The 227,604-nt window shown below is 64.3% G+C and carries 205 protein-coding genes, 1 tRNA gene and 1 pseudogene (2 of these 207 cut by a window edge); 104 read left to right on the top strand and 103 right to left on the bottom strand.

Annotated elements, in window-relative coordinates:
- The 7 genes from xylB to LRP30_RS40455 all read left to right on the top strand — a co-directional run.
- Positions 1–1,325, top strand: the 3' portion of a protein-coding gene (gene xylB, locus LRP30_RS40485) for a xylulokinase (protein WP_249758391.1). It extends 130 nt beyond the left edge of the window; 1,325 of the gene's 1,455 nt are visible here — the last part of the coding sequence; its start codon lies beyond the left edge, outside the window; the stop codon is at positions 1,323–1,325.
- The gene (xylA, locus tag LRP30_RS40480) at positions 1,326–2,648 is read left to right on the top strand and encodes a xylose isomerase (RefSeq protein ID WP_128936866.1); all 1,323 of its coding nucleotides are present in this window, start codon (positions 1,326–1,328) and stop codon (positions 2,646–2,648) included.
- Between the two features lie 12 nt (positions 2,649–2,660).
- On the top strand, positions 2,661–3,419 hold the full coding sequence (locus LRP30_RS40475) for an ATP-binding cassette domain-containing protein (protein ID WP_091885062.1): 759 nt from the start codon (positions 2,661–2,663) through the stop codon (positions 3,417–3,419).
- On the top strand, positions 3,419–4,501 hold the full coding sequence (locus tag LRP30_RS40470) for an ABC transporter permease (RefSeq protein WP_249758390.1): 1,083 nt from the start codon (positions 3,419–3,421) through the stop codon (positions 4,499–4,501). Before LRP30_RS40475 ends, LRP30_RS40470 begins: the two co-directional genes overlap by 1 nt.
- A gap of 96 nt (positions 4,502–4,597) precedes the next feature.
- Positions 4,598–5,530 (top strand): sugar-binding protein, encoded by a 933-nt coding sequence (locus LRP30_RS40465; RefSeq protein WP_061879645.1) that lies wholly within the window; start codon positions 4,598–4,600, stop codon positions 5,528–5,530.
- 109 nt (positions 5,531–5,639) lie between these two features.
- Entirely contained in the window at positions 5,640–6,617 is a 978-nt protein-coding gene (locus LRP30_RS40460) for an aldo/keto reductase (RefSeq protein ID WP_249758389.1), read from the top strand.
- Between the two features lie 3 nt (positions 6,618–6,620).
- Complete coding sequence (locus LRP30_RS40455) at positions 6,621–7,472, top strand: amidohydrolase family protein (RefSeq protein ID WP_249758388.1); 852 nt, start codon at positions 6,621–6,623, stop codon at positions 7,470–7,472.
- Positions 7,473–7,662: 190 nt separating this feature from the next.
- Here the strand turns inward: LRP30_RS40455 and LRP30_RS40450 are convergent, their stop codons facing one another.
- The 3 genes from LRP30_RS40450 to LRP30_RS40440 all read right to left on the bottom strand — a co-directional run bounded on the left by LRP30_RS40450 (position 7,663) and on the right by LRP30_RS40440 (position 9,617).
- Positions 7,663–8,028, bottom strand: a complete 366-nt coding sequence (locus tag LRP30_RS40450) for a nuclear transport factor 2 family protein (protein WP_249758387.1) — start codon at positions 8,026–8,028, stop codon at positions 7,663–7,665.
- Positions 8,029–8,228: 200 nt separating this feature from the next.
- Complete coding sequence (locus tag LRP30_RS40445) at positions 8,229–8,579, bottom strand: RidA family protein (RefSeq protein ID WP_128936860.1); 351 nt, start codon at positions 8,577–8,579, stop codon at positions 8,229–8,231.
- A gap of 114 nt (positions 8,580–8,693) precedes the next feature.
- Positions 8,694–9,617 carry a PHB depolymerase family esterase gene (locus tag LRP30_RS40440; protein ID WP_249761937.1) on the bottom strand — a complete coding sequence of 308 codons (924 nt, stop codon included), beginning with the start codon at positions 9,615–9,617 and terminating at the stop codon, positions 8,694–8,696.
- 178 nt (positions 9,618–9,795) lie between these two features.
- On the opposite strand from LRP30_RS40440, the gene LRP30_RS40435 reads away from it, so the two are divergent.
- The 3 genes from LRP30_RS40435 to LRP30_RS40425 all read left to right on the top strand — a co-directional run bounded on the left by LRP30_RS40435 (position 9,796) and on the right by LRP30_RS40425 (position 13,800).
- Positions 9,796–10,830, top strand: coding sequence for a PAS domain-containing protein (locus tag LRP30_RS40435; RefSeq protein ID WP_249758386.1), 1,035 nt, complete (start codon positions 9,796–9,798; stop codon positions 10,828–10,830).
- Between the two features lie 517 nt (positions 10,831–11,347).
- Entirely contained in the window at positions 11,348–13,453 is a 2,106-nt protein-coding gene (locus LRP30_RS40430) for a HAMP domain-containing methyl-accepting chemotaxis protein (RefSeq protein ID WP_128942040.1), read from the top strand.
- A 44-nt stretch (positions 13,454–13,497) separates the two neighbouring features.
- The gene (locus tag LRP30_RS40425) at positions 13,498–13,800 is read left to right on the top strand and encodes a hypothetical protein (RefSeq protein ID WP_128936858.1); all 303 of its coding nucleotides are present in this window, start codon (positions 13,498–13,500) and stop codon (positions 13,798–13,800) included.
- 37 nt (positions 13,801–13,837) lie between these two features.
- Here the strand turns inward: LRP30_RS40425 and LRP30_RS40420 are convergent, their stop codons facing one another.
- Positions 13,838–15,496 (bottom strand): FAD-binding dehydrogenase, encoded by a 1,659-nt coding sequence (locus LRP30_RS40420; RefSeq protein ID WP_249758385.1) that lies wholly within the window; start codon positions 15,494–15,496, stop codon positions 13,838–13,840.
- Between the two features lie 265 nt (positions 15,497–15,761).
- Here LRP30_RS40420 and LRP30_RS40415 point away from each other — a divergent pair, with 265 nt between their 5' ends.
- The 5 genes from LRP30_RS40415 (at position 15,762) to LRP30_RS40395 (ending at position 20,227) form a co-directional block, all read left to right on the top strand.
- On the top strand, positions 15,762–16,283 hold the full coding sequence (locus LRP30_RS40415) for a hypothetical protein (RefSeq protein ID WP_164935102.1): 522 nt from the start codon (positions 15,762–15,764) through the stop codon (positions 16,281–16,283).
- A gap of 102 nt (positions 16,284–16,385) precedes the next feature.
- The gene (locus tag LRP30_RS40410; protein ID WP_249758384.1) at positions 16,386–16,580 is read left to right on the top strand and encodes a hypothetical protein; all 195 of its coding nucleotides are present in this window, start codon (positions 16,386–16,388) and stop codon (positions 16,578–16,580) included.
- Positions 16,581–16,603: 23 nt separating this feature from the next.
- Positions 16,604–17,194, top strand: coding sequence for an SCO family protein (locus tag LRP30_RS40405; protein ID WP_249758383.1), 591 nt, complete (start codon positions 16,604–16,606; stop codon positions 17,192–17,194).
- Between the two features lie 241 nt (positions 17,195–17,435).
- Positions 17,436–18,371: a transporter substrate-binding domain-containing protein gene (locus LRP30_RS40400; protein WP_249758382.1), complete on the top strand. Its 936-nt coding sequence runs from the start codon at positions 17,436–17,438 to the stop codon at positions 18,369–18,371.
- Positions 18,372–18,583: 212 nt separating this feature from the next.
- The gene (locus tag LRP30_RS40395; protein ID WP_128936853.1) at positions 18,584–20,227 is read left to right on the top strand and encodes a lysine--tRNA ligase; all 1,644 of its coding nucleotides are present in this window, start codon (positions 18,584–18,586) and stop codon (positions 20,225–20,227) included.
- Positions 20,228–20,378: 151 nt separating this feature from the next.
- On the opposite strand, the gene LRP30_RS40390 is transcribed toward LRP30_RS40395, so the two are convergent.
- Positions 20,379–21,131: a carbonic anhydrase family protein gene (locus tag LRP30_RS40390; RefSeq protein WP_164939718.1), complete on the bottom strand. Its 753-nt coding sequence runs from the start codon at positions 21,129–21,131 to the stop codon at positions 20,379–20,381.
- 138 nt (positions 21,132–21,269) lie between these two features.
- On the bottom strand, positions 21,270–21,923 hold the full coding sequence (locus LRP30_RS40385; protein ID WP_128942046.1) for a helix-turn-helix transcriptional regulator: 654 nt from the start codon (positions 21,921–21,923) through the stop codon (positions 21,270–21,272).
- A 294-nt stretch (positions 21,924–22,217) separates the two neighbouring features.
- Here LRP30_RS40385 and LRP30_RS40380 point away from each other — a divergent pair, with 294 nt between their 5' ends.
- Together LRP30_RS40380 and LRP30_RS40375 are read left to right on the top strand one after the other, a co-directional pair.
- A complete protein-coding gene (locus tag LRP30_RS40380) occupies positions 22,218–22,562 on the top strand; it encodes a DUF952 domain-containing protein (protein WP_128936849.1) in 345 nt (114 codons plus the stop codon).
- Positions 22,559–23,656: a quinone-dependent dihydroorotate dehydrogenase gene (locus LRP30_RS40375; RefSeq protein WP_128936848.1), complete on the top strand. Its 1,098-nt coding sequence runs from the start codon at positions 22,559–22,561 to the stop codon at positions 23,654–23,656. The genes LRP30_RS40380 and LRP30_RS40375 overlap by 4 nt, the downstream gene beginning before the upstream one ends.
- A 100-nt stretch (positions 23,657–23,756) precedes the next feature.
- Here LRP30_RS40375 and LRP30_RS40370 read toward each other — a convergent pair whose 3' ends face one another.
- The 5 genes from LRP30_RS40370 to LRP30_RS40350 form a co-directional block, all read right to left on the bottom strand.
- Positions 23,757–25,082, bottom strand: coding sequence for an MATE family efflux transporter (locus LRP30_RS40370; protein ID WP_249758381.1), 1,326 nt, complete (start codon positions 25,080–25,082; stop codon positions 23,757–23,759).
- Position 25,083: 1 nt separating this feature from the next.
- Positions 25,084–25,818 (bottom strand): MBL fold metallo-hydrolase, encoded by a 735-nt coding sequence (locus tag LRP30_RS40365; RefSeq protein ID WP_249758380.1) that lies wholly within the window; start codon positions 25,816–25,818, stop codon positions 25,084–25,086.
- Positions 25,819–25,839: 21 nt separating this feature from the next.
- Positions 25,840–26,145, bottom strand: coding sequence for a DUF6460 domain-containing protein (locus LRP30_RS40360; protein ID WP_128936845.1), 306 nt, complete (start codon positions 26,143–26,145; stop codon positions 25,840–25,842).
- Between the two features lie 340 nt (positions 26,146–26,485).
- Positions 26,486–28,147, bottom strand: a complete 1,662-nt coding sequence (locus LRP30_RS40355; protein ID WP_249758379.1) for a cisplatin damage response ATP-dependent DNA ligase — start codon at positions 28,145–28,147, stop codon at positions 26,486–26,488.
- A complete protein-coding gene (locus LRP30_RS40350) occupies positions 28,144–29,181 on the bottom strand; it encodes a ligase-associated DNA damage response exonuclease (RefSeq protein ID WP_128937630.1) in 1,038 nt (345 codons plus the stop codon). The genes LRP30_RS40355 and LRP30_RS40350 overlap by 4 nt, the downstream gene beginning before the upstream one ends.
- Before the next feature lie 132 nt (positions 29,182–29,313).
- On the opposite strand from LRP30_RS40350, the gene LRP30_RS40345 reads away from it, so the two are divergent.
- From LRP30_RS40345 to pdeM, 4 genes are all read left to right on the top strand, one after another.
- Complete coding sequence (locus LRP30_RS40345) at positions 29,314–30,240, top strand: methyltransferase domain-containing protein (protein WP_249758378.1); 927 nt, start codon at positions 29,314–29,316, stop codon at positions 30,238–30,240.
- Positions 30,241–30,356: 116 nt separating this feature from the next.
- Positions 30,357–31,586, top strand: a complete 1,230-nt coding sequence (locus LRP30_RS40340; RefSeq protein WP_164939716.1) for an ABC transporter substrate-binding protein — start codon at positions 30,357–30,359, stop codon at positions 31,584–31,586.
- 171 nt (positions 31,587–31,757) lie between these two features.
- Complete coding sequence (locus tag LRP30_RS40335) at positions 31,758–34,343, top strand: ligase-associated DNA damage response DEXH box helicase (protein WP_249758377.1); 2,586 nt, start codon at positions 31,758–31,760, stop codon at positions 34,341–34,343.
- A 119-nt stretch (positions 34,344–34,462) separates the two neighbouring features.
- Positions 34,463–35,161, top strand: a complete 699-nt coding sequence (gene pdeM, locus LRP30_RS40330) for a ligase-associated DNA damage response endonuclease PdeM (protein WP_249758376.1) — start codon at positions 34,463–34,465, stop codon at positions 35,159–35,161.
- Positions 35,162–35,275: 114 nt separating this feature from the next.
- On the opposite strand, the gene LRP30_RS40325 is transcribed toward pdeM, so the two are convergent.
- A complete protein-coding gene (locus LRP30_RS40325) occupies positions 35,276–36,139 on the bottom strand; it encodes a LysR substrate-binding domain-containing protein (RefSeq protein ID WP_128955799.1) in 864 nt (287 codons plus the stop codon).
- Positions 36,140–36,239: 100 nt separating this feature from the next.
- On the opposite strand from LRP30_RS40325, the gene LRP30_RS40320 reads away from it, so the two are divergent.
- Complete coding sequence (locus LRP30_RS40320) at positions 36,240–37,151, top strand: DMT family transporter (protein WP_128955798.1); 912 nt, start codon at positions 36,240–36,242, stop codon at positions 37,149–37,151.
- 12 nt (positions 37,152–37,163) lie between these two features.
- Positions 37,164–37,937, top strand: coding sequence for an MBL fold metallo-hydrolase (locus LRP30_RS40315; protein ID WP_128936839.1), 774 nt, complete (start codon positions 37,164–37,166; stop codon positions 37,935–37,937).
- A 108-nt stretch (positions 37,938–38,045) separates the two neighbouring features.
- Here LRP30_RS40315 and LRP30_RS40310 read toward each other — a convergent pair whose 3' ends face one another.
- From LRP30_RS40310 to LRP30_RS40295, 4 genes and pseudogenes are all read right to left on the bottom strand, one after another.
- On the bottom strand, positions 38,046–38,813 hold the full coding sequence (locus LRP30_RS40310; RefSeq protein ID WP_164935106.1) for a TIGR02186 family protein: 768 nt from the start codon (positions 38,811–38,813) through the stop codon (positions 38,046–38,048).
- Entirely contained in the window at positions 38,813–39,730 is a 918-nt protein-coding gene (locus LRP30_RS40305) for a sulfite exporter TauE/SafE family protein (protein WP_128936838.1), read from the bottom strand. Before LRP30_RS40305 ends, LRP30_RS40310 begins: the two co-directional genes overlap by 1 nt.
- A gap of 566 nt (positions 39,731–40,296) precedes the next feature.
- Positions 40,297–43,679, bottom strand: a pseudogene (locus tag LRP30_RS40300) (hypothetical protein).
- Between the two features lie 261 nt (positions 43,680–43,940).
- Entirely contained in the window at positions 43,941–44,870 is a 930-nt protein-coding gene (locus LRP30_RS40295) for an alpha/beta hydrolase (protein WP_249758375.1), read from the bottom strand.
- A gap of 80 nt (positions 44,871–44,950) precedes the next feature.
- On the opposite strand from LRP30_RS40295, the gene LRP30_RS40290 reads away from it, so the two are divergent.
- Complete coding sequence (locus LRP30_RS40290) at positions 44,951–45,349, top strand: MerR family transcriptional regulator (protein ID WP_249758374.1); 399 nt, start codon at positions 44,951–44,953, stop codon at positions 45,347–45,349.
- 112 nt (positions 45,350–45,461) lie between these two features.
- Here the strand turns inward: LRP30_RS40290 and LRP30_RS40285 are convergent, their stop codons facing one another.
- Positions 45,462–46,052: a PadR family transcriptional regulator gene (locus LRP30_RS40285; RefSeq protein ID WP_249758373.1), complete on the bottom strand. Its 591-nt coding sequence runs from the start codon at positions 46,050–46,052 to the stop codon at positions 45,462–45,464.
- A 194-nt stretch (positions 46,053–46,246) separates the two neighbouring features.
- Between LRP30_RS40285 and LRP30_RS40280 the strand changes: the two genes are divergently transcribed.
- The 4 genes from LRP30_RS40280 to LRP30_RS40265 all read left to right on the top strand — a co-directional run bounded on the left by LRP30_RS40280 (position 46,247) and on the right by LRP30_RS40265 (position 52,166).
- The gene (locus LRP30_RS40280; protein ID WP_249758372.1) at positions 46,247–46,630 is read left to right on the top strand and encodes a nuclear transport factor 2 family protein; all 384 of its coding nucleotides are present in this window, start codon (positions 46,247–46,249) and stop codon (positions 46,628–46,630) included.
- Positions 46,631–46,742: 112 nt separating this feature from the next.
- Positions 46,743–48,533 (top strand): acyl-CoA dehydrogenase C-terminal domain-containing protein, encoded by a 1,791-nt coding sequence (locus tag LRP30_RS40275; RefSeq protein WP_249758371.1) that lies wholly within the window; start codon positions 46,743–46,745, stop codon positions 48,531–48,533.
- A gap of 55 nt (positions 48,534–48,588) precedes the next feature.
- Complete coding sequence (locus LRP30_RS40270) at positions 48,589–49,797, top strand: acetyl-CoA C-acetyltransferase (protein ID WP_128955793.1); 1,209 nt, start codon at positions 48,589–48,591, stop codon at positions 49,795–49,797.
- Positions 49,798–49,952: 155 nt separating this feature from the next.
- Positions 49,953–52,166, top strand: coding sequence for an FAD-dependent oxidoreductase (locus LRP30_RS40265; protein ID WP_249758370.1), 2,214 nt, complete (start codon positions 49,953–49,955; stop codon positions 52,164–52,166).
- Positions 52,167–52,594: 428 nt separating this feature from the next.
- Here LRP30_RS40265 and LRP30_RS40260 read toward each other — a convergent pair whose 3' ends face one another.
- Together LRP30_RS40260 and gstA are read right to left on the bottom strand one after the other, a co-directional pair.
- Positions 52,595–52,903, bottom strand: a complete 309-nt coding sequence (locus tag LRP30_RS40260; protein ID WP_249758369.1) for a hypothetical protein — start codon at positions 52,901–52,903, stop codon at positions 52,595–52,597.
- A 241-nt stretch (positions 52,904–53,144) separates the two neighbouring features.
- Complete coding sequence (gene gstA, locus LRP30_RS40255) at positions 53,145–53,759, bottom strand: glutathione transferase GstA (protein WP_249758368.1); 615 nt, start codon at positions 53,757–53,759, stop codon at positions 53,145–53,147.
- A gap of 126 nt (positions 53,760–53,885) precedes the next feature.
- Here gstA and LRP30_RS40250 point away from each other — a divergent pair, with 126 nt between their 5' ends.
- From LRP30_RS40250 to LRP30_RS40240, 3 genes are all read left to right on the top strand, one after another.
- Entirely contained in the window at positions 53,886–54,383 is a 498-nt protein-coding gene (locus LRP30_RS40250) for a MarR family winged helix-turn-helix transcriptional regulator (RefSeq protein ID WP_018644966.1), read from the top strand.
- A gap of 98 nt (positions 54,384–54,481) precedes the next feature.
- Complete coding sequence (locus tag LRP30_RS40245) at positions 54,482–55,852, top strand: glutamate--cysteine ligase (protein ID WP_128942061.1); 1,371 nt, start codon at positions 54,482–54,484, stop codon at positions 55,850–55,852.
- 112 nt (positions 55,853–55,964) lie between these two features.
- Positions 55,965–56,531 (top strand): PAN domain-containing protein, encoded by a 567-nt coding sequence (locus tag LRP30_RS40240; protein ID WP_128936825.1) that lies wholly within the window; start codon positions 55,965–55,967, stop codon positions 56,529–56,531.
- A gap of 104 nt (positions 56,532–56,635) precedes the next feature.
- Here the strand turns inward: LRP30_RS40240 and LRP30_RS40235 are convergent, their stop codons facing one another.
- From LRP30_RS40235 to LRP30_RS40220, 4 genes are all read right to left on the bottom strand, one after another.
- Positions 56,636–57,202: a nucleotidyltransferase family protein gene (locus LRP30_RS40235; protein WP_249758367.1), complete on the bottom strand. Its 567-nt coding sequence runs from the start codon at positions 57,200–57,202 to the stop codon at positions 56,636–56,638.
- Positions 57,203–57,218: 16 nt separating this feature from the next.
- Positions 57,219–57,998, bottom strand: a complete 780-nt coding sequence (gene lepB, locus LRP30_RS40230; RefSeq protein WP_091885205.1) for a signal peptidase I — start codon at positions 57,996–57,998, stop codon at positions 57,219–57,221.
- Entirely contained in the window at positions 57,995–59,422 is a 1,428-nt protein-coding gene (tldD, locus tag LRP30_RS40225; RefSeq protein ID WP_249758366.1) for a metalloprotease TldD, read from the bottom strand. Before tldD ends, lepB begins: the two co-directional genes overlap by 4 nt.
- A 113-nt stretch (positions 59,423–59,535) precedes the next feature.
- Positions 59,536–60,066 carry an invasion associated locus B family protein gene (locus tag LRP30_RS40220; RefSeq protein WP_091885207.1) on the bottom strand — a complete coding sequence of 177 codons (531 nt, stop codon included), beginning with the start codon at positions 60,064–60,066 and terminating at the stop codon, positions 59,536–59,538.
- Between the two features lie 448 nt (positions 60,067–60,514).
- Here LRP30_RS40220 and coxB point away from each other — a divergent pair, with 448 nt between their 5' ends.
- From coxB to LRP30_RS40175, 9 genes are all read left to right on the top strand, one after another.
- Positions 60,515–61,354 carry a cytochrome c oxidase subunit II gene (gene coxB, locus LRP30_RS40215; RefSeq protein ID WP_249758365.1) on the top strand — a complete coding sequence of 280 codons (840 nt, stop codon included), beginning with the start codon at positions 60,515–60,517 and terminating at the stop codon, positions 61,352–61,354.
- 87 nt (positions 61,355–61,441) lie between these two features.
- On the top strand, positions 61,442–63,058 hold the full coding sequence (ctaD, locus tag LRP30_RS40210) for a cytochrome c oxidase subunit I (protein WP_128936821.1): 1,617 nt from the start codon (positions 61,442–61,444) through the stop codon (positions 63,056–63,058).
- A gap of 60 nt (positions 63,059–63,118) precedes the next feature.
- Entirely contained in the window at positions 63,119–64,063 is a 945-nt protein-coding gene (locus LRP30_RS40205; protein WP_249758364.1) for a heme o synthase, read from the top strand.
- A gap of 7 nt (positions 64,064–64,070) precedes the next feature.
- Positions 64,071–64,235 (top strand): hypothetical protein, encoded by a 165-nt coding sequence (locus LRP30_RS40200; protein ID WP_018644977.1) that lies wholly within the window; start codon positions 64,071–64,073, stop codon positions 64,233–64,235.
- Positions 64,236–64,239: 4 nt separating this feature from the next.
- Positions 64,240–64,878: a cytochrome c oxidase assembly protein gene (locus LRP30_RS40195; protein WP_128936819.1), complete on the top strand. Its 639-nt coding sequence runs from the start codon at positions 64,240–64,242 to the stop codon at positions 64,876–64,878.
- Between the two features lie 79 nt (positions 64,879–64,957).
- A complete protein-coding gene (locus tag LRP30_RS40190) occupies positions 64,958–65,854 on the top strand; it encodes a cytochrome c oxidase subunit 3 (protein WP_091885221.1) in 897 nt (298 codons plus the stop codon).
- A 99-nt stretch (positions 65,855–65,953) separates the two neighbouring features.
- Positions 65,954–66,355 carry a DUF983 domain-containing protein gene (locus tag LRP30_RS40185; protein WP_128936818.1) on the top strand — a complete coding sequence of 134 codons (402 nt, stop codon included), beginning with the start codon at positions 65,954–65,956 and terminating at the stop codon, positions 66,353–66,355.
- A complete protein-coding gene (locus LRP30_RS40180; RefSeq protein WP_128936817.1) occupies positions 66,352–67,104 on the top strand; it encodes an SURF1 family cytochrome oxidase biogenesis protein in 753 nt (250 codons plus the stop codon). The genes LRP30_RS40185 and LRP30_RS40180 overlap by 4 nt, the downstream gene beginning before the upstream one ends.
- A gap of 114 nt (positions 67,105–67,218) precedes the next feature.
- Positions 67,219–67,584, top strand: a complete 366-nt coding sequence (locus LRP30_RS40175) for a nuclear transport factor 2 family protein (protein WP_091885231.1) — start codon at positions 67,219–67,221, stop codon at positions 67,582–67,584.
- Between the two features lie 12 nt (positions 67,585–67,596).
- On the opposite strand, the gene LRP30_RS40170 is transcribed toward LRP30_RS40175, so the two are convergent.
- A complete protein-coding gene (locus tag LRP30_RS40170) occupies positions 67,597–68,937 on the bottom strand; it encodes a histidine kinase (RefSeq protein WP_249758363.1) in 1,341 nt (446 codons plus the stop codon).
- An 86-nt stretch (positions 68,938–69,023) separates the two neighbouring features.
- Here LRP30_RS40170 and LRP30_RS40165 point away from each other — a divergent pair, with 86 nt between their 5' ends.
- The 5 genes from LRP30_RS40165 (at position 69,024) to LRP30_RS40145 (ending at position 74,342) form a co-directional block, all read left to right on the top strand.
- A complete protein-coding gene (locus LRP30_RS40165) occupies positions 69,024–69,668 on the top strand; it encodes a response regulator transcription factor (protein ID WP_091885239.1) in 645 nt (214 codons plus the stop codon).
- A 548-nt stretch (positions 69,669–70,216) separates the two neighbouring features.
- On the top strand, positions 70,217–71,635 hold the full coding sequence (gene thrC / locus LRP30_RS40160) for a threonine synthase (RefSeq protein WP_249758362.1): 1,419 nt from the start codon (positions 70,217–70,219) through the stop codon (positions 71,633–71,635).
- The gene (locus tag LRP30_RS40155; protein ID WP_128936814.1) at positions 71,632–72,921 is read left to right on the top strand and encodes a pitrilysin family protein; all 1,290 of its coding nucleotides are present in this window, start codon (positions 71,632–71,634) and stop codon (positions 72,919–72,921) included. The genes thrC and LRP30_RS40155 overlap by 4 nt, the downstream gene beginning before the upstream one ends.
- Positions 72,922–72,957: 36 nt before the next feature.
- On the top strand, positions 72,958–73,545 hold the full coding sequence (locus LRP30_RS40150; protein WP_091885248.1) for a GNAT family protein: 588 nt from the start codon (positions 72,958–72,960) through the stop codon (positions 73,543–73,545).
- 146 nt (positions 73,546–73,691) lie between these two features.
- Complete coding sequence (locus tag LRP30_RS40145; protein ID WP_249761936.1) at positions 73,692–74,342, top strand: hypothetical protein; 651 nt, start codon at positions 73,692–73,694, stop codon at positions 74,340–74,342.
- A 213-nt stretch (positions 74,343–74,555) separates the two neighbouring features.
- Here LRP30_RS40145 and LRP30_RS40140 read toward each other — a convergent pair whose 3' ends face one another.
- The 5 genes from LRP30_RS40140 to LRP30_RS40120 all read right to left on the bottom strand — a co-directional run bounded on the left by LRP30_RS40140 (position 74,556) and on the right by LRP30_RS40120 (position 77,195).
- Entirely contained in the window at positions 74,556–75,041 is a 486-nt protein-coding gene (locus LRP30_RS40140; protein ID WP_091885253.1) for an ATP F0F1 synthase subunit B, read from the bottom strand.
- 5 nt (positions 75,042–75,046) lie between these two features.
- Positions 75,047–75,613: a F0F1 ATP synthase subunit B gene (locus LRP30_RS40135; protein WP_128936812.1), complete on the bottom strand. Its 567-nt coding sequence runs from the start codon at positions 75,611–75,613 to the stop codon at positions 75,047–75,049.
- Positions 75,614–75,678: 65 nt separating this feature from the next.
- Positions 75,679–75,909: a F0F1 ATP synthase subunit C gene (locus LRP30_RS40130; RefSeq protein WP_007599451.1), complete on the bottom strand. Its 231-nt coding sequence runs from the start codon at positions 75,907–75,909 to the stop codon at positions 75,679–75,681.
- 53 nt (positions 75,910–75,962) lie between these two features.
- Entirely contained in the window at positions 75,963–76,712 is a 750-nt protein-coding gene (locus LRP30_RS40125; protein ID WP_091885258.1) for a F0F1 ATP synthase subunit A, read from the bottom strand.
- Positions 76,713–76,820: 108 nt separating this feature from the next.
- Positions 76,821–77,195, bottom strand: coding sequence for an AtpZ/AtpI family protein (locus LRP30_RS40120; RefSeq protein ID WP_091885261.1), 375 nt, complete (start codon positions 77,193–77,195; stop codon positions 76,821–76,823).
- Positions 77,196–77,553: 358 nt separating this feature from the next.
- Between LRP30_RS40120 and LRP30_RS40115 the strand changes: the two genes are divergently transcribed.
- Both LRP30_RS40115 and LRP30_RS40110 read left to right on the top strand, forming a co-directional pair.
- The gene (locus LRP30_RS40115) at positions 77,554–78,075 is read left to right on the top strand and encodes a hypothetical protein (protein WP_249758361.1); all 522 of its coding nucleotides are present in this window, start codon (positions 77,554–77,556) and stop codon (positions 78,073–78,075) included.
- A 153-nt stretch (positions 78,076–78,228) separates the two neighbouring features.
- The gene (locus LRP30_RS40110; RefSeq protein ID WP_164935109.1) at positions 78,229–78,702 is read left to right on the top strand and encodes a secondary thiamine-phosphate synthase enzyme YjbQ; all 474 of its coding nucleotides are present in this window, start codon (positions 78,229–78,231) and stop codon (positions 78,700–78,702) included.
- Between the two features lie 69 nt (positions 78,703–78,771).
- Here LRP30_RS40110 and LRP30_RS40105 read toward each other — a convergent pair whose 3' ends face one another.
- A complete protein-coding gene (locus LRP30_RS40105; RefSeq protein WP_245473595.1) occupies positions 78,772–80,406 on the bottom strand; it encodes an MFS transporter in 1,635 nt (544 codons plus the stop codon).
- Between the two features lie 294 nt (positions 80,407–80,700).
- Between LRP30_RS40105 and LRP30_RS40100 the strand changes: the two genes are divergently transcribed.
- Positions 80,701–81,372 (top strand): response regulator transcription factor, encoded by a 672-nt coding sequence (locus LRP30_RS40100; protein WP_130212328.1) that lies wholly within the window; start codon positions 80,701–80,703, stop codon positions 81,370–81,372.
- A gap of 180 nt (positions 81,373–81,552) precedes the next feature.
- Here LRP30_RS40100 and LRP30_RS40095 read toward each other — a convergent pair whose 3' ends face one another.
- A complete protein-coding gene (locus LRP30_RS40095; protein ID WP_249758360.1) occupies positions 81,553–84,393 on the bottom strand; it encodes a winged helix-turn-helix domain-containing protein in 2,841 nt (946 codons plus the stop codon).
- Positions 84,394–84,579: 186 nt separating this feature from the next.
- Here LRP30_RS40095 and LRP30_RS40090 point away from each other — a divergent pair, with 186 nt between their 5' ends.
- From LRP30_RS40090 to LRP30_RS40080, 3 genes are all read left to right on the top strand, one after another.
- Positions 84,580–84,999, top strand: a complete 420-nt coding sequence (locus LRP30_RS40090) for an organic hydroperoxide resistance protein (protein WP_128956894.1) — start codon at positions 84,580–84,582, stop codon at positions 84,997–84,999.
- 33 nt (positions 85,000–85,032) lie between these two features.
- Positions 85,033–86,061, top strand: a complete 1,029-nt coding sequence (locus tag LRP30_RS40085; RefSeq protein WP_249758359.1) for an alpha/beta hydrolase — start codon at positions 85,033–85,035, stop codon at positions 86,059–86,061.
- Between the two features lie 72 nt (positions 86,062–86,133).
- Positions 86,134–86,697 carry a cytochrome P460 family protein gene (locus LRP30_RS40080; RefSeq protein ID WP_249758358.1) on the top strand — a complete coding sequence of 188 codons (564 nt, stop codon included), beginning with the start codon at positions 86,134–86,136 and terminating at the stop codon, positions 86,695–86,697.
- Positions 86,698–86,733: 36 nt separating this feature from the next.
- Here the strand turns inward: LRP30_RS40080 and LRP30_RS40075 are convergent, their stop codons facing one another.
- Both LRP30_RS40075 and hemA read right to left on the bottom strand, forming a co-directional pair.
- Positions 86,734–90,243, bottom strand: a complete 3,510-nt coding sequence (locus tag LRP30_RS40075; protein WP_249758357.1) for a hybrid sensor histidine kinase/response regulator — start codon at positions 90,241–90,243, stop codon at positions 86,734–86,736.
- 314 nt (positions 90,244–90,557) lie between these two features.
- Positions 90,558–91,787, bottom strand: coding sequence for a 5-aminolevulinate synthase (gene hemA / locus LRP30_RS40070; RefSeq protein WP_249758356.1), 1,230 nt, complete (start codon positions 91,785–91,787; stop codon positions 90,558–90,560).
- A 336-nt stretch (positions 91,788–92,123) separates the two neighbouring features.
- Between hemA and aroQ the strand changes: the two genes are divergently transcribed.
- Positions 92,124–92,555, top strand: a complete 432-nt coding sequence (aroQ, locus tag LRP30_RS40065) for a type II 3-dehydroquinate dehydratase (RefSeq protein ID WP_249758355.1) — start codon at positions 92,124–92,126, stop codon at positions 92,553–92,555.
- A gap of 167 nt (positions 92,556–92,722) precedes the next feature.
- Here the strand turns inward: aroQ and LRP30_RS40060 are convergent, their stop codons facing one another.
- The 4 genes from LRP30_RS40060 to LRP30_RS40045 form a co-directional block, all read right to left on the bottom strand.
- Positions 92,723–93,784, bottom strand: a complete 1,062-nt coding sequence (locus LRP30_RS40060) for an MBL fold metallo-hydrolase (RefSeq protein ID WP_249758354.1) — start codon at positions 93,782–93,784, stop codon at positions 92,723–92,725.
- Between the two features lie 288 nt (positions 93,785–94,072).
- Entirely contained in the window at positions 94,073–96,214 is a 2,142-nt protein-coding gene (locus LRP30_RS40055; protein ID WP_249758353.1) for a HAMP domain-containing methyl-accepting chemotaxis protein, read from the bottom strand.
- A 163-nt stretch (positions 96,215–96,377) separates the two neighbouring features.
- The gene (locus LRP30_RS40050) at positions 96,378–97,103 is read right to left on the bottom strand and encodes an outer membrane protein (protein ID WP_128936799.1); all 726 of its coding nucleotides are present in this window, start codon (positions 97,101–97,103) and stop codon (positions 96,378–96,380) included.
- 225 nt (positions 97,104–97,328) lie between these two features.
- On the bottom strand, positions 97,329–97,649 hold the full coding sequence (locus tag LRP30_RS40045; RefSeq protein ID WP_128956889.1) for a hypothetical protein: 321 nt from the start codon (positions 97,647–97,649) through the stop codon (positions 97,329–97,331).
- A gap of 189 nt (positions 97,650–97,838) precedes the next feature.
- On the opposite strand from LRP30_RS40045, the gene LRP30_RS40040 reads away from it, so the two are divergent.
- On the top strand, positions 97,839–98,123 hold the full coding sequence (locus tag LRP30_RS40040; protein WP_128936797.1) for a hypothetical protein: 285 nt from the start codon (positions 97,839–97,841) through the stop codon (positions 98,121–98,123).
- 12 nt (positions 98,124–98,135) lie between these two features.
- Here LRP30_RS40040 and LRP30_RS40035 read toward each other — a convergent pair whose 3' ends face one another.
- The 7 genes from LRP30_RS40035 to LRP30_RS40005 form a co-directional block, all read right to left on the bottom strand.
- The gene (locus LRP30_RS40035; protein ID WP_249758352.1) at positions 98,136–99,074 is read right to left on the bottom strand and encodes an AEC family transporter; all 939 of its coding nucleotides are present in this window, start codon (positions 99,072–99,074) and stop codon (positions 98,136–98,138) included.
- A gap of 124 nt (positions 99,075–99,198) precedes the next feature.
- Entirely contained in the window at positions 99,199–99,408 is a 210-nt protein-coding gene (locus LRP30_RS40030; RefSeq protein ID WP_091885309.1) for a hypothetical protein, read from the bottom strand.
- Positions 99,405–99,626 (bottom strand): hypothetical protein, encoded by a 222-nt coding sequence (locus tag LRP30_RS40025; protein WP_128936795.1) that lies wholly within the window; start codon positions 99,624–99,626, stop codon positions 99,405–99,407. Before LRP30_RS40025 ends, LRP30_RS40030 begins: the two co-directional genes overlap by 4 nt.
- 306 nt (positions 99,627–99,932) lie before the next feature.
- Positions 99,933–101,552 carry an ABC transporter ATP-binding protein gene (locus LRP30_RS40020; RefSeq protein WP_249758351.1) on the bottom strand — a complete coding sequence of 540 codons (1,620 nt, stop codon included), beginning with the start codon at positions 101,550–101,552 and terminating at the stop codon, positions 99,933–99,935.
- A 2-nt stretch (positions 101,553–101,554) separates the two neighbouring features.
- Positions 101,555–102,394 (bottom strand): ABC transporter permease, encoded by an 840-nt coding sequence (locus LRP30_RS40015; protein ID WP_128936793.1) that lies wholly within the window; start codon positions 102,392–102,394, stop codon positions 101,555–101,557.
- Complete coding sequence (locus LRP30_RS40010; protein ID WP_128937625.1) at positions 102,391–103,362, bottom strand: ABC transporter permease; 972 nt, start codon at positions 103,360–103,362, stop codon at positions 102,391–102,393. Before LRP30_RS40010 ends, LRP30_RS40015 begins: the two co-directional genes overlap by 4 nt.
- Before the next feature lie 246 nt (positions 103,363–103,608).
- Positions 103,609–105,159, bottom strand: coding sequence for an ABC transporter substrate-binding protein (locus LRP30_RS40005; protein WP_249758350.1), 1,551 nt, complete (start codon positions 105,157–105,159; stop codon positions 103,609–103,611).
- Between the two features lie 216 nt (positions 105,160–105,375).
- Between LRP30_RS40005 and LRP30_RS40000 the strand changes: the two genes are divergently transcribed.
- Positions 105,376–106,014: a TetR/AcrR family transcriptional regulator gene (locus LRP30_RS40000; protein ID WP_249758349.1), complete on the top strand. Its 639-nt coding sequence runs from the start codon at positions 105,376–105,378 to the stop codon at positions 106,012–106,014.
- Between the two features lie 476 nt (positions 106,015–106,490).
- The gene (gene irr, locus LRP30_RS39995) at positions 106,491–106,970 is read left to right on the top strand and encodes a Fur family transcriptional regulator Irr (RefSeq protein WP_249758348.1); all 480 of its coding nucleotides are present in this window, start codon (positions 106,491–106,493) and stop codon (positions 106,968–106,970) included.
- A 57-nt stretch (positions 106,971–107,027) separates the two neighbouring features.
- Here irr and LRP30_RS39990 read toward each other — a convergent pair whose 3' ends face one another.
- Positions 107,028–108,590, bottom strand: coding sequence for a winged helix-turn-helix domain-containing tetratricopeptide repeat protein (locus LRP30_RS39990; protein WP_249758347.1), 1,563 nt, complete (start codon positions 108,588–108,590; stop codon positions 107,028–107,030).
- A gap of 133 nt (positions 108,591–108,723) precedes the next feature.
- Here LRP30_RS39990 and mddA point away from each other — a divergent pair, with 133 nt between their 5' ends.
- Together mddA and LRP30_RS39980 are read left to right on the top strand one after the other, a co-directional pair.
- Positions 108,724–109,509 (top strand): methanethiol S-methyltransferase, encoded by a 786-nt coding sequence (mddA, locus tag LRP30_RS39985; protein ID WP_249758346.1) that lies wholly within the window; start codon positions 108,724–108,726, stop codon positions 109,507–109,509.
- 85 nt (positions 109,510–109,594) lie between these two features.
- On the top strand, positions 109,595–110,017 hold the full coding sequence (locus LRP30_RS39980; protein WP_249758345.1) for a GFA family protein: 423 nt from the start codon (positions 109,595–109,597) through the stop codon (positions 110,015–110,017).
- Between the two features lie 157 nt (positions 110,018–110,174).
- On the opposite strand, the gene LRP30_RS39975 is transcribed toward LRP30_RS39980, so the two are convergent.
- Complete coding sequence (locus LRP30_RS39975; RefSeq protein WP_128936786.1) at positions 110,175–111,734, bottom strand: winged helix-turn-helix domain-containing protein; 1,560 nt, start codon at positions 111,732–111,734, stop codon at positions 110,175–110,177.
- A gap of 389 nt (positions 111,735–112,123) precedes the next feature.
- Between LRP30_RS39975 and pcaB the strand changes: the two genes are divergently transcribed.
- Entirely contained in the window at positions 112,124–113,485 is a 1,362-nt protein-coding gene (pcaB, locus tag LRP30_RS39970) for a 3-carboxy-cis,cis-muconate cycloisomerase (protein ID WP_249758344.1), read from the top strand.
- A gap of 113 nt (positions 113,486–113,598) precedes the next feature.
- Positions 113,599–114,855: an aminopeptidase gene (locus tag LRP30_RS39965; protein WP_091885349.1), complete on the top strand. Its 1,257-nt coding sequence runs from the start codon at positions 113,599–113,601 to the stop codon at positions 114,853–114,855.
- Positions 114,856–115,025: 170 nt separating this feature from the next.
- Here LRP30_RS39965 and LRP30_RS39960 read toward each other — a convergent pair whose 3' ends face one another.
- On the bottom strand, positions 115,026–115,580 hold the full coding sequence (locus tag LRP30_RS39960) for a hypothetical protein (RefSeq protein WP_249758343.1): 555 nt from the start codon (positions 115,578–115,580) through the stop codon (positions 115,026–115,028).
- A gap of 240 nt (positions 115,581–115,820) precedes the next feature.
- On the opposite strand from LRP30_RS39960, the gene LRP30_RS39955 reads away from it, so the two are divergent.
- On the top strand, positions 115,821–116,276 hold the full coding sequence (locus tag LRP30_RS39955) for a cupin domain-containing protein (protein WP_249758342.1): 456 nt from the start codon (positions 115,821–115,823) through the stop codon (positions 116,274–116,276).
- Between the two features lie 80 nt (positions 116,277–116,356).
- Here LRP30_RS39955 and LRP30_RS39950 read toward each other — a convergent pair whose 3' ends face one another.
- From LRP30_RS39950 to LRP30_RS39920, 7 genes are all read right to left on the bottom strand, one after another.
- Positions 116,357–117,409: an amidohydrolase family protein gene (locus tag LRP30_RS39950; protein ID WP_249758341.1), complete on the bottom strand. Its 1,053-nt coding sequence runs from the start codon at positions 117,407–117,409 to the stop codon at positions 116,357–116,359.
- 321 nt (positions 117,410–117,730) lie between these two features.
- A complete protein-coding gene (locus LRP30_RS39945; RefSeq protein ID WP_249758340.1) occupies positions 117,731–118,252 on the bottom strand; it encodes a hypothetical protein in 522 nt (173 codons plus the stop codon).
- A gap of 65 nt (positions 118,253–118,317) precedes the next feature.
- On the bottom strand, positions 118,318–119,133 hold the full coding sequence (locus LRP30_RS39940) for an MBL fold metallo-hydrolase (RefSeq protein ID WP_249758339.1): 816 nt from the start codon (positions 119,131–119,133) through the stop codon (positions 118,318–118,320).
- Between the two features lie 71 nt (positions 119,134–119,204).
- Positions 119,205–119,600, bottom strand: a complete 396-nt coding sequence (locus LRP30_RS39935; RefSeq protein WP_128956874.1) for a type II toxin-antitoxin system VapC family toxin — start codon at positions 119,598–119,600, stop codon at positions 119,205–119,207.
- Positions 119,597–119,851, bottom strand: coding sequence for an AbrB/MazE/SpoVT family DNA-binding domain-containing protein (locus LRP30_RS39930; RefSeq protein WP_128936777.1), 255 nt, complete (start codon positions 119,849–119,851; stop codon positions 119,597–119,599). The genes LRP30_RS39935 and LRP30_RS39930 overlap by 4 nt, the downstream gene beginning before the upstream one ends.
- Positions 119,852–119,936: 85 nt before the next feature.
- Positions 119,937–121,463: a permease gene (locus tag LRP30_RS39925; RefSeq protein ID WP_249758338.1), complete on the bottom strand. Its 1,527-nt coding sequence runs from the start codon at positions 121,461–121,463 to the stop codon at positions 119,937–119,939.
- Positions 121,460–122,209, bottom strand: a complete 750-nt coding sequence (locus LRP30_RS39920) for an ABC transporter ATP-binding protein (protein ID WP_128942110.1) — start codon at positions 122,207–122,209, stop codon at positions 121,460–121,462. The genes LRP30_RS39925 and LRP30_RS39920 overlap by 4 nt, the downstream gene beginning before the upstream one ends.
- 251 nt (positions 122,210–122,460) lie before the next feature.
- Here LRP30_RS39920 and LRP30_RS39915 point away from each other — a divergent pair, with 251 nt between their 5' ends.
- The 6 genes from LRP30_RS39915 to LRP30_RS39890 all read left to right on the top strand — a co-directional run bounded on the left by LRP30_RS39915 (position 122,461) and on the right by LRP30_RS39890 (position 129,258).
- Complete coding sequence (locus LRP30_RS39915; RefSeq protein WP_128936774.1) at positions 122,461–123,336, top strand: branched-chain amino acid ABC transporter permease; 876 nt, start codon at positions 122,461–122,463, stop codon at positions 123,334–123,336.
- 5 nt (positions 123,337–123,341) lie between these two features.
- Positions 123,342–124,493, top strand: coding sequence for a branched-chain amino acid ABC transporter permease (locus LRP30_RS39910; RefSeq protein WP_249758337.1), 1,152 nt, complete (start codon positions 123,342–123,344; stop codon positions 124,491–124,493).
- Positions 124,490–125,248: an ABC transporter ATP-binding protein gene (locus LRP30_RS39905; RefSeq protein ID WP_249758336.1), complete on the top strand. Its 759-nt coding sequence runs from the start codon at positions 124,490–124,492 to the stop codon at positions 125,246–125,248. Before LRP30_RS39910 ends, LRP30_RS39905 begins: the two co-directional genes overlap by 4 nt.
- Positions 125,249–125,252: 4 nt before the next feature.
- Positions 125,253–126,041, top strand: coding sequence for an ABC transporter ATP-binding protein (locus tag LRP30_RS39900; RefSeq protein WP_008541389.1), 789 nt, complete (start codon positions 125,253–125,255; stop codon positions 126,039–126,041).
- Between the two features lie 78 nt (positions 126,042–126,119).
- Positions 126,120–127,958 carry an AMP-dependent synthetase/ligase gene (locus LRP30_RS39895; RefSeq protein WP_249758335.1) on the top strand — a complete coding sequence of 613 codons (1,839 nt, stop codon included), beginning with the start codon at positions 126,120–126,122 and terminating at the stop codon, positions 127,956–127,958.
- A 100-nt stretch (positions 127,959–128,058) separates the two neighbouring features.
- Positions 128,059–129,258 (top strand): ABC transporter substrate-binding protein, encoded by a 1,200-nt coding sequence (locus LRP30_RS39890; RefSeq protein ID WP_249758334.1) that lies wholly within the window; start codon positions 128,059–128,061, stop codon positions 129,256–129,258.
- A gap of 298 nt (positions 129,259–129,556) precedes the next feature.
- On the opposite strand, the gene LRP30_RS39885 is transcribed toward LRP30_RS39890, so the two are convergent.
- Complete coding sequence (locus tag LRP30_RS39885; protein ID WP_249758333.1) at positions 129,557–130,672, bottom strand: lysozyme inhibitor LprI family protein; 1,116 nt, start codon at positions 130,670–130,672, stop codon at positions 129,557–129,559.
- A gap of 291 nt (positions 130,673–130,963) precedes the next feature.
- Positions 130,964–131,695, bottom strand: a complete 732-nt coding sequence (locus LRP30_RS39880) for a transglutaminase-like cysteine peptidase (RefSeq protein WP_249758332.1) — start codon at positions 131,693–131,695, stop codon at positions 130,964–130,966.
- Between the two features lie 651 nt (positions 131,696–132,346).
- On the opposite strand from LRP30_RS39880, the gene LRP30_RS39875 reads away from it, so the two are divergent.
- A complete protein-coding gene (locus tag LRP30_RS39875) occupies positions 132,347–138,208 on the top strand; it encodes a VCBS domain-containing protein (protein WP_249758331.1) in 5,862 nt (1,953 codons plus the stop codon).
- 146 nt (positions 138,209–138,354) lie between these two features.
- Positions 138,355–140,586 (top strand): adenylate/guanylate cyclase domain-containing protein, encoded by a 2,232-nt coding sequence (locus LRP30_RS39870; RefSeq protein WP_249758330.1) that lies wholly within the window; start codon positions 138,355–138,357, stop codon positions 140,584–140,586.
- 172 nt (positions 140,587–140,758) lie between these two features.
- Here the strand turns inward: LRP30_RS39870 and LRP30_RS39865 are convergent, their stop codons facing one another.
- Positions 140,759–142,354: an ABC transporter substrate-binding protein gene (locus tag LRP30_RS39865; protein ID WP_249758329.1), complete on the bottom strand. Its 1,596-nt coding sequence runs from the start codon at positions 142,352–142,354 to the stop codon at positions 140,759–140,761.
- Positions 142,355–142,554: 200 nt separating this feature from the next.
- Between LRP30_RS39865 and LRP30_RS39860 the strand changes: the two genes are divergently transcribed.
- The 13 genes from LRP30_RS39860 (at position 142,555) to LRP30_RS39800 (ending at position 156,910) form a co-directional block, all read left to right on the top strand.
- Complete coding sequence (locus LRP30_RS39860) at positions 142,555–144,216, top strand: ABC transporter substrate-binding protein (protein ID WP_249758328.1); 1,662 nt, start codon at positions 142,555–142,557, stop codon at positions 144,214–144,216.
- A gap of 194 nt (positions 144,217–144,410) precedes the next feature.
- Complete coding sequence (locus LRP30_RS39855; RefSeq protein ID WP_249758327.1) at positions 144,411–145,364, top strand: ABC transporter permease; 954 nt, start codon at positions 144,411–144,413, stop codon at positions 145,362–145,364.
- Between the two features lie 210 nt (positions 145,365–145,574).
- Positions 145,575–146,477, top strand: coding sequence for an ABC transporter permease (locus tag LRP30_RS39850; protein ID WP_249758326.1), 903 nt, complete (start codon positions 145,575–145,577; stop codon positions 146,475–146,477).
- Between the two features lie 187 nt (positions 146,478–146,664).
- Complete coding sequence (locus LRP30_RS39845; protein WP_249758325.1) at positions 146,665–147,726, top strand: oligopeptide/dipeptide ABC transporter ATP-binding protein; 1,062 nt, start codon at positions 146,665–146,667, stop codon at positions 147,724–147,726.
- On the top strand, positions 147,723–147,920 hold the full coding sequence (locus LRP30_RS39840; RefSeq protein ID WP_091890669.1) for a hypothetical protein: 198 nt from the start codon (positions 147,723–147,725) through the stop codon (positions 147,918–147,920). The genes LRP30_RS39845 and LRP30_RS39840 overlap by 4 nt, the downstream gene beginning before the upstream one ends.
- On the top strand, positions 147,917–149,332 hold the full coding sequence (locus LRP30_RS39835; protein ID WP_249758324.1) for an amidase: 1,416 nt from the start codon (positions 147,917–147,919) through the stop codon (positions 149,330–149,332). The genes LRP30_RS39840 and LRP30_RS39835 overlap by 4 nt, the downstream gene beginning before the upstream one ends.
- Positions 149,329–150,306 (top strand): ABC transporter ATP-binding protein, encoded by a 978-nt coding sequence (locus LRP30_RS39830; RefSeq protein WP_249758323.1) that lies wholly within the window; start codon positions 149,329–149,331, stop codon positions 150,304–150,306. Before LRP30_RS39835 ends, LRP30_RS39830 begins: the two co-directional genes overlap by 4 nt.
- Positions 150,307–150,465: 159 nt before the next feature.
- Positions 150,466–150,735 carry a GlsB/YeaQ/YmgE family stress response membrane protein gene (locus LRP30_RS39825; protein WP_091890659.1) on the top strand — a complete coding sequence of 90 codons (270 nt, stop codon included), beginning with the start codon at positions 150,466–150,468 and terminating at the stop codon, positions 150,733–150,735.
- Positions 150,736–150,989: 254 nt separating this feature from the next.
- A complete protein-coding gene (locus tag LRP30_RS39820; RefSeq protein WP_091890656.1) occupies positions 150,990–152,738 on the top strand; it encodes a type I secretion system permease/ATPase in 1,749 nt (582 codons plus the stop codon).
- The gene (locus tag LRP30_RS39815) at positions 152,735–154,069 is read left to right on the top strand and encodes an HlyD family type I secretion periplasmic adaptor subunit (RefSeq protein ID WP_249758322.1); all 1,335 of its coding nucleotides are present in this window, start codon (positions 152,735–152,737) and stop codon (positions 154,067–154,069) included. Before LRP30_RS39820 ends, LRP30_RS39815 begins: the two co-directional genes overlap by 4 nt.
- Before the next feature lie 161 nt (positions 154,070–154,230).
- Positions 154,231–155,700, top strand: a complete 1,470-nt coding sequence (locus tag LRP30_RS39810) for an AMP nucleosidase (protein WP_164939786.1) — start codon at positions 154,231–154,233, stop codon at positions 155,698–155,700.
- 154 nt (positions 155,701–155,854) lie between these two features.
- Complete coding sequence (locus LRP30_RS39805) at positions 155,855–156,466, top strand: tetratricopeptide repeat protein (protein ID WP_249758321.1); 612 nt, start codon at positions 155,855–155,857, stop codon at positions 156,464–156,466.
- A 177-nt stretch (positions 156,467–156,643) separates the two neighbouring features.
- Positions 156,644–156,910, top strand: a complete 267-nt coding sequence (locus LRP30_RS39800) for a DUF1488 family protein (protein ID WP_244551202.1) — start codon at positions 156,644–156,646, stop codon at positions 156,908–156,910.
- Between the two features lie 184 nt (positions 156,911–157,094).
- Here LRP30_RS39800 and LRP30_RS39795 read toward each other — a convergent pair whose 3' ends face one another.
- Positions 157,095–157,577: a CinA family protein gene (locus LRP30_RS39795; protein WP_128942421.1), complete on the bottom strand. Its 483-nt coding sequence runs from the start codon at positions 157,575–157,577 to the stop codon at positions 157,095–157,097.
- A 144-nt stretch (positions 157,578–157,721) separates the two neighbouring features.
- On the opposite strand from LRP30_RS39795, the gene LRP30_RS39790 reads away from it, so the two are divergent.
- The 3 genes from LRP30_RS39790 to LRP30_RS39780 are packed head-to-tail and all read left to right on the top strand — an operon-like array spanning position 157,722 to position 160,327.
- On the top strand, positions 157,722–158,780 hold the full coding sequence (locus LRP30_RS39790; protein WP_128957241.1) for an amidohydrolase family protein: 1,059 nt from the start codon (positions 157,722–157,724) through the stop codon (positions 158,778–158,780).
- 24 nt (positions 158,781–158,804) lie between these two features.
- On the top strand, positions 158,805–159,914 hold the full coding sequence (locus LRP30_RS39785; protein WP_249758320.1) for an amidohydrolase family protein: 1,110 nt from the start codon (positions 158,805–158,807) through the stop codon (positions 159,912–159,914).
- Positions 159,914–160,327: a Rieske (2Fe-2S) protein gene (locus LRP30_RS39780; protein WP_128936751.1), complete on the top strand. Its 414-nt coding sequence runs from the start codon at positions 159,914–159,916 to the stop codon at positions 160,325–160,327. Before LRP30_RS39785 ends, LRP30_RS39780 begins: the two co-directional genes overlap by 1 nt.
- A 190-nt stretch (positions 160,328–160,517) precedes the next feature.
- Here LRP30_RS39780 and LRP30_RS39775 read toward each other — a convergent pair whose 3' ends face one another.
- Complete coding sequence (locus LRP30_RS39775; protein WP_249758319.1) at positions 160,518–161,846, bottom strand: MFS transporter; 1,329 nt, start codon at positions 161,844–161,846, stop codon at positions 160,518–160,520.
- A 146-nt stretch (positions 161,847–161,992) separates the two neighbouring features.
- A complete protein-coding gene (locus LRP30_RS39770) occupies positions 161,993–162,892 on the bottom strand; it encodes a transcriptional regulator GcvA (RefSeq protein ID WP_091890626.1) in 900 nt (299 codons plus the stop codon).
- A gap of 110 nt (positions 162,893–163,002) precedes the next feature.
- Between LRP30_RS39770 and LRP30_RS39765 the strand changes: the two genes are divergently transcribed.
- Together LRP30_RS39765 and LRP30_RS39760 are read left to right on the top strand one after the other, a co-directional pair.
- Positions 163,003–163,206: a DUF1127 domain-containing protein gene (locus LRP30_RS39765; protein WP_091890623.1), complete on the top strand. Its 204-nt coding sequence runs from the start codon at positions 163,003–163,005 to the stop codon at positions 163,204–163,206.
- Between the two features lie 68 nt (positions 163,207–163,274).
- Complete coding sequence (locus LRP30_RS39760) at positions 163,275–163,898, top strand: GNAT family N-acetyltransferase (RefSeq protein ID WP_249758318.1); 624 nt, start codon at positions 163,275–163,277, stop codon at positions 163,896–163,898.
- Between the two features lie 45 nt (positions 163,899–163,943).
- Here LRP30_RS39760 and LRP30_RS39755 read toward each other — a convergent pair whose 3' ends face one another.
- Both LRP30_RS39755 and LRP30_RS39750 read right to left on the bottom strand, forming a co-directional pair.
- Positions 163,944–164,774: an enoyl-CoA hydratase gene (locus tag LRP30_RS39755; protein WP_249758317.1), complete on the bottom strand. Its 831-nt coding sequence runs from the start codon at positions 164,772–164,774 to the stop codon at positions 163,944–163,946.
- Between the two features lie 156 nt (positions 164,775–164,930).
- Positions 164,931–165,632, bottom strand: coding sequence for an SDR family oxidoreductase (locus LRP30_RS39750; RefSeq protein ID WP_128936745.1), 702 nt, complete (start codon positions 165,630–165,632; stop codon positions 164,931–164,933).
- Positions 165,633–165,854: 222 nt separating this feature from the next.
- Here LRP30_RS39750 and LRP30_RS39745 point away from each other — a divergent pair, with 222 nt between their 5' ends.
- Together LRP30_RS39745 and LRP30_RS39740 are read left to right on the top strand one after the other, a co-directional pair.
- A complete protein-coding gene (locus LRP30_RS39745; RefSeq protein WP_249758316.1) occupies positions 165,855–167,639 on the top strand; it encodes an acyl-CoA dehydrogenase family protein in 1,785 nt (594 codons plus the stop codon).
- Between the two features lie 72 nt (positions 167,640–167,711).
- The gene (locus LRP30_RS39740) at positions 167,712–168,800 is read left to right on the top strand and encodes a Zn-dependent alcohol dehydrogenase (RefSeq protein WP_128942412.1); all 1,089 of its coding nucleotides are present in this window, start codon (positions 167,712–167,714) and stop codon (positions 168,798–168,800) included.
- A gap of 179 nt (positions 168,801–168,979) precedes the next feature.
- Here the strand turns inward: LRP30_RS39740 and LRP30_RS39735 are convergent, their stop codons facing one another.
- From LRP30_RS39735 to LRP30_RS39695, 9 genes are all read right to left on the bottom strand, one after another.
- Positions 168,980–169,333 (bottom strand): nuclear transport factor 2 family protein, encoded by a 354-nt coding sequence (locus tag LRP30_RS39735; protein WP_249758315.1) that lies wholly within the window; start codon positions 169,331–169,333, stop codon positions 168,980–168,982.
- 188 nt (positions 169,334–169,521) lie between these two features.
- Complete coding sequence (locus tag LRP30_RS39730) at positions 169,522–170,994, bottom strand: amidase (RefSeq protein WP_249758314.1); 1,473 nt, start codon at positions 170,992–170,994, stop codon at positions 169,522–169,524.
- A gap of 140 nt (positions 170,995–171,134) precedes the next feature.
- A complete protein-coding gene (locus LRP30_RS39725) occupies positions 171,135–172,304 on the bottom strand; it encodes an IS481 family transposase (RefSeq protein WP_128936665.1) in 1,170 nt (389 codons plus the stop codon).
- 208 nt (positions 172,305–172,512) lie between these two features.
- Positions 172,513–173,484, bottom strand: coding sequence for an iron exporter MbfA (mbfA, locus tag LRP30_RS39720; RefSeq protein WP_249758313.1), 972 nt, complete (start codon positions 173,482–173,484; stop codon positions 172,513–172,515).
- 65 nt (positions 173,485–173,549) lie between these two features.
- On the bottom strand, positions 173,550–174,698 hold the full coding sequence (locus tag LRP30_RS39715) for an alpha/beta hydrolase (protein WP_249758312.1): 1,149 nt from the start codon (positions 174,696–174,698) through the stop codon (positions 173,550–173,552).
- Positions 174,699–174,913: 215 nt separating this feature from the next.
- On the bottom strand, positions 174,914–175,783 hold the full coding sequence (locus LRP30_RS39710; protein WP_128936740.1) for an MBL fold metallo-hydrolase: 870 nt from the start codon (positions 175,781–175,783) through the stop codon (positions 174,914–174,916).
- Positions 175,784–175,798: 15 nt separating this feature from the next.
- A complete protein-coding gene (locus LRP30_RS39705) occupies positions 175,799–176,410 on the bottom strand; it encodes a glutathione S-transferase family protein (RefSeq protein ID WP_128937622.1) in 612 nt (203 codons plus the stop codon).
- 144 nt (positions 176,411–176,554) lie between these two features.
- A complete protein-coding gene (locus tag LRP30_RS39700) occupies positions 176,555–177,397 on the bottom strand; it encodes a fumarylacetoacetate hydrolase family protein (protein WP_128936739.1) in 843 nt (280 codons plus the stop codon).
- Positions 177,398–177,617: 220 nt separating this feature from the next.
- Positions 177,618–178,469 carry an MBL fold metallo-hydrolase gene (locus LRP30_RS39695; RefSeq protein WP_249758311.1) on the bottom strand — a complete coding sequence of 284 codons (852 nt, stop codon included), beginning with the start codon at positions 178,467–178,469 and terminating at the stop codon, positions 177,618–177,620.
- 126 nt (positions 178,470–178,595) lie between these two features.
- On the opposite strand from LRP30_RS39695, the gene LRP30_RS39690 reads away from it, so the two are divergent.
- Positions 178,596–179,072 (top strand): DUF3775 domain-containing protein, encoded by a 477-nt coding sequence (locus LRP30_RS39690; protein WP_128936737.1) that lies wholly within the window; start codon positions 178,596–178,598, stop codon positions 179,070–179,072.
- 195 nt (positions 179,073–179,267) lie between these two features.
- Here LRP30_RS39690 and LRP30_RS39685 read toward each other — a convergent pair whose 3' ends face one another.
- A complete protein-coding gene (locus LRP30_RS39685; protein WP_128936735.1) occupies positions 179,268–180,050 on the bottom strand; it encodes an SDR family oxidoreductase in 783 nt (260 codons plus the stop codon).
- A 125-nt stretch (positions 180,051–180,175) separates the two neighbouring features.
- Positions 180,176–180,688 (bottom strand): CvpA family protein, encoded by a 513-nt coding sequence (locus LRP30_RS39680; RefSeq protein ID WP_128942403.1) that lies wholly within the window; start codon positions 180,686–180,688, stop codon positions 180,176–180,178.
- A 137-nt stretch (positions 180,689–180,825) separates the two neighbouring features.
- Between LRP30_RS39680 and LRP30_RS39675 the strand changes: the two genes are divergently transcribed.
- Complete coding sequence (locus tag LRP30_RS39675; RefSeq protein WP_128936733.1) at positions 180,826–181,587, top strand: SDR family oxidoreductase; 762 nt, start codon at positions 180,826–180,828, stop codon at positions 181,585–181,587.
- A 259-nt stretch (positions 181,588–181,846) separates the two neighbouring features.
- Here LRP30_RS39675 and LRP30_RS39670 read toward each other — a convergent pair whose 3' ends face one another.
- Complete coding sequence (locus LRP30_RS39670) at positions 181,847–183,304, bottom strand: coniferyl aldehyde dehydrogenase (RefSeq protein WP_249758310.1); 1,458 nt, start codon at positions 183,302–183,304, stop codon at positions 181,847–181,849.
- 309 nt (positions 183,305–183,613) lie between these two features.
- On the opposite strand from LRP30_RS39670, the gene LRP30_RS39665 reads away from it, so the two are divergent.
- A tRNA-Met gene (locus tag LRP30_RS39665) sits at positions 183,614–183,690 on the top strand.
- Positions 183,691–184,173: 483 nt separating this feature from the next.
- Here LRP30_RS39665 and copC read toward each other — a convergent pair.
- From copC to LRP30_RS39620, 9 genes are all read right to left on the bottom strand, one after another.
- Complete coding sequence (gene copC, locus LRP30_RS39660; protein ID WP_128936731.1) at positions 184,174–184,548, bottom strand: copper homeostasis periplasmic binding protein CopC; 375 nt, start codon at positions 184,546–184,548, stop codon at positions 184,174–184,176.
- A gap of 31 nt (positions 184,549–184,579) precedes the next feature.
- Entirely contained in the window at positions 184,580–184,873 is a 294-nt protein-coding gene (locus tag LRP30_RS39655) for a hypothetical protein (RefSeq protein WP_128936730.1), read from the bottom strand.
- A gap of 307 nt (positions 184,874–185,180) precedes the next feature.
- Positions 185,181–185,636: a cytochrome b/b6 domain-containing protein gene (locus tag LRP30_RS39650; RefSeq protein ID WP_249758309.1), complete on the bottom strand. Its 456-nt coding sequence runs from the start codon at positions 185,634–185,636 to the stop codon at positions 185,181–185,183.
- A gap of 51 nt (positions 185,637–185,687) precedes the next feature.
- A complete protein-coding gene (locus LRP30_RS39645; protein WP_249758308.1) occupies positions 185,688–186,503 on the bottom strand; it encodes an FAD:protein FMN transferase in 816 nt (271 codons plus the stop codon).
- A gap of 2 nt (positions 186,504–186,505) precedes the next feature.
- Positions 186,506–186,961: an FMN-binding protein gene (locus tag LRP30_RS39640; RefSeq protein ID WP_128942397.1), complete on the bottom strand. Its 456-nt coding sequence runs from the start codon at positions 186,959–186,961 to the stop codon at positions 186,506–186,508.
- A 19-nt stretch (positions 186,962–186,980) separates the two neighbouring features.
- Complete coding sequence (locus LRP30_RS39635) at positions 186,981–187,844, bottom strand: DUF6662 family protein (protein ID WP_128936726.1); 864 nt, start codon at positions 187,842–187,844, stop codon at positions 186,981–186,983.
- Between the two features lie 547 nt (positions 187,845–188,391).
- Positions 188,392–189,147 (bottom strand): pentapeptide repeat-containing protein, encoded by a 756-nt coding sequence (locus LRP30_RS39630; protein WP_249758307.1) that lies wholly within the window; start codon positions 189,145–189,147, stop codon positions 188,392–188,394.
- Between the two features lie 13 nt (positions 189,148–189,160).
- Entirely contained in the window at positions 189,161–190,198 is a 1,038-nt protein-coding gene (locus tag LRP30_RS39625) for a thermonuclease family protein (RefSeq protein WP_249758306.1), read from the bottom strand.
- A gap of 313 nt (positions 190,199–190,511) precedes the next feature.
- Complete coding sequence (locus LRP30_RS39620; protein ID WP_249758305.1) at positions 190,512–190,964, bottom strand: hypothetical protein; 453 nt, start codon at positions 190,962–190,964, stop codon at positions 190,512–190,514.
- Between the two features lie 307 nt (positions 190,965–191,271).
- Here LRP30_RS39620 and LRP30_RS39615 point away from each other — a divergent pair, with 307 nt between their 5' ends.
- The 3 genes from LRP30_RS39615 to LRP30_RS39605 all read left to right on the top strand — a co-directional run bounded on the left by LRP30_RS39615 (position 191,272) and on the right by LRP30_RS39605 (position 196,403).
- A complete protein-coding gene (locus LRP30_RS39615) occupies positions 191,272–194,328 on the top strand; it encodes an adenylate/guanylate cyclase domain-containing protein (RefSeq protein ID WP_249758304.1) in 3,057 nt (1,018 codons plus the stop codon).
- 333 nt (positions 194,329–194,661) lie between these two features.
- Positions 194,662–195,879, top strand: coding sequence for an OpgC domain-containing protein (locus LRP30_RS39610; protein ID WP_249758303.1), 1,218 nt, complete (start codon positions 194,662–194,664; stop codon positions 195,877–195,879).
- 35 nt (positions 195,880–195,914) lie between these two features.
- Positions 195,915–196,403 carry a DUF2059 domain-containing protein gene (locus LRP30_RS39605; protein ID WP_249758302.1) on the top strand — a complete coding sequence of 163 codons (489 nt, stop codon included), beginning with the start codon at positions 195,915–195,917 and terminating at the stop codon, positions 196,401–196,403.
- A gap of 16 nt (positions 196,404–196,419) precedes the next feature.
- On the opposite strand, the gene LRP30_RS39600 is transcribed toward LRP30_RS39605, so the two are convergent.
- The 4 genes from LRP30_RS39600 to LRP30_RS39585 all read right to left on the bottom strand — a co-directional run bounded on the left by LRP30_RS39600 (position 196,420) and on the right by LRP30_RS39585 (position 202,828).
- Positions 196,420–197,532 (bottom strand): ABC transporter permease, encoded by a 1,113-nt coding sequence (locus LRP30_RS39600; RefSeq protein ID WP_249758301.1) that lies wholly within the window; start codon positions 197,530–197,532, stop codon positions 196,420–196,422.
- Positions 197,533–197,534: 2 nt separating this feature from the next.
- Positions 197,535–200,309, bottom strand: coding sequence for a ribosome-associated ATPase/putative transporter RbbA (gene rbbA / locus LRP30_RS39595; RefSeq protein ID WP_249758300.1), 2,775 nt, complete (start codon positions 200,307–200,309; stop codon positions 197,535–197,537).
- Positions 200,306–201,373 carry an HlyD family efflux transporter periplasmic adaptor subunit gene (locus LRP30_RS39590; protein ID WP_249758299.1) on the bottom strand — a complete coding sequence of 356 codons (1,068 nt, stop codon included), beginning with the start codon at positions 201,371–201,373 and terminating at the stop codon, positions 200,306–200,308. Before LRP30_RS39590 ends, rbbA begins: the two co-directional genes overlap by 4 nt.
- Before the next feature lie 249 nt (positions 201,374–201,622).
- A complete protein-coding gene (locus LRP30_RS39585) occupies positions 201,623–202,828 on the bottom strand; it encodes an ABC transporter substrate-binding protein (protein WP_249758298.1) in 1,206 nt (401 codons plus the stop codon).
- A 167-nt stretch (positions 202,829–202,995) separates the two neighbouring features.
- On the opposite strand from LRP30_RS39585, the gene LRP30_RS39580 reads away from it, so the two are divergent.
- Together LRP30_RS39580 and LRP30_RS39575 are read left to right on the top strand one after the other, a co-directional pair.
- The gene (locus LRP30_RS39580; protein ID WP_249758297.1) at positions 202,996–203,763 is read left to right on the top strand and encodes an FCD domain-containing protein; all 768 of its coding nucleotides are present in this window, start codon (positions 202,996–202,998) and stop codon (positions 203,761–203,763) included.
- 54 nt (positions 203,764–203,817) lie between these two features.
- On the top strand, positions 203,818–205,431 hold the full coding sequence (locus LRP30_RS39575) for an acyl-CoA synthetase (protein ID WP_249758296.1): 1,614 nt from the start codon (positions 203,818–203,820) through the stop codon (positions 205,429–205,431).
- A gap of 291 nt (positions 205,432–205,722) precedes the next feature.
- On the opposite strand, the gene LRP30_RS39570 is transcribed toward LRP30_RS39575, so the two are convergent.
- On the bottom strand, positions 205,723–206,919 hold the full coding sequence (locus LRP30_RS39570; RefSeq protein ID WP_128942385.1) for an MFS transporter: 1,197 nt from the start codon (positions 206,917–206,919) through the stop codon (positions 205,723–205,725).
- 186 nt (positions 206,920–207,105) lie between these two features.
- Between LRP30_RS39570 and LRP30_RS39565 the strand changes: the two genes are divergently transcribed.
- The 3 genes from LRP30_RS39565 to LRP30_RS39555 all read left to right on the top strand — a co-directional run bounded on the left by LRP30_RS39565 (position 207,106) and on the right by LRP30_RS39555 (position 210,024).
- Complete coding sequence (locus LRP30_RS39565) at positions 207,106–207,909, top strand: MBL fold metallo-hydrolase (protein WP_249758295.1); 804 nt, start codon at positions 207,106–207,108, stop codon at positions 207,907–207,909.
- Between the two features lie 136 nt (positions 207,910–208,045).
- Entirely contained in the window at positions 208,046–209,062 is a 1,017-nt protein-coding gene (locus LRP30_RS39560; RefSeq protein WP_249758294.1) for an alpha/beta fold hydrolase, read from the top strand.
- Between the two features lie 14 nt (positions 209,063–209,076).
- A complete protein-coding gene (locus LRP30_RS39555) occupies positions 209,077–210,024 on the top strand; it encodes a fatty acid desaturase (protein ID WP_128955596.1) in 948 nt (315 codons plus the stop codon).
- Positions 210,025–210,080: 56 nt separating this feature from the next.
- Here the strand turns inward: LRP30_RS39555 and LRP30_RS39550 are convergent, their stop codons facing one another.
- Both LRP30_RS39550 and LRP30_RS39545 read right to left on the bottom strand, forming a co-directional pair.
- Positions 210,081–210,329 (bottom strand): hypothetical protein, encoded by a 249-nt coding sequence (locus LRP30_RS39550; protein WP_128936708.1) that lies wholly within the window; start codon positions 210,327–210,329, stop codon positions 210,081–210,083.
- Positions 210,330–210,426: 97 nt separating this feature from the next.
- The gene (locus LRP30_RS39545; protein ID WP_249758293.1) at positions 210,427–211,446 is read right to left on the bottom strand and encodes a YafY family protein; all 1,020 of its coding nucleotides are present in this window, start codon (positions 211,444–211,446) and stop codon (positions 210,427–210,429) included.
- An 85-nt stretch (positions 211,447–211,531) separates the two neighbouring features.
- On the opposite strand from LRP30_RS39545, the gene LRP30_RS39540 reads away from it, so the two are divergent.
- Positions 211,532–212,176 (top strand): glutathione S-transferase family protein, encoded by a 645-nt coding sequence (locus LRP30_RS39540; protein WP_249758292.1) that lies wholly within the window; start codon positions 211,532–211,534, stop codon positions 212,174–212,176.
- A gap of 215 nt (positions 212,177–212,391) precedes the next feature.
- Here LRP30_RS39540 and LRP30_RS39535 read toward each other — a convergent pair whose 3' ends face one another.
- The 4 genes from LRP30_RS39535 to LRP30_RS39520 form a co-directional block, all read right to left on the bottom strand.
- Positions 212,392–213,174, bottom strand: coding sequence for an enoyl-CoA hydratase/isomerase family protein (locus LRP30_RS39535; protein ID WP_249758291.1), 783 nt, complete (start codon positions 213,172–213,174; stop codon positions 212,392–212,394).
- 12 nt (positions 213,175–213,186) lie between these two features.
- Positions 213,187–214,293 (bottom strand): cyclic nucleotide-gated ion channel, encoded by a 1,107-nt coding sequence (locus LRP30_RS39530; RefSeq protein ID WP_249758290.1) that lies wholly within the window; start codon positions 214,291–214,293, stop codon positions 213,187–213,189.
- A gap of 154 nt (positions 214,294–214,447) precedes the next feature.
- Positions 214,448–214,666: a hypothetical protein gene (locus LRP30_RS39525; RefSeq protein WP_249758289.1), complete on the bottom strand. Its 219-nt coding sequence runs from the start codon at positions 214,664–214,666 to the stop codon at positions 214,448–214,450.
- Positions 214,667–214,790: 124 nt separating this feature from the next.
- Positions 214,791–216,233, bottom strand: coding sequence for a TAXI family TRAP transporter solute-binding subunit (locus tag LRP30_RS39520; RefSeq protein ID WP_249758288.1), 1,443 nt, complete (start codon positions 216,231–216,233; stop codon positions 214,791–214,793).
- A gap of 404 nt (positions 216,234–216,637) precedes the next feature.
- Here LRP30_RS39520 and LRP30_RS39515 point away from each other — a divergent pair, with 404 nt between their 5' ends.
- Both LRP30_RS39515 and LRP30_RS39510 read left to right on the top strand, forming a co-directional pair.
- Positions 216,638–216,985, top strand: a complete 348-nt coding sequence (locus LRP30_RS39515; RefSeq protein ID WP_176945729.1) for a DUF3307 domain-containing protein — start codon at positions 216,638–216,640, stop codon at positions 216,983–216,985.
- 280 nt (positions 216,986–217,265) lie between these two features.
- Entirely contained in the window at positions 217,266–217,664 is a 399-nt protein-coding gene (locus LRP30_RS39510; RefSeq protein WP_249758287.1) for a hypothetical protein, read from the top strand.
- On the opposite strand, the gene LRP30_RS39505 is transcribed toward LRP30_RS39510, so the two are convergent.
- Together LRP30_RS39505 and LRP30_RS39500 are read right to left on the bottom strand one after the other, a co-directional pair.
- The gene (locus LRP30_RS39505; protein WP_249758286.1) at positions 217,661–217,984 is read right to left on the bottom strand and encodes a YkgJ family cysteine cluster protein; all 324 of its coding nucleotides are present in this window, start codon (positions 217,982–217,984) and stop codon (positions 217,661–217,663) included. The genes LRP30_RS39510 and LRP30_RS39505 overlap by 4 nt on opposite strands.
- Before the next feature lie 5 nt (positions 217,985–217,989).
- The gene (locus LRP30_RS39500; RefSeq protein WP_091890491.1) at positions 217,990–218,688 is read right to left on the bottom strand and encodes a YafY family protein; all 699 of its coding nucleotides are present in this window, start codon (positions 218,686–218,688) and stop codon (positions 217,990–217,992) included.
- Positions 218,689–218,801: 113 nt separating this feature from the next.
- On the opposite strand from LRP30_RS39500, the gene LRP30_RS39495 reads away from it, so the two are divergent.
- Both LRP30_RS39495 and LRP30_RS39490 read left to right on the top strand, forming a co-directional pair.
- The gene (locus tag LRP30_RS39495) at positions 218,802–219,062 is read left to right on the top strand and encodes a hypothetical protein (RefSeq protein ID WP_249758285.1); all 261 of its coding nucleotides are present in this window, start codon (positions 218,802–218,804) and stop codon (positions 219,060–219,062) included.
- 36 nt (positions 219,063–219,098) lie between these two features.
- Positions 219,099–219,827: a glutathione S-transferase family protein gene (locus LRP30_RS39490; protein WP_128936697.1), complete on the top strand. Its 729-nt coding sequence runs from the start codon at positions 219,099–219,101 to the stop codon at positions 219,825–219,827.
- Positions 219,828–220,092: 265 nt separating this feature from the next.
- Here the strand turns inward: LRP30_RS39490 and LRP30_RS39485 are convergent, their stop codons facing one another.
- The 7 genes from LRP30_RS39485 to LRP30_RS39455 form a co-directional block, all read right to left on the bottom strand.
- Positions 220,093–221,244: an ABC transporter substrate-binding protein gene (locus tag LRP30_RS39485; RefSeq protein WP_128955624.1), complete on the bottom strand. Its 1,152-nt coding sequence runs from the start codon at positions 221,242–221,244 to the stop codon at positions 220,093–220,095.
- A gap of 96 nt (positions 221,245–221,340) precedes the next feature.
- The gene (locus LRP30_RS39480) at positions 221,341–221,760 is read right to left on the bottom strand and encodes a thioesterase family protein (RefSeq protein ID WP_128936695.1); all 420 of its coding nucleotides are present in this window, start codon (positions 221,758–221,760) and stop codon (positions 221,341–221,343) included.
- 12 nt (positions 221,761–221,772) lie between these two features.
- Positions 221,773–222,534: an SDR family NAD(P)-dependent oxidoreductase gene (locus tag LRP30_RS39475; protein WP_249758284.1), complete on the bottom strand. Its 762-nt coding sequence runs from the start codon at positions 222,532–222,534 to the stop codon at positions 221,773–221,775.
- Positions 222,535–222,746: 212 nt separating this feature from the next.
- Positions 222,747–224,630 (bottom strand): feruloyl-CoA synthase, encoded by a 1,884-nt coding sequence (locus tag LRP30_RS39470; RefSeq protein WP_249758283.1) that lies wholly within the window; start codon positions 224,628–224,630, stop codon positions 222,747–222,749.
- Entirely contained in the window at positions 224,627–225,436 is an 810-nt protein-coding gene (locus LRP30_RS39465) for a crotonase/enoyl-CoA hydratase family protein (RefSeq protein ID WP_128936692.1), read from the bottom strand. Before LRP30_RS39465 ends, LRP30_RS39470 begins: the two co-directional genes overlap by 4 nt.
- A gap of 246 nt (positions 225,437–225,682) precedes the next feature.
- Positions 225,683–226,144, bottom strand: coding sequence for a DUF3237 domain-containing protein (locus LRP30_RS39460; protein ID WP_249758282.1), 462 nt, complete (start codon positions 226,142–226,144; stop codon positions 225,683–225,685).
- 211 nt (positions 226,145–226,355) lie between these two features.
- On the bottom strand, positions 226,356–227,604 hold the 3' portion of the coding sequence (locus LRP30_RS39455) for a TRAP transporter permease (RefSeq protein WP_249758281.1). The gene runs 71 nt beyond the window's last position; only the last 1,249 of its 1,320 coding nucleotides appear in the window; its start codon lies off the right edge, out of view — the gene reads right to left on this strand; its stop codon occupies positions 226,356–226,358.

Below are 227,604 nucleotides of genomic sequence, written 5' to 3'. Positions count from 1 at the left end.
ACCCTGATGCCTGGGCCGATGCGGCGATCGGCGCGGTCGACGATCTCGCCGCCCGCCATCCGCGCGAAGTCGCCGCGGTCCGTGGCATCGGGCTATCAGGCCAGATGCACGGCGCAACCCTGCTTGGCGAGGATGGCCGGCCGCTGCGTTCCGCGATTCTCTGGAACGACGGCCGCTCGCAGGCCGAATGCGTCGCGCTGGAGCGGCGCTGTCCGTCGCTGCACGCGATCGCCGGCAATCTCGCCATGCCCGGCTTCACCGCGCCGAAGCTGCTTTGGGTCGCGCGGCATGAGCCAAAAATCTTCGATCGCGTGGCAAAGGTGCTGCTGCCCAAGGCCTATGTCCGCTATCGCCTCACCGGCGAAATGGTCGAAGATATGTCGGACGCGGCCGGCACGCTGTGGCTCGATGTCGGTCTGCGCCGCTGGTCGGCTCTGTTGCTGCATGCCACCGGGCTCGATCTGCATCATATGCCGCGCCTCGTCGAGGGCAGCGAAGTGAGCGCGGTGCTCGCGCCGGAATGGGCGCAGCGCTGGGGCATGACCGGGGATGTCGTGGTTGCCGGCGGCGCCGGCGACAATGCGGCGAGCGCGATCGGGCTTGGCGCGATCGCGCCGGGCAATGCCTTCCTGTCGCTGGGCACATCCGGCGTGGTCTTCCGCGTGACCGACCGGTTCGCGCCAGCGCCCGCTTCGGCCGTGCATGCCTTCTGCCACGCGCTGCCCGGCCTCTGGCACCAGATGGGGGTGATGCTGTCGGCAGCGGCCTCGCTCGCCTGGCTGTCAGGCGTGATGGAGACGCCGGCCGCAGCGCTCTTGGCGCCGCTCGGCGAGCGCGTCGACGGGCCGAGCCCCGTCTCCTTCCTGCCGTACCTGGATGGCGAGCGCACCCCACACAACGATGCCGCTGCCAGCGGCGCCTTCGTCGGCTTGCGCGGCGCGACCGCGCGGGCGCAGATCGTGCAGGCCGTGCTTGAAGGCGTCGCCTTTGCCGCGCGCGACAATCTGGCGGCGCTGAGCGCAGCGAGTGGACCGCTTGCCGAGGTCGATCTCGTCGGCGGCGGCTCGCGCTCGCCGCTGTGGGCACAGATCTGCGCCGACGTACTCGGCATTCCCGTCCACCGCATCGAGGAAGGCGAAGTGGGCGCCGCGCTCGGCGCTGCGCGTCTCGGCCGCATCGCCGCGACCGGCGAAGCTCCTGCGGAGGTCTGCAAACCCCCGCGGCGGCTCGCGAGCTTCACACCCCGCCCGTCCGTCACTGCGGCCTATGACGAGGCCTATCGGCGGTGGCGCGCGCTTTATCCTGCATTGAAGGAGTCTCTTTAAGTGAACGTGTCAGCCAAATTCTTCGATGCAAGCGCTCCTGTCACCTTCGGCGGTGAGGATGCAGGAAACGCCCCCGCCTTCCGCTGGTACGACAAGGACCGCCTCGTGCATGGCCGCCGGCTGGAGGACCATTTGCGCTTTGCGGTCTGCTATTGGCATTCGTTCTGCTGGCCGGGCGGCGATCCCTTCGGCGGTGAGACTTTCCTGCGACCCTGGCACCACGGCAATGATGCGATGGCGCTGGCGCGGGCCAAGGCCGATACCGCCTTCGAGCTGTTTCGCCTGCTCGACGTGCCGTTCTTCACCTTCCACGACGTCGATGCGGCGCCGGAAGGTGCTTCGCTCGCCGAATCCGTCGCCAATCTCAACGCGATCGCCGATCTGTTCGAAGCCAAGATGGCTTCCGCGAAGGTCCGCCTGCTCTGGGGCACCGCCAATCTGTTCACGCATCGCCGCTACATGGCGGGCGCCGCGACCAACCCGGACCCCGAGATATTCACCTATGCCGCCGGCCAGGTCCGCGCCGCGCTGGAGGTGACGCATCGGCTCGGCGGCCAGAACTACGTATTGTGGGGCGGGCGCGAGGGCTACGAGACGCTGCTCAACACCGATCTCAAGCGCGAGCTCGACCAGCTCGGCCGCTTCGTCTCGCTGGTCGTCGAGCACAAGCACAGAATAGGCTTCAAGGGCCCGATCCTGATCGAGCCGAAGCCGAAGGAGCCGACCAAGCATCAATACGATTTCGACGTCGCCACCTGTTACGGCTTCCTCGAGCGCTACGATCTCCTGAAGGACGTCAAGCTCAACATCGAGCAGAACCACGCCATCCTCGCCGGCCACTCCTTCCATCACGAGGTCGCGCTCGCCGAGGCGCTCGGCGTGTTCGGCTCGCTCGACATCAACCGCGGCGACGATCTGCTCGGCTGGGACACCGACCAGTTCGCGATGAACGTGCCGGAGCTCGCCTTGGTGTTCCACGAGATCCTGAACCGCGGCGGCTTCACCACGGGCGGGCTCAATTTCGATGCCAAGATCAGGCGTCAGTCGATCGATCCTGACGATCTGATCCATGCCCATGTCGGCTCGATGGATGCCTGCGCGCGCGCATTCCTCGCCGCCGCCGACATGCTCGACGCCGGCGCGCTCACCACGCCGCTTGCGAAGCGTTACGAGGGATGGGCCGGCCCCGAGGGCCGGGCCATTCTCGGCGGCCAGCGTTCGCTCGCCGATCTCGCCGACCGTGCGCTTGGCCCCGGCTTCGACCCGCAGCCGCGCTCGGGGCGGCAGGAATATCTGGAATCCCTGGTCAACCGCTACGTCTGAGGAAGTCCGCTGATGGCAAATGCTGACGCGACCCCGGTCCTGGAGCTGACCGGCATCGGCAAGGAGTTCGGCGCGATCCGCGCGCTGCACGACGTCGACATGCAGGTCTTCCCGGGCGAAGTGGTCGGCCTGATGGGTGACAACGGCGCCGGCAAGTCGACGCTGGTCAAGATCATCGCCGGCAATTTCCGCCCCACGCACGGCGAGATCCGCTTTGCCGGCAGCGCGGTCCACTTCAACCGGCCGGTCGATGCCCGCGCCGTCGGCATCGAGGTCGTCTACCAGGACCTTGCGCTATCAGACAATCTGACCGCGGCCGCCAACGTCTTTCTCGGCCGCGAGCTGAAGCGCAAATTCGGACCCATTGCCTTGCTCGACCACAAGGCGATGGCGGCGCGCGCGCTGGAGCTGTTCGGCGAGCTGCGCTCGGAGACGCGGCCCGACGACCTCGTCAAGCAGATGTCCGGAGGCCAGCGCCAGGCCGTCGCGATCGCGCGGACGCGGCTCTCCAATGCGCGGTTGGTGATGATGGACGAGCCGACGGCCGCGATCTCGGTGCGTCAGGTCGAGCAGGTGCTCGGCCTGATCCACCGGCTGAAGGAGCAGGGTGTTGCCGTGATGCTGATCTCGCACCGCATGCCCGACGTATTCGCGGTGTGCGACCGCGTGGTCGTCATGCGCCGCGGCGAGAAGCGGGCCGACAAGCCGATCCACCAGACCTCCCCCGAGGAGGTCACCGCTCTCATCACCGGCGCGAAGGAGGCGGCGTGATGGCCATGCCCATGGAATCCCCGATCAGCTTCACCAATATCGGCCGGATCAGATGGTGGCAGCGCGGCATCTTCGCCTCCCAGACCGGCTATGTCCTGCTCGCGCTGGCCGTGCTGCTGGTGATCATGCACTTCGCCAGCCCATACTTCTTCACCGAAGGCAACATGCAGAACGTGGCGAAGAACTTCTCCTTCATCGCCATTGCGACGCTGGGCGTCACCTTCGTGATCATCACCGGCGGAATCGACCTGTCGGTCGGCTCAATGATGTGTTTCTCCGCCATGATCACCTCGATGGTGATGACCGAGCTGTCGGCGCCCGGCTCGCCGGCGGGCTCGCTGTTCGTGCACATGGCGGCCGACGGCAAGACCGTGCTCGCCAACGTGCCGGGCCTGATCCTGCTGGTGTCGATTCTCGCCGGCCTCGGCGTCGCACTGGTCGCCGGCCTCGTCAACGGCTTCTGCATCGCCGTGCTCGGCCTGTCGCCCTTCGTCACCACGCTCGGCATGCTCTCGATCGTGCGCGGCCTCGGCTATGTCGTCTCCAACGGCCGCGGCAGTTTTCCGGGCGGGCCGGACGCCGATTATTTTTATGCGCTCACCTCGGGTGACGTGCTCGGCGTGCCCGTGCCTTTCATCTATCTCGTGGTTCTCGCGCTGGCGATGGCCGTGGTGCTGCACCACACCTCGTTCGGCCGCCACGTCTTCGCGCTCGGCGGCAACGAGAAGGCGGCCGAGCTCACCGGCATTCCGGTGGTGCGGGTGAAGATCGAGGTCTACGTGATCTGCGCGCTCGCGGCAGGGCTCCAGGGCATTATCATCTCCGGCTGGCTCGGATCGGCGCCCGCCAACATGGCGACATCCTACGAGCTCAACGTGATCGCGGCGGCCGTCATCGGCGGCGCTAATCTGGCCGGCGGCATCGGCGGTCCGTTGGGGGCCATCGTCGGCTGCGTGCTGCTCGAGGTGATCCGCAACGGCCTCGTGCTGGCGCAAGTCAGCTCCTACTGGCAGCAGACGCTGGTGGGCGTGATCATCATCCTGGCCGTGCTGGTCGACCGGATCCGTTCGCGGATGAGCTGAGGTGACGTCGTTTCGGGAGGGCAACGAACATGCCGCCTATCCGCTTCCCGGACGCTTCTTTGAGAGGATAGGCGCAAGAGAAGGGTGGAGGAGACAATGAGGAAACTTCTTCTTGCCGGCATCGCCGTTGCAATGATGGCAACGCCGGCGTTCGCTGCGAACTACCGCTTCGTCATCGTGCCCAAGGCGATGAACAATCCGTTCTTCGACTTCGCGCGCGACGGCTGCCTGAAGCGCGCCAAGGAGCTCGGCAATATCGAGTGCATCTACAAAGGTCCGGTCGAGCATGAGCCGGCGACGCAGGCCCAGATCATCCAGGACTTCGTCACGCAGAAGGTTGACGGTCTCGCCATCTCGGTCGCCGACGTCGCGGCCATGACCAAGTCGATCGAAGCGGCGACCGCCGCCGGCATTCCCGTCATCACCTTCGATGCCGATGCGCCGGGCTCCAAGCGCATCGCCTATATCGGCACCAACAACAAGGAGTTCGGCTTAGCCCTCGGCAAGCAATTGCTGAAGATGCGGCCCGACGGCGGCAAATACGCGATGGTCTCTGGCGGTCCCGGCGCCAAGAACCTCGCCGAGCGCGTCGACGGCGTTCGCGAGGCGCTGAAGGGCTCGAAATGGACCGAGGTCGCGGGCTCGCCGACCTTCTGCAACGACGATCCCGCGCTGGCGGTTCAGCAGATGACGGACATGCGCACCGCAACGCCGGACCTTGCGGCCATTGTTCCCATCGGCGGCTGGCCGATGTTCGCGCCCGAAGGCTTCAAGGCGTTCGCCTCCAGGAACAAGAAGGACATCGATTCAGGCAAGTTCACGTTGGTCGTCGCCGATACGCTCAAGATGCAGCTCGAGCTGCTGCGCGACGGCTATGCCAACGCGCTGGTCGGTCAGCGCCCGTTCGAGATGGGCGAGAAGGCGATGGACACGCTGCTCGCCATCAAGAAGGGCGAGAAGGTGCCGGAGATCGTCTACACCGGCCTCGACCTCGTGACCAAGGACAACGTCGCGCAGATGTTGAAGTAGGAACGCGCCGCCAGCCCCGCGCTCCTGCGTGCCTCCCCCGCTTGCGGTTTTCGCGAGCGGGGGAGATGATTTGGACCGTTGGAAGGAAGACTCCTGGAAGGCAATGGGAATGAAACGGTCGCGCCTCGGCTCTCTCGACGTCACCTCAATCGGCCTCGGTTCCGCCCCGCTCGGCGGATTGTTCACCCCCGTCAGCGATGCCGATGCGGAAGCGACGATCGCACGTGCCTGGTCGCTCGGCGTGCGCTTCTTCGATACCGCGCCGCTTTACGGCTTTGGCCTGGCCGAGCGGCGGCTTGGCGCGTTCCTGCGGCAGCAGCCGCGCGAATCCTATGCGATCTCGACCAAAGTCGGGCGTCTCTTGCGCGCGCCGGAGGGCGGTGCCGCCGAGGACGAGCACTACAAGGGCACGCCGCGCGAGCGGCCGGTGTTCGATTTCAGCCATGACGGCGTGATGCGCTCGGTAGAGGAAAGCCTCGCCAGGCTCGGGCTCGACCGTGTCGACGTCCTGCTCGTGCATGATCCCGACGATCATTATGACGATGCCGTCGCCGGTGCCTTCCGCGCGCTGCAGCGCCTGCGCGAGGACGGCACGGTCAAGGCGATCGGCGCCGGCATGAACCAGTCGGAGATGCCAGTCCGCTTTGCCGACGCCGTGCCGGTCGACTGCTTTCTGCTCGCCGGCCGATACACGCTGCTCGATCAGGGCGCGCTGGATGCGCTGTTTCCGGCCTGCCAAGCCAGGAACATCAGCATCCTGCTCGGCGGCATCTACAACAGCGGCATCTTGGCCAATCCGCACACGAGCGCGAAGTTCAATTATCAGGACGCCGATGCCGCGCTCGTCGCGCAGGCGCTCGAACTCGACGGGCTCTGCCGCAAGCACGGCACCGAGCTGAAGGCCGCAGCACTGCAGTTCTGCATGGCCCATCCGGCCGTGACAGTCGCCGTGATGGGCGCACGCAATGCCGCCGAGGTGGCCGACAACATCGCGATGTCGGAGGCGGCGGTGCCGCAGGCCTTCTGGCAGGAGCTGCGCGCGCGAAACCTCGTCGATGCGCGGGCGCCGCTGCCGGGCGGAGCGTGAGCCATGATCATCGACGGCCACCAGCATTTCTGGGATCCGGCGCGCGCCGATTATCCCTGGATGGAGGCGGACGAGCTCGCGCCGATCCGCCGTGCCTTCGGTCCTGGCGATCTCGCACCATTGCTGAAAGCAAACGGCATCGACGCCAGCATCCTGGTGCAATGCCGCTCCGCGCTGGAGGAGACCGAGGAATTCTTGCGCATCGCGGATGCGACGTCCTCTGTCATCGGTGTCGTCGGTTGGGCTGATCTGACGGACGGTGCGCTTGACGAGACGCTTCATCGCCTGCGAGCCTCCCCCGGTGGCGACAAGCTGGTCGGCATCCGCCACCAGGTGCACGACGAGTCCGATCCCGACTGGCTGCTCCGCGAAGACGTCCAGCGCGGTCTCACGGCGGTGTTCGCCCGCGATCTCGCCTACGATCTCCTCGTTCGAACCCGCGAGCTGCCCTCGGCCATCGCAACCGCCCAGGCCTTCCCGCAAGCACGCTTCGTGCTCGATCACGCCGGCAAGCCGCCGATCGCCGATGGTGGAAGCGACGAATGGGCCGATCGCATCAAAGCGCTCGCCGCCTGCGGCAATGTCTGGTGCAAGATTTCGGGGTTAGCGACGGAAGCGGTCTGGAGCGATTGGGATGCGGAGCGTCTGTTTCCGTTCGTTCAGCACGCCGCGACATGCTTTGGCGAGGATCGGTTGATCTTCGGCTCGGACTGGCCGGTGTGTCTGCTTGCGGGCAGCTACGGCGAGATCAAGGGTGCGTTGGAAGCGTGCTTGATGAAGCTTGGTCCGCAGGTGAGGGAGAAGGCGTTTGGTGTGAACGCGATGGCTGCGTATCGGTTGGCGGTTGCCAGTTAGAGCGAAGCAGCGGACTGTTTCTTACCCTCCCATGGAGGGGGAGGGTCGAGCGCGCGTAGCGCGAGCGGGGTGGGGTGATCTCTCCACTCGGGCACCGCTGCCGTGGAGAGACTGTCACCCCACCCCGTCTCACATTTTCGCTGCGCTGAATGTGAGCCGACCCTCCCCCTCCAGGGGAGGGTAAGAGACCTCATGCCCCCGCGGGCACTTGATCCAAGAATCCTGTCACGCTCCTAATCCGGCCGTCCTTCAGCACGGCAAAATCCGTGCCCTTGATCGGGCTGTCGACACCATCAGGGCCGAGTCCCCAGCTGAAGCGCACCTGGTCGCCGTAGCCGTTGGGCTCGCCGATCAGCTTGAATCTGAAATCGGGAAAGCGCTGCTGCACGCCGGCGATCAGCGCGTCGATGCCGTCCTGGCCGTCGCCCTTCATCAGGGGATCGACATAGTTCGCATCCACCGTCCAGTTCTCGCGGAGCAGCTCGCGGCGGCGGCCGGCGGCGCGTTCGTTCCAGAGCTCGATGTAGCGTCGGGCGATGGTGACGGGGTCGGTCATGGTACTCTCCTTCGATGGCGCCGTGTTGTCCGGCTGACCGCGACTATCGAAGGAATGCGCGCGCCGATCGATTACCTCGGAGGTCATGCGCATGATCCGGAAAAGTGTGGAGCGGTTTTCCGATCAGACCATGCGCAAAAAAACTGAGGCGCGATGATGTTTCATCGCGCCTCAGGCGCACGCACAATCTCATGCGGGCGTCACTTCGCCGCGGTCACCATGATCTCGACGGTGTATTGCGGCGCCGCTAGCTTGGCTTCGACGGTGGCGCGGGCCGGCGTATTGCCCGGCGAGACCCAGGCGTCCCACACCGCGTTCATCTCGCCGAACGTCTTCATGTCGGTGATGTAGATCGTGGCCGAGAGCAGCTTCGATTTGTCGGTGCCGGCCCTGGCGAGGTGGCCATCGATGGTCGCCAGGATGTCCTGGGTCTGTTTCGTTACGCTTTCGCCGGCAGCCTTGTTCGCGACGACGCCGGCGAGATAGACGGTGTTGCCGTGCACGACGACCTGGCTCATGCGCGGGCCGGTTTCAAAACGCTGAATGCTCATTTGGGGTCTCCTGGTGGAAGGGCGGCCCTGTCTAGCCCAGCGACCCGCGCTCTGCCACCCCAGGCACGCATGCGTTGCCAGGCACGCATGCGTTGCCTGCGCGCGATGCGCCGCTCAGCGAAATTGGCTGAAGAAAGCCCAGATCGTCTCGGCGCCGTCGATGTCGCCGTTCTGCGGGCCAAGCAGTTTGGTCGCGACTTTCGGGAAACGCGCATCCGGTGCAAATCCGGGCATGCGGTGGCCGCCATGGTTGATGCGATAGAGCACGACGTCGTGCCCGGTCGGACAGCGCGAGCTGATCCGTGTCACGGTGGACTGGTCTGCAGGCGCCCTGTCGGGCATTTCGGTCACCTCGGCGTCATCGGTCTCACAGCCATTGAGGCTGCGCCAGAATGCCAGCGTCTCGTCCGTCGACCAGAACCCGTCTGCGGCATAATAGCTCGATCCGCGCCCGCCCTCGTAGGGGACGAGCGGATCGGCGGTGCCGTTCATGAGCAGCATCGGCAACGGCCGCGACGGATGGCAGGTGACGGCGGCCTCTTCAGTGAGATTCATGACCACGCTCGCGCCGGCCGCAAACAAATCGGCGCGGGCGCAAACCAGCGTCATCACCATGGCGCCGCCATTGGAGATGCCGGTGACATAAACGCGCTTCGCATCGGCGGTGCCGTCGGCCACCAGCTTCTCGACCAGCTTTGCGATGAACGCGACGTCATCGGTGCCATCGGGTGGGCCGCGGAGCGCGGGTCCCGCCTTGGTCCTCGCATCGGCCCAGGCGTGGTTGAGCCCGTCCGGAAAGACGACCGCAAGCCCCTCGCGCTTGGCAAGCTGCGGCCACGCCGTCCGCGCGACCATGTCGGCGCCGCGCTGGGTCTTGCCATGCAGCACGATGACGAGCGGTGCCGGCTTTTTCGCCGGCAGCTGCACGGTGTAGGAGCGCTTCACACCGTTGACGTCGACAGTGTCGGCCCATGCAGGAGAGAAGCAGCAGATCACCGCCAGCCAGAACGGGGCAACGTGCAAGGCGGGTCGTATCATCCAGGCCATGATCGGTACCATCGATAGCGTTTAGCCGCTTCGACGAACGTAACCAAGTTCAAGATCTCGGCGCGAGCTTCAACCGCATGTATATACCGCGTGATTGCACAAATATTTTGTAGCAATCGCGAATTGAGCTGCGTCAAACGGAGAAACCGAGATAGACTGCAATTGGGAGTTGAGAAAAATTATCACGACGGGGGCTGAATTGCGCCACCTGGAAAACTACCTCGATCCTTCGGAGATACTTCGTTTTTTTGAGGAGAAATTTGGGACTGGCGTCTGGCGCTGCGATGCCGAAGGCCGGATGCAGTGGTCGCGTGGCTTCTACGGCCTGCTGGGTCTCGATCCCAATGCCGTCGCGCCCAGCTATGCGGAGATCGAGAGACGAATTCATCCGGAGGATCGCCGTCCGCAGCGCGATCCGCGCGAATTGGCCTTCGACCGATTTTTGCTCGACGGCGAGTTTCGCATCATCCGGCCGAATCGTGCACTGCGCTGGATCCGTATCCAGTCCGAGACTTTTTTGAACTCGGCCGGCGAGCCGGAATGCGTGGTCGGCGTCGCCATCGACATCACCGAACAACGCAGATCGCTGCAGCCTCTCAAGACAGATGCGGGTCGCTACGCGGCGCTGACGCAGGTCGCAGGCGGGTTGCTGTGGGTCGGCAGTCAGGACGGCCGGATTACCGCGCTCTTGAACGCGGAGGACAAGCCGGACGCGCACCGGTTCTTCGGCAAAGGCTGGCTTGATCTGCTTCCCGAAGAGGAACGCGAAACGGCTTTGCGGATCTGGGCGGCTGCCGCCGAAACGGGACAGCCCTACGATGTCGAGCATAGGCTGCGCCAGTCCGACGGCTCCTACCGCTGGTACCATTGCCGGGCTGTGCCGGTCCCGGACGCGGATGGTAGTGTTCGGGAGTGGTTGGGAATCTCCACGGACGTGCACGAGGAGCGACTCTCGACCCAACACGTGGCGACGTGGAGGTTGACGGGTGCGCAATTGCGCGCCGCCCGCGGCATGCTGAACTGGTCGGTGAAACAGCTCGCCGCGCGAACCGGGATTTCTGCTGCCGTGATTCGCCGGCTTGAGGAGCAGAACGGTCTCCTGCGCCTGCCCGACGAGACATTGACGACCCTTTGCGCCACGCTCTCGTCTGCGGGCATCGAGTTCATCTTCGGAGCCGGGAAACCTGGCGTGAGGCCGAGATAATCGTCAAGCAGCCAGTCGCGACCGCCATCGATTTTTGCGGAGATCGAGGTGAGATCGAGCCCACTTCTCACCAGTTTTGATGTTGGCGCAGCGCTCTGTCGATTGAGAGACAACAAGATCCTGGCAAGGCCTCGCACTTTAATTCCGGCTGCAGAAGCGGCGCTCAATTTTTGTGCGTTGAGAGACCTCGCGAACAAATTTTTCTTAATGTCGCAATAAGCAATTTTGGTCACCTTGGTCACACACACGTCAAAGTCAGAGTCGGAGAGGCGTAAAACTGACGGTAGTAGCGGGGTAACGGGGCGCTGCATCGTCGTCAGGATTGCTCAAGCGGCGCGCGCGTCGATCTGTCTGGGATCATTGCCAGCCGGGTGCGCCAATGCTGTCGCGATCGGAATGGTGGGGTATCGCCCGATCTGGTCATGTCAAACGATCGTTTCGGTCTGCGGCATCGCCACGCGGGAATTTTCATGCGACGTCTTAGGCCATAGCGGCCATAGCTGCGGAGTATTTGCCAATGTCTTATTTCAAATTTCGTATCGGTGGCCGATTGATTGCGGGATTTGCTGCAGTCTGCGCCATCATCGCGCTTTCCGTCGGCTACACCATGTTCGAGGTCGGGCGCATTTCAACGACGGTCAATCGCATGACGAACCTACGCACGCCGGTCGCGCTGGCGAGCACCGAGCTGATCGGCGATCTCTATTCCACGCTCGCGACCCTGCGCGGCTATTTGCTCAGCGGGAATCCGCAAGGCAAGCTCGATCGCATGTCGATGTGGAAGGAGATGGATAGAACAGTGGCTGCGTTCGACGAGCAGGCGGCGCAGTTCACCAATCCCGAGAACAGGCAAAAATGGGAGCAAGCCAAGCTGCTGCTCGTCGAGTTTCGCGCGGCGCAGGACAAGGCCGAAGCGATTGCTTTCACCCCTGACGCCTATCCCGCGACCAAGCTCATGGTCGGCGAGGCCGGCCCGCGCGCAGACGTGATTTTCTCCGAGATCACGAAGATGATCGATCAGGAGGAGGCACAGGAAGCCACGTCGGAGCGGAAGAAATTGCTCAAGGCGATGGCGGATACGCGGGGCAATTTTGCCGCTGCCACGGCCCAGCTCCGGATGTACCTGCTCTCGGGCGAAAAGACCGACAAGGAAAAATTCGTGAAGCCGTGGGAGGCGTTTGAAAAAGGCTATGCCGGAGTCAATGCGCGAAAGGACCTGCTCACCGTCTCGCAACAGGCGTCCTTCGATAAGATCGCAAAGGCGAAAAGCGAGTTCGCGCGCCTCTATGAAAGGATCTTCGCGCTTCGCGAGTCCCCGGACTGGAACGCGCCGGTTTATCTGCTGGTGACCGAAGCCGCGCCGCGCGCCGCAAGGATTCTCGACCTGCTCGACGGGCCCAAGGGCGTCGACGGCACCCGCTCGGGAGGCATCAAGTCCAATCAGAAGCGGATGCTCGTCGAGGAGACGCGCGGCGTGCAGGAGAGCATCTCGCTGCTGAAGCTGGTCCTGTGGACTCTGTTGGCCGCGGGAGTCGGCCTCGGCGGGACAATCGCATTGTTCACGTCCCGCTCGATCGCCGCTCCGATCCGGGGGATGACCCTTGCCATGGGCAAGCTCGCCGGCGGCGACACCTCCACGAACGTTCCCTGCGTGGGCCGTACCGACGAGGTCGGCGAGATGGCCATTGCGGTCCAGGTCTTCAAAGACAACATGATCGAGGCCGATCGTCTGCGCGCCGAGCAGGCACAAATGGAGGCTCGCGCGGCCGCTCAACGCAAGGCCGACATGCACAGGCTCGCGGGTCAGTTCGAGGACGCGGTCGGCGACATCGTGAGGACGCTGTCGTCCTCATCGACCGAGCTCGAAGCGGCGGCCCGGACGCTGAGCAAGACCGCGGAGAACACCCAGGAGCTCTCGAGCGTCGTCTCTGCCGCCTCCGAGGAAGCATCGACCAATGTTCAGTCGGTTGCCTCCGCCACCGAAGAGATGAGCTCATCCGTGACCGAAATCGGCCGCCAGGTGCAGGATGCCGCCAGAATTGCCGGCGCGGCGGTGGAGCAGGCGCAGAGGACCAATGATCGGGTCAACAAGCTGTCGCAGGCGGCCACCCGCATCGGCGACGTCGTCGAACTCATCAACACGATCGCTGGGCAGACCAATCTGCTTGCTCTGAACGCCACGATCGAAGCGGCGCGAGCCGGCGAAGCGGGGCGCGGCTTTGCCGTGGTTGCGTCCGAGGTCAAGGCGCTGGCCGAGCAGACAGCGAAGGCGACCGGGGAGATCGGTCATCAGATTGCCGACATTCAAGCCGCCACCCAGGAATCCGTGGTCGCGATCAAGGAGATCAGCGGAACAATCGGCAGGATCTCGGAGATTTCTTCGGCGATCGCATCGGCAGTCGAAGAGCAGGGAGCCGCGACGCAGGAGATCGCCCGCAACATCCAGCAGGCGGCGCAAGGCACCGATCAGGTCGCAGCCAACATCAGTGACGTGAAGCACGGAGCGGCGGAGACTGGTTCGGCTTCAACCCAGGTGCTTGCCTCGGCGCAAATGCTGTCGAAGGACAGCGCGCGATTGCACTCCGAGGTCGAGCAGTTCCTGACCACCGTGCGCGCCGCCTGACTCGAATAGGCGAGTGTCCTGCCATGTCCGCATGAGGGAACGCGATGGCCGATCGAATCAAGAAAGAAACGCGAGCGGGCGCGATCGATAACGTTATCGCGTTGCCGCTCAGCCCAACCAGCCTGGTCGCTAACACCAGGAGAGACTGCAAATCGCTGCAGCAAAGCATCGTGACAATGCAGCAATGTCTCAGGGCGCTCGGCGACTTTGTCCGAAATCTCGATGACGGGCCGGAGGCCGAGAGACTTCGAGCCCACATGGCCGAGCTGAACGAGCTGTTGTCTCTGCGGCTCGATCAGCTCTCGCTGACCGAACGCCTGTTGCAGGAGATGCTTCGCCGCGGCTGAGGCCGGTGCGCCGCCGCGCACCCGCCAGCCTCGTCGGTCACCCCACCGCCTTCGCCGCGGAGCGGCCGGCATTGCGCCCCGAGAACAGGCAGCCGCCGAGGAAAGTGCCCTCCAGCGAGCGGTAGCCGTGCACGCCGCCGCCGCCGAAGCCGGCGGCTTCGCCGACGGCATAGAGGCCGGGGATGACGCTGCCCTCTTCCCCGAACACGCGCGACTCGAGATCGGTCTCGAAGCCGCCCAGCGTCTTGCGGGTGAGGATGTTGAGCTTCACCGCGATCAGCGGTCCATGCGCGGGATCCAGGATTCTGTGCGGGGAGGCGGTGCGGATCAGCTTATCGCCGATATAGCGGCGCGCATTGTGGATGTTCATCACCTGCGCGTCCTTGACGTAGGGGTTGGCGATCTCGCGGTCGCGCGCTTCGATCTGCATCCTGATGTGCTCGAGCCTGAGGAGGTCGCTGCCGGCGAGCTCGTTCATGGCCGCAACGAGCTCATCGAGCTTGTCGCGCACGATGAAGTCGACACCGTGGCTTTTGAACGCCTCCACCGGCGCCGGCGCGCCCTTGTTGGTGGCGCGGCGCAAGGTCATGCGCCAGCTCTTGCCGGTGAGGTCGGGGTTCTGCTCCGAGCCCGACAGCGCAAACTCCTTCTTGATGATGCTCTGCGTCAGGATGAACCAGGAATAATCATAGCCCGTCGACATGATGTATTTGAGCTGGCCGAGCGTGTCGGAGCCCGGAAACAGCGGCGCCGGCAGCCGCGTGCCCGTGGCGTCGAACCACATCGAGGACGGGCCGGGCAGGATGCGGATGCCGTGGCGCGGCCAGATGGGATTCCAGTTCTGAATGCCCTCGACGTAATGCCACATGCGGTCGCGATTGATCAGTCGCGCGCCAGCCTTTTCCGTGATGCCGATCATGCGGCCATCGACATGCTCGGGCACGCCCGAGATCATGAATTTCGGCGGCTCGCCGAGCCGCTTCGGCCAGTTCTGCCGCACCAGCTCATGATTGCCGCCGATGCCGCCGGAGGCGACGATCACGGCTTGCGCCTTCAACGCAAACTCGCCGACGACGTTGCGTGACGAGCTCTTGCCCCGCTCGATAGTGTCGGGGGCGAGAACGGCGCCGCTGACGCCATCGACGGTGCCGTTGGTGATGGAGAGCGCATCGACGCGATGGCGGAACCTGAAGGTCAGCCGGCCGCTTCGGGCGGCTTGGCGCGCGCGGCGCGCGAATGGCTCGACGATGCCGGGGCCGGTGCCCCAGGTGACATGGAAGCGCGGCACCGAATTACCGTGGCCCATCGCGTCATAACCGCCGCGCTCGGCCCAGCCCACCACGGGGAAGATGCGATGGCCCATTGCGCGCAGCCAGTCGCGCTTCTCGCCGGCCGCGAACGCCACATAGGCCTCGGCCCATTGCCGTGGCCAGAAATCCTCGTCGCGGTCGAAGCCGGCGGTGCCGATCCAGTCCTGGAGTGCGAGCTCGTAGGAGTCCTTGATGCCGAGCCGGCGCTGCTCGGGCGAATCGACCAGGAACAACCCGCCGAACGACCAGAACGCCTGGCCGCCGAGCGACTGCTCGCCCTCCTGGTCGACCACGATCACGCGCTTGCCCGCGTCCGCGATCTCGGTTGCGGCCACGAGGCCCGATAGTCCCGCGCCGACCACGATGACGTCAGTTTCTTCCGCCATGTATCTCCCCCTCCACGGGTTCCCCCCTGTAGTTACCCGGATTGAAGCCAGCGGTTGCAACTGAGATCAAGGGCGCGGCCCGTAAGACAACATTAACTTGTTCCACTTCGGGATAGAGACTGGCCAAGTGCAGCGCGGACGCAACACTGTATTTGAATTTGTTTTGACAGAGCGGGCGCGCCTAGACAAAACCACAGAGTCGACAGACGCTAGCCGTGCATCACCACCTGACACGCAGATTCGAATCCGACTGGGGCGGGGGACAATGAAGTTTCTGACGGGGTTGCTTGCGGTGATTCTCCTGATCGCCGGCATGGGGGCTTCTCACGCGGTGGTCCGTATCGCGGATGACCGTGGCGGCAGGATCGGAACCTACGTCGACAGGTACCAGGACCTGCGTCAGTCAGGCGAAACCGTCATCATCGACGGCCTCTGCGCCTCCGCCTGCACCATCGTCCTCGGCGCCATTCCACGCGACCGCATCTGCGTGACCTCGCATGCAACGCTCGGTTTCCACGCCGCCTGGGATTTCGGCAGCAATGGCCGCGCCGTCACCAATCCCGAAGCGACCCAGATGCTCTATGCGATGTATCCCTCGCAGGTGAGGCGCTGGATCGGCCAGCGGGGCGGGCTGACCCCACGCATGCTCTTCCTGAGGGGCAAGCAGCTCGAGGCCATGTACAAGCCCTGCTACCTGGACGCGCAAGCCTCGAGCAACAGGCCGTCGCGCCGATCTCTCCCACAAGCGGAGCAGCTCGAATCCGCTCGGGGCCAGCTGCTTCACTGATCTTCGCAGGATCCTTTTGGGCCGACGCGGGCGTCTTGTCCGCGGGCGGCCCAAAGCCTATCTGAAAGCCTGGGAATCGGGGCCCTCGCCCCAATCATTGCCATGGCTCAACCACTGCATCCGGCTCATCCTGTATCGGACAATTCGCCCACTGCCGGCCGGATGCCGTCCGTGCTGCTGTGGGCGGGCGCAGCTTTCGGCGCGCTCGTCGTGGTCGGCGCCCTCGCGCTCTGGTTCCACTACGGCACCCAGGTGTTCTTCGAAATGATCAGGACCGGCTTCGCCGCCTGCTTCTGATCCCGATAGGAAGTGTTCCGACAATGAGCCCCATCGCCCGTCCGCTGGTGATCGCAACCGCCTTCGCCGCAAGCCTCATTGTCGGGCTGCTGGTGATGTTCTGGGCCATGGGCGGGGTGAGCAAGGTGGCGCAACCGGCGGCGATCGGCGGCCCGTTCCAGCTCACCGACCAGAACGGCAAGGCCGTCACCGACAAGAGCCTGAAGGGCAAGCCGACCCTGATCTTCTTCGGCTACACCCATTGCCCCGACGTGTGCCCGACCTCGCTGTTCGAGATCTCGGAAGTGCTGCGTGCGATGGGCAAGGATGCCGACAAGGTCAATGCCATCTTCATCTCGGTCGACCCCGAGCGCGACACGCCGGCGGCGATGAAGGACTATCTGACGAGCTTCGATCCGCATCTTGAGGGCCTCTCCGGCGATCCCGCCGAGGTCGCCAAGGTGATCACGTCCTACCGCGTCTACGCCAAGAAGGTCCCGACCAAGGACGGCGACTACACCATGGACCACACCGCGCTGGTCTATCTGATGGACCGCGACGGCCGCTTCGTCTCGGCGTTCAATCTGAAGCGGACGCCGGAAGAAGCCGCGGCCGAGCTGAAGCGGTATCTCTGAGAGGCGATCAATCCGCCGCGAACTCCGCTGCAACCTCTCCCGCTTGCGGGAGAGCTCGCGCCGAAGGCGCGGGTGAGGATTCTCTCCTCTTGGGGGTTCTCGCCCAGAGGAGGCACCCTCTCCCCGACCCTCCCCCGCTTGCGGGGGAGGGAGCGCAACCAGCCACAATCGGCGCTCGCGTTCCGGGCCGAATGGTCTATAAGGCCCTCCGATCTCAACGCAATTCGTTCATTTCCGGCCGATGGCTCCATCGCAACAGGCGAAATCGTCAAAATCTGCCCGTGGCTTGCTGATGGGATTGGCCATCGGTGCTTGCCTGCTCGCAGGGCTCGGCGCCACGAATGCCCAGACACCAGCCAAGCGGCCGCCCACGGCGCCCCAGGCCACGCCGCAAACCGCGCCCCAGGCCGCCCCACAGGCCGTGCCGGGCTTCTGGGACCCGCGGCGCCGGCCGGAGCGGCCGGACCTGTCGCGCCTGACCGTGATCCGCTTCCTGACCGAGACCGACTATCCGCCGTTCAACTTCACCGGCGCCGACGGCAATCCGGCCGGCTTCAACGTCGATCTCGCACGCAGCCTGTGCGACGAGATCAAGGTCACCTGCACGGTGCAGATGCGCCGCTTCGAGACGCTGGTCGACGCGCTCACCTCGAACCGCGGCGATGCCATCATCGCCTCGATGGCGGTGAGCCCGCAGCTTCGCGCCCGCGTCGACTTCACCGATCCCTATTATCGGGTGCCGGCGCGTTTCGTCTCGCGCAAGGACGCAGTGATGGCGGAGATCCGCCCCGAATACCTCGAAGGCAAGAAGGTCGGCGTCATCGCCGGCTCCGCGCACGAGGCGTATCTCAAGGCGATGTTCACCGACGCCGAGCTGCACGCCTATCCCAATGACGATGCGCTCCGCAGCGCTTTGCGCAAGGGCGAGGTCGATTTCATCTTCGGCGACGCCATCTCGCTCGCGTTCTGGATCAACGGCACCGATTCCGGCGATTGCTGCGCCTTCTCCGGCGGCCCCTTCGTCGAGAGCCGCTTCTTCGGCGAGGGCATCGGCATCGCCGTGCGCAAGGGCAACGACGTGCTGCGGCAGGCCCTGAACTGGGCCCTGTTCCGCGTCTGGGAAAAAGGCCGCTACACCGATCTGTGGCTGCGGTATTTTTCGGTGAGCCCGTTCTAACTAGCGTCGCTGCTCCCTCCGCCGTCATTGCGAGGAGCTCGCGACAAAATTGCGCAGCAATTTTGCGCTGATGCGACGAAGCAATCCAGACTGTCACCGCGGAGACAGTCTGGATTGCTTCGCTTCGCTCAATGACGGTGCAAGAGGCAATACCGCCTACAAAATTGCATTCTGCCCGGAAATCGCTATTTTCCGCGGCCCGGAGGCCCCTGATGTCCGTTATCGATCTTGCTGCGAACCCGAGCGACCTGCGTGCGCTCGCCGAACAATCCAACGCCTGGCCGTTCGAGCAAGCGAAGGCCATTGTCGCGCGGCTGAAGAAAAGCCCGAAGGACGAGGTGCTGTTCGAGACCGGCTACGGTCCCTCCGGCCTGCCGCATATCGGCACGTTCGGTGAGGTCGCGCGCACCTCGATGGTGCGCCACGCCTTCCGCGTGCTGACCGAGGACAAGATCAAGACGCGCCTGCTCGCCTTCTCCGACGACATGGACGGATTTCGGAAGGTGCCCGACAACGTCCCCAACAAGGACATGCTGGCCGCGCATCTCGGCAAGCCGCTGACGCGGGTGCCGGATCCGTTCTCCAACGAACACCCATCGTTCGGGCATCACAACAATGCGCGGCTTCGCGCCTTCCTCGATCATTTCGGATTCGACTACGAGTTCGCGAGCTCGACCGACTACTACACATCGGGCCGCTTCGATGCGACGCTGCTCAAGATGCTGGCCGCCTACGACAAGATCATGGCCATCATCCTGCCGACACTCGGCCCCGATCGCCGCGCCACCTATTCGCCGTTCCTGCCGATCAGCAAGACGACGGGCGTCGTGCTGCAGGTTCCGATGATCCGCCGCGACGTCGCAGCCGGCACGGTGACCTATGTCGACCCCGATACCAACCAGGAAGTCGAGACGTCCGTGACCGGCGGCAACGTCAAGTGCCAATGGAAGGCGGATTGGGCGATGCGCTGGGTCGCGCTCGGCGTCGACTACGAGATGGCCGGCAAGGACCTGATCGATTCGGTGAAGCTGTCCGGCGCGATCGCCCGGGCGCTTGGCGCCACGCCGCCGGAAGGCTTCAACTACGAGCTCTTTCTCGACGAGAAGGGCCAGAAGATCTCGAAGTCGAAGGGCAACGGCCTGACCATCGACGAATGGCTGCGCTACGCTTCGCCGGAATCGCTGTCGCTGTTCATGTATCGCGAGCCGAAGGCGGCCAAGCGGCTGTATTTCGACGTCATCCCGCGCAATGTCGACGATTACCAGCAATTCATCGACGGCTTTGCCAAGCAGGACGGCAAGCAGCAGCTCGGCAATCCGGTCTGGCACATCCACAACGGCAAGCCGCCGAAGGGCGATATGCCCGTCACCTTCCAGCTCCTGCTCACGCTGGTGTCGTCGTCGAATGCGGAGAATGCCGAGACGCTGTGGGGTTTTATTGGCCGCTACCGCCCCGGCGTGAGCCCGCAGACGCATCCGAAGCTGGATGCGATGGTCGGTTATGCCATCAACTATTATCGCGACTTCGTCGCGCCCACGAAGCAGTTCCGCGTGCCCACGGACACAGAGCGCGCCGCGCTCCAGGACCTGCGCGATGCGCTGTCGCAACTGCCGCAGGACGCATCGGCCGAGGACATCCAGAACGTCGTCTACGAGGTCGGCCGGCGCGAGCCGTTCCTCGACCAGGTCAAGAAGGGCAAGGATGGCCGTCCCGGCGTCACGCTCGACTGGTTCAACATGCTCTACCAGGTGCTGCTCGGCCAGGAGAAGGGCCCGCGCTTCGGCTCCTTCGTCGCGGTGTACGGCATCCAGAACGCAGTCAACATGATCGACGGCGCGCTGGCGCGAAGCGCGTGAGCGCACTCCCGCTATCATCGCCCGCGAAGGCGGGCGATCCAGTATTCCAGAGGCGGTTGTGATAGAGCCGAGAGGCCGCGGTGTACTGGATTCCCCGCCTTCGCGGGGAATGACATTGAACAATGTAGGGAAGTTGCGGAGTGACGCCCGCCTAGATCGAGCGCAGCACGTACCGCCGGTTGTCCTTCTGCACCGGACGCGCGTTCATCGGATAGAGCTTTGCGAACGCGGCGACATCGGCGGCTGACACCTGGATCGGGTCGGTCAGCAGCAGCCATTCGACCACCTCCGAGCAGGGCGGCGTCGTCAGCGAGCCGGGATAGCGGAAATAGCTGAGTCGCTGCGGCAGCATGGCGTGAGGATCGATGGTCGCATCGGCCTTCACCGCGGGACCTTCGGCCGCCGGCATAGTCTTGACGATCTTGCTGAAGGCTGCGTTCGGCCTGCCTTCGGCCATCAGCACGCCGATCACGGCGAGCCCGCCGGCATCGTTGCGATGGACGAAATGTGCCTCCATCGGAAAATTCTTGCCGCCGATCATGTGCTCGCTCGGCCGGTGGAAGTGCACCTGCAGCAGCTTGTACTTGACGTTGCCGAGCATGAGCGTGCTGCCCTCGGCGAAGTTGAGCTGGATCGTGTGCCCGTTGTTGACGATGGTGTCGGCGCTCTTGGCCCAGTTCAGCTTCAGAGCGGGCAATTGCGACTTGATCGCCCCCTCGATGTCGATCGGCGATTGCTGCAGGCCGACCGCGCAGGCCTTGTTGGCCGCGTCGAGATCGCCCCATTTGGCCGGACCGCCGGCGCCCTCATAGCTCCAATGCACGCCTTCGGCGGCGAAGGCCGGCTTGCAGAGCGGACAAAGCGCGAGACCCGCCAGGGCCTTCAATGCGTGACGGCGATTCATCGTACTCCCCCGAGATGAATTTGATCGGCAATCGGTACGCAACCTATGCGAGAGGGCCGGTGAGTCGCAAGGTCGCCCGCTGCGAAACGCGGCGCGGGTGATGTCATCGCCTGGTCACCCACGCCGGGCGCGACGCAATCACTGGCTCGCCCAGACGATCCGCGCGATCCAGGCGACGTCGCTCATCGCGATCGTCCGCTCCGCCCGTGACGCATCGAGCGGCTGCAAGTCCAGCGCCTTCGCCGTGCGGCGCTTCAGCGTCGCGACCACCACTTCGCCCGCTCTGGTCTTCACCACCACGCGATCGCCTTTGCGGATCGGCGTGCCGCGCGAGACCAGGATGATATCGCCGTTGCGATAGGCAGGCTGTAGCGCATCGCCGGAAATCTCCAGCGCAAAGGCGTGCCCGTCCTCGGCGGTGGGAAGCGCGATTTCGGTCCAGCCCTTGCCGGATGGAACGCCGGATTCGTCGAAAGCGCCGCTGGTACCGGCGAGTGCGAAGCTGAGCAGCGGCACTGAGCGATCGTCGCCGGCGTCCTCGTCGATCAGTCTCGCAAAGCTGTCGATCGAGGAGCCCGCCGCCGCCAGCGCCTTCGCGATCGATTCGGTCGAGGGCCAGCGCTCGCGGCCGTCGGAGGTGACGCGCTTGGACTTGTTGAAGGTGGTGGGATCGAGCCCGGCGCGTTTGGCAAGGCCGGACGGCGACAGCCCGGCGCGCGCAGCCAGCCGATCCAGCGCGCCCCAGATCTGGTCGTGAGTCAGCATCCTCTGCGCTTTGGCCTGTTTGACCATGGAAGGTCCAGCCCGTCGCAACTCAGGAAAACTGTCCTCAAATCAACCGGTTTTCCGCTTTCCGTGCAAGAGGCGGCGGACGAAAGCGTTTTCAAGCGAAGTGGGTACCGGTTCGCGTCAAGAAAACGCGTCAAAACAGGAATCTAGAGCCCCATTCCGATTTCATCGGAACGGAAAGGGCTCTAGGTCTTGAGTTCGGCAGGGGCCGCCTTTACGGTCGCGCCCGGGTTTTAAGGACCCGCGAGAGACGAAAAAACCCAAAAGACTCAAAGAGCAAACAGGGCTGCGTAAGCGGTGGTCAAGATCTACAAAATCTGTCCGGCCTCGGCCTGGCGCGAGGCGGAACGGCAGGGTGTCTACCGCGGCAGCGCGGACGATGCGCGCGACGGCTTCATCCATTTCTCGACCGCGGCCCAGGTTCCCGAGACCTTGCGCAAGCACTATGCCGGGCAGCGCGCGCTGTTCCTGGTCGAGGTCGACGGCGATGCGCTCGGCAGCGAATTGCGCTGGGAGCGCTCGCGCAATGACGAGCTGTTTCCGCATCTCTATGGCGAGCTCGATCTCGGCGCGGTGATCGCGGTGATGAACCTCAACATCCGCTCCGACGGTAGCCACGATGTTCCGGAGCTGCTGCCGTGATCCGCGCTTTCGACGCCTTTTCGCTACCGGTGCTGCGCTGGCTCGATCCGGAAGACGCGCATCGCCTCGCGATCCAGGGCCTGCGCTTTTTGCCGCCGGTCAAGCCGCGCGCTGACGATCCCAAGCTCGCGGTGCGCGCCTTCGGGCTCAACTTCCCCAATCCGATCGGCATGGCCGCGGGCTTCGACAAGAGCGCCGAGGTGCCGGATGCGCTGCTGCGGCTCGGCTTTGGCTTCGTCGAGATCGGCTCGGTGACGCCGAAACCCCAGGCCGGCAATCCGCGGCCGCGGCTGTTCCGTCTGGAGCGCGACGAGGCCGTCATCAACCGCATGGGCTTCAACAATGACGGCGCGGATCTCGCCCTGCGCCGGTTAGCTGCGCGCGCGCAGCATGGCGGCATCGTCGGCGTCAATATCGGCGCCAACAAGGATTCTCCCGATCGCGTCGGCGACTATGTCAAGCTGATCGAGACCTTTGCGCCGGTCGCGAGCTATTTCACCATCAACGTCTCCTCGCCGAACACGCCGGGCCTGCGCAATTTGCAGGAAGGCGCATTGCTCGACGATCTCCTCGCCAGGGTGATCGACGCGCGCGAGCGGGTGCGGCAGAAGGCCGGCGACACGCCCGTGCTGCTCAAGATCGCGCCTGACCTCAGCCTCGCTCAGCTCGACGACGTCGTGCAGGTCGCGCGCTCGCGCCGGGTCGACGGCATGATCGTGTCGAACACGACCATCGCGCGGCCGAGCACGCTGCGCGAGGAAATGCGCGCCAGGGAGCAGGGCGGTCTGTCCGGACGGCCGCTATTCCGCCTGTCGACGCGCATGGTCGCGGAGACCTATGTGCGCGTCGAGGGCGCCTTCCCGCTGATCGGTGTCGGCGGCGTCGATTCGGGCGGGGCCGCGCTGACCAAGATTCGCGCCGGTGCCAGCCTGATCCAGCTCTATTCGTCGCTGGTCTACAAGGGCCTCGGTCTCGTCGACGAGATCAAGCGCGACCTGACCTCGACGCTGCTCCGCACAGGGCGGGATTCACTCTCCGAGATCGTCGGCGCGGATGCTGCGACACTCACCGCGGAAGACTGGCCGGGGATGTGAGCGAGCTGCGTAGCCCGGATGGAGCGAAGCGCAATCCGGGATCGGCCCACCTGCACGAAGACCCCGGACTACGCTTCGCTCCATCCGGGCTACGATTCTTCTAGCGCTTGGCGAACGTCGCCCTGAATTGCGCCGGATAGCGCGCGGCCTGCAAGCCGCCGCGCGAGACGTAGGACGCCATCAGCGCGCTCCACAGTCCGGCATTGCCGAACGATTGCAGCGCCCACCAGGTGCCGAGGAAGATTGCGAGCGAGGCCAGCATCAAATTTCGCATCTCGCGCGCCCAGGTCGCGCCGATATAGATGCCATCGAAACCGAAGGCGAAGACGCCGGGTATGGGTGCGAGCACGACGAATGGCAGCAATTCGCGCGCGGTACGGCGGACGTCGTCACTCGCCGTCATGAAATCGATCAGGGCCGGCCCGAACAGCGCGAACAGCACCGCGACGACGACTGCAAAGCCGAGCCCCCACAGCAGCACCAGCCGGGTCGAATCGGCAAATCCTTTTGCATCGCGTGCGCCAAGGGTGCGGCCGCAGAGTTGCTGGGCTGCGTTGGCGAGACCGTCGAGGAAGAAGGCGCTGACCAGCAGGAAGTTGTTGAGCACGGAGTTGGCGGCGAGCGTCACGTCGCCGGCCTGTGCGCCCTTGGCGGTGAAGAACAGGAACGCGGCGATCAGTGCCGCGGTGCGGATCAGGATGTCGGAATTCACCGCCAGCATCCGCAACAGCTTCTCGCGGTCGAGCAGAGTAGCGTACGGCACTGCGAAGCCGCTGTCGGCATAATGACGGCAGACGATCACGCCGAGCGCGAATCCGACCGCTTCCGACAACAGCGCGGCGATCGCCGCGCCGGCGATGCCTGTGTCGTAGATCAGCACCAGCAGGATCGTCGCCGCCATGTTGACGAGGTTGATGACGACCTGAAGCGACAGCGCTGAATTGGCGCGGGCCTGGCCGATCAGCCAGCCGAGGATGACGTAGTTGGCGAGCGCGAACGGCGACGACCAGATCCGGATCTTGAAGTAGGTCTTCGCGGCCCGTGTCACACCCTCGCTGCCGCCCATGAGGTCGAACAGCACTGCGGCCAGCGGCAGCTGCAGTGCGATCAGCGCGGCGCCGATCAGGCCAGCAACGATGAAGCCGCGCGCCAGGATCGCGGTCGGCTCGCGCGTGTCACCCGCGCCCAGCGATTGCGCGGTGAAGGCGAGCGTGCTCATGCGCAGGAAGCCGAACAGCCAGAACAGGCAGTCGAAGATCACTGACGCGATCGCGACGCCGCCGAGCAGGGCGGCATCGTCGAGCCGTCCGATCGCCGTGGTCGAGACCACGCCGATCAGCGGCGTGGTGAGGTTCGCGACCATCGCGGGACCTGCGATGGCGAACACCTGGCGGGAGCCTATCCTGCGATGAACGGGCGCGTGCATGTCAGAACACGAGCACCATGCCGTCTTCGGCGGCGAGATGCTCGATGTCATCCAGGCGCGACAGCATGTCGTCGCTCATATGGGTGAGCACGAGCCGCTTGGCGCCGATCGCGGGCAGATGTTGTTCCAAGGTTTTCAGGCTAAGATGGTTCTTGACCACCTTCTCGTACATGTAGGCTTCCGCAATGAAAAGGTCCGCGCCATTCGCCAGCGGAATGAGCGTGTCCGTCCATTCGGTATCGGCGCTGTAGGCGAGCGTGCGGCCCTCGGCCTCGACGCGATAGGCCAGGAAGGGCCCGCCGGATTCGCCGTGCACGACCGGGTAGGGTGTCACCGCCACCGCGCCAAAACTTTGGCTTTGATGAGGCGCGAGCTCCACGACATTGAGGTCGAAGCGCTGCTTGGTTTTTGAGGAGTGCTCGAACAGAGCCTCCATCACGACACGAAGCCGCATCTCGATGCCTTGCGGACCCGCAATCGTCAGCGGCCGCGTCCGACGCGAGAATTGCGCGTCGAGCAGGAAGAATGGCAGCCCCGCAAAGTGGTCGCCGTGGAAATGCGTGATGAGGATGAGGTCGATGTCGTTGCGATCGATCTCGAGCCGTTTCAGCGCCGGCAGCGCCGACGCACCGCAATCGATCAGGAAGTGGGCTTCACGCCCCGAGACGTGGAAGCAGGTATTGAGCCTGCCGCCTGAGCCGAAGGCGTCGCCGCAGCCGACAAAGCGTAATTGCATCGGCTGCGGACTCCCAAATCCTTACCTGCCGCGCGGCGCGCCGAACACGCGCGAGAGCAGCCAGATCGGAATCACGATGACCGCGCCGAGCAGGAAGTAGCGCCACAGCCAGTTCACGGCATCGAAGCCGAGATCCCAGAGACGCTGGAACAACAGGCGAATGCTGTGGATGATATTCCAGGGGTCGAAGCCGATCGCGGCCAGCACGACACCGACCAGGATCGAGAGCAGGACCAGGCGAAACGCGACCGCCAGCGGCGTGCCGCCGAGAAAGCGGTTCAGGCCATCGCCGCGGCCGGCCGGCAAATCTCTGACGTCGTGGGCCATCGCAAACTCCTTGGGCGGATTCAACCCCATTATAGGTCACGGCGGGGCACATGGGGAACCCGCAACCATGCGTCAATCAGCTTACCGCATTTTAATTCGCGTGAGCACGCCAGAGCTTCGATAGTGGCGCGCGGCTGGCCTCGGGCTCGGTGCAACCTCTCCCGCTCGCGGGAGAGGTCGCGCCCCCGGGCGATGCGAAGCATCGTCCCGCGCGCGGGTGAGGGTTCTATCCTCTTGGGGAATCCCACTGCAGAGAAACCCTCACCCCAACCCTCTCCCGCAGGCGGGAGAGGGGGCGCACCTCCGCCTGGGCGCTAAGCGAGCCTCAGTCCAGCACACTTCACGCCTCAATCTCCGCTGGTTCCGCCTTCAACATCCTCTCCAACGTTTCCAGCCGGTCGGCCTCGCGCGGCGGCTTGTCCCAGCGCAGGCGGCTAATGCGGGGAAAGCGCATGGCGACGCCGGATTTGTGCCGCGGTGAGCGCTGGAGGCCCTCAAAGGCGACCTCCACCACCAGCCCCTTGTCCGGTTCGTGCACGACATGGCGGACGGGGCCGAATTTTTCCGTGGTGTTGCGGCGGACGAAGCGGTCGATCTGCAACAGCTCCTCGTCGGTGAAGCCGAAATAGGCCTTTCCGACTGGCACCAGCTCGTCGCCGCTATCGCCCTCGGTCCAGACGCCAAACGTGTAGTCGGAATAATAGGACGAGCGCTTGCCGTGACCGCGCTGCGCATACATCAGCACGGCATCGATGATGTGCGGATCGCGCTTCCACTTCCACCATTGGCCCTTCGGCCGCCCCGGAAGATAAGGCGCATCGCGCCGCTTCAGCATCACGCCCTCGACCGCGTCGGCATCCCCGCCGGCGCCGGCACTGGCAGGATCGGCGCGCGCAGCGGTGAGCGCCTCCCAGCTTGCGAACGGGACGGTGGGCGACAGATCGATGCGGGGATCGTCGAGCTTCCTGATGAAGGTCTCCAGCCGCTCGCGCCGCTCCGCGAACGGCAGCTCGCGCAAATCGTTCTCGTCGTCGCCGAGCAAATCGTAGGCGCGCAAGTGGATCGGAAATTCCTTGATCAGCTTTGGCGAGACGACCTTGCGGTTCAGTCGCTGCTGCAGCACGTTGAAGCTCTGCACGCGGCCCTCGCGCAGGATCAGCAGCTCGCCGTCGATCGCGCCAGGCAGGTGCAGCGAGGGGACGAGGTCCGGAAAACTTCCCGTGATGTCTTCACCGGTGCGCGAATAGAGCCGCGCCGTGATGTGGCCGCGATCATCACGCCCTGCGACGGCTTGCACCCGGATGCCGTCCCATTTCCATTCGGCGATGTAGTCGGCGGGATCGAGTGCAGCGAAATCCATGTCCTCGATCGCATGCGCCAACATCACCGGCCGGAACGGCGCGGGATCGCGATTGACCGGTTTTTCGCCGCGGCCTTCCAGCCACGCAAACAGGTCGAGATACGGCGGCGAAAGGCCGGGCCAGATCAGCTCGATCTCATGCGGGTCCTTGTCGCCGAGCGCGGCGGCCGCGGTCTTGGCGAGACGCGCGGAGATGCCGATGCGAAGCGCGCCGGTGACGAGCTTCAGCAGCGCCCAGCGGCCGGTCTCATCGAGCTCGTCCAGCCAGCGCTCGAGCTGCTTCGGCAGCTCGATCTTGCCGAGCGTGCGCAGTGTGGTGACGACTTCGGTCAGGGTCGGAGGCGGCGGGTTGTTGTGAGCGGTCATCGCCGCCTTCGGCCACATCAGTGCCACCGTCTCCGAGAGATCGCCGACATAATCGTACGACAATCCAAACAGAACCTCATCCGTGCGCGCCGCGATCAAATCGCGGATCAACGCGGGCTTGGCGTGCTTGAAGCTCAGAGCGCCGGTGAGTGCGGCCAGTGCATAGCCGCGATCGGGATCGCCGACTTCGCGGAAATAGCCGGTGATCAGCCGCAGTTTGTTGTTGCGGCCGGGCTCGTAGGCGAGACGGTCCAGAAGCTCGGCGAAGCGGTTCATGCTTCGGCCTCGTCTTGAATTGGCGTCTCGCTCTCCTCCTCGTCACCATAGCCGACGAGATCGAGCGGCCGCGCTTTCAGGCCTTTGCTCTGACACCAATGCACCAGCGCATCTTCCTGGCCGTGGGTGACCCAGATCTCGCCGGCGCCGGTCGCGGCGATTGTCGCGGTGAGGCCATCCCAATCGGCGTGGTCGGAGATCACAAGCGGCAGTTCGATGCCGCGCTGCCGCGCGCGAGCGCGCACGCGCATCCACCCCGAGGCAAAGGCGGTGACGGGATCGGGAAAGCGCCGTGTCCAGAGATCGGATGTCGCCGACGGCGGTGCCAGCGTGATGGTGCCGGCGAGCGCCGCTTTCTTCACGCCTTTCACGGGCCGCAATTCGCCAAGTTCGATGCCGCGGCTCTGATAGTAATGCGTGATCGTCTCCATCGCGCCATGGAGGTAGATCGGCGCGTCGTAGCCGGCCTGGCGCAGCAGCGCGATCACGCGCTGCGCCTTGCCGAGCGAATAGGCACCGACGAGATGCGCACGCTCCGGAAACAGCGCGACCGAGGCCAGCAGCTTCTTGACCTCGTCGGCCGCATCGCCGTGACGAAACACCGGCAGCCCAAAGGTGGCCTCGGTGATGAAGACGTCGCAGGGCACGAGCTCGAACGGGGTGCAGGTCGGATCGGGCGCGTCCTTGTAGTCACCGGAAGCAACGATGCAGGTGTCGTTGCAGGTCACCGCGATCTGCGCCGAGCCCAAGACGTGGCCAGCCGGGTGAAACTTGACGGTGACGTCGCCGAGCCGGATCTCCTCGCCATAGCGGATCGTCTGGGTCGAGCCGGCAAAATTCTCGCCGTAGCGCAGCCGCATCATGTCCAGGGTTTCCTGCGTCGCCAGCACCGCGCCGTGGCCGGCGCGGGCATGATCGGAATGGCCGTGGGTGATCACGGCCCGCTCGACCGGGCGCACAGGGTCGATATGGAAGCCGCCGGGCTTGCAGCACAGGCCGGCAGCAACTGGCAGCAGGATGTCTTGCGGGCGCATGGTGGTCATATAGGGACCGGTGCTCCGATATTCATCCGTCATGCGCGGGCTTGACCCACGCATCCATCCACTTAAACAGTGCTTTTTTTGATCGATTGCCGGTGACCCGGCACGATAAGTGTTGGTTCCAAGATGCCCTTGCGCCTATTCCTGACCTCCGGCGATCTCATGGCCGACCGTCGCTTCGAGTTCGCGCGCGACCTCCAGCTCAAGGGTGATCTGCCGGAGGCCGCGGACCTGCTGGAGCAGGCGATCGAGCTCGCGCCTGATTTCACCTCGGCCTGGTTCACGCTCGGCGAAATCCGGCAGCAGCTCGGCGAACGCGACAAGGCGATCGCGGCGTTTCGAGAAGCGCGCCGATCCGATCCGGGCGATCAGCATGGCGCCGGCCTGCATCTGATGCGCCTCGGCGACGCAGAGATGGCGGAGATGCCGAAGGCCTATGTGCAGGCGCTGTTTGACCAATATGCTCCGCGCTTCGAGCACACGCTGATCAACGATCTCGGCTATCGCGCCCCGAGCCTGATCTTCAAGGCAGTGTTGGCCTCACGCGTCGCCGCCAAGAAGCCCGCCTTCTTCAAGCGCACCATCGATCTCGGCTGCGGCACCGGGCTCGCCGCCGCCGCCTTCGCCAAGCAGGTCGATCATTTCATCGGCATCGATCTGTCGCCCGGCATGATCAAGCAGGCGCGCGCCACCAATCTCTATGCCGAGCTCGAAGTCGCCGACATGATCGAAGGCCTGCGCGGCAAGAGTGATGCGAGCGCGAACCTCGTCGTCGCCGCGGATGCCTTCGTCTATCTCTCCGATCTTGCGCCGGTGCTCACCGAGATAAAGCGCGTGCTTGCAGCCGGCGGCGTGCTCGCCTTCACGCTGGAGACGCATGAAGGTAGCGGCATCGTGCTCGGCGAAGGCCTGCGCTATGCCCATTCCGCGGAATATGCGCGCGGCGCCATCGCGAAGGCCGGGCTCAAACTTCTCACGCTGGAGTCGGCCTCGCCGCGCAACGAAAACAACGATCCGGTACGCGGCCTCGTCGTCGTCGCCGAGAAAACTTGAGTCTAGGCGCTAGCCAACCAGTAATTTGAGCGTCATTGCTTCGCAAAGCTGCGACTTCCCACTTGCGAGCCGTGCTGCGATGCCAGCACAATGCGCGCACCAGGGAGGAAATAATAATGACCAAGAATCCATCGCGGCGCGATTTCAGCGCCGCCGCGCTCGCCACCATCGCCGCATCCACCTTGCCCGCGCCATATGTCTGGGCCGCGGAGAAGAAATACGATGCGGGCGCCAGCGACACCGAGATCAAGATCGGCCAGACCGTGCCGCATTCCGGCCCCGGCTCGCTCTATGGCGTGCTCGGCCGCATCGGCGAAGCCTATTTCCAGATGCTGAACGAGAAGGGCGGCATCAACGGGCGCAAGATCAAGTTCCTCACCATGGACGACGCCTACAGCGCGCCGAAATGCGTCGAGGCGACGCGGCGCCTGGTCGAGCAGGAGGAGGTGCTGGCGCTGTACGGCTCGCTCGGCACCGCGCCGCAGACCGCCGTGCACAAATACCTGAACTCCAAGGGCGTGCCGCAGCTCCTGCTCAACACCGGCGCGTCGAAGTGGAATAACCCGAAAGAGTTCAAATGGACGATGGCGGGCCTGCCGCTCTATCCGACCGAGGCGCGCATTCTCGCGCGGCACGTCGTCAGCGTGAAGCCGAACGCCAAGATCGGCATCCTCTATCAGAACGACGATTTCGGCCGCGACTTCCTGGGTCCGTTCAAGAAGGTGCTGACTGACGCCGGCGGCACCGCGCAGGTGATCATGGAGCAGACCTACGATCTCACCGAGCCGACCGTCGATTCCCAGCTCATCAACCTCTCGAAATCGGGCGCCGACGTCTTCTACAACATCTCCACCGGCAAGGCGTCGTCGCAGTCGATCCGGAAAGTGGCCGAGCTCGGCTGGAAGCCGCTGCAACTGCTGTCGGCGGGCTCGACCGGCCGCTCCATCCTCAGCGCCGCGGGCCTGGAGAACGCCACCGGCATCGTCGCCATCCGCTACAACAAGGAAGTCGGCCTGCCCAAATGGGAGAAGGATCCGGACGTGATGGCGTTCGAGGAGCTGCGCAAGAAGTATACGCCGGCGATCGATCCCGATAACACCATCGCCTTCGCCGGCTACGGCCAGGCCGTGACCATGGGCGAGATCCTGCGCCGCTGCGGCGACGATCTCACCCGCGCCAACGTGCTGAAGCAGGCATCAAACCTCAACGGTTTCCACTCGCCCTACTTCCTCGACGGCGTCACCTACAGCTACACGCCCGCGGACTACACGCCGATGAAGACGCTGTTCATCTCCACCTTCACCGGCAAGGACTGGGACATTTCCGACAAGCCGATGTCGGAGTAGGGGCTCTCTCCGCGACCACGAAGACCGTAGGGGTGGGCAAAGGCGCTGTTGCGCCGTGCCCACCACCTGCTCAGACAGCTGGGCTTGGATGGTGGGCACGCTTCGCTTTGCCCACCCCACGGCCGCTTCAACCCCTCGACGAACCCACCGCCACGGCTTACCTCTTATGCCGTGCCGCCCCGCATCCTCAAATCCCCGGCCGAGACGCCTGCGCTGCTGCCCGACCGCTTCAATGCGTGGTTCGCGGCCCGCGGCTGGTCGCCGCGCGCGCATCAATTGGCGCTGTTGGAGAAGGCGCGCGAGGACCGCTCGGTGCTCTTGATCGCGCCGACCGGCGCCGGCAAGACGCTGGCAGGATTTCTGCCGACGCTGGTGGAGCTGTCTTCTGAGGCAGCTCAGCGGGAGACTAGCGCGAAGAAAAGCCTCATCTCCACCGGCCGCAGCCTGCAGCGCACCGGCGGCCTGCACACGCTCTACATCTCACCGCTGAAAGCGCTCGCCGTCGACATCGCGCGCAACCTGGAGCGGCCGATCGCCGAAATGGCGCTGCCGGTCAAGGTCGAGACCCGCACCGGCGATACGCCGGTGTCGCGGCGGCAGCGCCAGCGGCGCTATCCGCCTGACATCCTGCTGACGACGCCCGAGCAGGTCGCGCTGCTGCTCTCTTCCGATGATGCGCCGTTCCTGTTCTCCTCCTTGAAGCGCATCGTGCTCGACGAGCTGCATGCGCTGGTGACGTCCAAGCGCGGCGATCTGCTTTCGCTCGACTTGGCGCGGCTGTGGCGGCTGGCGCCGCAGATGCGCGCGATCGGCTTGTCGGCGACGGTGGCCGAGCCGGAGCAGCTCGCGCGCTTCCTGGTGCCGCAGCCCGAAGGCAGGGAAGCTGCCGCGGACATCGTCATCGCAGGCGGCGCCGCGCCGCCTGAGGTCGAGATGCTCGACACCCGCGAAAGCCTGCCCTGGGCCGGCCACAGCGCGCGCCATGCGCTCCCTGAAATCTACGAGCTGATCAAGGCGAACAAGACCACGCTGGTCTTCGTCAACACCCGCAGCCAGGCCGAGATGCTGTTCCAGAATCTCTGGAGCATGAACGACGATGGCCTCGCCATCGCGCTGCATCACGGATCGCTCGACGTCGCCCAGCGCCGCAAAGTCGAGGACGCCATGTCGGCGGGCAGACTGCGCGGCGTGGTCTGCACCTCCTCGCTCGACCTCGGCGTCGACTGGGGCGATGTCGATCTCGTCGTCAATATCGGCGCGCCCAAGGGATCCTCGCGCCTGATGCAGCGCATCGGCCGCGCCAACCACCGTCTCGACGAGGCCTCGCGCGCGGTGCTGGTGCCGGCCAATCGCTTCGAGGTGCTGGAGTGCCGTGTCGCCATCGATGCCATCGCCGAGAATGCGCAGGACACACCGCCCTTGCGCACGGGCGCGCTCGATGTGCTGGCTCAGCACGTGCTCGGCTGCGCCTGCGGCGAGCCTTTTCTCTCGGACGAGCTCTACGAGGAGGTGCGCACCGCCGCGCCCTACGCAAACCTGTCGCGCCAGGACTTCGACGACGTCGTCGATTTCGTCGCCTCCGGCGGCTACGCGCTGAAGACCTATGAGCGCTTCGCCCGCATCAAGCAGGACAAGGAAGGGCGCTGGCGCGTCGCCAACCCAAAAGTGCGGCAGAGCTACCGCATGAATGTCGGCACCATCGTCGAGGATGACATGCTGAAGGTGCGCCTGGTGCGCTCGCGCGGCGGCCAAGGAAAAGCAGGCGGAGCGACAGGGGTGATCGCGCGCGGCGGCAGGCTGCTTGGCGAGATCGAGGAGGCCTTCATCGAGGGCTTGAGCCCCGGAGATACCTTCGTGTTCAGCGGCGAGGTGGTACGCTACGAGACCCTGGTCGAGGACCAGGTCTATGTCTCGCGCGCGCATGACAAAGACCCGAAGGTGCCATCCTATATGGGCGGCAAATTCCCGCTCTCGACCTATCTCGCCGAGCGCGTGCGCCGGCTGCTCGATGATTTCAGCGCATGGGGCGGCTTGCCGGAGCAGGTGCGCGACTGGCTGTCGCTGCAAAAGGACGTCTCTCGCGTGCCTGCGGTGCGCGAGCTCCTGGTCGAGAGCTTTCCGCGCGCCAACAAGCACTATCTAGTCTGCTATCCCTTCGAAGGCCGTCTCGCGCACCAGACCCTCGGCATGCTGCTGACGCGGCGGCTGGAGCGCGCCCGCGCCCGGCCGCTCGGCTTCGTCGCCAACGAATATGCCGTGGCGATCTGGGGGCTTGGCGATCTCTCCTTCATGATCCGCGATGGCCGGATCGATCTCGATGCGCTATTCGATCCCGACATGCTCGGCGACGATCTCGAAGCCTGGCTCGCCGAATCCGCGCTCATGAAGCGCACCTTCCGCAATTGCGCGATCATCTCCGGCCTGATCGCGCGGCGGCATACCGGCGAAGAGAAAAGCCGCCGCCAGGTGCTGTTCTCGACCGATCTCGTCTACGACGTCCTGCGCAAGCACCAGGCCGATCACGTGCTCTTGCGCGCCGCGCGCGCCGATGCCGCCACCGGCCTGCTCGACCTGCGCCGCCTCAGCGATATGCTGATACGCATCCAGGGCCGCATCACCCATCGGGAACTCGACCACGTCTCCCCGCTCGCCGTCCCCGTGATGCTGGAAATCGGCCGCGAGTCAGTTTATGGCGAAGCTGCAGACGAGCTGTTGGCGGAGGCCGCCGATGAGCTGGTCAAAGAGGCGATGTCGTAGACGGCAAGAATGTATTTTCGGGGCGCAACTCCATCCACAACGTCATGCCCGGGCTTGGCCCGGGCATCCACGGCTTTTTTGCCGCAGCAAGAACGTGGATGGCCGGGACAGGCCCGGCCATGACGGAGCAAGTGGCACTCTCGATTTCTTCAACTCGCACTTTGGACGTCGCCGGCATCTCGCTCCACGCCGATCTCTCCGGCGCATTGTTCTGGGAAGAGCAGCGCCTGCTCGTCGTCTCGGATCTGCATCTGGAAAAAGGCTCCAGCTTCGCCACGCGCGGCGTGCTGCTGCCTCCCTACGATACGCTGGCGACGCTCAGCCGTCTCGCTGCTGTCATCTCCCGCCATAATCCAAGTATCGTCATCGCGCTCGGCGACAGTTTTCACGACCGCACCGCGCATGAGCGCCTCTCCGCAGAGGATCGCGACGCCGTCGCCGCACTCCAGGCCGGCCGCGACTGGATCTGGATCTCAGGCAATCACGATCCGATGCTGCCGCGCGATCTCGGCGGCACCGTCGCCGACGAAGTCGCGATCGGCCCGATCACCTTCCGCCACGAGCCGACCGGCGCAAGCGGTGAGATCGCCGGCCATCTGCATCCCAAGGCCCGCGTCTCCGCGCGCGGCCGCTCGATGGAGCGCCGCTGCTTCGCCAGTGACGGGATGCGCGCCGTGATGCCGGCCTTCGGCGCCTATGCCGGCGGCCTCAGCATCCGCGATGAAGCGTTCGCGAAAATCTTTCCGACCAACGGCTTTGTCGCCCATCTGCTCGGCGACCGCCGCGTCCACGCGATTGCCGCGTCGCGGTGTTATTGAAGGGCGCGCTTCGTTGGGTGGGTTAGCGAAGCGTAACCCACCTCTTTTGCATCCGTTGAGACAGACAGTGGTGGGTTACGCCTTCGGCTAACCCACCCTACGCATCCCGCAAGTTCACGCCGCCTTCGCCTGCACATCATCGCAAAACTCGGCGAGCCGATCCGCCAGCCGCAGCGTCGCAGGGCTGGCGCCCGGTGCGGCCATCAATGCCACCTCGGTGCGGTTGATCGGCGCAAAGCCGTCCTTGGCGGTCAGCACGCGGTGATCGGACTGGATGGCCATCTCCGACAGGATGCTCAGTCCCATGCCGGCGGCGACCGCGGCCTGGATGCCGGCGAGACTGGATGACGTGTAGGCGGTGTGCCAGGCGCGGCCCGCGCTTTCCAGCGCGTGGATGGCGCCGGCGCGATAGATGCAGCCGAGCGGAAAACCGATCAGCGGCACCGACGACACGTTGACGTCGACCGGATGGCTCTTGCTGGTGACCCAGTGCACCCGCTCGGGCCACACCGCGATGGCGTCCTTCGCGCCAGCCTCGCGCTTATAGAGCGCAAGATCAAGTTCGCCGCGTTCGAGATCACGGGCCAGATGCTTGCTCTGGTCGGCGCGCACATCGAGCCGCAGGCGCGGATGCGAGCGCGAGAACGCACCAAGCAGTTTCGCCAATCGGTACGCGGCAAAATCCTCGGGAATGCCGAGCCTGATCGCGCCTTCGCCGTCGGGCTGGCGCAGCACATCGCGCGCCTCCTCGGCGAGCGAGAGCAGCCGCCGCGCATAGAACAGCAGCCGCTCGCCGGCTTCGGTCGGGCGCACGTCCTTGCCGTCGCGGTGCAGCAGCACCTGGCCGACATCCTCCTCCAGCCGCTTGATCTGCTGGCTCACGGTCGATTGCGTGCGGTGGACGCGCTCGCCGGCGCGGGTGAAGCCGCCGGCCTCGACCACCGAGACGAAGCTGCGCAGCAGCTCGAGATCGAGCATGACCCGCCTCCATTCAAAAATCCACTGAAGTGAAGTTAATCATTTAATTTCCAAATGACAAGCCGCGTTCCTAGATCGGGGGCTCCAGGAGAATGCCCTCATGTCGCTCGCCCCATCGATCGCCGTCCCCCGCAGCCGTTTCAATCCGCTGCCGCTCACTATCGGCCTGTTCTGTCTGCTCTGGAGCTACGCCTTCGTCGCCGGCAAGATCGGCGTCACCTATTGCCCGCCATTGATCCTGCTCGCGGCACGCTTCTCGCTCGCCGGCATTCTGATCCTGGGGGCGACCTGGATTCGCGGCGACGGCTGGTCGCTGTCCTGGCGCGACGCCGCGATCTTCGCCGTGCTCGGTATCGCCAACAACGCGCTCTATCTCGGGCTTGGCTATACCGGCCTGCAATCGGTCTCCGCCGGCCTCGGCGGGCTGATCGTGTCGGCCAATCCGGTGTTCACGGCTGCGCTCGCCGCGCTGCTGCTCGGCGAAAGCATGACCTGGCGCAAGGCGGCGGGCCTGCTGCTCGGCGTCATCGGTGTCACCTTCATCGTCTGGCACCGTCTGTCGGTGGGTACCGATAGCCTGCACGGCATCCTGTTCACGCTGGCTTCGCTGGCCTCGATCGTTGCCGGCACCATCCTGTTCAAGCTGCTCGCGCCGAAGGGTTCGTTGTGGATCGGCAACGGCATCCAGAATATCGCCGCCGGTATCGTGCTGGCGCCGATCGCGCTCACCTTCGCCGACGTTCACGCGATCGTGCTCACCCCGAGCCTGATCGGCGCCTTTGCCTTCCTCGTGCTCGGCGGCTCGATCCTCGCCTACCTGCTCTGGTTTCATCTCCTGAAAGTGTGCGGGGCGACGGCGGCAAGCAGCTATCATTTCCTGATGCCGCCGCTCGGCATGCTGTTCGCCTTCGTCGTGCTCGGCGAACACGTCGAGGCCCGCGATTTGCTCGGGATCATTCCAGTCGCGCTCGGCATTTATCTGGTGACGCGGCCGGCAAAGCCCGTGTCGTAACAGGAGTTCATCATGCCCGTTTCCATCACCCTGATCGGCGGCCCCACGGCGCTGATCGAGATCGACGGCTTTCGCCTGCTCACCGATCCGACCTTCGATGCGCCCGGTGCCTATCAACTGCCGCATGTGAAGCTGGAGAAAACGATCGGACCTGCGGTGAGGCCTGACGCGATCGGCCCGGTCGATGCGGTGCTGCTCAGCCACGACCAGCACTCCGACAATCTCGACAATTCCGGCCGCGAATATCTCTTCAAGGTCAAGCGCGTGCTGACGACCGAGGCGGGCGCAAAGCGCCTCGGCGGCCATGTCGAGGGCCTTGCGCCCTGGAGCGCCGCGCATCTGAGGGACGACGACGGCAATACGCTGACGATCACCGCGACGCCCGCGCGCCACGGTCCGGCCGGTATCGAGCCGCTGTCGGGTGATGTCATTGGATTCGTGGTGTCGTCGAGCCGGAAGGACACGCGTCCGGTCTATATCAGCGGCGACACCACCTGGTTTGACGGCGTCGCCGAAGTTGCGCGCCGCTTCAAATGCGGGGTGGTGCTGCCCTTCGCGGGCGCGGCGCAAACGCGCGGGCCGTTTCATCTCACCATGGACACCAACGACACCATCGAGACTGCGCGTGCCTTTCCCGATGCGATGATCGTGCCGGTGCACACCGAAGGCTGGGCGCATTTCCGCCAGAACAGCGAGGATCTGCGCAAGACCTTCGACGTGCTCGGCTTTGGGACGCGGTTGCGCCTGCTGGAGCCGGGCGTGCCGACGGTGATCGAGGCGCCGTGATTTCGCCACGTCGTCATTGCGAGGAGCCCTTGCGACGAAGCAATCCAGAATCCTTCCGCGGCGGCAGTCTGGATTGCTTCGCTTCGCTCGCAATGACGGAGTATGCCGTTAGTCCTTCCGGAACACGATCGATGCCATCCATCCCGTCATCAGCGCCATCGCCGCAGTGGCCAGGCCGTAGATCAGCCCGTTCTGCCGCGCGCTGGTGGCGACGAACTGCTCGAAGCCGACTTTGACGATTTCGAACGCGGTCTCGGTCTTGCCGATGAACGCGCCGTTCGCAAACAGCTTGATCTCCACCTCATAGGTGCCGATCGGCACCTCCGCCGGCAGTGGAATGCCGGTGCGGAACAGCGTCGGCGTCAGGAACGTCACCGCGCTCGCATCCTCGCGATAAAGGCCGTGCTGGGTGCGAAGGCGGATGAAGGCGGAGCGGAACGCGTCGTTCGGCACCACGTCGGCATAGTCGCCGCTGACCCGTTGGGTCAGCCGCACGTTGTTGAGCCCGATCTGCTGCCGGCGCGCGATCTCGGGCGAGGTGATGGCGTCGAAGGGACGGTTGGCGAACAGCGCCAGATAGCTCGGCACCTGCAGGAATTGCCGGTAGTCGGTGTTGATCCAGATGCCGAAGGTGCGTTCTTTCCGCCGCGTCACCATGTCGGCGCGCGGGCCCATCACGGTGACCACGAGATCGTAAGCCGCGCGGTCGGCCGGCGTCGTCGCATCCTTCTCCACCGAGCCGAACAGCACCAGCTCCTCGCCGGAATAGTTCGGCGTCACCGTGACGCGGTGGTTGGAGACCGACACGATCAGTCGCTCGGCGCGCGCGGCCGAGCCGAGCAGCAGGACGAGAAGGAGGGCGAGCAGCGCGCGCATCAGGTGCTCACTCCCAGCTCGCGGATGGTGAAGAGGTCCTCGGGCCGGATCACCAGCTCGATCGCGAAGCGGACCCCGACCGAGAGGATCAACAGGCCCAGCAGCAGCCGCAGCTGCTCGCCGCGGATCTTCTGTCCCGCACGGGCGCCGAACTGCGCGCCGGTGACGCCGCCGACCATCAGGATCAGCGCCAGCACGGCGTCGACGAGGTGATTGGTCACCGCATGCAGCATGGTCGCGAACAGCATCGTGACCAGGGTGAGGACCATGGAGGTGCCGATCACCGTCGAGGTCGGCACCCGCAAGAGATAGATCATGATCGGCACCAGGATGAAGCCGCCGCCGATGCCCATGATGGCGCCGATGAAGCCGATCACGATGCCGACGACCACCACGGGAATCACCGACAGGTAGATCTTGGAGCGCTTGAACCGCATCTTCAGCGGCAGGCCGTGGATCCAATTGTGGGTGCGGCGCGGCGGCACCGCGCCGCGCCGGGTCCGCATCAGGGCGCGCAGGCCTTCGGAGAACATCAGGCTGCCGACGGTGGTGAGCAGCACGACGTAAGAGAGCGCGATCATCAGGTCGAGCTGGCCGAGCGCGCGGAGCTGGGTGAAGGTCCACACCCCCAGCGCCGTGCCGGTGACGCCGCCGCAGAGCAGGACGCTCGCCAGCGCCGGATCGATCGCGCGCCGCCGCCAATAGGACAGTGCGCCCGAAAAGGACGAGGCCGCGATATGGCTCGTGACGGAGGCAACTGCGACCGCCGGCGTGATGCCGATGAAGATCAGTAGCGGCGTCATCAGGAAGCCGCCGCCGATCCCGAACATGCCGGAGACGAAGCCGACCGCGGCGCCCATGGCGAGCACCAGGAAGACGTTGACCGGAAGATCGGCGATCGGAAGGTAGAGCTGCATTGAACCACGCGCCGGGCGGGACGGATCGACTAACGCGGATTGCTCGCGGGAAGGTCGGAACGATTGCCGCCCCCTCAATAGCGGAATTCGCCGGCGGGCGGGACCGGGAATTTTGGGCGGGGTGAAGGGCCGGGACGAAGGCGTGATGACATCCGAGATCGTTGTGCAACGGAGGTGCGCTCCCTCCCCCGCCTGCGGGGGAGGGTTGGGGAGAGGGTGTCTCCGCAGTGAGACTCCCCCAGAGGATAAAGCCCTCACCCGGCGCGCGGGACGATGCTTCGCCTCGCCCGGCACGCGCCGATCTCTCCCGCAAGCGGGAGAGGTGCACCGAGCCCGTGGTCGATCGACTGAACCTTGAGTGTCCACCTTCTCCGCTTTCATGCCCCGGCTTGACCGGGGCATCCAGTACACCGCGGCTTCTCCGCACCACACCGGCGTCTCTGGAATACTGGGTCGCCCGGTCCCGGCTCCGCCAAGGCTACGCCGGGGCCACAAGGGTGCTCGGCCGCCGAAGCTTCAGCGAAGGCGGCAAGCCGGGCGACGACAAGAGGAGAGTGCGACCGCGCTCAATGCGCCGCCGAGGCCGAGCGCTTGGTCGCGACTTGCTTCGGTGCGGGCTTGGCGCTCGCCTGCGGCGCGCTGTCCCAGCCGCCGGCGGGCGTCGCAACATTGACCGCATCGTCGGGCTGCGGCTCGGCGCTAAAAGTCTGGATCGCGAGCTTGGCGGCGGCGAGCGATTGCGGATCGAGCCGCTTGGCGACGTCGTCGCGCTTGCCGGCCGCATCCGCATCGCCCTGGGCCGCTGCCAGGCTGAACCATTTGTAGGATTCGGCGAGGTTCTGCTCGACGCCGATGCCGCGGGCATAGAGGATGCCGAGGTTGAACTGGCTGTCGGCGACGCCGCGATCGGCGGCTTTGCGGAACCACTGCGCTGCGCTCTTGTAATTGGCGCCGCGTCCGCCGCCGTCGGCATCGAGCACCGCCAGATTGTGCATGGCCTTGGCGTTGCCGCGCTCGGCGGCCTGCGTGTAGTAGCGGCGGGCGATGTCGGCGTCCTTCTTCACGCCAAGGCCCTTCTCATAGAGCGTGCCGAGGCGGAAGGTCGCGGGGACCACGCCGGCCTGCGCCGCGCGGTCGTACCATTTGGCGGCTTCATCGTAGTTCGTAGCGACGCCCTTGCCCTCGGCAAAGCGCACACCGATCTCGTAGGCCGCAGTCGCATCGCCCTTCATCGCGGCGGTGCGCAGGCCCGGGCCGCCGATGCCATCAGGCAGCTTCTCGCTCGGCGGCACCTGGATGAGGCCGAGCTTGACGCGGCTCGTGCCCGACAGCGCGCCGGTGACGTCGCTGGAGGCAGGTGGCGGCGGGGCCACGGCAGGCGCGGGCGGGATTTCGACCGAGGCCGAGCTGCCCGGATTGGCGGCCGGCGCGGCATTGTTCTGGGATTGTCGTCCGATCGGCGTCGGCGAGGTCATCGACGGCGTGACCTGCTCGGGCGTGGCGGGCTTGGTCTCGACCGGGGGCGGGGAGCCAGCGGGGTGGGCTGGCTCGACGTATTCTCCATGGCCTGCGGCGCTGGCGGCACGCTGCCGCCATCGAGCAGGTTCATCGCCATCTTGAAGGTGCCGAGCACGATCACGACCACGCTCGCGCCGACCAGCAGCGAGCGGATCTTCGCGGTGATGGTCGAACCGCCGTCCTTGCCCTTGTCCTTGGAGCGATCGGCCCCGGCCTTGGCGGCGCGGCCGGTCTTTTCTGGCTGCGCGGCGGCGGCCTGGGCGGCGCGGCGCGCAGCGGCGATGAAGCTCGACGACGACACCGGCTCTTTCGGAGCAGTGGGAATTCCGCTGATCGCGCTCTCGGAGGCGGCAATGCGCTCCGACGGCGTGGCGACGCGTCCACCCGGCCGTGTACCCGGCTCGAGCGGATGATCCGGCGGCAATTCCGGCGCCAGCGCAGCCCGCGCAGGCGCGGTATGCGGCTCGAGGATTTCGCTGATCGCGCGCGGCGGCAAGGGTGATGTGACTTGCGGCGCCGCCGGCACCGGCGGTGGCGCGGCGGGGGCAGCGGCATGGAATTCGCGCGGCGCGGCGACGAAAGCGGCCTGCGCTGCATGCGCGGCGGCCGGGTTCGGAAGCTCCGGCTTCGGATCGTATTTCGGCTGCTGCTGTGGCGGCCGCGGCTCGCGCGCCATCGGCGCGGGCTCCATCGGAGCGGGCATCGGCATCTGCGGCGCAGGGGCGGGCGGCGCGGTGCGCACCGCGCGCAGATCGCCCTCGATCATGGAGAGGCGGTCGACGACATGGCCGAGCGTGTTGTGAACGGCTTCGAGCGAATCCTGCGTATGCCGGTTGGTCTCGGCCTGGCTGAAGCGGATGTCGGAGAGCTCGCGCTTGACGAGATCGACCACGCCGGAATCGGCAGGCGGCGCCGAATTGCGGCTCTCGGCCAGCGCGGAATAGGTCGCCTGCTGCCGTTCCAGGTGCCTGAGGATGTCATGCAGCCCGTCCTCGACGCGGCTCAAATTGCCGCTGCGCGGATCGGAGGCGGTCTCGATCCGCTCCAGCAGATACGAGACACGCTGCTCGAGATGGGCGAAGGTCGAGGCCGAGTCGTTGCCGACCTGCATGCGGTCGAAGCGGTCCGACAGCGCGCGGATCGCAGCTTCCAGGTGCTCGGTGCTCTCGGATGGCTGCGGCCGCTCGCGCGTCTCGAGCGCGGCGGTGAGCGCCGCGATGCGCTGCTCCAGCACCGCAAAGCTGTCACTGGGGCCGGAGGCGCGGGTGATCTGGTCGACCTTGGACGACAGCAGCTGTACGTCTTCGGACAGACGCGCGAGCGCTTCGTTGGAGGCGACGTTGGAGACGATGCCGCGCAGCGCCGAGATCGCGTCTTCGAGCTGGCGCACGGTCGAGGGATCGTCATTGGCGCGCAGGATCAGATCGAGCTTGGCGCCGAGATTGCGGATCGCCTCGTCGTAGCCGGTGAGCTGCTCGGCCGGTGTCAGCGTGCGCAGCACCTGCTTGATATCGGATAGCGCGCGCTCGATGCCGGAGAGGACCTGGCCGTCGGTGCCGTTGGAGCGGGTCTCGTCGATGCGACGGTGCAGCGAGCGGATCTCGTTCTCAATCGATTCGATCGCGCGCCGCGGCATCGCCTCGGTGATGGCGTGGCGGATCTCGGCAAGTTCGCTGCGGAACGCGGTGATCGCCTGCTCGGTATTGTCAGGGCGCTGGAGCGACTCGATCTGGCTCGTGATCTTGAGCAGATGGCGCTCGAGCGACGAGAAGTCCGGCTGCGGAGGCGGCGGCGCGTAGGCGGGGGCGGGTGGCGCCGCCGCCGGCGCAATCGACGGCGCGGCGCGTGGCGGCATCTGCCTGGGCGTAAAGCCGTCGAGCTCGCTCTGCCGCGCCGTGATCTCGGCGACCGCGACGTCGAACGACGCCGGGCTCAGGGGCGGCGAATTGCGATAGACCTGGGCTGCCGCGCGCTCGACCGCATCGGCCTGGCGCTGGCGCGTCTCGACCGGTGACGGTGCCGGCCGCTGGGCCTGAGGCTGCTGCGGCTGCGGCTTCGAGATCTGCGAGAGCCGCGCATCGAGCCGCGAGATCGCATCGTTGAGCTGGCGTGCGACGCCCTGCTCGCGCGAGACGTCTTGTCGCGCGGTGTCCTGGCGCTGGACGGGCTTTGAAATCCGTTCGATCTGCTGGGTGATCGCATCGAGCCGCTGGTGGATGTCGGCGACTTCGCGGCTTTCCTGGCTCGGTCCTTGCGGGATGTGGTGCGGACGCTGGTCGTACGGTGCGCGAAAGTTCGGTGGCGCTGTCTCGCCGAGCGTGGAGTTCAGCCAATCGTTGAGTGACATGCCGGCTCTGCGCGCAGCAGCTTCGGCCCGCTCCCGGACGGAGGGATCGATGCCGTCAACACTCCACGATACGCGCGAATTCATGACTCTGTCCGGTTCCGACTCCGGCGCCCCACCCGGCGCCTCCAGCCTCCCCACGCGTGCCCGGTTGTAAACACAACCGAATTTGGCGCAGGTCGTCTGCCTCGAAAACCGACTTTTTCCTGTTACGGTAAATAACGAGTTAAGGAACGCCGGCGCGGGTGTCTTAAAGTTGGGCGGGGGAAACCGGGGGTGTGAGGCTGCGGTCGCTGTGCTTTTCGAGCGCAGCGGGTGGCAGCTTGCTCCACTCGGACAGTTCGAAGATCAGGAACCGAGGGCGGTCGCCAAGGTGTCGGCAGCGTCCCGCAATGCTTGCCTGCTGCCGTCGAACGGCCATCGCAGGAATTCATGGATCATTCCGTCGTACCGTCGCACGACAACGTCGACGCCAGCGCCCTGGAGCCGCCGGCCATAGTCTTCCCCCTCGTCGCGGAGGGCATCGTACTCGGCGGTGATGATGAACGTCCGAGGCAAGCCTGCCAAACTTGGCGCAAGCAAAGGCGACACCAAAGGGTCGAGCTTCTCTTCGTCTTTGTTGAGATAGTGATTCATGAACCAGTCCTGCGTTTCGCGGCTGATGTTGCCCCATTTCCCGGCAAACTCCCGTATCGACGTGTTTGATCGCCGGAAGTCGAGATCCGGATAGATCAGCAGTTGAAAGGCGATCTTGGGCGCTCCCGCATCCCTCGCCATCAGCGCGACGACCGCGGCTAAATTCCCTCCTGCGCTGTCGCCCGCGACCGCCAACCGCGAGGCGTCGCCGCCGATCTCGGCCGCATGGTCGGCGATCCATTTGGTCGCAGCGTAGGCTGCGTTGCGCGCGGCTGGATATTTGTTTTCGGGTGCGAGCGGATAGTTGACCGAAACCACGACGCTGCCCGTGGCATTGGCCAAAGCGCGTGCGAGTCCGTCATGGGTGTCGAGATCGCCAAGCACGAAGCCTCCGCCATGAAAGAAGACGATGATTGGACGGACCTGGCTGGGGGCCGGGCGATACACGCGAATGCGGCAATCGCCTGTGACGGTTTGGATCGCGCGATCCTCGACCTGCGCGACGGATTCGGGCTTGCCCAGAGCATTGGACATTCGCCGCATTCCGGCGCGCACTTGGTCCGGGGGCAGTTTGTGTAGATCGGCGAAGCCCGTTCCAGCGAGCCGCTTGAGGTGCGCTTCGACCTGCGGATCCAGCGTCATGACGATAATCTCCGAAATTCAATTGACGTGACGGCGGCGATCGTGCCACTTGAAGTACAGTTCAAGTCAAGAGGGATGTGATGCTGTTGGACATCGCCGATGTCGCCCGGCAATCGGGGCTCGCGCCCTCCGCACTCCGGTTCTACGAAATGCGTGGCTTGATCGAGTCGAGTGGTCGCAACGGCTTGCGTCGCACTTATGACGCCAAGACGCTGGACCGGCTGGCGCTCATAAGCTGCGCGAGACTGGCGGGGTTCTCGCTCGCACAAATCGGACGGTTTCTCGTTGCGACACCGAGCGACTCCGTGTTGCGCGCGCGAATGGCCGAACGAGCCGAGGAACTGGATCAGGAAATTTCTCGCCTGACCCGCATGCGGGATAGCCTCAGGCACGCTGCGATTTGCACACATACGCCGCTGGTCGAGTGCCCCGAGTTCAAGGCCCGCATCGGCGGGATCGCTCCTCCGCAGACGCGGTGAGCCGCGCCGTCGGCGGATCGATTCGCGGTCCGGGATGCCCTCGCCTCAAACGAGGTCTGGGCCTTACAAGTCACATGTTGCCTTCAGGGGACTGCCCGAGCGGGTGCCCGACTTAACCCTTCCCCTCGCGCTTGCCCTCGTCGATCGGCACCACCGTTGCCTTGCCGCTCATCGCCGACAGCGCCTCCAGCGTCTCCTCGCAGAAATCGGCCACCATCTGCTCGTGCCGGGCGCCGAGGCGGAGCAGCAGCAGGTTGCCGAGATCGAGCCGGCCTTCCGCCGTGCCGTCGGGAAAGCGCTTCTTCAGGATGCGCTCGTAATTGGCGTGGCGGTCGCGGTGATGCTCCAGGCGGGCCATCAGGTCAGTGCGCAGCGGCTCGATGTCGATGCTGTCGAGCGCATGCAGCCGCACCAGGAGGTCGTCCTTGGTCGAGGCCGGCGTGCTTGGTCGCGCGGCCCAGTGCCGCAGCGCTGTTCTGCCCTCGGGAGTCAGCGTATAGATCAGCTTATTGGGCTTGCCGGATTGCACGACCTCGCGGCCCTGGATGTGGCCGCGGTCGCGCAGCTTGGAGAGCTCGCGGTAGATTTGCTGATGGTCGGCCTTCCAGAAGAAGCCGATCGAAGAATCGAACGTCTTGGCGAGCTCGTAGCCCGTCATCGGACGTTCCGTCAGGCATGCGAGGATTGCGTCGCCGAGTGCCATGACCGGCCTCCCTTTAGGTCTGACCAACCTGCTTGACTTTATGCGCATCGGCGCATATGCGTCAATGTGCATATGAGGCAGCTTGCGGACGGGGTCCAAGACCCCGACCGAAAATCCAGCGGAATCAACCTTCTCGCTACTGTGCATGGGGTTGTTTTCGCATTTATGCCCTTGCCCTAGGGAGGCACCTGAGAATGACCGGCCTCGATTCCTGGTACGCCTACATGAAGTCTCACGACCGCGCCGCGCTCTGGGACCTTCTGCACCCGGATGCCGTGTTCGAAAGCCCCGTCGTGCACACCCCGCAGCGCGGGCGCGACATCACCTTCAAATACCTCTCCAGCGCCGAGAAGGTGCTCGGCGGTCCCGGCTTCACCTATGTCGGTGAATGGCGCAGCGGCAATGGCGCCGTGCTCGAATTCAAGAACGTCATCGACGGCATCGAGATCAACGGTGTCGACATCATCAGCTTCGACAGCGAAGGACGCATCACCCATTTCAAGGTGATGGTGCGTCCGCTCAAGGCCATCAACATGCTGCATCGCCTGATGGCGGAGCAGCTTGCCGCCCGATCATGACACTGCCCCGAGGTGCAGAAGCCGCTAAGCTCGCGACTGCGCCGCAGGGACTTCACGAGAATTCCACCACTTCAAGGCCCGATCACTTCAAGGTTAATGCCGGGAGAACGCCATGCCGATCTATAAAGCCCCTGTCGAAGACGTGAACTTCCTGCTCAACGACGTCTTCCAGATCGATCGCTACGATAATCTGCCGGGCTTCTCGGACGCGTCGAGCGACGTGCGCGAGGCGATCCTCGGCGAGGCCGCCAAGCTCGCCGAGGAGGTGCTGCAGCCGCTCAACCGTGTCGGCGATCTCGAAGGCTGCAAGCGCACTGAGGACGGCAGCGTCACCACGCCGAAGGGTTTTAAGGATGCCTTCAAGCAGGTCGTCGAAGGCGGCTGGCTCGGTCTGTCGGCGCCGACGGAATATGGCGGCCAGGGCCTGCCGGTGACGCTGAGCCAGGCGGTCAACGAATTCCAGATCTCCGCCAACATGGCGTTCTCGATGTATGGCGGCCTCACCATGGGCGCGACCGCGGCATTGCTGGTGCACGGCACGCCCGAGCAGAAGCAGACTTACGTGCCGAAAATGGTCGCCGGCGAATGGACCGGCACCATGAACCTGACCGAGCCGCATTGCGGCACCGATCTCGGCATGCTGCGCACCAAGGCGGTGCGCCAGGCCGACGGCAGCTTCAAGATCACGGGCACCAAGATCTTCATCTCGGCCGGCGAGCATGACCTCGCCTCCAACATCATCCACCTCGTGCTCGCCCGCATCGAGGGCGCGCCCGCCGGCATCAAGGGCGTGTCGCTGTTCGTGGTGCCGAAATTCCTGGTGAATGCCGATGGTTCGGTCGGGCAGCGCAATGGCGTGGTCTGCGGCTCGATCGAGCACAAGATGGGCATCCACGGCAATTCCACCTGCGTGATGAACTACGACAACGCCACCGGCTGGCTGATCGGCGAAGAGAACAAGGGCATGCAGGGCATGTTCGTGATGATGAACGAGGCTCGCCTCGGCGTCGCCGTGCAGGGCCTCGCGCAGTCCGAGGTCGCCTATCAGAACGCGGTCGCCTATGCCCGCGAGCGCATCCAGGGTCGCGCACTCACCGGCGCCAAGGCGCCGGACAAGCAAGCCGATCCAATCATCGTGCATCCCGACGTGCGCCGCACGCTGCTCTCGATCCGCGCCTTCAATGAAGCCGCGCGCGCCTTCGTGATCTGGACCGCGCTGAAGAGCGACGTCGCCCACCGCTCCGAGGATCCCAAGGATCGCCAGGCCGCCGACGATCACATGGGCCTGATGACCCCGGTGCTGAAGGGCTTCCTCACCGATTACGGCTTTGCCAATGCGGTGCAGGCGCAGCAGATGTATGGCGGCCACGGCTACATCGCCGAGCAGGGCATGGAGCAGTTCGTGCGCGATGCGCGCATTGCGATGATCTATGAAGGCGCCAACGGCATCCAGGCGCTTGACCTGGTCGGCCGCAAGCTGCCGCGCGACGGCGGCCGCGCCATCATGGCCTTCTTCGGCGAGGTCATGGCCTTCGCCAAGGAGAACGGCGGCGACGAGGCGCTCAAACCCTTCATCACCCCGCTCTCGACCTCGCTCGGCCATCTCCAGCAGGCCACCACCTGGCTGATGCAGAACGCGATGGTCAAGCCGGACAATGCGGGCGCTGCCGCAACCGATTACCTGCATCTCTTCGGCTTCGTCGCGCTCGGCTACATGTGGGCGAAGATGGCGAAGGTGACGCAGGCGAAGATTGCCGAGAGCGGGGCGACGCCCTATCTCTCGACCAAGCTCGTCACCGGCCGCTTCTTCATGGAGCGGATGCTGCCGGAGACCGCCGCCAATCTCGCGCGCATCCAGGCCGGCTGCGCCACCATCATGGAATTGCCGGCGGAAGCGTTCTGAGCCTGCTTCCGCTGCCCGCTCCCAATCGATCTGAACATCACACCAGGAGGGCGTCATGCCTGAGGCATTCATCTACGACCACGTTCGCACCCCGCGCGGCCGCGGCAAGGCGGACGGTGCGCTGCACGAAGTGACGGCGCTTGCGCTCGCCACCGTGCCGCTGAAGGCGCTGAAGGACCGCAACAACCTGCCTGAGGATTCCGTCGATGACGTCGTGCTCGGCGTGGTCGATCCCGTCGGCGAAGCGGGCTCCGACATCGCGCGCTTCGCAGCGCTCAAGGCCGGTCTCGGCGACGCCGTGCCCGGCGTGCAGATCAGCCGCTTCTGTGCCTCAGGTCTCGACGCCGTGAACTTTGCCGCCGCGCAGGTGATGAGCGGCCAGCATGAGCTGGTGATCGGCGGCGGCGCCGAATCGATGAGCCGCGTCGGTATCGGCGCCTCCGGCGGCGCCTGGCCGATGGATCCCTCGATGGCGGTGCCGGCCTATTTCATGCCGCAGGGCGTTTCCGCCGATCTGATCGCCACCAAATACGGTTTCTCGCGTGACGACGTCGATGCCTACGCGGTGCAGAGCCAGCAGCGCGCGGCCAAGGCCTGGGACGAGGGCCGCTTCAACAAGTCGGTGGTGCCGGTCAAGGACATCAATGGCCTCACCATCCTCGCCAAGGACGAGCACATGCGTCCCTCGACGACGATGCAGTCACTGGCGCAGCTGCAGCCGTCGTTCACGATGATGGCGCAGATGGGCGGCTTCGACGGCGTCGCGCTGCAGTCGCACCCCGAGATCGAGCGCGTCAACTACGTGCACCACGCCGGCAACTCCTCGGGCATCGTCGACGGCGCCGGCGCCGTGCTGCTCGGCAGCAAGGAGGCGGGTGCGAAATACGGCATGAAGCCGCGTGCGAAGATTCGCGCCTTCGCCAACATCGGCTCGGAACCGGCGATGATGCTGACCGGCCCGGTCGACGTCACCGAGAAGCTGTTCGCGCGCTCCGGCATGAAGAAGTCCGACATCGACCTGTTCGAGCTCAACGAGGCCTTCGCCTCGGTCGTGCTGCGCTACATCCAGGCCTTCGACATCGACAACGCCAAGATCAACGTCAATGGCGGTGCGATCGCGCTCGGCCATCCGCTCGGGGCGACGGGCGCGATGATCCTCGGCACCGTGCTCGACGAGCTCGAGCGCACCAACAAGTCCACCGCGCTGGTGACGCTGTGCATCGGCGGCGGCATGGGCACCGCAACCATCATCGAGCGGGTGTAACGAGCTGCCGTAGGGTGGGCAAAGCGAAGCGTGCCCACCAGTGCTGTCTCCGCGAACGAGGGTGGGCACGGCGCAAGAGCGCCTTAGCCCACCCTACGAGACCTTAAGTCAACCGCCGCGCCTGGCATCGGCTGCGGCACCGAGGAGCAACCAACATGTCGTACAAGAACTTCAAGGTTGAGACCGATTCCGACGGCATCGCGCTCGTCACCTGGGACATCCCGGGCCGTTCGATGAACGTGCTCGACGAGACTTCGACCAACGAGCTCGACGCCATCGTCAAGGCGACCACGGCAGACGCCGCGGTGAAGGGCGTCGTCATCACCTCGGCGAAAGAAGCATTCTGCGCCGGTGCCGACCTGTCGATGCTCGAAGGCATGAACCAGGCTTATGCCAACGTGTTCAAGGAGCAGGGCGAGACCGCGGCGAACCAGATGCTGTTCGACCAGAGCCGCCGCTTCTCGCAGGTGCTGCGCTCGATCGAGACCTCCGGCAAGCCGTGGGCGGCCGCGATCAACGGCCTCGCGCTCGGCGGCGGTTTCGAGATCACGCTATGCTGCCACTATCGCGTGGCCGCGGAGAATCCCAAGACCCGCCTCGGCCTGCCCGAGGTCAAGGTTGGCCTATTCCCCGGCGCCGGCGGTACGCAACGCGTGCCGCGCCTGGCGCCGCCGCAGGACGCGATGACGATCCTCCTCAAGGGCGATCCTGTCACGGTGGAGAAAGCAAAGGCGCTGAACCTGATCCACGCCATCGTTCCCGCCGCCGATCTCATCAAGGCGGCCAAGGACTGGATCAAGGGCGGTGGCAAAGCGGTCGCGCCCTGGGACGAGAAGGGTTTCAAGCTCCCCGGCGGCCCGGTGTTCTCCAAGGCCGGCATGATGATGTTCCCCGCCGGCAACGCCATCTATCGCCGCGAGACCTACGACAATTATCCGGCCGCGCGCGCGATCATGAGCTGCGTCTATGAAGGTCTGCAGCTGCCGATCGACGCCGCGCTTCGCGTCGAGTCGCGCTATTTCACCTCGGTGCTGCGCTCGAAGGAAGCGGCTGCAATGATCCGCAGCCTGTTCCTGTCGATGCAGGAATTGAACAAGGGCGCTCGCCGTCCGAAGAACGTGCCGCCCACCAAGGTGAAGAAGATCGCCGTGATCGGCGCCGGCTTCATGGGCGCGAGCGTCGGCTACGTCTCGGCCCGTGCCGGCCTCGACGTCGTCCTGATCGATCGCGACCAGGAGAGCGCCGACAAGGGCAAGGCGCATGCGCAGAAGGTGATCGAGGAGCAGATCAAGAAAGGCCGCGCCAAGCCTGGCGATGCCGAAGCGCTGCTCGCGCGCATCACGGCGACGGCGGACTATGCCGCGCTGAGGGACGTCGACCTCGTCATCGAGGCCGTGTTCGAGGACCGCAAGGTCAAGGCGGAGACCTTCGCCAAGGCGCAGGAATACCTGAAGCCCGATGTGATCTTCGCGTCCAACACCTCGACGCTGCCGATCACCTCGCTGGCCGAGAGCTTCAAGGACCAGGGCAAGTTCGTCGGCATCCACTTCTTCTCGCCCGTCGAGAAGATGATGCTGGTCGAGATCATCCTCGGCAAGAACACCGGCGATGTCGCGCTCGCGACCGCGCTCGATTATGTCCGGCAGATCGGCAAGACGCCGATCGTCGTCAATGACAGCCGCGGCTTCTTCGCCAACCGCTGCGTCGGCCGCTATGTCGCCGAGGGCAACGAGATGTTCCTCGAAGGCGTGCCGCCGGCGATGATCGAGAACTGCGCCAAGATGGCAGGCATGCCGGTCGGCCCGCTCTCGCTGTCGGACGAAGTCGCGCTCGACCTCGGCCTCAAGATCATGAAGGCGACGGAAGCCGATCTCGGCCCCAACGCAATCAATCCCGACCAGAAGAAGCTGATGGTCGAGATGGTCGAGAAGCAGGGCCGGCTCGGCCGCAAGAACAGCAAGGGCTTCTACGACTATCCCGAGAAGGGCAAGGGTCAGAAGAGCCTGTGGCCAGGCCTGTCGGCGTTGCAGCCGAAGCAGCTCGACCCTGATACGCTCGACGTCGAGGAGCTGAAGCAGCGCTTCCTGGTAGTGCAGGCCGTGGAAGCCGCGCGCACGGTCGAGGACCGCGTCATCACCGATCCGCGCGAGGCCGATGTCGGCTCGATCCTCGGCTTCGGCTTCGCGCCGTTCACCGGCGGTACGCTGTCCTACATCGACTTCATGGGCACGAAGAAGTTCGTCGAGCTCTGCCACAAGTTAGAGGCCAAATACGGCTCGCGCTTCACCCCGCCGAAGTTGCTGGAAGAGATGGCGGCGAAGGGCGAGACTTTCTACGGCCGCTTCGCGCCGAAGAAGGCGGCGGCCTAAGACAGCCAGTAGCCCGGATGGAGCGAAAGCGAAATCCGGGACAGCATCTCCTCGGATGCTGGAGTTACCCGGATTACGCTTCGCTCCATCCGGGCTACGCAGACTGCGCAGAAACAAAAGGCCGGATCATCGATCCGGCCTTTTTTTGTTTTCGTGATCGAACGGCGAGAATGCGCGGCCCGATATCGGGTCACCGGCGCCGCTTCAAATCCCAGCCACGCTCGCTCCGCCCTGGCACCGCTCTTGCTAATGAATCACCGGATGACCATTAGCATTGAAGGTGTCCCGCAATGATCCCGACGGTGTCCCAAGACAGCGCAGCCGGCGTTGCGATAAGACACGCCCCGCTATTTCTGGTGGGTCGGCTGTGGCCGCGCCGCGGGCTCCTCCGGCGGCGTAGAAAAATTCCCTCCTGGGCCGGCCTGGCCCTACTCGTTCTCTTCTTCGATATGGCGATGGCGATGCTCGCCTGGTTCGCCGTCGATCTCGTCCTGCATTGAGAGCTTCCCTCTGTGCAGGTGGAACGTCGCCGCCATATAGGCAAGCTGGCCGGCAACAAGACAGCCGACGACGATCGGAATCCCGGTCCAAAATCCGAAGCCTGAGGTCTGAAGGACGGTTGCGGCAAGGATCGCGGTCGCCGGCGAGACCAGCGACAAAGCCCAGACTCGGAAGAATAGCCCCGTCGCTAATCCAGTGATTGCACTCGCGAGCAAGAGGAGGAGTACGGTTGTCACGAGAGCTTCCCAGTTCGGGGGCCCGCATCGCGGGCCCTAGCTGAAGTAGAGCCAACCGGATTGCTCTCACAAGGATGGTGACCTCCGCCGAGCACGCAAGGCGGAGTTATTGTTAACTCCGACAATGCTCGTAAAATTGATATCAAGACATCTCGAACCTCCGGGTTTCCCTGAGCGGTTCAAGCAAAAGAGCCGGATCATCGATCCGGCTCTTTATCATCTCGCCTGTTGTGGTCTGGCCTTACGCTGCCTGGACCAATCCTTCCTTCTTCAGCGCCTCCTGCACCTGCGGCCGCGCCGCGACGCGGGTCTTGTAGGCGGTCAGGTTGGGCATCGCCGAGAGGTCGAACTTCATCCGGTCACCCCAGGTCAGCATCGTGAAGAGATAGCCGTCGGCGACCGTGAACTGCTTGCCCATGAGGTAGTCGCGGCCGGCGAGCTGGCTGTCGATATATTTCAGCTTGCCCATGACGCGGTCCTTGAAGAAGGCCTTGGCCTCGTCGTTCAGCGCCGGGGCGAACAGCGGGCCAAAGCTCTTGTGCACCTCCGAGGTGAGGAAGTTGAGCCATTCGAGCAGCTTGTAGCGCTCGGAACTGTCGCGGGCGGGGGCCAGCGCTTTGCTTGATGCCTGATCGGCGATCATCTGGACAATCACGGGGCCTTCGGTCACGATCTCACCGCTATCGAGGCCCAGCGCAGGAACCTGGCCCTTGGGGTTCAGCTTCAGATAATCCTCGCCATTTTCGAGCTTCTTGGCTCGGATATCGACCTTGACCAGCTCATAGGGCAGGCCGGCTTCCAGGAGCGCGATGTGGGGGGACAGGGAGCAGGCGCCGGGCGAATAGTACAGTTTCATGGAATTTCCTTCTCGTGACGCTTGGCGAGGGCGAAAGAACGACTACATGCGCTTGCATGAAATAGTCAAGATTGATGCAACTGCATCGAATGGGGTAAAGAGCGGGCGACGAGCTTGAGCGCGACCATGAAACGCAAACCATCGACCGAGGCAACTTCGGCCTGGATCCGCCTGATGCGGGTGCAGAGCCGCGTGCTCGACTGTGTCGAGCAGGACCTGAAGAAAGCGGGGTTCCCGCCGCTCGCCTGGTATGACGCGCTGCTCGAATTGTCCCGCGCCCCCTCTGGCGAGCTGCGGCCGGTGGAGCTCGAACGCCAGATGCTGATCCCGCAATACTCGACCTCGCGGCTGATCGACCGCCTGGTCGACGAAGGTCTCGCCTCGCGGCGCGAATGCAAGATCGACAAGCGCGGCCAGTTCGTCGAGATCACGGAAGCCGGCCGCGAGTTACAGAAGCGGATGTGGGGCGCTTATTCAGCCGCAATCGAGAAATATGTCGGTTCGAAACTATCGGACGCCGACGCCGTCAAGCTCAGTGGTCTGCTTGATCGCCTAGGCTGTTCGTGCGGCGAGATGAAATTGCCGCCCGTCGCCAACGTCAACGAAAGCACACCGTCGCGATGATCGCGCGGCAAACCAGCACGTCCGCGCGCCCGGCGGGTTCGCGGACCCTCCCCGTCACCCGCGCGTTCGGTCGAAGCGCTTTTTGATTAGAGTTTGATATGGCGCGAGACCAGATCGATATGACGCCACTGCAATCGCGCGACGAGCTCGTCGCGTGGATCGAGGCCGGCTGCAAGGACCCCTCCGAATTCCGCCTGGGGACCGAGCACGAGAAGACGCCGTTCACGCTCGAAGGCCATCGACCCGTGCCTTACGAAGGAGCGCGCGGCATTGGCGCGCTGCTCGAGGGCATGAAGCTTCTGCTCGGCTGGGAGCCGATCATGGAGAGAGGCAACATCATCGGCCTCTACGACGTCACCGGCGGCGGTGCCATCTCGCTCGAGCCCGGCGGACAGTTCGAGCTCTCCGGTGCGCCGGTCGAGAACGTGCACCAGACCCAGAGCGAGCTGATGGCGCATCTGGCGCAAGTGCGCGAGATCGCAACGCCGCTCGGCATCGGCTTCCTCGGGCTCGGCATGACGCCGTCCTGGTCGCGCGCGGACATCCCGGTGATGCCCAAGGGCCGCTACAAGATCATGACCAATTACATGCCGAAGGTCGGTCAATACGGCCTCGACATGATGTACCGGACCTGCACGGTGCAGACCAATCTCGACTTCTCCTCGGAAGCCGACATGGTCAAGAAGCTGCGGGTCTCGCTCGCGCTCCAGCCGGTCGCGACCGCGCTGTTCGCCAATTCGCCGTTCACCGAGGGCAAGCCGAACGGCTTCCTCTCCTTCCGCTCCGAGATCTGGCGCGACACCGACAATGCGCGCTCGGGCATGATGCCGTGGGCGTTCGAGGACGGCATGGGCTTCGAGCGCTATGTGGACTACGCGCTCGACGTGCCCATGTATTTCGTCAAGCGCGGCGAGGACTACATCGACGTGTCGGGCTCCTCGTTCCGCGCCTTCTTCGACGGCCGCAACAACAATCTGCCCGGCGAGCGGCCGACGCTGTCGGACTGGGCCAACCATCTCTCGACGATCTTTCCCGAGGTGCGGCTCAAGCGCTATCTCGAGATGCGCGGCTCGGACGGTGGCCCGTGGGGCCGGTTGCCGGCGCTACCGGCGTTCTGGGTCGGGCTGCTCTACGACGACGTCTCGCTCGACGCTGCCTGGGAAATCGTGAAGCACTGGAGCGCGCCTGAACGTCAGGCCTTGCGCGACGATGTGCCGCGCTTCGGCTTCAAGTCGCGGATCAGGGATCGCTATCTCTTCGAGATCGCCAAGGAGTGCCTCGTCCTGGCACATGCCGGCCTGCGCCGGCGCGGCCGGATCGACCAGCTCGGCCGCGACGAGACCCGGCATCTGGAGCCGCTCGATCGCATCATCGATTCCGGCCGCACGCCGGCCGAGGAGATGCTGGACAAGTTTAATGGTCCCTGGAAGGGTTCTGTGGAACCGGCCTACGCGGAATACGCTTTCTAGACCAATAGGCTAACGATCGGGAACTGAGCGTTCATCGCACGTACAGGTTTGCGGCCATCAAATGATCGGCTGAAAAAACCTGAGCGTCGTCAATAACTCGAAAGCTGTTCCGATGGGGAAGGGTCGCCTGTCCGGGGGCGTCATCGCAAGCGTCGTGGCATGCGCCGCGCTGCTTTCGCTCGTGTTTGCGAGCGTGCCGGCGCCCGCGCAGACGGCGTTCGACCGCCCGGGCGGCGACTATTTCAACACGCCGGTCACCTCGGGTGATCCTGAGGATTGTGCGCTGCTCTGCGAGCGTGACCGCCGCTGCCGCTCCTGGAGCTTCAACTATCCCGACGTCGAAGGCGGCTCGGCGGTGTGCTGGCTCAAGAATACGGTGCCGGCGCGCGTGCCGGGCAATTGCTGCATCTCCGGCGTCCGCGGCGCCGGCGTGATCGAGCCGCGCATCGAGGGCGTGGAAACCTCGATCGATCGTCCGGGCGGAGACCTGCGCAATTTCGAGCTCAAGGTCGGCGAAGGCGAGGAGGCCTGCAAGGCCGCCTGCACCGCCGACAACAAATGCCGCGCCTTCACCTATGCCCGTCCCGGCTACACCGGGCGCGAGGCGCGCTGCTTCCTGAAAAAGGAAATCAAGCCGCCGCGTCGGAAGGCGGGGTTCACATCGGGCGTGGTGAGATAAGCAGGATCCCGTAGGGTGGGCAAAGGCGCGAAGCGCCGTGCCCACCATCTTCCCGCCAGCGCGGGGTTGGTGGGCACGCTTCGCTTTGCCCACCCTACGGCACCTCACTCCGCAGCGATCACCGTAAGCTCCGGCCACAGCGCCTTCCATCGCGCAGCCTTCGCCGCATAGTTCGTCGCAGAGAAATTCGCGCCCGGATTGGGACGCGTAATCAACGCCGCCACATCATCGAAGCCGTGCGGTGCGTAGACCTCATGGCCATCATCTGTGCGTCTCACGCCGACTTGCGTGTTCTGCGTGAGAAAGCGGTCGATGCCATCGGACGCGCGCGTCAGGGGCGGATAGGGCAGGCCGTGCTTGCCGGGATACCAAAGATGCACGCGCGCCTGGTTGCGGGTCTCGACCTTGACGCCGAGATGACCGAGCCGCGCAGATACATCCCGGATCACCGCGTCTTCCGCCTCCCATGAGGTGTCGGAGTCGAAATAGAACACGTCGTAATCGGCGATCCCGTGATCGACCGCGCGGCCGGTGAGCACGTTCCACACTGTCTGCACCAGGCATCCAGAGACCAGCCATGCATCCGGCAGCGCGAGGCGATGCAGTTCATCGATGATCGCGACGTTGACGGGATTTCTCAGCGCAAGTGCGAGGAATTTGTCACGGTTCATCGTGAGATGAGGAGTCTCAATGCACGGCGGTGAAGAACCGCGCGAGCCTGAAGCCGGAGAGCCAGGTCCACACCGGCTGGCCGCGGATGCCGAGATCCCAGGAGCCGAGCACGGCGTCCGCGCGGCCGACCAGATTGTCGATCGGCAACAGGCCGACGCCACCAGAGCGTAGCGGCACGCGGCTGTCGGCGGAGTTGTCGCGGTTGTCGCCGAGCACGAACAGATGGCCTGCTGGCACCGTCACTTCCGGCGTGTTGTCGAGCGGGCCGTTGTCGCGCATCTTGAAGATCAGGTGCGACACGCCGTTCGGCAGCGTCTCGATATAGCGGTAGGCGGGCTCGCGACCGCCATTGTCATCCTCGGCAGCTCCAACGCCATCGGGCTTCAACTCGGCCGGGCGGTCGTTGATGAAGAGCTGGCCCTGCCGCATCTGGATGCGGTCGCCAGGCAAGCCGACGACGCGCTTGACCCAGGCCTGCGAGCGATCACCGGGCCAGCGGAACACGACGACGTCGCCGCGTTTCGGCGTCTCCGCGAAGACGCGGCCGGTCTCCGGCAGGTTGATCTGGATCGGCAGCGACGAAGTGCCGTAGCCATAGGGGAATTTCGAGGCGAGCAGCGCATCGCCGATCAAGAGCGTCGGCTCCATCGAGCCCGACGGCACGTAGAAAGGTTCGGCCAGCGCGCCCTTGGCAATGAACACGGCGGCGACGATGCCGGCCAGCTGCATCAGCTGCCCGCCCCAGCCGCTGCTCTTCCGTTTGGTGGTGACAGTCACCTTTTCTTCCACGCTCATGCGCCCGTTCCACCTACTGTAATGCGCTCCATCAACAGCGATGGCTGGCCGACGCCGACAGGCACGCCCTGGCCGTTCTTGCCGCAGGTGCCGATGCCGGTGTCGAGCGCGAGGTCATTGCCGACCATGCGGATGCGGTGCAGATCGGTCGGCCCGTTGCCGATCAGCATGGCGCCCTTCAGGGGCGCCCCCAGCTTGCCGTTTTCGATCTGGTAGGCCTCGGTGCACTGGAACACGTATTTGCCCGAGGTGATGTCGACCTGGCCGCCGCCGAAATTCGCGGCGAACACCCCGTTCTTCACGGAGGCGAGGATCTCGGCGGGATCGCGGTCGCCCGCGAGCATGTAGGTGTTGGTCATGCGCGGCATCGGCACATGGGCGTAGCCCTGGCGGCGGCCGTTGCCGGTCGGCTTCATGTTCATCAGCCGCGCGTTCTGACGGTCCTGCATGTAGCCGACGAGGATGCCGTCCTCGATCAGCACGGTGCGATTGGTCGGCGTGCCCTCGTCGTCGATCGAGAGCGAGCCGCGGCGCGAGGCGATGGTGCCGTCGTCAACCACGGTGACGCCCTTGGCCGCGACCTGCTGGCCCATCAGGCCGGCGAAGGCCGAGGTCTTCTTGCGGTTGAAGTCGCCCTCGAGGCCGTGGCCGACCGCTTCATGCAGCATCACGCCGGGCCAGCCGGCGCCCAGCACGACGTCCATCTCGCCGGCTGGAGCCGGAATCGATTCCAGATTGACCAGCGCCTCGCGCAGCGCGCCGTCGGCAGCTTCGCGCCAGGACCTGCTCTCGATGAATTCGCCATAGCCGGCGCGACCGCCATAGCCCTTGCTGCCGCTCTCCTGGCGGTCGCCCTGGCCGGCGACGACGGAGATGTTGACGCGCACGAGCGGGCGGATGTCGCGATAGCTCTCGCCGTCGGGCCGCAGGATCTCGACGACCTGCCAGGTCGCGCCCAGACTGACGCTGACCTGCCGCACTCGCGGATCCTTGTCGCGCAGGTAGGCGTCGATCTCGGCGAGCAGTTTTACTTTGGTCTCGAAGCCGGGGGCATCGAGCGGATTGTCGTCACTGTAAAGCCGCACGTTGGTATGCGCTGGCGGGGCGGCAAAACTGCCGGAATAGCCACCGCGCACGGCTGCGACTGCATCGGCGGCGCGAATCAGCGCCGGCAGCGAGACGTCGGAGGAATGCGCATAGCCGACCGCATCGTCCTTGACGGCGCGCAGGCCAAAGCCCTGCGAGGTGTCATAGGTCGCCTGCTTCAGCCGCCCATTGTCGAACATCAGCGCTTCGGTCTGGCTGTACTCCAGGAACAGTTCGCCATCGTCGGCGCCGGCAAGCCCGCGCGCGACCTCGTTGCGAACCTGGTCGCGGTCGAGATTGGCGCGGTCGAGCAGGGAGGTTGTGGCAGGGTTGGTCATGCGTCCGTCCATTATCGGGGGATGTGGGGCAAGATAATGGTTTCGGACCGGTTCCGCGAGGCGCCAAGCCTCACATTACGGAAACAATAGAATCGCCCGGTCGTCGAGCCGTCCTACGGCAGCTTGTCGTAGCCCTCGCCGAGCCCGTTCAGGCTGAGCGGGAAGCCGATGCCTTCTTCAGGGGTCTCGAAGATGATGAAGGTCGCAGTCTTGGCGCTGCGGAGCTGGCCCAGCAGCTTGTCGTCCATCACCACTTCCGCGACGCAGCCGTTAGGCAGGCATCTGACGAAACCGGCGCGGCCGACGTCCTGGTTGTCGAGCTTGAGGCCGAGGCCGGAGGGCAAGAGCACGCCGAGCGGGGCGACCACCCGCATCAGGCGGCTCTTCTGGTCGGCGGTCTTGAGCACGATCACGGTCAGGCCGGCATTGGAGCGGTCCTCCGCCACCACGCTCTGGATCAGGGCGCATTGCTCGGTTTGGGCGCCGGGCGGCGTGTCACAGCGGATCTGCCAGTCGCCATGGACGGAGCGCACCGCGCCCTGCGCATGGGCAAGACCGGGCAGCGCCAGGAAGGCAACCGCCAGCAGGGCGGCCAGCATCGTGAGGCCGCCAGCCTGCCTTGCCATGCATCTCGAAAGCCCCATCGGGTCGGTCCCTCTGCTCGCCTGGGTCGCTCGCACCTGGCGGACTGATACGGGAATGACGGCGTCCTGAAGGCAATTCCCAAGCAAATTCCGCGCCGCCGCGCGCCACCATCGCCCGCACGAATCAGGATCCTGCGCGGCTGTTTGCCAGTGCCTACCGCGGGCAATTCCGCTGTCAAGTCGCAGCGTGCCGGGAAACGGCATTTTTGTCTGATGTTACTAGGAAATATCTTGCGGGTGATGCCTGGCAGATGAGGCCCAAGACTGCATTGCGATAGATCAAGAATTATGGTTTGAGAGGCTTGATTACGGCGTTCTAGCGATCTGGCCCCAATTCCTCTTAGAGGTATTCTTGCGCGGCGGTTTGTCAGACGGGCGGATCGAATAAGCGTTTCCCGGAAACAGGGGAATGCACGTGGGGTGATTTCGTAAGGGGAGCGCGAACGGCATGAGGATGTCGATGGGCCGGATGGGCCGGCAGTTGCTGGGATTGGCCGTGGCGGGTCTGACGCTGGCGACGGGCGGTGTGGCATTCGCCGAGCTCGGGCAACCGGCGCCGTGGGAGTGGACGCTCCAGCAATCCGGCTCGCCGGTGATGGACAACATCGTCTGGTTCCACAACTTCCTGTTCGTGCTGATCACCCTGATCACGCTGTTCGTCCTGGCGCTGCTCGTGGTCGTGGTCATCAAGTTCAATGCGAGGGCCAATCCGGTGCCGTCGCGGACCACCCACCACACGCTGATCGAGGTGGTGTGGACCCTGGTTCCGGTGCTGATCCTGGTCGGCATCGCGGTGCCGTCGTTCCGCCTCTTGTTCCTCGAGCTCGACGTGCCGAAGGCGGATCTGACCGTCAAGGCGACGGGCAAGCAGTGGTACTGGTCCTATGCCTATCCTGATAACGGCAAGTTCGAGTTCGACTCGCTGATGGCCCAGGACAAACAGCCCCGCCTGCTCGGCGTCGACAACGAGATGGTGGTGCCGGTCAACAAGGTGATTCGGGTCCAGACCACGGGCGCGGACGTCATCCACGCCTTCGCGCTGCCGGCTTTCGGCGTCAAGATCGATGCCATTCCGGGGCGGCTGAACGAGACCTGGTTCAAGGCTACCAAGACCGGCATGTATTACGGCCAGTGCTCGGAGCTGTGCGGCAAGGATCATGCCTTCATGCCGATCGCGATCCGCGTGGTCGACGACCAGGAGTTCGCCTCCTGGGTCGAGACCGCGAAGAAGAAATTTGCGAGCGGCGGCACCAGCACCTACGCCTCCGCGGCCGGCCCGACGCAGTAAGCGCCGGGCGCAGGCTCGAGGGACTGAAAGCGACATGAAGGGCGGGACCGCATAAGGTCCGAATGGGACGCAAGGCAGGATTTGAAAATGGCAACGAGCGCAGCGGCACACGGCGATCACGCGCATCATGACGAGCACGCCCATCCGACCGGATGGCGGCGCTACGTCTATTCGACCAACCACAAGGACATCGGCACGATGTACCTGATCTTCGCGGTCATCGCCGGCCTCATTGGTGCGGCGATGTCGATCGCGATCCGCGCCGAGTTGATGTATCCGGGCGTGCAGATCTTCCACGAGACGCACACCTACAACGTCTTCGTGACCAGCCACGGCCTGATCATGATCTTCTTCATGGTCATGCCCGCGATGATCGGCGGTTTCGGCAACTGGTTCGTGCCGCTGATGATCGGCGCGCCGGACATGGCGTTCCCGCGCATGAACAACATCTCGTTCTGGCTGCTACCGGCCTCCTTCGCGCTGCTCCTGTGCTCGACCTTCGTCGAGGGCGAGCCGGGCGCCAACGGCGTCGGCGCCGGCTGGACCATCTACGCGCCGCTGTCGACCTCGGGCCATCCGGGCCCGGCCGTCGACTTCGCGATCCTGTCGCTGCACCTTGCCGGTGCCTCGTCGATCCTCGGCGCCATCAACTTCATCACCACGATCTTCAACATGCGCGCGCCGGGCATGACCCTGCACAAAATGCCGCTGTTCGTCTGGTCGATCCTGGTGACGGTGTTCCTGCTGCTGTTGTCGCTGCCGGTGCTTGCCGGTGCGATCACCATGCTGCTCACCGACCGCAATTTCCACACGACGTTCTTCGCGCCCGACGGCGGCGGCGATCCCGTGCTGTTCCAGCACCTGTTCTGGTTCTTCGGTCACCCCGAGGTGTACATCCTGATCCTGCCCGGCTTCGGCATGATCAGCCAGATCGTCTCGACCTTCTCGCGCAAGCCCGTGTTCGGCTATCTCGGCATGGCTTACGCCATGGTCGCGATCGGCGGCATCGGCTTCGTGGTGTGGGCGCACCACATGTACACGGTCGGAATGTCCTCGGCGACGCAGGCCTATTTCGTCGCCGCCACGATGGTCATCGCAGTCCCGACCGGCGTGAAGATCTTCTCCTGGATCGCCACGATGTGGGGCGGCTCGATCGAATTCCGCGCGCCGATGATCTGGGCCGTGGGCTTCATCTTCCTGTTCACGGTCGGCGGCGTCACCGGCGTCGTGCTGGCGAACGCGGGCGTCGATCGCGTGCTCCAGGAGACCTACTACGTCGTCGCGCACTTCCACTACGTGCTGTCGCTCGGCGCCGTGTTCGCGATCTTCGCCGGCTGGTACTACTGGTTCCCGAAAATGTCGGGCTACATGTACAATGAGTGGCTCGCCAAGCTGCACTTCTGGGTCACCTTCATCGGCGTCAACCTGGTGTTCTTCCCGCAGCACTTCCTCGGCCTGTCGGGCATGCCGCGCCGCTACGTCGACTATCCCGATGCGTTTGCGGGCTGGAACCTGGTCTCCTCGGTCGGCTCCTACATCTCCGGCTTCGGCGTCTTGATCTTCCTCTACTGCGTGATCGACGCTTTCGCCCGCAAGGTGCCGGCTGGCGACAATCCGTGGGGTGCGGGCGCAACCACGCTGGAGTGGACGCTGTCCTCGCCGCCGCCGTTCCACCAGTTCGAAGTGCTGCCTCGCGTGCAGTAAGTCATCGTCCGCGGCGCCCGTGACGGGCGCCGCGGCTCTTCACGAAGCGAGTTGAATTAAGTGTCCGTCCTCGACCACAACGCCATCGACATCAATCCCCGCATCTCCGAAGCGGAGGTCGGCGATTACATCGCGCTGCTCAAGCCGCGGGTGATGTCGCTGGTGATCTTCACCGCGCTGGTCGGGATGGCGATGGCGCCCGGGCATTTCCACTGGGTGCTGGCGATCACCTCGCTGCTCTGCATCGCCGTCGGTGCCGGTGCCTCCGGCGCGCTCAACATGGCGCTCGAAGGCGACATCGACGCCAAGATGTCGCGCACGGCGAACCGGCCGATCCCGCGCGGCCGCATCACCCGTCCCGAGGCGATGGCGTTCGGCATGACGCTCGCCTTCTTCTCGGTGATGACGCTCGGCATCCTCGTCAACTGGATCGCGGGCGCGCTGCTCGCCTTCACCATCTTCTTCTACGTCGTGATCTACACGATGTGTCTGAAGCGCTGGACCGCACAGAACATCGTGATCGGCGGCGCCGCCGGCGCGCTGCCGCCGGTGGTGGCCTGGGCCGCCGTGACGGGCACGGTCGACGTCGAGCCGCTGCTGCTGTTCGCCATCATCTTCTTCTGGACGCCGCCGCATTTCTGGGCGCTGGCGCTATTCCGCTCGGACGATTACGCCCGTGCCGGCATTCCGATGCTGCCCAATGTCGCCGGTCCCGACGCGACGCGCCTCCAGATCCTGCTCTACACCATCGTGCTGATCGGGGTCGCCGCCGCGCCCTGGGCGCTCGGCTATTTCGACGCCATCTACGGCATCGTCTCGCTGATCCTTGGCGCCGGCATGCTGGTGCTCGCCATCAACGTCTACATGCGCCGCGAGCGCAGCCAGTCGCTGCGCGCGACCCGCAAGCTGTTTGCCTTCTCAATCCTTTATCTGTTCGCGCTATTCGCAACCTTGCTGGCCGAGGTCGTGTTCCGGGCGCTTGCTCCGATGGCATGGGGCGCATGAGGCAGGGATGGCCGACAAACCCGAGCCAGATGGAATCGTCCTCACCGAGGCGCAGAAGAAGAGCCGTCGTCAGCGCTCGATCGCCATTGCTTTGGCGCTCGGCGTGCTCGTGGTGCTGTTCTTCGCCGTCACCATGGTCAAGGGACCGGCAGTTCTAGTGCGGCCGATGTAGGAAGATGGATCACGAGCCGACCATATCGCAGGACGTCAGCGCCAAGCCGGCTAAGCGCCGCGGGCTGGGTCGCGATGTGGTGGTCGCCTCGATCTGCGGCGGCGTGGTGGCGCTGATGGTGGGGGCATCCTACGCGGCGGTGCCGTTCTACAACTGGTTCTGCCGCGCTACCGGCTTCAACGGCACCACCCAGGTCGCGACCTCCGCGCCGGCGACCGGCCCGATCGCGCGAAAAATCTCGGTGCGTTTCGATTCCAACGTCGCGCCGGGCCTGCCCTGGAAGTTCGAGCCCGAGCAGAGCGAGATCGAGGTCAACATCGGTCAGGTCACGACCATCTACTACACCGTGACCAACCAGGCCGCGCGCACCACCGCGGGCCAGGCCGCCTATAACGTCGCGCCGCTGACGGTTGGGTCATACTTCCAGAAGATCAACTGCTTCTGCTTCACCGAGCAGACCATGGCGCCCGGCGAGAAACGGGAGATGCCGGTCGTGTTCTACGTCGATCCATCGATCGCCGACGATCACGAGAATGACGGGCTGAGCACGATCACGCTGTCCTACACGTTCTATCCGGTGAAGGATCCCGTGGTGAAGCCGCTGGCATCCGGCGAACGCGACAAACGCAAGGGAAATCTCTGATCGCCGGGTTCATGGCTCGGGGGTTGGACACAAGGGGATAAGTGCCTGATAGGCACGGGATTGAGGAGAGAGACCGCAAATGGCAACGGCGCACACCAAGCATCACGACTATCATCTGGTCGATCCCTCTCCTTGGCCGGCCGTCGGCTCGCTGTCGGCCTTCATCATGGCGGTCGGCGCGATCGCCTGGATGCACCACATGTTCTCGGCTGCGCCGATCGTGTTCGGTGTCGGTACCGTCGGCGTGCTCTACACCATGGCGAGCTGGTGGGGCGACGTGATCAAGGAAGCCCAGTACAAGGGCGATCACACCCGCGTCGTGCAGCTTCATCACCGCTACGGCATGATCCTGTTCATCGCCTCCGAGGTGATGTTCTTCGTGGCCTGGTTCTGGGCTTATTTCAACGCGGCGCTGTTCCCGGCCGACGCCGTCCATGCCACCCGCGATGCCGTGTTCGGCTGCGGCCTCGGCACCCAGGCCGGCGCCTGCTCCGTTCCCGGCACCTGGCCGCCAAAGGGCATCGAGACCTTCGATCCCTGGCATCTGCCGCTGCTGAACACGCTGATCCTGCTCACCTCCGGCACCACCGTGACCTGGGCGCACCACGCGCTGCTCGAGAACGATCGTCAGGGCCTGAAATACGGCCTGATCCTCACCGTCGTGTTGGGTGCGCTCTTCACCTGCGTGCAGGCCTATGAGTACAGCCACGCGGCGTTCTCGTTCGGCGGCAACGTCTACGGTGCGACCTTCTTCATGGCGACCGGCTTCCATGGCTTCCACGTGCTGGTCGGCACCATCTTCCTGCTGGTCTGCCTGTTCCGCGCCTATGCCGGCCACTTCACGCCGAAGCAGCATCTCGGCTTCGAGTTCGCTGCCTGGTACTGGCACTTCGTCGACGTGGTCTGGCTGTTCCTGTTCCTCTGCATCTATGTCTGGGGTCACGGCGCCGAGACCATGGCCCACGGTGCGCACTGAGCCTGCGAGGCAGATGATCAGAAGGGGCGGCCGCTGGGCCGCCCTTTCGCTTTCCGGCCGCCGCAAGCTTCGGCGGAAACTGTGATAGAGTTTGCCATCATGAACGACACCACCGGCCCATCCGAGCCCGAAACCACCGTCCTGCAAAGCGCGCTGCGCGGGCTCGCCTGCAAATGTCCGCGCTGCGGCGAGGGCAAGCTCTATGCGGGCTTCCTGACGCTCGCGCCTCGCTGCGACCGCTGCGGGCTCGACTACGCTTTCATCGATAGCGGCGACGGGCCGGCGATCTTCATCATCATGCTGGCTGGAGCGATCGTGGTCGGCTGCGCGCTCGTCGTCGAGGTCAAGTATCAGCCGCCGTTCTGGCTGCATGCGGTGCTCTGGCTGCCACTGATCCTCGCCACCACGCTGTTGCCGTTGCGCGCGATGAAGTCGCTGCTGATCGCGCTGCAATTCCACCACAAGGCAGCGCCGGGCCGGCTCATCGACCGGGCGAAATGAACGCGAGTGTGCGCAAGCCTCGCGTGGCCGGCTTTGCGCTGTTCACGCTGCTCCTGACGGCTGTCTTCGTCGCACTCGGCATCTGGCAATTACAGCGCCGGACAGCCAAGCACGAGCTGATCGCCGCTCTCACCGAACGGCTTGCGGCAGCGCCGGTCGCGCTGCCGGCGCCCGCGCAATGGGCTGCGCTCAATCCCGCGCGCGACGAATTCCGCCGCGTCAGCTTCACCGCAATCTACGCCCCGCTGCCCGATGCGATGGTCTATTCATCCGGCTCGGCCGTGCGCAAGGACGCCGCCGGCCCCGGCACCTGGGCGTTCCTGCCGGCGCGGCTTCCGAGCGGCGAGATGGTCGTGATCGATGCCGGCTTCGTCGAGAACACGATGCAGGATCGCAGTGTCGAGGATCGCGCGGTGAGGAAGCTCGTCACGGGCCAGCCGGTCGTGCTCACCGGCTACCTCCGGTTCCCGGAACCAGCAGGCTGGCTGACACCGGCGGAGAACCGCGACAAGCGACTCTGGTTCGTGCGCGATCATCGGGGAATCGCGAGCGCGCTCGGCTGGGGGACGGTCGCGCCGTTTTATGTCGATCTCGAGCAGCCGATGCCCGAGAACGGCATTCCACGTCCCGGTCCGCTCGACGTGCATTTGAAAGACGATCACCTGCAATACGCCATCACTTGGTTCACGCTCGCAGGCGCCCTGTTGATCGCTTTTGCGGTGTGGGTGAGGGGGCGGCGGCCGAGCTGAATTTGTCCGTAGATCCACGAGGGAACCCGGTATCGCCCGGGCTTTACCGTTCAGCGCATATTCACGAGTGTAGTCCTAAGCCGCCAGTGCTTGTCCCCGGCAGAGGATTGCAGCGTGAGTGATTTTGATCAGATGGGAATTGTCGTCGATTGGGTGGACGCCTGTCGGAAGGGCGACCTCACGACGCTGCTCGATCTCTATGCCGACGACGCCCAGCTCGAATGCATGTGCAACGGCATGCACCGATATTGTGGCCGGAGCGAGCTCGAAGCCTATTGGCAGCCGCGGCTCAGCGCCTTCGCGTCGGTGGGTTTCGGACTGGAGGAGATTCATCCCGCGCCTCATGGCGTCGAACTCGAATATTCCGTCGCCGGCGCGCTGCACATTCATGCTTCGTTTCGCTTCAGCCCCGAAGGCAAGATTCGCAGCACGCTGTGCGAGCCGGCGCGGCAGAGCGCGCATGCCGGTTGCGCGTGCTAGCCTGATCGCGTGCTAGCCTGATAATGACGCATCCCGCGTCGTCTCGACCGGAAGACGGCAGCGTACATAGGTTCGGTCATCCGCGCGCAGCAGTGACAGCGACCCGCTGAGCGCGCGCACGCGCTCATGCATGCCGGTCAGACCCCGGCCGAAGACGTTGCCGGCGGGAAAGCCGCCGCCATCGTCGGAGATCTCGATGACGAGCGTCTCGCCGGCGGCAGTCGCCTGCACATGGGCATTGCTGGCTTTGGCATGGCGCAGCACGTTGGTCAGCGCCTCCTGGATCACGCGATACACGGTCTGGGCGAGCGGTCCGTCGATCCCGTTGAGATGGGGATCGATCGTGGCCGTCAGGCCGATATGCGGTGACTGCTTGCGAAAGTTTTGCAGCAGTGTCTGCACGCTGGTCGCGAGGCCCAGCTCCTCGATATAGAGCGGTCGCAGCCGGTCGAGAATACGGCGGTTGGTCTGCTGGAGCGCCTCGACCGATTGCAGCACCTCCTGCGCCGAATTGCCGAGATTTCCTGCAGGTGAAGATGCCTCGATCAAGGCGATCGTCCCGGCGCGGATGCTGAACAACAGCGGCCCGAGTTCGTCATGCATCTCGCGGGCGAGGTCGCGCCGCTCGTCATCCTGGAGCGACACCAGGCGGTGCAGGAGGTTGCGATTGTCCGCGCTCAATTGCGCCAGCGTTGCGGCCAGCGAATTGGCCTCCTCGCAGCTCTGCCGGATCTCCGGCGGGCCGGCGACGGGAATCGGCGTTGCGTAGTCGCCGCGCCGTATCCGCGTGAGCCCCTCGCCGAGATTTCGCAGGGGCCGCAGCGCCGATCCGGCGAAGACATAGGCGATGGTGCCCGTGAGCACCATGAGCGCCAGGACGAGGCAGATCAGCGCGAGAAAGCCGATCCATTTCTCGAACAAGTCGGCCGACAGGTCCGGGAGGAAGACGAGATCTCCTACACGCCTGCCATCGATGATGACCGGGGACGCCGCGTCCATCTCCGGGATGACAAGCAGCTCGATGAACCATTGCGGCACGCCATGCAGGTTGCGCAGGCCGCCTTTCGGAGAGGACGCGGGACCCTCCTCGGCGGCGCGGAATTGGATATCGGAGGAGGTACCCAATGAATGGACAAAGGCATCGAGTGTCTGCCGTGGATTGTCCGACGCGCGCAGGGTGTTGTTGAGCGCGGTGGCGATTGCCAGGGTCGAACGCTGGCGCGGCTCATTCTCCTCAGCGAGCTGGCCCCCTGCGAAGGTCTGAAGCAGCATGCCGCCCAGGATCAGTGCCGCGAGAAGGCTCGCGCCGAGCGGAAGAAACAATTGCGTCCGGAATGAGAGCCGTTGCCACATTAGGTCAATTCTAACGTGTTTTGGTGGGATTCTCTCTTTCCATTTGTTCCCGCCGGTCTATGAGTCGAAAAACAAGAGAGCGCGCGATGCAAGATACCGCCAGACCGGCGACCAGGGTCCTGATCGTCGACGACCATCCCGTGGTGCTGTCCGGTTGTCGCACCCTGTTCGCCTCCGACCACTCGATCCGTATCGACGAGGCGACCGACGCCAAATCCGGGCATCGCGCCTATGTCAGCAAGCGGCCCGACGTCACCGTGATCGACATCAGCCTGCCTGATGTCTCCGGCTTCGAGCTGATGCGACGCATCCGCAAGGACGATCCGGGCGCCAAGATCATCATGTTCAGCATGAACGACGATCCAGCCTTCGTAGTGCGGGCGGTCGAGCTTGGGGCGCAGGGTTATGTCTCCAAGGGCGACGATCCCAGGATCCTGCTGAAAGCGGTGCGCAAGGTGGTCGCCGGCGACAATTTCATCTCGCCGCAGCTTGCGGAAGCCGTGACGTTTTCCGGTGCGGCGATCAAGGCCAATCCAGCCTCGCAGATGACGCCGCGGGAGCTCGAGATTCTCCGCCTGCTCGGACGCGGCGACAAAATCGTCGAAGTCGCCGAGGCGCTCGGCATCTCCTACAAAACCGTCGCGAACACCACGTCCCTACTCAAGCAGAAGCTCGGGGCCAAGAACCATTCCGATCTGATCCGGATCGCCGTGGAAATCGGGATGAATTGACCTCCCGCCAACGACCGAACCGGCTGCTCCAGGATGCAGCGGTTCGGTCGACGGATCGGTGTCGCCATCGGCCGGGCAATGCATGGGCGATGGCCGGCACCCTCCGCCGACCCAATCGGTCGCCGCGGCATTCGTTCCTCAGGCCGGCCATGGTTTCGGGAGAAAACGGCAATATGAAGCGAGTCATTGCACGTATCCGCGACAGAATGCGCTGAGCGCGCCGGGAAAAATAGGAACATCGTTCGTCGCCTGCCGTTTTGGCTCTTGACGATTTGACGACAGCTGACGAAAGCTTGGGCGAACAGTTTTAGCGGGTCGGGGGACCCGACGAGGCAAACCGGTCTGCACACAACGACAGACCTTCCAAGAGAAGGGCTGCGGCAATGCCGCGGCCCTTTTTCATTGAGCAACGGGAGCGACCGGAAGCGGTTTCCCGATGCCGCAAAACACTTTATGGTGGCCGAAAGCCGCTGGCTGTTAACAAGTATTTTCGTAAAATCAAAGGCTTAACGAGCGGGCTCAGGCTCGGTCGGCCTTTGGAGGGCAGTTTGACTCGTTATATCTCGACCCGGGGCGAGGCCCCCGAACTCGGCTTCTGTGACGTGATGCTCACCGGGCTCGCCCGCGATGGCGGCCTGTATGTGCCGGCCATTTGGCCGCAGCTTTCGGCGCAGGCCATCGCCGGCTTCTTCGGCCGCCCCTATTGGGAGGTCGCGGTCGACGTGATTCGTCCCTTCGCCGGCGGCGAGATCACGGACGCCGAGCTTGGCCGCATGGCCAACGAGGCCTACGCCACCTTCCGCCATCCCGCGGTGGTGCCGCTGCGCCAGATGTCGCCGCACCAGTTCGTGCTGGAGCTGTTCCACGGCCCGACGCTCGCCTTCAAGGACGTGGCGATGCAGCTGATCTCGCGGCTGATGGACCATGTGCTCGCCAAGCGCGGCCAGCGTACCACCATCGTGGTCGCGACCTCCGGCGATACCGGCGGCGCCGCGGTCGAAGCCTTTGCGGGTCTGGAGAATGTCGACCTCATCGTGCTGTTCCCGCATGGCCGCATCTCAGAGGTCCAGCAGCGGATGATGACGACGACGGGTGCGGCCAATGTGCAAGCGCTCGCCGTCGAAGGCACCTTCGACGACTGCCAGGCGCTCGTGAAGGGGATGTTCAACAACCATCGCTTCCGCGATGCGACGTCACTGTCCGGCGTCAACTCGATCAACTGGGCGCGTATCGTTGCCCAGGTGGTCTACTATTTCACCTCGGCCGTCGCCGTCGGTGCACCGGCGCGCGCGGTGGATTTCGTCGTGCCGACCGGCAATTTCGGTGACATCTTTGCCGGCTACGTCGCCAAGCGCATGGGCCTGCCGGTGCGCACGCTGCGCATCGCCGCCAACGTCAACGACATCCTGGCCCGCACGCTCAAGACCGGGATCTACGAGGTGCGCGAGGTGCACGCCACGGCGTCGCCGTCCATGGACATCCAGATCTCCTCAAATTTCGAGCGGCTGCTGTTCGAAGCCGGCCAGCGCGATGCGGCTGGTGTGCGTCGCCTGATGGATTCTCTGAAACAGTCCGGACGCTTCGTGCTGCCCGATGCGACGCTGGCCGCGATCCGCGGGGAGTTCGACGCAGGCCGCGCCGACGAGACCGAAACCGCGGCTGCGATCCGCGCCGCCTGGCGCGAGGCGGGCGAGCTGGTCGATCCGCATACCGCAGTGGCGCTCGCGGTCGCCGACCGCGACACCACCGACACAACGGTCCCGAGCATCGTGCTCTCCACGGCCCATCCGGCCAAATTCCCCGACGCGGTCGAGGCGGCCTGCGGCCAGCGGCCGCAACTGCCCGCCTGGCTCGACGGATTGATGACCAAATCCGAGCACATGAAGGTGATGAAGAACGATCAGGCCGAGGTCGAGCGGTTCGTGCTGTCGGTCAGCCGCGCCGCAAAGCAGGGAGTTGCCGGATGAGCGTCGAGATTTCCAAGCTTGCCTCCGGCCTGACCATCGTCACCGACAAGATGCCCCATCTCGAGACTGCGGCGCTCGGCGTCTGGGCTGGCGTCGGCGGGCGCGACGAGAAGCCGAACGAGCACGGCATCTCGCATCTTCTGGAGCACATGGCGTTCAAGGGCACGACCAAGCGCTCCTCGCGCGAGATCGTCGAGGAGATCGAAGCGGTCGGCGGCGACCTCAATGCCGGCACCTCGACCGAGACCACGTCCTATTACGCGCGGGTGCTGAAAGCCGACGTGCCGCTCGCGCTCGACGTGCTCGCCGACATCCTCGCCAATCCCGTTTTCGAGTCGGACGAGCTGGAGCGCGAGAAGAACGTCATCGTGCAGGAGATCGGGGCTGCGCAGGACACCCCCGACGACGTCGTGTTCGAGCATCTGAACGAGCTCTGCTATCCCGACCAGCCGATGGGCCGTTCGCTGCTCGGCACCGCCAAGACGCTGCGCGGCTTCAACCGCGACATGCTCCGCGGCTATCTGTCGACGCATTATCGCGGGCCCGACATGGTGGTGGCCGCCGCCGGCGCGGTCGATCACAAGCAGGTCGTCGCCGAGGTCGAGAAGCGTTTCGCGGGCTTTGAGGCGACACCGGGACCGAAGCCGCAATCCGCCCAGTTCGGCCAGGGCGGCGCCAAAGTGGTCCACCGCGAGCTCGAGCAGGCGCATCTGACGCTGGCGCTCGAAGGGGTGCCGCAGACCGACCTGTCGCTGTTTTCGCTCCAGGTCTTCACCAACATTCTCGGCGGCGGGATGTCGTCGCGGCTGTTCCAGGAGGTGCGCGAGAAGCGCGGCCTCTGCTACTCCATCTACACCTTCCACGCTCCCTACACCGACACCGGCTTCTTCGGCCTTTACACCGGCACCGATCCCGCCGACGCGCCGGAGATGATGGAGGTCGTGATCGACATCATGAATGATTCGGTGGAAACCCTGACCGAGGCCGAGATCGCGCGGGCCAAGGCGCAGATGAAGGCGGGCCTGTTGATGGCGCTGGAGAGCTGCTCGTCCCGTGCCGAGCAGCTTGCCCGGCATGTGCTGGCCTATGGCCGGCCGCAGACCGTGCAGGAGCTGGTGGCCCGAATCGACGCCGTCAGCGTCGAATCGACCCGGGATGCCGCACGTGCGCTGCTTTCGCGCAGCCGCCCTGCGGTCGTCGCATTGGGCAGCGGCAGGGGGCTGGACACGGCGGTGTCTTTTGCGGAAGGATTGACCCGGGCGCGCGCCAAGGCTCGGCTGCATTAGGAGCCGCGCAGGGGCGCCGCCCCCGGAAGCATCACCATGGCCCTCTTTCGCCTGCCATCCAGTGGACCCGCCGCACTCGTGCCGCGCGGCAACGGGTTGCTGCTGCGCGCTCCGCAGATGTCGGATTTCCTGCAATGGGCTCACTTGCGCGAAAGCAGCCGCGACTACCTCACGCCCTGGGAGCCGATCTGGCCCTCGGACGATCTCACCCGGTCCGGCTTCCGCCGCCGCCTGCGCCGCTATTCCGAGGACATCGCCGCGGATCGTTCTTATCCCTTTCTGATCTTTCGCGAGCTCGACGGCGCCATGGTCGGCGGCATCACGCTGGCCAATGTACGGCGCGGCATCGTGCAGGCCGGCACCATCGGCTACTGGATTGGGCAGCCCTACGCCCATCGCGGCTACATGACCGCGGCACTGCGGGTGCTGCTGCCGACGCTGTTCGGCGAGCTCAACCTGCACCGGGTCGAGGCCGCCTGCATCCCCACCAATGCGCCGTCGATCCGGGTGCTGGAGAAGTGCGGCTTCTCCCGCGAGGGGCTGGCGCGCCGCTATCTCTGCATCAACGGGATCTGGCAGGATCACCTGCTGTTCGGCCTGCTGCATGAGGATTTTCGCGGCTGAGCAGCCACCTCCTGCGGCCAAAGTCTTGATCGTCCCGCCTTGCTTGCTGCCGTAATTTACCTGCCTTGGGTTCGCCGATTTTGGCGATATAACGGCGCGGGCCGGCCTGCGATCGGCCGGAATGCTGTCATGGAGTATGGGTGTCGATGGTGAAGGAGCTTCGGTCATCGCGGAATGCATTGCGGCAAGGGACGGCGGTCGCGCTGGCGTTGTCGATTGCGCTCGCGTCCGTTTCGCCGGTGGCGGCCCAGTCCTTGAGCGACCGCTTCAAGAGCCTGTTCGGGGGCAAGTCCGACGAGCCGGCCCAGCCCAAGCCGGCGCCCGCGCCCGGCCAGCCAGCCGATGACGACGTCGATTGCCCGCAGGTCACTGTGCGCGCCGGCGCCTCCACCTATGCGGTTGGCGCCAGCGGCAAGCCGGCTGTCGGCAATGAGATCCGCTTCCAGGCCACGATTACCAAGATGGCGCGCGAATGCGCCCGGAGCGGCAGCGATATTACCGCCCGGATCGGAATCCAGGGCCGTGTCATCGCCGGTCCCGCCGGCGCGCCTGCGACGGTCGAGGTCCCCTTGCGTATTGCCGTGGTGCAGGGCGGCGTCGGCGAGAAGGTGATCGCCTCGAAGGCCTACCGGACCACGGTCGAGATGTCGGAGGGCGGTAGCGTGCCTTTCACCTTCGTCGCCGAAGATCTGGCTTACCCGATGCCCTCAGCCGCGGTCGCCGATTCCTACATCTTCTATGTCGGCTTCGACCCGCAGGCACTCTCGCCCGAGCCGAAGGGGCGGAAGAGGAAGTAATTGGCTACGACCTCAGCTGTCATTGCCCGCCACCGGGTCTCGCCTTCGGCGAGCCCGATGACAGGCTCCGGCGGGCAATCCAGTAATCCGAGACAGCAAGGTTAGAACCGAGGGGCCGCGGCGTACTATGACACCGTACTTGTTGACGTGGCGTCGAAAACAAAAAAGCCGGCGCTCATCGCGCCGGCTTTTTGATTGGTGAAGGCAAAATCCTCAGTTCAGCTTCTGCCGAACCTCGTTGATGCCCTTGGCGAGCAGGTCGTCGGCGACCTGGCCCTTGACCGACTGCGACAGGATCGTCGAGGCGGCCTGGACGGCGGCTTCGGCGGCTGCGGCGCGGACATCGGCCAGCGCCTGGGCCTCGGCGAGCGCGATCTTGCTCTCCGCAGTTTTGGTTCTGCGGGCGACGAAGTCTTCCATCTTCGCCTTGGCGTCGGCCGCGATGCGCTCGGCTTCGGACTTGGCATTGGCGATGATGTCGGCAGCCTCGCGCTCGGCCGCGGCACTGCGCGCCTTGTAGTCGGCGAGCACCTTGGCTGCCTCCTGCTTGAGACGTGCGGCGTCGTCGAGCTCGGCCTTGATGCGGTCGGCGCGATGATCGAGCGCGGTCATCGCCGTCTTGAAGATCCCGAGATAGCCGAACACGACCATCAGGATCACGAAGGCGACGGCGACCCAAAATTCAGGTTCGAAGAACATCTCGACTAACCCTTCAAGGACGCATCGACCGCGGCATTGACCGACGCTGCGTCGGGAACGACGCCGGTGAGCTGCTGCACGATCTGGCCTGCCGCATCGGCCGCGATGCCGCGGACGTTGCTCATGGCGGCAGCGCGGGTCGAGGCGATGGTCTTCTCCGCCCCGGCGAGCTTGGCCGCCAATTGCTCTTCCAGCGCCTTGCGCTCGGCGTCCGCCTGCGCATTCGCCTTGTCGCGGGATTCGTTGCCGATCGCCTGTGCCCGCGTGCGCGCCGAAGCGAGCTCGCTTTCATAGGCCTTCAGCGCCGCGTCGGACTGGTCCTTCAGCTTCTGCGCTTCGGCGAGGTCGCCCTCGATTTTGTTCTGCCGCGCCTCGATCGCACCGCCGATGCGCGGCAGAGCGAGCTTGGACACGATCACGTAAAGCAGGACGAAGAAGATCGCGAGCGACACCAGCTGTGAAGCAAAGCTGCTGCTCTCGAACGGCGGAAAACCGCCACCGTGGTGACCACCGTCAGCCTCGGTGTGAGCGCCCGCCGCCGGACCTTTTGCGTCGCCATGACTCTCAGCCATGGAGTTCTCCTGTTGCTGTCACGCGCGCCGTCCCATGGGCTGGAACGGCGCGAAAAACGTCGTCCTCAGAGCGGAACGAACAGCAGCAGCAGCGCGATCAGCAGCGAGAAGATGCCGAGCGCTTCGGTCACGGCGAAGCCGAAGATCAGGTTGCCGAACTGGCCCTGAGCGGCCGACGGATTGCGAACGGCCGCGGCGAGGTAGTTGCCGAAGATCACGCCCACGCCGACGCCCGCACCGCCCATGCCGATGCACGCGATGCCCGCGCCGATAAGTTTTGCTGCTGCCGGATCCATTTTAGACTCCTTGGAAGAAAGATTGCGTTGTGGGTGGAAATTCCCCGGACCGCTCAGTGTCCCGGATGAATGGCGTCGTTGAGGTAGATGCAGGTCAGGATCGCGAACACATAGGCCTGGAGGAACGCGACCAGAATCTCGAGCGAGGTCAGCGCGACCGTGAGGGCCAGCGGCAGCACGCCGCCGACCCAGCCGATGGCGCCGAGCGAGAAGCCGAGCATGGCGACGAAGCCTGCGAACACCTTCAGCGCGATGTGGCCGGCCAGCATGTTGGCGAAGAGACGGACGCTGTGGGAGACCGGCCGCAGGAAGAACGACAGGACCTCGATGAACATGACCAGCGGCAGGATGTAGATGGGGACGCCGTGGGGAACGAAAATCTTGAAGAATTTCAGGCCGTTCTTGTAGACGCCGTAGATCAGGACGGTGAAGAACACCAGGAGCGCGAGCGCCGCGGTGACGATCAGGTGGCTCGACACCGTGAAGGTGTAGGGGATGATACCCACCAGATTCGAGACGCAGATGAACATGAACAGCGAGAAGATCAGCGGGAAGAACTTCATGCCTTCCGCGCCGGCCGTCGAACGGATGGTCGAGGCGACGAATTCGTAGGAGATTTCTGCGACGGACTGCAGACGCCCGGGAATCAGCTGCGTGCCGCTGGCGAGCATCAGGATCGAGATGATCGCCACGGCCACCAGCATGTAGAGCGACGAATTGGTGAAGGCGATCGTATGATTGCCGATATGGCCCAGAGTGAAGAGAGGCTCGATGTTGAACTGGTGGATCGGGTCGATTTTCATCAGCGCGGCATCTCTTGGTCTGCCGGGCAATGCCGGCGGGTCTCGGTCTGCCGGCCGGGCCGGCCCGTACCGGCGAGCCGGCACGATCATTCCTCTCCTGGGGATCGCCTAAGAACCACCGCGCCTGTTTTGACCCGCGCCCGCCGTTCTCACCACATTCACCACGCCGGCGACGAAGCCCAGCAGCAGGAACACGATAAATCCGAAAGGCGACGTCGACAGCAAGCGGTCGAACCCCCAGCCAATCCCCGCTCCGACAACGACGCCGGCGACCAACTCCGAGGATAACCGGAAACCAAGCGCCATCGCCGAGGCTCTGGCCGCTCCGTCTTCACCGTCACCTGCGGGTTGCTCGGTCTTGCTCCGCCGGTCCCGAAGTTCGGACAACCGCTGATCAAGACTTCCGAGCCGTTCGGAAAGCGCAGCTTCCTCGGACGATCTATCGCGATCTCCATTCTCACCGTGTCCCGTGCCCTGTGTCATGCAACGAAGACCCGAAACGCCGCGGCTGAATGGAAATTACGCCCGCCACCCTCAAAAGCCGCGCGGACCATACTGATGGCCTATAATCAAGTCAAGCCAAGTCACGATTGCGTCGCTTTCTGTTATGTATCTGATTTAATTAATGATATTGGCGCACACAGCAGCGCTGCACACAGCGTGACGCCGCACCGCAGCAGCTCTCCGTATAATCGGCGGATGCAGCCGCCATTTCGCCGCGCTGCCGGGATCAAAGGGACCGTCGCGGTTGTTGATATCGGTGATGCGTTTTGGGCGGCGGATGGCCTCGGCGGGTGTAGAATTACGAAAGTGCCACCTGCACGTCGTGGCGGAGCGCAAGATGAGACCTGTGACGTCATCCACAACATCATGGTTTGCGGTAGCCGCGTTCGCCGTGGTGATCGTCGTCAGCGGTGGCTTCGCCGCCGCGCAATCCGCTCCCGACAGTGAAAACGGCCGCTACAGCATGACGCCGATCCCCGAGGGCGTGTTGCGGCTCGACACCCGCACCGGCGCCATGTCGACCTGCACCAAGAACGGCGCTGGCTGGGCTTGCTACGCGGTGCCCGACGAGCGGTCCGCACTCGATGCCGAGATCGGCCGGCTTCAGGCCGAAGTCGAGAAGCTGAAGGGTCAGCTCGCGGCCGGGCCGACGGTGTCGGGAAAGATCGACGAGCCGCTGCCGAAATCCGATCCGCTCAAGAAGGCGGAGCCGAGGGCCGCCGAGGGCGAGCGCAAGATCGAGATCCCGCTGCCGAGCGACCAGGATCTCGATCGTGTGATGTCGTTCCTGGAAAGAGCCTGGCGCCGGCTGATCGACATGGCCAACCGCGTGCAGAAGGACGTGTCGGGGAAGATTTGAGGACCCCTTCGCGCGGCCAAAGCATTGAGCTCTTGTAGGGTGAGCAAAGGCGCCTTGCGCCGTGCCCACCATGTTTCCACGATGACGAGAGAAGACGTGGGCACGGCGCTTTGCGCCTTTGCCCACCCTACGGCGCTTCCGGAGGAATTTTCGATGACATCAGGCAAATCGGTAACACGTTCGGCGCCCTCGTCGGTGCAGGCCACCGCCGTCACATCGTCGCTGCTCACCGTGCAGACGCCGGGCCGCGGCTTCACCGATCTGACCAGCGAGGCAGCCAAGTTCATCGCCGAAGCTCACGCGCGCGACGGCGCGCTGACGCTGTTTATCCGTCACACCTCGGCTTCGCTGACGATCCAGGAGAATGCCGACCCCTCCGTGCTCGCCGATCTCGCCACGGCGCTGTCCCGGCTCGCGCCGGAGAACGCCGGATGGATGCATGACACCGAGGGGCCCGACGACATGCCCGCGCATATCAAGACGATGCTGACGGGAGCCTCGCTCCAGGTCCCGGTCCTGAACGGCAAGCTCGCGCTCGGCACCTGGCAGGCGATCTATCTGATCGAGCATCGCAGCCGGCCGCATCGGCGCGAGGTGGTACTGCAGTTCGTCGGCGCGACGTCATAAGCAAAACGGCCGCGGAATCCGCGGCCGTTCGTGTCTGATTGCCGGAGCCTTGGTTCCGGCCGATCTCAACTAGATCTGCTTGATGTCGACGTCCTTGGTTTCCGGCAGGAACAGGAAACCGATCACCAGACTCATCGCGGCAATGGCGACCGGGTACCACAGGCCGGAATAGATGTTCCCGGTAGCAGCCACGATCGCAAACACCGTCGCCGGCAGGAAGCCGCCGAACCAGCCGTTGCCGATGTGGTAGGGCAGCGACATGCCGCTGTAGCGGATTCGGCTCGGGAACAGCTCAACCAGCCAGGCGGCGATCGGCGCGTAGACCAGCGTCACGTAAATCACGAGAATCCAGAGCAGGACCGTCGTCATGACATAGTTGATGTCGTTCGGATCGGCGGAAGCCGGATAGCCATGAGCCTTGATCGCTGCGGGCAAAGCCTTGGCGAAATCGGGCGAGGTGGACGTGAGCGTCTGCTCGCCGATCTTGACCGTCGCCGCCGTGCCCTTCGGCGCATCCTGGTTCTGGTAGTTCACCGACAAGTTCACCAGTGCGGCCTTGGCGATGTCGCAGCCGGTGGTGAACTTCTCAGTGCCCGTTGCCTTGAACTGGAACGAGCACTCGCTGGGGTCGGCGATCACCGTCACTGGCGAGGCTGCCAGCGCTGCTTCGAGCTTCGGATTGGCGAAGTGGGTGATGCCCTTGAAGATCGGGAAGTAGGTCACCATCGCAAGCAGGAAGCCGGCGAGGATGATCGGCTTGCGGCCGATCTTGTCGGACAAAATTCCGAAGATGATGAAGAAGGGCGTGCCCAGGGCGAGCGCAACCACGATCATGATCTGCGCCGGCACGGCCGGTACCTTCAGGGTCTGGGTGAGGAAGAACAGGGCATAGAACTGTCCGCCGTACCACACCACCGCTTCACCGGCCGTGGCGCCAAACAGCGCCAAGATAGCGATCTTGGCATTGCTCCATTCGCCGAAGGCTTCGGTGAGCGGGCGCTTCGAGGTCTTGCCCTCTTCCTTCATGCGCTGGAACACCGGCGACTCGTTCAGGCTCAAGCGGATCCAGATCGAAACCGCCAGCAGGACGCCGGAGAGCAGGAACGGAATGCGCCAACCCCAATCGCCGAATGCCTCTTCGCCCATCGCGGTGCGGATCCCGAGGATCAGCAGCAGCGCCAGAAACAGACCGAGCGTCGCGGTGGTCTGAATCCACGACGTGTAATAGCCACGCCGGTTCTGCGGGGCATGTTCGGCAACGTAAGTCGCCGCACCGCCATATTCACCGCCGAGTGCCAGGCCCTGGATCAGGCGCAGACCAATCAGCACGATCGGCGCGGCGAGGCCCCAGCTCGCATAGCCCGGCAGCAGACCGATGAAGAAGGTGCCGACGCCCATCAGCGTCATGGTGACGAGGAACGTGTATTTGCGGCCGATCATGTCGCCGAGCCGGCCGAAAATCAGTGCGCCGAAGGGGCGGACTGCAAAGCCGGCTGCGAAGGCGAGCAGTGCGAAGATGAAGCCGACATTCGGCGGCACGTTTGAGAAGAAGTATTTTGCCAGGAAGGCGCCGAGCGTGCCGTAGATGTAGAAATCGTACCACTCGAAGACGGTGCCAAGTGAAGAGGCGAAAATGACCTTTCGCTCTTCGCCAGTCATCCCTCGGGTGCGGACGGTCCCGTCCGCGGTCGCAGCCATGGTCATCAGTTTTCGCTCCCCAAACGGTTGTTTCGCAACCCGGCTGTTGTCGGAAAGCCGGGCGACCTGATCGTTAAGGTAACATCGCCGTGAAATCCTCCCCAATACGACTTTTGGCCTTGCGCACTGACGCGCAGCTGACGGTGCTGGTATCGGGTGCGGCGCGGCCGGACGAGGTTGCGGATTAACCCCTTTGCAGCAAAGGGATAATGTGCACTTGCATGCCACGGCCGGGCAGGGAAGAATTGACACGCCGCCGCATCGACTCGCCGGCCGGTCGCGAACGACAGCAAGAGAACGATGAACGCTCCCACGACCCATCTCGTCATTGCCGATGATCATCCCCTGTTCCGCGACGCGCTGCGACAGGCGGTGGCGGGCGTCCTGACCTCGGCCAGGATCGACGAGGCCGGATCGTTCGAGGATCTGACCAAGCTGCTGGAACAGACCTCCGACGTGGATCTGGTCCTGCTCGACCTCTCAATGCCCGGGATCTCCGGCTTTTCCGGCCTGATCTATCTGCGGGCGCAATATCCGGCGATCCCGGTCGTGATCGTCTCGGCCTCCGACGACAGCGCCACGATCCGCCGCTCGCTCGATTTCGGCGCCTCCGGCTTCATCCCGAAGCGGTTCGGTGTCGAGACGTTGCGCGACGCCATCCTCAAGGTGATGGAAGGCGACGTCTGGGTTCCCGCCGACACCGATCTGTCGGCCGCTGCCGACCCCGACATGACCCGCTTGCGCGATCGCCTGGTGACGCTGACGCCACAGCAGGTCCGGGTCCTGATGATGCTCTCGGAGGGCCTCCTCAACAAGCAGATCGCCTACGAGCTCGGCGTCTCCGAGGCCACCATCAAGGCGCACGTCTCGGCCATCCTGCAAAAGCTCGGCGTCGAGAGCCGCACCCAGGCGGTGATCGCCGCCGCGAAAATCGCCGGCGGCCAATGGAAGCAGGGCACCCCGACGGGGTGAGGGCCGGTCATATCCGTCATCCTGAGGTGCCGGAGCGTAGCGGAGGCCTCGAAGAATGAACGGCCCGGCTGTCTCCTTGGCCGTTCATCCTTCGAGGCTCCCGGCGTGATGCTGCGCATCGTGCCACTCGCGCCTCAGGATAACGGAGCCGGATACGGCGCATTGGCAGTGCCGTTATCGTCATAATGTTCGTAGAAGCGTGCTGGCGGCGCGGATGTCCGCCGAGTCCGAGCGCTCGACAAAGCCATCGAGGGCCGATCGAAGTGATCGCTTCGCCTGCTCGCGCTGCCCGCGTTCGGCAAATAGCCCGGCAAGATCGATCGCGGCCCGCAGTTCCCAGGCTTTTGCGCCTTTGCGGCAACTCAAATCCAGGGATTGCATCAAATAGACCTCTGCTTGCTCAGACTTCGGCTGCGGTAGCGACAACAGAACTCTGCCTTTCATCCGCAAGAGCTCCGGCATGTAGAGGTGATCGCCGCTTTGCTCGACGAGGCGGATCGCATCATCGACCAGGCGCGCACTCTGCTCGATCTGTCCGAGTGCCAACAAGCCCTGAACCATCGCGACGTTGAAGGTCGTGGTGAGCAGCTCGTAGCCGGCGTCGTGGAGCTCGCGCAGACAAGCCCTGATCGTCTCGACGCCGGCGGCGGCGTTTCCCCGCCGGATTGCCAGCTCGCCTTTGACGCCTCGGCCGACCGCGAGGTACGGGCCCATCGAGCGCGATTCGGCGTGTGCGATGAATCGGTCGATGTTCGCTTCCGCGCCGTCGAGGTCTCCGTTCCAGAGGTCGATCGAGACCGCCCAGATCAGCGCGATGCAGAGCGTGATCGGATGATCCATCTGCGCGGCTTCGGTGACCGTCTGCCGCGCCAGCCGCTGCGCCTGCGCGGGCCGGCCCTGCAGCCAAAGCTCTCGTGCGAGCGAAATGCCGGCCCGGTTGCGATGATCGAAGCCGTAGACCGTGCTGATCCGTTCCGTGCCAGGCCCCTGCCAGGCGGCCTCCAGCATCGTCAGCGCATCGCGATGCTCGCCGGCCAGATGCAGCGAGACGCCCAGAAGCGAATGGGCGAGTGCGATCGAGGCCGCATCGCCGAGCGCCTCGGCGACGGCAAGGCTCTGCCGGGCGTAACCGAGCGCGGCGTCGAACTCTCCCATCCGCTCGTGGAAGATATGCATGCGGCCGAGCAGCTGGAGCCGGTTGATCTCGTCGCCACGCGCCTCGGCGATCGCAAGGCCCCGGCTCAGGGCGGCGCGCGCCGCTTCGCTGCCGCCCCGCGTGAACATCAAGGTGAGGCCGAGGGCAGCCTGGATGTGCATTTCCTCAGTGCTGCCGCGCGAGGAGGGATCGATCGCAAGCAACGCCCGTTCCGACCAACGCCGGCATTCGATCAACAGCGACATTGCGAGGAAGATCGGTGCCGCCGCAGCGACGAGCGCAATGCCGATACTGGCGTTGCTGTTCGTGCCGAAGCACCAGTCCAGCGCGGCGCGCACGTTGTGAAGTGCGGAGAAGTGGATCGCCCGTTCGTCGGCGCTCGGCACCATGGCCCATGTCGAGCCGGCCTGCTCCAGCCATTGCCGGTAGTAGGTGGCATGACGTGCGGCGAGTGCCGCGTCGTTCGGCTCGATATCGAGCAAATAGGCGCGCGTGGTGTCGAGCAGGCGGTAGCGCATCATGGCGCCGATCGGTCGCGGCGCGACCATGGACTTGGCGACGAGGCTGTCGATGGCGTCGAACAGGTGGGAGCGATCGACGCGTTCGTCCGGGACGACCTCTAGTGCGGCGTCGATGGTGAAGTGCCCGGCGAACACCGCAAGCCGGCGCAGCACCAGGCGCTCGGTGTCGGACAGGAGCTCGTAGCTCCAGTCCAGGGTCGCCTGCAACGTCTTCTGTCGCGGCGGCGCGGTGCGCTGGCCCTGCCAGAGCAGATTGAGGCGCTCGTCGAGCAGCGTTGCCGTCTGCTCCAGGCCATAGGCTTCGACCCGGCCGGCGGCGAGCTCGATCGCCAGGGCCATGCCGTCGAGCTTGCGGCAGATCCTTGCGATGATCGCGGCATTGGCATCGTCGAGCGCGATCTGTGCGCCGCTGGCGGTGGCACGTTCGAGGAAGAGTTGAAGGGCGGGATAGGTCCGCGCGGCAGCGACCGTGAGCCCGGAGCCGTCCGGCGGAACGGCGAGCGGCGCCAATCGATAGACCTGCTCGCCCTCGACGCGCAGGGCTTCGCGGCTCGTGGCCAGGATATGGACATGCGGCGCGGCGTGGAATATCTCCGCAGCCAGCGGCGCCACGGCAGTGATGACGTGCTCGCAATTGTCGAGGATCAGCAGCATCCTCTTGTCGTGGAAATGCGCGAGCAGTGCGGGCAAGGGATCGTCGGTCTGCGGCGGCAAGCCCAGCATCAGCAGGATCGAGGTGATCACGAGATCGGAATCGCTGAGCGCGGCAAGATCGACGAAGTGAGCGGCATCGGCGAAGGTCTCGAGCAGGTCGTGCGCGATCGCGATCGCCACGGCAGTCTTGCCGACGCCGCCGGGGCCGGCAATCGTGACGAAGCGCGAGGTGATGAGCTTGTCCGAGACGGCGGCGATCGCATCGTCGCGCCCGACCATCCGTTGCAGCCGGTTGGGCAGCTTCACCGGCGACAGGCCGCCTTGCGGCGCCGGGCGCCGCTCTGGCGGAATGATCGTCTGCGAGATCGGCGCCACGAAGCAATAACCGCGGCCGGACAGCGTGGTGATGTAGCGTGCGCCGTCCTTGCCGTCGCCGAGCGCCTTGCGAAGGGCTGCGATGTGAAAGCGCAAACTGGCTTCTTCAACGGTCAGGCCGGGCCACACCAGCGCCATCAAATCCCACTTGCTGACGACCTGGTTCGGCCGCGACATCAGCGCGATGAGCATGTCGAACGCTTTCGCGCCGAGCGGCAGCGCGACGCCGTCGCGCGTCACCAGCCGTTCATGTGGCGTCACGGTGAATGGCCCGAACGATAGGGCTCGCACCGCAGACCCGGCCGGTTCAGTCATGGCGAAATCCTGATCCTTTCCGGGGGACCTGCGATCGGGCAAGGCGTCTCCCTGCATCGGCATCAGACCGTGGATGCAGGCCTTTGTGAGGCGCGCGAACTGAGGCCTCACAACTTCTCACAACTCCAAACGGGTGTCCTGCGGCAGCCGCTGCTAGTCCAGTTGCGCGACGGCAAGGAGAGCTTCATGACGCAAGCGGCAAAATTGCTTTACACGGCCAAGACACACACCAGCGGCGGTCGACACGACGGCATATCGCGCAGTTCCGACGGTCGCCTCGACGTCAAGCTGTCGCCGCCGGGCAGTGCAGGCATCGGCACCAATCCCGAGCAATTGTTCGCGGCCGGCTGGTCGGCCTGTTTCGAAGGCGCGATGGAGATCGCCGCGCGCAAGCGCAAGATGGATCTTCCCAGGAAGTGCGCGATCGATGCGGAGATCGATCTCGTGCTCGACGAGGGCGCGTACTCGCTGAGGGCGCGCCTCAATGTCAGTCTGCCGGGTCTCGATCGCGAGATCGCGCGCGGCATCATCGATGAAGCGCATCAAACCTGCCCCTATTCCAAAGCGGTCCGCGGCAACATCGACGTCACGGTCGCGCTGATCTGACGCACCATCATCTACCCCAAAGGGAGCACCACCATGAAGCAGATCATCGACCAGCATCGCCGCAAGTTCTTTGGCGTCGCTGCGGGAACCGTTGCCATTGGTCTCGGCGTGATCGACCTCGCCCGCGCCGAGACGGAAGCGCCACGATCCTCCGCATCGAATGCGTCCTTCGGCACGATCAAGCAGATCGATGCCGGCGTTCTCAGCGTCGGCTATGCGGAGGCGGGTCCCTCGAACGGTCCCGTGGCGATCCTGCTGCACGGCTGGCCCTACGACATTCACGCCTTCGTCGATGTCGCGCCGATCCTGGCAAAGGCCGGTTATCGCGTGATCATTCCTTATCTGCGCGGCTATGGCACGACGCATTTCCTCTCCAGCGAGACGCCGCGCAACGGCGAGCCGGCGGCAATGGCCGCGGACATCATCGCGCTGATGGACAAGCTCGATATCAAGAAGGCCGTTGTCGCTGGCTTCGACTGGGGCGCGCGCACCGCAGACATCATCGCCGCGCTGTGGCCGGACCGCTGCCGCGCGCTGGTATCGGTCAGCGGCTATCTGATCTCCAGCCAGGCCGCGGGCAACGCACCATTGCCGCCGCAGGCCGAGCTGCAATGGTGGTATCAGTTTTATTTCGCGACCGAGCGCGGCCGCGCCGGATACGAGAAGTACACGCACGATTTCGCCAGGCTGATCTGGAAGCTCGCCTCGCCGCAGTGGAAGTTCGACGACGCCACCTTCGATCGAAGCGCGGCGGCGCTCGACAACAAGGATCATGTCGCGATCACGATCCACAATTACCGCTGGCGGCTCGGGCTTGCCCAGGGCGAGGCCAAATTCGAGCATCTCGAAAAGAAGCTCGCGGCAGCTCCCATCATCGACGTGCCGACGATCACGATGGAAGGCGACGCCAACGGCGCGCCGCATCCCGACCCGAGCGCCTATGCCAAGAAGTTCTCAGGCCGATACGAGTTTCGCCTGATCACCGGCGGCATCGGCCACAATTTGCCGCAGGAAGCACCGCAAGCCTTTGCCAAGGCCGTCATCGACGCCGATGGCGCCTGAGCATCTGTCAGCATCTCGGTCCAGCCGGGCTGGACCGAGGATCGCCCGTCGAACCCAGCTTGATGAAACTTCATGACGCCATCCGAACCTGAAAAGAAGAAGTCTCCCTACGCCACGATGATCGTGCTCACCGTGGTCGTCCTCGTCGTGCTCCTGACCTGCGTGCCGTATCTCGTCACGATTGCCTCCGCGGAAGGGCCGGTGGAACGCAGCGCGGCGGACGCCTCGCCGATCTTCGGCGTCACGATTCCGCCCGGCTACAAGCAGTGGGAGCTGATCGCGCCGGCCGAGGAGGCGGCGCCGCTCGACGAGCTTCGCGCCGTGGTCGGCAACCAGACCGCAATCGACGCCTATCAGGCCGGAAAGCTTCCGTTCCCGGACGGCACCATTCTGGTCAAGCGCGCCTGGAAGCGCAAACAGTCCCCCGAGTTTGCGTCCGCGACGATTCCCGGCGCTGCCACCACGGTCCAGGTGATGGTCAAGGACTCCAAAAAATACGCCGCCACCGGCGGCTGGGGGTTTGGCCGTTTCATCGACGGCAAGCCGGTCGACGCGGCCCAGCATCGCACCTGCTTCGCCTGCCATGAAGCGCGCGCCAAAGGACGCGATTACGTCTTCACGCGGCTGGCACCCTAGCAAGAGGACCCGCTGGCCTTCATCAGTAAGGCTGCTTCACTCCGCCGCCACCATCTGCTGCGTGCGCCACTGGCCGAGCAGGGCGCGGAGCGAGGCTGGCTTCACCGGCTTGTTGAGCACGGCGATCTTCTCGTCGCGCGCAGCTATTTGCACGGCGGGGCTGCGATCGGCCGTGATCAGGATGGCGGGGATGCCGTCGCCGAAGCGGCGGCGGATGTCGCGGATGGCGGCGATGCCGTTGCCGCGGTCGAGATGATAGTCGACGAGCAGGCCGGTGACGCGTCGTCCGGCGGCCTCGATCGCGGCGATCGCGCCCTCGGGGTCGGCGACCGCAATCACCTCGGCGTCCCAGGCCTTCAACAGCGTGCGCATGCCGTCGAGGATCGCAGCATCGTTCTCGATGCAGACGATCAGCGCGCCCGAGATCGGCGTGCGCGCCAGCGGCGTCGCGCTGGTCACGGCCGCGGTGTGGGTGATCGCCTTCGCCGTCGGCACCGTCACGGAGAATACCGAGCCGCCGCTTGCATTGCCGTCGATGGCGATGCCGTGCTTGAGCACGCGCGCCAGCCGCTCGACGATCGAGAGCCCCAGCCCGAGGCCACGCGCGATTCGAGCGCCCTGCTCCAGGCGGTGGAATTCCTTGAAGATCTCGGCGCGCTTGACCGACGGGATGCCGACGCCGGTGTCGTAGACGCAGATCTTGAGCGAGGCGCCGTGGCGGCGGCAGCCGACCAGCACGCGGCCGCGCGGGGTATACTTGATTGCGTTGGAGATCAGGTTCTGGAGCAGGCGCCGCAGCAGGAGCCGGTCCGACTCGACGGGCAGCGAGCAGGGCACGAAGGCGAGCTCAAGGCCCTTGGCGCGCGCGATCGGCGCGAACTCGATCTCCAGCGAGCGCATCAAATCGGCCATCTTGAAGCTCGAGATCGAGGTCGTCATCGCGCCGGCGTCGAGCCTGGAGATGTCGAGCAGCGCACCGAGGATTTCCTCGATGGCCTGGAGCGACTCGTCGATGTTCTCGACCAGCCGGGTCTCCTCGCCATTGTGCTGGCGCTCGACAAGGCTGGTGATGTAGAGCCGCGCCGCATTCAACGGCTGCAGAATGTCGTGGCTGGCGGCAGCGAGGAAGCGCGTCTTGGAGATGCTGGCATCCTCCGCCGCGCTCTTGGCCAGCGCCAGCTCCGAGTTCAGCCGCGTCAATTCCTCGGTGCGGTCGCGGACGCGCTTTTCCAGCGTCGCATTGGCACGCTCCAGCGCTTCTGCCGCCTCGAAGGTGGGCGTGACGTCGGTGAAGGTGATGACGAAACCGCCGCCGGGCATGCGGTTGGTGAGCACCTCGATCACCATGTGGCGCTCCGGCAGGCGTTCGAGATAGGGCTCGCTGTCGGTGGTGTAGGCGACAAGCCGCTGTTCGATCATCGCCTCGCGGTCGCCCGGCTCGGGCGGATCGCTCACGCCCATGAATTCCAGGATTTCACGCAAGGGCGTACCGAACTGGATGAAATGCGGGGGGACGTTGAGCAGATCGCCGAACTGCCGGTTGGAGCAGATCAGTTGCAGATCGGCATCGAACACTGCGATGCCCTGGCGGACATGGTTGAGCGCGGTCTGGAGGATCTCGCGGTTGAAATGCAGCGCCGCATGGGAATCGTCGAGCAGCTTTAGCGCGGCCTTCGCCGAGACCGTCCGCTTGCGCAGGAGCAGCGACATCACGAGGCGCGAGGATGCGGCTCCGATCGAGGACGCGATCAGGTGCTCTGCGTGCTGCAACAGCTCGAAATCGGCGGGCGCCCCGGACTCCAGCCGGACATTGCGCCGCGCCGAGAAGGCCTCGAACGAATGGCGGGCGCGGTCGGGCCCGAGATATTGCGCCACCGTGGTCTGGATGTCCTGCACGGTGACGGTGGTGCGCCAGCGGCGGAAGCTCGGGGAGATCGGCGCGAGCGTGTTGGGGACAAACAGGTCGGCCTGCACCAGCTCGATCGAAGACGGTCGGCGCGCCAGCGAGAGGAGTACGTAGGTGAGAATGTTGAGCGACAGCGACCAGATGACGCCGTGCATCAGCGGCGGCAGATCGGCGCCGAACAGCGCCTGTGGCCGCAGCGCCTCGATTCCGAACGGTCCGTGCTGGAGCAGCAGGATGCCCGTCGTCGAGGTATCCATGAAGCTCGGAATGAACAGCGTGTAGAGCCACACCACGAAGCCGACCAGCATCCCGCCGATCGCGCCGCGCGCCGTCGCCCGCCGCCACAGCAGCCCGCCGAAGAAGCTTGGTGCAAGCTGGGCGATGGCGGCAAACGACAACAGGCCGATCGCTGCGAGCTGGGTGTTGCCGAGCGCGCGATAGTAGAAATAGGCCATCACCATGATGGCAAAGATCGCAAGCCGCCGCGAGCGCAGCAGGAAATCGCTGAAATCGGCGCCGCCGGTGCGCCCCTCCGGCCGTCGTTGCAGCACCAAGGGCACCACGAGGTCGTTCGAGACCATGATGGAGAGCGCGACGCATTCGACGATCACCATGGCGGTCGCCGCCGACAGTCCGCCGACGAAGACGGCGACGCTGAGCAGATTCGCGCCGCCCTCGATCGGCAGGGCCAGCACGTACATATCGGGGTCGGCCGTGCCGAACGGGAAGCTGACGAGGCCGGCCAGCGCGATCGGGATCACGAACAGATTGATGGCGACGAGATAGAGCGGGAACAGCCAGCGCGCGCGGCCGACCTCGGCGTCCGACGAATTTTCCACGACGCTGACGTGGAACTGGCGCGGCAGCATCATGATCGCGCACAGCGACAGCAGCGTCATGGTCAGGAAGTTGCCGATCGACGGCGAGTAGTTGATGGCGCGCACCGCCTCCGGCGTCTTCATGGCGCGCTCGATCAGCTCCTGCGGCGAGAACATCCAGAAGGTCACGAAGATGCCGGCGGCGAGGAAGGCGACCAGCTTGACGATGGACTCGGTCGCAACCGCCAGCATCAGGCCGTGCTGGTGCTCGGTGGCGTCGGTATGGCGGGTGCCGAACAGCACTGCGAAGGCCGCCATCGCCAGCGTCACCATCAGCGCCATGTCGCCGAGGATCGGGATGTGGGAGAAGGCCTGGTCTTCGCTTAGGATCGTGCCGAGCGAGGAGGCCACCGCCTTGAGCTGGAGCGCGATATAGGGCACCGAGCCGATGATGGCGATCAGCGCCACGGTGGCTGCCACCGCCTGGCTCTTGCCATAGCGCGCGCCGATGAAATCGGCGATCGAGGTGATGTTGTGGGCTTTGGCGAGCTGGATCACGCGCCGGAGCACACCGGCGCCGAGCCCGATCATCAGGATCGGACCGAGATAGATCGCCAGGAAGTCGGTCGAGGTGCGGGTGGCGAAGCCAACCGAGCCGAAGAAGGTCCAGGAGGTGCAGTAGATCGCCAGCGATAGCGGGTAGATCAGCCCAGAGGCGCGGCCAGGCCCGGCCGGCGAACGGCGGTCGCCGTGGCTCGCCACCAGGAACAGAAAGCCGATGTAGCCGAAGGCGGCGGCGATCACGCCCCAGTCGTGCAGCATGGCGAGCGCGCTTCTCCCTGGGCGCTGGCAGCGCCCGATCTCATTTTCCCTGCAAATCTAGCGCGTTGAAAGGTCGCATGCGACAGCGAAATGCCCGGTGGGGCCGGGAACTGGGGTTGTCGTTAAGCCTTAGCGCCAGCGGCCGGCCCTCACCCTCCCCTGGAGGGGGAGGGTCGATCGCGCGCAGCGCGAGCGGGGTGGGGTGATCTTTCCACACGGGCAGCGTTCGAGGTGGAGAGACCGTCACCCCACCCCGTCTCACATTTCGCTGCGCTCAATGTGCGCTCCCCTCCAGGGGAGGGTGAAAGGAGCGCCTACTCCGCCGCCAGTGACTTCTGGCGCAGCGGCAGGCCGAGACGATCCCACACTTGCAGCAGAGCCTCGGCCAGCTGATCGATCAGGCCGTCATCGTGATAGGGCGAGGGCGTGATGCGCAGCCGTTCGGAGCCCTTGGCGACGGTCGGATAGTTGATCGGCTGGATGTAGATACCGTGCTGCTCGAGCAGCAGGTCCGAGGCCTGCTTGCACTTCTCGGGATCGCCGACGAACAGCGGCACGATATGGGTGTCGCTCGACATCACCGGCAGGCCGGCGGCATGGAGGATCGCCTTGACGCGGGCGGCGCGGTCCTGGTGGCGCTCGCGCTCCCAGTTCGAAGTCTTCAGATGCTTGATCGCGGCGGTTGCGGCCGAGCAGATCGCCGGCGGCAGCGCGGTGGTGAAAATGAAGCCCGGCGCATAGGAGCGCACGGCGTCGATGATCTGGCCGTTGGCGGCGATGTAGCCGCCGAGGCAGCCGAAGGCTTTCGCCAGGGTGCCTTCCAGAACGTCGATGCGATGCATGACGCCGTCACGCTCGGCGATGCCGCCGCCGCGCGGGCCGTACATGCCGACCGCGTGGACCTCGTCGACATAGGTCATCGCGCCGTATTTCTCGGCGAGATCGCAGATCTTGGCGAGCGGGGCGACGTCGCCGTCCATGGAATAGAGGCTCTCGCAGACAATCAGCTTCGGCCGATTCGGGTCGGCCGCCTTCAACAGCTCCTCGAGATGCGCCAGATCGTTGTGGCGGAACACGACCCGCTCGCAGCCGGAATGGCGGATGCCCTCGATCATCGAATTGTGGTTGAGCTCGTCCGACAGAATGAGGCAGTTCGGAATGAGCTTTGCGATGGTCGGGATGCCGGTCTGGTTCGAGACATAGCCCGAGGTGAACAGCAGCGCGGCTTCCTTGCCGTGGAGATCGGCGAGCTCGGCCTCGAGCTGCACCAGCGGATGATGCGTGCCGGCGATGTTGCGGGTGCCGCCGGCACCGGTGCCGACGCGGGTTGCGGTCTCGACCATGGCGCCGACCACCTTCGGGTGCTGGCCCATGCCGAGATAATCGTTGGAGCACCAGATCACGACGTCGCGCTTGCCCTTGGGCGAGTGCCAGACCGCGTGCGGGAACCGGCCGGCCGTGCGCTCGAGATCGGCGAACACGCGGTAGCGTCGCTCGGTGTGGAGACGGTCGAGGGCGGAACTGAAGAACTCGTTGTAATCCATCGGCAAGACCTGCAGCGGAACTCGGCCCAAGGCGGCCGTCCAATTTTTAGAGCTTTTCCAGCTCCGATGTCCATGCGCCTGCGCACATTTGCGGCAAGGCGAGCGTGCCAATTGATAACGCCGGTCCGGCGGCGATTGTTGATTTGGATCAACCGCCTAGCACAGGCCCGCCGGCCGGGACCGGCACCGGGGGAGGGCAGGGGCTGCCATGGACATTTTGTCCATGACGCGCGCTCCGTCCATGATTGAAGAGTCGGTCGCGCCGACGCCCATAGCCTCGTCCCGAGGCAGGGCGCGGGTCGGTCGTGCCGACAGCTCATGCGAAAGGACGCCCCGATGAAACGTGTGATGATCCTCAACGGTCCCAACCTGAACCTGCTCGGCGTGCGCGAGCCGCACATCTACGGCACGACGACGCTGGCGCAGATCAACGCGAGCTGCGAGGCAGCCGCCGCAGAGCTCGGGCTCAAGTTGACCTTTCACCAGTCCAACCATGAGGGCGTGCTCGTCGATTGGATTCAATCGGCGCGGCAGGATGCCGAGGCTATCATTGTCAATCCCGCCGGCTTTTCCTTCACCTCGGTGGCGATCATGGACGCGATCAAGATATTCGAAGGCCCGGTGCTGGAAGTCCACATCTCCAACATCCACGCCCGCGATGAATATCACCGCCACTCGAGGATCTCCTTCGTGGCGACCGGCGTGATCTGCGGGTTGGGCCCATACGGCTATATCGCGGCGCTGCACGCGATCGCGAATATGAAGTGAGTTTGTTGCTGCGGCGACGGTCTGCTCCCTCGCCCCGTTCTTACGAGGAGAGGGTGGGTGAGGGGCCGCTCCGCAATCACGGTGAGAGTCGGGACTCGCGGAGACTTCCCCGCACCCGCCACGCTTCGCGTGTCGGCCTCTCCCCGCAGGCGGGAGAGGCGAAAAACTCACGTCGTCCTGAACCGCAATACGCCGTCCTGCGTCTCCGCCGTCAGCCGGCCCTCGACGATCATGTAGTTGACATGGGCGACCAGTTCGCCGGCGGCAAAGCCCATCTGGTGCTCGTCCAGCACATGCTTGTTGAACACGACCGGCACCAAGGCGCGCGAAGTCTGCGGTATCTCGCGGCAGGCCTCCGCGATCAGGCGGCAGCGCTCCTCGTGGTGATCGGCGAGCTGCTTGATGCGGGTCTTGAGCCCGTAGAACGGCACGCCGTGGCCAGGCAACACCAGCACGTCGTAGGGAAGCGTCGTGGTGAGGCTGGCGAGCGAGGCCAGATATTCGCCGAGCGAGTTCTGGTCGGGCTCGACCGCCCAGACGCTGACATTCGGCGAGATCTTGCTCAGCACCTGGTCGGCGGAGAGGAACAGCTTGTCGTCGGCACAATACAGCATCACCTGGTCGAGCGCGTGGCCGCCGCCGGTGATCACCTTGAAGCGGCGCGAACCGATCACGACATCGTCGCCGTGGGAGATGCGGCGGTAGGACGGCGGCAGCACCGAGACGCGCTTGAGATAATCCTGGCCGCGGCCGAGCAGTTTTTCGGTGAGCGATTCGTCCATGCCATGGCGGCGGAAGAACAGCCGCTGCGCCTCGCGCCGCTCCTCGGTGCCGCGGTTCTGGTGATAGACCGATTGCAGATATTCGACCTGCGACATCACCAGCGGGCAGTTGAACCGTTCGACGATCCACCCGGCGAGACCTACATGATCGGGGTGCGAGTGGGTGACGATCAGGCGCGTGATGTTGACGCCCTTCAGCGGCCCGTCGAACAGTTTTGTCCAGGCCTCGACCGTCTCCTCGTTGCCGAAACCGGCATCGATCATCGCATAGCCGTCGCCATCGGCGAGCAGGTAGATATTCACGTGGTTGAGGCGAAACGGCAGCTTCAGCCGCGCCCACAGCACACCGGGCCGCACCTCGACCACTTCTTCGGGGCCGGGATGCTGTTCCCAGGGGTAACGCAGAGCCTCGGCCGAGGAGTGCGCGATGTCGGTTTTCGAGTTCATGCTACCGGCTTAACCCCGCCGCGCGCGGGGCGCCAGCCGAAAAAGGATGCCTGGCGGCCGCCGCATGGCCGTCATACCGGCGGTGTTTTTCCGTGATGTGGGACAGTCGCGCCCCGAGCTCGGTTACCTCTCCCGCTTGCGGGGGAGGTCGGCGCGAAGCGCCGGGTGGGGCTCTTTCCTCGCGGGACATTCCCAGTGCGCTGCGAACTGTCCCATTGCGGAGGCACCCTCACCCCAACCCTCTCCCGCAAGCGGGAGAGGGAGTGCAGCCCCGATGTGGCCGGCGTCTTACGCCGCCCGCATGTTGTTGAGGAACGCGTCGATCTCCCCGCGCAGCATGTCGGCCTCGCGGCGCAGTGCGTCGGAGGCGCCCAGCACTTCGCTCGCCGCAGCGCCGGCCTCGGCGGATGCCGTGGAAACGCCGACGATGTTGCTGGAGACCTCGCTGGTGCCGCCGGCAGCGTGCTGGATGTTGCGGGCGATCTCGCGGGTGGCGGCGCCCTGTTGCTCGACGGCTGCCGCAATCGTCGTGGTGACGTCGTTGATCTCGCCGATGATCCGGCCGATGCCCTGGATGGCGCCGACTGCCGAGGTCGTGATCTCCTGCATGCTGGCGATCTGGGTGCGGATCTCCTCGGTCGCCCTGGCGGTCTGGCTCGCGAGGCTCTTCACCTCGGAGGCGACCACTGCGAAACCGCGGCCGGCCTCGCCCGCGCGTGCCGCCTCGATGGTGGCGTTGAGGGCGAGCAGGTTGGTCTGCGAGGCGATGGTCTGGATCAAATCGACGACGACGCTGATGCGGCTCGCGCTGTCGGCGAGGCTCTGCACGGTCGTGTCGGTGGCGCCGGCCTCGTCGACCGCCTTCTTGGCGATTTCCGCAGAGGTGACCACCTGGCGGCTAATCTCGGCGATCGAGGATGACAGCTGCTCGGTGCCGGCCGAGACGGTCTGCACGTTGACCGAGGTTTCCTCCGCGGCGGAGGCGACCGCGTTCACCAGCGCGTTGGACTGGTCCGCGGTGTTCGACATGCTCTGCGCGGTCGATTGCATCGAATTGGCCGATTGCGCGAGATTGTCGAGCGCGGAGCGCACCGTGCTTTCGAACTCGGCGATCTTCGCTTCCATGCGCGCCGCACGCTCGGCTTTCGCGACACGATCCTTGTCCTGCTCGCTGGCGAGCACCCGGGCTTCGATCATGCTGTCGCGGAACACGTGAAGCGTGTCGGTCATCGCACCGATCTCGTCATTGTGCTTCGCGCGTGCGATCTCGGTGTCGAGATCGCCGGCCGACAGTAGCTGCATGGCGCGCTGCAGGTCGCTGATGCGGCGCAGGATGTTGCGGCCGACATAGAGCCAGACGAACAGCGCCGAGCCGACAAGCATCATAGCGCCCAAAGCCAGCATCGCGATGGTCGCGAGCGAGATGTCCTGGCGGGCCTGGAAGGTCGATGCGTTGGTCTCCTTCTGTACGCCGTCGACGAGCTGCTGCACGCTGATGCCGAGGCCGACATTGAGCTTGCGCGTCTCGTCCAGGATGGTCTGGCCGTAGTCGACGGAGTCGAGCTCCTTCTCACGCAAATTGAATACGCCGGTCTTGCCGGTGCCGAGCGCGAGCAGCTTTTCCGCCGTCTCGCGCAGCATCTTGGTGCCCTGATTGTTCGGCAACAAATCGAGGTTGGACCGCAGGCGTCCCTGCGCCGTCTTGAATTCCTTCTGGATGTCGTCGAGCTTGTCGGCCGTGTTCGCCGACAGCGCCGCGCTCATGTCGGCGGCTGCGAGATTGCCACTGGCAACGACGTTGCCGAGCTGCCCGACGGTCTGCGCGGCTTCGGTGGCATCTTCGGCGGAAAGGTTGGCTGACCCGAGAATGGCGTTGACCTGGGTCTGGGCGTTCAGCATGGCGGGACTGGCCGCGCCGACGAACGCGCTCTGCGCGCTGCGCAGGGCGTCATATTGCTTGTCATGGAGGGCGGCGATATCCAGCCGCTCGCGGGCGGCCTTGGCCAGACTCTGGGCCGCCTCGTTGATGCTCTTGATGGTCTCGCTGAGTCCGGAGACGACTGTCTTGTCAGCGCCGAGCTCGATGATCTCGTTGAGTTTCTGCTGCGTCTGCTCCTGCAATTCCTTCAGCTTCTTGGTGCGCTCGTTCAGGGCGTCCTCGGTTTGAGCCGCAAGCAGGGCAGGTCCCTGTGCCGCAAGGCTCGCGCTCAATGCCGACAATTGCAGGCTCGCAGCAAGGCGCGGAATGTCCCGCCCGCTCAGTTCGGTCATGCGCCCGCCGAGATTCTGCAGCACCAGGCCGGCGCCGGCCGAGATCACGAGGCCCATGCCGGCGATCACTGCGAAGGCCGCGAACAGGCTGCCGCGCACGCCCCATTTCGGCAGTTTGAAACGCGGCCTGAACCGGCCGAGACTGAGACGGATCGCCATCGAAATTCCCCCACGCCTTGCTTCTGTTTTGTGGCCGGGAGTATCGGGCACGCCGGTTAAAAAATCGCAATTTGTGCAATCGGTTGCGTGCGTTCCGCAGAGCGAAAAAAGAAGGGCCGGCAACATCGCCGGCCCTTCGTGATGATAAGGTTTTGCTAACCGCTTAGTAGCGCGCGACGGCCGGGCTGGCCCAGTTGAAGCGATAGTTGACGCCCGCCTTGAAGGTGTGATCGTCGGTGGTGAAATTGCCGGTGCCGACCAGCGGGCCCGCGGTGAAGTGCGCGTCGCCGAAGTTGTAGTACTGGTACTCGGCCTTGGCCGACCAGTTCGGTGCGAACATGTATTCGAGGCCGGCGCCGACGGTATAGCCGTTGCGATGATCGCCATCGATGACGAAGCCGGTCGGCACGCCGCCGACCGTCACCTTCTCGTTGTTGTCCGAATAGGCATAGCCGCCCTTCACGTAGAGGAGGCCCGGACCCCAGGTGTAGCCGACACGGCCGGTGATCGAGCCAAGCCCGCGCTGGTCGTTGGTGTAGGCGATGCCGCCCGGGAACACCGCGCCGACGCTGCCGGAAAGCCAGGAATACTGGCCCTCGACGCCGACCACGAAGTTCGGGTTGAGCTGCCAGTCCGCACCGACCTGCACGCCGCCGAGGAAACGGCCGTTGCCATTGTTGCCCGTGGAGAGGCCGTTGAAATTGTTGTCGCTGGAGAACGCGCCGCCGACATGGCCACCGATGTAAAAGCCGGTCCAGTTGTAGATCGGCGCGACATAGGCAGGCGCGGGCGCCTTGTAATAGTTGCGATTGCCGAGATCGGCACCGACGGCCGGCGCGGCCATGCCCATCACGAGCAGCGCAACGGTCGCAAACAAAATCTTCTTCATCGTCTTGAACTCCAACACGTAAGGTCCCCGGCAGGCGCGCATTCCGCGCCGTCGTTGGTTTTGCAGATAGCTTGCTTTTGACGAAAATGCTGTCACATGCGTGGCACAGCGGCGCCCAGCCTAACTTATTGGGCTGCAAATGATTTTCGTGCTTAATGCCGGCTTAAGAAATGCTGAAGGAAGGCTTAACTTCGCGCCTCGCAGGTAACTTGCGCGCGCCTCTTGTTAACCAAGACGCCGCCGCGCCTCGTCGCGCATCTGCGCGCGAAAGGCTGCGCGCTTTGCCGGCCGGTCTTCCTCGCGCACGTCGTGACGATCGAAGATGTCGAACTTCTCAAGGATCGGATAGCGCTCGCTCGCCATCGCGAGCACGCGCAGCACCTTGGTCGCCGATGGTGTCGGGCCGCTGACTTCCCAGCGCCGGATGGTGTCGGCGCCGCCCTTCTCCGGCAATCCGCACAGCCTGGCCATGTCGGCCGCAGTGAGCTTGCGCTCGAGCGCGTCGGAGAGGTCGTTGCGGAGTTGCTTCAGTTCGGCGCCGGTCATGCTGCTTGCGTCCAGGGAAGTCAATGAAAGCAATGAACTAACGCTGATTCGGGTCCATCCGAAGGCGGCGGGCGCACGCGCTGCGGCACCTTCAAGTGCGCACGGAGTTATGAACGGAGAACCTATGGAAATTTTCCGATGAATGAACAGTTGGCATACCGGGGCGCGTACGGGGCGAAAGGAACAGTCATGACAAGCATCAAATTCGCCATAGCCGCGCTCGTCACGACCGGACTGCTTGCCGCGCCTTTCGCGGCTGAAGCGAAGAAGGTTCGGTCGAGCCGGCATTACAGCACCGGTGTGGTGGCGCCGACCTATGGCGGTGCCGGAGCGCCGGCAGCGCAGCCGAGGGCGTCCTACGGGTCATCCGGACAGACGGTCGGCACCGTCACGGCGCCGTCGATCGGATCGTACAATTGGCCGTCGGTCGGCGTGACCAATTCGGTGCCGACGTGGAGCAACACCACCAGATAGACCGATGGCCGATCAGCGTGGGCCCGTCGCGAGGCCGGAGAGCAGGTAGAGCGCGACCAGTAACGTTGCGACCGACAGCATCGTCGTGATCGAGACTGTGGCCGCAACCAGCTTCTCCTCGACCTTGTGCTCGTGCGCGAGGACGTACACGGTTTTCGCCGTCGGTACGGCCGCGCAGACGACGGCCGCGATCGTGTAGAGAGGATCGAGGCCCAAGATCACGCAGAGCCCGTAGACGATCAGAGGCATGACCACCAGCTTCATCGCCGCGAGCGCAAACGATGCCTTCAGGTTGGATCGCAGGCCCTCGACGGACAAGCCAAGTCCGATGGCAAACAGCGCGCAGGGCGTGAGCGCGGCAGCAATCATGTTCAGATAGGTCGCGACCGGCGCCGGAATCGGCAAGCCCGTGATCGCCCACACCAGCCCGATGAGCGTCGACAGCACCATCGGATTGAGCAGGATCTGCTTTGCCAGTCCCGTGGGATGCGCGGACCTGTGCGGGTCGCGTCCTTCCAGCAGGATGACCGTGATCGGAAACATCACGGCGGCCACGAACACTGTCGCCACCGCGGCGGGCAGGACGGCGGGCTGGCCGTAAATTGCGTGCAGGATCGGCAGCGCGACGAACCCGGTGTTGGTCATCGCCGCCGCCATCCCATGGATGGTACTGCTGGCCAGATCGTGTTTGCCAACCGCGCGAACCGCCAGGAACACCAGCGCGAAGCAGATCAGCGAGCCGCCGCCGAATGCGAGCAGGAACCGCCATTCCAGCAGATTGCGCGCGGGCTCCTGCGCGGTCGTGACGATCAGCAGCGCCGGCATCGCCACGTTGTAGGCAAAGTGCACCAGGGCATCGGCAAGCGAGCGGGAGAGGTAGCCGAGCTCGCCGGCGAGCCAGCCGGTGACGATGATCGCGAATACGGGAAGAACGAGGCTGGCGACCTCCATCCGACTTCCCCCTCATGGCCAAACGGCGACGAGGTTAGCCCGGCGATGGATTGTCGTCACTGTGTGATTTGATGGAGCCGTCCCGAGTGATCGTTCAAATCGCAAAGGACGATAATCTTCCTCGCTAGATTCCCCTGCCACCCTGCTTCCCGATCACGCAACGCCATGCCGCCAGGCGCTCAGCCGGATGCTGATTCATCCAGTCGGCGAGCTGCGGCGCGCCCATCAGGCAGGACTGCACCGAGACCTCAGCAAAATCGGAAGTGGTCACGATCTGCTCGTGACAATTGCTCGGAGTGGCGAGGCTGCAAAGCACGGCGATGATCTTGATCACGAGAGCTTACTCCTATCGCCGCCGATCGTGCGGCCGTTGTCTCCATCCTGCCCGTCGCTGGCCGGATCGGATGGCGGGAAGATGCTGTCGTAGATTGCGCGTGCCTCCTGAATGAGGCGCATGCGCTCGCGCTCAGATCTCGAGACAAATCGAATAACTTCGCCCATGTTGGCTCCGAATATCAGTGGGCAAGTAGGCCATGAGATGATGACGATCATCCAATCGGCATCTATGGCGTCGCCCTCGACTTTGAAATGGCGTGCCCGTTCACGACGGAATAAAAAGCTCGTGACCGCGCCGGCGTCCCAACGTCGGGTGTTCTTTGCCAGGTTCTTGGGCTGTTCACCGCTTCCTATCGCGCGGCTGCAACTAGCGCGCGAGCGAATTCCGGTGACAGCTTACTCTTGCCGTCACCGGCAAGGCAGTCTCGCAAAGCAAATGCTGATCGAGCGAATATGTTTCGCCCGTGTCGCGTGCAAGTTTTTGGAACAATCTTGTAGTTCGAAGAACTGGGCGACCGCCGCTCACGCTGCCGGCGCGCGCTCCTTCTGCCCCGGCACCGCCGCCAGCAGTTCACGCGTATAGGCGTGCTCGGGCGCGGCGAACAGCTGCGCGGTTGGCTTGAGCTCGACGATGGCACCGCGCTGCATCACGGCGATGCGGTCGCAGATCTGGGCGGCGACGCGCAGATCGTGAGTGATGAACAGCATCGAGAGGCCGAGGCGCGCCTTGAGGTCTTCGAGCAGCTTCAGTACCTGCGCCTGCACGGAGACGTCGAGCGCGGAGACGGCTTCGTCGGCGACGATGATCTCGGGCTCGAGTGCGAGCGCGCGCGCAATGCCGATGCGCTGGCGCTGGCCGCCGGAGAATTCATGCGGGTAGCGCTCGAGCGCGCCGGCGTCGAGGCCCACCATCTTCAGGAGATCGCGGGCCCGGTCGAATGCGACCTTCGGATCAGTGCCGGCCGCGATCGGGCCGTCGGCAATGATGTGGCCGATCTTGCGGCGCGGATTGAGCGAGGCGAACGGGTCCTGAAAGATCATCTGGATGCGATGGCGCTCGGCGCGCAGCGTCTTGCCCGTCAGAGAAGTGAGGTCGGTCTCGCCGATTCGCACCGTGCCGCGGTCGGCCTCGATCAGCCGCATCACGAGCCGCGCGACAGACGATTTGCCGGAGCCGGATTCGCCGACGAGACCGAGCGTCTCGCCCTTGAGGATGTTGAAATTGACCTCGCGCGCGGCATCGACGCGGCGGTCCTGGCGAAACCAGCCGCCCGAGGTGACATAAGTCTTGTCCAGCCCGATCACCTCGACAGCCCGGGCCTGATCGTCGAGAGGTGCGCGCACCGGCGGGTCCATCGATGGCACGGCGGCGAGCAGCGCCTTGGTGTAGTCATGCTGCGGCTCGCTGAAGACGGCAGCGGCGGGGCCTTCCTCGACGACCTTGCCGTGCCTGAGCACGACGACCTGGTCGGCGATGTCGGCGACCACGCCGAAATCATGGGTGATGAACATCACCGCCATGTTGCGATTGCGCTGGAGGTTGCGGATCAGTTTCAGGATCTGCGCCTGCGTGGTGACGTCGAGCGCGGTGGTCGGCTCGTCCGCGACCAGCACGGCGGGCTCGAGCGCGAGCGCCATCGCGATCATGGCGCGCTGGCGCTGGCCGCCGGAGAGCTGGTGCGGATAGGCGCGCACGATGCGTTCGGGGTCGGGCAAGCCGACCTCGCGCGCCAATGCGAGCGCTCTCGCGCGCCGTTCCTTGGGTGTGAGCAGGCCGTGCGCCTCGAACATCTCGGCCATCTGGTCGCCGATCCGCATCAACGGATTGAGCGCGGTCATCGGCTCCTGGAAGATCATCGCGAGCCTGCGGCCGCGCAGATCGCGCCAGCCGTCGTCGTGCAGCCTGAGCAGGTCGCGGCCTTCGAACTGGATTTCGCCGGAGGCGATCGACACCGTGTCCGGCAACAGGCCCATCAGCGCATGCGCGCACATCGACTTGCCGGAGCCGGATTCGCCGACGACGCAGACGATCTTGCCGGGCTGCAAATCGAGCGACACGCCATCGACGGCGAACGGACGCTCGGCGCCCTTGGGCAGCGCGATCCTCAGGTTCTTGATGGAGACGGCGGGCGGTGCGGTCATCGTCAGCGTCCCTCCCGCGACAGGCGTGGATTGAGCGCGTCGTTGAGGCCTTCGCCGATCAAATTAAGGCCGAGCACCGAGATCAGGATGGCGACGCCGGGAAACACGGTGATCCACCAGGCTTGGCGGATCACGGTGCGGCCGGCGCCGACCATGTAGCCCCAGGAGATCAGATTGGGATCGCCGAGGCCAAGGAATGACAGCGAGGATTCCAGCAGGATCGCGGTCGCCACCATCAGCGAAGCCAGCACGATCACCGGCGACAGCGCGTTCGGCAGGATCTCGCGCAGAATGATCCAGGTGTTGCTCTGTCCCGTGACCACCGCGGCCTGGACATATTCGCGCGTGCGCAGCGACAGCACCTCGCCGCGCACGAGGCGGGCGACCGGTGGCCAGCTCACCACCGCGATCGATGCCACGATCGAATAGATCGAGGGCTGCAGGATCGCGACCAGCACGATCGCGAGCGCGAAGCTCGGAATGGTCTGAAAAAATTCGGTGAAGCGCATCAGGGCGTCGTCGACCTTGCCGCCGAAATAGCCGGCCATGGCGCCGATCGGCACGCCGACGAGCAGCGCGACCAGCGTGGAGACTAGGCCCACAAGCAGCGAGACGCGTGCGCCAAAGATCATGCCGGCGAACACGTCGCGGCCGAGCGCGTCGGTGCCGAGCGGCACGGTCGACAGCGTGAAGGGCGGCAGGAACGGCCGCTGCACCATGCGCCAGGGCGAGTTCGGGAATAGCATCGGTCCAAACACCGCGACCGAGATCGCAAGCAGCAGGATGACGAGCCCGATGACGCCGCTCGGGCTCTTCAGCATCGATTTCCAGAACTGTTTCATGAGGCGAATTCGATGCGCGGATCGACCATGCGGTAGACCAGGTCGGTAATGAGGTTGAAGATCAGCACCATGGCGGAGCAGATCACGAAGACGCCGAGCAGCAGGTTGTAGTCGCGCTGGAGCAGCGCGTCGTACATCAGCCGACCGATGCCAGGCCAGGCGAACACGGTCTCGGTGATGACGGCGCCGCCGATCAGCGTGCCGGAATGCACGCCGGCGAGCGTCACGACGGGGAGCAGCGCATTGCGCAGCACGTGGCGGCGCTGGATCACGGCATCGGACAGGCCCTTGGCACGCGCGGTCTTGACGAAGTCGAGCCGCTTCACCTCGAGCATCGAGGCGCGCGTCATGCGGGTGTAGGTCGCCATGAAGAACAGCCCGAGCGTCATCGCCGGCATGATCAGGTGTGTTGCGACGTCAACGGCGTGGGCAAGGCCGGTGAGATTGGCGCCGACCGTCTCGTAGCCGAAGCTCGGCAGCCAATCCATGGTGACCGAGAACAGCAGGATCCCCATCAGCGCCACCCAGAAGATCGGCATGGCGTAGAAGATCAGCGCGAACACTGTGATGGCCGTGTCGAGGAAGGTTCCGGCAAAGCGCGCGGCGAAGGTGCCGAAGAGAATGCCGAGCATGAGCGAGATCGCAAATGCCGTCAGTGTCAGCAGCAGCGTCGCCGGCAGTCGTTCGCCAATCAGCTTTGCGACCGGCGCCTGCTGGCGGAAGGAGAAGCCGAGGTCGAGTGTCACGACGCCCTTGACGTAGATGAAGAGCTGCTCGGGCAGCGGCTTGTCGAGGCCGAACTTTTCCCGGAGCTGCTTGACGAAGACCTGGTCACTGGCCCCGGCTTCGCCCGCCATCACGACCGCGGGGTCGCCAGGCGCAAGCCGGATCAGGAAGAAATTGAGGACAACGATCGCGAGCAGGACGATCACGCCCTTCAGGATACGCTGAGCGACGAAGGAGAGCATCTTAGAAGGCGATCGGATCAGGTTGAACGCAGCCAGAATCACGGTGCGCTCCCTCTCCCGCTTGCGGGAGAGGGCAGGGAAGAGGGTATTTCCGCAGAGAGGACGCCAAGAGGAGAAAGCCCTCTCCCGCCGCGCTCTGCGGGCGCGTCGACCTCCCCCGCAAGCGGGGGAGGTTCAGCGAGTTTGCGGCTCGATCGGAGGTCATGTGGCGAGAGCCATGGCAGAAAGATCAGACGCGAATTGTAACTATTTGTCGAGCCATGCGTCCTTGAAGCCGTCATTGACCCCGATCCCCGTGGTGATCAGGTTCTTGACTTTGCAGCGCATGATGGTCGGGAATTGCAGCTCGAGCATCCAGGCCACCGGCACGTCCTCGACCAGGATCTTCTGCGCCTTCTCGTAGATCTCCTTGCGCTTGGTGTCAGGGGTCGCGACGGCGCCATCGGCGAACAGCTTGTCGATCTCCGGGTTGGAATAGCCTTCGACATTGTTGAAGACCTGGCCCTTGGCGATGGCGCTGGAGACGTAATTGCGTCCCACCCCGAGCGCGGGATCGCCGTACTGGTAGAGATAGGTGAAGGCGATGTCGTAGTCCCAGTCGCCGATCTTCTGGTTGCCGCCGGCAACGTCGGTGGCGATCGTCTCGATGTTGATGCCGACGTCCTGGAGGTTCTGCTTCACCGCTTCACCCCAGCGCTGCCAGGTTTCGCCATAGGCGAGCGGCAACAGGCGGATCTTCTCGCCCTTGTAGCCGGCTTCCTTCAGCAGTGCCTTGGCCTTGGCCGGATCGTACGGATATTTCTTCACGTCGTCGGTGTAATATTTGATGGTCGAGGCCGACGGGCCCGTCGCGACCTTGCCGAGCCCGTTCCAGATCACGTCCTTGGCGAAGTCGCGGTCGATCGCATACATGACCGCCTGCCGCACCCGCTTGTCCGCGAGCGGACCCTGGCGGTTGTTGAGCCACAGCCAGGCCAGCGGCGAGAAGAACTCCCAGCCGGCGCCGGTGACGCAAGTGTCCTTCAGCTTGGACAGGCGCGGCACATCGAAATTCTCGACCGAGCCGCCGGGCAGCACGTCGACCTTGCCGGTCTCATACGCCACCGAGCGGGCGGCGGCGTCGGGAATGATCTGCCAGTAGATCTCGTCGATGTAGGGTTTGCCCTTCTCGTAATAGTTCGGATTCTTGACCAGGCGGATGAACGAGCCCTTCTGCCACTCCTTGAACATGAAGGGGCCGGTGCCCACAGGCGCGTTGTTGTAGGGATTGGTCTTGAAGTCGGTGCCTTCATAGAGATGCTTCGGCACCATCGGCATCGAGCCAACCTCGAAGATGCCGAGGAACGGGCCGAACGGCTGCTTCAGCGTGAACACCACCGTGTAGTCGTCGGGCGCCTCGACCTTGTCAACCTGGGCGAGGTTGTTGCGGGCGCGCGCGTGGGTCTGCTTCAGCATCTCGACCGAGAACAGTACGTCCGCGGCGGTGAAGGGCTTGCCGTCATGCCAGGTCACGCCCTTCCTGAGCTTGAAGGTGTAGGTCTTGGCGTCCTCGCTGACGCTCCAGCTCTCGGCGAGTTCCGGCTGGGGTTCGAGCTTGGGGCTGTAGCGCAGCAGCCCCTCGAAGATGTTGCCCGACACCATCTGGGTCGGGCCGTTCTGGACCATCGCGAGCATCAGGCCGGGTGGCTCGGGCTGGATCACGGCATTGATCACACCCCCCGTTTTCGGCTCTTGCGCCAGTGCCGGGGCCGTGAGGCCGCAAGCCAGGAGGAGACCAAGCAACACTCGTTTTGGCATGTCGTATCTTTCTCAACCGAGACCAGCCGTAAACGCTTCGCAACGTCCTCGCGCGCAAAGCGACGGCCGGCCCATCCCAGTCCCCATCCAATATCGAGGCTCACATAGTCTCGTTCGGCGCCGCAAGATGAAAGTCGCGACAGTGTTCGCACAAAAAATGTACAGCGCGTCCTGTTTTCACTTGATTCATTCTCCCGTCACGGAGACAAGTCCGCCATGGACAACGCCACGCGCTCCGAACGCTCCCGCAACGCTGCGCTTGAAGCGGCCATCGCCATCATCGCGCGCGACGGGCCGGGGCGGTTGACGCTCGATGCGATCGCGCGCGAGAGCGGCCTCAGCAAGGGCGGCGTGATGCATCAATTCCGCACCAAGGAGGCGGTGCTGAAGGCGCTGCTCGAACGACAGATGGCGCGGTTCGAGGAGTTCTCGAACGATTATATGGCAAAGGTGAGCGCGACCTCCGCCAATCCCAATCTGGCGACCCAGCTCGCCACCGTGCGCGAAGCGGCGACCTCGCCGAATTCTGCCGCGCTGGCGCTGGTTGCAGCCATGGTCGAGAATCCCAACCTGATGGCGCTGCCGCGCGAGCGCGAGATGGAGAGGATGGCGGCGATCAGGGACGAGGCCGCCGACCCCGACCTTGCGATGCTGCGCTGGGCCGGAGCGATGGGCTTGCTGCTGAGCTCGCTATTTGGCATGTCGCCGCTCAACAAAGACGAGCACCAGCGATTGTTCGCGCGTCTGCTCGACGATGCGCAGTGGATCGGCCTCGAACAGCCGGCCGCAAAGCGTGCCGCTAGATCCAGTGCGGCATCGACGGCAAAGGCCGCAAGCCCGCGCAAGCGCGCCTGATTCATCGTTAACAATTCATCCGTGGCTGCCCAAAGCCGCGCCTGCGACCAAATGTGCCAATTTCCATTTTTGAACTTTACAAACCAACTGGTCGGTTTTATAGCGGTCAACTCATTGGCCTGACCGGCGATCTCAATGGTCCCCGCGCCGATAAGGAATGGGCGCAAGTGCCGGCACCGAAGCCGATCCCGGTTAAGGGAAAATAGGAGCAGCATTGTCTGCGGCCATGCTCGCGAACGACATTGTGTCAGGCGCTGTTGCGCCAAACTCCGTCATCGAGCGTAGCGAAGCAATCCAGAGTCCCACCGAGGAGGCAGTCTGGATTGGTTCGTCGCTTCGCTCCTCGCAATGACGGCGTGGAGGCAATCGAAGTCCCAAATTTGATCCGGATCAAAGCCAAGTCGTCGCTTCTGCGATCGAATAGCAACTGGGATAGCGTGTTGCGCGTCCTGGTTCTTGCAGACGTGAGACGATCGATGGACATGTACGCCACGAATATCCCTGCCGGTAACGACAGCGGGCCCGATGCCGTCGGGCCGCAGCCGGATGAGGGCGTGCAACGCTGTCTTCAACTGCTGAACGAGGCTGGCCTCCGCCCGACGCGCCAGCGCTTGACGCTCGGCCAGCTGCTGTTCCTGAACGGCCATCGTCACGTCACTGCGGAGAAGCTCTATGACGAGGCGATGGCGGCGAACATGTATCTGTCGCTCGCGACCGTCTACAACACGCTGAACCAGTTCACCGAAGCCGGCTTGTTGCGCCGGATCGCGGCCGACGGCATCAAATCGTTCTTCGACACCGACACATCCGTGCATCCGCATTTCTACCTCGAAGGCGACGATGTGCTGGTCGACGTCGCCGAGGGCCTGACTTTCACCAGGGTGCCCGAGGCGCTTCCCGGCCACGAGATCGCGCGGCTCGACGTCATCGTGCATCTGCGCCGCAAGCGCGCGTAGCACCACTGTGCTCTTACCCTCCCCCTCCAGGGTCCCTCCAGGGGAGGGTAAGAGGAATCACCGCAACCCTGCGCGCCGAAATCCCTCCAGATAGTGCTCGCGATCGGCCTCATTGGCCCACGGCAATTGCGTCGCGATCCAGTGCAGCGAGATGCCGGGCTGGGTGCGGCGGAGCTCGCCCAGCGCGGTCTCCGCAAGCTTTCCGTCGCCGGTCATGCCGGCGGAGACCGCGAGCACGCGGTAGGCGCCGGTGAGGTCGCCGCGGTGGCGGATCGCCTCGCGCGCGAGCGCGATCGCCTCGTCATAGTGCCGCTCGGTAAAGCGCGCGTAGCCGGCGATGCCATGATAGATTGCCAGCGAGGGATCGCGCGGCGAGAGCCGGATCGCCCTCTGCGCCGCCTCGAACGACTCCTTCGAGCGTCCGGCATAGGACAGCGCCAGCGCGTAATAGCCCTGCGCCAGCGAGAAGTTCGGATTGAGCGCGAGCGCCTGCTCGAACTCGGACAGTGCGTCGGCCAGCCTACGGGTCGAGAACAGGACGCTCCCGAGCGCGGCATGCGCCCAGGCATCCTCATGGTCGCAGCGCACGGCAGCGAGTGCGGCGGCTTCCGCGACCGGCGCCACCGTGGCAAGCTCGGACCAGCCGAGATGCACGCCGAACATATGGTTTGCCGCCAGCACCGACAGCGCCTGACCATAATTCGGATCGATCCCGATCGCGCGCTCCAGCAGCGCCTTCGCCGTCTCGTGATCCCGCCGTGTCACGCGCCAGTAGTGCGACAGCGCCCGCATCAGCAGATCCCAGGCATCCAGGCTCGCCGGCGGTTTGCGGTGAGCGCGAAAACTTTCCGCCGCATGGATTTGCGGCTCGATCGCCGCCACGATCGCGTTGGTGATCTCGTCCTGCACAGCAAAGACGTCGATCAGCTCGCGGTCGTAGCGTTCGGCCCAGAGATGGCCGCCCGATGTGGCGTCATTGAGCTGCGCGGTGATGCGCACCCGGTTGTCCGCCTTGCGGACGCTGCCTTCGACGATGTAGCGGACGCCGAGTTCCTCGGCGATCTGCCTGACGTGGACCGCGCGTCCCTTGTAGGTGAAGGACGAGTTGCGGGCGATCACCATGAACCAGCGCTGCTTCGACAGCGCGGTGAGGATGTCCTCGCTGATTCCGTCGCCGAAATAATCCTGTGCGGGATCGCCGCTCATATTCTCGAAGGCGAGCACCGCGACGGCCGGGCGGTCCGACACGGTGTGCGGCCGCGCAGGAACGGATACAGCGGGCGCAGATGAAGCCGCCAGGTCTTTCCGGATTTCTTCCTGGACTTCGCCGACGAAACGAAAACCCTTGCGCGGAATGGTCTTGATCAGCCGCTGGGTCGCGCCGTCATCGCCAATCGCCTTGCGCGCAGCGTTGATTCGGCTGTTCAGGGCGGAATCGGAGACGATGCGGTCGCTCCAGATCTGGCTGATCAGGTCATCCTTGCTGACCACACGCGCGCGTTGCGCGACCAGATAGAGCAACAAATCGAATACTTGCGGCTGCAACGGCACGGCGACCCCGGCGCAGGTGAGTTCCCGCAGGTCGCCGTCGAGCACATTGTTTTCAAAGCAAAATCGCACGTTTTCGTCGTCTCAAGCAAAACTCAAAGGCGTCTCAGGCGAAAATCAATTGTCAGCGAAAGTCTCAGGCCCGTCCGAGGTGCATGGTGGGACTACCAACAAGTGCCGATGTTTTGGCACAACGGAGCTTTCCATGTCCCAGATTGATCAGGTTCATTCGATCAGCCCGGCGGTTGCGGGCTCACGCATATTCAAGTTCGTCGCCTTTCTGTACGGAATTGCGGCATATCTCGTGTTTTTCGTCACCATCCTCTACGCCATCGGCTTTGTTATGGGGCTGGTCGTGCCGAAGACCATCGACACTGGAACCGCCACGCCGCCGGTTGAGGCAGTCATCGTCAATCTCCTCCTGATGTCGCTGTTCGCCATTCAGCACAGCGTGATGGCGCGTCAGAGCTTCAAGGCCTGGTGGACGCAGTTCGTCCCGAAACCGGTCGAGCGCAGCACCTATGTGCTGCTGGCGAGCCTGTCGTTGCTGCTCCTGTTCTGGCAGTGGCGTCCGATGCCTGCGGTCCTATGGGAGGTCCAGGATCCCGATCTTGCCGTGACGCTCGTCACATTGTCCTTCGCAGGCTGGGTGCTGGTGTTCATCTCGACCTACATGATCAACCATTTCGAATTGTTCGGCCTGCATCAGGTGACGAACCATCTCATTGGCAAGGAAGCGGCGCCTGCGCGGTTCAAGACGCCGCTGCTCTACAACTTCGTTCGCCATCCGATCTATCTCGGCTTCATCATCGCGTTCTGGGCGGCGCCGGTCATGACCGCGGGCCACCTGCTGTTCGCCGCCGTGACGACGCTCTACATCTTCGTCGGTATCGCGCTGGAGGAGCGCGACCTCATCGATCTCTTCGGCGACGACTACCGGCAGTACAAACAACGCGTGTCGATGCTTATTCCCTGGCGCAGATCAGTATAGTCTTGGCCTCGTTCCGCGCGTCCACCGAGAGGAGGATGCGCGGGGCGCCGACACGCGATAACGATCCTTCATCATGGAGACAACAATGAAACATGTCGGAAACTGCTTCTGTGGCGCGGTCACGGTCGAGGTCACGGGCGCGCCGGAGGCGATGGGCTATTGCCATTGCCGCTCCTGCCGGTCGTGGTCGGGCGGGCCGGTGAACGCCTTCAGCCTGTGGAAGCCTGAAGCCGTGCGCATCACCGAAGGCGCCCAGAACGTCGAGACCTTCGCCAAGACGCCGCTCAGCCAGCGCAAATATTGTAGGAAGTGCGGCGGTCATCTCATGACCAACCATCCGCCGCTCGGCCTCGTCGACGTCTTCACCGCCACCATCCCGACGCTGGCGTTCACGCCCGGCGTCCACGTCAATTACGCCGAGACGGTGCTGCCGATGCGCGACGGTCTGCCCAAGCTGAAGGATTTTCCTGCCGAGTTCGGCGGCAGCGGTGAGATGATGCAGGAGTAGGTCGCTTCGCCTCTCCCCGCTTGCGGGAAGAGGCCGGATTGCATCGAAGATGCAATCCGGGTGAGGAGGAGCCTCCGCGAGTCGAACTGTCACCGTCCCTGCGGAGACTCCCAATTACCCTGACCCTCTCCCCGCAAGCGGGGCGAGGGAGAGGTCCTCACCTCATCCCGGCGCGACGCAATCCGTCCAGATAATGCGCGCGATCCTCTTCGCGCAGCATCGGCAACTCGCGCGTGATCCATGCGAGTGAAATGCCGGGCTGGGCGCGGCGCAGACCTTCCAGGGCGGACGCAGCGAGAGCCGAGCTTCCCGACATGCCGGCGGCGGCGGTCAGCACACGATGCGCACCGACGAAATCGCTGCGTTGCCGTAGCGACTCGCGTGCCATCTGCACGGCGCCTTCGTAGTCGCGACCGATGAACCGGGCATAGGCCGCAACTCCGCAATAGATCGCGGCGAGCGGATCGCGCGGACTCAGCCGCAGCGCACGGCACGCGGCGGCGTCGCCGTCCTGCCATCGTCCCGCGTAGCACAGCGTCACGCCGTAGAAGGCGTACGCCATCGCGAAATTCGGATTGAGCTTGAGAGCCAGCTCGAACTCCGCCAGTGCGTCGTCGAAGCGGCGGCGGAATAGATAAGTATAGGCGAGGCCGTGATGCGCCCAGGCGTCGTCGCGATCGGCCTCCACCGCCGCCAGCGCCGCGCGTTCGGCGACCGGCACGGTTACAGCCATGTCCGCCCAGCCCATATGCGCGCCGAAGATATGGCTGGTCGCGAGCAGGCCCAGCGCCTTGCCATAAGCGGGATCGATCGCGATCGCCTGTTCCAGCAGCCCTTGCGCGGCGGCATTGTCCTCGCGGGTGATGCGCCAGTAATGCGACAATGCGCGCATCACGAAATCCCAGGCATCCAGGCTGCCCGGCGGCTTCTGCTGGGCGCGGAAGCTCTCGGCGGCATAGAGCTGCGGCTCGATCGCCGCGACGATCGCCTCGGTGATCTCGTCCTGCACGGCGAAGACGTCGGCCAGCTCGCGGTCGTAGCGCTCGGCCCAGAGATGGCTGCCGGTCGAGACGTCGTTGAGCTGCGCCGAGATGCGCAGGCGCTCGCCGCTACGCCGCACGCTGCCTTCGACCACGTAGCGTACGCCGAGTTCGCGCGCGACCTCATGGAGGTGCACTGCGCGACCCTTGTAGACAAAGGACGAGTTGCGCGCGACGACGAAGAACCAGCGCAGCTTCGACAGCGCGGTGATGATGTCCTCGCTGATGCCGTCCGAGAAATAGTCCTGCTCGCGGTCGCCGCTCATATTGGTGAAGGGCAGCACGGCGATCGCGGGCCGGTCGGGCAACGCAAGCGTGGGCTGCGGCGCCGGTGCCCCGCGGCCGGGTTCCGGAACGGCTGCACCACGCTTCGCCTCGACGTCGCCGACGAAGCGAAAGCCCTTGCGTGCGATGGTGCGGATCAGCGCCTGGTTCGCGCCATTGTCGCCGATTGCCTTGCGCGCCGCGTTGATCCGGCTGGTCAGGGTCGATTCGGAGACGCTGCGGCCGTGCCAGATCTTGTCGATCAGCTCGTCCTTGCTGACCACCCGATCGCGGTTCTCCATGAGATGCACGACCAGGTCGAAAACCTGGGGTTCCACGGCAATGGGAACCTGCTCGCGGCTCAGCTCGCGCCGGTCGGTGTCGAGGAGATGATCCCGGAACAGAAATTGCACGTCGAAAACTCAGTCCTCACAACGGCATCAGGCAATAATAAAATCAAAATGGATTTCGACTTGAAGTCTGTGAGTCCGCCGAACGGTCTGTCAGGTTCACCACGATCGCGTGATGGCAGTCATGCGGTTTCGGATGGGAATACCAGCCGCTAAGCGAGTGCGGCGATTTAGGTCAGATGCCGCGATTTGGGCTCTCTCTCGTCATTCCGGGGCGCGCCGCTTGGCGCGAGCCCGGAATCCATTTGTCCGCATCGCTTGCCGCCCAATGGATTCCGGGCTCGCGCTTCGCGCGCCCCGGAATGACGGGAGTAGTGCCTTTGTCCATTGCCGAACAGCGCGGCCTGCGTAAGCTGCCTTCACAGAAAACACCCAGCCACGAAGAAACGCCCATGCCCGCTTTTCCCGCATCGACCACCGTGCTCGACTCCATGCTGTTCCGCGATGCCTTCGGCACGCCTGAGATGCGGGAGGTCTTCTCCGATTTTGCGCTGGTGGGGCGCTATGCCGAGGTCGAGGTGGCGCTGGCGAAGGCTGAGGCCAGATGCGGCGTGATCCCGCAGGATGCCGCCGACCAGATCGCGGCCCGGACCAATGTTGCCGCGCTCGATTTCGATCTGTTGCGGCGGGAGACCGACATCGTCGGCTATCCGATCCTTCCCCTGGTGCATCAGATGGTGAAGCAATGCGGCGAGGCCGGCCGTTACCTGCATTGGGGCGCGACCACGCAGGACATCATGGACACCGCGGTAGTCCTGCAACTGCGCGCCGCGCTCGAGATCGTCGAAAAGGACATTGCCGAACTCCGTCGTATCCTCGCTGACCTCTCCAAGCGATATCGCGACACGCCGATGGCGGGCCGCACCCATCTGCAGCAGGCGCTGCCGGTAACGTTCGGCTACAAGACCGCGATCTGGCTCGCGATGTTCGACCGCCATGCCGAGCGGCTGGCGCAGTTGAAGCCGCGCGTCCTGGTCGGCCAGTTCGCCGGCGCCGCCGGCACCCTGGCCTCGCTCGGCGACAAGGGGTTCGAGGTGCAAGAGGCGCTCTGTGCCGAGCTGAAGCTCGGCGTTCCCGCCTCGACCTGGCACGTCGCTCGCGACGGCTTTGCCGAAGCCGTGAACTTCCTGGCGCTCGTCACCAGCTCGCTCGGCAAGATCGCGCTCGACATCATGATCATGGCCTCGACCGAATTCGCGGAAGTTTACGAGCCCTTCGTCAAGGGGCGCGGCGCCTCCTCCACCATGCCGCAGAAGCGCAACCCGATCTCCTCCGAGCTGATGCTGGCGGCGTCCAAGGCGGTGCGCCAGCATGCAAGCCTGATGCTCGATGCCATGGTGCAGGATTTCGAGCGCGCCACGGGTCCCTGGCACGCCGAATGGATGGCGATCCCCGAAAGCTTCGTGCTGAGCGCCGGCGCGCTGCACCAGGCGAAGTTTGCGCTCGCAGGCCTCATCGTGGACGAGGCGAAGATGAACGACAATCTCGCTATCAGCCGCGGCCTGATCGTGGCCGAAGCGGTCATGATGGGGCTCGCCCCACAGATCGGACGGCAGGAGGCGCATGACGTGGTCTATGACGCCTGCCGGCTCGCCAATGAGAAAGGCTTGACGCTGGCGGATGCGCTCTCATCCGACTCCCGCGTTTCGAGCCGCATCGACCGCGCCACGATCGAGGTGCTCACCTCACCAAAAAATTACCTCGGGCTTGCCCCCGCCATGGTCGACCGGGTGCTGAAATCGGCAACGCGTTGAAAACCAATATGCGTGAAACTGCGTATCTTATCCGTGTCGCAAGGTGCTCGCGCACTTGCGCCTCGCGATGCTAGGCTTAGATTGAATGGGAGACTTTCGGCAGAGGGCCCCGCATGACTGATCACCGCAATTCCGCTACTCCCATCGATCCCGCGAAACTCGACCGGCTGGCCGAGGTGGCGGTGAAGGTGGGCCTGGGCTTGCGGCCGGGACAGGATCTTCTTCTGACGGCGCCTGCCATCGCGCTGCCGCTGGTGCGGCGGATTGCCGTGCACGCCTACAAGGCCGGCGCCGGCATCGTGACGCCGATCCTTTCGGACGAGGAGATGACGCTGGCGCGCTACCGCCACGGCCAGGACAACAGTTTCGATCGTGCCGCCGGCTGGCTGTACGAGGGCATGGCCAAGGCCTTCTCGGACAACACCGCGCGGCTCGCCATCGTCGGCGACAATCCGATGCTGCTGTCGGGCGAGGATCCGTCGAAGGTGGCGCGCGCCAGCAAGGCCAACTCCATGGCCTATCAGCCGGCATTGGAAAAAATCGTCAATTTCGACACCAACTGGAACATCATCGCCTATCCGAGCCCGTCCTGGGCCAAGCAGGTTTTTCCTAATGATCCCGAGGACATCGCGATCGGCAAGCTCGCGGATGCGATCTTCGCCGCGTCTCGCGTCGACCGCGAGGACGCGATCAGCAATTGGGCGAGCCACAATGCGGTGCTGCGCGAGCGCACCAACTGGCTCAACGGCCAGCGCTTTCGCGCGTTGCAATATTCGGGTCCCGGCACCGACCTCACCATCGGGCTCGCCGACGGCCATGAATGGGAGGGCGGTGCCTCACTCTCCAAGAACGGCATCAGCTGCAACGCCAACATTCCGACCGAAGAGGTTTTCACCACGCCGCATTGCCGCCGCGTCTACGGCCACGTCGTGAGCTCGAAGCCGCTGTCCTACCAGGGCACCCTGATCGACAACATCGCGGTGCGTTTCGAGGACGGCAAGATCGTCGATGCCAAGGCCTCGCGCGGCGCAGAGGTGCTGAACAAGGTGCTCGACACCGACGAGGGCGCGCGCCGCCTCGGCGAGGTGGCGCTGGTGCCGCATTCCTCGCCGATCTCGCAGAGCGGGCTGTTGTTCTACAACACCCTATTCGACGAGAATGCGGCCTCCCACATCGCGCTCGGCCAATGCTACTCGAAATGCTTCATCAACGGCGCGCAGCTCACGCCGCAGCAGATCGCCGCGCAAGGCGGCAACCAGAGCCTGATCCATATCGACTGGATGATCGGCTCGGCCGAGACCGACATCGACGGCATTCTCGCCGACGGCAGCAAGGTGCCGGTGTTCCGCAAGGGCGAGTGGGCGAAGTAGCTTGCTTCACCTCTCCTGTAGGGAGAGGTCGGATCGCATCGCAGATGCGATCCGGGTGAGGGTTTACGCTTTCACCAAATGCCGCGGCCCCTCATCCGACCTCTCCCCGTCGGGGAGAGGTAAGCATCCCGGCGACAGTCTTCCCCAGGCCCATGGTCTGGCGTGCTGTCTCACGCCGCGGCGTTGCGCAGTATCGGGTTGTTGTCGATGCTGAAGCGGTTGAACAGCGTCGTGAACGGGCTGCCGTCGGTGGCCCGCACGATGGCGTCGGAAGCAGCGACTGCCTCGTAGAGCGCGCCGACGGAATCGTCCGGCTCGGGCAGGTCGAGCGCGTCGCGGATTTGCTCGCGGGCCTCGTTGAGGTCGTCCTCGTTGTCGAGTGTCGCCTCCAGCGCATCCGCCGCGCGCCGCATCTCCACGAGATCACCGCCGGCGGAAAATTTGAGGATGTCGAGCCAATAGGGGCGAGCGACGACGAGCTGCATGAACGCCTCGAAATTCTCCGCGATAATGCCAGCGCGCCCCTCTGACGACACGTAGAGCACATTCTGCGACGGCAGCAGCACAAACGTGCCGCCGGAACCGTCGCTGCCGATCTGCCGCGGGCTTTCGATGTCGTCGATAGTGAACCAGGGCTCCTCGTCCGGCCCGAAGGAAACATCGAGGACGCCGAGCCAGGCGACGACCTCGCGGTTGGCTGTCAGAGCCTCGGGCGTGACGGGCATCGGCATTGGCTCCTTCCATGGTCACTTTCGCGCATTTTGTCGCACCCCGGAAAAGAGGGGTTCATGTGCGCGAATTCGCAGCGGAATCTCAACGTTAGCTGCTTCGCACCTGCAACTTAGGGCTGATTGTCGGTGCCTGCGTAAGGAAGAATTAAAAGGCGGTCACTAGCGTTGCGATCATCATTGGAAACAATCCGGGCTCCGACCCGGCCAAACCTATTTTATTCCCTGAGGAAACAGATGTCGCGCGCAATGATTGAAATCGGCAGTTGCAATGTGGATCTCGAGCTGCGGCCGATCGAGCCGTCCTGGATCATCGACGGTAACCCGGTGTCGCGCTCGCGCGTCCTGTCCACCAGCGCCGACGGCACGGCCCAGACCATCATCTGGGCCTGCACCGAGGGGCGCTTCAACTGGTACTACGATATCGACGAGACGATCATGATCATGGAAGGATCGATCGTGCTCGAAAGCGACGGCATGCCGCCGAAGCGCTACGGCCCCGGCGACGTCATTTTCTTCCGCGACGGCGCGCATGCCAAATGGCATGTCGAAGGCCACGTCAAGAAGATCGCGTTCTGCCGCAAGACCAATCCCGTGATGATCGGGTTCCTGATCCGCGTCGTCAACAAGCTGAAGAAGATGTTCACCTCCACCGGCGAACGCCGTCCAGCCTCGTTGATGGGTGCAGGCTAGAGCTCACAAAGTTTCAAGGACGCTTCCCAGCGGCCACGACGGAAGAGGGGTCGGGATCAACATCCGGGCCCCTTTTCTTGTCACGATGGCAGTTCGAGCCGATAGAAATCAATCGCGGTCTGTGAGAACAGTGCCGTCTTCTCGGCCTCGCTCAAGGGCGCCGCGATGCGCTTGAAGGCGTTGAAGATCACCTGATAGCTGCACTGGCCTTTGTCCGGCGGGAAATTGCTCTCGAACATCGCGCGTTTGGGTCCGAACGCTTCGATGCAGGTTTCGACATAAGGCCGCCAGGCCGTGGCAAGCTCCTCGGATGACGGCGGCCTCGCGCGCAAATGGAAGTCGTAGCCGAGCAGGCACATTGCGAGCCCACCGAGCTTAACCACCACGTTCTCGCATTTCGCAATCTCCTGGATCGAGGCGCGCCACTGCGGAAACACTTCCTCCCGCCTGCCGGCAAAGCGTCCGACGCCGGCCGGGCCGCCGCAATGGTCGAGCACGATCCTGGTATCGGGAAAGGCGCGCGCAAGCTCGGTGAGCTCGCCGATCTGCGGATGAAACAGCCAGGCATCGAAGCTGAGGTTCAGCGGCGCGAGGCAGGCGAATCCCTTGCGGAAGGTCGGATCCCGCAACAGGCCCTTCGGCCGGTTCGCATAGATGCCGGCGACGACGGGGTCTTCGTCCCAGGCCGAGGAATGCCTGATGCCGCGGAAGCGGCCGTTGCCCGCCGCGATTTCCGCTTCCAGCACCGGCTTGGCCGCGTCACCCAGCAGCAGATTGGCGTGGCTGACGATGCCCGCACAGATCGCCGCCTTGCCGTAAGCACCGCTCGCGCTCATCGCGGCGACGCCATTGGCGAACTCGACCTCGCCGATGGGCCGGAACGCCTCTGGCCCATGCGCGCGATACATCGAGCGGCAATCGACATAGACGGTTGCAATGATGTTGTGGCCGGAGGCGATGTCGGCTGCCATCTCCTCGATCAGATAGCGATGCCCGCGATTCCAGAGGTGGTGGTGAGGATCGACGATCGGCCGGGCCGCATCGATGATCTCCTCCTGGTGCTGCGCGAGCCAGTCCTCGCGCGGCTCGACAAACAGCCCGCTCGTATTGGCGGGCAACCCGCTTGCGGCCATAGGCGTTCGCTCCCTCTGTATTCTTGTGCTGGGGAGCCTAGCATCTCATGTCTTCGTGCAGCAGCGCACGTTGCGCAACCGCACCCGTCATCGCGAGCACAGCGGCGGTGTGACCGATATCGACTAGATGAAGCTCGATTGCCGCCACCCGGAAGGTGCGCTCCCTCTCCCGCTTGCGGGGGAGGGCTGGGGTGGGGGTGCCGCCACAGAGAGATTCCCAGTGTGGAGAGAGCCCCCACCCGCGCCTTCGGCGCGACCTCCCCCGCAAGCGGGAGAGGTTGTCGCGCGCCCGGAGCTGACTGATTCAAGAGCGATTCGATCTTAAGCCTTGCGCCGCTTCGCCTTCACGTCGACGACGAGCCGCCAATCGGTTGCCGTCGCAGGCTTGACCTCGCCGAGCCAGTGGAAGGAATCGCCGGTGATCTCCGTAAAGCTCCAGCGCGTCAGCTCGCCGGCTTCGGTCGTGCCTTCCTGCACGATGTCCGCGCCGCGCGGACGGCCGATCTGCTGCCGGAACACGCTGCGGCCGGGATCGAACCAGGAAATCCGCCATGCGGCGATGGTTGGGTCATAGACACGTAGCGTCGTGCCGTACCAATTGCCGGCGATCGGAAAGGCCGGGCTGCCCGCGGGACGAGGAATCATCCACACGTCCTGCACGGCGCGCCCTTCCAGCACCCAGCCAAAATGGATTTCGCCGGGCGCGGCGTACTTGGTTCCATCGGGCCCGTGGGCGATGATTTCGGCGTCCCAGTCGCCGACGAAACGGCCGTAAAGCTGCAGCGCCGCCGCGTGCTCCGGGTTCGGTCCGTCCGCGTGCAACAGTCTCGCAAAATCTGTCATGTCGATCTCCTGTTGCCAGGAGATCAGCACGAACGCGCCTTAGCGGACTTGGAGAAAATTGCGCGTCAGACCCCGTCGAGGATGATCACCGTCGGCTTCGACGGCAGCGCATCCCGCGAGATCCGGAACGACCGCTCGATGCGCTGGTCGATCTCGAACTGCTGGCCGATCCGGCGTATGAAATCGTCGAGCGGTGTAGCGAAGCGGTGCATCGGCAGCACCACCGAGGAGCGCAGCCGTTTGGTGATCTCGGAGATGCCGTCCAGCGACATGGTGTAGGTGCCGTCGATCGGCACCATCACGATGTCGAGCCGCCCGATCTGGGCGAAATGGCTGTCGTCGAGCTTGTGGTGGAGATGGCCGAGATGACCGATGCAGAGGCCTGCGACCTCGAAGATGAAGATCGAGTTGCCGTCGCGGATCATGTCGGCGCCGGAATCGTCGCCGAAATAGCGGCGGATGTCGGTGGTGACATTGCGGATGAAGGTGTCGCCGATGCGCTCGGAGATCACCGCGGGCTTGCCGTCCTCGCCCCAGCCATGCAGCACATGGGGAATGCGCTTGTCCGGGAACAGGGTGTAGTGGGTGCTGTGGGCCCGGTTCATGGTGACGACATCGGGGCGCCGTCCCACCTGATAGGCGCCGCTATAATCGGTGGCGATGCGCAGGCCCCCGGGCGTATCGATGAAATAGGTGGAGTGGCCGGCATAGGTGATCTCGACCTCGGCTGAGCCTGCGGCGTGCCGGAACGCGACCGGCAGCGCGCGGGGCGCCGCGTTCGCCATCGCCAAGCATTCGCTGCGTTGAGGTGGCTGCTGGGCGAGGGCAGGAGCCATCAGCCAGCCGAGGAACGCAAGAGCCGTCAGCAATAGTCGGGTCATCACAAGACTGTCCGTGGTTCAGCCGGCAGTCCAATCAGTGTATCGTCGAATCATCCCGACGTCATGCAGCGCTAAGGCGTCCGCGCCAATCCGCCGCTTGCCTCGATCAGTTTCACGGCCTTCTTGTCGAAAGACACGAAGGTGTCGGCTCCGAGCCAGTTGCCTTCGTGGGCGATGACGCCGTCGGCGAAATCGCCGCCGGCATCGAGCAGCGCCAATCCTGCTTCCGCTACTGGACGGTTCGCCGCTACATTGGCGGCATTGATCAAGCGTCGAATTGAAATCGCGATGTCGGCAGCAGAAATCTTGTAACCACGTGAGAGAACCCAGGTCAGCTCGCACAGTGCGGTGATCGAGATAGCTATCACGTCTGCCTTCCTGAGAATGGCCTGAGCCGCCTTGCTCTGCTCGGCATCATCCTCGACGAGAACCCGTACCAATACGTTGGTGTCGGGTGTTATTTTCATCGCTTGCCAGCCCAGCCGTCAGCGATAATCTCGTTCATCTCCTCGATCGACAACGACCGCGCATTACTTTTTGTCTTTAGAATGCCGAAAGCATCTGAGATCTTGCCGGTGGGTCGAGCTGCTTTCACTTCAACGCGCCCGCCCGGAAGCTTTTCGATCGAGATCTTGTCACCCGGATGCACACCTAGGTGCTCCAGCAAATCCTTCCGCAGCGTGACTTGTCCTTTGGCTGTGACGGTAAGCTCACCCATAGGCCGCCTGTAAGGTTTCTGACATTCAAAGAAATGTAAGGCAAATCAGCCTTACTTTCAAGGTGGCCCTCGCTCACACCTTTTATTATTCGCGCCTTGGGCTGAACTTCCAGGTGATGGCGATGAGGCTGGCTGTGATCAGGCCGCTGACGAGGCCGGCGATGGGGAGAGCAAGCAGCAGTGCGGCGCTGGCGGCCCAGCCGATCGAGGAGAAGGCTTCGGCAAAGGTCGCAAGCCGCGAGGAAGTCTGGCGGCGGCGGAACTGGCTGCGCCGCGCCTGCACCCGGAACCAGAGCTGGATCGCGGTGGCGGAAGCTGCGCTGATGATGATCGCGCCGGCGCTGATTGCCGCCTGGAATGGCGAGGCGAAGGCCAGTGCCGCAACCAGGGGGCAGAAGATCACGGCGGTCGCGATCAGCACCACCTCGATCTTGGCACGGATGACGCTGGATGGCGTCAGCGGCGCGGTCGCGACCAGGTCGGGCGCGTCCTCGCCCGAGATGGTCAGCCAGGCAAGCCCGCCGGCGAGCTGTCCGGCAGCCATCACCATGACAGGCGTGATCAGCGTCAGCGCCGCCGAACTGTCGGCAAAATTGCGCCAGAGCAGCAGCGCCGGTGGCACCAGGTACAGAAGCTGCATCAGGGTCTGCGAGATCAGCCAAGGATCGCGCCAGAGCAGCGAAAATTCCTTGCGCCGCAGCGCCTGCTGCCGCGATCCGCCGCGGAAGGGGCGCTCCTTGGCGCGCACGCGGCCGGCTGTGCCATACGCCGCCGCGTCGATGGCGGTGTCGGCAAAGCGGCGTGAGAAGATCGCCATGACGCTTCCGAGCAGCACCAGCCCGAGCGCGAGGAGCAACAGCAGCGCTTCGCTGTCGCCCATGGTCGCCCGCGCCGGCCACCACCAGATGCTGTCGACATCGGGCGCGTGGGCGGCCACGCGACCCGAGGTCAGGATGGTGAAGCGCGATAGCGTGCCGTAGGACATGATCGCGGCGACCTGGAGCGCGATCACGAAGCCCGCGCCGATGATCGCGGCGAGGATCTGGGCGATCAGGCGCGTCCGCGCCGGGCCGATCAGCCGAAACAGGAGAATGGTGACGGCAATCGCGATTGCAGCTGCCGAAAGGCCCATCGCGATCACGACGCCGAACGCGCTCAGCCATCGCGCGCCGCCGCCGATCACCAGCACGTCGATGAAGGGCGTCGAGAACAGCAGCGCCATCATCGTGACGGTGAGCGCGATCGCGGCAATGCGCACCGAGAACAGATTGGCCAGCCTCGCCGGCGAGGACATGATGAGGTCGAGATCGGCGCGGGCGTAAAACACCCGCGTCACCGATTCGATCGCCTGCGACAGCATCAAGGTCCAGGCCAGAAAGATCGTCGCCGAGATCACGATTAGCGAGGATTTGTCGAGCGGCAGTTGCGGGTCGGCGAAGCGGCCGATCACGGCCCAGGCCGGCAGGTGCAGGAGTGCGGCGAAGAACAGCAGGCCGATCATGGCGGCGCGTGCCCGCTTGCGCCGTCCGCCCGTCATCATGGCGAACCATTCGCGCCAGGCGAGCCGGAGCTCGTGACGGGCGAACCAGGACAGCGCGGTCGCCGAACTCATGCGGCGTCCGGAAGCGTCACCAGCGCGATGAAGAGGTCTTCGAGGCTGGTGTCGGCATGGCCGTTCTGCCGGCGCAGCTCGTCGAGCGTGCCTTCGGCGACCAGTTGGCCCGATGCGATCACGCCGATGCGGTCGGCCATGCGCTCGGCCACCTCCAGAATATGCGTGGTCATGATCACGGTGCAGCCGGCGCGGACGCGCTCGCTGAGGAGGCCCTTCACATGGCGGGCGGAAACGGCATCTAACCCCGTCAGCGGCTCGTCGAGGATGATGAGGTGGGGATGGTGCACCAGCGCGCCGGCCAGTGCCACCTTCTGGCGCATGCCCTTGGAAAAACCCTCGCAGCGTTCGTGCCGGTGCGGCGCGAGACCGAGCGAGCCGAGAAGCTCCTGCGCAACCGGTTCCGAGCTAGTCGGCGCGATGCCCCAGAGACCGGCGACGAACTCGAGATATTCGAGCGGTGTCAGCTTGTCGTAGATCATCGGCTCGTCGGACACCCATGCCATCACTTGCTTGGCGGCGACGGGGTTTTGGAGCGCATCGATGCCGAAGATCGAGACGCTGCCGGCGTCGGGCCGCAACAGGCCCGCGACCATGCGCAGGGTGGTGGTCTTGCCGGCGCCGTTGGGGCCGACCAGGGCATAGAACTCGCCGGCATGAATGGTGAGATCGAGGCCATCGACCGCCAAACGGTCAAAACGCTTCGTTAACCCCACGACTTCCAGCGCCGAGCTGCCCGGCTTCATGACGTCCACCATCCGGTTTTGCATCGCCCGCGACCATGACTTGAAGATGTTTCGGCACCGTGAATCTACGGCCGACAAATTCCGTCATCCTAAAGGCAGGTCACCGTTTGTTGACAGCGCTTGGCGGTTCAGGCTGAATTGGTCTCGGACAAATGGCGCTGACGCAGCGAAACGACTGCGTAGCGACTGGACACAAGATGCGACAAGGCGGTCAGGAAGAGCCGCCGGTTGCGTCGGGAGGATGCGCGGCGATGCTGGATTTCGTTCAGCAGCTGGTCAGCGGTGTTGCGCTCGGCTGCGTCTACGGCCTGATCGCGCTCGGCTTCGTGCTCGTCTACAAGGCCACCGAGGTCGTCAATTTCGCCCAGGGCGATCTGATGATGCTCGGCGGATTCTTCGCTTTCACCTTCATCGGCATGATGGGCCTGAACTACTGGATCGGCTTTGCCGGTGCGGTGGCCGCCATGGCGCTGTTCGGTATGCTGGCCGAGCGCGTGGTGGTCCGGCCGATCCTCGGCTATCCGCAATTCTCCATCATCATGGCGACGATCGGGCTCGGCTATTTCCTGCGTTCGATCGCCGGCATGATCTGGGGCACCGACGATCTGAAGATCGAGACGCCGTTCAGCCAGGGCGTGCTGCGCATGGGCTCGCTGGTGCTCGCCTACGACAAGCTCTCGGTGATCGCGGCGACGATGATCCTGTGCACGCTGCTCTGGCTGTTCTTCAACAAGACCACGCTCGGCACCGCTATGCGCGCCAGCTCCGAGAACATGCTGGCGGCCTATTACATGGGCATTCCGGTCAAGCGCGTGGTGTCGATCGTCTGGGCCATCAGCGCGGCGGTCGCGACCTGCGCCGGCGTTCTGCTGGCGCCGATCACCTTCATTCACTCCAATGTCGGCCTCGTGCTCGGCCTGAAGGCGTTTCCGGCCGCCGTGCTCGGCGGCTTCGGCTCGATCCCGGGCGCAGTCGTTGGTGGCGTGCTGATCGGCGTCATCGAGAGCATGGCCGGCTTTTATTTGCCCGAAGGCTGGAAGGACGCCGCGCCATACATCGTGCTGCTCACCGTGCTGCTCTTGAAGCCTGAAGGCCTGTTCGGCCTCCACGTCCGCAAGAAGGTCTGAACGCCATGCGCTTCCTGTTCAAGACCGACTATGAAGACGACATCAAGCTGTTTCCGCATTCGGGCTACGTCGTCACCTACGGCATCCTGATCGCGCTGCTGCTGATCGCACCCTACGTGCTCTCCAGCTATCTGATGAGCCAGCTCGTCTTCGTCTGCATCTATGCGACCGTCGGCGTGGCGCTGCTGATCCTCACCGGCTTCACGGGGCAGGCTTCGCTCGGCCACGCCGCGTTCCTCGCGATTGGGGCCTATACTGCGGCCTATTTGCAGAAATACAACGTGCCGTTTCCGGTCTACTTCCTTGCCGCGGGAGCCTTGACCGGCGTCATCGGTGCGTTGGTCGGCTTTCCCGCCCTGCGCCTGACAGGCATCTACCTCGTCATCGCCACCATCTCCTTTGCCTTGATCGTGGAGGAGGTCCTGGCGCGCTGGGAGACCGTCACCAACGGCAACGAGGGCATGCGGGTCAAGACGCTGTCGCTGCTCGGCGTCACGGTCCCGCGTGACAGCCCGGCCTTCTACTACCTCTGTCTTGCCGTGCTGGTGCTGACCATCATCGGCACTCTCAACCTGTTGCGTTCGCCCACGGGGCGCGCCTTCGTCGCGATCCGCGACTCCGAGACGGCGGCGCGTAGCATGGGCGTCAATGTCGCGCTCTACAAGGTCAAGTCCTTTGCGATCTCGGCGGCGATCACCGGCCTTGCCGGCGTGCTGTTCGCGCACAAGCTCTCCTTCATCTCGCCGGAGATGTTCACGCTTCAGCTCTCGATCGAATTCATCATCGTGATCCTGATCGGCGGCGCCTTCAGCCTGCACGGCGCGGTGCTGGGCGCGATCTTCATCGTCATGATCGACCCGTTCCTGACTTACCTCAAGGACGACATGCCCGGCATCATCGCCGGCATCACCGCGACATTTGGTGCGAGCCCGACGACTGCGGGCAACGTCCAGTCAAAAGTCGCGGCCTTCGCCTCGCTCAACGGCCTGAAAGGCGCGATCTACGGCATCATCATCGTGCTGTTCGTGCTGTTCGAGCCGCTCGGACTCTACGGCCGCTGGCTGAAGATCAAGCTCTTCTTCCAGCTGTTCCCGCTCTACAAGCGCGCCACCTTCAAGCGGCAGAAGATCTACGTGAAGTCGGAGCGCAACCGATGAGCTATTTCCGCGCCGAGAACCTGTCGCTGCATTTTGGAGGCCTCAAGGCCGTCGATGCGGTCTCGTTCGCGGTCGAGAAGGGTGAGATCCTCTCGATCATCGGTCCTAACGGCGCCGGCAAGAGCTCGATCTTCAACCTGATCTCGCGGATCTACCGGCCGACCTCGGGCCGCATCTTCTTCGAGGACCAGGACATCACGGAGCAGCCGCCCTACGACATCGCCAAGCTCGGCATCGCCCGCACCTTCCAGAACATCGAGCTGTTCGACAACGCGACCGTGCTCTCCAATCTGCTGGTCGGCCGCCACCGCCATTCCACCACGCAGCTCTGGCAGGAGCTGCTGTTCCTGCCGAGCGTGCGGGCCAACGAGAAGGTGCACCGCCGCCGGGTCGAGCAGGTCATCGAATTCCTCGATCTCGAACCCTATCGCGACAAGCTGATCTCGGGCCTTCCCTACGGCGTGCGCAAGGTGATCGAGCTGGCGCGTGCGCTGTGCTCGGAGCCGAAGCTGATTCTGCTCGACGAGCCGTCCTCCGGCCTCAATGTCGAGGAGACCGACGACATGTCGTTCTGGATCCGCGACTTGAAGAACGAGCTCGGTGTTACCGTGCTGATGGTCGAGCACGACATGTCGCTGGTTACCCGCGTTTCCGATCGCGTCATCGCGCTGAACTACGGCCGGGTACTCGCGATGGGCTCGCCGGCCGAGGTGCAGCAGCACCCCGACGTCGTCGCCGCGTATCTGGGAGCCTGAGGCGATGGATGCTACCGCGACACCCGAGACCATCCTGAAGCTCTCGAACATCGAGAGCTATTACGGGCCGATCATGGCGATCCGCGGCATCTCGCTGGAGGTGCCGCGCGGCCGCATCGTCACGCTGCTTGGCGCCAATGGCGCCGGCAAGACCACGGTGCTGAAGACCATCTCGGGCATCCTCGATCCGCAGAAGGGCGCGATCGAGTTCATGGGCAAGCCGATCCAGCGCATGGAAGCCGACAGGATCGTGCGGCTCGGCCTCAGCCACGTGCCGGAGGGGCGCGAAGTCTTCCCGTTCCTCTCGGTGCGCGAGAACCTGATGATGGGCGCCTATCCGCGCCGGGATCGCGACGGCGTCGCGGAAGATCTGGAGCGCGTCTATGGCTATTTTCCACGCCTGAAGGAGCGCATCAACCAGCCGGCCGGTCAGCTCTCCGGCGGCGAGCAGCAGATGCTGGCGATCGGCCGCGCCCTGATGAACCGGCCGACGTTGTTGCTGCTCGACGAGCCGTCGCTCGGCCTGTCGCCGCTGCTGGTGAAGGAGATCTTCACCATCATCCGCCGCGTCAACGAGGAGCAGGGCATGTCGATCCTGCTGGTCGAGCAAAACGCCAAGGTGGCGCTGGAGACCGCGCATTACGGCTATGTCCTGGAGATCGGCCGGATCGTGATGAACGACACCTGCGACCGCTTGATGCATTCCCAGGACATCCAGGAATTTTACCTTGGCGCCAAAGAAGCGGGCGCTAGAGGCGAACGGCGCTGGAAAAAGAAGAAAACGTGGCGTTAGATGGAACAGCCCCTCCGTAAGACATAGACCGCCGGCAAGGCAGGCAGCGGAAGGGAAAGCGACAAGGAGGAGAGGCGCATGGCCCGACCGGCGGTGCTGACGGTCGCTGATACGATCGCGAAGAGCTTTCTGCGCGCCGTCGAGACGCGGGGCGACAGGCCGGCGATCCGGGAGAAGAAATTCGGCATCTGGCAGCCGACGAGCTGGCGCCAATGGCTGGAGATCTCAAAGGAAGTCGCCTACGCGCTTCGCGCGATCGGCTTCATGCCCGGCGACGTCGGCTCCATCATCGCCAATGCCGTGCCCGAATGGGTCCATGCCGACATGGGCATCCTGTGCGCCGGCGGCGTCTCCTCGGGCATCTATCCCACCGACGCATCCTCCCAGGTCGAATATCTCGTCAACGACTCCAGAACAAAGGTGATCTTCGTCGAGGACGAGGAGCAGCTCGACAAGGTCCTCGCCTGCCGGGCCCGCTGTCCTACTTTGCAGAAGATCATCGTGTTCGACATGGAGGGCCTCCGCGGCTTTTCCGACGACATGGTGATGTCGCTCGACGAGTTCCGTGCGCTCGGCTGCAACCACATGGTCGGCCGCGAGGCGCTGTGGCAGGAGATGATCGACAGCCGCAGCGCCGGCGATCTCGCGATCCTCGTCTACACGTCGGGCACGACGGGGTCGCCCAAGGGGGCGATGCATGCCAACCGCAGCGTGACGCATCAGATGCGCCACGCCAACGATTTCATCCCGGCGCAGGAAGACGAGGACCGGCTGATCTTTCTGCCGCTCTGCCACGTCGCGGAGCGCATCGGCGGCTACTACATCTCGGTCGCGCTCGGCTCGGTGATGAACTTTGCCGAGAGCCCGGAGACAGTGCCGGACAATTTGCGCGAGGTGCAGCCGACGGTCTTCCTCGCAGTGCCGCGCATCTGGGAAAAATTCTATTCCGCCATCACCATCGCCCTGAAGGATGCGACGCCGCTCCAGCAATGGGTCTATCGCCGCGCCATCGGTGTCGGCCACCGCATGGTCGATTGCCGGCTCGAGGGTAAGACGCCGCCGCTATCGCTGCGCCTCGCCAACCGCCTCGCCTATCGCATCGCATTCCGCAACATTCGCCGCATGATCGGGCTCGACCGCTGCCGCATCGCCTTCACCGGCGCGGCGCCGATCGCCCCGGAGCTGATCCGCTGGTATCTCGCGCTCGGCATCGACATGCACGAGGTCTATGGCCAGACCGAGAATTGCGGGGTGGCCACCATGATGCCGGCGGAACGGATCAAGCTCGGCTCGGTCGGCACGGCCGTGCCCTGGGGCGAGGTCGCGCTGTCGCCCGACGGCGAGATCCTGATCAAGGGCGACTTCCTGTTCATGGGCTACCTGAACCAGCCGGAGAAGACCGCCGAGACCATCGATCAACGCGGCTGGCTGCACACCGGCGACGTCGGCACCATCGACAATGAAGGCTTCGTCCGCATCACCGACCGGATGAAGGACATCATCATCACCTCGGGCGGCAAGAACATCACGCCGTCCGAGATCGAGAACCAGCTCAAATTCTCGCCCTACATCTCGGACGCCGTGGTGATCGGTGACAAGCGGCCGTATCTGACCTGCCTCGTGATGATCGACCAGGAGAACGTCGAGAAGTTCGCGCAGGACCACGACATTCCGTTCACCAATTATGCCAGCCTGTGCCGGGCGACGGAGATTCAGGACCTGATCTGGCGTGAGATCGAGCAGGTCAACGGCAATTTCGCTCGCGTCGAAACCATCAAGAAGTTCTACCTGATCGAGCGCCAGCTCACCCCGGAGGACGAGGAACTGACGCCGACCATGAAGCTGAAGCGCGGCTTCGTGAACAAGCGCTACGCTGCGGAGATCGAGGCGATGTATCGCCAGCGTGCGGTGGCGTGAGGCGCATGGCAGGAACGCCGTGCGCCAGGCGACGCTGAAATCAGCGAGGGAGCGATGGCCACGCCCTTCGCGCAACACGGGCCAGGGAGAGGAGATATCAATGTCGAAGTCGTTCAGGGCGTTCGGCCTTGCGGTGAGCGCAGTGGTGCTCACGCATCTGCCGGCCGCGGCGCAGATCAAGGTCACCAATGAGGGCATCTCGGCATCCGAGATCGTCATCGGCACTCACCAGGATCTGTCGGGTCCGATCAAGGGTTGGGGCGTCCCGGTCGCAAACGGTATGAAGATGGCGACCGAGGAGATCAATGCGTCCGGCGGAATCAATGGCCGCAAGATTCGACTGGTCGTCGAGGACAGCGGCTATGATCCGAAAAAGGCTGTGCTGGCTTCGCAAAAGCTGATCGAGCGTGACAAGATCTTCGCGATGGTGGGACCGATGGGATCGCCGACAGTGCTCGCCGCGCAGGACATCCTGTTCGACGCCGGCGTCATGCAGCTCTTCCCGCTGACGGCGGCCGAGTTCACCTTCAAGTTCGATCCGGCCAAGCCGCAGGAGCGGCTGAAGTTCAACAACCTCTTGCCTTACGTCGAGAGCACGCGGGCCGCGCTGAAATACATGATGGAGTGGAAGGGCTTCAAGAAGCCCTGCATCATGCATCAGGATGACGAGTACGGCAAGAACGTGCTCGACGGCTTCAACCAGCAGCTCACCGCGATGAAGGTGCAGCCGGCGTCGATCACGAGCTACAAGCGCGGCGCCTCCGATTTCAGCGCGCAGATCGCCAAGATGAAGTCCGATGGCTGCGACCTCGTCCTGCTCGGTACTGTGCTCCGCGAGACCATAGGGGCGATGACCGAAGCCAAGAAGCTCGGCTGGGACGTCACCTTCCTCGGTGCGACACCGACCAATGTGATGGAGGTGCCGATGCTCGGCAAGGAAGCCGTCGAAGGTCTCTATGCCGCCAGCGGCTTCGAGATTCCTTACGAAGACACCGCCAAGGGCAAGGTCAAGGACTGGCTGGTCAACTACAAGAAGATGTTTGGCACCGACGCCAACACGCAGGCCATCATCGGCTACAATGCGGTGATGACGTTTGCGTTCTACGCCAACAAGGCGGGCAAGGATCTCACGGGTCAGAAGATGCTGGACGCGCTGGAGTCGGGTGACAAATTCCTCGACATCTTCAACTCGCCCCCGACCAAGTTCTCCAAGACCGACCACCTCGCCAACACCATCACCCAGGTACAGCAGGTCAAGGGCGGCCGCTGGGTGCTGGTGAAGGACAATCTGATGTTTTGATTGAGGTGTCGCTTTCACCCTCCCCTGGAGGGGAGGGTGATCGTATATGGCGTGCACGATGCTGCGGCATCGGCGCTGGGCTCCCTCTCCCGCTTGCGGGGGAGGGCTGGGGTGGGGGGTGTCTCCGCGTTGGGATTGTTGAATTGTGGAGGGCGTCTCTGCGTGGCGAGAGCCCTCCCTCGCCGCGCTCTGCGAGCGCGTCGGCCTCTCCCGCAAGCGGGAGAGGCGGAGCAAGCCCGCGGACAATCTTCGTGAAATCCATATGCGATAGCCCTGCCCTCGAGGGGAGGGTAAGAGTTCACGATCCTCCAGCCGCGTTGCCCGAGTTCACCGGGGCCAGTTCGTCTTCGCGGCAGCGCCAGCCATCGGCGGCTTTGACGAAAGCAAAAGTCCGCTGGATCCTCAGCCGGCGCGTGACATTGAAAGCCTCGCCGGCGCGCTCCTTGTTGCTGGCTTTCGGTTGCGGACGACCGGTTCTGGCGTCCCAGCAGGTGCCGGTGCAGGTGGAGGCGACCTTGCTGCACATGGTGAAGGGCGCCAGCACGGCCATCTCGATCTCGCCGGTGACCTGCGCCTCCTGCTCGGTCACCTGGCTGTCGAGCGCGTAGACGCGGTTGATGCGGAGGAAATTTCCACACGAATTGGCCGCGTGAATCCGCGCGGCGCAGAAGTCGACCGCGTCGGTGTCGGGCGAGTGGGCCGCGACCTGCCGGCCGAACACCTTCTTGGGGTCGCCTCTCGCGGCGCGAATCTCATCGGTCTTGCGCTTCAAATGGTCGGCGAGACAGTCCTCCGCGGATTCCAGCTCCAGGAGCGGCACGTTCTCCTTGCCGACCAGATTGCATTTGCGGTCGCGCTCTCGCGTCCACCTTCCATATTCGGCGAAGGCAAAGCGCGCTGCGGTCGGGTCCAGCCTGCCGATCAGGCCGAGCACCTGGCTGTTCAACTCGGTTTCGGCAAGCGCCAGCGCCGGGTCCGCGCAGATCAGCGCGCCCGCCGCGGTGTTGGCCGCGAGACAGTCGAAATCCGGATCGCGCACAATTGCGGCGCGCTCCTCGGTGACCTTGAGCAGGCACGCCTTCACCCGGTCGAAATCGTCGGCGCGGATCGCGGTCTGGCCGACGATGCCGCAGCTGAGGTTGCGCTGCCGGTTCCAGATCGCATTCTCCTCGATCGCGGGCAGGCGATCGGGCAGGCGGGCGAGCTGTGCCTCGATCGCCGAGCTCAGCTTCTCGGCGGCGGCGGCAAGCTCGGCATCGCCGCAGAACAATTGGTTGCCGGGATCGCGAATCTGTTGGCAGTTGTTCTTGGCAAACAGCGGCAGCCGATCGGCAACGGGGCGGTCGGATTGCGCGGAGGCTGGTGCCGCCGGCAACGCCAGCAGCGCAAGCACAGTCGTCACGATGAACCGCATTCCAGTCGCCCCCGCATGGCCGCGGCCATGCTAGCGTCCCGGACGATGTGACGGAATGGCTTTGTGGCTGGAGGGCTTATTCCAGAAGCGAGCTACAAGGTTCTGCAGCGTCGTCCCGGCGAAGGCCGGGACCCATAACCCTGGGGAGACGTTTGGCGAAGATTGGTGGTTATTCGGCTTTCCTTTGGTACAACTACCTGCGTCCACCGAAAGATCACGCGGTATGGGTCCAGGCCTTCGCCGGGACGACATCGTATGGGTTGCCTCGTCGCGCGCCTACAGGATCCGGGTTCAATGCGTCTCGGTGGCGGCCATCGAGAACCGCACGGGTTCGTCGACATATTTCATCACGGCTGACTGATAGAGCACGAACAGCGGCTGGTAGATCGGTGCCGCGTCGTCCGCGACCATTGCCATGCGGCGGTTGTCGAGCATCAGCCAGTGGCCGTCGAGCCGTGCGGCGGCCACCGCATGCGCCTCGCCGGCGTGGGTGTCGCGCACCACGACGATGCGGAGGTCTTCGGCGGCAACGCCGGCGAGCCGCAGGGCGGCGAGCTTGGCAATGGCATAGTCTTCGCAATCGCCGGCGCCGCGCTGGAAAGTCACAAGCGGCGAGCTCCAGACGTCGTCGGTGCCGTCATGGGTGGCCCGGATGGCGAGGTTGATGGCGCGGTTGGCCTCGCCCAGCTTCGCGCGGCCGTCGCGATCACGGGCCTGGTCGACGATGGCGAGCAGCTTCAGGGCCGCAGGCGATGCGCAATGGTCCCGGTCGCCATCGCACAGCGCGAGCTGCACCATGTCGTCGTCGAGCCTGTCCTTCAGCGCGAGCCATTTCCGTTGCAGGCTGCCCGACGAGATGGCAAAGGCGAACACGCCGAACGGCTCGGCGGATTTGCGCACGAGGACGCCGGCGCCCGGCGACAGCAACGTGCCGGCGCGAAGCTCGGCGACCGATCCGAGCAGGATCAATGCGCACAAGACAAGGATTGCGCGCCAAGCGCGCGAGCGAGCAGCGGTCTCCATCTGACATCCCCTTCCGGGCATCGCGAGATCCCCCTCGATCTCGACGTGCCGGGCTTTGTTGCTTTCGCGGAGATAGTGCGAGATGGGCCGTTTTGTTCTGCTTAACGCGCCCGGCAGGGGTCCCGAAACCGGGGAACAGGCTGAAACGAGCCTGCCCAGATTGCATAAAATTTTACGAATCGGGGGCTAGGGGAAGCGCCGCCTGCCGCGAAATGGAGCCAATTGCAGGTATTGGTTGTGCGCTCGCTGATTCCCCGTCCTATGGCTAACGACCCGATATTTCCCGGGTTCTGTTAGTTGGGTCACAGATTTGGCTCCGTATTTGCCCCAGTGTGCTGCGGGGCACCACGAACAAGAGATGACACAAGTATTCGTTACCAGATCTATACATTGGAATACGTAGGAGTGCCGGAAATGGGCTCAAACAGGCGAAATTATACTTCAAAATATTTCTCGAGCTGCCCCGCTTCCTCCATGAAGACTTGCTCCGACCGGGCCGGCGGCGGCTCGGTGACGCGAAATCACACAAGCAATAGATGGTTTCGCTAAGGACTTGGTAATGCTATGCAAGCTTAGGCGGTCGATACTTACTTAGATTTTAACCCTTTTTACGGTGCCCGATTGAATTACGCTGGCAAATTTGACGCCGCGATGTCCTTGGACGGCCAGGATTCCCGTTCGCTCGCCGATGGCCATGTCGATTTCTCTGCTGCCAAGCCCTTTATCGCCAAGGCGCATGGTCACGTGCCCGATGGCGCGTTCGTTGTTCCCGATCCCAACCTGATCTTCAATGGCGAGTTCAAGCGCGCAGGTCTCGACCTCGTGCTGTCCCATGAGGGTCATGAGTTCGTCGTTCACGATTATTTTAGGGGCGACAAGCGCGCGGCGGTCGCCTCGCCCGATGGCGCCCACCTCAGCGGCGACGTCGTCAGCGCGCTCACGGGCCATGTGCAATATGCGCAGGCCGCGCCTGGCGCTGCCGCGGCCCAGGTCATCGGTCACGTCACAAAACTCTCCGGCAGCGCGACCGCGATCCGCAATGGCGTTTCAGTCATCCTGAACAACGGCGACAATGTCGAGAAGGGCGACGTGGTCTCGACCGGCGCCGATTCGACGCTCGGCATCACCTTCATCGACGGCACCGTGTTCGGCCTGTCCTCCAATGCGCGGATGGTGCTGAACGAGATGGTCTATGACCCCAACGGGTCGAGCAACTCCTCGCTGCTGAGCCTGGTCGCGGGCACCATCACCTTCGTCGCCGGCGAGACCGCCAAGCACGGCGACATGAAGATCGACACGCCGGTCGCCACCATGGGCATCCGCGGCACCGCCGTGCTGACCCAGATCAACTTCGTCGTTCCCGCCGGCGGCGGCGATCCGCAGCCGCAGGCGAGCTTCCAGGTGCTGGTCGAACCGAACGGCACCACCGGCTCCTACATCCTGTTCGACAAGGTCACGCTGCTGCCGATCGCGACGGTCAACCAGGCCGGTCAGATGATCCAGATCAGCGGCGGCAACGTCTCGATCAGCAACGCGCTGATGTCGCCGGACGTGCAGAAGCTGATCACGGACGTGTTCACGCTGAAGTTCACCGACAACAACACCAACACCAAGCTGACCACGAACTTCACCGACACGATCACGCCGATCAGCCAGGACGTGGTGTTCAAATCGGGGTCGGGCGCCATCGCGGTCGCGACATTCGTCAATCTCAATCCGCAGGGACAGGACGGCCCCCACACCTCCACGCCTACGGCCACCCGTGTTCCCGGCCAGCCACTGGTGCAAAGTCTCGATTCCAGCGGCAACGTGAAGACGGCGTTCGAGTTCACCGAGCGCGCGGACACCACGGGCGACACGACGCATAACGACACGGTCTCCGGCCGGATCACCTTCGTCGATCAAAACCTCGGCGACCTGCCGACGGTGTCGGTGAGCCTCGCCGAGGCGCCGAACTACGTCTACAAGAACGCGGGCCAGCAGGACGTTACTGGCTCACTCACCGCGCTGCAGAAGCAGGACATCGCGGCGACGCAGATCCAGATCAACGTCGTTGCAGATGGCGGCAACAACAACAATGGCTCTGCGGTCTGGACCTACACGGTCCCCGACCACGTCTTCGACTTCCTCGCAGCCGGCGAAACGCTGACGCTGACCTACATGGTTCGCGTCGATACCAATTTCGCGGTGAACCCGGAGTCCAAGTTCATCCCGATCACCATCACGATCACGGGGACGAACGACAAGCCCACCGTCGCGACATCGGGTGGCACCGTCATCGAGAAGGTCGGGACCGGCAACGAGGCTCTGGACACCATCACGGGCACGGTCACGTTTGCCGACGTCGATCTGACGGACCGGCCGATCGTGAGCGCGGCGCTCTCGTCGACCCAGCCGTTCAAATATCTCGATGCCGAAGGCAACGATATCACCGCGACGCTGACGCCGGAGCAACGCGCCGCGATCGCCGCCGTCGAGGTGCCGCTGACCGTGGTGCAGGGCGCGGGAAACAGCAACAACGGCTCGGCCACCTGGACCTACAGCGTTCCCGACCATCTCTTCGATTTCCTCGCCGAAGGCGAGACGCTGACCCTCAATTATGTGGTGCAGGTCGATGACGGGCACGGCGGTGTGGTCAGCACGCCGATCAGCGTGTCCATCAACGGTGCGGACGTCAATGTCGAGGGCACCAACGACGTGCCGACGATCGTCGAAGACTCCACGATCCCGACCGGCGCGGTGACGGAGGATGCGACGCCCCTGACGGCCGAGGGTACCATCGCCTTCAACGACCCTGATCTCACGGACACGCACAGCGCGAGCTTCGCCCTGAAGTCGACGACGTCGAGCGCGCATCTGCCCGGCTTCAGCGACGGCAGCTCGCATATCGGCACTTTCGCGCTACTGCCGGTGAGCGAGAGCCCCGGCGTCAGCACGCGAGGGTCCGTGGGCTGGACCTTCACGCTCGACGATAACGATCCGGTGCTCCAGTCGCTGGCGGAAGGCCAGACCATCACGCAGGTCTACACCGTTACCGTCGACGATCATCACGGCGGAACGGTCACCCAGGATGTCACGGTCACCATTACCGGGACCAACGATGCGCCGACCGTGACCAGCAGCGCCGCGGCAGCGACGGGCAAAGTCATCGAGGACACGGCCCTGTCACTGTCGATCGACGGCACGCTGGCAATCCAGGATCTGGACCTGATCGACACCCATGCGGCGCAGGCGGTGTTCAAGTCCTCGTCCTCGAGCGCGCATCTGCCGGGCTTTGTTGAGGGCGCTACGAATATCGGCACCTTCACGATCGATCCTTCGGTGCTCGAATCCAACACCGACACCAACAACGGCGCCACGCTGGGTTGGCACTTCACGCTCGACAACAGCAATGCGATGCTGCAGTCGCTGGCGGAAGGTCAGACCATCACCCAGGTCTACACCGTCACCTTCACTGACAATCACAATGCGACGGTCACGCAGGACGTCACCGTCACCATCACGGGAGTCAACGATGCGCCGACCGTGACCAGCGATGCCTTGGCGGCAACGGGCGAGGTCACCGAGGACACCGGTCCGACATTGTCGATTGACGGCACACTGGCGATCCAGGACCTCGACCTGATCGACACTCATACCGCGCAGGCGGTATTCAAGTCGTCATCCGTCAGCTTGGCTCTGCCGGGGTTCGACGCCAACAGCACGAACATCGGCACGTTCACGATCGATCCGTCGGTGCTCGAATCCAGCACCGACACCAACAACGGCGCTACGCTGGGCTGGCACTTCACGCTCGACAACAACGACGCGATGCTGCAATCGCTCGCGCAGGGCCAGACCATCACCCAGGTCTACACCGTCACGTTCGATGACCACCACGGCGGCACCGTCAGCCAGGATGTCACCGTCACGATCAATGGCGTCAACGACGCGCCGACCATCACCAGCGATGCTGCCGCGGCGACAGGCGCGGTCACCGAGGATGAGGGTTCGTCGCTGTCGGCATGCGGCACGCTGGCGATCCAGGACGTCGACCTGACCGACACCCACACGGCGCAGTGGTCGTTCAAATCGTCGTCCGTCAGTTCGGCTCTGCCGGGCTTCGAGGACGACAGCACGAATATCGGCACCTTCACGATCGACCCGGTGTCCGAATCCAGCACCGACACCAGCAACGGCGCGACGCTGGGCTGGCACTTCACGCTGGACAATAGCGATCCCGTGCTGCAGTCGCTGGCGGAGGGGCAGACCATCACCCAGGTCTACACTGTCACCTTTACCGACGATCACGGCGCGCAAGGCTCGCAGGACGTCACCGTCACGATCACCGGCACCAACGATGCGCCGGCCGTTTCCTATGTGACATCGAACTACATGAACTTCGACGGCCAGACCATCGCGGTCGGCGACGTGCCGACGGTCGCCACCGATGACGTGACGCTGGACGGCTGGGTGAACTGGAGCGGGGCGGCAGATGCCGGCCACGGCCAGATCCTGTTCTACAACGGCAACACCTCGACCACCGGCTTCGGTCTCCTTGGCACCGTCAACGCCGATGGCACTATGGAGCTGCAGATTCTCGCGGGCGGCGTCCAGATCGCCGATACCGGCGTGGCGCTCACCGCGTCGCAGTGGCACAACATCGCGCTGACCCACGACAACGGCACCTTCACGCTCTATCTCGACGGACACCTCGAATATTCGCAGTCATGGACGGTCAACCCGATCGACGGCAGTCCGTCGAATCCGTCGGCGTCCTACATGATGATCGGCGCCGCGAGCGACCCAGGCGCGCCGGGCTTCGGAGCGGAAGGCTTCTTCGGCTCGATCGCCGATGTCAGCGTCTGGACCACTGCGCTCACGCAGACGCAGATCCAGTCGATCGATTTCACCGGCCTCAGCGGCAGCGAGGCGAATCTTGCCGCGTATTATCAGCTGGGCGACGGCAGCGGGACCACGGCCACCAATACGGTCAACTCCGCCCACAGCCTCGCAATCGAGGGCACTGCAGACTGGGCCAGCGGGACCTCCGGCCCGGGCGGCGCCGTCGCCGATCTGATGGAAACCAATGCCGGCCAGCTTTCGCATGGCGTGCTGGCGGTCTCCGACGTCGACGCGATCGATCACGTCACGGTGTCGGTCAGCCAGGTGCAGGTCTCTCTCGACGGCGTGCCGCAAACCGGCGACGTCGGCGGGCTGTCGCATGCGGACCTTTTGAACTATCTCACCGTGCCGTCCGGCGACATCCTCGACGGCACGGCCAGCTACGCCCAGTTCACCTGGAATTTCAATTCGGGCAGCCAGGCCTTCGACTTCCTCGCCGCCGGCCAGACGCTGTCGCTGCAATACACGATCGTTCCGTCGGATGCCGAGGGCGCTGGCACGGGCGGCGTAGTCACCATCAACATCGCCGGCAGCAACGATGCGCCGACACTCACCGATCTCCACATCGGCCCGCTCACGGACACGACCGCTGCCGACACCTTCTCCGATCTTACCGGACAACTGGCCGGCACCGACGCGGATAGCGGCGAGACGGCGACGTTGACCTATGCCGTCCTGAACGCGGATCACCATGCCACGACGACGGTTGCGGGTCTGTACGGCTCGCTGACGGTCAACCCGGACGGCAGCTACAGCTACGTTCCCAATGCAGGGGCCATCAACGCGCTGTCGGACGGGTCCTATGCGGATATTTTCACGGTCCAGACCACGGACGCGCATGGCGCCACCGGCACGGCAACGCTCACGGTGGACGTGACCGGCGCCGACGACGCCAGCGGCCCGGTCATCGACACCACGAGCTTCTACGTCTGGCACGCCAACGAGAGCAACACCGACTTCATCACCGGTCTCTCGGTCATCGACACCGATCCCGGCGCTGCGACGGATGAGTTCAAGATCACGGCCGTAACTGCACATGATCCGGACAGCAGTGTCGCCCCGGGGGCGGTGTGCGGCTCTCTCGACGACATCAACTTGGCCCTCGCGGATGGGGTCACCTATGATCCGGGCCAAACGCCGCCGGACAATGATCAGATCACGCTGACGGTGACAGACAAAACCACCGGCCTGTTCGATACCGTCCACTTCATCTTCAACGAGGCGGGGGACACCGGCCAAGGCGTCACTCTGGAAGGCACCGACGGCAAGGACGTCATCTTCGCGACCGATACGGGCGACACGCTGACCGGCGGCGCCGGCAAGGATCAGTTCGTGTTCTCGCCGGGCGTGCTGTACGACCAGAACGGGCAACCCATCACCGACCTCTCGCACACCATCACCGATTTCACGACGGGGCTGGACAAGATCGACCTGCGGCAATTCTCGGACGTCAACTCCATTAGCAATCTCACCATCGTCCAGCAGGGCTCCGGCGACACGCTGATCACTTGGCATCAGCAGGTCACACAGCCTGAGGGCGCGCCGTTCACGGAGAACGAGTCGCTGCTGCTGAAGAACGTGATCGCGGCAAATCTCAAGGCCAGCGATTTCATCTTCCACATCACCTGATGAACGCCTGGCCCCTCCACGGCCGGCGGCTTTCTTGACCGCGGCAAAAAATCCATAATCCTCAGCTGCCAGGGCATAGCAAATCGCGCGCAGACGCTCCATGATCGGTGCGCACGGCAGGAGGCGGGACAGGAAGCCCAACCGGCATGAAACGTCTAAAAATCCTGCGGCGGTGGTTTGCGCGCAAGTTCGGCTTTGCGCGACTGATGTGCCTCGCGCTGCTGGTCCTGTTTGCCGGCGCCCGTCTCTGGGACCCGCCGCCGATCCAGGAATTGCGGCTGCGCACCTTCGACATGTTCCAGTTGATCGATCCGCGCCACAAGACGGCGCGGCCCGTCACCATCGTCGACATCGACGACAAGAGCCTCGGCAAGCTCGGCCAATGGCCGTGGCCGCGGACGCGAATCGCCGATCTGATCCAGAACCTCACCAACAACGGCGCGGTGGCGATCGGCTTCGACGTGGTGTTTTCCGAACCCGACCGGCTCAACCCGGATCTGGTCGCGAGCCAGATGCGCTATCTCGACGAGGTCACCCGCGCCAAGCTGCGCGAGCTGCCGACCAACGACCAGATTCTCGCCGAGGCGATCAAGCGCTCGCGCGTGGTGCTGGGCGAGACCGGGCTTCCAGGCGTGTTGTCCGAGCTCGACAAGTCGCTGCCCTTCACTGGCGTCGCGACGGTCGGCGAGGAGGGCGCCGAGCGCTTCCTGTTTGAATTCCCGGGGTTGTTGCGCAACGTGCCGATCATCGAGAAGGTCGCAGCCGGTCGCGGTCTGTTCTCGATCAGGACCGAGCGCGACGGTCTGATCCGCCGCGTGCCGATGATCATGCGCGCCCAGGGCAACATCATGCCCTCGCTCAGCCTCGAGGTCCTGCGCGTCGTCACGGGCACGCCGACGCTGCTGGTTCGCACCGACAAGACCGGTATCAGGGCGATCCGCCTCAAGGGCGTAGAGATTCCGACCGATAAGAACGGCCAGCTTTGGGTGCACTACGCCCGACGGGATCCTTCGATCTACGTCTCCGCGGCCGACGTGCTCGACAACAGCGTGTCGCCGAGCAAGATCGCCGGCAAGCTGGTGCTGATCGGCACCTCCGCGGGCGGGCTCAACGACATCAAGACCACGCCGGTGTCCTCGACCATGCCGGGTGTCGAGATCCATGCTCAGGTGCTGGAGAGCGTGCTGAGCGGCGCGGTGATCTCCCAGCCGAACTATGCGCTCGGCGTCGAACTGATCGCCGCGCTGGTCATCGGCCTGCTCGTCATCGTCTTTACGCCAAACCTCGGCCCCGTGCGCTTGGTGCTTGCGGGCGCGATGTTCGCTGCCATTCTGGTCGGCGTGTCCTGGTTCTTCTACGCGCAGTACCGCTACCTCATCGATTTCACCTATCCGCTGCTGTCGACCACCGCGGTCTATCTGATGCTGATCTTTGCCAGCTTCGTGCGCGAGCAGCGCCAGCGCGTGCAGATCCGCGGGCAATTCGCGCAATACATGTCGCCGGTGCTGGTCGAGCAGCTCGTGCAGTCGCCGGAAAAGCTCGTGCTCGGCGGCGAGGAGCGCGAGATGACGATCATGTTCTCCGACGTGCGCGGCTTCACAACGATCTCGGAGAGCTACAAGGACGATCCGCAAGGGTTGATCGAGCTCATGAACCGCTTCCTGACGCCGCTGACCGACGTCATCATCGAGCGCAAGGGCTACATCGACAAATACATGGGCGACGCCATCATGGCGTTCTGGAACGCGCCGCTCGACGATGCCGAGCACGAGGTCAATGCCTGCGAGGCCGCGATCCAGATGCTGGAGCAGATCGACGCGGTCAACAAGGAGCGCGAGCAGGAAGCCGCCGACGGCGGCCACGTCTACATTCCGCTTAATGTCGGCATCGGTCTCAACACCGGCATCGGCGTGGTCGGCAACATGGGCTCCGACCTGAAGAAGAACTACTCGGTGCTCGGCGACAGTGTGAACCTGGCCTCGCGCCTTGAGGGGCAGACCAAGGAATACGGCTTCCCGATCATCGTCGGCTCCAGGACCGCGGTCGCCGCCAAGGACAAGTTCGCGATCCTCGAGCTCGACTTCATCATGGTCAAGGGCAAGACCGAGCCGGAGGTGATCTACGCCATCGCCGGCCGCGAAGACGTGATGCATTCGGGTGCCTTCCAGCGCCTGCGCAACATCACCATCGAAATGCTGGGCTGCTACCGCAATCGCGACTGGCAGGGCGCACTGGACGCCATCGAGCGCGGCCGCCGCAGCGAAGACGCCGACACGCTGGAAAAGCTGTTCAGGCTCTATGAAGCGCGGATCAGGGATTTCCAGCTCACGCCGCCGCCGGAAGGATGGACGGGAGCGTACGCGCTGCTGACGAAGTAGTTGCCTTCGTCACCGCTCCCGTAGGGTGGGCAAAGGCGCGAAGCGCCGTGCCAACCATCCGCTCTCACCGAGGTCGAATGGTGGGCACGCTACGCTTTGCCCACCCTACGAGACTGAGTGTTTTGCGCGAGTGTGCCTCTTAACCAAATGTCTGCCGAAGCTGAGGGCCCCCTCACTCCACCCCGATCGTCGTCAAATCCTGGAACCAGTGCTGCGCCTGCACGAACTGCTTGATCTTCGGCGAGAGCGCGTGCGGATTGGTGTCGTGGACCACCCAGACCAACGCAGCATCGTTCACGATCAGCGCATGCGCCTGCGCCAGCAGTGCGTCCTGTTTGGCGGAATCGAAGGTCTGCTTGGCCTCGTCGATCAACGCATCGACCTCAGGGTTCTTGTAGCCGCCCCAGTTGACGCCAACAGGCGCGATCTGCCCGGAATGGAAGAAGCGGACAATGGCGTAGAGCGGATCCGAGGTGACATAGGCGATGTTGTTGGCGGTGATGCCGGCGTTCATCTCGTCGGCCGCGCCCTTGCGCCAGTGTGTATATAGTGTCTCAAGCTCGACGACCTTGAAGTCGATCTCGATGCCGATCTCCTTGAAACTCTGCTGCAGGAATTCGTTCATCGGCAGCGACAGCATCTGGCCGGTGCCGCCCTGCGCGATGATGAAGGTGGTCTTCAGCGGCTTCGCCTTGGAGTAACCGGCCTCTTCGACCAGCTTCTTCGCCGCGGCGAGATCATATTTCAGCTCGAAGCTCGGTTTGCCGAACCACGGGCTGGACGGATCGACCTGTCCCTTGGCAGGCTTTGCCAAGCCGTTCATCAGGCCGACCACCGCCTCGCGATCGATCGCGAGGTTCAGCGCCTTGCGCAACCGGATGTCGGTCCAGGGCGAGCCAGGCAGCACGCTGAGATGATAATTCCAGACATGCGGCGTGATGTTGTCGACGAGCTTCATGCCGGCGGCTTTCAGCTGCGGCACGGCATCCGGCGCGGGCGTTTCGATCAGGTCGACTTGCCCCGCAAGCAGCGCGTTGGTGCGCGTCAGCGCCTCCGGCATTGGCACCAGCACGATCTTGTCGGCTTTGGGAATGCGCTTCTTGTTCCAGTAGTCGGGGTTCTTGGTGAGCTCCGCGAGCTCGCGCGGCACCAGCTTCGTCAGTTTGAACGGTCCGGTGCCCGACGGCTGGCTGGCGAACTTGTCCCAGTCCTTGCCGAGCTTGTCGTATTGCGCCGGGCTCGACACCAGGAACCACAGCATCTGATAGGGAAAGAAGGAATCGACCGTCTTGGTTGTGATCTCCACCGTGAAGTCGTCGATCTTGGCGTAGCTCGCGACCGAGGGCAGGCGGGTCTTCACCTGCGCGCTCTGCCGCTTGTCGAATTGCGGCGTCTTGTCGTTGAGCACCTTGTCCAGATTCCAGATCACCGCGTCGGCATTGAACTCGCTGCCGTCGTGAAACTTCACACCTTTACGAAGCGTGAAGCGCCATTTGGTCTTGTCGGCATCGTCGACCTTCCATTCGGTGGCGAGCCCCGGCACAAGCTTGCCAGGGCGATCGGCGACGTCCATCTCCCAGGCGACCAAGGGATCGTAGATCGTGTAGGCGGTGAACTGATAAGCGCCGGCGCCGCGATCGGGCTGGCCCGTCGTCAGCGGAATGTCCGCCATCGAGATGCCGTAGCGTACGACACTTTCGGCGCGCGCCGAGATTGCGGAGGCCGCCAGCGCAAGCACGGCGAGACAGGTCGACAGTCGGATACGCATTGGCCCAAGGCTCCCAGGAGACATCGGGAGCAAACTTGCAATCTTGATGCCAGAATAGGCAGCGCGATGCGTTCGCCCGCGCGCGCCTCACAAGGACTTGTCGTCGCAGTGACAAATGGCAGAATAAGTTTCTCTTTGGCATAGCCATTGCATACGATTGCATCAAAAATAGTCATCGAAGCCGGAAAAGGATTGAGGCGATGCTTATCAAGAAGAACAAGAGACATGCCGCGCTGATCGCGCTCCTGGCGCTCGGCACGGCGGCCGCATGTCCGCGCGTCGCCAGTGCCGAAACTGTGCTGCGCATCGGCATGACCGCCGCCGATATTCCGCGCACGCTGGGCCAGCCCGACCAGGGTTTTGAAGGCAACCGCTTCACCGGCCTCACCATGTATGACGGGCTTACCGGTTGGGACCTGTCCTCGGCCGACAAGGCGAGCGTCGTCATCCCGGGCCTTGCCACCGAGTGGAAGGTCGACGACGCCGACAAGACCAAGTGGATATTCAAGCTGCGCCCGGGCGTGACCTTCCATGACGGCTCGCCGTTCAATGCGGACGCCGTGGTATGGAATGTCGAGAAGGTCTTGAAGCAGGACGCGCCGCAATTCGACGCCAGCCAGGTCGGCGTCACGGCCTCGCGCATGCCGACGCTGGCGTCTGCGAAGAAGATCGACGACATGACGGTCGAGCTCACCACCAAGGAGCCCGACAGCTTCCTGCCGATCAACCTCACCAATCTGTTCATGGCGAGCCCGGCGAAGTGGCAGGCGTTTTACGATAAGGCCGAAGGCACTGATGCCAAGGCGAAGTCGCAAGCCGCCTGGACCGCCTTCGCCAGGGACGCCTCGGGCACCGGCCCGTGGAAGATGGCGAGCTTCACCCCGCGCGAGCGGCTCGAGCTCGTCAAGAACGCGAGCTATTGGGACAAGGCGCGCGTGCCCAAGATCGACAAGATGGTGCTGCTGCCGATGCCGGAAGCCAACGCGCGCACCGCGGCGCTGCTCTCGGGGCAGGTCGATTGGGTCGAGGCCCCGGCGCCGGATGCGCTGCCCGAGCTCAAGCAGCGCGGCTTCAAGCTCTACGCCAACGAGCAGCCGCATGTCTGGCCGTGGCAGTTCTCGCGTGTCGAAGGCTCGCCCTGGAACGACATCCGCGTGCGCAAGGCCGCGAACCTCTGTGTCGACCGCGAGGGCCTGAAGGACGGCCTGCTTGCCGGCCTGATGGTGCCGGCGACCGGTACCTTCGAGCCCGGCCATCCCTGGCGCGGCAAGCCGAGCTTCGAGATCAAGTATGATAAGGCGGCTGCACAAAAGCTGATGCAGGAGGCCGGCTTCGGTCCGAGCAAGAAGCTGACGGTAAAGACCCAGACCTCCGCCTCCGGCTCGGGCCAGATGCAGCCATTGCCGATGAACGAATATCTCCAACAGGCGCTGGCCGAATGCTATTTCGACGTGCAGCTCGACGTCATCGAATGGAACACGCTGTTCACCAACTGGCGCCGCGGCGCCAAGGATCCCTCAGCCAACGGCGCGAACGCGACCAACGTCACCTATGCGGCGATGGACCCGTTCTTCGCGCTGGTGCGCTTCCTGCAATCGGGCATGGCGCCGCCGGTGTCGAACAATTGGGGCTTCATCAACAACCCCAAATTCGACGACCTCGTGAAGAAGGCGCGCCAGACCTTCGATCCCGCTGCGCGTGACGCTGCGCTGGCCGAGCTGCACGCGGCCTCCGTCGACGACGCCGCCTTCCTCTACGTCGCCCACGACGTCGGCCCTCGCGCCATGAGCCCGAAGGTGACAGGCGTCGTGCAGCCGAAGAGCTGGTTCATCGACTTCTCGCCGGTGTCGATGACGCAGTAATTCGCGCCGCGTGCTCAGTGTACCCTCTCCCCCTGTGGGAGAGGGTGGCTTCGCATTAGCGAAGCCGGGTGAGGGGTCTCTCTCCGCGGATGCGAACCCCTCGATCGCTGCAATGTCATCCGCGGAAACAACCCCTCATCCGGCGCTTCGCGCCACCTTCTCCCGCAAGAGGAGAAGGAAAGAAAAGAAACAACGTGCTTACCTATATCGCCAGACGCATTATCTACGTCGTCCCGATCGTCATCAGCGTGGCGCTGGTGTGCTTTCTGCTCGTGCACATCACGCCGGGCGATCCGCTCGTGGCCGTGCTGCCGGCGGACGCCTCGCAGGAGCTCGCCGCGCAGCTGCGCGCCGCCTACGGCTTCGACCGGCCGCTGCCGGTGCAGTTCGGGCTGTGGTTGCTGCGCGCGCTGCATGGCGATCTCGGCAATTCCATCGCCACGGGGCGTCCCGTGCTGGCCGAGGTCATGCGCGCGGTCGGCAACACCGTCACGCTGGCGATTGCCGCGGCCATCATCGGCTTCACCATGGGCATCCTGTTCGGCCTGATCGCCGGCTATTTTCGCGAGACCTGGATCGACAAGGTCGCGACCTCCTTCGCGATCGCCGGCGTCTCGGTGCCGCATTACTGGCTCGGCATGCTGCTCGTCATCATCTTCTCGGTCCAGCTGAACTGGCTGCCCGCGGTCGGTGCCGGGCCGAGCGGCTCCAACTCCTGGACCTGGGACTGGGCGCACCTGAAATATCTGGTGCTGCCGGCGATAACGACCTCGGTGATCCCCATGGGCATCGTCACCCGCACCGTGCGCGCGCTCACCGGCGACATCCTCAGCCAGGATTTCGTCGAGGCGCTGCGGGCCAAGGGCCTGCGTGAAACCGGTGTGTTCCGCCATGTCATCAAGAACGCCGCGCCCACTGCGCTCGCGGTGATGGGGCTCCAGCTGGGTTACATGCTCGGCGGCTCGATCCTGATCGAGACCGTGTTCTCCTGGCCGGGTTCGGGCTTCCTGCTCAACTCCGCGATCTTCCAGCGCGACCTGCCGCTGCTGCAAGGCACGATCCTGATCCTCGCGCTGTTCTTCGTGTTCCTCAATCTCTTGGTCGACATCGCGCAAGCCGCGATCGACCCGCGCATCAAGCGGGGCTAGCGGGATGAGTCTAGCTACTGCCACGCAAAAGCTGCGCTCCCTCCCCCGCCTGCGGGGGAGGGTAGGGGAGAGGGTGTCTCCGCAATCGAGAACCCCCAAGAGGAGAGAACCCTCACCCGCGCCTTCGGCGCGACCTCTCCCGCGAGCGGGAGAGGTGCACCGCGTCCTTGGCGTGCACCGATTGCATCAATACCGACCGGGAGCCAGCCGATGAGCGAGCTTCCGTTGTCCGCCACCGCCGATGCCGCGCTTCAGGCCGCACCCGCCACCAGGGCGCGCGGCTATTGGGCGACCGTCGGCCGCCGTATCATGCGCGACAAGGTCAGCATGGCCTGCGCGCTCGTGCTGCTGCTGATCTTCCTCTCCGCGATCCTCGCGCCGTGGCTCGGTCTCGAAGACCCCTACAAGGGCTCGATGATCCGCCGCCTTCGCCATATCGGCACCGCAGGCTATCCGCTCGGCACCGACGAGCTCGGCCGCGACATGCTGGCGCGGCTGATCTATGGCGGGCGGCTGTCGCTGGTCATCGGCATTTTGCCCGTGATCTTTGCCTTCTGCATCGGCGCCTCGCTCGGTCTCGTTGCCGGCTATGTCGGCGGCAGGCTCAACACCGCGATCATGCGGACGGTCGACGTGTTCTACGCTTTTCCCTCCGTGCTGCTGGCGATCGCCATCTCCGGCGCGCTCGGGGCGGGTATCCTCAATTCCATTGTGTCGTTGACCGTCGTGTTCGTGCCGCAGATCACCCGCGTCGCCGAGAGCGTCACCACCGGCGTGCGCAACATGGACTTCGTCGAAGCCGCGCGCGCCTCCGGCGCCGGCGCCTTCACCATCATGCGGGTGCACATCCTCGGCAACGTGCTCGGCGCCATCTTCGTCTATGCCACCAGCCTGATCTCGGTCTCGATGATCCTGGCGGCCGGTCTCTCCTTCCTTGGTCTCGGCACCAAGCCGCCGGAGCCGGAATGGGGCCTGATGCTCAACACGCTCCGCACCGCGATCTACGTCAATCCCTGGGTTGCAGCGTTGCCGGGTGCGATGATCTTCGCGGTCTCGATCTGCTTCAACCTGCTCTCGGACGGCTTGCGCAGCGCCATGGACATCAGGAACTAATGATGATGAGAGAGACGCGGGCTTTCATGGCGGTGCTGGTGCCACACCTCTCCCGAAGGGAGAGGTCGGATTGCATCGCAAGATGCAATCCGGGTGAGGGGTTACGCTGCACCGAGTTTGCCGCGCCCCCTCACCCGGCGCTTCGCGCCGACCTCTCCCCGATGGGGAGAGGTGGAGGACCGCGGCCATGAGCGAGAGTAACACATCCGTCGAAATGCTGGAGCAAGTCGAAGACCGCGGCGGCGTCGCGCAGCCGCTGCTTCAGGTCAATGGCCTGACAAAACATTTCCCCGTACGCGGCGGGCTGTTCGCCGCGAAGCGCACCGTGCGCGCTGTCGACAACGTCTCCTTCTCTGTTGCCAAGGGCGAGACCGTCGGCATCGTCGGCGAATCCGGCTGCGGCAAGTCGACTACCGCGCGGCTCTTGATGCATCTGATGCCGCGCGATACCGGCGACGTCATCTATGACGGCATGACCGTGGGCCAGTCGCTAAGCTTGCGCGAGCTTCGCCGCGGCATGCAGATGGTGTTTCAGGATTCCTACGCCTCGCTCAATCCGCGCCTCACGATCGAGGAATCCATCGCCTTCGGCCCCAAGGTCCACGGCATGGCCGACGGCGCGGCACGCAATCTGGCGCGCGAGCTGCTCGGCAAGGTCGGCCTGCGCCCGGAAAACTTCGCCAGCCGCTATCCGCACGAGATCTCCGGCGGCCAGCGCCAGCGCGTCAACATCGCGCGAGCCCTGGCGCTGTCGCCGCGACTGGTGATCCTGGACGAAGCCGTCTCCGCGCTCGACAAATCCGTCGAGGCGCAGGTGCTCAATCTGCTCGCCGATCTCAAGCGCGAGTTCGGCCTGACCTATCTCTTCATCAGCCACGATCTCAACGTCGTGCGCTACATCAGCGACCGCGTGCTGGTGATGTATCTCGGCGAGGTGGTCGAGCTCGGCCCGGTCGACCAGGTCTGGGACCAGCCGGCGCATCCCTATACGCGCGCGCTGCTGGCGGCGATGCCATCGTCCGACCCTGATAACCGCACCGAGACGCCGCCGATCACGGGCGATCCGCCCAATCCGATCGATCCGCCCTCGGGCTGCCGCTTCCACACCCGATGTCCGTTTGCGGAGCCGCTCTGCGCAAATGCGACACCAAAGCTCACTGCGCTCGATAATATGGGCCACGAGGCCGCGTGCTACATGGCGATTCCGGGTTCAGGCCATAGCCGTGCGCCCAGGGAGAAGACCGCATGACGAGACCGACACCGAAAGAGATCAAGCCGATGGCGCAGATCGCCGGCGTCCCCGTGGATGACGAGATTGCGACGCGCATCTCCAATTCCATTGGCCCGGCCTTCGAAGGCTTTGCGGCCATTGCCGGCACGCTGCCGTTCGACCTCGAGCCTGCGCTCTATCCGATCGCGCAGACGCAGAAGGTGTCGAAATGAGCACCGAGCCTGCCTTGATGACGCTCACCGAGGTCGCGCGTGCGATCGCGATGAAGCAGTTGTCCTCGCATGAGGTGACGCGCGCGCTGTTGCATCGCATCGCGCAGTGGCAGCCGCATCTCAATGCCTTCATGTCGATTGAAGCGGAGGCCGCGCTCAAGGCGGCCGAGACCGCCGACGCCGAGCTCGCCAGGGGCAATGTTCGTGGTCCGCTGCACGGTGTGCCGCTCGCGCACAAGGACATGTATTACGACGCCGGCAAGGTCGCGACCTGCGGCTCGCTGATCCGCCGCGACTACGTGCCGACCGTGACCTCCACCGCCTTGCAGCGGCTGAAGGATGCCGGGCAGGTCCGGCTCGGCACGCTGCATCTCGCCGAGTTCGCCTATGGCCCGACCGGGCACAACGCTCATTACGGCCCGGTGCGCAATCCCTGGAACGTGGCCCACATTACCGGCGGCTCGTCGTCCGGCTCCGGTTCGGCGGTTGCGGCGCGACTGACCTATGCGGCGCTCGGCTCGGACACCGGCGGCTCGATCCGCATGCCCGCGCATTTCTGCGGCGTCACGGGTCTCAAGACCACCGTCGGCCGGGTCAGCCGCGCCGGCGCGATGCCGCTGTCGCAATCGCTCGACACGGTCGGCCCGCTCGCCCGCACCGCCGAGGACTGCGCGCTGCTGCTGGCGCTGATCGCCGGTGCGGACCCCGCAGATTCGACCTGTAGCCACGAGCCGCTGTCGGACTATGTCGCCGCGACCAAGGGCTCGCTGAAGGGCCTGAAGGTGGGGGTGCCCGCGTCCTTCTATGTCGACGATCTCGACAGCGAGGTCGCGCGGGTGCTGGACGAAACCATCGCCGTGCTCAAGCGCGAGGGCGCCGACATCGTCGCGGTCGAGCTGCCGGATCAGCGGCAATTGTCCTCGGCGAGCCAGCTCGTGCTCGCGGCTGAAGCCGCCGCCTTCCACAAACGCTGGATGATCGAGCGTCCGCAGGATTACAGCGCGCAGGTCCTGATGCGGCTTCAGAACGGGCTCGCCGTTCCCGCCATCACCTATCTCGAGGCGATGCGCTGGCGCGGCCCGGCACTCGCTGCGCACAACGCGGCCACCGCGGGTGTCGATGCAGTGATCGCGCCGGCTTCCCCGGTGCCGGCGCCGACGATCGAGGAAAGCGATGTCGGCGGCGGTCCGAACGCGCCGGCGCTGTTGCAGCGGCTGACGCTGTTCACCCGCCCGGTGAATTTCCTCGGCCTGCCGTCGCTCACGGTGCCGTCCGGCTTCACCAGAAGCGGCCTGCCTGTAGGCATGCAGCTGATCGGCCGCTCCTTCGATGAAGCCACCCTGCTCACGATCGGCGCCGCGTTCCAGCGCGTCACCGACTACCACGATCGATTGCCGAAACTGCCGTCATGACAAAGCTCGTCGAGATCTCAGGCCTCAACATCCGCTTCACCGGCGAGCGCACGGTCTATGCCGTGAACGATCTCAGCCTCTCGCTCGGCAACAGTGAGGTGCTGGGCCTGCTCGGCGAGTCCGGCTCGGGCAAGAGCGTGACGTTGCGTGCGCTGATGCGGCTGCTGCCGAAGAAGCGCACGCAGATTTCGGGCACGGTCAACGTGCTGGGCCGCGACGTGCTCGCCATGAACGACGAGGAGCTCTCGTCGTTCCGCGGCCAGACCGTCTCGATGATCTTCCAGGAGCCCGCGCTCGCGCTCGATCCGGTCTACACCATCGGTGCGCAGATTGCCGAGAGCGTGGTGCGCCACGAAGGCAGGAGTTTTGCGGAAGGGCGGGCGAGGGCGCTCGACATGCTCGAGGTCGTGCGCATCCCCTCGGCCAAGCGCCGGCTCGATGCCTATCCACACGAGATGTCCGGCGGCATGCGCCAGCGCGCGATGATCGCGCTCGCACTGGCCTGCCGTCCCAAGATATTGCTCGCGGACGAGCCAACCACCGCGCTCGATGCCACCGTGCAGATCCAGATCCTCTTGCTGCTGCGGGAGCTGCAGCGCGAGTTCGGCATGTCCGTCATCTTCGTCACCCATGACATCGGCGTTGCCATCGAGATCTGCGACCGCGTCGCGGTGATGTATGCCGGCCAGATCGTGGAGCAGGGGAGCCTGCGCGACATCGTCCGTTCGCCGGTGCATCCCTATGCCAAGGGCCTGCTTGCCTCCACCATCCACGGCGCCAAGCGCGGGCAGCGGCTCGAAACCATTCCCGGCACCCCGCCCTCGCTGGCCGAAAAACCCCACAACTGCTCCTTCGCTCCCCGCTGCAAGTTCGCCGAGCCGCGCTGCCTGGAGCAGTTGCCTGCGAATGTGGAGGTGGGACCGGGCCGGGCGGCGAGGTGCGTGCTGGCGGAGCAGGTCACCGCATTGTCGTAATACTGAGCGCACCGGCCAGGGCCTGCTCTACTGTGCATGGGGTTGTTTTCGACATTTTTTGTCTGCACTGCCGCAACCGGCCAGCCACGAACGCCATTCAGACCCCATTCATCCCGATTCCGGTTCCATGCGGCCATTCACGCCAGAGGGACCTCACTTATGTACATTTCCAACGAAGGCCTGCTCGTCATCCTGTTCGTCGGCCTGGTCGCCGGCTGGCTGGCCGGAAAGATCGTGAGGGGCGCCGGGTTCGGCATCATCGGCGACATCGTGATCGGCATCGCCGGGGCCCTGGTGGCAAGCCTCTTGTTCCCAAAGCTCGGCATTCGCCTCGGCACCGGGCTCGTCTCCGAGATCGTCTATTCCGCCATTGGTGCCGTCATTCTGCTTCTGGTGGTACGGCTGGTGCGCGGCGGGGGCCGGTTCTAGCCGGCGTTCGGCAGATCGGAGCTTGCGGCCTCTCCCTTTTCCGGGGAAGAGCCTGAAAGCCTACAAGAAAAAGCCGCAAGCCTGTGAAATTCCGGACTTGCGCGGAAGTCTATCAGGGGTAGATGTGGCCCATCAGGGCCCCGGATTAATTCGACTGCGTTGACGGCCGGAAAACAGATGTTAATCCGAGGCGAGTACCCTGAATCGCCTTTGAAATCAGGGGCATTGCCCCTCACCCGAAAGAGATCAGACTGATGGCAGCCATCCCTGGCGTCCGCCGTTCAGAGCTCGGTGACGCCTTGCGCGCTTGTCGCATGGCGTTCGTCGGCGTCGGCTTGATGAGCTGCATGATCAACCTGCTCTACCTGACCGGGTCGATCTTCATGCTGGAGGTCTACGACCGGGTGCTGCCGAGCCGCAGCATCCCGACCCTGGTCGGCCTGATCATCCTCGCCAGCTTCCTCTACATGGCGCAGGGCGTGCTCGACATGATCCGCAACCGCATTCTGGGGCGGATCGGCACTTCGCTCGACGAGGCCCTCAACAAGCGCGTGTTCGACACCATCGTGCGACTGCCGCTGCTGGTCGGCAGCCGCAACGAGGGCCTCCAGCCGCTGCGCGACCTCGACAATGTCCGTTCCTTCCTCGGCGGCATGGGCCCAAGCGCGTTTTTCGACCTGCCCTGGCTGCCGCTCTATCTCGCCATCTGCTTCGCCTTCCACGTCCTGATCGGCGTCACCGCGCTGGTCGGCGCCATCATCCTGGTCGGTCTGACGCTGGTCACCGAATTCATGTCCCGCCAGCCGGCGAAGGAGGCGATGGGGCTTGCCGCCCAGCGCAATGATCTCGCCCAGGCCAGCCGCCGCAACGCCGAAGTCATGGTGTCCATGGGCATGGCCAGCCGCATGAACCAGCGCTGGAGCGAGGCCAACGAAAAATATCTGGCCGGCAATCAGCGCGCGAGCGACGTCGCCGGCGGTCTCGGCGCGGTCGCAAAGGTGCTGCGCATGATGCTGCAATCGGCCGTGCTCGCGGTTGGTGCCTATCTCGTCATCCATCAGGAGGCGACCGCCGGCATCATCATCGCCGGCTCGATCCTCTCCGCCCGCGCGCTCGCGCCGGTCGATCTGGCGATTGCGCACTGGAAATCCTTCGTCGCGGCCCGCCAGAGCTGGCAGCGTCTCACGCGGCTCCTCGAGCAGATGCCGGCGCAGGCGATGCCGACCCAATTGCAGGCACCCACCAGCCGGCTCTCGGTCGAAGGCGTCGCCATGGTGCCGCCCGGCGACCAGCGCCTCATCGTCCAGGACATCACCTTCGCGCTCACCGCCGGCAACGGCCTTGGCGTGATCGGGCCGAGCGGCTCGGGCAAGTCGTCGCTGATCCGCGCGCTGGTCGGCGTCTGGCAGCCGGTGCGCGGCAAGGTGCGGATCGACGGCGCGGCGCTCGACCAATGGTCGTCCGACGTGCTCGGCCGTCACATCGGCTATCTGCCGCAGGACGTCGAATTGTTCGGCGGCACCATCGCGCAGAACATCAGCCGGTTCGATCCCGAGGCCACCTCCGACGCGATCATCGCCGCGGCCAAGGAGGCCGGCGTGCACGAGATGATCATCAAGATGCGCGAGGGCTACAACACGCAAGTCGGCGAGCAGGGCGCCGCGCTCTCCGCAGGCCAGGCGCAGCGCGTTGCGCTGGCGCGCGCACTCTACGGCAATCCGTTCCTGATCGTACTCGACGAGCCCAACTCCAATTTGGACACTGAAGGCGATGAGGCGCTGACCCGCGCCATCCGCTCGGCGCGCGAGCGCGGCGCCATCGTCGTCGTGGTGGCGCACCGGCCGATCGGGGTTGAGGCGGTCGACCAGATCCTGGTGCTGCGTGACGGCCGCATGCAGACTTTCGGTCCCAAGGAGCAGGTGCTCGCCCAGGTGCTCCAGCCGCGCGTGACGCCGCCGGCGCCGATCAAGATCGTGAGCGAAGGTGGAGTACCCAAGCCATGAGCACGTTGGCGATCGGCGGCCCGAAGCCTGCCGCAAAGAAGACCGTGCGCGATTCGATCAAGTTTCACCTGGTGCTCGGGCTTGGGATCGTGCTGGTCCTGGTCGTCGGTTTTGGCGGCTGGGCCTCGACGGTGCTGATCTCGGGCGCGCTGATCGCGCCGGGGCAGATCGTGGTCGAATCCAACGTCAAGAAAGTGCAGCATCCGACCGGCGGCGTGGTCGGCGAGGTGCGCGCCCGCGATGGCGACGTGGTCAAGGCCGGCGACATCGTGGTGCGGCTCGACGACACCGTCACAAAGGCCAACCTTGCCATCGTCACCAAGAATCTCGATGCCGCGCAGGCGCGCGCGGCTCGGCTCCAGGCCGAGCAGCGCGGTGTCGACAAGATCGAATTCCCGCAAAGCCTCATCGAGCGGGCCGACGATCCTGACGTCAGGGTGCTGCTCTCTGCCGAAACCAAGCTGTTCGACGTCCGTGTCAACGGTCGCACCGGGCAGAAAGCGCAGCTGCGCGAGCGCATCACCCAGCTCAACGAGGAAATCGCAGGTCTCAGCGCCCAGGAGAAAGCCAAGGACCAGGAGATCGCGCTGGTGCAGAACGAGCTCACCGGCGTGCGCGACCTCTACGACAAGCGCCTGGTGCAGATCTCGCGCCTGACCCAGCTCGAACGCGACTCGGCGCGTCTCAACGGCGAGCGCGCGCAGTACATCGCCTCGCGCGCCCAGGCCAAGGGCAAGATCACCGAGACCGAGCTCCAGATCATCCAGATCGACAAGGACGTGGTCAGCGAGGTGTCCAAGGACCTGCGCGAGACCAACGACAAGATCGGCGAGCTGATCGAGCGCAAGGTCGCCGCCGAAGACCAGCTCCGCCGTGTCGACATCCGCGCGCCGCAGGACGGCATGGTGCTGCAATCGACGGTGCACACTGTCGGCGGCGTCGTCACCGCCGGTGATGCCCTGATGCTGATCGTGCCGCAGGCCGACGATCTCCAGGTCGAGGCCAAGGTCAACCCGGTCGACATCGACAAGCTCCAGATCGGCCAGAAGACGTTGTTGCGCCTGTCCGCCTTCAACCAGCGCACCACGCCCGAGCTCAACGGCGTCGTCAGCCGCGTGTCGCCCGACGTCACCACCGACCAGCGCACCGGCCAGAGCTATTACACCATCCGCGTCTCGATGCCGGCCGAAGAGGTCGCCCGCCTCGGCGACGTCAAGATGATTCCGGGCATGCCCGTGGAAGCCTTCGTCCAGACCGGCGACCGCACCATGCTGTCCTATCTGATGAAGCCGCTGCACGACCAGCTGATGCGCGCGTTCCGGGAGAAGTGACGCACGAAAGCGCGGCATCTCCCAGCGTCATTGCGAGCGCAGCGAAGCAATCCAGTCTGCCTCAGCGGAGAGATTTCTGGATTGCTTCGCTGCGCTCGCAATGACGACTTGGCTGTCAGTTTGCTATACTGCGATTGCAAACAGCAACCCGGCGGTCGACCATGCAATCCCCACCCTCCATCGCCACCGAATCCTTCTCCGACGCCGGCCTCGCGGTCGCACGGCTCGAAGAGATTTATGAGCGCAACACAAAATTCCTGCGCGATCGGTTCGAGGCTTACGTTGGCGGCGAAACGGTCACGACGCGGGTTCGCGCTTACTATCCATTCGTCCGTCTCACCACCGCGACGCATGCGCGGCTGGACTCGCGCTTGTCCTACGGTTTCGTCCATGGCCCCGGCGTGCACGAGACCAGCGTGACGCGGCCGGATCTGTTCCGTGCCTATCTCACCGAGCAGATCGGGCTCCTGATCCAGAACCACGCGGTGCCCGTCGAGATCGGCGAGTCCACTGAGCCGATCCCGATCCACTTCGCCTATCGCCGCGACATCAACATCGAGGCCGCCATCACCACCAGCGAGAGCTCCGCCATCACGCGATCGCTGCGCGATGCGTTCGACGTGCCTGATCTCGCCACGATGGACGATTCGATCGCCGACGGCACCTTCGAGCTTCAACCCGGCGCGCCCGAGCCGCTATCCTTGTTCCGCGCGGCCCGCGTCGACTACTCGCTGCGTCGGCTTTACCACTACACCGGCACGGATCCCGAATATTTCCAGAACTTCGTGATCTTCACCAACTACCAGTTCTATGTTGACGCCTTTGCGCAGCTCTGCCAGCAGCGGCTTCAATCCGGCGAGGCTGGTCTCGATGCCTTCGTCGCGCCCGGCAATGTGATCACGTGCAATGGCGGCGCCATCAGCGGAATGGCGCCCGTGCGCGCACCGCAGATGCCGGCCTTCCACCTGGTCGCACCCGACTATCGCGGCATCACCCTGATCAATATCGGCACCGGTCCATCCAACGCGCGCAACGTCACCGACCATGTCGCCGTGCTGCGGCCGCATGCCTGGCTGATGCTCGGCCATTGCGCCGGCTTGCGCAACACGCAGCGGCTCGGCGACTACGTGCTCGCCCACGGCTACGTGCGCGAGGATCACGTGCTCGACCGCGAGCTGCCGCTGTGGGTACCGATCCCGGCGCTGGCCGAGATGCAGGTTGCGCTCGAGGAGGCGGTCGAGGACGTCACCGGCCTGGAAGGTTTTGAACTGAAGCGCCTAATGCGCACCGGCACCGTCGCGAGCGTCGACAACCGCAACTGGGAGATCTCCGGGCCGGCCGTGATCCGCCGCTTGTCGCAATCCCGAGCGGTCGCGCTCGACATGGAATCGGCCGCGATTGCCGCCAACGGCTACCGCTTCCGCGTCCCCTACGGCACGCTCCTCTGCGTCTCCGACAAGCCGCTGCATGGCGAGATCAAGCTCGCCGGCATGGCCAGCGAGTTCTATCGCCGCCGCGTCGGACAACACCTCGAGATCGGTCTGAAGGCGCTGGAGCGGCTGAAACAGCAGGAATCGGAGCGGCTGCATTCGCGAAAGCTGAGGAGCTTTGCCGAGGTCGCGTTTCAGTAGCGCGTCCGTCCCGCTTGCCGGCAGGATCTGGCAGCAAGACTGTCGCACGCCCGAGGCCGGCGTCGCCGTGAGAACGCAATCATCCCGGAATATCGCCGCCATAGCAGGGTTATCACGTCATCCGGGGCCGCGTAGTCAGAAGCAGGAGACAGCAATGATCACAGCAATGATCAGAGTCGTCGTGCTGGGAACGTTCGCAGCGGCGCTGTTCGCTTCGCCGGTATTGGCCGCGGGCGGTGGAGGAGGCGGTGGAGGTGGTGGCACCAGCTCCACGGATCCCTATGCGGGCGCCTATTCGGATCAGAAAGTGCAGCCCACCTACCCGAAACGCTCCAACCCAAAGGCAACCCAGAAAGGCAAGAAGCCGAACAACCAGTCCAGCATCGGTGATCCCGCATTCGCGGCCGGTTACCGCACGGCCTATGACACGATCTACGAGCGCAACGATTATGCGGTCGCGATCGAGCAATTGAAGGCGCTCGGCCACGACGATCATCCGAACGTCGCCAATCTCATCGGTTACTCATATCGCAAGCTCGGCGACTACAAGCAGTCGCAGATTTGGTACGAGCGCGCGTTGAAAGCCGATCCGAATCACGTGCTGACCTGGCAGTATTATGGGCTTTGGCAGCTCGAGCAGGGCAACCGCGAGCAGGCAATGTTTCACCTGAACCGCATCGCCGCGATCTGCGGGACCGATTGCGAGGAGTACAAGTCTCTGGCGAACGCGCTGGAAAAACCCACGGGCGCGGCCCTCGTTTACTGAGAACGCAGGGTGGGTCAGGCCCGCGGCTGTACGAAGCGCAGTCCGCTCGGCGCAATCCACTATTGCGACAATAGGTGGGTTACGCCGTTGGCTAACCCACCCTACAAATAGTGACAAGCGAAGAAATTTTCAGCATTGTCGGCGCGGGGGCTCGACCGGGACGACTTGATGCCACTCATGCGCGACAAGATCATTGGCCATGACCTCGAACGGCTGGCCTTTCGCTTCACCATGCTGAACGACGGCGATGTGGTGCAGTGCCAGATCAGCGACGCCGCGATGGACGAGCTCGCGGGAATGCAGGGCACCGAAAGCAGCGCACGTCAGGCGCAGTTCCTGTCCCTGCGCGAGACCATCGAGCGGATCGCGTCAGACCTCTACGACGAAGCGCCGAGGTTTCAGGGCTATGTGGTGCGGATCTTTATGCGGCATTTGGGGCGGTAAGGCGCACAACGCGCCATCAATGTCGTCCTGGCGAAGGCCAGGACCCATTGCCACCGGCTTATATTGTTTGAAGAAGCTGTGGCTCCGCCATCCGCACAACTCTCATTCGGGGTAATGGGTCCTGGCTTTCGCCAGGACGACACCGGAGATGAGGCGCGGCCGGTCCATCGACGCAAACGGCCTGCTACTCTTCCAGCTTCTTCAGCAACAATTTCAGCGCCGTCGCCGCGAACACCTGCATGTTGGCAAGCCGGTCATTGCTGCCCGTCTCCAGCGTCATCACCTCGGCCGCAGGACCCGCCACCGCCATGCAGCTATGGCCGGCGGCGTCGCCGTAGCGGTTGCCGGTGGGGCCGGCGGCTCCGGTTTCGGACAGGCCCCAGTCGCATCCGAAGCGCGTTCGCATCCGCTCAGCAAGCAGCTTCGCATAGGGCTCCGATGAGGATCGAAAGCCCTTCATGCCGTCGTCCGAAATATCCATCAGCACACGCCTGGCGTCGCGGGTGTAGACCACGGCGCCACCGAGGAAATAGGCGGACGCGCCGGGCACGGCGAGCAGACTGGCCGAGATCAGGCCACCGGCCGAGGATTCTGCCACCGCAATGGTCTGTTTTCGCGCGATCAGCTTGGCCGCGACCTGTTCCGCAATGCCGACGAGTTCTTTCATGTCCTTCACCTCTGATCCTCGCAACTGTGCTCAGCCTTCCTAGCATATGACGGAAGCCTTGGCCGAGTTGCGGGCGGCGGGCAGGCCTGCTTGAATGGCGGGTACAAGAAGAGACATGCGTGGAAACGTGAGAAGGGAAACGTGATGGCGTCCCTGATCGCCGGCGGGGTGGATTGCGACGTGCATCCCGCCGTGCCGCATCTGACCAGCCTGCTGCCGTACCTGAACGATTATTGGCGCGATCAGGTGACGACGCGCGGCATGGTCGATCTCGTCTCGCAATCCTATCCGAAGAACTCGCCGATCGTGGCGCGGCCCGATTGGCGCCCCGAGAACGGAAAACCCGGCGAAAGCCTGGAGGACATGCAGCGTCATGTGCTCGATCCTTTCCAGCTCAAGCTCGCGATCTGCAATCCGCTCTACGCCGTGCAGATGGTGTTCTCCGAGGACATGCAGGCGGCCTTCTGCCGCGCGCTGAACGACTGGCTCGTGAAGGAATGGCTCGATCGCGATCCGCGGCTGCGCGGCTCGATTGTGATTCCCACGCAAAGCGTCGAGAAGGCCGTCGCCGAGATCGAGCGCTGCGCGCAGGATCGCCGCTTCGTGCAGGTGCTCATGCTGGTCATGGGCGACACGCCGCTCGGCAAGCGCGCGCTGTGGCCGATCTATGCAGCCGCGGAAAGTCTGGAATTACCGATCGGCATCCATGCCGGTTCCGCCTACCACAATCCGCCCACCGCCGTGGGGTGGGGCTCTTATCACATCGAGGATTATGTCGGTCAGGCCCAGGCGTTCCAGACCCAGCTCACCAGCCTGATCGTCGAGGGCGTGTTCGCAAAATATCCGCGGCTGAAAATGGTGATGCTGGAGTCCGGCGTCTCCTGGATCGCGCCCTATCTCTGGCGCCTGCACAAGTTCTGGCGCGGGGTGCGGATGGAGACGCCGTGGGTCGATCGCGCGCCGCTGGAGATTGTGCGCAGCAACATCCGCTTCTCGTTACAGCCATTTGATGCGCCGCCGGAACCTGAGACATTAATTCGCCTGTTTGATCATATGCAGTCGGACGAATTGGTCCTATTCTCCACGGACTATCCGCACTGGCAGTTCGACGGCCAGGACGCGCTGCCCGAAGGTCTGTCCCCCGATCTCGTGCACAAGATCATGATCGACAATCCGCATGCGACCTATCCCCGCCTGACTTAGCCCGCTGCCAAAGGAGGCAAGGCGATGAATATCCAGTTCCGCGAGAGCTCCGAAGCTGCTTCCCCACTGACTGCGAAAACCGCGATCGCGGATTGCGACATCCATCCGGCCCGCGCCACCCGCACCGAGCTCTATCCCTACCTCGCCAAACGCTGGCAGCATCACCTCGATATCTACGGCGTCCATGCCTATCAGGGCATGATGGAAGGCCCGCCCTATCCGAAGGCCCAGCCCAACGCCTCGCGCCGCGACGCCTATCCGCCGGAAGGCGGGCCGCAAGGTTCCTCCCTCTCCTTCATGCAGAAGCAGCTGCTCGATCCCAACAACGTGCAGCTTGGGGTGCTCAATCCGCTCAACACCGGGCAGGGTATCCGCAATCATGAGCTCTCGGCCGCTCTGTGCTCGGCGATCAACGACTGGCAGATCGACAAATGGACCAGCAAGGACAAGCGGCTGAAGGCGTCCATCGTCGTCGGCAATGAGGACGGGCTGTCGGCCGCCGCCGAAATCCGCGAGCGTGCCGGCGACAAGAACTTCGTCCAAGTGCTGCTGCTCAGCCGCAATGTCGAGCCGCTCGGCCAGCGCCGTTATTGGCCGATCTATCAAGCCGCGGAAGAGGCCGGCCTTCCCGTCGGCGTGCACGCCTTCGGCTTCGGCGGCAATCCAATCACGCCGTCGGGCTGGCCGTCCTACTACATCGAGGAGATGGTGGGGCACTCGCAGTGCCAGCAATCGGCGCTCGCGAGCCTCGTGTTGGAGGGCGTGTTCGCGCGCTTCCCGAAACTGAAGATGGTGATGATCGAAGCCGGCTTCGGCTGGGCGCCGTCGCTGGCGTGGCGGCTCGACAAGGCCTGGCAGCGGCTGCGCAGCGAGGTGCCGCATGTGAAGCGGCCGCCGTCGGAATATATCCGCGAGCAGGTGTGGTGGACCACGCAGCCGATGGAAGACCCGGAGCGGCGCGAGGATCTGTTCGACGTCATCAACTGGGTCGGTTGGGACCGGCTCTTGTTCGCAACCGACTATCCGCATTGGGACTATGACGAGCCCTCACGCGTGCTGCCGGCCGGCGTCAGCGAGACCAATCGCGAGGCGTTCTATTTCGGCAATGCGCGCAAGCTCTACGGACTGGCTTGATGGCGCGTCATGTGATTGCCGCGGTCGACGAACTTCCGCCGGGCACGCGAAAATTCCTCGAGATCGACGGCCGGCCGATCGCGATCTTCAACATCAAGGGCGAATATTTCGGCCTGATGAACCGCTGCCCGCATCAGGGCGCGGCGTTGTGCGAGGGCCCGCTGATCGGCCTCGCGCAATCGAAGGATCCAGGCGAGATCGAATATACGAAACTCGGCGAGATCATCCGCTGCCCCTGGCACGGCTGGGAGTTCGACATCCGCACCGGCCAATCCTATTGCGACCCCCGCCGCTTCCGCGTGAAGGCCTATCCGGCCAATGTCGAACCGGGCGCCAGCGTGGTGAAGGGGCCCTATGTCGCCGAGACGATCCCGGTCAGGATCGAGAGCGACTACGTGGTGGTGGAGCTGTAGTCTCAGCGTCAATACCCTCCCTCGCCCCGCTTGCGGGGAGAGGGTTGGGGTGAGGGGAGTCTCCGCAGGGACGGTGAGAGTTGGACTCGCGGAGAGTCCCCCTCACCCGGAATCCGCGCTTTGCGCGCATTCCGGCCTCTCCCCGCAAGCGGGGAGAGGCGAAGAAAAGGCGCCCCGGAATGACGCCCTCTCAATGCCCCGCCACCGGCTCCGGCACTGCGTCATAGGCCGGCACCGCCTTGCCGCCGCCGCGATACACCGTCGAGGCCGCGATGATGCCGAGCAGGGCTGCGAACATCAGCCAGAAGCCGGGCGAGGCCTTGTCGCCGCTCCGCTCGATCAGCCAGGTCGAGGCGAACGGCGTGAAGGTGCCGAACAGCGCGGCGGCGAGCGCGAAGGCGAGCGAGAAGCAGGTGGTGCGCACATGCGCCGGCACGATCTCGACGAGAGCACCGAGCATGGTGCCGCTGTAGACGCCGAAATAGAACGAGAACATCATCTCCACCGCGAGCAGCTTGCCGAAGGTCGGCGCCGTCACCAGCCAGTGCAGCGCCGGATAGGCAGTGACGAGCGAGAGGCCGGCGATGGCGAGCAGCACCGGCTTGCGGCCGATGCGATCGGAGAGCGCACCGCCGACCGGATTCCAGATGAAGTTGGTCACCGCCACGAGCAGCGTGAGCAGCAGCGCGTCCTGTGTCGACAGCTTCAGCACGGTCTTGCCGAAGGTCGGCGTGTACACCGTGACGAAATAGAACGTCGTCGTGGTCAGGATTGCGATCATCATGCCGAGGATGACGATGCGCCAGTTGGCGAGCGCGGACGCGAACACCTCCTTCGCGGTCGGATGCTTCTTCATGGCGAGGAAGGCCGGCGTCTCCTCCAGCGTCCGCCGCAGGACGAAGATCAGCGGGATGATCAGGCAGCCGACGAAGAAGGGAATGCGCCAGCCCCAGGCGGCGACGGCGTCGGCGGGCATCACCTCGGAGAGGATGAAGCCGAGGATCGAGGCCACGAAGATCGCGACCTGCTGGCTCGACGACTGGAACGAAGTGTAGAAGCCGCGATTGCCGGGCGTTGCGATCTCCGCGAGATACACCGACACGCCGCCGAGCTCGACGCCGGCGGAGAAGCCTTGCAGCAGCCGGCCGATCAGCACGATGACGGGCGCCGCGATACCGATGGTTGCGTAGCTCGGGCAGAACGCGATGACGACGGTGCCGAAGGCCATGATGCCGAGCGTGACGATCAGGCCCTGCCGGCGGCCGATGCGGTCGATATAGGCCCCGAGCACGATCGCGCCCACCGGTCGCATCAAGGCGCCGAGCCAGAACACGCCGAACGTGTTGAGCAGCGAGGCGGTCTCGTTGGTGGAGGGAAAGAACGCCTTGCCGATCGCGGCGGCATAGAAACCGAACAGGAAGAAGTCGAACTGCTCGAGGAAATTGCCCGAGGTGGCGCGCAGGATGGCGCCGATCCGCGACTTGATCGCGGGTGGATTCGATGCGGCTGATCCAGCCATGGCATTCTCCCCTTGGAAAGGCGTGGCCGGCCGGAATTCATCCTCACGGCCAGCCGACAGATTGATGCTGCGACAATCTGCCTCACCCCCTTCCCGCACGGTGGGAGCCGAGTCAATCGATTTTGCCTGGGGAAGCTGATGATTTTTCAGGCTTTATTTTGCGTTGCAGCGATCATCCAGTTCCGGAAAGCGGTCAGCTTCGGCGCTTCGCGGCGGCCCTCCGGCGAGACCAGGTAGAAGCCGGCATCCGCCGGCAGCGCGATCTTGAAGGGCACCACGAGCCGGCCCTTGGCGATGTCGTCCTGGACGTAGGAGGTCCGGCCCATCGCGACGCCGATGCCATCGATCGCGGCCTGGATGGTCATGAAGATCATGTCGAAGGTGATGCCGGGCTGCCTGGCGATATCGGCCGGCAGGCCCGCCGCCGTTAGCCACAGCCGCCAGTCGTCGCTGTTGGCGTTGGAGGTGTGCAGCAGCGGATGGTTGCGCAGGTCCTCCGGCCGGCGCAGCGGCTTGTCGCCGCGCAGCAGTGACGGACTGCACACCGGAAACAGCTCGTCCGCCATCAGCCAGTCGGCACGCAGGCCCGGCCACTGGCCGCGGCCGTAGCGGATCGCGGCATCGACGTCGTCGCGCTGGAAGTCGACGAGGCTGGTCGAGGTGGTGATGCGGACATCGATGCCGGGATGCTGTTCCTGGAAATCGGTGAGCCGCGGCAGCAGCCATTTTGCAGCGAGCGAAGCCAGCGTCGACACCGTCAGAACCTTGTCGTCGTCCTTGCGCAGCAGCCGGTCGGTGGCGAGGCGCAGGTCGTTGAAGGCAGCGCGGACGCCGGGGAGGTAATCCCGCGCTTCCGGCGTCAGCGCCAGGGCGCGGTTCTGCCGGACGAACAGGCGGATGCCGAGCTCCTCCTCGAGCCTGCGGATCTGATGGCTGATCGCGGTCTGGGTCACGTTCAGCTCGGCCGCCGCCAGCGTGAAGCTGAGATGGCGCGCGGCGGCCTCGAACGCCCGCAATCCGTTCAGGGACGGCAATCTGGCAGTCATCTGGCAGCAGGATGCATGACGTTATTTCATGCGAAAAGGTACAAATTGTCGTTTGTCGCGGCGCAACACGAAGCAGATATTAGCGATCAGGTTAGCTCCAGGAGCTGAAGATGTCTACGTTGACCCAGAATTCGATGACAAATCATCATGCGCCAGGTCTGCTCCACCAGATCGGCGACACCCTCCACCTCTGGCACGAGCGCTACCGTAACAGGCGCGAGCTCACCAACTGGACCGCCCGGGATCTGCAGGACGTCGGCCTGTCCTGGTCCGACATTGCCTATGAGGCCGACAAACCCTTCTGGCGGGCCTGATAGGCCGCTAGGCCGGCGCCGCCTGAGTGTGGGGGTGCCGGCGGTCCCCTTTTCGCACGGTGCCGGTCATGAGCACGCTTCGCCTCGAAGATCTCAAGCAATATTCGGATACGCTGCGCACCCGGCAGGGTGAGGCCGTCACCGTTCGCTTCGTCGAGCCGCGCGACACCGAAGAGCTCCAGCACTATTTTCGCTCGCTCTCGACCCGCTCCCGCTACAACCGCTTCTTCGGCGCGATCAGCGAATTGCCGAAGGGGCTGCTGCACGATTTCCTCGAGGTCGGTGAGCGCGAGCGCTTCACCGCGGTCGCGACAATTAGGGTCGACGGCTTCGAGACCATCGTCGCCGAAATGCGCTATGCGCTCCATCCTGAAACCGCGACGGTCGAGTTCGGCCTGTCGGTCGATGACCGCTGGCACGGCCACGGCATCGCCACCGCGCTGCTGAACAACCTGGAATGCCGCGCCGCCGCGCTCGGCGCCGAGCGCATCTTTGGCGACACGCTACGCTCCAACGAGACCATGATCTCGCTCGCCCGCAAATCCGGCTTCGCTTTCGTCAACCATCCCGACGATTGGAAGCTGGTGCGCTTCGACAAGGAGATCGCGGTCGCACCGAAGGACATTCCCTGTGCGAGCTGGCGCCTCGCCGCGCTTTCCCGTCAGGCCGACAGCCCCTCAGCCTCGGCCTGACACCACTCGATGCCCGGCTTGCTGCCGGGCATTTTTTTGCGCCGCCTACTTCCCCGTGAACACCGCCTTGCGCTTCTCGATGAAGGCCTGCACCGCCTCCTTGTGATCGGCGGTCGTGGTGAGGCGGATCAACCGTTCGGCCTCGTGATCCCGGGCGGTCTCGAAGTCGAACAGCACGGCCTCGTCGAGATTGTCCTTCATGTAGCGCAGCGCGAGGCGTGGGCCTTCGGCGAGCGATTTGGCCAGCGCGAAGGCTTCCGCTTGCAGCCTGTCGTCGGGCACGACGCGGTTGACGAGGCCGATGGCCTCGCACCTGACGGCATCGACACGATCGCCGGTGAACATCAATTCGCGCGCCCGTGCGGTGCCGACCAGCCGGGTCAGCAGCCAGGCGATGCCGTAATCACCGCTGAGCGCGATGCGGGCGTAGCCGGTGGCGAGGAAGGCGGATTGCGCGGCGATGCGAATGTCGCAGGCCATGGCGATGGCGAGCCCGGCGCCGACCGCGGGGCCGGGCAGGGCGGCGATGGTCGGCTTGCGCACCGACACCAGCGCGCCGGTGAGCAGCCGCTGCCGCTCCTGGAGATCGGCGATGCGATCCCCGAGCGACATCTCCAGCTTCTTCGGATCGCGATGCGCGCCCATGCCCTTGACGTTGCCGCCGGCGCAGAATGCTTCGCCCGCGCCCGTGAGCAGCAGCGCGCCGACATCAGGGTTCTCGCCGCAGCTCCGGATCATCGTGCGCAGCGCTGGCGTGAGCGTGTCCGATAGTGAATTGCGCGCCTCGGGCCGATTCAGCATGATGACAGCGACGCGGTCGCGGATCACGCAGAGCAGTTCGTTGGTGCCGGTGTCGATGGTGGTTTCCGTCGTCATGTCGCTCCCTTATTCTTCCGTCATTGCGATGAGCCCGCGACAAAATTGCGAAGCAATTTTGCGCTGGCGACGAAGCAATCAAGTCTGTATCCGCAGAGATATCTCTGGATTGCTTCGCTGCGCTCGCAATGACGATTGTTGTGACAAAACACCGTCTCAAAAATTCTCCACCCACGGCCGCAACTCCAGCTCCCAGCTCCAGGCGCTGCGCGGCTGCTGCAATACGTTCCAATAGCTCTGCGCGATCGCGTCGGGGTCGAGCATCGAGTCCGGCTTGTCGGCCGGCTCGGTGCGCGCCGCGCTGCGGATCGCGCCATCGATGACGAAATGCGCGACATGGATGCCCTGCGGCGACAATTCGCGCGCCATGCTCTGCGCGAGCCCGCGCAGCGCGAACTTGCCCATCGCAAAGGGCGTCGACTGCGCATAGCCCTTGACGCTGGCGGAGGCGCCGGTGAACAGGATCGCGCCGTGCTTGTTCGGCAGCATGCGTTTGGCCGCCTGCTGCGCCACCAGGAAGCCGCCATAGGCGCTGACCGCGATCGCCTGCGCGACTTCGGCAGGGACCAGGTCGAGGAACGGTCCGCGCGTGCGGCCGCTGGCGTTGTAGACGACGAGGTCGGGCGTGCCGATCTCGCGCTCGACCAGGCCGAACAGCCGCTCGACCTCCTCAGGCTCCGTGGCGTTGCAGGCATAGGCCTTGGCCCCGGTCTCGGTGCAGAGCGCGCCCAGCTTCTCGATCTTGCGCGCGGCAAGGGCGACGCGGATGTTCTGGGCGGCAAACAGCCGCGCCAGCGACGCGCTCAATCCTTCGCCGGCGCCGACGATGAGCGCGATCTTGTATTTTGGGTGTTCCATGGCGTGATCTCTCGGAGACAGGAAGCCGTTGATCTATGCATGGTCCGCGCGGACAACCAGCCGGGGCGGTCACAATTCCGCAGGGCGAATTGCTCCCCCGCGGCAATCATGCCGCCCTGACGATTTGCGGCTTTATCCGCATCCGCCTCTGGAGCATGATCGACATCATTCCAAGCGGCAAGCGCAAAGAATTGCCGTCGGGCGGAAACGAAGAGGACGATCATGCACAAGCCGGTCCCAGCGCAGCCAGCACGTGTCGCGGCCGAGCCGTCCGGCCTGCTGGCGCCCGACACGTCAGGCATGAATTTCTACCGCGCCGATCCCGCACTGACGGACCTCTTGCGCATCCATCTGCCGGACACGCTGTTCCGCCATATCGAGCCGCATCTCGATCGCCTCGGCGAACTCGCCGGCGGCCCGCTCGACGAATGCGCGCGGCTTGCCGACCGGCATACGCCCATCCTGCATCAGCGCGACAAGTTCGGCCGCGACGTGCAGTGGATCGAATATCATCCGGCCTATCGCGAGCTGGAGAAGGCCGCGTTCGGTGAGTTCGGCATCCACGCGCTCTCGATCCGCAAGGGCATCATGGGCTGGCCGGACAAATATCCCGTGGTCGCCAAGCACGCCTTCACTTTTCTGTTCAACCAGACCGAATTCGGCATGGGCTGCCCGATCAACGTCACCGACGGCTGCGCCAAGCTGCTGGCGAATTTCGGCAGTGAGGCGCTGAAGGCCAAATATCTCGATGGTCTCACGCAGACGGATATGAGCAAGCTGACGCAGGGCGGCCAGTTCATGACCGAGAAGGAAGGCGGCTCCGACGTCGGCACGCTGACCACGCGCGCGGTGCAGGAGGGCGACCATTGGCGCCTCTACGGCGAGAAATGGTTCTGCTCGAATGCCGACGCCAAGGTCGTGATGCTGCTGGCACGCCCTGAAGGCGCCGGCCCGGGCACCCGCGGCGTCGGCCTGTTCCTGATGCCGCGCTTCCTCGACGACGGTGCGCAGAACCACTACCGCATCGTGCGTCTCAAGGACAAGCTCGGCACGCGCTCGATGGCCTCGGGCGAGATCAAGCTCGAAGGCGCGATCGCCTATGCCGTCGGCAAGCTCGACCGCGGCTTCGTGCAGATGGCCGAGATGGTGAACTCGTCGCGGCTCTCCAACGGCGTCAAATCCACGGCGCTGATGCGCCGCGCCTATCACGATGCAATGACGGTCGCGAAGAACCGCGTGGTGTTCGGCAACCGTATCATCGACCTGCCGCTCGGTCGCCGGCAGATGCTGAAGATCATGCTGCCGGTCGAGCAGGCGCTGTCGATGAGTTTCCTCACCGCGGACGCGCTCGATCGCGCCGAGGCCGGCAGCCAGGATGCGGCGGCGCTATTGCGCATTCTCACACCAACGCTGAAGTTCCGCGCCACGCGCGATGCGCGAAAGGTCTGCGGCGATGCGCTCGAGATGCGCGGCGGCATCGGTTATATCGAGGAATTCGCCACCGCCCGCCTGCTGCGCGATGCCCATCTCGGCTCGGTCTGGGAAGGCACCGGAAACATCGTCGCGATCGATGCGCTGCGGCGCGCGGTCGGCCGTCATGGCGCGGAATCCGCGCTGGCCGCGGATCTGCATGCCCGGCTCGACGACAGCGCGTCCGTGCCGCAGGCCTGGCGCGATAATCTGCGCGGTCTTGTCGATCGTGCGGTCGGCTTCGCGCGCGAGGTCGCGGGCAAGGCCGACAACGAGGCGGACGCGCGTCGCGCCACCAGCCTGCTCTATCATGTCACCAGCGCCGTCGCGCTGGCCTGGGAAGGGCATCGCATCCACGACATGCGCGGCGACGCGCGCCGGCTGTTACTGTCGCGTCTCGTGATCGATCACCGGGTGTCGCCGAGCGATCCGTTCCGGCTGACGGAAAATCCAGTGCAGCAGAAGATCGCCGCGCTGCTGCTCGGCGATCGCGACGCCGGCATGAGCGAGGTTGGCGAACTGGTTCTGGCGGCGTAGGCTCTTCACCTCTCCCGTAGGGAGAGGTGGAGTCCCCGCACTCAACGAAATTATAACAAGGAGGAAACACCGATGAAGGCCGCCGTCCTCTATGAAGTCAACCAGCCGCTCGTCATCGAGGACATCAGCCTGCCGAAGCCGGGCCCGCGCGAGGTCCTGATCCGCACGGCGGTCGCCGGCCTCTGTCACTCCGATCTGCACTTCATGGAGGGGCTCTATCCGCATCCGCTGCCCGCGGTGCTTGGGCACGAGTCCGCCGGCGTGGTCGAACAGGTCGGCTCCGACGTCACTTACGTCAAGCCCGGCGATCACGTCGTCACCTGCCTCTCGGTCTTCTGCGGCACCTGCGACAATTGCACGACGGGGCGCACCGTGCTCTGCACCGACACGACGGTGAAGATGCTGCCGGGTGTCTCCAACCGGATGCAGTGGGCCAGACCAGAGAAGCTGCACCAGTTTCTCAACCTCTCGTCCTTCGCCGAGCAGATGCTGGTGCACGAGAACGCGATCGTCAAAATCCGCAAAGAAATGCCGCTAGACCTCGCCGCGCTGATCGGTTGCGGCGTCATCACTGGCTACGGCGCGGTTGTGAACACGGCAAAGGTGACGGCCGGCGAGACCGTGGCGGTGATCGGCTGCGGCGGCGTCGGCATGGCCGCGATCAACGGCGCGCAGATCGCCGGCGCCGGCCGCATCATCGCCATCGATACCAATCCGGCAAAACTCCAGCTCGCGACCAAGCTGGGAGCGACCGACATCATCAACCCCGCCGACGGTGACGTTGTGAAGCAGGTACGCGATCTCACCAATGGCGGCGTGCATCATTCCTTCGAGGTGCTCGGCCGCAAGGAGACCGCGGAGCAGGCCTTTGCCATGCTCGCCTCGGGCGGCACTGCGACGATCGTCGGCATGATCCCGTTCGGCCAGAAGATCGAGCTGCACGGCTTCGACTTCCTGCGCGAGCGCAAGATCCAGGGCTCCTCGATGGGGTCGAACCATTTCCGCGTCGACATGCCGCGCCTGGTCGATTTCTACCTGCGCGGCCGACTGCACCTGGAGGACTGGATCTCGGCCAAGCTGAAGCTAAACGAGATCAATGAGGGCTTTGCCAACATGAAAGCCGGCAAGACGCTGCGCAGCGTGATCGTGTTCGATAGCTGACGCTGGCGTTTGCCGGCTGCTCGGGCATTGTAGCGCCAATTCAGGTGTCTTCGCCCGGCTCGACCGGGCGATCCAGTACTCCGCGGCGACAATTGTGTGAACGAACTGCCGCCGCGGAGTACTGGATGCCCCGGTCAAGCCGGGGCATGACAGCGGAGTGTAAAGATAGTTACCTCAGCTCACCGCGAAACGTGCGCGGACACAGCGAGCCACCTCCCGTTCATCTTCGCCCAGCAGTCGGTATATCGCCCAGTCGCCTGCTGGCCATCCGCCGTAGTGTAGCTGGTCGCGGCGTGGATGATGGCGAAGTCGCCCATGATGCGGATGATGACGTCGTGCGCATGCAAATTGCGGATCGCGATCGGTCGCGCCGTCTGTTCCAGGAAGGCCGCGCGGTCGACCAGCGACTTGTCGGGATTGGAGCAGTAGAACTCCGGCGCAAGGATCTCGTCAAAGCGCTTGACGTCGCAGTTCTGCACGGAGGCGACATAGTCGCGGTTGAGCGCGGTGAGCTGTTCGAGGTCGTTGCTCATTCTATTTTCTCCCTCCCGGGGATGTGCGTAGCGCAAAATCTCGACGTTGTTTTTACCCCGTCATTGCGAGGAGCCCTTGCGACGAAGCAATCCAGAATCGTTCCGCGGTGACAGTCTGGATTGCTTCGCGGAGCCTGTCATCGGGCCGCGCTTCGCGCGGACCCGTTGGCTCGCAATGACGGGGAGGACTAGTCATCAAACATCTTCGGCGGCAAGAACCCGCCGAACTCGCGCTCGATCAGTTCGGCGAGCTTGAGCGGCGTGCGGTCCTCGAGGAACGGCCCGATGATCTGCACGCCGACCGGCAGGCCGTCCTTCGACAGACCGAGCGGAATGGCCGTTGCCGGCAGGCCCGTCAGCGTGGCGATGCCGGGCCAGGCAAGCTGGTCCGGATAGACAAGGTCCTTGCCGTCGATGTTGATCCGGCGCGTCTCCTGCTGCGGCGAATGATCATGCGGATAGGCCGGTGTCGGCATGATCGGGCAGATCACCGCATCGAATGTCCTGAACAATTGCCGCCATTGCGCGCGCAGCCCGGCGCGGGCGCCCTCGTCGAACACCCAGGCCTGATGCGTGTACGTCATGCCGCGCAGCCGCTCTGCCGTAAGGCTCTTGTCCTCAGGTGAGAGTTGCGCCGCCCCCACACGCGCGCCGGCGAGAATGTCCGGCGGAAAGAACGCGCCGAGAAAGCTCATCAGCATGCGCATGTAGAGGCGCGAGGCTTCCGTGAAATCCGGAAACAGCGGGCTCTCGCGTGCGACACGCGTGCCCATGCTCGCCAATCGGCCCGCCAGCTTCTCGATCGCGCCGCGAACGTCAGCATTCGCTGGCAGCAACGGGTGGCTGTCGATCACCAGTACCCGAAAATCCTTCAGCGCGTGGTGTCGCGCTTCCGGCAGCACGAGCTTGTATCCGATGCCGAGGTCCAGCGGATCGGGGCCTGCCATCACCTCAAGGAGCAGGGACAGATCGGCCGCACTCCGCGCCATCGGGCCGATCACCGCCATGTCGCGCTCCATCGGGATCGCCGGAAATGGCGGCGGCGTATGGCCACGCGTCGGGCAGAGATTGTAGGTCGGCTTGTGCGCATAGACCCCGCAATGGAAGGCGGGCACCCGCAGCGAGCCGCCGATGTCGGAGCCGAGCGAGAGCGGTCCGTAGCCGGCCGCGAGTGCCGCAGACGAGCCGCCCGATGAGCCGCCAGGCGTGCGGTCGAGATCGAACGGATTGTTCGTGGTGCCGTAGATCTCGTTGTAGCTCTGCCAATCGCCCAAGCCGACGGGAACGTTGGTCTTGCCGAGGATGATGCCGCCGGCGTTCTTCACCCGGGTGATCGACAGTGCGTCCTCCGCCGGCTTGAAATCCTTCTGCGGCGTCCAGCCCCAGGTCGTGGGCAGGCCTGCGACGTTGAAGGACTCCTTCACGGTGACGGGGAGGCCGAGCAGCGCTTTGCTTTCGCCGCGCGCCAGCGCACCGTCCGCCTCGCGCGCGGCGCCGAGCGCGCGATCGAAATCCCGGACGCAGATCGCGTTGATCTTGCCGTCGTGACGCTCGATACGGGCGATCGCATCCTGCGTGAGCTCGATCGCCGAGACCTTCTTCGCACTCAATGCGGCCGACAGCTCGACCGCACTCTTGAAACTCCATTCCGATTTGGCCACGGCGCTTCTCCCGCTTTGGTTGTTGGACGATGATGCGCAGTTTGGCCGAATGCCGCAACCGCTGTTTGATCGCGATTGATATGTGGGCGGGACGGAGCGGACGGAGTTCAAGAACTCGCTGTCATCGCCTGGCTTGATGTTCAGCCCGGGGACATGACCGACGGGTGTTCGGGGACATAGCCGACACTTTCTCCGCTCGCCAAGTCGATGATAGCGATTTGGTGGGCGGCAAAGAAGATCCCGTATTGCGCATCGTTTGCCGAGGGGCGGATGGCGAGGCGCTCGCCACGGAAGGCCTGTGGCACTTTCCACAGACGTCCCTTGAAGCTGACATAGGCCTTGGTCGTGGAGACGCGGCGCACGATCTCATGGCTGTCGTATTCGACCTGTGGCAATCGATCGGGCATTGGTCGCTGGCTGGGCCGATATCGACTGGCCGGGACCTGTTGTCCGAGCGCCTCGTGTGGCCGTTCGAAGTTGTAGACTTCCCGCCAGGCGTCGAAGGCACGCTGCGTCTCTGCGAGATCGCGGAACTGTCGCAGTGCGAACACCTCAGCCGCGAGGGTGCGGTGGAATCGTTCATTCTTGCCGCGGCTTTGCGGGTGATATGGGCGGCTGCGGATGACGGCGACGCCAAGCTTGAGCAGCCACACCGAGAACCGTGTCCATCGCTCGCCGGAAGGATCACCCCAGGGCGAACCATTGTCGACGAAGAAGGCCTCCGGGAGCCCGTAGTGGCGAAAGGTCTTCTCCAGGCGGCTGCGCACGGTATCTGTGCGTTGATCGGCACAGGCCTGCAGACACAGATCATAGCGGGAGTGGTCATCCACCACCGTCAGAGGATGGCACTGGGTATCATTGCCGAGCCGAACCCAGCCTTTGAAGTCCATCTGCCACAACAGATTGGGGGCCGGCATCTCGAAACGCTGGCTTGCCATCGGGCCGCCGATCGGAGGCTTGATGCGGCCAGACCGACGCAAGATCTGATGAACTGTTGAGACTGCTGGCGAACGCAAACCATTGCGCTCCAGGCAGTGAGCTATCTTGCGAGCTCCCCATGCCGGATGGGCATCGCGCACCGCGAGAATACGTGCCTCGAGCTCGCAATCGGTCTGTCCCGGGCTCGCATGCGGTCGGCGCGAGCGGTCGTTGACATTCTGATCCGCTTGCCATCGTGCAAGCCACTTGTAGCCCGTGTCGGGATGGATATTGAACCGCCGGCAGAGCTCCCGCCGGTTCGCTCCCTCCTGCATCGCAAGCCGCACGAACTCCCGCCGCTGATCCATCACCGACACCTCTCGCCAGGGCATGGACTTGGCCTCCTTTACCGCCAAATCCCTGCACTATGATGTGTCGGCTATGTCCCCGAACACCCGTCGGTCATGTCCCCGGGCTGAACACTTGACCGGGCGATCCAGTATTCCAGAGGCCTTCGTTGGAGAGCTCGCTCTCACCATATCTGGCGCGGCGTACTGGATCGCCCGCTTTCGCGGGCGATGACAACGGAGGGCGAGGCGACTACGCCGCCCCGATCACGACCCCCACCGCCAGCACGATGGCGCCGCCGAGCACGATCTGGAATACGGCCTGGAGAAATGGTGTGTCCATGTAGCGCGCGCGGATGAAGGCGATCGCCCACAATTCGAAGAACACGACGACGCAGGCGATTGCGGTTGCGATCCAGAATGCGTTGGCCCAGCTGTCCGGCACGAGATAGGGCGCGGTGTGGCCGAGTCCGCCGAGCGTCGTCATTGCGCCGCAGGTGAGGCCGCGCAGCCAGGGCGAGCCGCGCCCGGTCAGCGAACCGTCGTCGGACAGCGCTTCCGCAAAGCCCATGCTGATGCCGGCGCCGATTGATGCGGCAAGGCCCACCAGAAATGTCTGCCAGTTCTGGTGCGTGGCGAAGGCGGCCGCAAACAGCGGCGCCAGCGTCGAGACCGATCCGTCCATCAACCCGGCGAGGCCCGGCTGCACATATTGCAGCACGAACATCCGTCGCCGCGTCCGGTCTTCCTCGGCGCGCACGTCGGGCTTGAGGATCTCGTCCGTCAGTCTGGCGGCAGTGTTCTCGTGGCTCTTCTCGGCCTCGGCGAGGTCGCCGAGCAGCCGGCGGACGTTGACGTCCTCGGCCTGCTCGGCGGCCTTCGCATAGAAGCGCTCGGCCTCGAGCTCCATGGTCTCGACTTCTCTGCGGATCGTATCGAGCGCCAGGTTCTTGGTCAGCCAGATCGGGCGGCGGCGCAAAAAGCCCTTGACGTCCTCGCGGCGGATCGGCGGCAGGTGCTGGCCGAAACGCTGCTCGTACATTTCCAGTAGCATGTGCCGATGGCCGCGCTCCTCCTCAGCCATCTGCTCGAACAGCTTTGCCGAATCCGGATAGCGCTCCTTCAGGTCCTCGGCGAAGGTCATGTAAATGCGACTGTCCTCCTCCTCGGAGGAGATCGCGACCGCAAGCACCTCGCGCTCGGTCAGATCGGCAAAATTCTTCACGACGGCCCTGTCACAAGTTTAGAACTATTCTAAACTATATAGGACGACGCGGTTCCCCGGTCAAATCAGCCGGTGCCGGCCTTTGCGAGGAAGTCCAGCAGCAACCGGGTGACTTCGGCAGGCTGCTCCTGCTGCACCCAATGACCGGCGCCGTCGACGAGATGGCAGCCGAGCATCTTCGTGCAGGCGCGCGCCTGCATCGCCTCGAACACGCCGAGGCGCTGATAGGTGCCCCAATCCTGCTTGCCCGAGATGAAGCAGGAGGGCACGTCGATGCTGCGGCCAGAGAACAGTTGCAGTTCGCGATTGAAAGCGCCCGACGTACCGCAGCGATACCATTGCAGCCCACCCTGGAATCCGGTGCGGCCATATTCGGCGGAGTAATAGGCGAGCTCGCGATCGGGCAACCATTGATTGGCGGCGATCGCGGCCGGCGACGGCATCTCTTTCGCCACCGTCTCAGGCATGGTCTCATTCAGGTCCATCACGTAATAGGTCGGCAGCTTCGCCAGTTCGTTCGCCGACCACGATTCCAGCGGGTAGGGCTTGTTGCCGGTCCAGTCCGCGCTCTTGTGATGATAGTAGGCACGCAGGAAATCGCGCACGCCCTGGGGCGCGCGGTGCATGTCGCCGTTGGCCGCGCGAGTCGAATAGTACCATTGATAGTGTTTTCGCGGGCGCGGCAGCGCGGCAAGCTCGCGATGCACTGCGTCTTCGGCCGCAGGCTTTGCCGGCGTGTCGACTGTGTTGAAGGGCAGCGGCGGCGGTCCGCCGAACGGCGCGCTCATCATCGTCACCGAACGGAATACGTCGGGCCGCACCAGCGCGCACCAGGCCGCGACCGGGCTGCCGAAATCATGCCCGACCACATCAACCTGCCGGTAGCCGAAAGCCGACACCAGGGCGAGCGCATCACGCACCAGGTTGAAGAGCGAGAAGGGCGCGAGATCGTCGTCGTACTCGGCGCTCCATCCCGTCGTGCGTCCATAGCCGCGCTGGTCCGGCGCGATCACGTGATAGCCGGCGGCGGCGAGCGCCGGCATCACCTTGCGCCAGGAGAAGGCCAGCTCGGGAAAGCCGTGCAGCAGGAGGATGCAGGGCCGGCCCTTGGTCTCGAAGCCGGCTTCCAGCACATGCACGCTCAAGCCGTTGATGCCGTCGACGTAACGCGAGCGAATGCTGGCGGGAAGCGGGATGTCGGGGAGCGTTGTCATCGTTTCCTCCGTGAGGGCGGGAGCTCTTACCCTCCCCTGGAGGGGGAGGGTCGATCGCGCGCAGCGCGAGCGGGGTGGGGTGATCTCTCCCCACGGGCAGTGTTCAACGAGGATAGACCGTCACCCCACCTCGGTTCGCATTCCGCTTCGCTCCATGCGAACCGATCCTCCCCCTCCAGAGGAGGATGGGAGTTCGCAGCGCGAGCCGTCCTAGATCAAACCGCCGCGCAGACGAATCCGCTGCCCTTGCGCTTGATCTTCCCGACCGACGGCGAGGGGAAATGCGCGGTGCAGCACAGCGTGTCGCTGTCGCAATAGCGCTCCAGGAAGCTGCGGCGCGTTTTCGCCGCCGTGGCCTGATCGACGTCGAACTTCATCGACAGCTCGGGATAGAGCGCCTGCAGCGGCGAGTGGATAAGATCGCCGGAGAACACCGCATCGTCCTTGCCGCGTCCGATGGCGAAGGCGACATGGCCCGGCGTGTGGCCGGGCGTCGGGAGGATGCGGATGTGATCGCCGATCTGATGATCGCCGCCGACGAGTTCGTGGCGCCCCGCCTCCACCACCGGCAGCACGCTGTCGGCAAAGGGCGGGACCTCCGCCTTCGCATTGTTCTCGGTCCAGTAGTCGAATTCCCGCTTGGCGAAGACATAGCGCGCCTTGGGGAAGGTCGGCACCCAGCGGCCGTTCTCGAGCCGGGTGTTCCAGCCGACGTGATCGGCATGCAGATGCGTGCACATCACGAAGTCGATGTCGCCCGCCGAAACCCCGGCGGCGGCGAGGCCGCGCAAATAGGTGTCGTCGGTCTTCAAGTGCCATTTCGGCCGCTGCGGCCGCGGCTTGTCGTTGCCGATACAGCTGTCGATCAGGATGGTGTAATGCGGCGTCTTCACCACGTAGGACTGGAAGCACAGGATCAGCGTGTCCTGCTCGTCCAGTGCCTTGGCCTGCCGCATCCAGGCCCGATTCTCGGCCAGCACCTCCGCTGTCAGCCCGGGAATGAACTCCAGCGCCGAGAAGAAGGGGACTTCCTGCTCGATGACGCGATGGATGGTGAGATCGCCGACCGAGTATTTGAGGCTCATGAGAGCTCCTGCGATTTACGCTGGAGGCGGCACCGAGATTTTCACGGAGGGCCGCTCCAGCATCTTCTGATGGAAGGCGTCGAGCTTGGGATAGGCCTTGCGCCAGCCGCAATCGGCGAAGCGGAAGTCGGCATAGCCGAGCACGCAAACGAGGCCGATCTGCGAGATGTCGAACGGGCCGTTCAGCACCTCCGGCATGTTCTCGAAGCGCGCCATGCCGGTCCAGGTCCTGTTCCAATGGTCGTCCGACCAGGCCTGCCATTGCAGGCCCTGCGGCCGCACCATCTTCTCGTAGCGGCACAGCAGCATGGAATCGAGCATGCCGTTGAGCAGCGAATGGTTGGTCTTGGCCTTCCAGCGCCGCGGCCCGTAGTCGGGGATCAGGCTGCCGCCGGCGATCTCGTTGAGATATTCGACGATGACGTAGGAGTCCAAAATCACGTCGCCGTCATTGGTGATCAGCACCGGCAGCTTCTTCAGCGGCGTGATGCGCGAATAATCCTCATTGGCCGTGCCCGGCGCGACGGTTGCGGGCACGAGCTCGATCTTGTCGATCAGCCCGAGCTCGATCGCCGCGATGCGCACCTTGCGGGCGAAGGGCGAGGCGGGGGAGAAGGTGAGTTTCATGTGAGTACCTTGACGAATATCCGGCAGTTGTTTCGTCATTGCGAGCGAAGCGAAGCAATCCAGGCTGTCTCCGGGGAAATAGTCTGGATTGCTTCGTCGCTTCGCTCCTCGCAATGACGGTGTGGCAACAGCTGTCGTCGCAGCTTACGCCGCGATGATCTCCTGGCGCTGCTCGCCGAGACCTTCGATGCCGAGCGTGACGACGTCGCCGACATTGAGGAAGGTCGGCGGCTTCATGCCGAGGCCGACGCCGGGCGGGGTGCCCGTGGTGATGATGTCGCCGGGCAGGAGCGTCATGAACTGCGAGACGTAGGAGACGCACTTCGCCATGGAGAAGATCATGGTCTTGGTCGAGCCGGTCTGGCGACGCTGGCCGTTGACGTCGAGCCACATCGACAGGTCCTGCACGTCCTTGATCTCGTCCTTGGTGGCGAGCCACGGCCCGAGCGGGCCGAACGTGTCGTGCGACTTGCCCTTGGTCCACTGGCCCAGGCGCTCGGTCTGGAAGTTGCGCTCGGAGACGTCGTTGCAGACGCAATAGCCGGCGACGTAGTTCAGCGCGTCGGCTTCCGAGACATATTTGGCGGGGGTGCCGATGATCGCGGCGATCTCGACCTCCCAGTCGAGCTTGGTCGAGCCGCGCGGCTTTTCGACGGCATCGTTCGGGCCGGACAGCGAGGTGTTCGCCTTCATGAAGATGATCGGCTCGCTCGGGATCGCAGCGCCGGTCTCCTTGGCGTGGTCGCTGTAATTGAGGCCGATGGCGACGAATTTCGAAATGCCGGTGACCGGTGCGCCGAACCGCGGCTTGCCCGACACCGCGGGCAGCGAGGCAGGGTCGAGGCCTGCCAGCTTCTTCAGGGTATCAGGCGAATAGGCTTCACCGGTCAGGTCCTTCACATGCGCCGACAGGTCGCGCAACTGGCCGGATCTATCGATCAGGCCGGGCTTTTCCGCACCCTTCTCGCCGTAACGAACAAGCTTCATTCTCGTTTCTCCCTGGGAATGGACCGATCGGTTAAACAGCTTCATGGAACAGGGCGGCGGGAAATTCAACCGCCTAGAGAGGAGCGCATTGCTGCCAATCTTTGGAGGGTGGGCAAAGGCGCCGAGCGCCGTGCCCTCCAATTCGATCGGTGGCTTGCATTGGTGGGCAGGCTTCGGCCTTCGCTCTTCGAGCTACGGCGGACAAGTCGTTTTGCCCACCCTACGATTGCAACGCCACAAATCTGAACGCGTCTCCCGCCCGCTTGATATGCCCGGCCGAATAATGGCCGCCGATCACCAGCGTCGGCGTGTCGGCAAAACGCGAGAACATCTCGCGCCGGGTCGCCGCCGATTGAGCGGGATCGGAATCGACGACCGAGCACCAGTCGAGATGCGCCATCTGGCAGGGATGATGGGCAACGTCGCCGGTCAGAAGCCCCTGCTCGCCACCGGACTCGATCAGGACGCTCATGTGCCCGGGACTGTGGCCCGGGGTTGGGATCAGCTTGATTTCCTCGCAGAGCCGGTGATCGCTCGGGATGAACTCGGCCCGGTCAGCATCGACGACCGGCTTCACGGAATCGTTGAACACCGCAACCTTATCCGGTTCGGCCGTGTAATCGCGCCAGTATTCATATTCGGTTCTGCCGAAGACGTAGCGCGCCCTCGGAAAGGTCGGCACCCATTGGCCGTCGACCAGCCTCGTGTTCCAGCCGACATGGTCGACGTGAAGATGCGTGCACAGCACGGTGTCGATGCTGTCGGGCGGAAAACCCGCCGCCGTCATGGTCTCCAGAAACGGCGTGCTGCGGTTGTTCCAGGTCGGGACGCCGCGGCCCTGCTTGTCGTTGCCAAGGCCGGTGTCGACCACGATCCGGCGCGTAGGCGTCTCCACCACCAGCGAGTGGATCGACATCTTCAGCCGGCCTTCTTCGGTGGCGAAATGCGGGATCAGCCAGGACAGCTTCCGGATTTCGTCGTTGGTCGCTGCTGGCAGGATGAAGCGGGTCGAGCCCACCGTCTCCATTTCGACGAATTTCGTGATCCTGACCTTGCCGACTTTCCACTGCATCCGGCGCATCCCCGTGTTCTTGCTCTTGCATTGGAACATGCGCACTTTCCGCCATCAGGCGCAATGGATCATCTGCGGTGATGTGGCGTTATCGCGGGGAACCGGAAAGAATCCGAAGAGGGAGCCATGCCAGAGCTTGCGATTTCCGCGGACAAGGTCGCCTTCATCATCGAGAAGGCGCGCGAATTCGACGTCAAGGAGGCGGCTTCCGATCCGGATTCCGGCTCGAACCCGAGCGATGACGACGCGATCGACGTCCTCGAGGACAACGGCTCCGATCCGGTCGGCCACGAGCTCGGCAGCTTCATGATCGTCTTGAACGAGGACGAGCAGATCGATCTCGTCGCGCTGACCTGGCTCGGTCGCGGCGACGGCACCATCGATGATTGGGACGATTTGCGCGCCCGTGCCGTGGAGGCGCGGGGTGAATATAGCAGCCCGCGCCGTGAGACGGTGCACTATCTGCTCGGCGAGCCCATGCTGGGCGATCTGCTCGCTGCCGGACTCGACGAATTCGGTATCGACTGGGCCCGTGAGCGTCTCACCGCCGATTCCTCCGATCCCAGCGAGCGCGACGAGGACGAAGCGACGAAGCAGCGGTGAGTTTGCTTAACTAGCCAGCTTGCGGGTCTCTTCGCCTCTCCCCGCTTGCGGGGAGAGGCCGGATTGCATCGAAGATGCAATCCGGGTGAGGGGGAGTCTCCACGAATCCAGCTCTCACCGTGCTTGGCGGAGAGAGCCCCTCACCCCAACCCTCTCCCGTAAGAACGGGGCGAGGGAGTACACCTGCAATCGCGACTATAGCGTTCCCGGGAACGCGCCGCCATCGAGCAAGATGTTCTGCCCGGTGATGAAGCCGGCCTTGGCGCCGCAGAGGAAGGCGCAGGCATAGCCGAACTCGTCGGGCTGGCCGAAGCGCCCCGCAGGGTTGAGCTTGGCACGTTCAGTCAGGATCTGCTCCGGCGTGACGCCACGCTTGTCGGCTTCGGCCTTGGCGGTGCCGGTGAGACGATCGGTCTCGAACGGACCAGGCAACAGGCCGTTGATGGTGACGTTGTTGATCACGGTCTTGCGCGACAGGCCGGCGATGAAGCCGGTGAGGCCGGCGCGCGCACCGTTGGAGAGGCCGAGGATGTCGATCGGCGCCTTCACCGCGGCCGAGGTGATGTTGACGATGCGACCGAACTTACGCGCCATCATGCCGTCCACCGTCGCCTTGATCAGCTCGATCGGCGTCAGCATATTGGCGTCGATCGCCTTGATCCAATCGTCGCGGGTCCAGTTGCGGAAATCGCCGGGCGGCGGGCCGCCGGCATTGTTGATCAGGATATCAGGCTCGGGGCAGGCCTTCAGCACGGCCTCGCGGCCCGCCGGTGTCGTAATGTCGCCGACGATCTCGGTGACGGTCACGTCAGGATAGGCTTTGCGGATATCATCGGCGGTCTTCTTCAAGGCTTCGGCACCGCGCGCGGTCAGCGTGACGTGAACGCCGGCCTCCGCCAGCGCGATGGCGCAGGCGCGCCCGAGGCCCTTGCTGGATGCGCAGACGATGGCGCGGCGACCTTTGATCCCAAGATCCACTGTTTCACTCCCGTAAATGTCAGGCAGGTTTTGGATGCGGCCACTTTAGCCAACATCGATGCCGCTGATAAGGGATGGGCTCGCTTCAAAATGCATGGCGCGCGCTACGGCGATGCAAATGCGCCCTAGATGCGCCGCTCCTGCTTGAGACGGTCGATCGCGGCAGCCGCCTCCGGCGGCAGCGATTTGAATCCCATCCGCCCCACCGTCGAGAACAACGGTCGCAGATGCGAGCCGGCGAGGAACGGCGGCTCGCGATTGGCCGGCACGATCTGGTCGAACACCGCTACCAGCGTGATGGCGACGAGGCCGACCCTGATGGCGCCGAGCGCGGCGCCGCCGAGCCGGTCGCCGATGCCGGCTTCGCCGATGGTGTCGTTCAGCGCGATGCGGCCGATATGCCCGAGCAGCATGCCGACCACCACGAAGATAGCGAAGAACCAGATCCAGTTCTGCAGCAGCGGCGAATTCGGATTGGCTGCGATCTGCGGCGCGATCAGCGGCATCAACGCCACCGCCATCGGCGCGGCGAGGAGATAGGCGAGGATGGTCATGGCGCTGCGCAGCAGCCCGGTCCTGAATCCGAGGCCGACCGCGATGGCGAGTGCCGCATAGACCGCGAGATCGAAACCGTTCATGCGTGCGAGCTCACCTCGGGGAACGTTGCCGCGCTGGAACGAATGAACGCCGAACCGATCATTCCGGTTTCAGACCGCTAAAATCGTCTGTATTGATGGGCGCCAAAAGCTCGAGCAAGTCGTCCAAGGAAATCGCCATGTCAGACCTATTCGACGTCAGTAAAGAAACCATCCTCGTGACAGGCGCGAGCCAGGGGCTGGGGCGGCAATTCGCCCGGGTGCTGGCGGCCCATGGCGCATCCGTCGCGCTCGCGGCGCGGCAGACCGACAAGCTGAAAAGCCTGGAAGAAGAAATCCGCGGCAAGGGCGGCCGCGCCGCCGCCGTCGCGCTCGACGTCACCGACACCGCATCGATCGCCAGGGCGGTCGATGCGGCGGAAGCCGCGCTCGGGCCCGTCACCGTGCTGATCAACAATGCCGGCATCGCCATCGAGAAACTCGCGACCGAGCAGACCGAGGCCGATTGGGATGCCGTGATCGGCGCCAACCTCAAGGGCGCCTATTTCCTCGCGACGGAAGTGGCGCGGCGCATGATCGCGCGCAAGCAGTCGGGGAACATCGTCAACATCGCCTCCGTGCTCGGCACCGGCGTGCTCAAGGCAGTGTCGCCCTACGCGATCTCCAAGGCCGGCATCATCCAGGCGACCAGGGCGATGGCGCTGGAGCTTGCCGGGCAGAACATCCGCATCAACGCGCTCGCGCCCGGCTACATCGACACCGAGATGAACCACGCCTTCTGGTCGACGCCCGCAGGTGAGCGCCTGGCCAAGCGCATCCCGCAGCGCCGCGTCGGCGCCGAATCCGATCTCGACGGCGCGATCCTGCTGCTGGCGTCGAACGCCTCGCGCTACATGACGGGCAGTGTGGTCACCGTGGACGGCGGGTTCTTGTTGAATTGAGCGTGTCTTCGCCTCTCCCCGCGTGCGGGGAGAGGCCGGAATTTGCGCAGCAAATTCCGGGTGAGGGGGAGCCTCCGCGAGTCCGTCTCTCACCGAGTTCGCGGATAGAGGCCCCCAACCCTCTCCCCGTAAGAACGGGGAGAGGGAGACGAGCCGCATCTCTGCCGTGATCATGTCCGCCGCCTTCTTCCGATCATGATGGTCGGTGCATTGGTGTTGCCACCGATCAGTGTCGGCGTGATTGAGGCGTTGAGACAGCCTACGACATGAACCGCATCAACTTCTCTAGCCGCGCGATCTTGCCGCCATAGGGCGGGTAGAGGTCGGCGAGGCGGTTGAACTTGGAGCGATAGAACACCGGCTTCAGCTTGCTGAAGGTGCGAAAGCCCCATTCGCCGTGATAGGCGCCGGTGCCGGATGCGCCGACGCCGCCCATCGGCTGGTTGACTTGCGTGAAGTGGAACAGGCAGTCGTTGACGGTGACGCCGCCGGAGATGGTGCGCGCCAGCACCTCGTCGCGCGCGTTGCTGTCCTTGCCGAACCAGTACAGCGCCAGCGGCCGGTCGCGGGCGTTGACGAAAGCGATAGCGTCGGCCGGATCGCGATAGCCCAGCACCGGCAGCACGGGCCCAAAGATCTCCTCCTGCATCACCGCCATCGCTTCGGTCGCACTGAGGATCAGCGTCGGCGGGAATTTGCGGTGCGCCTTCCAGTTGGGATCGTCGGGCTTTGCCGGTTGCAGGATCTTGGCGCCGCGCTGCGCGGCATCCGCGACGAGGCCTTCGAGCCGCGCATAATGTCGGTCGGAGATGACGGAGGTGTAGTCCTTGTTGGCGGGATCGGTGCCGAACATGCGCCGCATCTGCGCGCGCACCTTTTCGGCAAAGGATTGCACCGAATTCTCCGGCACCAGCACATAATCCGGCGCGATGCAGGTCTGCCCGGCATTGAGCAGCTTTCCATAGGCGATGCGCTCGGCCGCCTCATTGAGATCGGCCGAGGCGTCGATGATCGCCGGCGACTTGCCGCCGAGCTCGAGCGTCGCGGGCGTCAGATTGCGTCCCGCGGCCTCCGCGACCAGCCGCCCGACCCGCGTCGAGCCGGTGAAGACGAGATGATCGAACGGCAGGCGCGCAAAGCCCTTTGCGATCTCGTCCTCGATGCCGGTGACGAGCACTTCGGCGGCATCGAACTTCTGCCCGACCGTCTCCTTCAGCAGCGCCGAGAAGTGCGGCACGAGCTCGCTCGGCTTGATGATGACCCGGTTGCCGGCGGCAAGCGCGCCGATCGCGGGCGCGAGCGTGAGCTGCAGCGGATAATTCCAGGGCGCGATGATGCCGATCACGCCGAGCGGCTGCGGCATCAGCCGGTTGCGCGCGGGCAGGAATTGCAGCGCGGTGGCAACGCGCTGCGGTGTCATCCAGCTCTTCAGGTGTTTTGTCGCATGCCGGATCTCGGAGAACACCAGCATGGCCTCGGCTATCGTGGTCTCGACCGCCGCGCGGTGGCCGAAATCGGCCGAGATCGCCTGCCGGAAGCGCTCCTCATTGTCCGCGACCACCGCGCGCAGCCGCGCCAGCCGGTCGAGCCGCTCGGCGAGGTCAGGCGCCGGCTCAGCCCGCGACCGCGCAATCATGGCATGGAAGGCATCCTCCAGCGCCCGCAGCGGGGTGCTTGTCAGGGACTGGTCCAAGGCGTGATCCAAGACACGGTCCATGGCGTTCCTCCCTAAAATGGGCGTCCGGCCCTGATTTTGTTGCGGCCAAGCTGGCCCTTTGCGGAACTCCTGGCAAGTGCATGCCAAACGGACCCAAAATCGGTCCATCCGTTGTCATAAAGTCAAAAAAACGTTCCCGCAGCCCTTTCCAAAGCCGGCCCGCCTTGATACATACGCCCCGCACCCGATGGGCGTTGCCCTGGGTTGCCTTCCAAGGAAGCCTTTGGGACGAGTGAGGCAAGCCACGCGAACAGCGCGGGCCTCAACCGACCGTCCCCGGCTTTTGGCGAAGGCAAAGCAAGTGTTTAACGCGGGGTGGAGCAGCCCGGTAGCTCGTCAGGCTCATAACCTGAAGGTCATAGGTTCAAATCCTATCCCCGCAACCAAATTCGGATTGACCGGATCCGATACGAAAATGGCCCGCGCGACGCGGGCCATTTGTGTTTGGTGGAAAGATCGCGGGCCGGCTCAGGCCGCGGCCAGTGCCGTCGCGCTCATGTCGGTTAGCAGCGCGCCTGCAAACCACCGACTCGGCCGGCTCGGCGGGGTGTTGCAGCAGTTGCGACTTTCCAACCGTCAATTGAGTGCACTGCCACCCTCCGCGTAGCTTATGGACCTGATGAAGCATCCCGAAGCATCGCAGAAGGCGGCGCTCTCTCAACTCCTGTGCTGCAGCAAATGTGCATTGTCTTTCGCGCCGCTGGCAAGGATGAGAAGTGAAACCGACAGCGAGATTGCCGGCCCGCGGCTGCCACCGCCGCGACTTGCCGCTCGCGGATAGGCGTAGAAAGGAAACAGCACCAAGCCAAATAGGACGAGGGACGTCGCGTAATGCACGAAGCGGACGAGGACGAGCCATAGCTCCACGACTAGTTGCCGATAGTGAAGGTGTATTCGCCCTTGACGCGGTGGGTGTCCTCAGAGACCGCGTGCCATATCACCCGGTACTTGCCGGCCGGCAACGGCGCATCGAGAGGCACCACAAGCTGCTTCTTGTCCTTCAGGTCGACTGCCGGGGTACCTGTAGCAATCGACTTGCCACTCTCGTCCCGCAACTCCAGGCCTGAAAATTTGGCAATAACTCCTTCCGAAAAGTTCAGGCGGATTTCCTTGGTCGTGGGCGCGGCGCGCTCTATGCCATCCGACGGTGGAGCAGAGGATGTGAGCTTAGGATGAGCCATTGCTTCGGTCGCAGCAAGGGCGAGGCCGATGCCCGCGCTGATGGCTAAAAGTCTAGCGCGCATATTTCATTCTCCTCGCCTCGAAGCTACGCGGCTACCATCCCCAACTGCGGTAATTGGGATAGTAATAATTGTAGCGCGGCCGATAATAGCTGTAGTCGCCGCGATCCTCATGATAGCCCCCGTGCAAGTCGCGGAGCGCGCGGTGATAGGCGCGATGCTCGGCACGGCTCTCAAACCCTTCCTCGTGCGCCCGTTCATGAGCTTCGCCTAGCTCGTCATGAAATGCGCGGTGCCCATTGTCCCACTCATCATGGGCGAGCGCCGGTAGCGTGGACAGTGCCGTAAAGGCAAACGCGGTGGCCAGAAGTGCACTCTTCAGTTTCATGACAACTCTCCCGACTCTAAGAGGCGATACGAGGAACCTATTCCGGGAAAAATAGGCATTCGCGCTTGAATGAATGCTGAACCAAGTTTGACTGGAAAGAGACAGGGTTCGGATTCCCTTTCGTTGCGCTTCCTGTCGATCTCATGAGGGAGTCCGCCACTCGACGAATCGTTGCAACTCGCCACACAGGATAGAGAAAGCGTGGTTATCCGCGTGGCGTTTTCATGGGACGGCGCCTAGCCTAACACCTCATGGGCGAGACTCCACAGCTGTGCAGTGCTGGCTGGGTTCCAAATCGAATGGAATTTCACTGCGAAAGCGCTTCGGTGCGTCGACCGGTGATTGCGGATGCGCCGCGACTCTCGCTCTCCGCCGCGCCATCCCGAGATGATATCGCGCTGTCAGCGCTGCGCCTGACCGTTGCCGCAAGTAGTGCGTGGATAGGAAACAACGCCATGCATGCAATCCCGATGGCGATATGGATCCACCGGGCCGGCTCCCGCGTTTGTTCGCCCCCGTAATAGAGCACGAGACCTGTCATGGCGAGCAAGGCAAGCATGGCCAGCGTGGTGCCGCCGGTCCATCGCTTGCGGCGCCGGTGCCAGCCCGACCGCACGTGCAACGGCAGCAGCGAGCCGATTGCGATCAAAGCTGCATAGGCCGAGATGCCGTGGAGCATCAATAGCAATCGTTCGGATTCACCGGGCTCGGCGTCGATGAGGTCGTGCAGAACGAACCAGGCGGCGCCGGTCAGCGCGACCACCGCGGTTGCGGTCCAGACAGCGCTCTTTTGAACAAAGCCGAGGCGCATGGATCAGGCCGCCATCGGCTGGAGATCACCGCCGCTGATGAAAGCCGTCGCGCCGAAGCGACCGAAGCAGGGGTGCTGCGGCTCGCCGCTCTGAACCAGAATCTTTGTCAAAGCGTCCGCGACGATGCAGCTTGGTGCGACGACCGAGTAGGCTCGTCTATCGGTTGTGGAGTCCGGCGATTCCAGCGCTCCGTTCCGGCCGACAGTGGCGAAGGAGGAGGAGGTCGCGATGGCGCCGTTGCGCAACAGTCCGGCCTGCAGCAAGCCCCGGCCTGGAACGTGCACATGGATCGGCTGGTCGATCTCGCCCATGACGCGCAGATCGCCGCCGGCGTTGACAGTCGCGCATCGGACGCCCGCAGCGCGAAGCGAGGCGACGGCGCGATCCACCGCGTAGCCCTTGGCGATTCCGCCAAGGTCGATTGCCACCGGTGCCGCCAGACGCACGGCCCGATCCTCCGACAGGCGGACTGCGCTGAAGTCGCCTTCACAGACATGATCGAGGTCGTTGGACGGCAGCAACTCGCGGCGCATCAGCTCGAAGCCGACCGCGCAGTCGAACAGGCCGTTGCTTGCTGCATGAAACGCTGCCGCGTGACGCAGAACCCGCGCCGTCCAGGGATGGACTGTCACGGGCTTTCGGAACGCCGCGCGGTTGATGCGTCCGATGTCGCTACCTGCATCGTGGAAGCTCATCAGGCGCTGAACCAGCAATACCGCCTCGAAGGCGCGGGCAATCGCTCGTTCAGCGTCGGCTTGCGCGACGCCGTCGACCTCGATCTCCACGATCGTGCCCAGCAGCGGTCGTGCGCGCCTCATGGCTACTGCCCCCTCAGACTCTGGTACTGCCCGACAACACGTCTCACGCCATCGGTAATGTGCTTGCACGACAACGTCGCGCCGCTGATGTTCTTGATATCGATATTGAGCTGCAGCGGCGAGCTCGCGCTCTTGCCTATGAACTGCGAGCGCCACGAGGCCTCGCGAACCTCGTAGCCATAGGATTCGTTGTATTCGAGGATTTCGATATGCTTGACCGTGCCGCCGGCGGTGATGCCGACGGCGTATTTGATATATTCGTGCTTGCCGAGCACGCGGTCGATCACGACGATCCCGCCCGAGGAGGCACGGAAGACTCCCGCCCTGCCGCCGGGGGAGAACGATGCGCCGGGAAAGATCGCCTGCATCGCCTGCTGTTCACTCATATACACGGTGGCGCCAGCCGGCGCGATCAGAACGATCGCTGCCGGCGCGGCGAGGAGTGGTGTCCACTTCATGCTGCCCCGCCTCGAAACTTCATTTCACAGCGAACGGCACGCCGAGGCGGAACATCACCTCGTCGCGCGCGTGCTCGTCGCCGTAGATGCGTCCGTGCTTCACCACTGACGCCTGATCCTCGTTGTAGGTGATGACCATCGGCAGTTGGTGACGCCAGGCCAGCGTCCACCAGAATTCCTTCTGCGCGTAGTGGATGACGGGTCCGGCAAAGAATGCGGAATGTTCAGGATTGTTGAACCAGTAGCCGGTGAATTCGTTGTGGACGCGGGTCTCGAAGCCGATCATCCAGTTCGGCATCACGAGATAGGACATGCCGAAGGTCACGTCGATCGGCGAAGCTCTTTCGATCGAGCCGTCGGCGTACACCTCGCGCTCATGCTTGCCCATGATATTAATAGCGGCAATGAGGCGATCCTCCAGGAAGTTCTTCTGCAAGATCACCCGCCATTCCAGCTCCTTCTCCCTCGGCCCGATCTCCGGTTCGATGTAGAGCGCGAGCCCGATCGGATCGGTCACGGGATTGAGAACCTGATAGATCGCCTCGAAGGAAACCGAATCGAAGCGAGTCTTCTCGTAACGCGAGTACGGATCGAAGGAAGCATCGAGAAACTGAGTCACGCCCGGTCCGCCCGTCGTCCCGTCGAAGCCGTTGCGGAAGGCGTTGGCATAACTCCAGTTGAAATAGCCGGAAATCTGCAGCTGGTTGGTGAGACCATATTCGATCTCCTCCTTGTTCTGCATGAAAAAATACTGTCCCTGCGACTGCCCTGACTGCATGAACGATTTGTGTTCGTATTCAAACGTGCCCTGCGGATGCACATCGGCGGTGTAGATCCAGCCGAACGGCGATTCCCCTGCACGCGCCTGACAAGCGGTCAGCATCACAGCTGCCGCGCATATCGGTCCCACCAAACGCTTCACTGTCGTCCCCATCAAAGAAAAGCCCGTGGGACGCGGCCTACAGCGACACACGAAGGTGTGACAATACACCTCAGGCTGGAATTAATCTAAACTCGTCCAGCATCTTCACTCGCGGGATGCTCGGCGTCATTTCGCAAGGTTTCGGGAAAATAAGTAAGTGAGCAGTAAGAGCAGCTTACCCTCTATTCGCCTTCTGGCTGGAGCGATTCTAATTTTGACAAATTCCAATCGAGGTTCGGATCTGTTGCACTTGTCGTCAGGGGGGCACGACGTGCCGACGTCTTCGCAAGACGCTGAAGCTGGCCGCGACGGAACCGCCGCAGCAGCCCAAGCGGTGTTCGAAGGAGCCGAGACTCGTGATCGGCTTGCCTAGGACTGTTCGGTGCCGGTGCTCGTCCGTCCCCTGGCTCAGCTTGGCGAGACGTTGCAGCAATCACGGGACTTACTCGCCGCTCAATCGAATGCCCTGCCACCGCAATTCGAAGGTGTTCACGTCCACCACCTACATCTATCGCCCGATGAACCGGATCATCCCGGCCTCGTTCGGATTGAACCCGCGGGGAAAGACAGTGCGATCATCGTATGTCGCGCCGCTCAGCCTTGCTCCCGCAAGACGAGCATTGGTCAAATCGGCGCCCCCGAACCATGTGAGACGCCAGTTAGGCAACTCACTGACGGCATTGGCGTCGGAAAGATCGGCGCCGATCAACTTCGCGCCAGTGAAATCCGCACCACCGATATTGGCCCGACGCAAGTCGGCACCTGACAGATCAGCTCCAATGAAATCGGTCGAACCGCCCAGATTGTCGAGCCCACAATTGGCACCGCGAAGGTCGGCTCGGCGCAGATTGGCGCTATTGAAGGTCGCGCCGCGCAGGTCGCAACGCGCCAAAATGGCGCCTTCGAGCACCGCATCGTGAAACATTGCCCAGTAAAAGTCCGCTTCCGCCATGTCGACGCCGGCGAGTTGAGCGAACATCATGTCGCGGCCCTGCTGCACTGTCCCGGCCAGCGAGCAGTCGTTGGGCGACAGGCGCACGGTACGATCCAGAGGTTCATCCGGTTCAGGCAAAGCATCGGGATCATCAGATCTAGCCATGCAACTCTGTCGCGCGATCTGACGTTTTCGTTCGATCCGGGTCGATTGCGAAAGATCAATAGCTTGGAAGATGTTCACTGCGTCCGCGGCGCAGGAGACGCCGAGATCAGATCGTAACCTTGAAGCGCTGGCCCGTGAGGCTGAGCGCCGCAAGCGGTTCGGCATGGCGCGCCTCCCCTCAAAACTCCCTAATCACCTTCCCATCCGCCCCCACCAGGCTCGACGGTGCCTCCCCAAACACCAGCCCCTCCGGCTGAAACTTGATCGTTGTCCCGCCCTCGACGAACTCCGCAAAATTCCTTGGCGTTGCCGCGTGCACGCCGTTGGCCAGGAAGTCGCTGGTCTCGTAGCAGGTGTCGGGCTTGCCGCCGGAGCCTTCGCTCAAAAACTTCTGGAAGGTCTGGCTCGTGATCTTCGCCTTCTTGCGCGCCGACCAGTTGGTGTAGCGGCGGTAGAGTTTTGGCGGGATCACCGGGCCCTTGTCGGTCGCGAGCACGGCGGTCTCGCCAGCCCTGGGCTCGCGCAGGTCGAAGTCGAAGGCGCCAATCGTTTTGGCGAGATGCTTCCAGACCGGCAGCTTCTTGCTGCGCGCGCTCTTGGCGAGGGCGAGGATAGCCCTGATCTCGTCGTCGTTCATCGAGGAGTAGAACGTCGGATAGGCAAAGCCCTGTTCGACCAGCCAGTGGTTGATGTCGATTGTCTCGCCTCCGACCGTCACCTCGATGTCGCCGACCAGCCTTCCATAGGTGTCGAACACCTCGTTCGGCGCATCGACATGGGTGAACACCCGGCAGGGAAGCGCGGCTTCGCCGGCACGGCTGAGGAAATCGTGCAGAGCCTTGCTCGCGGTGGCGCCGAGGAATTGCCGGTAGGAATGGGTGACCTCGTGATAGGCCTGCTTCTTGGCTTCCGTCAGTCCCTTCTTCTCGGCGGTCGACAGGGGCGAGGGCTGATAGTGCAGCTCAGGCGCGTCGATGCCCTGGAGGCGAACGGTGAGCTTGCCGTTCTTGATCGGCGCGGTCGACGTGCGGCCCTTGACCTTGGCGCCCTCGAAGACACGGGTCGGCTGGAATGGCGCTGAGTCTTCCTTGCGGAAGCGGATCGCGTCCGGCGCGATGGTCACCACCACCTTGGTGGTGTCGGCGTCCGACCGCCCCTCCGGCCAGAACTGCTTGACCTCGATGGTGCCTTCGACCTCCAGCAGTCCCACGGGCATCGGCCGCTCCTGTCACCGCGCGCGACCATCGACTTCTGACAAAGCGATTCGCGCGCACAATGAGAGGCAACCGATCATCTTCGTGCGACAGTCCCATGACGGCAGCTGCGACAGCTGCGACGCGGTCGCGGCGACAGCTCTCGACTTACACGAGGCTGACAACGGGGTTCTCGCAGTGAATGCGCTCGAAGGGCCAGAGCGGCGGACGTCAGACCTTGGGCGAGTGGGATCGATCAGTCGCAACAAGACGCCCGCGCGCCTGTCGCGCGGGGGCGGCAATGGGTTCTTGAACCAAGAAGAACGCTTCTGAAGATCACGATCTGTGCGGACAGACCATTGTCAGATAGAGCAGCGTCGGCGCCTTGTTCTCGCCGTTCTTGTACTCCCACTCCAGCCGGATCTCGTGCCGGTGCGCGTAGGCATCGCTTGCCGCGTGGGTGATGATCTTCGTCTTCATTGGGATCGGCGGCTCGGAGTTGAAGCATTTCCGGACGCAGGCGTCGAGCAGATCGCATCGCGTCAGAGGAATGACGCCGGGCTCATCCTTGGACAGCGGGACCGTGTTCGGCTGGGTGCTGAGATCGACGCGGGCTCGGCCCTTCTCCTTGTGCCAGTATTTGGCGCTTCCCTGCGGCCACTTCGATGGCGGGTTCAAGATCAGGTGGTATTGGCCATATTCCAAAGTTGGCAGATCGATATCGTCCGATGCCTTGAGCTTCGCGACGCTCTTCTTCATGTTCGCCAAAGGATAGTAGTTGCTGTTCATCAAGTCTCGAAATGCCTTGCCGCTATATATACCAGTCCGGCCATCGCCTCTTTCCTCGATATGTCTGTTCGTCAAAATCTGTAGCGGGGCAGGCCGAAAATACGCGTCACGCTGCGGCCGATCACGCAATTTTGGTGCGCAGTCACGCTACCACCCAGGAGTGCGCTTCGTCCAGAGACGCACCATTCAGTAACATCGCGTATGCCGCAGGTCCGATTGCCATGCATCCTCCTATGGGTAATGTTGGGTCGAACGCCGCGTAGGCGTTGGAGCGGGGACTGCCGGGGCAGTCGTTGAAGGCACTGGAATGCATTGTTTCGCGTGTCAGTCGGCAATTGGTCCGGGCGACAGCTGGTGCTCCAAATGCGGAGCGGCGGTCCGTCAGCGCGTCGATCCCGATAGCGAACGACGGTTTGTAACGATTCTGCGCGCCGACGTCGTCGATTCCACCGGACTCGTTGCCGAACTGGAGCCGGAGCAGGCGGTGTTGCGTCTTGAGCCGGCGCTTGCGGCGATGAGAGGCGCGGTGCGGCAGTTTGGCGGCATCGTCAGTAAAGAGTTGGGCGACGGGTTGGCCGCTGTATTCGGCGCCCCGATCGCCGACGACAACCATGCGCCCCTGGCCTGTCACTCGGCCATCGAGCTTGTCCGGCGTGTCGGCAGCCTGGGCGATCCCGGTCTTCAGGTCCGGGTCGGCCTCCACTCGGGTCATGTGGTGACCTACATGGTCGCCAGCGAATTTTCCAAAGTCTACGAGATCGGCGGGGCCGCTCAGCATCTGGCAGCCCGGCTGGAAGCAGCGGCCGAAGCGAACCAGATCTATGTCTCGCAAGCCTGCCAGGAGCTCGCGGACGGACATGTGCGCTTTGAATTCCTCGGCCGAAAAGCGCTCCGTGGTTTTGGCGAGCCCATGCCGGTGTACCGGATCATGGGCGCGAGCGATCTATCGAGCTGGCGGGTCCGACGTGCGCGCAGCGTTTCCCGTTTCGTCGACCGCACGACGGAGAGGGCATTGCTATGGCGTGCCACGGAAACGGTCGCCGCCAGCCGGCAGACGGTCCTGCTGACAGGTGACGCCGGCATCGGAAAGTCGCGGCTTGCGCACGAGTTTGCGCAAGATCTCCGGGCCGGCGGCTGGCGGCTGATCGATGCCGAGTGCAGCCCGAATCTCCAGGGTGCTCCGTACAGCGCCCTCAAGCGCCTGTTGCTGTCGGTCTTTGATACAGCTGCGAGGCATCAGACCAGGACCGTCGATCCCAGAGACACGTTGCCGGTGGTGCAGCAACGAGCCATCGACGCGGTCCTGGACTTACCGATTTCCGATCCGCAATGGGACGAATTGGAGCCTCACGCCCGCGGCCGAGCGATTTCAGACGCCAGCTGCGCGATCGTCGAGAGCATCGCCCGTCGCCAGCGCACGGTCCTCCTGATCGAAGACCTGCACTGGATCGATCGGGCCAGCGACACGGTTGTGGCCACCCTTTCCGGACTGCAAAGCCCTGATTTGCTTGTGCTGCTGACGACGCGGCCCAACGGAATGCCGGTGTGGATCGCAAATTGTCACGCGGAGATCGTGGCGATGCGGCCTCTCGACGACGATTCGGGTCTGGCCATGCTCGCGGAGATGCTTGGCCCCGCCACCTCGAATGCGGACCTGAAGAATCGGATCATCTCTCATACCGCCAACGTTCCGCTGTTCATCGAGGAGGTCTGCCGCAGTCTGAAGGACAGCGGCCTGCTTCTTGGCCAGTGGGGTGACCTTTCCCTTGCGCGTCCTGTGGACGAGCTCGGCATCCCCAGCAGCATTCAAGGTGTGATCGCGGCACGGCTCGATCGCGTGTCTCGACAGGAAAGGTCACTTCTTCAGATCGCCGCGGCGCTTGGACGCCGGGCCAACCAGGCCATGTTGCGGAAAGTAGCGGCCTTGCCGGAAGACGTCCTGCAGGATTGCCTCGCCGCACTCGACCGGGCCGAACTGCTGGTCAAGATCGACAGTGAGTTGGAGGATTCGCTCGAATTTCGCCACGAGATGGTCAGGCAGGTGACCTACGATTCGATGGTCGAAAAGGTGCGCGAAGGCATCCATGCCGGCATAATTGCCGCCCTTGAAGGTGACGAGGCATGGGCCGACGATCCGGATGCCCTCTGTTATCACGCGACGCGGGCGAAGGATTGGCAGAAGGCGTTTCGCCATGGCAGGAGCGCGGCCCGGAAATGTCTGGCGCGCTCGGCCTATGTCGACGCGGTCGACTATTTCGAGATCGCAATGGGGTCTCTCGACAAGACGCCGTTGACGCACGCGCGAGAGATGGACGCCATTGACCTCCGGATGGAGGCGCGTTTGGCGTTTGCCGGATCAGGGCGGGTGGCGGAGGCGTTGGACCTGGGGCGGGAAGCCGAACGGCGAGCAGATGCGATCAGCGACATTGGACGCAAAGTGGCGGCCATGACCATGAGAGCGGGCGCGCAGAACTTCTACGGGACGCCGGTAGAAGCTGTCGCGATCGGCGAAGATGTTGTTCAATTGGCGGAAAGCTCGGGCAACCCCGGCTGGCGCAATCTCGCTCAATATGGTCTCGGGCAGGCCTATTTTCTTTCCGGCCGCTACCATGGTGCCGAGAAGATGCTAGCCACGGCCCGTGTCCATCTTGCGGGTCCAACAGCGAGTGCTCCCATCGGCACAACCCCACGATCTTTGCTCCTCCTGTGCTGCATGATGAACAGCATCACCCACACCGTCATGGGCGAGCTCGACGTCGCCGAGCAGCTCCAACAACAAGCTTCCGCGATCGCGGACGAGACCAACCGCCCCTACGACCGCGTCGCGGCCGCCTATAGCGGCGGATGGCTGAAGCTGGGGCAGAACGATCCGGCGGCGGCCGCTTCCATCCTCGAGGACGGCTTCGTCCTCGCGCAGAAGCACGGCATCCGGCTGTTCGTGCCGGTACTCGCCTGCCATCTCGGCATGGCCTATCTGGAGCAGGGCCTGTTCGATCGGGCGCGGGGCATGCTGACCGAGGCGCGCGAGGAGGCGAAGGCGGTCGGCTATACCTCGGCGGTGCTGCGCAGCTCGATCTACCTGGCGCTGGCTACCTACCGCCTCGGCGACGCCAGGGCTGCGCAGAACATGCTGCGCGAGGCGCGCAACACGGCGCGCCAGCAGGGGTTCTCGGGCCTTGAGGCCGAGGCCCTGTTTGGCGAAGCCGTGGTGACGCCGGCGTCCAGCGCCGAAAGCAGGGCGGCCATCCTCGCAGCCCTGCGCGCCGCTATCGCGATCGCCTCCGAGAGCGGCGCGCTGCCGCTTCAGCACAAGGCCGAGGCGATGCTAGGCGAGATGCTGGCCCAAGGCGACGAGCTCACCTGAACCTTGTGCCTTCATGGGGTGGGCGTGCGATGGTACCGTCGTGCCGGTTTTCTGCCCGACGGGTCAACTAAATATTGCAACTGATACAAAGGCTTAGCACGACGCTTCTACTGTGCATGGGGTTGTTTTTTCACTTTTTTGCAGGCGCCGTCATCGTCCAGCGCAGAGGATGGCAAGCCCGTGTCTCCCCCCGATGACAAAGTCCCTTGCGCGCACAGCAAGGTCGGCTACCGTTACCACTAGCCGCAGGGCCAGGTGACTTTTGGTTTTCAATTTCTAGCATCCGATTCTCCGGCGCCGCGATGGCGCGACGCCCACCGAACGAGGCGGGCCATGATTACACGGGACCAGTCAGCACTTTTGGCGCCGGTCGAGCGCGACCTGCGGCTCGATCTCTTCCGCGGCATCGGCCTGTGGATGATCTTCCTCGACCACATCCCGCACGACGTCGTGGCCTGGCTGACGCTGCGCAACTACGGCTTCAGCGACGCCGCCGAGTTCTTCGTCTTCATCTCCGGCTATCTGGTCGGCTGGATCTATGGACCGATCGTCGCGGGCGGCTGGTTTCTCGCCGCGGCCAAGCGGCTGTGGCGGCGCGCGGCCGAGCTGTACGTCGCGCACATCATGCTGTTCCTGCTGTTCACGGCGCAGATCGCGCGCACCGTACGTCGCTTCGACAATCCGATGTACGAGCACGAGTTCAACGTGTTCAACTTCCTGGCGCATCCGGACGAGCTGATCGGGCAGGCGATCCTCCTGAAATACAAGCCGGTCAATCTCGACGTGCTGCCGCTCTACATCACGCTGGTGCTCGCCTCGCCCTTCATCGTGTGGTGCCTGGTGCGCCGACCGAACCTGACGCTCGCAGGCTCCGTCGTGCTCTACGTGCTGTCGCGCTGGTTCGATTGGAATATCGCCTCCTATCCGCCCGGCACGACCTGGTACTTCAATCCGTTCTGCTGGCAGCTGATGTTCGTGTTCGCGGCCTGGTGCGGCATCGGCCAGATCGACAAGATCGCGACATGGGTGTGGTCGAAGGCGGCGATGGGGCTGGCCGCAGTCTGGCTGATCTTCGCGCTGCTGATCGTGATGACCTGGCACGTCCCTGCGCTCGAGGCGCTGATCCCGAAATCGATGATCAAGGCGATCTACCCGATCGACAAGACCGATCTCGACATGCTGCGCTTCACGCATTTCCTGGCGCTGGCGATCTGGGTGACTCATTTCCTCTCGCGCAAATGGCGGGCGCTGCATTCAACATGGCTGCGGCCCGTCATCCTCTGCGGCCAGCATTCGCTGCCGATCTTCTGCCTCGGTGTGTTCCTGTCGTTCTCGGCGCACTGGATCCTGACGCAATACACCAAGGGCGTCTGGGAGCAGCTCGCCGTCTCCATCGTCGGCATCGTCATCATGGTCGGCGCGGCCTGGCTGCTCGGCCGGGCCGAGCGCGTGCCGAACCTGTTCGTGAAGGTGACGGAGGTCGAGGAGGCCGACACCGCATTGGACAACGCGCCGGCCGCGAGCGCTGCCGCCGCGCCTGCGAGCCGCTGAACGCATTGCGCCGCCTGCATTCTCACGGAGGGTCCATGTCCAGACGTTTGTCGACGATCGCCGGCATCTTCCTGCTCCTCGTCTGCGGGGCGTCGGCCCAGGCGCCGTCACCCGAGGCGATGACCGCAGCGCGCAAGCTCGTGGTCACCTTGAAGATCGCGGATCAGTATCGCACGCTGCTGCCGCAGCTCCTGCTCAAGCTGAGGCCCGTGGTCGCCCAGGACAGGCCGGAGATCGAGCGCGACTATGACGCGATGACGGCCACTGGCTCCGAGATCTACGCCCCGTTCCTGGCATCGATCATCGACCAGGTCGCCGCGCTCTATGCCGCGAGCTTCACGGTGGACGAGCTGCGCCAGATCGAGGCGTTCTATGCCCAGCCGGCAGGGCAGAAATTCCTGGCGAAGTCGGACGCGCTGGCGCAGGCGGGCGCGCAGATCGGCCAGGACGTCAGCCTGAAGGCCGCCGACGAATTGAAGCAGCGCCTGATCGAGGCGCTGCGCCAGAAGGGCCACAAGCTCTGAACGGCGCGACTGCAGGCTAGGCCAGAAACGCGCGGAAGCGCCGCAGCGCGATCACGAACAAGATGCCGCCGATCAGCGTGAGCGCGACGAGTTGCGGCCACACCGCCTCCAGGCCGGCGCCGCGGAACAGGATCGCCTGCGCGAGCATCACGAAATGCGTGTTGGGCGCCGCCAGCATGATGTCCTGGACGAATTGCGGCATGCTTTCCCGCGGCGTCATGCTGCCTGAAAGCGTCTGTAGCGGCAGCAGGATCATGATCAGCAGCAGCCCGAACTGCGGCATCGATCCGGCGACCGTGGCCAGGAAGATGCCCATGCTGGTGGTGGCGAACAGCTGCAGCGCCGCGCCGAGCAGGAACAGCGCCAGCGAGCCGTCGATCGTGACCGCCAGCCATCCCTTCACCACGAAGCCGATCGACAGGGCGGAGGCAACCAGCACCACCGCTCCCATCGACCAGACCTTGCTCACCATGATCTCTAAGGGGGTAACCGGCATCACCAGGAGGTGCTCGATCGTGCCGTGCTCGCGCTCGCGGATCAGCGCTGCGCCGGTCAGGATGATCGAGAGCATGGTGATCGAGGTGATGACCTGGTCGATGGCGCCGAACCATGACTTTTTCAGCTCGGGGTTGAAGCGCGCCCGCAGCGCCAGCTCGATCGGCGGCGTCTGCGCATCGCGGGTGTGTGCCAGAAACTCCGCGACCTCCGCGCTGACGATCTGCTCGACATAGCCGCCGCCGTTGAAGGCTTGCGAGATTCGCGTGGCGTCGACGTTGAGCTGGATGGCTGGCGACTTCCGCGCCAGTAGATCGCGCTGGAAGTCCGGCGGGATGTCCAGCGCGAAGGTGTCGAGGCCGGCATCCATCCTCCGGTCCATCTCGTATTGCGAGATCAGGCGCGGCTTGGAGAAATAGGGCGCGGTGAACGCCATCTCGATGCGGGTCGAGACTTGCGAATGATCCTCGTCGACGATGGCGATCGCGGCGCGGTTCAGGGTCTCCGGCAGCGCTCTTGCTCCGGCATAGACCGCCAGCGTGAAGGAATAGACGATGAGTATGAGCAGCATGGGGTCACGCACCAGGCCGCGCAATTCCTTGATGCCGAGCTGGAGCACGTTGTCAAAGCGCATGGTCAGCGGGCCTGTTTCTTCAGCAGCATGGCCCCGGCCGCCACCAGCACCGGAACCGTGACGGCGAGCGCCAGGAGATCGTTGTGAAGGGTGTCGAACCCCAGGCCCTTGGAGAAGGTGCCCCGCGAGATCGTGACGAAATAGGCGGTAGGATAGAGTCGCCCGACCAGGGCGCCCAAGCCCTGGAGCGATGAAACGGGATCGATAAGCCCGGAATATTGGATGGCCGGGATCAGCGTGATCAGGACCGTGCCGAACAGGGCCGCGATCTGGCTTTTCATGAAGGCCGAGATCACGAGCCCCAGGCCTGTTGTGGCCGTGACGTAGAGCAGGGCGGCGAGCGCATAGGTCGCAAAGCTGCCGGTGAAGGGCACGCCGAAAACGGCGAGCGCAAAGCCGACGAGCAGGAGGAAGTTGCCGAATGCCAGCAGCACGTAAGTCAGCTGCGTGCCGAGCAGGAATTCCAGCCGCGTCACCGGCGTCACATAGAAATTGACGATCGAGCCGAGCTCCTTCTCGCGCACGACCGCGAGCGCCGCCAGCACCGCCGGAATCATGACCAGCAGCAGCGGGATGATCCTGGGTGCCATGGCGACGACGCTTCTGACGTCTGGATTGTAGCGATAGCGCAGCTGGAGCTGGTAGGAGCCGGCGATCGTCGCCTCGCCATAGAGTTCGCGGCCCTTCTGTGCCAGCCAGGTGGCGTGAATCGCTTGGGCGTAGGAGCGCAGGGTCTCGGCGCGAGTCGGGTTGGCGCCGTCGACCCAGGCGCCGATCTCGACACGGTGGCCGCGGCTGACGTCGCGGCCGAAGCCGGGCGGCAATTCGATGGCGAGGCCAATCTCGCCGGCGCGCATGCGGCGGTCGAGGTCGGCATAGTCGCTGATCGGTGGCTTTTGGGTGAAGTAGCGCGATCCCGCGATCTGAAGGCTGTAGTCGCGGCTGATGGCGCTGTCGTCGCGGTCGAGCACGGCGAAGGTCAGATTTTCGACGTCCAAGCTGATGCCGTAGCCGAGCACGAACAGCAACAGCACGCTGCCGAGGATCGCGAGCGTGGCGCGGATCGGATCGCGCCGCAGCTCGAGCGCTTCGCGCCGGGAATAGGCGAGCATGCGGGTCGGATTGAATGTCGCACTGCGCTTGCGCGGGAGCGCCGTGGTCGTCGCCGCCGGCACGGGCGATGTGACTGCCGGCCGGCCGGCTGAGTCCCGGGATTCGGCGATCGCGTCCTCCAGACAGGCGATGAAAGCCTGCTCCAGCGTATCGGTGCCGCGCGCGGCCATGATCGCAGCGGGCGTGTCCGACGTCAGCACCTTGCCCGCATGCATCAGCGAGATTCGATCGCAGCGCTCGGCCTCGTTCATGAAGTGGGTCGAGACGAAAATCGTAACGTTATCCTCGCGGGAGAGCTCGGCGAGGATCTTCCAGAAGCGGTCCCGGGCAACCGGATCGACGCCAGAGGTCGGCTCGTCGAGGATGAGGATATCGGGCGCATGGATCATGGCGACCGCCAGTGACAGCCGCTGCCGCAAGCCGAGCGGCAGCGCATCGGGCAGAGTATCGGCGACATCGGCGAGATCGAACCGGACGATCATCTCGTCGATGCGCGCGGCAATAGTGTCCGCCGGCAGCTCGAACAGCCGCGCATGCAGGTCGAGGTTTTGGGTGACCGTCAGCTCCGAATAGAGCGAAAAGCCCTGCGACATGTAGCCGATGCGCCGCCGCACCGACATGTCGCGGGCATCGATCGCCTTGCCGAACAGCCGCGCGGTGCCTTCGCTGACGGGCAAGAGGCCGGTGAGCATCTTCATTGTCGTGGTCTTGCCGCACCCGTTCGAGCCGAGAAAGCCGAAGATCTCGCCCTTCCTGATGCGGAAGCTGACGTCGTCTACGGCGACGAAGTCGTTGAACCGCCGGGTCAGGTGATCGGCCTCGATCGCGATCTCGTCATGGCCCTCGTTGCGTGGAGGGATGACGACACTGGTGTGATGGTCGCGATCTGCCTCCGGCAACAGACGGATGAACGCGTCGTCGAGCGTGACGGCGCCGGTCCGCCGCTTCAGCGCGACCGGGGTTCCCGTCGCCAGCACGCGGCCGGCGTTCATCGCGACCAGGACGTCGAATTGCGCGGCTTCTTCCATATAGGCGGTCGAGACGATCACGCTCATGCCAGGCCGGCTGTCGCGGATCGAGGCGATCAGTTTCCAGAATTGACGTCGAGACAAGGGATCGACGCCCGTGGTCGGCTCGTCCAGGATCAGAAGCTCGGGATCGTGAATCAGAGCGCAGCACAGGCCCACCTTCTGCTTCATGCCGCCGGAGAGCTTTGCGGCGGGTCGGTCGGCGAAGGCGGTGAGCCCAGTATCGCGCAGCAGGCCGGCGATCCGTCTGCTTCGTTCCGCCTTGTCGTGTCCGAACAGGCGGCCGAAGAAGTCGATGTTCTCGAACACCGACAGCGTTGGATAAAGATTCTTGCCGAGACCCTGCGGCATATAAGCGATGTCGGGGCAGACCGTGCGGCGATGCCGTGAGCTCGCCATGTCGCCGCCAAGCACATGGATGCGTCCTTCCTGGATCGCACGCGCACCCGCGATCAGGGCGAGCAGGCTCGATTTGCCGACGCCGTCGGGACCGATCAGGCCGGCCATGCAGCCGGGCGGCAGGTCGAGCGTAATGGCATCGAGCGCCCGGGTCTTGCCGTAGTTCAGGCCCACGCCCTCCAGATGCACCACGCTGCCGACGGCAGCCAATGCATCGGCTGTGGCAGTCGCGCTCATCGGGTCAGCTTGATCTTGAGATTGTCGGGCCATTGCGCGGCCGGATCGAACTGCACATAGGCCATCCCGGGCAGGCCGGTCTTCACATGCTCGATATGCTGGCGCAGCAGCTCGGGCGCGATATGCGCCTTGATCCGGAACATCAGCTTCTGCCGCTCCTCCTCGGTCTCGACCGTCTTGGGCGTGAATTGCGCGACGTCACCGACGAAGGTGGCTCTTGCGGGGATCACATATTGCGGGATGGCATCGAGCACGAGCCGAACGTCGGCGCCGATCGCGACGCGGCCGGCCTGCGCCGTAGGCAGGAAGAACGTCATGTAGACGTCGCCGAGATCGACCATGTTGAGGACGCGGCCGCCGGCCGCGAGCACCTCGCCGGGCTGCGACACGCGATACTGCACGCGGCCGTCGCGCGGTGCCTTCAGCACGCTATCATTGATATCGGCGTTGATGCTCTCGATCGCGGCCTTTGCCGCGTCGACCGCGGCTCCCGCATCGATCACCATGGCGCGGGCGGAGCTGATCGCGGCCTCGGATGCTGCGACCTGGGCCTTCGAAGCGGCCAGCGCCGCCTTCGCCGTGGCGTTGGCAGAGCGGTCGTCGTCCAGCACCTGCTGCGACACTGCACTTGTCCTGATCAGCTGCTCGGAGCGATCGAGCTTGCGGCTCGTGGTGTCGAGCTGCGCGACGCGCTGGTCGACAACGGCCTCAGCAGCCTCGCGTTCGGCCTCGCGCTGGTTGACGAGGCTCTTCGCGGTCTCGACATTGATTGACGCGCGCTGGAGCTGCGCTTCGGCCTGGCGACGCTGGGCCTGCAATTGCTCGGTGTCCATCCGCGCCAGAACCTGGCCCGCGGTCACGAAGTCGCCTTCGTTGACCAGGATCTCGCGGATTCGTCCCGGCGTCTTGGTGGCGATGTCGATCTCCACCGCCTCGATACGGCCATTGCCTCGGGCGAAACCCGCGGGAAGTGCATTGGTATCGCGGTGCTGCCAGTAGAAATAGCCGCCGCCCGCAAGGAGGATGGTGATCGCGGCAATGACGCGGCCGGAAGTGAAGTTCATCAGTCCACCACGCCGCGCAGCGGCGCCCACATGTTGAGACACGAACGCCCCACCACTGATCACGCAGAAGGGCCGGCTCAACATGCAGCGATTTTTGCATCGCAACTTGATTCAGATCAGACGGCAACGAGGTGTGCCTGTCCCTATTTTGGGCAGCTCGTCGCCGCGGCCCGCCCGCCTTGGCTGATCAGGCGGACAGGCAAGCCTAGCTGAACAGATGTCGTCGGCCCACAAGTGAGCCGTGCCGCCTCACTTCACCAGCGGACAGCCACCATCTTTCAACGGCCGGAACGCCTGGTCGGCGGATACCTCGGCGAGCAGCTTGTAGTAATCCCACGGCCCCTTCGATTCCTCAGGCTTCTTCACCTGGAACAGGTACATGCTGTGCACCATGCGGCCGTCCTCACGCAGCACGCCGTTGTCGGTGAAGGCGTCACGCACCGGCAGCTCGCGCATCTTGGCCATCACCGTCTTGGTGTCCTTCGTGCCCGCGGCCTGCACGGCCTTGAGGTAATGCAGCGTGGCGCTGTAGGTCGCGGCCTGGTTCATCGTCGGCATGCGCTTGACGCGCTCCAGGAAGCGCTTGCCGAAGGCGCGGGTCTTGTCGTTGAGGTCCCAGTAATAGGCTTCGGTGACGATCAAGCCCTGCGCGAGCTTGAGGCCAAGGCTGTGCACGTCGGAGATGAACATCACGATCGCAGCGAGGTTCTGGCCGCCGGCGACGATGCCGAACTCACCGGCCTGCTTGATCGCGTTGATGGTGTCGCCGCCGCCGTTGGCGAGCCCGATGATCTTGGCCTTGGAGGCCTGGGCCTGGAGCAGAAATGACGAGAAGTCCGCCGTGTTGAGCGGATGCTTGACGCTGCCGAGCACCTTGCCGCCGGCCGACTTGACCACGTCGCCGGTGTCGCGCTCGACCGAATGGCCGAACAGGTAGTCGGCGGTGAGGAAGAACCAGGTATCTCCGCCGTTCTTGACGATGGCGCTGCCGACGGTATGCGCGTTGGCGTAGGTGTCGTAGGTCCAGTGCGCGGTGTAGGGCGAGCAGGATTTTCCGGTGATGTCGGAGCTGGCCGCGTCCGTCACGATCATGATCTTCTCGTACTGCTTCGACAGCTCCATCACCGCGAGCGCGGTCGCCGAGGTCGGCAGGTCGATGATCATGTCGACGCCCTCGGTCTCCCACCATTTGCGGGCGATGGTGGAGGCAACGTCAGGCTTGTTGAGCACGTCGGCCGAGACCATGTCGATCGGCTTGCCGAACATCTGGCCGCCAAAATCCTCGATCGCCATCTTGGTCGCCTCGACATTCCCCATGCCGCCGATGTCGGAATAGACGGAGGAGAAGTCGGAGAGCACGCCGATCTTGAGCGGTGCTTGCTGGGCGGAGGTGGGAGAGATCAGCACAGCCGACAGCAGGCCGGCCGCAGACATGAGGGCTGCGATAGGTCTCATGGACAACGTTTCCTCTTGTATGGGGACTATCCTGTCCCTTTGTCCGACAAAGTTAAAGGTGGGTTCCTGCGGAGTCAATTTGCTCCGTGTGCGGCTTCAGTGATGTAGTTTGACGCACCCAGGGCGAGGCCATATAGTTTGTCGGACAATCGACATTGGAGGCCGTTTTGCCTGTCGCGCCGCTCTTTCGTCCGATCGATGTCGCGCCGGCCTATCAGAAGGTCGCCGACGCCATCGAACGCGAGATCGTCAATGGCCGCATCAGGCCGGGCGATCCCATCGGCACCGAGCACGATCTCGTCCGCCAGTTTGGGGTCAACCGCTCGACCATTCGCGAGGGCATCCGTGTGCTGGAGGAGGGCGGGCTGATCCGGCGCGACTCCTCGCGCCGCCTGCACGCCTGTCTGCCGCGCTACAGCAAGCTGGCAAGCCGGCTCAGCCGCGCCCTGGTCCTGCATGAGGTCACCTTCCGCGAGCTCTACGAGGCGTCGATGACGCTGGAAGTCGCCAGCATCGAAGGCGCAGTGGAGCGAGCGACGGAAGACAACATCGCCGAGCTCACCGACAATCTCGCGCGCAGCGAGGCCGTGGTCGGTGATCCCGCGATGCTCGCCGAATGCGATGCCGAATTCCACGTGCTGGTTGCCAAGGCCTCGCAGAACCGGGTGCTTCAGCTCGCCCGCGAGCCGGCCGCGCAATTGTTCTATCCGACCACCGAGATGATCGTGACCGGCGTGGCCGAAGGCGGGCCGCGTCTCGTCGCCGCGCATCGCCATCTGATCGACGCGATTCGCCGCCGCGACCGCGAGGCCGGCGTGCTGTGGACGCGTCGGCACTTGCAGGACTGGCGCCGCGGCTTCGAAAAAATCGCTTCGCTCGATCGCTCGGTCGAGCACATGTACATGGAGCACGCGCAGGCGGCCCGGCGCAGGTAGCGCCCGTGGAATTCAAACGGCTTCAACAAACAAAGATAATCCTTGGAGGAACACATGACCGGCGACACCGCAGCCACCATCTCGAAAGCGCGCGAGCATTCCATCGGCGATCTCCTGCGCCGCTCGGCGAGCCGGGAGCCGAACAAGCTCGCGGTGAGCTGCGGCAATGTCAGCTGGAGCTTTGCCGAGATGGACGCGATCTGCAACCGGCTCGGCCGCGGCCTGCTCGGCCTCGGCATCAAGAAAGGCGACCGTCTTGCGGTGCTCTCGCGCAATTCACACGCCTTCGCGGCGCTGCGCTTTGCAGCGGCACGGATCGGCGCGGTGCTCGTGCCGATCAACTTCATGCTCAATCCGGACGAGATCAATTTCATCCTGAAGAGCTCGGGGGCAAAGCTGCTTGCGACCGGTCCTGATTTCGTCGAGCCGGCGCGCGCGGCCAGCGCCAGGGATTGCGCCGTCGAGAAGCTGATCTGGTTGCCGGGCGAGGATCCCGCCACGGCACCTTCGGGCCTCACCACCTTCGATGATCTCTTGCATGCCGACGGCTCGTTCCTGGACGTGTCCGTCGATAGCCGCGATCTCGCACAGATCGTCTACACCAGCGGCACGGAGTCGCTGCCCAAGGGCGCGATGCTGACCCATGAAGCCGTGATGTGGCAGTATGTCAGCTGCATCATCGACGGTGGCATGAGCGTGGACGACAAGTTCCTGCACGCATTGCCGCTGTATCACTGCGCTCAGCTCGACGTCTTTCTGGGGCCGCAAATCTATCTCGGCGCTTCCGGCGTGATCACGGGCAAGCCGACCGCCGACAACATCCTGGCGCTGATCCAGGCGCACAGGATCACCTCGTTCTTCGCGCCGCCGACGATCTGGATCGCGATGCTGCGCTCGCCGAATTTTGACAAGACCGATCTGTCGACCTTGCAGAAAGGCTATTATGGCGCTTCGATCATGCCTGTGGAGGTGCTGCTCGAGCTGCAACGCCGTCTGCCCAACGTCAAATTCTGGAATTTCTATGGCCAGACCGAGATCGCTCCGCTCGCGACCGTGCTGCGCCCCGAGGACCAGCTGCGCAAGGCCGGCTCGGCCGGCAAGCCGGTGCTCAACGTCGAGACGCGCGTGGTCAACACCGCGATGGAGGACGTCAAGGTTGGTGAGGTCGGCGAGATCGTGCACCGCTCGCCGCATCTGTTGTCCGGCTATTACAACGATCCCGTGAAGACCGCGGCGGCGTTTTCGGGCGGCTGGTTTCACTCGGGCGACCTCGCCACCGTCGACGACGAGGGCCACATCACCGTGGTCGATCGCGTCAAGGACATGATCAAGACCGGCGGCGAGAACGTCGCAAGCCGCGAGGTCGAGGAGATGGTCTACCGCATCCCCGCCGTCTCCGAGGTCGCCGTGGTCGGCCTGCCCGATCCGCGCTGGATCGAGGCGGTGACCGCGATCATCGTGGTCAAGAGCGGCGAGACGCTGGACGAAGAGTCCGTCATCCAGCATTGCGCCGGCCAGATGGCGCATTTCAAGGTGCCCAAGCGCGTCATCTTTGTTGATAGCCTGCCGAAGAATCCGAGCGGCAAGCTGCTCAAGCGCGAATTGCGTCAGCGCTTCGTCGGCGGCGAGACGCTCGACAAGGCGATCCAGAAGAATTTTGGAACGTGAACGCGCTTTTCGCCTCTCCCGCGCCTGTCCCGCCGAAGCTTTAGCGAAGGCGGATGCGGGCGAGGTGTCCGCGAGTCCCTCCCGTAGGTTTGAAATAAGTCGGCATCCACATCGTCATTGCGAGCGCAGCGAAGCAATCCAGAGTCTTCCCGCGGTGGCAGTCTGGATTGCTTCGCTGCGCTCGCAATGACGGGAGGAGGAAACTGCACGAGTCCCTCTAGCACCATTTCCACGGACGCGGCCCGTCACCCCGGCCCTCTCCCCGTGCAGGGCAAGGAGAGGGGGAAGAACTCAATATTTCTTCACCGCCGCCCCGAAGGCCAGCCACAGCGCCATCGAGACCAGCCCGAAACCGCCGAGCAGCAGGAAGGTCGGGCCGTAGCCGACCCATTGCGCGATCCAGCCGCCGAGCGCGGGACTGAGGCTCGCGCCGACGCCCTGCACCGTGATCACGGCGCCCTGGCCGAGATTGATGCGGCCGGTGCCGTTGAGCGAGCGCGCGACCATGCCGGGGACGGCAACCGTCTGGAGCCCGGTGCCGATGCCGTCGAGCACCTGCATCGGTACGACGCCCCACCATCCCGTGACGAAGAAGGCAAGCACGCCGCGGATGGGCAGGAACATGAAGGAGATCAGGATCACTGGCCAGTAATTGCGCTTGCTCGCGACCTTCATCGCGATCAGCGAGGTCACGATCATCACGCCCTGCGCGATCACGATAGTGGTCGCGACGAAGCTCGGGCCATTGGCCTGGGCGTCGGCCACCGCCGCAAGTCCGTAGAGTGGCACGATCGCGGCATTGCCGAGATGGAAAAGGGCGAGCGCGAGTGCCAGCACGAGCAGCGGCTTGTGCTTGAGCAACATCGTCATCGCATCCGGCGGAGCTTTGGAGTCATCCTCCTTGCTGCCGCGCGAGGCGCGATCGTCGATCGCCTTGGCGGGGATCATCAGCACGCAGGCGATCGCGATGGCGCCGAACACGGCCGCCAGCACGAAAACGGCAAAATAGCCAAGCCTGTAGCCAAGATAGCCCGACAGCGCGGCGCCGACCATGTTGCCGGCGTGATTGTACGCCTGGTTGCGGCCATTGAGTGCGTTGAAGCCCTTCTGCTTGGCGATGCCGAGCGTGATGCCGGTCACCGCTGGCACAATCGCGGCACTCGCCAGCGATTGTGCGACCTGGGAAAAGGTGACGGCCCAGAAGTTTTGCGAGATCAGGATGATTGCAGATGCCAGTACCACGCAGATGCCGGGAATGACGACCCACATGCGCTTATTGCGGCTGGAATCGATGAAGCCGCCGATCGGCGTCGTGACCAGCATGCCCGCGACATTGCCGACCGTCATCGCGGTGCCGATCAATCCGCTCGCCCAGCCGCGCTCCTGCAGGAAGACGCCGACGAACGGCCCGATGCCCGACTGCATGTCGGCCATGAAGAAGTTGAGCGCGAACAGGGGCCAGATACGAGGTGAAGGGCGCGATGTCATCGAGACGCTGAACGCAATGCTGCCGATCGACTGAGATCTCGCATGAGGCGGAGACTGCGGGCCCATAGTGCCCGGGGCGGACCAGAACCCAACCTGCACGCATCGCGTTGGTTCCGATCGTCCTTGTGATCGCAGGGCCTGCGACGTCATGTCATACTTGCGACGGTCTCAATCAGGATAACGGCCATGCCACTCTGGACCTGCGAAACCTGCGGCGCGCAATTTCCGGACAGCGGACATCCGCCCGCATCCTGTCCGATCTGCGAGGACGAACGGCAGTATGTGGGTTGGAAAGGGCAGATTTTCCTGACCCGCGAGACGCTGGCAGAGCGCCACCGCGTCGTCTGGCGCGACGATCTCGGCCTGACCGGCCTCTCGCTCGAGCCGAGCTTCGCCATCGGCCAGCGCGCGCTGCTGGTGCCGCTCAGCGAGGGCTGCTTGATGTGGGACTGCGTACCGATGGCAACACCAGAGGCGATTGCGCATGTGCGTTCGCTCGGCGGACTGAAGGCGATCGCAATCTCGCATCCGCATTATTATGGTGCGCTCGCCGACTGGAGCGAGGCGTTCGGCGGCGTGCCGGTCTATCTGCAGGCAGATGATCGCCAATGGGTGACGCGGCCACATGCATCGATCGTGCACTGGGCTGGCGATCACCATCGCATCTCCGACGACGTGCTGTTGCTGCGTGCTGGCGGTCATTTCGCCGGCGCCACCGTGTTGCACTGGCGGCACGGTGCGGGCGGCACGGGCGCGCTGCTCACCGGCGATATCGCGCAGGTGACGATGGATCGCCGCTTCGTCAGCTTCATGTATTCCTACCCCAGCTACACGCCGCTCAACGCCGCCGCAGTGCGGCGGATCGCGGCGGCGGTCGAGCCGCTCGCTTTCGATCGCATCTATGGTGCCTGGTGGGACCGCAACATCGCCGCAGGTGCCAAGGCCGCGTTTGAGGCGTCGGTCGCGCGTTATCTGGCGGCCATCTCCTGAGCCACATGTCGGTTCGGGAGCGCTTGCTACGCTTTAATAACTGTACTATAAGTACATTATTGAGCGCGGGTTTCGGCATGATCGATGCATCGCCAAACGCCGCGCGCCTTGCAGTGCCTGAGCGGGAGTTGGGTCCATGACGGCGCAACGCGACTACGAGATATTCGAGGCCGGCGACGTCACGCTCCAGTCCGGCACCGTCTTTCCCGCGCTGAAGCTCGCCTGCAAGACCTGTGGAACGCTGAGCCCGGCCAGGGACAACGTCATCCTCTATCCGACCTCGTTCAGCGCGCAGCACGTCGACACCGAATGGCTGATCGGGCCCGACGGCGTGCTCGATCCCACCCGCTACTTCATCATCATCCCGAACCTGTTCGGCAACGGCCTGTCGTCATCGCCGTCGAATACGGCCGGGCCGTTCCCGAAGGTGACCTATCACGACGCGATCGCGGTCCAGCACCGGCTGCTCACCGAACATTTCGGCATCTCGACGCTCGCGCTGGTCTATGGCTGGTCGATGGGCGGCATGCAGGCCTATCATTGGGCGGCTCTGCATCCTGATATGGTCGAGCGCGCAGCGATCGTCTGCGGCAGCGCGCGCTGCGCGCCTTACAATCATGTCTTTCTCGAAGGCGTGAAGGCCGCCCTGACCGCCGATCCCGCCTTCCGCGATGGCCGCTTCGTCGAAAAGCCCGTTGCCGGCTACCGCGCGATGGGACGCGTCTATGCCGGCTGGGCGATGTCGCACGGCTTCTATCGCGACGAGATTTGGCGCGAAGCCGGTTTCACCTCGCTGGAGGATTATCTCGTCCGTGGTTGGGATGCGACCTTTGCGCGGCGCGATGCCAATGATCTCCTGGCGCAGATCGAGATCTGGCAGAGTGGTGACGTCAGCCGCTGCGCCGCATTCGGTGGCGATTTCGACCGCGCGCTCGCCGCGATCAAGGCCCACATGCTGCTGATGCCGGGTGCGACCGATCGCTATTTCGACGTCCGCGACAACGAGGACGAGCTCGGCCGGTTGGCCAGCGCAAAATCCGCGGTGTTGCATCCGATCCCGTCGCAGCACGGCCATCGCGCCGGCAACCCCGTGAACAATCCGCGTGATCAGGCTTTCATCAAGGCCGAGATCGCAGCGCTTCTCAGCAGATAGGCAGGCATCCGGTCATGACTGACACAACCGTTTCAGAGCCCGGCCATCGCCTGAAACCGCTGACACCGGCGATGCTGCGCCAATTGTCGGTCCGCTCCAATCTCCGGGGCGCGGCGCAGAGCCTCGGCCATTACGGCGCGATCGTGCTGATGGGCACGCTGATCTGGATGACCGTCTCGCGCCATGGCGTGCTCTGGGCGCTGCCGTTGATGGCGGTGCAGGGCTATTTCGTGGCGTTCCTGTTCATGGCCGTGCACGAGACCGCGCACAAGACCGCGTTCAAAAGCCGCGGCCTCAATCTCACTGTGGGCTATCTCTCGGCCTTCATCATCGGATTGCCTTACGAATATTACTGCCTGTTTCACTGGGATCATCACCGCTATACCCAGGATCCGAACAAGGATCCTGAGCTGATCGTCGGCGTGAAGCCGACCTCCGACACGCAGCTCGCGATCGCCTATAGCGGCCTGCTCCAGGTCGCCGGGCGTCTGCGGCTGATGCTCGGCCACGCCGTCAGCGGCAAGGTCGTCGTGCCCTGGATCCCCGAGAGCAAGCGCGCCATCATCGTCGCCGAGGCGCGCGCCTATGTCGCGCTCTACGCGCTGTTGCTTGCGCTGTCGCTGTGGCTCTCCTCGGCGCTGCTGCTCTGGGTCTGGATCGTCCCACTTGCGATCGGGCAGTTCTTCCTGCGGCCGTATCTCTACGCCGAGCATACCGGCTGCAACCGCACCCGCAGCGCCTTCCAGAATACCCGCACGACCTATACGGGCGCGATCGTCAAATGGTTCGCGTGGAACATGCCCTATCATGTCGAGCATCACGCCTATCCCTCGATCCCCTTTCATGCGCTGCCGAAGCTGAACGAGCTCGTCGATGGCGAGATCGTCCATCGCGGCCGCGGCTACATCAGAACGACGCGCGAGACCTGGGCCTGGTTTCGCCGGCAGCAGCAAGGCGGCTAACTCAACGCAAAGCTCCGGTCGCGGTGCGACCGGAGCTTTGTCGTGAAGGCGAGGTATCAGTAGATCCCGTAGGCGCAGACATTCACGACGCGGACGCGCAGGCCGTGACGGGTCTGGACGAGGCGCTCCTGGTAGCAGTTGCTGACGCCGGTGTTGACATAGACGCCGCCAAAGCCCCAACCCGGGCCCCAGCCATGACCCCAGTGGTGATGATGGAATCCGCCGGCCGAGGCGGCGGTGGGGGCGAGCGCGGCAACGCCGAGCGAGCCGGCAGCAATCAGACCAAGTGCAAGCTTACGAAACATCTTCATTCTCCATGTGGCGCAGGGCCATTGTTGTGTCCCTGCATCTCGGTCGGACCGAGACGCGAATGCGTTCACCGCGTTGGCTGAGAATCGTGTTTCAGGATTGTTTCGTGGGCCGCGACAAAATGTGCCGCCTTGAGGCTTTTCGCGCCACGCGATAGCGCGCGGCCATCGCCTGCGTCAGCTCGATCATCTTGTCGCGGAGATCGGCGGGCTCCAGCACTTCGGCCTCGGGGCCCAGCCGCAACAGTTCGGCCGCGGCATGCCATGACGTCTTGCCGACCGGGACCTTGGCGATACGCCAGCCATCTGCGTCGACGGTCTCCTCAAGCTGCGTGCGTGCCTTGACGTAAGGCTGGCTCAACGCATCGAGCAGCTTGACGCCGAATGGCGACAGCCGGACGACCGCGACATTGGGATGCATCTCGGCCTCGAGACGAAGTGTCGCGGCCTGCCAGTAAGCTGCGAGATCGAAATCGGCGGGACGATCGAAGCGATCGTCGAGCGCCGTGCAGTCGAGCACCCGCGCGACGCGATAGGTGCGCACGTTGCCGTCGACTTGCCCTGCGAGATACCAGCTGCCGCCCTTCAGCACGAGGCCGAGCGGGGCGACGCGGCGCTGTTTCTCTGCGCGCCAGCTCTGGTAGCGGATCTTGATCAGCGTCCCGCGCAACGCCGCGCCGGCGATGGTGCGCAAATGCTTTGGGTCTTCGGCCTCGCCAAACCAGGCGGGCGCGTCCAGGTGAAATCTTTCCTGCATCCGCCCGGCGTCCTCGCGCAGATTCGCGGGCAGTGCCGCCATCAGCTTGTTTTGCGCGGCGATCATCGCAGCGTCCAGCCCCAGCGCCGCGGCCGGGCCCGGCAAACCCGCCAGAAACAGCGCGCCTGCCTCGCTCTGCGACAGCCCGTTCAGCCGCACGCGATAGCCGTCGAGCAGGCGATAGCCGCCCTCCGCGCCGCGGTCGGCGTAGACAGGGACGCCGGACGCAGCGAGCGCATCGATGTCGCGATAGATCGTGCGCACCGAGACCTCGCAGGCTTCCGCGAGTTCGGGCGCCGTGACCTGTCCCCTGGCCTGGAGGGTGGTGAGGATCGACAGCATTCGGCTCGCGCGCATGATTCCTTAAACCATACCTGACACAGGATGTCAGGTATGGTCCGCTACAGATGCCATCGCCAAATGGGCAGATAGGAGACCCGCCATGACCGATCCGAACCGCATCACGCTGTATTATTCGCCGCAGAGCCGCGCCACCGGCACGCGGGTGCTGCTGGAGGAGTTGGGCGCGCCCTACGATCTCCATGTCCTCAACATGAAGGCGGGCGAGCAGCGCAAGGACGCCTATCTCGCCATCAACCCGCTCGGCAAGGTACCGGCGGTCCGCCACGGCGAGGCGCTCGTGACCGAGCAGGTCGCGATCACCATCTATCTCGCCGACCTGTTTCCGCAGGCGGGGCTGGCGCCCGCGCTGAACGATTCCTTGCGCGGTCCTTATCTGCGCTGGATCGCCTATTATGGTGCCTCGTTCGAGCCGGCCATGATCGACAAGTTCATGCAGCGCGAGCCGGCGCCGATTACGCAATCGCCCTATGCCGATTACGACACCATGCTGGGCGCGCTCGAGGCGCAGCTGTCGAAGGGGCCGTATCTGCTCGGCGAGCGCATGACGGCGGCGGATGTGTTGTGGGGCGTCGCGTTCAGCTGGACCATGATGTTCGGCATCGTGCCGAAGAAGGACGTGTTCGTCCGCTATGCCGAGCGCATCACCTCGCGCCCTGCGTACCAGCGCATCACTGCGGCCGATGCCGAGATGGCGGCGCAGCATGCCGCGGTTGCTGGTGGGTAGGCAGCGCGCCTCAATCTCCGCTGTCGTCCCAGGCCAGCGTCAGCGCAGACCCGGGATCCATAACCACAGGATTTGGTGTGGCGAAGACTCGGAGTTATCAGCCTGCCACCTTTACCACTCCCTGTGGTTATGGATCCCGGATCTGCGCGCGCTTGAGGCGCGCTTGTCCGGGACGACGGCTGAATGTGGAGCCCTCGTGCTCCCTCACCGGTCTCTCAAAACCGCGGTGCCCGTTTCTCCGCAAACGCCTTGATGCCTTCCTTGATCTCGTCGCCGCGCATGCTGTCGCGGTGGCGCTGGTCGGCGGCGGTTTCGTCGAGCTCGCCGCGGGCGAACTCGTTGATGGCGCGCTTCATGCCGCGCATCGCCTGCGGCGCGTTGCCGGCGAGGACGCCAGCGAGCTTGTCGACCTCCTCATCCAGGAATTCCACCGGCACCATGGCCGTGAGATAGCCGATGCGCAGCATCTCCGGCGCGCTGATCCTCGCGGCGGTGAGGAACAGCTTTTTCGCATTGTCGAGGCCGAGGCGGGTCACGTAGCGTTTGATGCCGCTCGGGTAATAGTGCAGCCCAAGCCGCGCCGCCGGCATGAACATCTCGGCGGTGTCGACGCCGATGCGGAAATCGCAGGCCAGCGCGAGGTCGGTCGAGCCGCCATAGACGCCGCCGTTGAGCCGGCAGATCGTCGGCACGCCCAAATCCTCGAGACGGTTGACGACGACCTCGAACGCCGAGCCCGCGCTCTGCTGCTCGCTCGCGCTCACCGCGCGCTCCGCCACGGAATTGAGATCGTAGCCCGCGGAGAAGGCGCGCCCGGTGCCGGTCAGCACCAGCACGCGAATGGCCGGATCGCTCTCGACCCGGTCGAACAACTTAACGAGCTCGCTGAGATCCCCCGCCTGGAGCCGGTTGAGATGTTTTGGCCTATTGAGGCGGATGGTGGCGCGTGCGCCCGTGATTTCGAGTACGGGGCTGGTCGCGTCGGCTGTGTCCGACATTCTTGTCTCCATTTACGTGTTCTCGAGCGCGCGCCGTTTTGCTTCCGCGTCGATGGTCTCGGCGAGATCGGGATGCCGCGCCATCAGCACGCGGAAATCGACGAGATCGAGCACCAGAAGCCGCGATACTTTCGTGGTCGAGACGTTGGCACCGCGCTTGTTGTTGCCGAGCAGCGCCATCTCGCCGAAAAAGGCGCCTTCACCGAGCTGCACTTTCTTGCCGGGCAGGTCGACCTCGACCTCGCCGGCGGCGATGAAATACATGCAGTCGCCATGCGTCCCCTTGCGGATGACCAAGGTGCGAGCCGGCAGCTCCATGGTCCGCAGCATATGGGTGACGTCGGCGATGGCCGCAGGCCCCAGCGCCGCAAAGAACGGCACCTTGCTGACGGATTCCCAGGTCTTGAGGAAATTGTCGCGACGGGTCTCCGCGGCAAAGCCGGTCGCCAGGATACCGGTCCACAGCCCGAATACGCCGAGGCCGGAGATCATCACCAGCGCCGCCACCAAGCGTCCAAGCGGGGTGACCGGCACGACGTCGCCATAGCCCGTCGTCGTCAGTGTGACGACGGCCCACCACAAAGCGGCGGGGACGCTGCCGAACGTCTGCGGCTGGACGTCCCGCTCCAGGAAATATTCGGCGACGGAAGCGAGGAAGATCACCATCAGGAAGATCACGAGCACGCTGACCAGCGGCCCGGATTCCAGCACCAGCACGCGGCGGAGCTGCCGCAAGCCCGGGATGCCCGGCACCACTTTCAGCACCCAGAGCACGCTGAGCAGCCACGCCGTCTTCGGCTCGACGCCGAGAACCAGCGCGAGCGGCACGGCCAGAGCCCCGATCGCGTCAACGATGCCGGCAGAGGAGGACATGTAGAGCGAAAGCCGCCCTTGGCGCGCCATGTGGCGCAGCCGAATCAGCCATTCGAAGACGAAATAGACGAGGCAGGCCCATAGCAGGCCGTTAACCCAGCCGCGCGCCTCATTGGCCCGGTTGTCTGTCAGCAGCACCATGCTGAGCACGCCGACGCCGACGGCCACATAGGCCGTCTTGGTCATGTTGCGGCCGGCCGTGGCGGCCGCGAACTGGGCCAGAGCGGAAATCAGCGGCTTGGACATGCGGGAAGGCGGCTCGGTTCTGGCTCGTGTGGTCCGGCTGGGACTTCAGGGCCAAAGTGCCCGCCCGGACCGAGGCCGTCAACGACGGGCGCGGGCCGCAGCGTCGTCGAACAGGGGAGGGCGGTGAGGCGGCCGGCGGAGCGCCCGGCTGAGGCTACCTGAAGTGCGGTGGCTCGTCGTAGCCGCGGCGGCTGCTGAAAAACAGCAGCACCATCAGGCCAATGCCGACGACGAGGGAAAATCCAGCCCCCAGCGCGAGGGCCCAATAGCCTTCCGTCGGGATCGGATCGCCTTCGACCGTCATGGCGGAATAGGCGAAATAGCCAACTGCCGCCAGCATTCCCAGCAGGAAGATGACGAGGAGTGTACGCATGGCGCGTTCTCCAGCTGCTATCCGTGAGCCAACGGCTGTGGATGGGGACGGTTCCTGAGTTCCGACTGTCCATCCACCGCCAAGACGTCCGGCAGCCCCGACTTGAGGACATCAAACTGTCGGATCAGGCGCTCTGGGCGGTCTTGACCACCACGACGTTGCTGTCGTCCTGCGGCGGGCCGGTATCGCGGGCGGCCTTTTCACTCCCGCTGGCATGACGTTTCAGGTAGTCGCGGCGCATGCTGATCTCGTCGCGGACGAACTCGTAGCCGAGCTTGAAGGTGTCGAGCCCGTCGGTGCTGATCGTGCCGTCTCTGAGTCCAATGACGGCCCCGCGCAAGATGCCTTCGAGCTCGTCCTGGAGACATTCGAGCTGATCCAGCGAGTGGGCGTGCTCGATCCGCTCGCCGATGTCGAGGATGGCGGTGGAGAGCTCGCTGGCCTTCTCCGGCGCGATCCTCGTGATCTTGGCGTAGATCGCAGCGAAGATCGAGCCGATGACGCTGAGCGCGGCGGCGCCCAGATACATCATGTCGCTGTATTTATCCATGAACGACTTGGTGTCGTCGTTGATGTAATCGGCGGCACCCCGATGCGCCATCACGAAGGCGTCCTTCTCGACGGAGGCCGGCTCTATCCTGCTGGCAAAGCCGTTGTCGAGCCCGAGCGCGGGTTTGTTCTCGTAGACGATGCGTGCGAGCTCGCCAGCGGTGGTCGGGGACATCCTGGATTGTGCGACCAGGAGCCATTCGAGCCCGATCGTGTCGAGATCGTCGTCGGGAATTTGCGGGTACGTCGACAACGTGCCTGCTGTCAGCGTCTCGTCGGAAATGCCCGGGAGTTTGCGCGCCAGCGTCTTGGCGTCGTCGATCGCGTTGAGCGTGAAGCCGCCGCGCTTGGCAGCCTGTTCATAGGATTTGTCCCGCACTGCCCTGGAGGCGTGGACGATGGCGATCACCGCGCTGAAGCCGCTCGCCGGCGCAAACAGCTTGTCGAGTGTTGCGCCCTGCGGTGCCATCTGGATCTTGGCGGCATCGGGACCGTCGGGGACGTCGAGAATACTGCGGACGAAGGCGAGCGAGGATTCGTTCTCGGCGATGACCGCGACCTTCTTCTTCTTCAGCTCGGCGAGCGACTTGATCTTCTTGTTGCCGGGACCGAGCAGGAGCACGAGATCGTGCTCGAGGATCGCAAGCGTGCGCGCCCGCAGCGGCACTTTGGCGTCCGTGCGCAGCACGGCGAGGTCGGCCTGCCTGCGATCGAACTGTGCGATCGCCTTGGCGTTGTCCGCGTTGTTGACGATCTTGATCCGGAAACGCGAGGCGTTGTTCTTGAGGAGAGTGGCGAGCTTGGCCGCGAACAGCGCCTCGTCGCTGTTGGGGCCGCCGACGGCAAAGGTCAGCGTTTCCGAATTGTGCACCAGCGTGCGGCCGGCCCAGACGGTGGCGAGCGACAGCAGCAAGGTCAGCACGACGTAGAGAAAGACCTGCTGCTGGTTGGTCTTGATCACCTTGGGGCGCCGCGGCGGCGGCTCGGGTTGTGATGCGGTGGGGCCTTCAGTACTCATGGCAGCACTCTGGCCTTAATCTTTGGCTGGCGGCGCATGGCAGTATGGGAAGCGCAGCAGTCGCCCTGCAATTCGTAAACGTCTGAAAAAAGAACGATATTCTCTGCCGCCGATGATAGCGCGAAGGTCACGGAATGCAAATTTCGAGCCGAAGGTAACCTTACTCGACGCCGCCGCGGCGATTGGTCATCCTATCACCAGTTAGCCACAGTTGGCGATTTTCCGGTTCCCCCGGCTGCATTCCGCCGCGGGAAATGTCATAAATCAGAGGTCCCGGCGATTTGACCGGTCCAAGAAGAAGTTGCGCTGAACGCTCCAATTTTTCTTGTCACCTCAATGAGGGCGTCAGCTTGTCGTTTCCACCCATGTCTTCGGCGGTTCCGGTTGAAGCGCTCATTGGCTGGATGCTGCTGCTCACCTTCAAGCACATCATCGCCGATTTCGTCCTCCAGACCGCCTGGATGGCGCATGGCAAGGACCAGAAGCACGGCTGGGCCTTGCCGCTTCTGGTGCACTGCCTCGTTCACCTTGCGGTTGCGCTGCCGCTGATCCTGATCGTGGCGCCGAAATTCTGGTTCGTGGCGTTCATCGACTTCGCGATCCACATCACGATCGACCGCGCCAAGGGATTCATCTCGGCCAATTTCGGTGTCGACCTAGCGCATCCCTGGTTCTGGACCCTGATCGGCGTCGACCAGGCGCTGCATCACCTTACCGGCTTCGGCCTGTCCATCTTCATGGCGGCGAACTGAGCCTAGCCACGTTTGACCGGCTGGTCGGCCTTGCATGGTTCGAGGCGCGCCGTGCGGCGGCGCTCCTCACCATGAGGGTCTGGGATCTCGCCGCGGGACAAGACCTCATCCTGCGGGCCGCCAAAGGCGGGCGTCTCGAAGGAGGGCCACCGGAAACTCTCTTTCCTCTGCCCTCCGATTCGCGGCCAGAGCGCAAGCACCCCGGGTCACTACCGGGCAGCGTGGTTAACCTTTCGTTAGAGAATTGCGCTGCATCTTCCCCACACGAGGGAGAACTGCAATGTTTTCAAGCCGCGATTCCTTTGAAAGCGATTTCTGTCCGGTTCGCGACGAGCTCCTTGGCGAGATGTATCGCGCCAGCGCGAGTGGCCTGCCGAGGCTGGTTGAGAGTGTTTCCCCTGACGCGCGCGTCAGGCTGGCGCTGTTCTGCTATCGCCGCAGCCATCTGCATTCGCTGGCGGTCGCGATCGCCGCCAGCTGCAGCGAGCGCGACCTGATCGAGAACGGCGGCCGCGTCGGTTCGACGCTCTACGCGCTGTCGCGCGAGGGCGCCGCGAAATCCGCGCCGTCGCTGTCGGGCGGGCGCAAGCCGATCACGCTGTCGACCAAGCCGCTGTCGGTGCTGGCACCGCTGGAGGACGAACTCGACGACGAGATCAGCGAAGCCGTTCCGGCCTAAGCGGCCTCTATCACCGCAAGCCCGAACTTCCGCCGCGCCATCGCGCATTCGGCGTCACCGGGCATGCAGGTGCGGCACACCTCCGGCCGCACGGCATAGATGCCGCACGCCGTCGCCTTACCGATCTCTCCCGTTAACGCCGAGCAGCGATCGCCCTCGCAGCGCATGCCGGATTGACGCGCGTTGACCAGCGCCTCCGGGATCGCTGCAAGCTCTTCGTCGCTCTCGATCGAGAAGCGCGGCCAGTTCGCCGAATAGCCGCAGCAGGCGCCGCAACTCTGGCAACAGCTCAACAGGTCGAGGGGCGAGGTCTGTTCCATCGTTGTCACGTGTCCTTTGGTGGACCCCAGACCAGGCTCTGCCGCCATCTTGCGCGCAGCACGTCGCGCCGCTCCGGATATTTCTCGTCGAGATAGGTTGCCTCGACCACGCGGTCGGTGCGGAAGCTGCGGAAGTCGCTGCGCAGCTCGCACCAGGCCGCGAGCAGGCGCACGGCTTCGAGATAGCCGACCGAGATCGGCCAGATCATGCGCTCGCTGGCGCGGCCCTGCTCATCACGATAGCGCAGCATGATCTTCTTGCCTTCGTGGATCTGGGTGCGCGTGCGCGCCATGTCCAGGCGATCCGGCTCCCTGTTCCAGCTCGGCCGCGCCCGGCTCGCCGGCTCCAGCACGAAGGGACGCAGGCGCTCGGGGACGGTGTCGGCGATCTTGGCCATCAAATCCTCGGCGGCGCGCGCCAGCGCGGAATCGGCGTGGCCCGCGACCCATTGCGCGCCCAGCACCGCCGCCTCGATCTCGTCGGGCGTCAGCATCAGCGGCGGCAAGTCGAAACCCTTCTCCAGGATGTAACCCATGCCGGCTTCGCCGCGGATCGGCACGCGCTGGCCGATCAGCGTTGCGATGTCGCGATAGATGGTGCGCTTCGACGTCTCGAGCTCGGCCGCGATCGCGTCCGCCGTCAGCGGTTTACGCGTGCGCCTCAGCACCTGGATGATCTGAAACAGCCTGTCGGCGCGTCTCATGACGGGTCTCTTGTTCGTGGTCTTTTCAAAAGGCGGCGCGCGGCTGCTGACAGGATGTTGGCAGCAGGGGAGTTCTATACCGGGACAACACGTCGACTGAAGAGGATTTGTCCATGATCGTTCCAACCCATTTCGGCCCCGCTGGCCCGCTGTGGCGCAACCAGATGTGGCAGGCCCGGACGTTTAGCCGCCTCGTTTCGCTCGATCTCATGGCCGTCGATCTCCGATTTGCGTTCGCAAGCGTGGTGGCACGCTCGCTGATCCAGGCTGCGGACGCGCTCGCCCGCCACATCATGAGCCGCGCCTGGCAGGGGGCCCGTTTCGCAGAAGATATCACGGCTGCTGCCACCATGGTGGCAGCAGCCGGTAGGTAGGTTCCGTTCACGTTCGGCAGGTTCAGGAGAGGTTTCATGATCACGCTTTACGGCTTTGGCACCGGCTTCGGCCTGCCGGAAATCAGCCCCTTCGTCACCAAGACGGAGGTGCAGCTCAAGATGGCGGGGCTGCCCTACCGGAAGGAGCGCGCGATGCCGCCAGCTTCGCCCAAGGGGCAGCTGCCCTTCATCGACGACGGCGGCGAGGCGGTGGCCGATTCCACCTTCATCCGCGCCCATATCGAGCGGCGCTACGGCTTCGATTTCGACGCCGGGCTCTCGTTGCAGGAACGTGCGCAGGCCTGGGCGTTCGAGCGCATGATCGAGCATCACGTCTATTGGGCGCTGGTCGGGGCGCGCTGGGTCGATCCGGTCAATTTCGCCAAGGGGCCGTCGCATTTCTTCGACGGCGCACCCGAGCACAATCGTGAGAAGCTGCGTGAGGACGCGCAATTCCGCGTCGCCGAGAACTATCTGCTCTCGGGTCTCGGCCGCCACGCGCCCGACGACGATGTCGATCTCGCCGTGCGCTCGCTGTTCGCGCTCTCGGTGCAGCTCGGCGACAAGTCGTATCTGATGGGCAACAGGCCCTGCGGCGTCGATGCCACCGCCTTCGGCGCACTCGCGGGGATCCTGACGCCCTTCTTCGAATCGGCCTTGCGGCAGCGCGCCGAGGGATTTCCGAACCTCACCGCCTATGTCGATCGCATGATGGACACGTATTATCCGGAGTTCGCCTGGACCCCGTTGCGACAGGCGGCTTGAGGCTCGCGGTGTATCCGCCCGCTCGCTGTAACCTCTCCCGCTTGCGGGAGAGGTCGGCGCGCAGCGCCGGGTGAGGGTTCTCTCCGCTGGGGGACTTCTTCCATAAGACCGAGACAATCCCAACGCGGAGGTACCCTCTCCCCAGCAATCTCCCGCAAGCGGGAGAGGGGCGCAGCAACACGGTGGCTGGCAGCTCGTCTCAAAGCTCAAAAGGAAAGAGCCGGCCCATCGGGCCGGCTCTTCTCGTTGCGAACTATCGCTGCGCCTACTTCACTAGCGAATACTTGCCGTTCTTCACCGTGAGCAGGATGCGCGAGCGGTCGTCGAGGCCATAGCGGTCCTTTTCGGTGAAGTTGTAGACCCCCTGGCTTGCGGCCAATTCCTTCTCAGACAGCAGCGCCTGGCGGATCGCTTCGCGGAATTCCGGCGTGCCGGGCTTGGCCGTCTTCAATGCCGCCGGAATGATGCGCTTGAGGAGCTCGAACGCATCGTAGGAATGGCCGGCAAACTGGCTGCGGCTGTTCGGACCGTACTTGGCTTCATAGGCCGAGTTGAGTGCGAGGCCCGGCTTCTTGGTCAGCGCGGTGTCTGGCTGATCCTCGGGGTCCATCACCGGGCCCGAGGCCATCAGCACGCCCTCGGCCGCTTTGCCGGCGATGCGGATGAAGTCCATGCTGGCCGCGCCATGGGTCTGGTAGATCAGGCCCTGATAGCCGCGCTCGCGCAGCTCGGTCTGCGGCAGCGCGGCCGCGGTGCCGGAGGCGCCGATCAGGATCGCGTCGGGATTGGCGGCGACGAGCTTGAGCACCTGTCCGGTCACCGAGGTGTCGGGACGGGCGAAGCGCTCCTCGTCGACGATGGTCATGCCCATCGGCACGGCCTGCGCCTTGAGGTCGTTGAACCAGAGGTCGCCATAGGAGTCGGAATAGCCGATATAGCCGAGGGTCTTCACGCCCTTGGCCTTCATGTGATCGTACAGCACCTTGCCCACGATCGGGATCGGCTGCGGCATCGCCACCGACCACTTCATGCGCTCCGGCGTGATCGGAAACGGCGCGAGGCCGAAATGCGGAATGCCGGCTTCGTTGGCGACGTTGGAGACCGCGATGGTCGGCGGCGTTAGCGCCGAGCCCATGATGATGTCGGCCTTGGATTCGGTCACGAAGCGGCGGGCGTTGGTGGTCGCGGTGGTAGGATCGCCGCCGTCGTCGAGCACGATCACCTTCAGCGGCACGCCGCCGATCTCCTTCGGCACGAATTCCAGCGCGTTGCGCTCGGGAATGCCGAGCGCTGCGCCCGGGCCGGTCGTGGTGGTGGTGATGCCGATGGTGATTTCGTTGGTCTGGGCCAGCGCGGGCAGGGCCGGCAGCGCCAGCGCGGCCGCGGTGATGGCGGCGGTTAGGTAAAAGCGTTTCATCTTCATCTATTCCTCCCTGTACGTCTTTCTTTGAAAGCAGAAATCGGGGGGTAATTCAGCCCCTCTTTTGGTGATGCGGCGATTTAGCTCCGGGCTCTAACTCCCCGTAAACTTGGCTACCATTTCCGCCGGGAACGGTGCCGATTTCAGCTTGTCGGGGTTAACGGGATCGCGGCCGACCAGGACGCGGGTCTCGAATCCCTCGATCGCCAGCGATTCGCCCTTGTAGACGTTGTGCTTCACCTCGAAGCTCGAGCGCTTGATGCTCTCGATTTTGGTCTCGATGGTGATCCAGTCGCCATAGGTCGAGGGGATGTAGAACTTGGCCCGCGTGTCGACCATGGGAATGCCCACCAGGCCGTATTTGCGGACCAGATCCTGTTTGGAGAATCCGGCGACCTCGAACAGGGTCGACGTCGAATCGTCGAACATCGCGAAATAGCGCGGGTAGTAGACGATATTGGCGGGGTCGCAATCACCCCACTGGATCTGGACGTCGCGCCGGTTCACGAACATGCGTCGCGCGCCTTACTTCGGCGCCATGCGCAGCGAGCCGTCGAGGCGCACCACTTCGCCGTTCAGATACGCATTCTCGACCATGTGCAGCGCGAGCGCGGCGAACTCGTCGGCATTGCCGAGCCGGCGCGGGAAGGGGATCGCGGCGGCGAGCGAGTCCTGGGCTTCCTGCGGCAGGTTAGCGAGCAGCGGCGTCAGGAACAGGCCCGGCGCGATCGTCAGCACGCGGACGCCGAATTGCGCGAGCTCGCGCGCGATCGGCAGCGTCATGCCGACGATGCCGCCCTTGGAGGCCGAATAAGCCGACTGGCCGATCTGGCCGTCATAGGCGGCAACGGAGGCGGTGTTGATGATGACGCCGCGCTCGCCGGTCGCCTGCGGCTCGAGCTTGGACATCTCGGCTGCGGCAAGGCGCAGCATGTTGAAGGTGCCGATCAGATTGACCTTGATCACCTTGTCGAAATCGGCGAGGGCCATCGGCCCGTCGCGGCCGACGACGCGTTTTGCAACGCCGATGCCGGCGCAATTGACCAGCACGCGCGCCGGGCCGTGAGCCTTGGCCGCCTGCGCGATCGCGGCTTCAGCGGAGGCGGCATCGGAGACGTCGCAGGTCACGGCGACGCCCTTGATCTCGGCGGCAACGGTTTCAGCAAGCTTGGCATTGAGATCGCACACCGCGACCTTGGCGCCCTGCGCCGCCAGTTTTCGCGCGGTCGCAGCGCCCAGCCCCGATGCGCCCCCGGTAACGATGGCTGCCTGATCCTTCAACAACATGGCGTTCTCCTTTGGCGATTCTAATTCAGACGCGATCGTATCCAAGCGCTCCCTCGCCCCGCTCTTGTCCGCCGAAGGCTTTGGCGAAGGCGGATGCGGGGCCGCGACGAGAAGCCGCCCTCACCCGAATTTGCGCAGTGCGCAAATTCGACCTCTCCCCGCAAGCGGGGAGAGGTGAAGGAAGAGCCGGCTGGTTCATTCCAATTGACATGTTACCCGACCGATATCACACGGTCCGACGGATTAGCAGCGTAGAGCTCCTCGATCAGGAGGTTGCGATGTTCCAGCACCGCGCGCTGGTTGATCGAGCCTTTGTCGGTGACCTCGCCCTTGTCGATCGAGAGCGGCGTGTCCATCAGGATCGCGCGCGTGATCCGTGTCGAGGAGCCGGTGGCTGAGCTGAGGAAACCGGTCAGGCGTTCGCGGAATGCCTCGCGCACCAGCCGGTCGCGCGTCGCGACGACGAGATCGTCGGCCGGCAGCGTCGGGTTGATCAGGCGGCAGCCGTCGAGATCGAGCACAACGAGCGCGGAGATCTCGTCGCGGTTGATGCCGGCGATGACGACGTCGCGCACCAGCGGCGCGCAGGCCGCAACGAAGCGCGCGCGCAAGGGGCCGACGCTGACCCAGGTGCCGCTCGCGAGCTTGAAATCCTCACTGACGCGCCCGTCGAAATCGAAGCCGGCATTGAGATCGTCGGGATCGGCGGGCTTGAGCGCGTCGCCCATCTTGTAAAAGCCTTCCTCGTCGAAGGACTTTGCGCTGATATCGGGCTGGCGCCAGTAGCCGGGCATCACGTTCGGCCCCTTGGCGCGGACCTCGAGCTTTCCGTTGTTCGGCACCAGCTTGGCCTCGTTGCCGGAGACGGGCAAGCCGACATGGCCCGAGCGGCTGGTGCGCGGACTGACCGACATGAAGAACGGCGCGGTCTCGGTCGCGCCGAGGCCGGTCAGCATCGGCACGCGATAGCCCTTCTCCTTCACCGTGAGTTCGTCGAGACTGTCCCAGACGAACGGCGACAGCGCTGCGCCCGAGAAGAACATCGCATGCAGCCGGTCGAAGAACTTTGCGCGCAGGCCCTGGTCGTCGCGCAAGTAAGGCAGCAGCGACTCATAGCCCTTGGGCACGTTGAAATAGACCGTCGGCGAAATCTCCTGGAGATTGCGCACCGTCTCCTCGATGCCGCCGGGCACCGGCTTGCCGGCGTCCAGATACATCGAGCCGCCATTGTACAGCGTCAGCCCGATATTGTGGTTGCCGCCAAAGGTGTGATTCCAGGGCAGCCAGTCGATGATGACCGGCGGCTCGTCTTTGAGGAAGGCGAGCGTCTCGCGCAGCATCACCTGGTTGGCGCAGATCATGCGCTGGGTGTTGATGACGGCCTTGGGATTGCCGGTCGAGCCCGATGTCAGCAGGAATTTTGCGATCGTGTCGGGGCCGATCCTGCCGTGGACCTCGTCGAGATCGCCGCGGATCGGCGTCGCCATGAGATCGGCGAGCAGCGTGACGTCGCGGCCCGGCACGCGGCCAAAGGACGCGGCGATCTCGGTGCCGAGCGAAACATTTGCGGCGAGCGCGTCCGCGAACTTGTCGGCGTCTTCGGCGAAGACGAGACCGGGCGTCAGCAGCTTCATCAGATAGGAGAGCTTGCCGTAATCCTTCGACACCAGCGAATAGGCCGGCGACACCGGGCAGAACGGAATGCCGGCATAGAACGCGCCGAACGCGAGCAAGGCGTGGTCGATCGAATTGCCGGAGAGGATGACGACCGGCCGCTCCGCCGACAGGCCGCGCGCGATCAGGCTTGATGCGATGTGCCGGCTCGCGGTGAGCAGCTCGGCATAGGTGATCTTGCGCCAGCCGCGGCCGCCGTCGCGCTCGGCCATGAAGACGCGATCCGGTGTCGTTGTCGCCCAATGATGCAGGCGGTCGGTGATGCGGACGGGATAGTCGCCGAGAGGCTGCTTGGGCCTAAGGTAAATCGTGCCGTCGTCGCGGCGCTCGATATTGACGGCGGGATCGCCGAACGAGATGGGCCGCAGCGGAAAAGTGCTCGCGCCGCGCTCCATGCTGGAAGAGGACGGCTGCGCGCTCATGACTTCGGCTTCACCTTTGCGGTCTTGTGTTCGAGGAATTCGCGGATCCTGCGCTTTGCCTCTTTATCGCTCTGCGCGACGGTTGCCATCAGTGATTCCATGAGCAGGCCGGTCTGCGGATTGGCCTCCGCGATCATCGGCAACGCCTGGAGAACGGCAAAGTTCGTCAGCGGTGCGTTGGCGGCGACCTTGGTCGCGAGCTCCAGCGCCTTGCCGAGCCCGTTGCCGGCCTCCGTCACATATTGCGCGAAGCCGTAGGAGGCGCCTTCAGTCGCGCTATAGACCCGGCCGGTCAGCATCATGTCCATCATCCGGGCGACGCCGATCAGCCGCGGCAGCCGCACCGAGCCGCCGCCGCCGACGAAAATGCCGCGCTGTCCCTCCGGCAGGGCGAAATAGGTCGAGGGCTCGGCGACGCGGATATGCGCGGCGCAGGCGAGCTCGAGGCCGCCGCCGATCACGGCGCCTCTCAGCGCGGCGATCACGGGTACACGGCTATACTGGATGCGATCGAACACCCGGTGCCACATCTGGGAATGGAGCAGGCCGCCGGTCGCGTCATGCTCGGTCAGCTCGGACAGGTCGAGACCGCTGGAGAAATGGTCGCCGATGCCGTGAATGACGACCGCGCCGATGTCCTCGGGCAGGTTCGCAAAACACTCGCCGATTTCCAGGATAATGCCGTCATTGAGCGCATTGCGCTTGGCCGGCCGGTTCAGACCCACGGTCAGAACCCGCTCTGCCCGCTCGATCCTCAAAAGCCCGGAGGCGCCCGCGTTAGCGGTTTCGGCGTTTCCCTGTGTCATTTGCGTCCTTGTCAGAATAGTTATGTTGTATAACGAATTTTGGTGGAGTCAAGGAGGGGCGATATGAACTCTGGCGCTCATTGGGCCGGTTTGGGGCCTGCTCCGGCGAGGGAGTCCGTTGTGATAGGTTGCCGCAGCCCTATCCTCCGTCATTGCGAGGAGCTCTTGCGACGAAGCAATTCAGGCTGCCGCCGCGGAAAGATTCTGGATTGCTTCGCTGCGCTCGCAATGACGAGGTAGCGAGGATCACAGCACCTGATGCACGTCGATCACGACGCGGTCTGCATGACGCGCCGCTGAGCCGATGAAAATATGTTCCATCAGCCAGCGATACTGCTCGTGCCCGGTCTCAAACCTCGGCACGGTGCGGAAATAGATCAGCTTCGGATCGACCGGCTCGCCGCGCTTGAGCTTTTGCAGTAGCTCCACCGGGCCGAAGCGCATGCCCTTGTTCTCGACATAGATGGTCGCGCCGTCGTCGGTCTCGAAGGCGTATCGAGCTTCGAGATCGATCAGCTCGCTGGGGCGGATGGTCTGGAAGTCGGCGCCGAAGGGGAGCACCTGGCCTGTGATTGCGCCCGTCACCTCGCCGCCGATGATCGGAATGATGCGGCGCACGCCGATACCAGTCTCGCCGGGGGTGATGACGTCGCCGATACGAGCGGTGATGGTGAAGACGTATTTGGTTTCGAGTGTCGGTGTGGTCATTGATCACCTCTCATGTACCCATTAGCGCCGCTGCTCTTCCTTCTCCCCTTGCGGGAGAAGGTGGCGCGAAGCGCCGGATGAGGGGTTGCCTCCGCAAATGCAAATGTGCGTGTGGAGAGAGACCCGTCACCCGGCTCGCCGCTATCGCGGCGAGCCACCCTTTCCCACAAGGGGAGAGGGGAGGACGGGCTCGTCGCTCTATCACGCAGGCCTAATGCGCCATCATACGCGTCGGCAGCCAGGTCGCCAGCAGCGGGAAGGCGATCAGGATCACGAGGCGCACCAAATCCGTTGCGACGAACGGGATCACGCCATTGAAGATGGTGGAGAACGAGACGTCCTTCACCACGCTTTTGATGACGAAGACATTCATGCCGACCGGCGGATGGATCAGGCCGAGCTCGACGGTCATGACGATGATGACGCCGAACCAGATCGGGTCGAAGCCGAGATGCATGATCACGGGGAAGATGATCGGCACGGTCAGGATGATCATCGCCATGGCATCCATCAGGCAGCCGAGCACGAGATACATCACCATGATCAGCGCCAGCACGCCGTAGGGACCGAGGCCGAGGCCGGTGAGGAATTCCGTCACCTTCTGCGGCGTCTGCGTCACCGTCAGGAAGTAACCGAAGATCAGCGCGCCGATCAGCACGGTGAACACCGCGGCCGCGGTGCGCGTCGCCTGCAGCAGCGACGCCAGCACCTTCTCGCGGTCGAGCCGGCCCGTCAGCACGCCGATGATGAAGGCGCCGGTGGCGCCGACGCCGCCGGCCTCAGTCGGCGTGAAGCGCGGCAGGAAGGGCAGGCCGTAGAGGCCGCCGATGACGAACACGAACAGCAGCACCGGCGCCCAGATGTCCTTCAATCCGGCAAAGCGCTCGCGCCACGACAGCACCTTGCCCTTGGGCAGGAAGTCGGGCCGGAAATAGCCGATCAGGCCGATCGTGATCATGTACATGGTCATCGCCAAGAGGCCCGGGATGATGCCGGCAATGAACAGCTTGCCGATGTCCTGCTCGGTGATGATGCCGTAGACCGCAAGCACGGTGGAGGGCGGCAGCATCGCACCTAACGTGCCGCCTGCCGCGATCACGCCGGTGGCAAAGGACTGCGGATAGCCGAAGCGGCGCATCTCGGGATAGGCGACGGCGGAGAAGGTCGCGGCGGTCGCGACCGAGGAGCCGCAGATCGCGGCAAAGCCGCCGCAGGCACCGACGGTGGCGATGCCGAGCCCGCCGCGCAGGTGGCCGACAAAGCCGTTGGCGGCGCGGAACAGCTCGCGGCTCATGCCGGAATTGCTGACGAACGAGCCCATCAGCAGGAACATCGGGATGACGCCGAAGGTGTAGTCGGTGACCGTGCGCATCGAGGTCTGGCCGACCAGCTTCAGCGCCGGCGTCGCGCCGACCAGATAGGAGAAACCGGACACACCGACGAGGCCCATGGCCATGCCG

The sequence above is a fragment of the Bradyrhizobium sp. C-145 genome, from assembly GCF_023375135.1.
Classification (GTDB): Bacteria; Pseudomonadota; Alphaproteobacteria; order Rhizobiales; family Xanthobacteraceae; genus Bradyrhizobium; species Bradyrhizobium zhanjiangense.
This window is presented reverse-complemented; position numbering and strand designations above follow the sequence as displayed.

What these genes read in the sequence shown, in the direction of transcription:
- LRP30_RS40360 (WP_128936845.1), bottom strand. Translation starts at nt 26,145, where the DNA reads ATGGCCCACGACGTCAGAGATTTGCCGGCCGGCCGCGGCGATGGCCTG.
- LRP30_RS40425 (WP_128936858.1), top strand. Translation starts at nt 13,498, where the DNA reads ATGGCCGATCGAATCAAGAAAGAAACGCGAGCGGGCGCGATCGATAAC.
- LRP30_RS39500 (WP_091890491.1), bottom strand. Translation starts at nt 218,688, where the DNA reads ATGAGACGCGCCGACAGGCTGTTTCAGATCATCCAGGTGCTGAGGCGC.
- LRP30_RS39940 (WP_249758339.1), bottom strand. Translation starts at nt 119,133, where the DNA reads ATGACCCGACTATTGCTGACGGCTCTTGCGTTCCTCGGCTGGCTGATG.
- LRP30_RS40460 (WP_249758389.1), top strand. Translation starts at nt 5,640, where the DNA reads ATGAAACGGTCGCGCCTCGGCTCTCTCGACGTCACCTCAATCGGCCTC.
- LRP30_RS39785 (WP_249758320.1), top strand. Translation starts at nt 158,805, where the DNA reads ATGAATATCCAGTTCCGCGAGAGCTCCGAAGCTGCTTCCCCACTGACT.
- LRP30_RS39920 (WP_128942110.1), bottom strand. Translation starts at nt 122,209, where the DNA reads ATGAAGCCGGGCAGCTCGGCGCTGGAAGTCGTGGGGTTAACGAAGCGT.
- LRP30_RS39900 (WP_008541389.1), top strand. Translation starts at nt 125,253, where the DNA reads ATGGATGCTACCGCGACACCCGAGACCATCCTGAAGCTCTCGAACATC.
- LRP30_RS39840 (WP_091890669.1), top strand. Translation starts at nt 147,723, where the DNA reads ATGACGAGACCGACACCGAAAGAGATCAAGCCGATGGCGCAGATCGCC.
- LRP30_RS39835 (WP_249758324.1), top strand. Translation starts at nt 147,917, where the DNA reads ATGAGCACCGAGCCTGCCTTGATGACGCTCACCGAGGTCGCGCGTGCG.
- LRP30_RS39755 (WP_249758317.1), bottom strand. Translation starts at nt 164,774, where the DNA reads ATGACGACGGAAACCACCATCGACACCGGCACCAACGAACTGCTCTGC.
- LRP30_RS40440 (WP_249761937.1), bottom strand. Translation starts at nt 9,617, where the DNA reads ATGATACGACCCGCCTTGCACGTTGCCCCGTTCTGGCTGGCGGTGATC.
- LRP30_RS40105 (WP_245473595.1), bottom strand. Translation starts at nt 80,406, where the DNA reads ATGACCATGGCTGCGACCGCGGACGGGACCGTCCGCACCCGAGGGATG.
- LRP30_RS39865 (WP_249758329.1), bottom strand. Translation starts at nt 142,354, where the DNA reads ATGCGTATCCGACTGTCGACCTGTCTCGCCGTGCTTGCGCTGGCGGCC.
- LRP30_RS39475 (WP_249758284.1), bottom strand. Translation starts at nt 222,534, where the DNA reads ATGTTGTTGAAGGATCAGGCAGCCATCGTTACCGGGGGCGCATCGGGG.
- LRP30_RS40055 (WP_249758353.1), bottom strand. Translation starts at nt 96,214, where the DNA reads ATGGCGATCCGTCTCAGTCTCGGCCGGTTCAGGCCGCGTTTCAAACTG.
- LRP30_RS40085 (WP_249758359.1), top strand. Translation starts at nt 85,033, where the DNA reads ATGAAGCAGATCATCGACCAGCATCGCCGCAAGTTCTTTGGCGTCGCT.
- LRP30_RS39555 (WP_128955596.1), top strand. Translation starts at nt 209,077, where the DNA reads ATGACTGACACAACCGTTTCAGAGCCCGGCCATCGCCTGAAACCGCTG.
- LRP30_RS39880 (WP_249758332.1), bottom strand. Translation starts at nt 131,695, where the DNA reads ATGGAGACCGCTGCTCGCTCGCGCGCTTGGCGCGCAATCCTTGTCTTG.
- LRP30_RS40400 (WP_249758382.1), top strand. Translation starts at nt 17,436, where the DNA reads ATGGCTCCATCGCAACAGGCGAAATCGTCAAAATCTGCCCGTGGCTTG.
- tldD (WP_249758366.1), bottom strand. Translation starts at nt 59,422, where the DNA reads ATGACCAACCCTGCCACAACCTCCCTGCTCGACCGCGCCAATCTCGAC.
- LRP30_RS39630 (WP_249758307.1), bottom strand. Translation starts at nt 189,147, where the DNA reads ATGCCGAACCGCTTGCGGCGCTCAGCCTCACGGGCCAGCGCTTCAAGG.
- LRP30_RS39460 (WP_249758282.1), bottom strand. Translation starts at nt 226,144, where the DNA reads ATGACCACACCGACACTCGAAACCAAATACGTCTTCACCATCACCGCT.
- LRP30_RS40465 (WP_061879645.1), top strand. Translation starts at nt 4,598, where the DNA reads ATGAGGAAACTTCTTCTTGCCGGCATCGCCGTTGCAATGATGGCAACG.
- LRP30_RS39870 (WP_249758330.1), top strand. Translation starts at nt 138,355, where the DNA reads ATGAAACGTCTAAAAATCCTGCGGCGGTGGTTTGCGCGCAAGTTCGGC.
- LRP30_RS39715 (WP_249758312.1), bottom strand. Translation starts at nt 174,698, where the DNA reads ATGACAACGCTCCCCGACATCCCGCTTCCCGCCAGCATTCGCTCGCGT.
- LRP30_RS40385 (WP_128942046.1), bottom strand. Translation starts at nt 21,923, where the DNA reads ATGGTCAAACAGGCCAAAGCGCAGAGGATGCTGACTCACGACCAGATC.
- LRP30_RS40355 (WP_249758379.1), bottom strand. Translation starts at nt 28,147, where the DNA reads ATGAACCGCTTCGCCGAGCTTCTGGACCGTCTCGCCTACGAGCCCGGC.
- LRP30_RS40250 (WP_018644966.1), top strand. Translation starts at nt 53,886, where the DNA reads ATGAAACGCAAACCATCGACCGAGGCAACTTCGGCCTGGATCCGCCTG.
- LRP30_RS39655 (WP_128936730.1), bottom strand. Translation starts at nt 184,873, where the DNA reads ATGAAACTGAAGAGTGCACTTCTGGCCACCGCGTTTGCCTTTACGGCA.
- LRP30_RS39695 (WP_249758311.1), bottom strand. Translation starts at nt 178,469, where the DNA reads ATGCAGTGGAAAGTCGGCAAGGTCAGGATCACGAAATTCGTCGAAATG.
- LRP30_RS39945 (WP_249758340.1), bottom strand. Translation starts at nt 118,252, where the DNA reads ATGACAGATTTTGCGAGACTGTTGCACGCGGACGGACCGAACCCGGAG.
- LRP30_RS39550 (WP_128936708.1), bottom strand. Translation starts at nt 210,329, where the DNA reads ATGTTTCGTAAGCTTGCACTTGGTCTGATTGCTGCCGGCTCGCTCGGC.
- LRP30_RS39760 (WP_249758318.1), top strand. Translation starts at nt 163,275, where the DNA reads ATGAGCACGCTTCGCCTCGAAGATCTCAAGCAATATTCGGATACGCTG.
- LRP30_RS40005 (WP_249758350.1), bottom strand. Translation starts at nt 105,159, where the DNA reads ATGCCAAAACGAGTGTTGCTTGGTCTCCTCCTGGCTTGCGGCCTCACG.
- LRP30_RS40390 (WP_164939718.1), bottom strand. Translation starts at nt 21,131, where the DNA reads ATGAATCGCCGTCACGCATTGAAGGCCCTGGCGGGTCTCGCGCTTTGT.
- LRP30_RS39775 (WP_249758319.1), bottom strand. Translation starts at nt 161,846, where the DNA reads ATGGCTGGATCAGCCGCATCGAATCCACCCGCGATCAAGTCGCGGATC.
- LRP30_RS40045 (WP_128956889.1), bottom strand. Translation starts at nt 97,649, where the DNA reads ATGACCGGCGCCGAACTGAAGCAACTCCGCAACGACCTCTCCGACGCG.
- LRP30_RS39860 (WP_249758328.1), top strand. Translation starts at nt 142,555, where the DNA reads ATGCTTATCAAGAAGAACAAGAGACATGCCGCGCTGATCGCGCTCCTG.
- LRP30_RS39930 (WP_128936777.1), bottom strand. Translation starts at nt 119,851, where the DNA reads ATGGGTGAGCTTACCGTCACAGCCAAAGGACAAGTCACGCTGCGGAAG.
- LRP30_RS40350 (WP_128937630.1), bottom strand. Translation starts at nt 29,181, where the DNA reads ATGCGCCCGCAAGACATCCTGCTGCCAGTTGCTGCCGGCCTGTGCTGC.
- LRP30_RS39590 (WP_249758299.1), bottom strand. Translation starts at nt 201,373, where the DNA reads ATGAACTTCACTTCCGGCCGCGTCATTGCCGCGATCACCATCCTCCTT.
- LRP30_RS39980 (WP_249758345.1), top strand. Translation starts at nt 109,595, where the DNA reads ATGAAACATGTCGGAAACTGCTTCTGTGGCGCGGTCACGGTCGAGGTC.
- LRP30_RS40170 (WP_249758363.1), bottom strand. Translation starts at nt 68,937, where the DNA reads ATGTGGCAACGGCTCTCATTCCGGACGCAATTGTTTCTTCCGCTCGGC.
- LRP30_RS39960 (WP_249758343.1), bottom strand. Translation starts at nt 115,580, where the DNA reads ATGCCCGTCACGCCCGAGGCTCTGACAGCCAACCGCGAGGTCGTCGCC.
- LRP30_RS39805 (WP_249758321.1), top strand. Translation starts at nt 155,855, where the DNA reads ATGATCACAGCAATGATCAGAGTCGTCGTGCTGGGAACGTTCGCAGCG.
- LRP30_RS39950 (WP_249758341.1), bottom strand. Translation starts at nt 117,409, where the DNA reads ATGGCCGCAAGCGGGTTGCCCGCCAATACGAGCGGGCTGTTTGTCGAG.
- LRP30_RS40190 (WP_091885221.1), top strand. Translation starts at nt 64,958, where the DNA reads ATGGCAACGGCGCACACCAAGCATCACGACTATCATCTGGTCGATCCC.
- LRP30_RS39495 (WP_249758285.1), top strand. Translation starts at nt 218,802, where the DNA reads ATGATCGTTCCAACCCATTTCGGCCCCGCTGGCCCGCTGTGGCGCAAC.
- LRP30_RS40325 (WP_128955799.1), bottom strand. Translation starts at nt 36,139, where the DNA reads ATGCTCGATCTCGAGCTGCTGCGCAGCTTCGTCTCGGTGGTCGAGGCC.
- LRP30_RS40025 (WP_128936795.1), bottom strand. Translation starts at nt 99,626, where the DNA reads ATGATCGTCATCATCTCATGGCCTACTTGCCCACTGATATTCGGAGCC.
- LRP30_RS39800 (WP_244551202.1), top strand. Translation starts at nt 156,644, where the DNA reads ATGCGCGACAAGATCATTGGCCATGACCTCGAACGGCTGGCCTTTCGC.
- LRP30_RS39480 (WP_128936695.1), bottom strand. Translation starts at nt 221,760, where the DNA reads ATGTTCGTGAACCGGCGCGACGTCCAGATCCAGTGGGGTGATTGCGAC.
- LRP30_RS39490 (WP_128936697.1), top strand. Translation starts at nt 219,099, where the DNA reads ATGATCACGCTTTACGGCTTTGGCACCGGCTTCGGCCTGCCGGAAATC.
- LRP30_RS40115 (WP_249758361.1), top strand. Translation starts at nt 77,554, where the DNA reads ATGAGACCTGTGACGTCATCCACAACATCATGGTTTGCGGTAGCCGCG.
- LRP30_RS39470 (WP_249758283.1), bottom strand. Translation starts at nt 224,630, where the DNA reads ATGAGCGCGCAGCCGTCCTCTTCCAGCATGGAGCGCGGCGCGAGCACT.
- LRP30_RS40155 (WP_128936814.1), top strand. Translation starts at nt 71,632, where the DNA reads ATGAGCGTCGAGATTTCCAAGCTTGCCTCCGGCCTGACCATCGTCACC.
- LRP30_RS40050 (WP_128936799.1), bottom strand. Translation starts at nt 97,103, where the DNA reads ATGAAGAAGATTTTGTTTGCGACCGTTGCGCTGCTCGTGATGGGCATG.
- LRP30_RS39850 (WP_249758326.1), top strand. Translation starts at nt 145,575, where the DNA reads ATGAGCGAGCTTCCGTTGTCCGCCACCGCCGATGCCGCGCTTCAGGCC.
- LRP30_RS40135 (WP_128936812.1), bottom strand. Translation starts at nt 75,613, where the DNA reads ATGGCTGAGAGTCATGGCGACGCAAAAGGTCCGGCGGCGGGCGCTCAC.
- LRP30_RS40235 (WP_249758367.1), bottom strand. Translation starts at nt 57,202, where the DNA reads ATGAACCGTGACAAATTCCTCGCACTTGCGCTGAGAAATCCCGTCAAC.
- LRP30_RS39485 (WP_128955624.1), bottom strand. Translation starts at nt 221,244, where the DNA reads ATGAAACGCTTTTACCTAACCGCCGCCATCACCGCGGCCGCGCTGGCG.
- LRP30_RS39710 (WP_128936740.1), bottom strand. Translation starts at nt 175,783, where the DNA reads ATGAGCCTCAAATACTCGGTCGGCGATCTCACCATCCATCGCGTCATC.
- irr (WP_249758348.1), top strand. Translation starts at nt 106,491, where the DNA reads ATGGACATGTACGCCACGAATATCCCTGCCGGTAACGACAGCGGGCCC.
- LRP30_RS40020 (WP_249758351.1), bottom strand. Translation starts at nt 101,552, where the DNA reads ATGACCGCACCGCCCGCCGTCTCCATCAAGAACCTGAGGATCGCGCTG.
- LRP30_RS39520 (WP_249758288.1), bottom strand. Translation starts at nt 216,233, where the DNA reads ATGAGTACTGAAGGCCCCACCGCATCACAACCCGAGCCGCCGCCGCGG.
- LRP30_RS40200 (WP_018644977.1), top strand. Translation starts at nt 64,071, where the DNA reads ATGGCCGACAAACCCGAGCCAGATGGAATCGTCCTCACCGAGGCGCAG.
- LRP30_RS40310 (WP_164935106.1), bottom strand. Translation starts at nt 38,813, where the DNA reads ATGCGCGCGCTGCTCGCCCTCCTTCTCGTCCTGCTGCTCGGCTCGGCC.
- LRP30_RS40095 (WP_249758360.1), bottom strand. Translation starts at nt 84,393, where the DNA reads ATGACTGAACCGGCCGGGTCTGCGGTGCGAGCCCTATCGTTCGGGCCA.
- LRP30_RS39830 (WP_249758323.1), top strand. Translation starts at nt 149,329, where the DNA reads ATGACAAAGCTCGTCGAGATCTCAGGCCTCAACATCCGCTTCACCGGC.
- LRP30_RS40060 (WP_249758354.1), bottom strand. Translation starts at nt 93,784, where the DNA reads ATGAACTCGAAAACCGACATCGCGCACTCCTCGGCCGAGGCTCTGCGT.
- LRP30_RS39915 (WP_128936774.1), top strand. Translation starts at nt 122,461, where the DNA reads ATGCTGGATTTCGTTCAGCAGCTGGTCAGCGGTGTTGCGCTCGGCTGC.
- LRP30_RS40010 (WP_128937625.1), bottom strand. Translation starts at nt 103,362, where the DNA reads ATGCTCTCCTTCGTCGCTCAGCGTATCCTGAAGGGCGTGATCGTCCTG.
- aroQ (WP_249758355.1), top strand. Translation starts at nt 92,124, where the DNA reads ATGAAACGTGTGATGATCCTCAACGGTCCCAACCTGAACCTGCTCGGC.
- coxB (WP_249758365.1), top strand. Translation starts at nt 60,515, where the DNA reads ATGAGGATGTCGATGGGCCGGATGGGCCGGCAGTTGCTGGGATTGGCC.
- LRP30_RS40125 (WP_091885258.1), bottom strand. Translation starts at nt 76,712, where the DNA reads ATGAAAATCGACCCGATCCACCAGTTCAACATCGAGCCTCTCTTCACT.
- LRP30_RS39935 (WP_128956874.1), bottom strand. Translation starts at nt 119,600, where the DNA reads ATGAAAATAACACCCGACACCAACGTATTGGTACGGGTTCTCGTCGAG.
- LRP30_RS39670 (WP_249758310.1), bottom strand. Translation starts at nt 183,304, where the DNA reads ATGGACCGTGTCTTGGATCACGCCTTGGACCAGTCCCTGACAAGCACC.
- LRP30_RS39885 (WP_249758333.1), bottom strand. Translation starts at nt 130,672, where the DNA reads ATGCGGTTCATCGTGACGACTGTGCTTGCGCTGCTGGCGTTGCCGGCG.
- LRP30_RS39525 (WP_249758289.1), bottom strand. Translation starts at nt 214,666, where the DNA reads ATGCGTACACTCCTCGTCATCTTCCTGCTGGGAATGCTGGCGGCAGTT.
- LRP30_RS40455 (WP_249758388.1), top strand. Translation starts at nt 6,621, where the DNA reads ATGATCATCGACGGCCACCAGCATTTCTGGGATCCGGCGCGCGCCGAT.
- rbbA (WP_249758300.1), bottom strand. Translation starts at nt 200,309, where the DNA reads ATGAGCGCGACTGCCACAGCCGATGCATTGGCTGCCGTCGGCAGCGTG.
- LRP30_RS39615 (WP_249758304.1), top strand. Translation starts at nt 191,272, where the DNA reads ATGCATTGTTTCGCGTGTCAGTCGGCAATTGGTCCGGGCGACAGCTGG.
- LRP30_RS39690 (WP_128936737.1), top strand. Translation starts at nt 178,596, where the DNA reads ATGCCAGAGCTTGCGATTTCCGCGGACAAGGTCGCCTTCATCATCGAG.
- LRP30_RS40345 (WP_249758378.1), top strand. Translation starts at nt 29,314, where the DNA reads ATGCCCTTGCGCCTATTCCTGACCTCCGGCGATCTCATGGCCGACCGT.
- LRP30_RS40420 (WP_249758385.1), bottom strand. Translation starts at nt 15,496, where the DNA reads ATGGCGGAAGAAACTGACGTCATCGTGGTCGGCGCGGGACTATCGGGC.
- LRP30_RS39815 (WP_249758322.1), top strand. Translation starts at nt 152,735, where the DNA reads ATGAGCACGTTGGCGATCGGCGGCCCGAAGCCTGCCGCAAAGAAGACC.
- LRP30_RS39910 (WP_249758337.1), top strand. Translation starts at nt 123,342, where the DNA reads ATGCGCTTCCTGTTCAAGACCGACTATGAAGACGACATCAAGCTGTTT.
- LRP30_RS40185 (WP_128936818.1), top strand. Translation starts at nt 65,954, where the DNA reads ATGAACGACACCACCGGCCCATCCGAGCCCGAAACCACCGTCCTGCAA.
- LRP30_RS40430 (WP_128942040.1), top strand. Translation starts at nt 11,348, where the DNA reads ATGTCTTATTTCAAATTTCGTATCGGTGGCCGATTGATTGCGGGATTT.
- LRP30_RS39560 (WP_249758294.1), top strand. Translation starts at nt 208,046, where the DNA reads ATGACGGCGCAACGCGACTACGAGATATTCGAGGCCGGCGACGTCACG.
- LRP30_RS39620 (WP_249758305.1), bottom strand. Translation starts at nt 190,964, where the DNA reads ATGAACAGCAACTACTATCCTTTGGCGAACATGAAGAAGAGCGTCGCG.
- LRP30_RS39735 (WP_249758315.1), bottom strand. Translation starts at nt 169,333, where the DNA reads ATGAGCAACGACCTCGAACAGCTCACCGCGCTCAACCGCGACTATGTC.
- LRP30_RS40365 (WP_249758380.1), bottom strand. Translation starts at nt 25,818, where the DNA reads ATGCAATTACGCTTTGTCGGCTGCGGCGACGCCTTCGGCTCAGGCGGC.
- LRP30_RS40275 (WP_249758371.1), top strand. Translation starts at nt 46,743, where the DNA reads ATGCCGATCTATAAAGCCCCTGTCGAAGACGTGAACTTCCTGCTCAAC.
- LRP30_RS39770 (WP_091890626.1), bottom strand. Translation starts at nt 162,892, where the DNA reads ATGACTGCCAGATTGCCGTCCCTGAACGGATTGCGGGCGTTCGAGGCC.
- LRP30_RS40265 (WP_249758370.1), top strand. Translation starts at nt 49,953, where the DNA reads ATGTCGTACAAGAACTTCAAGGTTGAGACCGATTCCGACGGCATCGCG.
- LRP30_RS40280 (WP_249758372.1), top strand. Translation starts at nt 46,247, where the DNA reads ATGACCGGCCTCGATTCCTGGTACGCCTACATGAAGTCTCACGACCGC.
- LRP30_RS39810 (WP_164939786.1), top strand. Translation starts at nt 154,231, where the DNA reads ATGCAATCCCCACCCTCCATCGCCACCGAATCCTTCTCCGACGCCGGC.
- LRP30_RS39965 (WP_091885349.1), top strand. Translation starts at nt 113,599, where the DNA reads ATGACTGATCACCGCAATTCCGCTACTCCCATCGATCCCGCGAAACTC.
- LRP30_RS40405 (WP_249758383.1), top strand. Translation starts at nt 16,604, where the DNA reads ATGAGCCCCATCGCCCGTCCGCTGGTGATCGCAACCGCCTTCGCCGCA.
- LRP30_RS39545 (WP_249758293.1), bottom strand. Translation starts at nt 211,446, where the DNA reads ATGCGCGCGAGCCGAATGCTGTCGATCCTCACCACCCTCCAGGCCAGG.
- LRP30_RS39795 (WP_128942421.1), bottom strand. Translation starts at nt 157,577, where the DNA reads ATGAAAGAACTCGTCGGCATTGCGGAACAGGTCGCGGCCAAGCTGATC.
- LRP30_RS40120 (WP_091885261.1), bottom strand. Translation starts at nt 77,195, where the DNA reads ATGACACAGGGCACGGGACACGGTGAGAATGGAGATCGCGATAGATCG.
- LRP30_RS40100 (WP_130212328.1), top strand. Translation starts at nt 80,701, where the DNA reads ATGAACGCTCCCACGACCCATCTCGTCATTGCCGATGATCATCCCCTG.
- LRP30_RS39780 (WP_128936751.1), top strand. Translation starts at nt 159,914, where the DNA reads ATGGCGCGTCATGTGATTGCCGCGGTCGACGAACTTCCGCCGGGCACG.
- LRP30_RS40220 (WP_091885207.1), bottom strand. Translation starts at nt 60,066, where the DNA reads ATGGGGCTTTCGAGATGCATGGCAAGGCAGGCTGGCGGCCTCACGATG.
- LRP30_RS39680 (WP_128942403.1), bottom strand. Translation starts at nt 180,688, where the DNA reads ATGAACGGTTTCGATCTCGCGGTCTATGCGGCACTCGCCATCGCGGTC.
- LRP30_RS40445 (WP_128936860.1), bottom strand. Translation starts at nt 8,579, where the DNA reads ATGAGCATTCAGCGTTTTGAAACCGGCCCGCGCATGAGCCAGGTCGTC.
- LRP30_RS40370 (WP_249758381.1), bottom strand. Translation starts at nt 25,082, where the DNA reads ATGCACGCGCCCGTTCATCGCAGGATAGGCTCCCGCCAGGTGTTCGCC.
- LRP30_RS40110 (WP_164935109.1), top strand. Translation starts at nt 78,229, where the DNA reads ATGACATCAGGCAAATCGGTAACACGTTCGGCGCCCTCGTCGGTGCAG.
- LRP30_RS39765 (WP_091890623.1), top strand. Translation starts at nt 163,003, where the DNA reads ATGTCTACGTTGACCCAGAATTCGATGACAAATCATCATGCGCCAGGT.
- LRP30_RS39625 (WP_249758306.1), bottom strand. Translation starts at nt 190,198, where the DNA reads ATGCCCGTGGGACTGCTGGAGGTCGAAGGCACCATCGAGGTCAAGCAG.
- LRP30_RS39905 (WP_249758336.1), top strand. Translation starts at nt 124,490, where the DNA reads ATGAGCTATTTCCGCGCCGAGAACCTGTCGCTGCATTTTGGAGGCCTC.
- LRP30_RS40195 (WP_128936819.1), top strand. Translation starts at nt 64,240, where the DNA reads ATGGATCACGAGCCGACCATATCGCAGGACGTCAGCGCCAAGCCGGCT.
- LRP30_RS40320 (WP_128955798.1), top strand. Translation starts at nt 36,240, where the DNA reads ATGTCGCTCGCCCCATCGATCGCCGTCCCCCGCAGCCGTTTCAATCCG.
- LRP30_RS40470 (WP_249758390.1), top strand. Translation starts at nt 3,419, where the DNA reads ATGGCCATGCCCATGGAATCCCCGATCAGCTTCACCAATATCGGCCGG.
- LRP30_RS39640 (WP_128942397.1), bottom strand. Translation starts at nt 186,961, where the DNA reads ATGAAGTGGACACCACTCCTCGCCGCGCCGGCAGCGATCGTTCTGATC.
- LRP30_RS39600 (WP_249758301.1), bottom strand. Translation starts at nt 197,532, where the DNA reads ATGCGCTTTGACAACGTGCTCCAGCTCGGCATCAAGGAATTGCGCGGC.
- ctaD (WP_128936821.1), top strand. Translation starts at nt 61,442, where the DNA reads ATGGCAACGAGCGCAGCGGCACACGGCGATCACGCGCATCATGACGAG.
- LRP30_RS39890 (WP_249758334.1), top strand. Translation starts at nt 128,059, where the DNA reads ATGTCGAAGTCGTTCAGGGCGTTCGGCCTTGCGGTGAGCGCAGTGGTG.
- LRP30_RS39820 (WP_091890656.1), top strand. Translation starts at nt 150,990, where the DNA reads ATGGCAGCCATCCCTGGCGTCCGCCGTTCAGAGCTCGGTGACGCCTTG.
- LRP30_RS40075 (WP_249758357.1), bottom strand. Translation starts at nt 90,243, where the DNA reads ATGCTGCACGACTGGGGCGTGATCGCCGCCGCCTTCGGCTACATCGGC.
- LRP30_RS39700 (WP_128936739.1), bottom strand. Translation starts at nt 177,397, where the DNA reads ATGAAGCTTGTTCGTTACGGCGAGAAGGGTGCGGAAAAGCCCGGCCTG.
- LRP30_RS40000 (WP_249758349.1), top strand. Translation starts at nt 105,376, where the DNA reads ATGGACAACGCCACGCGCTCCGAACGCTCCCGCAACGCTGCGCTTGAA.
- copC (WP_128936731.1), bottom strand. Translation starts at nt 184,548, where the DNA reads ATGCGCGCTAGACTTTTAGCCATCAGCGCGGGCATCGGCCTCGCCCTT.
- LRP30_RS39790 (WP_128957241.1), top strand. Translation starts at nt 157,722, where the DNA reads ATGGCGTCCCTGATCGCCGGCGGGGTGGATTGCGACGTGCATCCCGCC.
- LRP30_RS39535 (WP_249758291.1), bottom strand. Translation starts at nt 213,174, where the DNA reads ATGTCGGACACAGCCGACGCGACCAGCCCCGTACTCGAAATCACGGGC.
- LRP30_RS40450 (WP_249758387.1), bottom strand. Translation starts at nt 8,028, where the DNA reads ATGACCGACCCCGTCACCATCGCCCGACGCTACATCGAGCTCTGGAAC.
- pdeM (WP_249758376.1), top strand. Translation starts at nt 34,463, where the DNA reads ATGACGGAGCAAGTGGCACTCTCGATTTCTTCAACTCGCACTTTGGAC.
- LRP30_RS40180 (WP_128936817.1), top strand. Translation starts at nt 66,352, where the DNA reads ATGAACGCGAGTGTGCGCAAGCCTCGCGTGGCCGGCTTTGCGCTGTTC.
- LRP30_RS39605 (WP_249758302.1), top strand. Translation starts at nt 195,915, where the DNA reads ATGTCCAGACGTTTGTCGACGATCGCCGGCATCTTCCTGCTCCTCGTC.
- LRP30_RS40290 (WP_249758374.1), top strand. Translation starts at nt 44,951, where the DNA reads ATGCTGTTGGACATCGCCGATGTCGCCCGGCAATCGGGGCTCGCGCCC.
- mddA (WP_249758346.1), top strand. Translation starts at nt 108,724, where the DNA reads ATGTCCCAGATTGATCAGGTTCATTCGATCAGCCCGGCGGTTGCGGGC.
- LRP30_RS40315 (WP_128936839.1), top strand. Translation starts at nt 37,164, where the DNA reads ATGCCCGTTTCCATCACCCTGATCGGCGGCCCCACGGCGCTGATCGAG.
- LRP30_RS40415 (WP_164935102.1), top strand. Translation starts at nt 15,762, where the DNA reads ATGAAGTTTCTGACGGGGTTGCTTGCGGTGATTCTCCTGATCGCCGGC.
- hemA (WP_249758356.1), bottom strand. Translation starts at nt 91,787, where the DNA reads ATGGATTACAACGAGTTCTTCAGTTCCGCCCTCGACCGTCTCCACACC.
- LRP30_RS40150 (WP_091885248.1), top strand. Translation starts at nt 72,958, where the DNA reads ATGGCCCTCTTTCGCCTGCCATCCAGTGGACCCGCCGCACTCGTGCCG.
- LRP30_RS39825 (WP_091890659.1), top strand. Translation starts at nt 150,466, where the DNA reads ATGTACATTTCCAACGAAGGCCTGCTCGTCATCCTGTTCGTCGGCCTG.
- LRP30_RS39925 (WP_249758338.1), bottom strand. Translation starts at nt 121,463, where the DNA reads ATGAGTTCGGCGACCGCGCTGTCCTGGTTCGCCCGTCACGAGCTCCGG.
- LRP30_RS40295 (WP_249758375.1), bottom strand. Translation starts at nt 44,870, where the DNA reads ATGACGCTGGATCCGCAGGTCGAAGCGCACCTCAAGCGGCTCGCTGGA.
- LRP30_RS40270 (WP_128955793.1), top strand. Translation starts at nt 48,589, where the DNA reads ATGCCTGAGGCATTCATCTACGACCACGTTCGCACCCCGCGCGGCCGC.
- LRP30_RS39705 (WP_128937622.1), bottom strand. Translation starts at nt 176,410, where the DNA reads ATGAAACTCACCTTCTCCCCCGCCTCGCCCTTCGCCCGCAAGGTGCGC.
- LRP30_RS40410 (WP_249758384.1), top strand. Translation starts at nt 16,386, where the DNA reads ATGGCTCAACCACTGCATCCGGCTCATCCTGTATCGGACAATTCGCCC.
- LRP30_RS39465 (WP_128936692.1), bottom strand. Translation starts at nt 225,436, where the DNA reads ATGACACAGGGAAACGCCGAAACCGCTAACGCGGGCGCCTCCGGGCTT.
- LRP30_RS39875 (WP_249758331.1), top strand. Translation starts at nt 132,347, where the DNA reads ATGTCCTTGGACGGCCAGGATTCCCGTTCGCTCGCCGATGGCCATGTC.
- LRP30_RS39645 (WP_249758308.1), bottom strand. Translation starts at nt 186,503, where the DNA reads ATGAGGCGCGCACGACCGCTGCTGGGCACGATCGTGGAGATCGAGGTC.
- pcaB (WP_249758344.1), top strand. Translation starts at nt 112,124, where the DNA reads ATGCCCGCTTTTCCCGCATCGACCACCGTGCTCGACTCCATGCTGTTC.
- LRP30_RS39530 (WP_249758290.1), bottom strand. Translation starts at nt 214,293, where the DNA reads ATGTCCAAGCCGCTGATTTCCGCTCTGGCCCAGTTCGCGGCCGCCACG.
- LRP30_RS39635 (WP_128936726.1), bottom strand. Translation starts at nt 187,844, where the DNA reads ATGCTGACCGCTTGTCAGGCGCGTGCAGGGGAATCGCCGTTCGGCTGG.
- LRP30_RS39845 (WP_249758325.1), top strand. Translation starts at nt 146,665, where the DNA reads ATGAGCGAGAGTAACACATCCGTCGAAATGCTGGAGCAAGTCGAAGAC.
- LRP30_RS39510 (WP_249758287.1), top strand. Translation starts at nt 217,266, where the DNA reads ATGTTTTCAAGCCGCGATTCCTTTGAAAGCGATTTCTGTCCGGTTCGC.
- LRP30_RS40165 (WP_091885239.1), top strand. Translation starts at nt 69,024, where the DNA reads ATGCAAGATACCGCCAGACCGGCGACCAGGGTCCTGATCGTCGACGAC.
- LRP30_RS40130 (WP_007599451.1), bottom strand. Translation starts at nt 75,909, where the DNA reads ATGGATCCGGCAGCAGCAAAACTTATCGGCGCGGGCATCGCGTGCATC.
- LRP30_RS40305 (WP_128936838.1), bottom strand. Translation starts at nt 39,730, where the DNA reads ATGCAGCTCTACCTTCCGATCGCCGATCTTCCGGTCAACGTCTTCCTG.
- LRP30_RS40080 (WP_249758358.1), top strand. Translation starts at nt 86,134, where the DNA reads ATGACGCCATCCGAACCTGAAAAGAAGAAGTCTCCCTACGCCACGATG.
- LRP30_RS40015 (WP_128936793.1), bottom strand. Translation starts at nt 102,394, where the DNA reads ATGAAACAGTTCTGGAAATCGATGCTGAAGAGCCCGAGCGGCGTCATC.
- LRP30_RS40240 (WP_128936825.1), top strand. Translation starts at nt 55,965, where the DNA reads ATGGGGAAGGGTCGCCTGTCCGGGGGCGTCATCGCAAGCGTCGTGGCA.
- LRP30_RS39725 (WP_128936665.1), bottom strand. Translation starts at nt 172,304, where the DNA reads ATGCCCTGGCGAGAGGTGTCGGTGATGGATCAGCGGCGGGAGTTCGTG.
- LRP30_RS40285 (WP_249758373.1), bottom strand. Translation starts at nt 46,052, where the DNA reads ATGGCACTCGGCGACGCAATCCTCGCATGCCTGACGGAACGTCCGATG.
- LRP30_RS40475 (WP_091885062.1), top strand. Translation starts at nt 2,661, where the DNA reads ATGGCAAATGCTGACGCGACCCCGGTCCTGGAGCTGACCGGCATCGGC.
- LRP30_RS40035 (WP_249758352.1), bottom strand. Translation starts at nt 99,074, where the DNA reads ATGGAGGTCGCCAGCCTCGTTCTTCCCGTATTCGCGATCATCGTCACC.
- LRP30_RS39505 (WP_249758286.1), bottom strand. Translation starts at nt 217,984, where the DNA reads ATGGAACAGACCTCGCCCCTCGACCTGTTGAGCTGTTGCCAGAGTTGC.
- LRP30_RS40245 (WP_128942061.1), top strand. Translation starts at nt 54,482, where the DNA reads ATGGCGCGAGACCAGATCGATATGACGCCACTGCAATCGCGCGACGAG.
- LRP30_RS40140 (WP_091885253.1), bottom strand. Translation starts at nt 75,041, where the DNA reads ATGTTCTTCGAACCTGAATTTTGGGTCGCCGTCGCCTTCGTGATCCTG.
- LRP30_RS39955 (WP_249758342.1), top strand. Translation starts at nt 115,821, where the DNA reads ATGTCGCGCGCAATGATTGAAATCGGCAGTTGCAATGTGGATCTCGAG.
- LRP30_RS39585 (WP_249758298.1), bottom strand. Translation starts at nt 202,828, where the DNA reads ATGAGACCTATCGCAGCCCTCATGTCTGCGGCCGGCCTGCTGTCGGCT.
- LRP30_RS39895 (WP_249758335.1), top strand. Translation starts at nt 126,120, where the DNA reads ATGGCCCGACCGGCGGTGCTGACGGTCGCTGATACGATCGCGAAGAGC.
- LRP30_RS40395 (WP_128936853.1), top strand. Translation starts at nt 18,584, where the DNA reads ATGTCCGTTATCGATCTTGCTGCGAACCCGAGCGACCTGCGTGCGCTC.
- LRP30_RS39675 (WP_128936733.1), top strand. Translation starts at nt 180,826, where the DNA reads ATGTCAGACCTATTCGACGTCAGTAAAGAAACCATCCTCGTGACAGGC.
- LRP30_RS39570 (WP_128942385.1), bottom strand. Translation starts at nt 206,919, where the DNA reads ATGACATCGCGCCCTTCACCTCGTATCTGGCCCCTGTTCGCGCTCAAC.
- LRP30_RS39745 (WP_249758316.1), top strand. Translation starts at nt 165,855, where the DNA reads ATGCACAAGCCGGTCCCAGCGCAGCCAGCACGTGTCGCGGCCGAGCCG.
- gstA (WP_249758368.1), bottom strand. Translation starts at nt 53,759, where the DNA reads ATGAAACTGTACTATTCGCCCGGCGCCTGCTCCCTGTCCCCCCACATC.
- LRP30_RS39515 (WP_176945729.1), top strand. Translation starts at nt 216,638, where the DNA reads ATGCTGCTGCTCACCTTCAAGCACATCATCGCCGATTTCGTCCTCCAG.
- LRP30_RS39540 (WP_249758292.1), top strand. Translation starts at nt 211,532, where the DNA reads ATGACCGATCCGAACCGCATCACGCTGTATTATTCGCCGCAGAGCCGC.
- LRP30_RS39565 (WP_249758295.1), top strand. Translation starts at nt 207,106, where the DNA reads ATGCCACTCTGGACCTGCGAAACCTGCGGCGCGCAATTTCCGGACAGC.
- LRP30_RS39740 (WP_128942412.1), top strand. Translation starts at nt 167,712, where the DNA reads ATGAAGGCCGCCGTCCTCTATGAAGTCAACCAGCCGCTCGTCATCGAG.
- LRP30_RS39750 (WP_128936745.1), bottom strand. Translation starts at nt 165,632, where the DNA reads ATGGAACACCCAAAATACAAGATCGCGCTCATCGTCGGCGCCGGCGAA.
- LRP30_RS40040 (WP_128936797.1), top strand. Translation starts at nt 97,839, where the DNA reads ATGACAAGCATCAAATTCGCCATAGCCGCGCTCGTCACGACCGGACTG.
- LRP30_RS40340 (WP_164939716.1), top strand. Translation starts at nt 30,357, where the DNA reads ATGACCAAGAATCCATCGCGGCGCGATTTCAGCGCCGCCGCGCTCGCC.
- LRP30_RS40145 (WP_249761936.1), top strand. Translation starts at nt 73,692, where the DNA reads ATGGTGAAGGAGCTTCGGTCATCGCGGAATGCATTGCGGCAAGGGACG.
- LRP30_RS39610 (WP_249758303.1), top strand. Translation starts at nt 194,662, where the DNA reads ATGATTACACGGGACCAGTCAGCACTTTTGGCGCCGGTCGAGCGCGAC.
- lepB (WP_091885205.1), bottom strand. Translation starts at nt 57,998, where the DNA reads ATGAGCGTGGAAGAAAAGGTGACTGTCACCACCAAACGGAAGAGCAGC.
- LRP30_RS40090 (WP_128956894.1), top strand. Translation starts at nt 84,580, where the DNA reads ATGACGCAAGCGGCAAAATTGCTTTACACGGCCAAGACACACACCAGC.
- LRP30_RS39575 (WP_249758296.1), top strand. Translation starts at nt 203,818, where the DNA reads ATGACCGGCGACACCGCAGCCACCATCTCGAAAGCGCGCGAGCATTCC.